The following is a 227,137-nucleotide window of genomic DNA, read 5'->3' as shown; positions in this document are numbered from 1 at the left end:
GCGGAAGCGCTATCAGGGGATCACGCGTCGGCGCCGGTCCCATGGGCGAGCAGGACCACGGCTACCACGCGGACCGCATCGCCATCTCCTACTGGGACGCCCTCGGCAACGAGACGATCCGCCACTTCGCGGCGAACGTCCCCGACGAGGAGATCCCGGAGACGATCGACTGCCCGACGTCCGGTCTGCCGGCCGGTCGCGACAAGGCGAACCCGCCGGAGGTCGCGAAGCTCGAGCCGTACAAGACCCATCTCGCCTACGTGAAGGAACGGCGCACGGAGGAAGAGGCCGAGCAGCTCCTCGAAGAGGCACTCCAGCAGCTCCGCGCACGCCGCGGTACGGCAGCGAAGTAGCCGGACAGCATCACCCCACGCAGAAAGGCCGTTCCCCTCGGGGAACGGCCTTTCCGCATGTTGGCACCGGCTCGGCGACCGGCCTCCCGCTAGTACTCCGGGAGGATCAACGAATCCGGGACCTCGGCGGCCGCATCCTGGTCGACGAAGAACACCGTACGCTTGCGTCCCTTGGCCCCGGCGGCGGGGACCTCGTTGTAGCTGGCACCAGCGAGGGCGAGGCCGAGTGCCGACGCCTTGTCGGCGCCGGCGAGGACGAGCCAGACCCGCACGGAGGAGTTGATGGCCGGCCGGGTGAGGCTGAGTCGTTCAGACGGCGGCTTGGGAGAGTTCCGCACCGGCACGACCGACGTGTCGGTGATCGAGACCTCGGCCCGCTCCGGGAAGAGCGACGCGACGTGACCGTCGGGACCGACACCGAGGAACGTGATGTCGAACCGCGGGTGGTCCTCACCGGGCCGCGCGAACCGACGGAGCTCGTCCGCGTAGCGTACCGCGGCAGCGTCGAGGTCGATGCCGTCCTCCGGCGCCGGGTACCCGTGCACATGTTCGGCGACGAGACCGCGCTCCGGGAGCGCCAGCAGGGTCTCCAGCAAGGCCTCGCGTGCCTGCAACTCGTTCCGATCGGCGTCGTCCCGAGCGACCCAGCGCTCGTCGCCCCACCAGAGATGCACCCGGGACCAGTCCACCCGGTCGCGGTCCTTCGACGCAGCCACGGCGGCGAGCGTCCCCGTACCGACGGTACCGCCGGTCAGGACGACGTGGACCGTCTCCTGCGACTCGAGCAGCTCACGGGTGCGGGAGAGGAACCGCTTGGCGACCGAGGTCGTCAGCTGGTCGCGGTCCTGGTAGACAAGAACGCGTCGCTCGGTCGGCATCAGCTGGTCCGAGCGCGGAGCGTGACCGGCTCGCCGAGGCCGGGGAGGCCCACGGTGATGACCTGTCCGTACAGGACGTCCGGGTCGAGCGTGCGCAGCTCCTCAGCGAGGCAGTCGCGCAGACTGCGACGGGGGAGTGAGAGGTCGTGCGTCGGCTGTCCGGGCTGGATGAGCGTCGCGATGTCGGGAACGGGTCGCTCGAGGACGACGTTGCCGGACGCCCGCGTGAGGCGCACACCGTGGATGCCGCTCGACCCGTGAGCCATACTGAGCTCGTGGGTCACGTCGACCTGCAACTGCAGCTGGAGCCAGGCGGCGAGCAGTTCGGTCGACGGGGAGTCCGATGCTCCGGACACCTCGATCGCCGTGACGGGCTCGTAGGGCGGCTGGTCGAGCACCGCAGCGAGCTGTGCACGCCACAGCGTGAGCCTGGTCCACGCGAAGTCCGTGTCTCCGGGGGCGTAGTTCGCAGCGCGACCGCGGAGCGCGGCGTGGGTGTCCGCCGCCGCGGACGCGTCGGTGATGCGACGCTGGGCGATGCGGCCGATCGGTGACGTCGAGACGCGTTCCGGCGCCTCGCCGGGCCACCAGGCGACCACGGGCGCGTCGGGCAGGAGCAGACCGGTCACGAGGCTCTCCTCGTTCTCGGCGACCGCACCGTAGGCGCGGAGGATGACCACCTCGCTCGCTCCGGCGTCGCCGCCGACCCGGATCTGTGCATCGAGCCGGTCTCCGATGGAGGAGTGCTGGTCGTCGTGCTCGGTGGAGAGGACGATGACCCGCATGGGGTGCTCGCGGGAGGCCTCGTTGGCGGCCTCGATGGCCTCCTCCTCGGCTCCGAGCCGGGTCGAGATCACCAGGGTGAGCACGCGACCCAGGGCGACGGCGCCGCCGTCCTCGCGGATGGTCACGAGCGCCTTCGAGAGCTTGCTCGTGGTCGTGTCTGGCAGGTCTACGATCATGGTCGTCTCCAGGTGCGTCCGTCGCGGGTCATGAGGTCGTCGGCCGAGGACGGGCCCCAGGTGCCGGGAGCGTACTGCTCGAGCGGCGTGTCCTGAGCTGCCCAGTACTCCTCGATCGGGTCGAGGATCTTCCAGGAGAGCTCGACCTCCTCGTGACGGGGGAAGAGGGGCGGGTCGCCCAACAGGACGTCAAGGATGAGACGTTCGTACGCCTCGGGGCTCGCCTCGGTGAACGCGTGGCCGTAGCCGAAGTCCATCGTGACGTCGCGGACCTGGGTGCCGGCACCCGGGACCTTCGAACCGAAGCGGATCGTCACGCCCTCGTCGGGCTGGACCCGGATGACCAAGGCGTTCTGTCCGAGCGCCGAGGTCTGGCTCTCCGCGAAGAGGTACTGCGGAGCACGCTTGAAGACGACCGCGATCTCGGTGACGCGGCGTCCGAGGCGCTTCCCTGCACGCAGGTAGAACGGCACACCGGCCCACCGACGGGTGTTGATGTCGAGCCGCATCGCCGCGTAGGTCTCGGTGGTCGACTCCGGGTTCATCCCGTCCTCGTCGAGGAAGCCCAGCACGTGCTCGCCGCCCTGCCAACCGCCGGCGTACTGCCCACGGGCCGTCGCGGCCCCGAGGTCGTCGGGGAGACGGACGGCCGCGAGGACCTTCTCCTTCTCAGCGCGCAGGTCTGCGGCGTTGAAGGAGATCGGCTCCTCCATCGCCGTGAGGGCGAGGAGCTGCAGCAGGTGGTTCTGGATGACGTCGCGCGCCGCACCGATGCCGTCGTAGTACCCGGCCCGACCACCGACGCCGATGTCCTCGGCCATGGTGATCTGCACGTGGTCGACGTAGTTGGCGTTCCAGATGGGCTCGTACAGCTGGTTCGCGAACCGGAGCGCCAGGATGTTCTGGACGGTCTCCTTGCCGAGGTAGTGGTCGATCCGGAAGATCGAGTCCGACGGGAAGACCGACTGCACGATGTCGTTCAGCTCACGAGCCGTCTTGAGGTCGCTGCCGAACGGCTTCTCGATGACCACCCGGCGCCACTGACCGTCAGCCGGTTCCGCGAGTCCCGAGCGACGGAGCTGCTCGGTGACCTGCGGGAACGCCTTCGGGGGGATCGAGAGGTAGAACGCGTGGTTGCCCATCGTCCCGCGATCCGCATCGAGCTCCTCGATGGTCTCCTTCAGCTTCTCGAACGCCGCGTCGTCACCGAATTCACCGGGGACGAACCGGATGCCCTGGGCGAGCTGGTTCCAGACGTCCTCGCGGAACTCGGTCCGGGCGTATTGCTTGACGGATTCGTGGACGACCTCCATGAAGTCCTGGTCCTCCCAGTCCCGTCGGGCGAACCCGACGAGTGAGAAGCCAGGGGGCAGGAGGCCCCGGTTCGCCAGGTCGTACACGGCCGGCATCAGCTTCTTGCGGGACAGGTCGCCTGTCACGCCGAAGATGATGAGGCCGCTCGGACCGGCGATCCGATTGAGGCGTCGGTCGGTGTCCACCCGCAGCGGGTTGGACTCCGGGGTGATTTCCACCGGGGACATGAAGCTCCTTGTGCAGTGACGCGCTAGTCGTTGACGGCGTCGAAGAGGGTGACGATGTTCTGGTCCGGCGACGTGAGGGTCAGCGTGAGGACCGGACGACCGTGCTCGGCGAGGACGCGGGCGTCGCCGCCCGCCTGGGCCTCGATGAGCTGGCCGAAGGTGAACGGGCGCTCGGGGATCTCCAGGTCGACGGGGGCGGTCTCGGTGATCTGCAGGAACACGCCGTTCGCAGGGCCGCCCTTGTGGTACTGACCCGTCGAGTGCAGGAAGCGGGGACCCCACCCGAAGGTCGTGGGTCGAGCCGCCTTCGCCGCGACGAGGTCGCGAATGCTCTCGAGCTGCGGGGAGGCGAGACGGTCGACGTAGCCCTGGATCGCGACGTAGCCGTCGGAGGGGAGCTGCGCGAGCAGTGCCTCGACGGCGCCGGACAGCGTGGTCACGCCGTCGAGCAGACCGGCCGAGCCGCGGACCTCGACACCGTCGGCGGCGAAGGCGGGCGCCTCGGGCTCCGGACGGTTGTCGAGCAGACCACGGGTGGCGACCTTCGCGGACTCGACGTCCGGCTGGTCGAACGGGTCGATGCCGATGAGGCGCCCGGCGACGACGGTCGCGTACTCCCACACCAGCATCATCGCGCCGAGGCTGCCGCTGACGAGGATCTCGCCCTCGTGGCGGTCGTGGCGCAGCAGGTGGAACTCGTGGGCGTCGTCGACGATCCGGACGATCTGCAGGTCGGCCGGCTTCGCCTCGAGCTCGGGAGCGAGCGGGTTGAGCACGACGGGCAGCAGGCCGCGACCGGACTTGCCGGTCGATTCGGCGATGAGCTGTTCGGCCCAGTCCGGGAATCCGACGATGTGCGTCCCGTCGGTGATGAGACCGACCTTGTCGCGCAGCGGAACGGTGCCGCCGATCGCCGCACCCAGGATGAGTCCCGGGTTCGACGCGTCGTCGATCGCGAGTTCGCCGAGCACCGCGTCGGCCTCGTCGAGCAGCGCGCCGATGTCGACACCGGCGAGACCGGACGGCACGAGACCGAAGGCGGTGAGCGCGCTGTAGCGACCGCCGACGTTGGGGTCGGCGTTGAAGACCCGGTAGCCGGCCTCGTTCGCCGCCGCCTCGAGCGGGGAGCCCGGGTCGGTGACGATGACGATGCGGCCGGCGGGGTCGATCCCGGCAGCCGTGAACGCGGCCTCGTAGGCACGGCGCTGGCTGTCGGTCTCGACCGTTGACCCGGACTTCGAGGAGACGACGAGCACCGAGGTCTCGAGGCGGTCCGCCAGGGCAGCGAGGACCTGACCGGGAGCGGTCGAGTCGAGGACGGTGAGGTTGCCACCCAGCGTGTTCGTGATGACCTCGGGTGCGAGCGACGAACCGCCCATGCCCGCGAGCACGATGTGGTCGATGCCCTCGTCGTTGAACTGCTCACGGAGCGCGAGGATCGGCTCGACCAACGGGCGGGAGATGGAGACCGCCTGGACCCAGCCGAGGCGCTTGGACGCCTCGGCCTCGGCCGCAGGTCCCCACAGTGTGGGGTCCTGGTCCGTGATGCGCGACGCGACGAGGTCGCTGACGAGGGTGGGGACCACCGATGCGACAGCGGCTTCGGCCGCGCCGCTCACGCGGATCTTGAAGCTCACTTGGAGGCCTCCAGAGCCGTCTTCACGGTCTCGAGCAGCTCGTCCCAGGACACGATGAACTTCTCGACGCCCTCGCGCTCGAGCAGCGCCGTCACCTCGTCGTAGGACACGCCGAGCGCTGCGATCGCGTCGAGGACCTCGTTCGCGGCCGCGTAGGAGCCGGTGACGGTGTCGCCGGTGATGACACCGTGGTCGAAGGTCGCCTCGAGGGTCTTCTCCGGCATGGTGTTGACGACGCCGTCGGCGACGAGCTCGGTCACGTACAGCGTGTCGGGGAGGTCGGCGGACTTGACGCCCGTCGAGGCCCAGAGCGGACGCTGCTTGTTGGCGCCGGCCTCGAGGAGCGCGGTCGCACGCTCGCTCGCGAACTCCTGCTCGAAGACCTGGTAGGCGAGCTGGGCGTTCGCGACGCCTGCCTTGCTCTTGAGCGCGGTCGCCTCGGGGCTGCCGATCGCGTCGAGGCGCTTGTCGATCTCGGTGTCGACCCGCGACACGAAGAAGGAGGCGACCGAGTGGATCGTCGAGAGGTCGTGGCCCGCGGCCTTGGCCTGCTCGAGACCGGTGAGGAACGCGTTGATGACCTCGCGGTAGCGGGTGAGGCTGAAGATCAACGTGACGTTGACGCTGATGCCTGCGCCGATCACGGCGGTGATGGCCTCGAGGCCCTCGACCGTCGCGGGGATCTTGATCATCGCGTTGGGCTGGTTGACCTTGGCCCAGAGCTGCTTGGCCTGGTCGATCGTCGAGGCGGCGTCGTGCGCGAAGCCCGGCTCGACCTCGATCGACACGCGGCCGTCGTACCCGTTGGAGGAGTCGTAGACCCCACGGAAGATCTTCGATGCAGCGGCCACGTCGTCGGTGGTGATCTCGAAGACCGCCTCGGTGACGTCCTTGCCGTCGGCGGCGAGCTGGGCGACCTGCTCGGCGTAGACGTCGCCGTTGCTGAGCGCGGACGCGAAGATCGTCGGGTTCGTCGTGACGCCGACGACGTTGCGGTCGGCGATGAGCTGCTCCAGCCCACCGGACTGGATGCGTCCGCGGGAGAGGTCGTCGAGCCAGATGCTGACGCCGGCGGCGGACAGCTGGGCGGTTGGGGTTTCAGTCATGTTCTTCTGTCTCCTTCGCCCGGGCTACTTGCCGAGCGTCTCGTGTGCTGCGGAGACGACTGCCTCCGTGGTGATGCCGAACTCACGGAACAGCGTCTTGTAGTCGGCGGAAGCACCGAAGTGCTCGATCGACACGGTCCGGCCGGCGTCGCCGACGATGCTCTTCCAGGTCAGGCCGAGACCCGCCTCGACGGACACGCGTGCGGTGACGGCCTTCGGGAGGACGGACTCGCGGTACTCGGCGGACTGCTCCTCGAACCACTCGAGTGCGGGCACCGAGACGACGCGGGCGTTGACGCCCTCGCCGCGCAGGACCTCGCGGGCCTCGACGGCGAGCTGGAGCTCGGAGCCCGTCGCGATGAGGATGACGTCCGGCGTGCCGCCGGGCGCCTCGGCGAGGATGTACGCGCCCTTGGCGACGTTCGACGCCGCAGCGAAGGTCTCGCCGGTGGCGTCGCCCGTCCCGCGCTCGAACACCGGGATGTTCTGACGGGTCAGCGCGATGCCGGTCGGGCCGCCGCGACGCTTGAGGATCTCGAGCCAGGCGTAGGCCACCTCGTTCGCGTCACCCGGTCGCACGACGGCGAGGTTCGGGATGGCACGGAGCGAGGCGAGCTGCTCGATCGGCTGGTGCGTGGGGCCGTCCTCACCGAGGGCGACGGAGTCGTGGGTCCACACGAAGATGGACGGCACGTTCATGAGCGCGGCGAGACGGACGGCCGGACGCATGTAGTCGCTGAAGATGAGGAAGGTGCCACCGAACGCGCGGGTCGGGCCGTGCAGGACGATGCCGTTGAGGATCGCGGCCATGGCGTGCTCGCGGATGCCGAAGTGCAGGACGCGACCGTAGGGGTTCCCGGTCCACTCGTGGGTGGAGTGCTCGCTCGGGATGAACGACGCACCGCCCTCGATCGTCGTGTTGTTCGACTCGGCGAGGTCGGCCGAACCGCCCCACAGCTCCGGGATGACCGGGCCGAGGGCGTTGAGCACCTTGCCGGATGCGGCGCGGGTCGAGACGTCCTTGCCGGCCTCGAACACGGGCAGCGCAGACTCGACACCCTCGGGGAGTTCGCCGGCCTCGAGACGCTCCAGCAGCGCAGCGCGCTCCGGGTTGGCCGCGGCCCAGGCGTCGAACGTCTGCTGCCACTCGGCGCGTGCCTCGGCACCGCGGTCGATCGCCTTGCGGGTGTGCTCGATGACCTCGTCGGCGACGAAGAAGTTCTGCTCGGGGTCGAAGCCGAGCACCTCCTTCACGGCAGCGAGTTCCTCGGCACCCAACGCGGAGCCGTGGATCTTGCCGGAGTTCTGCTTCTTGGGAGCCGGCCAACCGATGATGGTCTTCAGGATGATGAGCGACGGCTTGTCGGTCTCGGCCTTCGCGGCCTCGATCGCGTCGTTGAGTGCGTGGACGTCCTCGACGTACTCGCCGGTCTTCTTCCAGTCGACGACCTGGACGTGCCAGTGGTAGGCCTCATAGCGGGCCTTGACGTCCTCGGTGAAGGCGATGTTGGTGTCGTCCTCGATCGAGATCTGGTTGGAGTCGTAGATCGCGATGAGGTTGCCGAGCTGCTGGTGACCGGCGAGCGAGGAGGCCTCGCTCGTGACGCCTTCCTGCAGGTCGCCGTCGCCGGCGATGACATAGACGAAGTGGTCGAACGGGCTCGTGCCGGCCTCGGCCTCGGGGTCGAACAGGCCACGCTCGAAGCGGGACGCGTACGCGAAGCCCACGGCGGAGGCGAGCCCCTGGCCGAGGGGGCCGGTGGTGATCTCGACGCCGTCGGTGTGACCGTACTCCGGGTGACCCGGCGTGAGCGAACCCCAGGTGCGGAGCGCCTCGAGGTCCGAGAGTTCCAGACCGTAGCCGCCCAGGTAGAGCTGGACGTACTGGGTCAGGGAGCTGTGCCCGACCGACAGCACGAAGCGGTCGCGTCCGAGCCAGTCCTGGTCCTTCGGATCGCGTCGCATGACCTTCTGGAACAGCAGGTAGGCGGCGGGGGCGAGACTCATCGCCGTTCCCGGGTGGCCGTTGCCGACCTTCTCCACCGCGTCGGCGGCGAGGATGCGCGCCGTGTCGACTGCTTTGCTGTCAATGCTTTCCCACTGCAGATCTGCCACTGAATACTGACCCTTCTCATCGGAACAGGAGGCCGACGAGCGGTCGAGCCTTCTTCTGTGCGTTCGCGGCCCACGTCGTCTTCGGCGTCCGAGCACACGACACCGCTCTTCGAACTGGGTGAAGGGGGGCGCACGCGTGCACAGTGGCTGGCGAGCACTCCCCAGCATAGCGAACCCCTGCAGCCGACGGTCGATGTTCGACGAGCGCGAACAGGCGACGTCACGGATCGTTGCAGAGCTTGCAGGACGGGCCTCGCCCGGTGAGGCACGTCGCGCCTGCGCACCGTGAGTAGGGAGCCGCCCGCGCGTGTCGTAGAATCGTCTGCGGACCGCGCACCGGGCGAGCAGTGCGTGGTGAACCGAACGTTAGAGGAGCAATGGACGTCGCTGTAGCAGAACGTGTGTCGAGCCCCAAGCTCGGTTTCCGACGCAAGGCGAAGGCGTACATCGCCCTCACCAAGCCGCGGGTCATGGAGCTGCTCCTCGTGACGACGATCCCCGTCATGATCCTCGCGAAGGGCGGCCTGCCCGACTGGTGGCTCGTCATCGCGACCGTCATCGGCGGGTCGTTGAGCGCCGGCTCCGCGGCGGCGTTCAACTGCTACATCGACCGCGACATCGACGCGGTCATGGACCGCACGAAGAAGCGCCCCCTCGTGACCGGCGAGCTCACGCCGCGCGAGGCGCTCGTGTTCGCGTGGACGCTCGGCGTCGTCTCCACGGTCTGGCTCCTCGCCACCACCAACTGGCTCGCGGCCACCTTGTCCGTCGGCGCGATCCTCTTCTACGTCTTCGTGTACACGCTGTGGCTGAAGCGACGCACCCAGCAGAACATCATCTGGGGTGGGATCGCGGGCTGCTTCCCCGTGGTCATCGGCTGGGCCGCCGTCACCGGTTCACTGACATGGGCACCGATCATCCTCTTCGCGGTCGTGTTCCTCTGGACGCCGCCGCACTACTGGCCGCTGTCGATGAAGTACCGCAGTGACTACCAGGCCGTCGGCGTGCCGATGCTCGCCGTCGTCCGCGGCCGCGCGCAGGTCGGCCTCCAGGTCATCCTGTACGCGTGGGCGACGGTCGTCTGCTCGCTCCTGCTCATCCCGGTGGCCGACATGGGGCTGCTGTACAGCGCCGTCGCCCTCCTGTCCGGCGGGTGGTTCGTCTACGAGACCCACCGCCTGTACAACCTCGCGATCCGCCACGAGCACGTCTCGCCGATGCGCGTCTTCCACGGGTCGATCACCTACCTGACCCTCCTGTTCCTCGCCGTCGGCATCGACCCGCTGCTCCCGTTCTGACCCGGTGGCTGACGCAGCGGAACGCGGCCGGCTGATCGCTGCGACGGGGGAGAGCCCCGACATCGTCTTCGATCGGTTCGTCTCCTGGGCCGAGGCCGGCGGACTCCGCCTGTACCCGGCGCAGGAGGAGGCGCTCATCGGCATCGTCGACGGCGCCAACGTCATCCTCTCCACCCCGACGGGCACCGGTAAGAGCCTCGTCGCCGCCGGCGCACACTTCGCGGCGCTGAGCTCCGGTCGCCGCAGCTACTACACGGCCCCCATCAAGGCGCTCGTCAGCGAGAAGTTCTTCGCGCTCGTGGAGATGTTCGGCGCGGAGAACGTCGGGATGGTCACCGGGGACTCCTCGGTGAACGCGGACGCGCCGATCGTCTGCTGCACCGCGGAGATCGTCGCCAACTTGGCGCTCCGGCACGGCGAGGACGCCGGCATCGACCAGGTCGTGATGGACGAGTTCCACTTCTACGCCGACCCCGACCGCGGGTGGGCGTGGCAGGTGCCGCTCCTCACCCTCCCGGACACGCAGTTCGTCCTCATGTCCGCGACCCTCGGCGACGTCGGCGACCTCGCACGCGACCTCGAGCGCCGGACCGGCCGCGAGACCGCCATCGTGACCGGTGTCGAACGACCGGTCCCGCTCCATTTCTCCTACGCGACCACACCGATCCACGAGACCGTGGAAGACCTCCTCCACACGGGACAGGCTCCGATCTACATCGTCCACTTCGCGCAGGCGGCGGCGCTCGAGCGGGCGCAGGCCTTGACCAGCCTCAAGGTCGTCACCCGCGAGCAACGCGACGAGATCGCCGACGCCATCGGCGACTTCCGGTTCAGCACCGCGTTCGGCACGACGCTGTCCCGGCTCGTCCGCAGCGGGATCGGCGTGCACCACGCCGGCATGCTGCCGAAGTACCGACGCCTCGTGGAGCAGCTGGCCCAACGTGGTCTCCTCCGCATCATCTGCGGGACGGACACCCTCGGCGTCGGGATCAACGTCCCGATCCGCACCGTCCTGTTCACGGCGCTCACGAAGTACGACGGCACGAAGATGCGTCAGGTGAACGCCCGGGAGTTCCACCAGATCGCCGGTCGTGCGGGTCGGGCCGGCTACGACACTGCGGGCACCGTCGTCGTCCAGGCCCCCGAGCACGAGACCGAGAACCTCAAGCTCATCGAGAAGGCCGGCGACGACCCGAAGAAGCGCCGGAAGATCATCCGGAAGAAGGCGCCGGAGGGGTTCGTGTCCTGGGGGGAGCCGAGCTTCCAGCGCCTCGTCGCGGCCGAGCCTGAGACACTGACCAGCCACATGCAGCTCACCCACGCGATGATGCTCAGCGTCATCGCACGCGGCGGTGACAGCTTCGGCACCATCCGCTCCCTCGTCTTCGACAACCACGAGCCTCGGGCGAGACGCTTCGCCCTGGCCAGGCGCGCGCTCGAGATATACCGCACCCTCCGCACGGCAGGGGTGATCACCCAGACGATCGACCCCGAGACGGGTGAGGTCGTCATCGGCCTCACGGTCGAACTGCAGCCGAACTTCGCGCTCAACGCCCCGCTGTCGCCCTTCGCCCTCGCCGCGTTCGAGCTGTTGGACCCCGAGGAGCCCGGCTTCGCCCTCGACGTCATCTCGGTCGTCGAGTCGACGCTCGACGATCCACGCCAGATCGTCATGGCCCAGCAGCACCTCGCCAGGGGCGAGGCCGTGCAGGCGATGAAGGCCGAGGGGATCGAGTACGACCAGCGCATGGAGCTCCTCGAGGCGGTGACCCATCCGAGACCACTGGCGGAACTCCTCGAGGCGGCGTTCACGAGCTACACCGCCGCACAACCGTGGGCACTCGACCTCGAGCTCCGCCCGAAGGCGGTCGTCCGCGACTTCATCGAGCGCGCCCTGAACTTCAGCGAGTTCGTCTCGTTCTACAGTCTCTCGAGATCCGAGGGACTCGTCCTGCGGTACCTCTCCGACGCCTTCCGGGCGATCCGGCAGAGCGTTCCGGACGAGTTCAAGGACGAGGAGCTCCAGGACCTCATCGAGTGGCTCGGCGAGCTCGTCCGACAGGTCGACTCCAGTCTGCTCGACGAGTGGGAGGAGCTGTCCCACCCGGACCCCGAACGCCATGCGGAGACGAGTCGGTCACTTCCGCCGACGCCACGGAGCGTCCTCGCCAACCGCCGGGCGTTCACCGTCCTCGTCCGGAACGAACTCTTCCGACGGGTCCAGCTCGCGTCGCTGGAGCACTACGACGCGCTCGGCGAGCTCGACGCGTCAGCTGGATTCGACGCCGACACCTGGGCCGACGCCATGGATCCGTACTTCGAGGAGCACGGTGAGCTCCCGACGGGTGCTGCAGCACGGAGCCCGGCGCTGCTGGTCATCGACGACGAGGACGAGCGCCCCGTCGGTGACACGGGCGGCGTCTGGCGGGTGCGGCAGGTGTTCGCCGATCCGGCCGGCGACCACGACTGGGGGATCAGTGCGGTCATCGATCTCGACGCCTCCGACGAGACCGGGACCGCGGTCGTCCGGGTGACCGCTGTCGGGATGCTCTGAGTCGTCAGCAGACGCTCTGAGTCGTCAGCAGGAGAGTCAAAGCCGTCAGCGGGAGACGCTGAGGGATGCCGGATCCTCGGCGCGCGACGCGGTCCGGACCGGGATCCGCTGCTGCAGCACGACCCAGGTCATCGCTGCGACGAGCAGCCCGGCCAGCACCATGTGCAGCCCCACGAGCACCTCGGGGAGTCCGAGGCGGGCCTGGGTGAGCCCCACGATGATCTGCACCACTTCGACAGCCAGCAGGGTGGAGACCGCGGCGCGCACCCCGCGCGACCCACGGCGGGCACCGAGCGCGATCGCACCGACGAGCAGGACGATGGTGCCGGCGAGCGTCGCGTAGGCGGGCCAGCTGTGGAGGTGCTGGAGGAACTCGGGGTCGAACCCGTTGCGCGGCGCCGGCACCTCCTTCGAGTTGTCGCCGGCGTGCGGGCCCGAGCCCGTTGTCAGGATCCCGAACACGACGGTGACGGCGACGAAGAGGCTCGTCAGATGGACGACGCCGAGATACCAGCCGGGCATGACCTTCACCGCACCACGGGGGCCCCGATAGACCCGGTGGACGAGCATCGTCGCGAGGGCGACGAGGACGATCGAGATGACGAAGTGCAGCCCGACCACGTACGGGTTCAGCCCGGTGAGGACGGTGATGCCGCCGAGGACCGCCTGCGCGGGGATCGACAGTCCCTGGAGCAGGGTCAGTCGGAAGAGGTCGGGGCGCTGCCGGCGCATGCGGATCACCGCGAGGAACGCGGCGATCACGATGGCCGCCAGGACGAAGGTCAGGAGGCGGTTGCCGAACTCGATGAACCCGTGGATGCCCATCTCCGGCGTGTTGACGAAGGAGTCGTCCGTGCAGCGCGGCCACGTCGGGCACCCGAGGCCGGAGGCCGTCAGACGCACGGCGCCGCCGGTCCCGATGAGGACGAGCTGGAAGGCGAACGAGAGCCAGGCGACGACCCGCACGCGCTTGTCGATCGTGGTCGGTAGCCACTGCCAGAACCGGGTGGCCCGCACCCGGTCGGAAAGGGTCGGTGCCGGCGTCGGTCGACCGGCGGACTTGGAGTGGTGTGACACGGGTCGATCCTTCGGTTCGCGGTGGCCACGGCTGCGGTATCCACCGTTCTCACCCACAACCCACAGGAAGCTGTAGGATTATGAGGTTCACGGTGCGCGCGAGAAGCGCCATGGTTCATGAACATTGTAGGTTCGCGAAGAAGCCGCCCGCACATCCCCTCCCCAATCCGCTCCGATCAGGCGCGTGCCATGGGAGGGAATGACGACCTCCAGCCGGTGGTTGTCTCCAGGGAGGAAAGAGGGACACATGTCAGACATCCTGATCGATCGCCCGGAGCTCGCCGGACTCGGCCAATACGAGTTCGGATGGCACGACGGCGACGTCGCCGGCGCGTCAGCGCGCCGCGGCATCTCCACCGAGGTCGTGGCCGACATCTCCGCATTGAAGAGCGAACCGGAGTGGATGCTGCAGCGCCGCCTCAAGGCCCTGCAGCTGTTCGAGCGCAAGCCCATGCCGACGTGGGGCGCCGACCTCTCTGAGATCGACTTCGAGAACATCAAGTACTTCGTCCGGTCCACCGAGAAACAGGCTCAGACCTGGGAGGACCTGCCGGACGACATCAAGAACACCTACGAGAAGCTCGGCATCCCCGAGGCGGAGCGCCAGCGCCTCGTGTCCGGCGTCGCCGCGCAGTACGAGTCCGAGGTGGTCTACCACCAGATCAACGAGGAGCTCGAAGCACAGGGTGTCATCTTCATGGACACCGACACCGCCTTGCGCGAGCACCCCGAGTTCTTCGAGGAGTACTTCGGCACGGTCATCCCGTCCGGCGACAACAAGTTCGCCGCGCTGAACACCGCCGTGTGGTCGGGCGGCTCCTTCGTCTATGTGCCGCCCGGCGTGCACGTCGAGATCCCGCTGCAGGCCTACTTCCGGATCAACACCGAGAACATGGGCCAGTTCGAGCGCACGCTGATCATCGCCGACGAGGGCAGCTACGTGCACTACATCGAGGGCTGCACCGCGCCGATCTACAAGTCCGACTCACTGCACTCCGCGGTCGTCGAGATCATCGTCAAGAAGAACGCCCGCGTCCGCTACACGACGATCCAGAACTGGTCGAACAACGTCTACAACCTGGTCACGAAGCGCGCCACGGCCGCCGAAGGCGCGACCATGGAGTGGATCGACGGCAATATCGGATCCAAGGTCACGATGAAGTACCCGTCCATCTACCTCATGGGCGAGCACGCCAAGGGCGAGACCCTGTCCGTCGCGTTCGCCGGTCCCGGCCAGCACCAGGACGCCGGCGCGAAGATGATCCACATGGCTCCGTACACGCAGTCGTCGATCGTCTCCAAGTCGATCGCCCGAGGCGGCGGTCGCGCGGGCTACCGTGGCGAGGTCAGGGTGGACGCCAACGCCCACCACTCGGCCAACACCGTGCGCTGCGACGCGCTCCTGGTCGACACCATCTCCCGCAGCGACACCTACCCGGCGATCGACATCCGGGTGGACGACGTCCAGCTCGGACACGAGGCGACGGTGTCCAAGGTCAGCGAGGAGCAGCTCTTCTACCTCATGAGCCGCGGCATGCCGGAAGACGAGGCCATGGCGATGATCGTCCGCGGCTTCATCGAACCGATCGCCCGCGAACTGCCCATGGAGTACGCACTCGAACTCAACAAGCTCATCGAGATGGGCATGGAAGGATCCGTCGGTTAATGACGACTGCAGCACCGACTCAGACCGAAGGACAGCACGGCATCACGGCACACAGCGACGGCGCAGGACGCGTCATCCCGGTGCAGACCCGATCGGAGCGCTTCAGCTCCTATGATGTCGCCGACTTCCCAGCGGTGACGGGACGCGAGGCGGTCTGGAAGCTCAGCCCGGTCGCGCAGTTCACCGACCTCACCGCGGGGGAGCTCGACGGCTCGCCCACCCCGATCACGCACGACGACGTCGACGGCTTCAGCGTCGAGTGGATCAGTCGCGACGACGCCCGCGTCGGCTCCGCCGGCGTGCCGGAGGAGCGCGCCTCCGCGAACGCCTGGTCGAGCTTCGACCAGGCACTGGCGATCTCGGTCACGGGCGAGGAGTCCAAGACCCTGCGCCTCGAGCGGAGCGGGCTCGGCGACGGCGCCCGCGCCGCGCACACCGTCATCACCGCCGCGCCGTTCAGCCGCGGACTCATCATCATCGAGAACGCGGGCGACGCCCGCCTCACCGAGAATGTCGAGATCGTCGTCGGCGAGCAGGCCGACGTGACCGTCGTGACCGTGCAGTGGTGGGACGACGCAGCCGTGCACCTCGCCAGCCACTTCGCGTCCATCGGTCGCGACGCCCACCTCAAGCACGTCGTGGTGTCGCTCGGCGGCAAGGTCGTCCGGGTGAACCCGACCCTGCACCTCGCCGGTCAGGGCTCGGACCTCGACTCGCTCGGCGTGTACTTCTCCGACGCGGGTCAGCACCTCGAGCAGCAGGTCTACATGCACCACGACGCACCGAACACCCGCGGGCGCGTGACCTACAAGGGCGCACTGCAGGGCGAGGGTGCGCGGTCCGTGTGGATCGGCGACGTCCTCATCAGCAACCGTGCCGTCGGCACCGACAGCTACGAGCAGAACCGCAACCTGGTCCTCTCCGACGGCACCCGTGCCGACTCCGTGCCGAACCTCGAGATCGAGACCGGCGACATCGCCGGTGCCGGTCACGCGAGCGCGACCGGACGCTTCGACGACGAGCAGCTCTTCTACCTGCAGGCTCGAGGCATCCCTGAGGACGAGGCACGACGACTCGTCGTCCGCGGCTTCCTCGTGGAGATCATCCAGCAGATCGGTGACACCGAGCTGCAGGAGCGCCTCTCGGCGGCCATCGAGGCCGAACTGCTCGGCGCCGACGGACAGGGCACCGGCGGAGTGCAGCACTGATGGCGACGAAGGTGTGCTCGTTCGACGAGCTCGCCGTCAACCAGGCCAAGCGGGTCGTGGTGGACGGCGTGCCGATCGCCCTCGTGCGCGACGCCTCGGACGAACTGTTCGCGATCGGCGACGTCTGCACCCACGGCGACATCTCGCTGTCCGAAGGCTTCGTCGAGGACGGCAACCTCGAATGCTGGGCACACGGCTCGCAGTTCTCGCTCACGACGGGCAAGCCGCTCACCCTTCCGGCCTACGAGCCGGTCCCCGTCTACACCGTCGAGCTCATCGACGGCGACATCTACATCGACCCGACCGCAACGAAAGAGATCTAGCACCATGTCAGTCCTCGAAATCCGCGACCTGCACGTCAGCGTCGAAACCGAACAGGGCACCAAGCCGATCCTGCGTGGCGTCGACCTCACCATCCGCACGGGCGAAACGCACGCGATCATGGGTCCGAACGGTTCGGGCAAGTCCACGCTCGCGTACACGATCGCCGGCCACCCGAAGTACACCGTCGACAGCGGATCCATCACGCTCGACGGTGAGGACGTCCTCGCGATGAGCGTCGACGAGCGCGCTCGCGCCGGACTCTTCCTCGCGATGCAGTACCCCGTCGAGATCCCCGGCGTCACGGTCACGAACTTCCTCCGCACGGCGAAGACCGCCGTCGACGGCGAGGCGCCCGCGATCCGCGGCTGGATCAAGGACGTCCGCGAGTCGATGAAGAACCTGCGCATGGAGCCGGCCTTCGCCGAGCGCAACGTCAACGAGGGCTTCTCCGGTGGCGAGAAGAAGCGGCACGAGATCCTCCAGCTCGAGCTGCTGAAGCCGCAGTTCGCGGTCCTCGACGAGACCGACTCCGGCCTCGATGTCGACGCCCTCAAGATCGTGTCCGAGGGCGTCAACCGCGCCAAGGAGAACACCGGCCTCGGTGTCCTGCTGATCACGCACTACACGCGCATCCTCCGCTACATCAAGCCGGACTTCGTGCACGTCTTCGTCGCCGGCAAGATCGCGGAGCAGGGCGGTCCCGAGCTCGCCGACCGACTCGAGAACGAAGGCTACGACCGTTTCCTCGTCGACGCCGTCGTCGCCCCGGAAGGTGCCTGAAGCCGCGTGAGCGGTCTAAGATAACGACATGGTAACAACGCTCAGTCCGCAACGATTCGACGAGGTCGAAGAGGCGCTCAAGGACGTCATGGACCCCGAGCTCGGGGTGAACGTGGTCGACCTCGGTCTCATCTACGACCTGGGTTGGGACGACGAGAACGACGCGCTCATCATCCACATGACCCTGACCTCCGCAGGATGTCCGCTCACGGACGTCCTCGAGGAGCAGACGGGTCAAGCACTCGACGGCATCGTCGACGCCTTCCGCATCAACTGGGTGTGGATGCCGCCGTGGGGCCCAGAGCGCATCACGGACGACGGGCGCGACATGATGCGTGCCCTCGGCTTCTCGATCTGATCGAACCCCCACGACGACGGACGGCTGCATTGCAGCCGTCCGTCGTCCTGTTCCCCGACAGCGTCGTCCGGCTGATCCCGGATAGGGTCGAGGCATGACCGAGATCGTGTCCGCAGACCCCCTTGACGTCCTGCGCAGCCGGACGAGCGAGAAGTGGTCCGAGTACCCCGACGACGTCCTGCCCATGTTCGTCGCCGAGATGGACGTCCCCCTGGCACCCGTGGTCCGCGATGCGTTGCACGCGGCGATCGACCGCGGCGACGCCGGATACGTCGCGAGCCGCACACGGCTCCCGCAGGCGTTCGCCGACTTCGCGGCGCGACGCTGGGGATGGGCCGTGGATCCCGGCTCCGTGTTCACCACCGCCGACGTCAGCATGGGCATCGTCGAGATACTGCGTCGCGTCATCGCGCCCGGCGACGGCGTCGTGATCACCTCGCCGGTCTACCCGCCGTTCTTCGACCTGGTCACCGAAGCCGGGGGAGTCGTGGTGGACGTCCCCTTGCGCGGGTCCAGCCGTGTCGACGACCCTGCCGGAGGCTGGCGGCTCGACCTGGACGGTCTCGAAGCCGCGTTCCGCAATGGTGCGAAGGCGTTCCTGCTCTGCAACCCGCACAATCCGATCGGACGGCCGCACACGGTCGACGAACTCCGCTCGGTCGCCGCCCTGGCCGCGCGGTACGGGGTCACCGTCGTCAGCGACGAGATCCACGCTCCGCTCACCCAGCCTGGCGAGCGGTTCGTCCCCTATCTCAGTGTGTCCGACGAGGCCGCCGAACACGGGTACGCCGTCCTGTCGGCGAGCAAGGCCTGGAACCTCGCCGGCCTGAAGTGCGCGGTGATGGTCACCGCCGGCCCGGGGCCGCGGAGCGTGGTCGCGGGGATGCCGGTCGAGGTGTTCTGGCGGACGGGCCAGTTCGGTGTGCTGGCTTCGGTCGCGGCCTTCGAGGCCGGAGAGCCCTGGCTGGACGGGCTCCTCGGGTTGATCGACGGCAACCGGCGGCTGCTCGGTGAGCTGCTGGGCGCCGAGCTGCCCGAGATCGGCTACCGTCCACCTGCCGCCGGCTACCTCGCCTGGCTGGACTGCACCGCGCTCGGTTGGACCGAGCCCCCGGCGCGACGCATCCTCCGTGAGGCGCGCGTCGCCCTGCAGGAGGGAGCCCCGTTCGGGCCCGGAGGCCTCGGCCACGCACGGCTCAACCTGGCCTGCTCTCCAGAGCTCCTCACCGACGCGATCGGACGGATCTCCGCCCTGCGTTGACGGTCGTCCGGCCCGGCTGGAACCCCGCCGGACCGGTCGCGGTGCTGAGCATCGGATTCACGATTTATACTGGGAGGCTGACCCCCACCCTCCGCGTTGTCGAAACGCACCCGAAGAAATGGACTATGCCTGTGCTGAGTGTGCACGACCTCGAGATCCGCGTGGGGGCACGCGTGCTCATGGAGCACGTGAACTTCCGCGTGTCCGCCGGCGACAAGATCGGTCTCGTCGGCCGTAACGGTGCCGGCAAGACCACCCTGACCAAGACGCTGGCGGGGGAGACCCTCCCGACGAACGGCAAGATCGATCGCGGTGGCGAGATCGGGTACCTCCCGCAGGACCCGCGATCCGGCAACCCGGAGGACCTCGCCCGTACCCGCATCCTCGATGCGCGTGGCCTCGGCCAGCTCGCGCTCGGCATGCACGAGTCGAGCATGGCCATGGCGAGCGACGACCCGAAGGTGGCGGAAGCCGCCATGAAGAAGTACGGCAACCTCACCGACCGGTTCAACGCGCTCGGCGGGTACGCCGCAGAGGCCGAGGCGGCCTCGATCGCATCGAACCTGAACCTGCCCGACCGCATCCTCGATCAGCAGCTGAAGACGCTCTCGGGTGGACAGCGCCGCCGCATCGAACTCGCGCGCATCCTCTTCTCCGACGCCGAGACGCTCATCCTCGACGAGCCGACCAACCACCTCGATGCCGACTCGGTCGTCTGGCTGCGTGAGTTCCTCAAGCAGTACAAGGGCGGGTTCATCGTGATCTCGCACGACATCGAGCTCGTCGGCGAGACCGTCAACCGGGTCTTCTACCTCGATGCGAACCGCACCGTCATCGACATCTACAACATGAACTGGAAGAACTATCAGCGTCAGCGCGAGGCCGACGAGGAGCGCCGGAAGAAGGAGCGCACCAACGTCGAGAAGAAGGCGACGGCGCTCCAGCTCCAGGCGGCCAAGTTCGGCGCGAAGGCCAGTAAGGCGGCCGCAGCCCACCAGATGGTGGCCCGCGCCGAACGCATGCTCTCCGGCCTCGAGGAGGTCCGCGCGCAGGACCGCGTGGCCAAGCTACGGTTCCCGACCCCGGCGCCCTGTGGCCGGACCCCGCTCATGGCGAGCAACCTGTCGAAGAGCTACGGCTCGCTCGAGATCTTCACGGCGGTCGACCTCGCGATCGACCGTGGCTCGAAGGTCGTCATCCTCGGATTCAACGGTGCGGGCAAGACGACCCTGCTGCGGATCCTCGCCGGCGTGGACCAGCCCGACACCGGGCAGCTCGAGCCCGGGCACGGCCTGCGGATCGGCTACTACGCCCAGGAGCACGAGACGATCGACGTGAAGCGCAGCGTGCTGGAGAACATGGTCTCCTCGTCGCCGAACATCACCGAGATGGAAGCGCGTAAGGTCCTCGGCTCGTTCCTGTTCACCGGCGACGACTCCAACAAGCTCGCGGGCGTGCTGTCCGGCGGCGAGAAGACGAGACTCGCTCTCGCGATGATCGTCGTCTCTGGCGCGAACATGCTCCTCCTCGACGAACCGACCAACAACCTCGACCCGGCCAGCCGTCTGGAGATCCTCGACGCGCTCGCCCACTACGAGGGCGCGGTCGTGCTCGTGAGTCACGACGAGGGCGCCGTCGAGGCGCTCAACCCGGAGCGGGTGCTCATCCTGCCCGACGGCGTCGAGGACCACTGGAACAAGGACTACCAGGACCTCGTCAGCCTGGCCTAGCGCCTGCGGGCCAGCGCGCCCGGCCCGTGAGCATCACGAGCTGGGTACGCCCCGTCAGTCGACGGCTCGGGGCAGTCGGGTCAGCGACTCGCTTCGAGGATCTCATCCTCGATGTCGGCGTCGGACCGCGCTTTCGCGGCGAGCCGTTCGGCACGCACAGCCGCACGCCGCTGCTCCTTCGGGTCGTCGGAGTTCAGGATGCGGTACTCCTGACGGATGGCATAGGCGAGGAAGATGAAGCCCATCAGCGCGAAGACCACCCATTGCAGCGCGTACGAGAGGTGCATCCCCTCGTTCGGCTCGGGCTTGATCGGACCGAGCGGTGCCGCGTCGGCAGGCGCCGGGCTCTCCGAGAGGAGCATGCCGTAGGCACCGGAGTAGAGCGTCTCGCCGCGGAGTTCGGCGATCTGCGGGAGGTTGATCGTGGCCACCTGGCCGTCGGCGGCCCCGCGGCCCGGGAGCGTCGGTTCGCCGGGTCGGATGCGGACGACGACCGAGACCTCTCCGCTCGGAGGCGCCGGGATCGATTCGGGTGCCTCGAGTGAATCGTCCGCGGCGACCCAGCCACGGTCGACGATGAACACGTCTCCGTTCGCCAAGCGGAGCGGCGTGAGGACGTTGAAGCCCGCCTGGTTGTTCCGGGGACGGTTCCGAACCAGCAGCTGTTCGTCGGGCAGGTAGGTTCCGCTCATCGACACCGGGTGCCATTCATCGGCCACGCTGAAGGAGTCGAGCGACGGCAGCGCTTCGTCGAGCGGGATCGGGGTCGCGTCCCAGTTGGTCTCGATGCGTTGGACCTCCTCCTCCTTCTCGCTCGCCCGTGCGAGCTGCCAGTTGGAGAGGAGCACGCACACGATCGCGAACACGATCGCGACGCCGAGGTAGCCGAGCCAGCGGCGACTGAAGGCGAACCGCCAACCCGCGCTCATGAGCCGACCGCCGACGTCAGTGGACGCCGCTCGAGCGGGAAGGAGCGGGCTTCGAGGAAGGCCTCCAAGAAGTCGACGTGGTCGTCGCAGGCGGTCCAGACCTTCACGCGGTCCTCCGCGTGGATCTTCGGATTGCGCCACTCGATCCGCCAACCTGCCGCCGCGCGGCAGCCGGCCCGAGAGCAGATCACGCCGTCGGGCTCGGCACCGAACCCGATCATGCCTGGTCGGCCGGACGAGGCGGAACCGAGTCGTCGACGATGGTCGGCCGCTGGGACACGACGACACCGGTCGGGCGCTCGATGGCCCCCTGCGACGGCAGCGACCCGGCGTTCGCGATGATCACGGCGATGTACGGCAGGAAGATGGCACCGGCTGCGACCGCGAACATCCAACCGCCCTGGACGAACGGGAGCGCAGCGAGGCAAAGCAACCGGACACCCATGGTGATCGAGTACTTGATGAGCCGCTGCCGGCGCTCCTGTTCGGGAGCCGGTGGGAGGGAGGTGATGCTCTGCTGCTTCATGCCATGACCAGCCTACGCGCTCGGCGGGTGGGCGAAGCCCCCAAATCACCGGGAGAACGGGAGGACCCCCATATGCTGGTACGGGTCCGCGGCCGGAACGCCGCGCGCCCCGACGGCCGCCGCACGAGTCGGCCGGTATCGCCGCAGGAGAGGAATCGACCATGACCGCACCACGCACCGTACTCGTCACCGGAGGCAACCGGGGGATCGGCTTCGCCATCGCCGAGGAGTTCGTCGCGCAGGGTCACCGCGTCGCCGTCACCGCACGATCCGGCGAGGGCCCCGCGGGCACGTTGACGGTCCGCGCGGACGTCACCGACGCCGCCTCCGTCGACGCGGCGTTCACCGAGATCGAGTCGGAGCTCGGGCCGGTCGAGGTGCTCGTCGCGAACGCGGGCATCACCAAGGACACCCTGCTCATGCGGATGAGCGAGGACGACTTCGACCAGGTGGTCGACACGAACCTCGGCGGCTCCTTCCGCGTCGTCAAGCGCGCGTCCAAGGGCATGCTCAAGGCACGCTTCGGACGCATCGTGCTCATCTCCAGCGTGGTGGGCCTCTACGGGTCCGCCGGACAGGTCAATTACGCGGCCTCCAAGAGCGGCCTCATCGGCATGGCGCGGTCCATCACCCGCGAGCTCGGAGCACGCGGGATCACGGCGAACGTGATCGCCCCGGGGTTCATCGAAACCGACATGACCGCCGAACTGCCCGCCGAGACCCAGGCCGAGTACAAGAAGAGCATCCCGGCAGCGCGTTTCGCGAGTGCGAACGAGGTCGCGAAGGTCGTCACGTGGATCGCCGGCGACGACGCCGGTTACATCTCCGGTGCCGTGATCCCGGTCGACGGTGGCCTCGGCATGGGTCACTGACCAAGGCAGTACCGCACAGAGCAGAAGCCGGCCTCGGGCGCTGACCGCGACGCGCGGATCAGAGCCCGAGGAGCGGCAGGACGCCGGCGAGGTCGACCCTCCCGGCGACGACATCGGCATGGCGGCGGACGATCGGCTTCGCGTTGAACGCGACCGAGAGCCCGGCGACGGCCATCATCTCGAGGTCGTTGGCTCCGTCACCGATCGCGACCGTCCGCGCCAACGGCACGCCGTCCTCGTCGGCCCACTCCTTCAAGGCGGCCGCCTTGGCCGCCGCATCGATGATGGGACCACTGAGGCTTCCCGTCAGCCGACCGTCGGCGGACTCGAGGCGGTTCGCCCGCACATGGTCGAGGCCGAGGGACTCGGCGAGCGGGTCGAGCAGTTCATGGAACCCGCCCGACACGACACCGATCCGTGACCCGTGCGCATGCAGCCGGCCGATCAGCGTCTCGAGGCCGGTCGTCGTCCGAATCCGTTCGGCGATCACCGGGATCCGGTCGACGGGGAGGCCTGCGAGTGTCGCGACCCGGGCCCGCAGGCTGTCGGCGAAGTCGAGGTCACCGCGCATGGCGCGCTCGGTGATGGCGGCGACCTCGGCGAGACTGCCGGCCTCCTCGGCGAGGAGCTCGATCACCTCGTTCTCGATGAGCGTCGAGTCGGCGTCGAGGACCGCGAGGAACCGGACGCCTCGTCCGGCCTGTGGGGGGAGTGCTGCTTCGGGATCCGCCACTGCCGAACGCTCGATACTCATGGAACGACGCGTACTCCCTTGCCAACCACGGTGAGACCGGATTCGGTGACGGTGAAGCCGCGAGCGCGGTCACGATCGTGGTCGACACCGACGCTCGCGCCGGAGGTGACCACCACATCCTTGTCCAGGATAGCCCGCTTGACGACGGCGTCCGGTTCGATGTGGACCTTGTCGAACACGACCGAGTCCGAGACGTGGGCGCCTGATTCCACGAGCGCCCAGGGCCCGAGGACACTGCGCTCGATGTGGGCACCGGACAGCAGCGAACCGAGGGAGACGATCGAGTCGATGGTCTGGCCGAGGTTGCCCTTCGCGTCCCGCACGAACTTCGCCGGCGGCGAGTTCAGCTGAGAACTGAAGATCGGCCAGTCGCGGTTGTACAGGTTGAAGATCGGGAGCGTCGAGATGAGGTCCTGGTGGGCCTCGTAGAACGACTCGATCGTCCCCACGTCGCGCCAGTAGTAGCGATCGCGATCCGTCGAGCCGGGCACGTCGTTCCGCTGGAGGTCGTAGACGCCGGCCTCGCCGCGATCGACGAAGTACGGGACGATGTCGCCACCCATGTCGTGGTTCGAGCTCGTCACCTCGCCGTCGTCGATGACCGCCTGCATGAGCGCGTCGGCGTCGAAGACGTAGTTGCCCATCGAGGCGAGCACCTCGCCGGGGGAGTCGGGCAGGCCCGGCGCGTCGAGCGGCTTCTCGAGGAAGCGGGCGATGGTCGTCGGGTCGTCCGCGTCGACGTCGATGACGCCGAACTGGTCGGCGAGGGAGATGGGCTGACGGATCGCGGCGACCGTCGCCTTCTTGCCCGAGGCGATGTGCGCCTCGATCATCTGCGCGAAGTCCATGCGGTAGACGTGGTCGGCGCCGACGACCACGACGATGTCGGGCTTCTCGTCGCGGATCAGGTTGAGGCTCTGCAGGATCGCGTCGGCGGATCCGCTGAACCAGCGCTTCCCGAGACGCTGCTGCGCCGGCACGGACGCGACATAGGAGTCGAGCAGGCCGGACAGCCGCCAGGTCTGCGAGACGTGGCGGTCGAGGCTATGGGACTTGTACTGGGTGAGGACGACGATCTGGGTGAGTCCGGAGTTGATGAGGTTCGACAGCGCGAAATCGATCAGGCGGTACTGCCCGCCGAACGGTACGGCCGGTTTCGCGCGGTCTGCGGTCAGCGGCATCAACCGCTTCCCTTCCCCACCAGCGAGGACGATTCCGAAGATCTTCTTTGAGGCGGCCATGGCTTCACAATAGATGCCGGACGAGACCTGTACTAGCGTCTAGACATGCGAGTTGATCTTGTGACAAAGGAGTACCCGCCGGAGATCTACGGCGGCGCAGGCGTCCACGTGTCGGAGCTGGTGAAATCCCTCCGCAGCGACATCGACGTGACCGTGCGCTGCTTCGGCGCGCCACGCGACGAGGCCGACACCGTCGCGTACGGTGTCCCGGCCGAGCTCCAGGGGGCGAACGGCGCCCTCACGACACTCGGGACGGACCTCCTGATCGCCCAGGACGTCGCCGGAGCCGACCTCGTGCACTCGCACACCTGGTACGCGAACGGTGCCGGCCACCTCGCGTCACTGCTGCACGGCATCCCGCACGTCGTGACCGCGCACAGTCTGGAGCCGCTCCGCCCGTGGAAGGCCGAACAGCTCGGCGGCGGGTACCGCGTGTCCAGCTGGATCGAGCAGTCCGCCTACGAAGGCGCCGCGGCCGTCGTGGCGGTCAGCGACGGGATGCGTCGTGACATCCTGCGGTCGTACCCGAGCCTCGACCCGGCCAAGGTGCAGGTCATCTACAACGGCATCGACCTGACCGACTGGCAGCCACGCGTCGACGACGAGTTGCTGCGGTCCCTCGACATCGACCCGTCCCGTCCCTCCGTCGTCTTCGTCGGTCGGATCACCCGACAGAAGGGGCTGCCGTACCTGCTCCGCGCGGCCCGATTGCTGCCGCCCGATGTGCAGCTCATCCTGTGCGCCGGTGCTCCCGACACCCCCGAGATCCTCGCCGAGGTCAAGGGGCTCGTCGAGGAGCTGCAGCGCGAGCGCACCGGGGTCGTGTGGATCGAACGACTGCTCCCACGTCACGAGCTCTGCACCGTCCTCACCGCCGCCACGACCTTCGTGTGCCCGTCGATCTACGAGCCACTCGGCATCGTCAACCTCGAGGCGATGGCCTGCGGTGCCGCTGTGGTCGGGACCGGGACCGGGGGCATCCCGGAGGTCGTGCAGGACGGTGTGACCGGCAGGATCGTCCCGCTCGCGCAGGCGTCCGACGGCACCGGCACCCCGCTCGACCCGGAGCGATTCGTCGCCGACCTCGCGGCAACCCTCACCGAGGTCGTCCAGGATCCCGCCCAGGCGAGGGCCTACGGGGCCGCTGGTCGCCGACGCGCGGAGTCCGACTTCAGCTGGTCGCGCATCGCCACCCAGACGGCGGAGCTGTACCGCAGCCTGGTCTGAACCACCGGCGGACACCTCGGAGGACGGCGACGCGCGGCGGGTCTTGGCGGATAGGCTAGGACCATGCCGAGCGTGTTGCAGTTCTCCGATGTGTCCGTCGTCCGCAATCTCAACCCCATCCTCGATGGCGTCGACTGGACGGTGACGGGCGACCAGCGATGGATCGTCCTCGGCCCGAACGGCGCCGGCAAGACGACGCTCCTGCAGCTCGCGGCCACGCTCATCCACCCCTCGAAGGGCACGGTCTCCGTGCTCGACGAGACGCTCGGCCGGGTCGACGTCTTCGAACTGCGCCCGCGCATCGGCTTCGCGTCCTCCGCCCTCGCGAAGCGGGTGCCGCCGGAGGAGACCGTCCTGGACGTCGTGCTCACGGCGGCCTACTCGGTCACCGGGCGCTGGGTCGAACAGTACGAGGACATCGACGTGAAGCGGGCGTCGCGAGTCCTCGCGGAATGGAAGCTCGACCACCTCGCCGACCGCCGCTTCGGCACGCTCAGCGACGGCGAGCAGAAGCGTGTGCAGATCGCGCGGGCCATCATGACCGACCCCGAACTCCTCCTGCTCGACGAGCCGGCCGCGAGCCTCGACCTCGGCACGCGCGAGGAGCTCGTCGAACTGCTCGGCGGCTATGCGAGCGCCGACGACTCACCGGCGATCATCATGGTGACCCACCACGTCGAGGAGATCCCCGTCGGCTTCACCCACGTCCTGCTCGTGCGCGACGGTGGCATCGTCGCCGCCGGCCCGATCGCCGACACGCTCACGGCCGAACACCTCAGCGAGACCTTCGACCTCCCGATCGAGCTGACCGAGGAGGACGGCCGGTTCCACGCCCGCTCCGCCCGCGCCGGACGCTCGGCGGTCGCCCCCTCCTGACCACCACGCCTCGGCGGGTCGTCCTCGGCTGGCGAGCAGACGCGCGCCGAGTCTGGTAAAGTCGACCTTTGGCTCGCGGAGCCAAGAGCTTTCTGCCTCGTGCCTGGAGTTCCGAGCGCGGGTACTACCCACACCATCCACTCAACAAGGACTGCTGATGAAATCTGACATCCACCCCACGTACGAAGCCGTCGTCTTCCGCGACCTCGCCTCCGGCGCGACGTTCCTCACGCGCTCGACGGTCTCGTCGGGCAAGACGATCGACCTCGACGGCGTCACCTACCCGGTGATCGACGTGGAGATCTCGTCCGAGTCGCACCCGTTCTACACGGGCAAGCAGCGCATCATGGACTCCGCCGGTCGCGTCGAGAAGTTCAACCAGCGCTTCAAGGGCTTCGGCAAGTAGTCCTTCCGCTGCGATACACGAACGCCCCGATCCTCGGATCGGGGCGTTCGTCGTCGTGGGGAGCCGTGCGACTCAGATACCGATGGGCAGCTGGTCCGCTGGGACGATGACCGGCGCCTCAGGTCGAGCGGCAGGGCGTCCGGTGCGGATGGGCCAAGCACCGTCGGCGACGAACTCGGGATCGCGCACGCGGCGCATGTAGGACTGGAAGCTCTCCGCCTGCTCGAGCGACCAGGTCCGCTGGGCCTCGTGCAACTCGTCGACGCTCGTCGGCAGGGCGTCGGCGTGGCGCCGACCGATGGCCTGAGCGACGCGTCCGGCGGCGACGGCGTCCACGCCCGCGTCGTGAGCACCCTCGAGCGGAACGCCGTGCAGGGCGGCCACGACCTCGAGCGTCCGCTTGCCCCGTCGGAACGTGTCGAGCCGCCGGTCGAGGATCAGCGGGTCGACGACGGGGGACGGGTCGGTGATCGAGGTCACGCCGTGTCGCTCCGCCTCGAAGTGCAGGAGGGAGAAGTCGTAGGGCGCGTTGTAGGCGACCACCGGGGTCCGCGCGGCGAACAGCTCGGTGAGGACGGCGACGATCTCTCCGACGACCACCGGTGCCGGACGCCCCTCAGCCCGGGCCCGCTCCGTCGTGACGCCGTGGATCTCGGCGGCGCGAGCGGGGATCTCGACCCCGGGGTCGGCCATCCAGGACCACGAGCGTTCGACCGAACCGTCCGCGGTGATGACACCGACGAAGGCGGTCACGATGCGACTCGTCTCCACCTCGATGCCCGTCGTCTCGAGATCGAAGACCGCCAGGCGGTCCGTCCAGTGGGGATTCGCATCGACCGTGTTCACGCCTTCACCCTATGACGCACCTCCGACAGGGTCCTGTGCCACGCCGGGGCGGCACGGTCCGCGTCGTCGGGTGAACGCGGAGCCGGACTGCCTAGACTGAGTGGATGCCCGTCGAATCACCGTATGCCGACCAGCTCGACCGCATCCCCGTCCGGGAGCGCTCACTCATCGTGGACGGAGCCGAGACCCGGTTCTGGGATTACGGCGACCACGAGGCGTCGACGACGATCGTCATGGTGCACGGCTTCCGGGGCGACCACCACGGCCTCGAACCGGTCGTCGCGCAGCTCTCCGGGTTCCGGATCATCGCTCCGGACCTCCCCGGCTTCGGCAGCTCGGCACCCTTCCCCGAGGCCACCCACTCCGTCGAGGGGTACGCCGCCTGGCTGGGACGATTCATCGAGGAGCTGCACCTGACCGGTCGTGTCGTGCTCCTCGGGCACTCGTTCGGCTCGATCGTGTCGAGCGCCGCCGTCGCCGGGGGACTCCGACCGGATGACCTCATCCTCGTGAACCCGATCGCCGCCCCGGCGCTCCAGGGCCCTCGCGGTGTCCTGACGAGGCTCGCGGTCTTCTACTACTGGTCGTCCGCGAAGCTCCCGAAACGCCTGGGATTCGCCTTCCTCCGGAACAAGGGCGTCGTGCGCATCATGAGCGTCGCGATGTCGAAGACGAAGGACCCGACGCTCCGTCGGTGGATCCATGCCCAGCACGACCAGTACTTCAGCGCCTTCGCCGACCGGGAGGTCGTCCTCGAGTCGTTCACCGCCTCGGTCAGCCACGACGTCAGCGAGTACGCCGACCGGATCCCGAGCCGCACGCTGCTCATCGCCGCCGAGCGTGACGACATCACGCCCGTGGCCGCGCAGTACGCGCTCGCGAAGCGGTTCGCCGACGCGCAGCTGCACGTCATCCCGGGCGTCGGACACCTCATCCACTACGAGGAGCCGCACGACGCGGCGCAGCGCCTCACCGCGTTCCTCGCGGACGACCGCACCGACGCCTGAGGCGTCAGGCGTCGGTCGCCTCCTGCGAGACGACGCTCGTGAAGGCGGCCGGGACCAGGCGAGCGGCGATCCCGCTGAGCGTCTCACTGGCACCCGCGTCGAGCTTCACGTCCGCGCGGCCGTCCGCCTTCGTGACGCCGCGGTTGATGACGACGATCGGCAACCGCTTCCGGCGGGCGAGTTCGAGGAGCCGGATCCCCGAGTTGACCACGAGGGACGACCCGGCGATCACGAGTGCGTCCGCACCACGCACGAGTGCTGCGGCCTCGGCGTACTTCTCCGTCGGGATGAATTCGCCGAAGAAGACCACGTCCGGCTTCAACATGCCACCGCAGACCGTGCACACGGGGACGACGATCTCGTCGACCCGCCCGACCTCGGCATCGCCGTCCGGGTTGATCGTCACGTCCGTCTCGGTGTCGAGCCACGGGTTCAGGGCCGTCATGCGCTCCGCGATGCTCGACCTGGCGTAGCTCTGCCCACAGGAGAGACAGCTGACGCGGTCCATCGACCCGTGCAGGTCGACGACGCGGCGCGAGCCGGCCCTGACGTGGAGGCCGTCGACGTTCTGCGTGATGACGCCGTCGGCGATGCCGGCCTCCTCGAGGAGCGCGATCGCCCGGTGGCCGGCGTTCGGGCGAGCACCGTCGAACCGCTTCCACCCGAGGTGGCTGCCGGCCCAGTAGCGTTTGCGCGCGGCGTCGTCGTTGGACAGGAACTGGTCGACCGTCATGGGCGTCCGCACCGGAGCACCCTGACCCCGGTAGTCGGGGATGCCGGAGTCCGTGCTCACGCCGGCCCCGGTGAGGAAGGCGACACGGCGGTCCGCGAGCAGCTCGATCGCCCGTTCGAGCCCGGCCTCGGCCGTCTCGTCAGCGGGATCCCCTGCTGCGATCAGCGTGCTCATGCCTGCTCCGTCCATCCGTCCGCGATGATCGGAGTGCTCCGGGCCATCGCTTCCCCTGAGTCTAAACGGCCTCGTTTTCGATCGTGTTCCCACTCTGGCAAGGTGGAGGTCGAACATCGCGTCGAGAGGACGTCTCCCATGCAGGTCATCCGGATCACCGATCTCGACGACGGACGACTCGACGACTACGCGCGCCTGACGGACGTCGCCCTCCGCCGGGTGTCCGAACCCGCGGGCGGACTGTACATCGCCGAGTCGACGAAGGTCATGGAGCGTGCGCTCCGCGCCGGGCACCGACCGCGATCGGTCCTGCTGCAGGAGAAGTGGCTCGAGGACGTCTCGCCACTCCTCGAGGAGCACGACATACCGGTCTTCGTCGGCGAGCCCGCACTCCTCGAGCAGCTGACGGGCTTCCACCTGCACCGGGGAGCGCTTGCGGCGATGCATCGCCCACCGCTCGCCGACCCCGCCGAGCTCCTCGCCGACGCCCGTCGGGTGGTCATCCTCGAGGACATCGTCGACCACACCAACGTCGGCGCCATCTTCCGCTCCGTCGCCGGTCTCGGAGCCGACGCGGTCCTGATCACCCCACGCTGCGCCGACCCGCTGTACCGCCGGAGCGTCCGCGTCAGCATGGGCACGGTCCTGCAGGTACCGTGGACCCGCCTCCCGGGATGGGACGTCGCATCCGGCGTCCTCCGGGACGCCGGCTTCGAGACGGCCGCCCTCGCCCTCGCCGACGATGCCGTGGACCTCGACACCTACGCTCGGACCGCGCCGGAGCGGCTCGCCATCGTGCTCGGCGCCGAGGGCGACGGTCTGAGCGCCTCGGCCCTCGCCGCCGCCGACACGATCGTGACCATCCCGATGCTCCACGGCGTCGACTCGCTGAACGTCGCGTCGGCCAGTGCCGTCGCCCTCTGGGAGCTCCGGGTCCGCTGACCACGGTTCCACGCCACTCCAAGGACCACCCGGTCGGCGGCACGTCGCGACAGGGTACGCGCAGGAGCGACGGGTAGCATGACCGGGTGCCACTCACGAGACGACAGATCTATCGCCGCCGCCGTCTCGCCGTCTTCGGCGTCCTCGCCCTCCTCATCGGGTTGTTCGGGTACAGCGCAGGTGCGCTGCTCCGCCCGGTGCCGGCCGCGGCTGCGATCCTCGAATCCAGCGACGCCCTCTCGACCTCGCTCGTCCAGCAGACCACACCGGTCGCCTGGCCCGGATTCGGGCGGGGCGCCATCGGTGCCGTCGGGTTCGACGGCGTCCTGAGTTCGAGCGGTGAACAGACGCCGTTCCCCATCGCGAGCATCACGAAGACGATCACCTCCCTGGTCGTGCTGGAGGCCAAGCCCCTCGCCGCAGGGGACCAGGGCCCGTCCATCACGCTGACCGACGCGGACGTCGGGTTCTACTACGACACCATCGCGGAGAACGGTTCAGCGGCACCCGTCGTCGCCGGGTCGGTGTTCACGCAGCGGCAGATGCTCGAAGCGCTGCTCCTCCCGTCGGCGAACAACTACAGCATCTCGCTCGCCGTCTGGGCTTTCGGTTCGGTCGACGCGTACCTCGATGCGGCGCGCGCATGGCTCGATGCACATGGACTGACGGGTACGACCGTGACGAACACGAGCGGTCTGGGTGAGACGAACGTCAGCACCCCGAGCGACCTCGTGACCATCGGCAAGCTCGTGCTCGCCGACCCGGTGCTCTCATCGATCGTCAAGGAGCCCACGGCGGTGCTGCCCGCCATCGGCGAGGTCGAGAACACGAACGCCCTCCTCGGCCAGTACGGGGTGACCGGCATGAAGACGGGGACCGACGACGCCTCTGGCGCCTGCCTGCTGTTCTCCGCCGATCTCCAGGTGGAGGGGCGGACGGTGACCGTCGTCGGCGTCATCCTCGGTGCCGACGACCACACCGTGCTCAACGCCGCCGTGGTCTCCCTGTTGCAGAGCGTGCCGGCAGGATTCCACCAGGTCCAGCTCGCCACCGCCGGGCAATCGGTGGGCTCCTACTCGACCGCGTGGGACCAGGCCGCGAAGGTCGTCGTGGCGTCCGACGCCTCCGTGCTCGTCTGGCAGGACACCCCGATCACGGTCGAGAGCCGCGCGAGAGCCATCGACGCCGGTGCCGCCGGTTCGACGGTCGGGAAGCTCAGCTACACCGTGGGGGCGGGCGCGGAGGGCGGTGCGGCGACGATCGACGTCCCGCTGGCCCTCGACGCGGACGTCGCGCCGGTCACGCCCTGGTGGCGCCTGACCAACCCGTGACCGCAGCGGACGCCACGGCCGGAGCGATCGGCCGGGCGATCAGACGTCGAGTTCCTGGTCCTGCGCTGCGACCGTCAGGAAGGGTCCGGCGAGCGGTCGCTTGGCGGTGATGTGGTCGCCGGACGACTGGTGCCTCACCCGACGCAGCACCCAGGGCACGAGGTACTCCCGTGCCCAGGCGAGGTCCTCGGTCCGGGCCTGACGCCAACGCCTCACGGAGAGCGGCTCCGGCTGCAGCGGCTTGAGGTCGTTCTCCACGTTCAGCGCGTGGAGGACGAGGCGGGCGACCTCGTGGTGGCCGAGCGCGTTCAGGTGCAGGCGGTCCGGCGCCCACATCCGCGGATCCTGGATCGCCTGCAGGGCCCACTGGTCGGCGATGATGCAGTCGTGTCGGGCGGCGATGGCCCGCAGGTTCTCGTTGTAGATCGCGACCTTGCCCCGGATACTCCGGAAGACGGGGGAGAAGCCGACGTCCACGCCGGTGAACAGCACGACCGTCGCGCCATCGCTCCGGAGCCGGATGATCGCCTGCTCGAGCCGTCGGGCGATGTCGTCGGGGTCGGTGCCGGGCCGGATCACGTCGTTGCCGCCCGCCGAGATCGTGATGAGGTCGGGGTGCAACTCGAGGGCCGGCTCCACCTGGTCGTCGAGGATCTGCTGCGCGAGCTTGCCACGTACCGCGAGGTTGGCGTAGGCGAAGTCCGAGTTCTGCGCGGCCAGCACCTCGGCGACCCGATCGGCCCAGCCACGGTGCCCGCCTGGAGCCCCCGGCTCGGGATCGCCGATCCCCTCGGTGAACGAGTCGCCGATGGCGACGTACCGCGACCAGGGATGGTGCTGTTCGGTCATGGGTGGCTCCTCCTGCTGTGCATCCGGAACCTCCAGCGTACGCCCGCCCCTCGGCTGACGGATCAGTCGCGAGTCGGACATCCGGATGGGCGTCGAGGACGTGCGCGGTGGTCGATGGTGTCGGTGCGGCCGGGTACAGTGGTCTCCAGTGAACGCGGAAATCTCTTCGACCCAGCACCTGGGCGGGTCCGCAGCCGAACACCTCTCACCGGCCTTCCCGGAACGCGCAGCGTGGGGCACGGCGAGCAAGCTTCGAGCCTGGCAGGCCGAGGCGCTCGAGCAGTACTTCACGACCGAACCCCGTGACTTCCTCGCGGCGGCGACACCGGGCGCAGGGAAGACGACGTTCGCGCTGCGGCTCGCCTCCGAACTCCTCCATCGCGGCACGATCGACCGCATCACGGTCGTCGCCCCCACCGACCACCTGAAGCGTCAGTGGGCCGAGGCCGCGAGCCGGGTCGGCATCCGCCTCGACCCGAACTTCGCGAACCGCGACCAGGTCTTCGGCCGCCACTACCACGGCGTCGCCGTCACCTACGCCCAGGTCGCGGCGAACCCGCCCGTGCACCAGCGCACGACCGACTCGGGTCGCACCCTCGTCATCCTCGACGAGGTCCACCACGGCGGCGACGCCCTGAGCTGGGGCGACGGCATCCATGAGGCGTTCTCGCGGGCCACCCGTCGGCTGTCCCTGACCGGGACGCCGTTCCGGTCCGACACGGCACCGATCCCGTTCGTGGTCTACCAGCCGGACCACCAGGGCATCCGGACCTCCGTCACCGACTACAACTACGGGTACGGTCGTGCACTCCAGGACGGGGTCGTCCGTCCGGTGCTCTTCATGGTCTACGCCGGTCACATGCGCTGGCGGACCAAGGCCGGCGACGAGATGGAGGCCCGTCTCGGCGAGGGCAACACGAAGGACATCACCTCCGCGGCCTGGCGCACCGCCCTCGACCCGCAGGGTGACTGGATCCCTGCGGTCCTGAAGTCGGCCGACCTCCGGCTGTCCGAGGTCCGTCAAGCGGTCCCGGACGCCGGCGGACTCGTGATCGCCACCGACCAGACGACCGCGCGGGCCTACGCCGCCATCCTGCACGAGCTGACGGGGGAGCAGCCCACGGTCGTCCTCTCCGATGAGAAGGAGGCCAGCGACCGGATCGCCGACTTCTCGGGGAACACCAAGCGCTGGATGGTCGCGGTCCGCATGGTGTCGGAGGGCGTGGACGTCCCACGACTCGCCGTCGGCGTCTACGCGACGTCGTCCGCCACGCCGCTGTTCTTCGCGCAGGCGATCGGGCGATTCGTCCGGGCCAGACGACGCGGCGAGATCGCGAGCATCTTCCTCCCGAACGTGCCGAACCTGATGGCCCTCGCGGAGAAGCTCGAGCTCGAACGCGACCACGCACTCGACCGCCCGAGCGACCCGGACGCGGAGGGCGACCTCTTCAACCCGGAAGACGCGATGATGGCGGCCGCGGAGCGCGAGGACAAGGCTTCCGACTCACTCCTCGAGGAGTTCACCTGGCAGGCCGTCTCCTCGGACGCGCACTTCGACCGGGTCGTGTTCGACGGCGACGAGTTCGGCGAGCTCGCCCAGCCGGGCACCGAGGAGGAGTTCGACTTCATCGGGTTCCCGGGGCTCCTCGAACCTGAACAGGTGCACGAGCTGCTCGTGCAGCGCCAGAGCCGCCAGGCCAAGCGTGGGGCGTTCGTCGACAAGAACGCCGCCTCGCCGAGTCCGCAGGCGGACATCCCCGCTCCGCTCTACCGCACCCTCAAGGAACAGCGCCAGGTGCTCAACACCCTGGTGGGTCTCTACGCCAAGCACACGAAGGAGCCGCACGGGGTCGTGCACGCCGAACTGCGACGCGTCTGTGGCGGACCCGCCGTGGCACAGGCCAGCGTGACGCAGCTGCAGGCGCGCATCGACCTGCTCCGTCGGCGCCTGGGTCACGGGCACTGAGGACAGCACCTCTTCTCGCGCGCGTTCTCCTCCTTCGCGGTCGGCCCGCCGGAGCTGCCCTTCGGCAGGCGCAGGGACCGGCGCGTTCCGGACGGAGTTCTCCCGATCACTGAGCTTGTCGAAGTGCGCACGAGGGCCCGCCAGCTCTGTCCACCCTTCGACAAGCTCAGGGACCGGCGTCTTCGGACGGACCTCTCCCGGTCTCTGGGCTTGTCGAGGTGCCTACGAGGGCCTTCCAGCTCGGACCACCCGTCGACATGCTCGGGGACCGGCACTGCAGAGCGGCGGAGGTGCACCGGATCTCGCTCGGGCCGGAGATGATCTCGGGTGTCGGCGTGTCGTGGAGTCCGGCGGGAAAACAAGAACGGCCGGAGCTTTCGCTCCGGCCGTTCGCCGTCTCAACACGGTGTGCGCGAAGGGGGACTTGAACCCCCACGCCCGTAAGGGCACTAGCACCTCAAGCTAGCGCGTCTGCCATTTCCGCCACCCGCGCGTGTTGTGATCGTGTCCGGCTTTCGCTGGGCACGAGAAGAAACTCTAGCACGGATTTCGACAGCCGTTCACCACCTCGTACCGCCAGGGGATCTTCCCGACGCCCTCCGGCCATGCGCCGACCGCCCGATCCGGGGAGAGGTGCAGCGCTCAGGGCCGACGGGTAGCGTGGAGCCATGACCTCCGGCTCAGACGCATCCGACCCCACGCTCGACGAGACCACGCGGATCGCGCGGGACCTCATCCGCATGGACACCACGAACTACGGCGAGGGCCGCTCCAACGGCGAGACGGAGGCCGCCGAGTACGTCGAGGCGTACCTCCGCGACCTCGGTCTGGAGCCGGAGCTGATCGACGCCGCTCCAGGCCGGACGAGCGTGGTCGCACGGGTCGCCGGTGCGAACCCCGAGAAGCCTGCGCTCGTCGTGCACGGGCACCTCGACGTGGTGCCCGCCGACCCTGCGAACTGGTCGGTGGACCCCTTCGGCGGCGAGATCAAGGACGGCCTGCTGTGGGGTCGCGGGGCCGTCGACATGAAGAACATGGACGCGATGATCCTCGCCTCGCTCCGCGACATCCTCGGCAGCGGCCGCCGCCCGGAACGCGACCTCGTGATCGCGATGTTCTCGGACGAGGAGAACGGTGGCGTGTTCGGCTCACACCACCTCGTGACGGAACGACCGGAGCTCTTCGCCGGCGCGACCGAGGCGATCAGCGAGGTCGGCGGGTACTCGATCACGTTCGGCGGACGCCGCTCCTACCTCCTCCAGACCTCCGAGAAGGCCCTGGTCTGGATCAAACTGGTCGCGACCGGACGAGCGGCCCACGGATCCCGCTACGTGCAGGACAACGCCGTCACCCGCCTCGCAGAAGCGGTGGCGGCCATCGGACGCACCGAGTGGCCCGTCCGACTCACCGACACCACCGAGCAGCTGCTCCGTGAGATCGCCACCATCCTCGGCACCACGCCCGAACGACTCGGCCCGGACGAGCTCGCCCTCGCGACGGGCACGGCCTCCGGCTTCATCCAGGCCTCGCTGCGCACGACGAGCAACCCGACCCTGCTGCAGGCAGGCTACAAGCACAACGTGATCCCCGATCGCGCCGAGGCGCTCGTCGACATCCGCACCCTGCCCGGCGAGGAGGACGCCGTGCTCGCGCGCGTCGCGGAGATCGTCGGTGAGGACATCGAGATCGTCGTCATGCACCGCGACATCGGCCTCGAGACACCGTTCTCGGGTCCGCTCGTCGACGCGGTCGTCGAGACCCTCGGGCGCCATGACCCCGGCGCCCCGGTGCTCCCGTACATGCTCTCCGGCGGTACCGACAACAAGGCGCTGTCGCTCCTCGGCATCACCGGGTACGGCTTCGCTCCGCTGCGCCTGCCGGAACACATGGACTTCCCCGCGATGTTCCACGGCGTCGACGAGCGTGTGCCGCTCGACGCGCTAGGGTTTGGCAAGCAGGTCCTCACGGACCTCCTCCTCGACTACTGACTTCCCACGGTCCGTCACCGCGCCGCTTGAGCCGCGTGACGCTCCAGGAGCCGCCCCGCCGACGACTGCCGGATCCGGCCGAACACCAGCCATCCGGCTGCAGAAAGGTGCCCTGTGGACCTCATCAACGCCATCATCCTCGGCCTCGTCCAGGGACTCACCGAGTTCCTCCCGATCTCGTCGAGTGCGCATCTGCGCATCCTCGGCGAATTCCTCCCGGGGGCGAAGGACCCTGGCGCGGCGTTCACGGCGATCACGCAGATCGGGACCGAAGCCGCCGTCGTGGTGTTCTTCTGGCGCGACATCGTCCGCATCATCTCCTCCTGGTGCAAGGCCCTCGTGGGCAAGATCCCGAGGGATGACGCCGACGCCCGCATGGGGTGGCTGATCATCATCGGCAGCATCCCGATCGTCGTGCTCGGCCTGTTCTTCCAGGACCAGATCGAGACGACCTTCCGCTCGCTGTGGATCGTCGCGATCATGCTCATCGTGTTCGGCATCCTGCTCGGTGTCGCCGACGCCGTCGGCGCGAAGAAGCGACGTCTCAAGAGCCTGAACGTGCGCGACGGCGTGATCTTCGGAGGCGCTCAGGCCCTCGCCCTCATCCCCGGCGTGTCCCGCTCAGGCGGCACGATCACCGCTGGACTGTTCATGGGCTATGAGCGCCGTGCTGCGGCGCGGTACGCCTTCCTGCTCGCGATCCCCGCGGTGTTCGGCAGCGGCTTCTACCAGGTCGTCAAGAGCATCGGCGAGCCGAGCCCCTACGGACCGGTCGAGACGCTGGTGGCCACCGTCATCGCGTTCGTCGTCGGCCTCGCGGTCATCGCCTTCTTCATGAGCTACATCTCGAAGCGCAGCTTCCTGCCCTTCGTCGTCTACCGCATCGTGCTCGGCGTCGTCCTGCTGGTGCTGCTCGGCACGGGTGTGATCAGCGCGTGAGGGCCTGGACCGCCCCAGTCGTCCCGCAGCTGCCCGGCTCCGGCACGGCCCCGTGTCTCTGGGACACCCCAAGCGCCGGACTCATCGAGGCCTCCGCTGAACGCACGGCACGGCTGTACGTCTGCGGCATCACGCCATACGACGCGACCCACCTCGGCCACGCGTCGAGCTACCTGGCCTACGACACCCTGCAGCGGGTCTGGCTGGACGCCGGCTACGAGGTGCACTACGCCCAGAACGTCACCGATGTCGACGACCCGCTGCTCGAACGGGCGAACGCGACCGGCGTCGACTGGATCGAACTCGCAACGAGCCAGGTCGAGCTCTTCCGGAGCGACATGGAACGCCTCAGCATCCTGCCTCCCGAGGACTACGTCGCGGTCACCGAGGTCATCGGACCGATCGCCGACGCCGTCGCGCTGCTCGCCGAGCGTGGCGTCGCGTACACGGTCGACACCCCGGACAGCTCCGCCGGGGACGACGTCTACTTCGACGTGCGCGCCGCGGCCGACGACGTCTGGCACCTCGGCGCGGAGAGCGGGCTCGACGAGGCCACGATGGCCGCGTTCTTCGCCGAGCGCGGGGGAGACCCCGACCGCGCCGGGAAACGCGACGCCTTCGATCCGCTGCTCTGGCGGGCTGCGCGCGACGGCGAGCCGAGCTGGGAGTCGCCCGTCGGCCGAGGCCGGCCGGGCTGGCACATCGAGTGCTCGGTCATCGCCCTCCAGCACCTCGGATCCGACTTCACGGTCCAGGGCGGCGGCTCCGACCTCGTCTTCCCACACCACGACCTGAGTGCCGGGCATGCCGCAGCGCTGTCCGGTCGCCCGCTCGCCAAGGTGTTCAGCCACGCCGGCATGGTCGCCTACGAGGGCACCAAGATGTCGAAGTCCCTGGGCAACCTCGTCCTCGTCTCACGCCTGGCCGCCGACGGAGCGGACCCCTCGGCGATCCGGCTCGCGATCCTCGCGAACCACTACCGCAGCGATTGGGAGTGGCACGACGAGCACCTGGTCCTGGCCGATCGTCGGCTCAGGGCCTGGCGTTCGGCCTTCACGACGGACGCCGCGGGTGGAGCGTCCGCCGTCGAGCTGCTGCAGGCGATGCGGGTCCGACTCGCGGACGACCTCGACACCCCGGGTGCCATCGCACTCGTCGACGCCGCAGCGACGACCGGCGTCGACGACGCCGACCTCGCGCGGTCGGCCGTCGACGCGCTCCTCGGCGTGCGCTGAGCAGGACGGTGACTCACCGGAGTCGCACCACGGCGACGGGACCGGGCTACTCGCGGTCCTTCCGCCAGGGCTCGTCGCCCTTGCCCTCGTCCCGACGGAGGTACCGCTCGAACTCCTTGGCGATGGCCTCGCCGCTCGCCTCAGGCGACTCGACGGTGTCGCGCGCCTGCTCCAGCTGCTGGATGTAGGCGGCCATGTCCTCGTCTTCGGCGGCGAGCGTGTCGATCCCGCTCTGCCACTCGCCGGACTCCTCGACGAGGGCTCCGCGGGGGATGACGACGTCGATGAGTTCCTCGAGCTTGTCGATGAGCGCCAGGACGGCTTTCGGGGAGGGCGCGCTGTGCACGTAGTGGGGGACCGAGGCCCAGACCGACAGGCTCTGGACGCCCTGCCGCTCGGCGGCGTCGGCCAGCACACTGAGGATGCCGACCGGCCCCTCGTAGGTGCTGCGCTCGAGCTGCAGGGCCTGCCGCAGCTCCGCGTTCTCGCTCGAGGCGAAGACCGAGATGGGTCGCGTGTGCGGGACGTCGGCGAGCATCGCACCGAGCATCACCATGCCGGTGATGCGCTGCTCGGTGATCACGGCGAGGATCTCGTCGACGAATGCCTTCCAACCGCGCGAGGGCTCGGCACCGAGCAACACGTAGACGTTGTCGCCGCCGCCCTCGCTGACCCGGAGCGCGGCGTCCTCCGCGAGGGGGGTCGCTGGCTTCGCCGCTTCGGGGTCGGGCCCCGAGATCGTGGTGCCGGGCCAGGTCAGCGACCGTTTGCCGTCCTCGTCGACGCCGACCGTCGGCCGGTTGAACTGGTAGTCGTAGTAGGGCTCCGGGTCGATCTCGAGCAGCGGGCGGAGGGCGAGCGAGTCGCGGAGCACGCGCACCGCGCCGCTCGCCGCCTCGCCGGCATCGTTCCAACCCTCGAACGCCACGACGAGCAGGCGACCGCCCAGCGGCTCCTTGGTGTCTTCCGTCACGTCTCACTCCTCGGTGCACGGGGACCTTCCGCGACCATCCATCCAGGATAGGCGCTTCACCACCCGGTAGCATGGCACCCCGTGACCACTCTCCTCCCTGCCGCAGTCCTCTGGGACATGGACGGCACCGTCGTCGACACCGAGCCCTACTGGATGGAGGCCGAGACCGAGCTGGTCGCGGCCCACGGTGGCACCTGGACCCATGAGGACGGCCTCCTGCTCGTCGGGAACGGGCTCTGGGACTCCGCCGCCGTGCTCCAGGGCCGCGGCGTCACGCTGGACGCGGACACCATCGTCGCCCACCTCACGGACCACGTCCGGCGCCTCATCCAGGAACGCGGCGTCCCGTTCCGTCCGGGCGCCCAGGAACTGCTTCGCGAGCTCCGGGAGGCCGGCGTGCCGACCGCGCTCGTCACCATGTCCATCCGGTCCATGGCCGAGGACATCGCCAGCGGCATCCCGTTCGACGCGTTCGACCTCATCGTCGCGGGCGACGAGGTCGAGCGGCCAAAGCCGCACCCGGACCCCTACCTCAGGGCCGCGGAGGCACTCGGCGTCGACCCGCGCGAGTGCATCGCGATCGAGGACTCCGCCACCGGTCTCGCGTCCGCCCTCGCGGCGGGGACCATCGCCGTGTCGGTCCCGCACATCGTGCCGATCCCCGAGGGCCCGCGCCACACCACCTGGGACACCCTCGCCGGGCGCTCCGTCGCCGACCTCGCCGAGCTGCGCTCGACCGCGAGCGGCCCCACCCACCACCCCGAGACAGAGGCAGCACAGCGATGAGCGCGAACCACCAGCCGGCGAACAGCGGCCCCTTCCGCGAGGGCGACCGCGTGCAGCTGACCGGACCGAAGGGGCGGAAGAACACCATCACGCTGGAGGCCGGCAAGGTCTTCCACACGCACCGCGGGATGATCGAGCACACCACGATCATCGGCCTGCCGGACGGCAGCGTCGTCGCCAACACCGAGGGCATCGAGCACCTCGCGCTGCGGCCGCTGCTGGTCGACTTCGTGATGTCGATGCCTCGCGGCGCCGCCATCATCTACCCGAAGGACGCGGCTGAGATCATCGGCCAGGCGGACATCTTCCCCGGCGCGACGGTCGTCGAGGCCGGTGTCGGTTCCGGCGCGCTCTCCCTCTGGCTCCTCCGGGCCATCGGACCGTCGGGCAGGTTGGCCTCCTTCGAGCGTCGGGACGAGTTCGCCGACGTCGCGCGAGGCAACGTCGCGACCTTCTTCGGCTACGACCCGCAGAACTGGTCGGTCACGGTCGGCGACCTCCAGGAGACCCTGCCCGACACGATGCCCGCCGAATCCGTCGACCGCGTTGTGCTCGACATGCTCGCACCGTGGGAGTGCCTCGACGTCGCCTGGGAGGCGCTGAAGCCCGGCGGCGTGATCCTCTGCTATGTCGCCACCGTCACCCAGCTGTCCCGGGTCGCCGAGGCGATCCGAGGGACGGGCGGCTTCACGAACCCGCAGTCGAACGAGACGATGATGCGCGGGTGGCACGTCGAGGGGCTCGCCGTGCGACCGGACCACCGGATGATCGGGCACACGGGCTTCCTCATCACCGCTCGGAAGCTCGCGCCCGGCACGGTCCTGCCCGAGCTCAAGCGACGCGCCTCGAAGAGCGACTTCAGCGCTGAGGACGTCGAGCTGTGGACGCCGGGCGCCCTCGGGGAACGCTCCGCGAGCGCGAAGATCTTGCGGAAGCGCGCCAGGAGCGCCGGGGCGAGCGCCGACCTCTCCCGTGCGCGGGGCCTCGACGGCGACAGCGCGGGGGCCGACGGGTCGATCGAACCGTCCGCCGCTGAGCCGCCGCTCGGCGACGATCGTTGACCCCGGTTCGCGTCGACTAAACTGTGCGACGGCGACCTGCCGTCCCACCCGTACCACCGAAACGAGGATCCGTGCGCACTGCACCAGCTCTCATCGCCGCAGCAGGCCTCCTGCTCGTCTCCCTCACCGGGTGCACCGCGCCGGGCTCGGCCTCCTGCGACACCGCGGCGTCCGCCGGTGACGCGACGAAGCTCATCAGCGTGTCGGGTGACTTCGGGGCCACCCCGAAGGTCGAGCTCCCGAAGCCGCTGTACACGAAGACGACGGAGCGCCAGGTCGTCATCCAGGGCGACGGTCAGCAGGTCTCGGCCGACGGCACCGTCAACCTCAACCTGATGCTCCTCAACGGACGCACGGGCGACGTCCTGCAGCAGACGGACTTCAACGGGCCCGCGAGCACCCTCATCGCCCTGTCCGGAAGCCTCCCCGGCTTCGCGAAGACGTTCGCCTGCACGACGGTCGGATCCCGAGTCGTCGCCGCGATCTCGCCCGAGGACGCCTTCGGTCCGAGCGGTGGCAGCGAGGCGAACGGCATCAAGAAGGACGACGCGATCATCCTCGTCGCCGACATCCAGGGTGCCGCGCTGGCCAAGGCCGACGGCGCCGAGCGCCCGATCCCGTCGGGGTTCCCCTCGGTCGTCACCGCTCCGAGCGGCCAGCCGGGCATCACCATCCCGGCTGCCCCCGCCCCGACCGAGACCAAGCACACCCTGTCCCGTGCCGGCGACGGCGCCACCGTCAAGGCCGGCGACCAGGTCATCGTCAACTACACCGGTGTGCTGTGGGATCAGAAGAGCGTCTTCGACAGCAGTTGGGAGAAGGGCCAGCCCCTCGTCTTCCAGGCCGACGGCGGTCAGATGATCAAGGCCTTCAACGACGCGGTCGTCGGTCAGCAGGTCGGGTCACAGATCGTCCTCGTGGTGGCACCGAAGGACGGCTACGGCGAGCAGGGCTCGGGTAGCGTCCCGGCCGGCGCGACGCTCGTGTTCGTCATCGACGTGCTCGGCACCCAGCACGCGACGCAGTAACCGACACGCGTTGGAGACGGCCCGTCCCACGCCCGCGTCGCGGGTGGGGGACGGGCCGTCCGTCGGTAGACTGGACCGGTGTCCTCAGCCCGCGAGTCCCCGAAGCCGGTCCCGGTGGAGGAGCGACTCTTCAGCCTCGTGCTCGCCCTCCTCGCCACGCAGACCGGCCTGACGAAGAACGAGATCCTGTCGACCGTCCAGGGGTACCGCCAGCAGTATTCGAGTGGCGGCGGCAACGCCAGCCTCGAGCGACAGTTCGAGCGCGACAAGGACAACATCCGCGAACTCGGCGTCCCGCTCGAGACGATCGAGCAGCCGGGGGAACCCGGCAACAACCAGTCGATGCGCTATCGGATCCCGAAGGGCGCCTACGAACTCCCCACCGACGTCCGGTTCACCCCGGCGGAGCTGTCGCTGCTGTCGCTCGCCGCCACCGTCTGGCGCGAGGGGTCGCTCTCCGGCCAGTCGCAGCGCGCGATGACGAAGTTGCGGTCGCTCGGCATCGAGCCCGACGAACCGATCATCGGATACGCGCCGCGACTCCGCACCCGGGAGGCCTCGTTCGAACCGCTCGACGCGGCGCTCGAACGTCGGTCCGTGGTCGCCTTCCCCTACTTGAAGCCCGGCGAGGCGCGGCCACGCGTCCGCACCGTCGCGCCGCTGGCGCTCGTCCAGCACGAAGGTCGTTGGCACCTCTACGCCACCGACCGGACGGTGGACGAACCCCGGACGTTCCTCCTGTCGCGGATCGTCGGTCCGGTCAAGCCGACGGGGGAGTCGTTCCCCGCCGACGACCGCGACCACGCCGCCGATGCGATCGACGGCCTGCGCCGTGTGTCCTCGTCGCAGCGCGCCCTCGTCCGTGTGCGGCCCGGGACCGACGCCGCAGCCCGCCTCGGCAACCGCTACGGCGTCAGCGACACCGAGCGCACGGAACTCACCATCCCGTACCTCGACCACCACATACTCGCCGACGAGCTCGCCGGGTTCGGCCCCGAGGTCGTCGTCCTCGACCCTCCGGCGCTCATCGAGGCCGTGGCGTCCAGACTCGAGCTGGTCGTCGCCCGCCACCGCGCGACCGACGACGCACCCCACCCCGAGGAGACCGCTCGTGGCTAAGCGACCGGCGGCGCCCCGCGCCCAGGACAAGCTGATCTTCCTCCTTTCCCTCGTGCCCTACCTCATCGACCGCGAGCGGGTCACGGTCGACGAGGCCGCGCGGCACTTCGGCCTGTCGCCGCGCCAGATCCGTGAAGCGGTCGAGCTGTTGACGGTGTCCGGCGTGCCGGGCGACACCCGGCAGTACCTCGCCGGCGACCTCTTCGACATCGACTGGGGCAGCTTCGAGGAGGACGACGAGATCGTCCTCACCCACCGGGTCGCCCTCGACGACAGTCCTCGCTTCTCGGCCCGCGAGGCCTCCGCCCTCATCGCCGGCCTACAGTCCCTGCAGCGCCTTCCCGAATTCGTCGACAGCGACGTCATCGGCGGCGTGATGGCGAAACTCGCCCGTGGTGCGTCGTCGGCACCGGGCCAGCTCGCGGTCACCGAGTCCTACTCCGCGCACGCGGTCGGCATCATCCGGTCGGCTCTGGCCGCCGGCCACAGCGTCGCGTTCGACTACGTCGACGCGAGCGGGGCGACCGAGGCGAGGCTGGTGGACCCGCTGCGTCTCGAGTCCCAGGACCAGGACTGGTACCTCTACGGGTGGTGCCACCTGCGCGAGGCGACGCGTCGCTTCCGTCTCGATCGGATGACCGAGCTGCGGGAGACCGACGCCGAGGTCGTGTTCCGCGAAGCGGACGTCGTCGTCCCGACCGCGTTGTTCGAGCCGAGCGACTCCGACCGCAGCGTCACCGTGCTCGTCCGACGCTCGGTCCTCCCGCTCATCGACGACTACGTGGTCGCCGTCGACAGCGCGCCAGGCGGCTCCGCAGCTCGCGAGGACACCGATGCCGAGGTGACGGCGACCCTGCGCCTCGCGCACCATCACGGCCTCAAACGACTGGTCGCCGCGCACCCCGGGCTCATCACCGTGCTCGGCCCGGCGGACGCGCGCGACGCGGTCGCCGATTGGGCGGCCGCCGGTCTCGCCCAGTACCGCACGACATCGGGGAGCTGACTCGCGAGACTCCAGGCGGTCGAGCGGGAGATGCAGGGTAGAGTGAGTGGACCTCGACCTCGAAGATCAGGAACGAAGACTATGTTCGGCAACGCATTCACCGGGTGGCACCTCGTCATCATCCTCCTCATCGTCCTGCTGCTGTTCGGAGCACCGAAGCTCCCGGGTCTCGCCCGCAGCGTCGGTCAGTCGATGCGGATCTTCAAGAGCGAGGTCAAGAGCATGCGCGACGACGAGCCTGCCTCGACCGACGCGACGGGCACGGTTCCGCCCGCGAGTGCGGCACCAGCCGACCAGACTCCGGCCGCGACGGCCCCGCAGAAGCCGACCGACCCGCCGGTCAAGCCGTAACCCTGAGGACCACCCGAGCCCGATGACGCCAGCACCTGGCCCCCGACGAGTGCGCCTCGAACACGCTGCTCAGGAACGGACGATGTCGCCGTGGCCCTGACCGAGAAGCGCACCAAGAAGCAGAACCGCGAAGGGCGGATGTCCCTCGGCGAGCACCTCGTCGAGTTGCGGAAGCGGTTGTTCTACTCCGCCATCGGCATCATCGTCGGTATGGTCGCGGGCTTCATCGCCTCCGAATGGATCATCGAGGCGATGAGCGCTCCCATCCTCGTCATCGCCGACGATCGCGGGCAGGCGTTCCTGAACTTCACCAACGTCACGAGCGCGTTCGACCTGCGGATGAAGATCGCCCTCACCGCCGGCGTCGTCCTGTCCAGCCCGGTGTGGCTCTACCAGATCTGGGCGTTCCTCGTGCCCGGCCTGACGCGCAAGGAACTGAAGTACGCGATCGGGTTCTTCGCGACCGCCGTGCCGCTGTTCCTCGCGGGCTGCTACGCGGGTTGGTTCGTGTTGCCGCACATCGTCGAGCTCATGCTCGGCTTCACCCCGACGGCTGCGGCCAACTTCCTCGACGCCACCACCTATTACGACTTCGTCCTCAAACTGGTGCTCGCGGTCGGTGTCGCCTTCGTCCTGCCCGTGTTCCTCGTGCTGTTGAACTTCGTCGGCGTGCTCTCCGCAGCGGCGATCATCAAGGCGTGGCGGGTCGCGATCCTCGTCATCGTGCTCTTCACGGCCATCGCCACGCCCGCCGCCGACATCGTGTCGATGTTCGTCCTGGCGATCCCGATGGTCCTGTTGTACTTCGCGGCCTACGGTGTCGCCGTCCTGCACGACCGCAGTGCGGCCAAGCGGCAGCGACGCATCGACGCCGAACTCGGTAGCGCGGGGCTCGCATGAGCGACACCGCGTCGCCTGCCGAGCGGTATCGGGCAGCAGCGGTCCGGAACGCGACACCGAGGCTTCAGGAGTTCCGCGCGAGGCAACGTTTCGACCTCGACGCGTTCCAACTCGAGGCGTGCGAGCGGATCGAGAACGGCAGCAGCGTTCTCGTCGCCGCACCGACGGGGGCCGGCAAGACCATCGTCGCCGAGTTCGCGATCGCCCTCGCCATGCACGGCGACCGCGGCAAGGTCTTCTACACCACGCCGATGAAGGCGCTCAGCAACCAGAAGTTCCAGGAGCTCACCGCTGAGTACGGGTCCGAGCACGTCGGCCTGCTCACGGGCGACACGAACGTGAACGGCAACGCCCGCATCGTCGTCATGACGACCGAGGTCCTCCGCAACATGCTGTACGCGGACTCCGACGCCCTGATCGATCTCGCCTTCGTCATCATGGACGAGGTGCACTATCTGGCGGACCGGTTCCGCGGTGCGGTGTGGGAGGAGGTCATCATCCACCTCCCGCAGGCCGTCCGGATGGTGTCGCTGAGCGCGACCGTGTCGAACGCCGAGGAGTTCGGTGACTGGCTGCAGGCCGTCCGCGGCGACACAGCCGTGATCGTGTCCGAAGAGCGCCCAGTGCCCCTCACCCAGCACGTGCTGATGCGGAACAAACTCATCGACCTGTTCGCCGCGCCGAGCCTCGCCGACACCCACCAGGTCAATCCGGAGCTCGTCCGGATGGCCCAGTTCGGCGGCCGTGCGCCGAACAGCCGTCAATACAAGGACATCAGCCGCTACAACCAGCGGCGAGCCCCGCACCGCGCGGAGAAACTCGACCGCGGCCATTTCGTCCAGATGCTCGACGACCACCACCTGCTCCCGGCCATCTTCTTCGTGTTCAGCCGCGTCGGGTGCGATCAGGCGGTCAAGCAGGTCCTGCGCTCGGGCATCAGGCTGACCGAGGCGCACGAACGCGACGAGATCCGCCAGATCGTCGACGAGCACTGCCGGACCCTGCTCGACGAGGACCTCGCCGTCCTGGGCTACTGGGAGTGGCTCGACGGCCTGGAGCGTGGCGTCGCCGCTCACCACGCCGGTCTGCTTCCGGCGTTCAAGGAGGTCGTCGAAGAGCTCTTCCGGCGGAAGCTCGTGAAGGTCGTCTTCGCGACCGAGACCCTCGCGCTCGGCATCAACATGCCGGCCAGGACGGTCGTCCTCGAGAAGCTCGAGAAGTTCAACGGAGAGGCACGAGTCCCGATCACCCCGGGGGAGTACACCCAGATCACCGGGCGGGCCGGACGCCGCGGCATCGACGTCGAGGGCCACGCCGTGATCCAGTGGACCGAGGGGCTGCACCCCCAGTCCGTCGCCTCACTCGCCTCCCGTCGCACCTACCCGCTCAACTCCAGCTTCCGCCCGACCTACAACATGGCGGTCAACCTGATCGACCAGTTCGGCCGTCAACGCACGCGTCAGATCCTCGAGTCGTCGTTCGCACAGTTCCAGGCCGACCGGGCCGTCGTCGGGATCGCTCGGAAAGTGCGCGAGCAGGAGTCATCGCTCGCCGGCTACGAGAAGTCCATGTCGTGCCACCTCGGGAACTTCATCGAGTACGCCGGCATCCGGCGTGAACTCACGGACCTCGAACGCAAGGGCGAACCGAACGGTTCGCGCGCGTCGAAGGACCGTCGCCAACGCAAGCTCGCCGAACTCCGCAAGCGGATGCGGGCCCACGCCTGCCACGTCTGCCCGCACCGCGAGGACCACGCTCGTTGGGCGGAACGATGGTTCAAGCTGAAGAAGCAGACCGACCAGCTGCGGCAGCAGATCCAGACGCGGACCGGAGCGGTCGCGCGCGTGTTCGACCGGGTCGTGGACGTCCTGCTCGAGTACGAGTACCTGGCACGCGACGAGCACGGGGCGGTCGTCGTCGCGGCTCCAGGACGCACCTTGAAGCGCATCTACGGAGAGCGGGACCTCCTCGTGGCGGAATGCCTGCGCACCGGTGCGTGGAACGACCTCGATGCCGCATCCCTCGCGGCGATGGCCGCCGCGATCGTCTACGAACCACGGCGTGAGGAGCAGAACACCCCGGAGCGCTTCCTGCCCCGCGGCCCGTTCCGCTCCGCGCTCGAACGGACGCAGGACCTCTGGAGTCGGCTCGACGACAGCGAACGGGAGCACCGCCTCCCGGGGAGCAACCCGATCTCGACCGGCCTCTCCCTCGCGATGCACCAGTGGGCCAAGGGTGCGAACCTCGACACGGTGCTCATCGTGGCGGAACTCGCCGCCGGAGACTTCGTGCGGTGGTGCAAGCAGACCATCGACCTGCTCGATCAACTCCGCGTCGTCGACGGACCGGTGGGCCGTCATTCGCGCGAGGCGCTGGATTCGATCCGACGCGGCATCGTCGCGTACAGCTCGCTGTGAGGTCCCTGCACCGTCGGAGCGACCGGCTCCGACCGATCGACGCGCTGGTCGACCGTCGTCCGCCGCTCCCGCTCTGGCTCGCGGCTGTCGTGGCCATCGCCGCCGGCCCGGTCCTCGACGCCGGCTTCCCGGACCGCGGTGTCTGGCCGCTCACGTTCGTCGGCATCGCCCTCGTCCTCCTCACCCTCATGGGGCGCAGCGTCGGCGGTGCGCTCCTCGTCGGCTTCCTGGCGGGGGAGTCGTTCTACCTGATCCACATCGAGTGGGCGACCGCCTACCTGGGTCCCGTCCCGTGGGCGGCACTGTCGACGCTCGAGGCCATCTTCTTCGCGCTCGGAGCCGTACTCATCACCCTGGCGTACCGCTGGGTACCGCGCGCCTTCCCCGGGATCGGTGGACGGGTCTGGTTGACCGCCGCGGTCGTCGCCGCCCTGTGGACCGCGCGCGAGACGCTCGTGAGCACCTGGCCGTACGGCGGATTCCCGTGGGCGAGGATGGCGCTCAGCCAGTCGGAGAGCCCGTTCGCACCGCTCGTCGCCTGGGTCGGGTTCTCGGGGCTGTCGTTCCTCATGGTGCTGCTCGTGGCACTCGCCCTGCAGCTTGCCGCGACCGCGGAGCTCCCGACGGTCAGCCGGGTCGGGACCGCGGTCCTCGCGGTCATCGCGGTGCTCGTCGTGCCCGCCTGGCCGACGGCGACGACCGGGAGCATGCGGGTGGCTGCCATCCAGGGCGACGGCCCCGCCGGCTACTTCGACGCCGCAGCACCCGGCACGGTCATGCAGACCCAGATCGACGAGACGCTGCAGGTGCTCGACGCGGATGTCGACGTGGTGGTCTGGCCGGAGGGCAGCGCAGACCTCGACCCGCAACGGGTTCCCCAATCGGCGGCAGCCCTCGACGCGTTGAGCCGTCGCATGGACGCACCGTTCGTCGTCGGTGCGATCTCCCAACGCGGCGACCGCTACTACAACTCGTCACTCCTCTGGGACGCCTCGGACGGCGTCCGCGACGTCTACGACAAGAAGCACCCGGTCCCGTTCGGCGAATACGTCCCCGACCGGAAGTTCTGGGAGCCGTTCGCGCCCGACCTCATCGGCCTCATCCAACGCGAGTACACCCCGGGTACGAAGGACAACGTCTTCGACATCGACGGCGTGCTCGCAGGGATCAGCATCTGCTTCGACATCGCCGACGATCAGCTCACCCGCGACGCGGTGGCGGGTGGCGCACGGATCGTGTTCGCCCAGACGAACAACGCGGACTTCGGGCAGACGGACGAGAATCAACAGCAGCTCGCAATCGCCCGGCTCCGGGCGATCGAGTCAGCACGATCGGTCGTGAACATCTCGACCGTGGGGACCAGTCAGATCATCGGTCCAGACGGCTCGACGATCGACAGCATCCCGGCCTTCCGCCCCGGATCGATGGTCTCCGAGGTGCCGCTGGCGGACACGGTCACGCCGTCGATGGCCTTCGGTCACCAGCTCGAGCTGTTCATCGGTGGCATGGGACTCGCCTCGCTGGTCCTCGCCGGGTTCGCCGCCAGACCCCGGCGCGTCTCGATCCGCCCCCGGACATGACGATCGGCTGATCCGATACCGGATCAGCCGATCGAGGGGAGGCCTGTCAGGGGCTCGGTGTCACGCGCTCTTCTGCTGGCCGCGACGGGCGCGCAGATATGAGAGCCGCTCTTCGAGCAGCTCCTCGAGCTCGTCACGCGAGCGACGCTCGAGCAGCATGTCCCAGTGGCTGCGGGGGGTCTTCACGTCACCGCGGTCGACGACGACGGGCTTGGAGTCGACGAGGAGGACAGCTTCAGCACCGCAGTGCCGGCATTCCCACAGTTCAGGGACTTCCGCATCCGCGGCGAAGGTCATGGTGGTCTCGCGCTCGCAACTCTGACACCGGTAGATGTGGTTGCTCCGCGCCGAGAATATGACGCCCTCTTCCGTTTGTAGACTCTGGGCGCCCAGGCGCATTCCGCGCAAACTGCGATCTGCCATTGTGTGGTCTCCTCTCGCTCGGCATCCACAGTTATAAACCCACAAGCTGGGTAAACTGTTCCGTTCACCCATCCGGCTCTCAGCTCCTGCCCAGCTGCGGACGCGTCAGGTACGGGGAGCCGACGCGTCAGCGCGAGCGGACCAGCTCGAGCGCGAGGTCACAACGGTCGGTGACGAGGCCGTCGACGCCGAGATCCAACAGGCGTCGCATGTCGGCGGGGTCGTTGACCGTCCACACGTGAACCTCGACGCCCAGCGCATGCGTCTGTGCGAGGAGGCGCTTCGTCACGACGGGTACGCCGCGGAACCGTTCGGGTACCTGGAGCGCCTGGACACCGGCGAGCGACCGGCGGAGTGCGCCGCGGAGACCGAGGGCGGCTGCGGGGAGCACGCGGAGCAGGATCCGGGCCGACGCGGATGAGGCCACGGAGTCGACACCCGCCTCCAGCCCCACGGCCCGCACGATCGTGGAACGTCTGCCCTCGTCGAATGAGGTGACGAGCACCCGATCGGCGGCACCGGCACCGATGATCGCGGCAGCCGCCGGTGCAGCCGCGGCCGCCGCCTTGATGTCGAGGTTGAAGCGTGCCGCGGGGAACGCCGCCAGCGCCTCCGACAACGTCGGGATACGATCGCCGCCGAGGTCGATCCGCTGGAGTTCCGCGAGTTCGAGGTCGGCGATCGGTCTCGGATCGCCCGTGATGCGGCGCAGGGACGCGTCGTGGAAGAGGACGGCGTGTCCGTCGCGCGTGCAGTGCGCGTCGGTCTCGACGTACTCGGCGCCGGCAGCCAGTGCACGGCGGAAGGACGACAGCGTGTTCTCGGGAACCCCCGGCCCGGCCAGCCCTCGATGGGCGAGGACCCGAGGGCGGGCCGGACGGAAGTAAGGGAGGACCGCTGTCGTCACCGCGTGCTCAGCCCTCGGGCTGGACGGGGGTCGTCGGCGCCGGTGGCATCTGGGGCGACGAGGCCGGCGCGGTGGTGAAGGAGGGCGCCTGCGCAGCTGCGGCCGCCGCCCGTGCCGTGGCCGCAGGGTCGCGGGTGTTCCCCGGCCCGAAGGCGGAGCCGATGCCCTTGAGCGCCTCGGTCAGTTCGCTCGGGATGACCCAGAGCTTGTTCGCCTGGCCTTCCGCGAGCTTCGGGAGCATCTGCAGGTACTGGTAGCCCAGGAGCTTCTCGTCGGGGTCGCCGTCGTGGATGGCCTTGAACACCGTCTGGATGGCGGACGCCTCACCCTGAGCACGGAGCACGGCTGCCTGGGCATCACCCTCGGCGCGGAGGATCTCGGCCTGCCGCGCACCCTCGGCCGTCAGGATGGCCGACTGCTTGGTTCCCTCAGCGGTGAGGATGAGGGCTCGACGGTCGCGCTCGGCCCGCATCTGCTTCTCCATGGAGTCCTGGATGGAGAGCGGCGGGTCGATCGCCTTGAGCTCGACGCGTCCGACGCGGATACCCCACTTGCCGGTCGCCTCGTCGAGCACGATGCGGAGCTTGCTGTTGATCTCGTCGCGGCTCGTCAACGCCTCCTCGAGGTTCAACCCACCGACGACGTTTCGGAGCGTCGTCGTGGTCAGCTGCTCGACGGCTCCCAGGTAGTTCGCGATCTCGTACGTCGCGGCTCGGGCGTCAGTCACCTGGAAGTAGACGACCGTGTCGATCGAGACGACGAGGTTGTCCTCGGTGATCACCGGCTGCGGCGGGAAGGAGACGACGGTCTCGCGCAGATCGATGAGCGGCCGCAACCGGTCGATGAAGGGGATGAGCAGGTTCAGACCCGGCAAGAGGGTCTTGTGGTACTTGCCGAGCCGCTCGACCACGCCGGCGCTCGCCTGCGGGATGATGCGGATGGATCGGAACAGCACCACCAGCACGAAGGTGACGACGATGGCCGCGATCACCCAGCCGATGATCGCTCCTGATGAGATGTCGTTCACGACTACTCCTTCTGCTCGCCCAGCGGTGCCGGGTGGGTTGGGACGGGGACGACGACGGCGGTGGCACCGTCGACGACGGACAGGACGATGCGCGTGCCGGGCTCGAGGGACGACGCGGGGGAGTCGTGCGGGGTCCTGGCGGTCCAGACCTCGCCGTTGCCGAGCTTCACCTGGCCACCGTGCGGGGTCACCGTCGAGAGCACGAGCCCCGGCATGCCGAGGAGCGCGTCGACGTTGCTCTTCGCCGGGTCCGCGCCGCGTTGCAGCGCTCGGAGCAGCGGCGGCCTGACGGCCAACAGGAGCAGGAGGGCGGCAGCGGCTGCGATGAGCAGCTGGAGCCACCACGGAGCGCCGAGGAGGCCGGAGAGCAGCCCGACGGTGCCGCCGAGCGCGAGCATGAGGAAGGTGAACTCGAGCGACAGGATCTCGATGATGACGAACACGAGGATCAGGACCAACCAGGCGATCCAGGCGTACTCGGTGATGACGTCCATGGTGCGGATTCCTCCCGGATCGGCTCTCGCGTCTGCCGCCTCGCAGTCCGGGGGAGCGCGAGACGGTGCGCCGGTCGGGTTCAACGCTATCAGCTGGGCGGACCACCGAACCGGATCCGTCTGCCGGTTGTTGGTAAGGTCGTTGGCTGGAACCAGCCGCCGATGAGCGGCCCCAGATCTGAAGGAGCCCTCACGTGACGAACCCCCTGGCCGCCGGATCACTCTCCGGGAAGAACGTCCTCGTGACGGGCTCGTCCCGCGGCATCGGCGCCGACACCATCCGGTACTTCGCCGGCGCCGGCGCCAACGTCGTGATCAACTACCGGAACAAGGAGGCTCGCGCCGTCAAGCTCGCTGACGAGGTGCGAGCCCTCGGTGTGCAGGCCCTGGTGGTCGGGGCCGACCTCACCGACCCCACCTCGGTCGCCGCCATGTTCGCGACGACGAAGGCCGAGCTCGGCGACCTCGATGTCCTGGTGCTGAACGCTTCCGGAGGGATGGAGAGCGGCATGGCCGAGGACTACGCCATGCAGCTCAACCGGGACGCACAGGTGAGCGTCGTCGAACACGCCCTCCCCTTGCTCCACGCCGGCTCGCGGATCGTGTTCGTCACGAGCCACCAGGCGCACTTCATCCGGACGACGCCGACGATGCCCGAGTACGTGCCGGTCGCGACCTCCAAGCGCGCGGGCGAGGATGCGCTCCGCGCCAAGCAGGACCAGTTCGACGCGGCCGGTGTCGAGTTCGTGGTCGTCTCAGGCGACATGATCGAGGGGACCATCACCGCGACCCTCCTCGAGCGCGCCAACCCCGGTGCGATCAGCTCCCGCAAGGAGTCGGCCGGTCGTCTCTACAACGTGGGCGAGTTCGCGGCCGAGGTCGCCTCGGCCGCCGTGGACCCGATCCCCGAGGACCACACCCGCTACGTGGGGGACACGAGCGACTTCATCGCCGAGTAGTCGACGATCCTGACACGACGAACGCCCGGTCCCTCGAGGGGCCGGGCGTTCGTCGTCCTGCCAGCCGGGTCAGCCGGCGAGACCGGCCCGCTTCACCTGCTTGCCGAAGGTGATCGCCTGGATGATCTCGACGACGCCGGCCGCGATGAGGAAGAACGCGGTGACGAGCAGGAGGGTCACGGCGGCGAGCAGCGGGTTCGCGAGGACGAACACGCCGGCGACGACGCTGATGACGCCGTAGAGGATGGTGATCCACCGCGACACGTCCGGTGCCGAGTCGAACAGCGAGGCCACGCCCTCGACGATCCAGGAGACACCGATCACGAAGACGAGTGCGCCGATGCCGAGCAGCGGATCGATGAAGATGTAGACGCCGGCGGCCAGCAGCAGCACACCGAACACGATCGTGAGGACCCGCCAGAGTCCGCCGTGCTCACGGGCGACGACGCCACGCGTGATGCGGGCGATCCCGGCGATGAGGAAGTAGATGGCGAAGATCCACGCGACGGCGACCAGCGAGGCCTTCGGCGCGACCAACAGGAAGACGCCCAGGAGGATCGTGAGGATCCCACCGACGGCGAAGGCCCATCGGACACCGGAGATCTGGCTCGCGGTCAGCTTGGTGGAGTTCAGCGTGTAGGTGGTGGTGGACGGTTCGGACATGGTCGGCTCCTGACGGTGGACAGTGCGGCGCTCCCGAGCAGACCGGGTGCGTTCCACCAGTGTGACGCATTCACACAGGTGTTTCACAGCATGACCGTCCATGTCGCACGGGTCCAGGCCCGATCCAGTCGAGACGCGGCCCGATGACGACGGATACGCTGATCGCCATGAGCGAGACGCCGATGCACTCCCAGGCCGCCGACAGCCACGACGTCATCCGGGTCAGGGGTGCCCGCGAGCACAATCTGCGCGACGTCGACGTCGACCTCCCGAAGCGCCGCCTCACCGTGTTCACGGGCGTGTCCGGCTCGGGGAAGAGCTCCCTCGTCTTCGGGACGATCGCTGCCGAGTCGCAGCGGATGATCAACGAGACCTACAGCGCGTTCGTCCAGGGCTTCATGCCGTCGCAGGCGCGGCCCGACGTCGACGTGCTCGAGGGACTCACCACGGCGATCATCGTCGACCAGGAGCGGATGGGGGCGAACTCGCGTTCGACGGTGGGCACCGCGACCGATGCGAACACCATGTTGCGCATCCTCTTCAGTCGGATCGGAGACCCGTCCATCGGGTCTCCGCAGGCCTTCTCCTTCAACGTCGCTTCGATCAGCGGCGCCGGAGCGGTGACCATCGAGCGCGGGGGACAGAGCACGAAGGAGCGGCGGAGCTTCTCGATCACCGGTGGCATGTGCCCGCGCTGCGAGGGCATGGGCACGGTGAACGACATCGACCGCTCCCAGCTCTACGACGCCACGAAGTCGCTCAACCAGGGCGCGCTCACGATCCCCGGCTATACACCCGACGGCTGGGGCGTACGGATCTTCACCGGATCCGGATTCCTCGACGCCGACAAGCCCATTCAGGACTACACGGAGCGGGAGCTCCACGACTTCCTCCACAAGGAGCCGACGAAGGTGAAGGTCGGCGACATCAACATGACCTACGAGGGCCTGATCCCGAAGGTGCAGAAGTCGTTCCTCTCGAAGGACCGAGAGGCGATGCAGCCGCACATCCGCGCGTTCGTCGACCGCGCCGTCACCTTCACGACGTGCCCGGCTTGTGAGGGGACCCGACTGAGCGAGGGCGCACGGAGTTCGCGCATCGCCGGTCGGAACATCGCCGAACTGTGCGCGATGCAGATCAGCGACCTCGCGGCGTGGATCCGGGCGCTCGACGAACCGTCGGTGCGCCCGCTTCTGACGGTCCTCCAGGAGACACTGGACTCCTTCGTCGCCATCGGGCTCGGATACCTGTCACTCGACCGCACGACGGGCACCCTCTCGGGTGGGGAGGCGCAGCGGACGAAGATGATCCGCCATCTGGGGTCGTCGCTCACCGACGTGACCTACGTGTTCGACGAGCCGACCGTCGGGCTGCATCCCCATGACATCCAGCGGATGAACGAACTGCTCCTGCGGCTCCGCGACAAGGGGAACACCGTCCTCGTCGTGGAACACAAGCCGGAGACGATCACGATCGCCGACCACGTCGTCGACCTCGGCCCCGGAGCCGGAACCGGCGGGGGACAGGTGACGTTCCAGGGGAGTGTGGACGGCCTCCGGGCGAGCGACACGCTCACCGGACGCCATTTCGACGACCGAGCCACGCTGAAGCCGGCGCTGCGTCGACCGACCGGTGTCATCGAGATCCGTGGCGCCGACCGGCACAACCTGCAGGGCATCGACGTCGACCTGCCGCTCGGCGTCCTCGTGGTCGTCACGGGTGTCGCCGGCTCGGGTAAGAGCTCGCTCATCCATGGCTCGGTCGCCGGGCGTCCCGGTGTCGTGACGGTCGACCAGAGCCCGATCCGCGGTTCGCGTCGCAGCAATCCGGCGACGTACACGGGCCTGCTCGAGCCCATCCGCAAGGCGTTCGCGAAGGCGAACGGTGTCAAGCCGGCGCTGTTCAGCTCGAACTCGGCCGGAGCCTGCCCGAACTGCAACGGTGCCGGCGTCGTCTTCACCGATCTCGGCGTCATGGCGAGCGTCTCGACCGTCTGCGAGGTGTGCGAGGGCCGACGGTTCGATGCTTCCGTTCTGGAATATCAGTTGGGGGAGCGGGACATCAGCGAGGTGCTCGCGATGTCGGTGACGGAAGCCGAAGCCTTCTTCGCCGACGGGCCGGCCCGGACGCCCGCGGCGCACGTGATCCTGGCGCGACTCGCCGACGTCGGGCTCGGCTATCTCAGCCTCGGACAGCCGTTGACGACGCTGTCCGGAGGCGAACGACAGCGACTCAAGCTGGCGACGCAGATGGCCGACTCTGGCGAGGTCTACATCCTGGACGAGCCGACGACGGGCCTGCACCTCGCCGATGTAGAGAATCTGCTCGGGCTCCTGGACCGGTTGGTGGACTCCGGCAAGTCGGTCCTCGTCATCGAGCATCATCAGGCGGTCATGGCGCATGCGGACTGGATCGTCGACCTCGGACCCGGCGCAGGTCATGACGGCGGACGCCTCGTGTTCACCGGCACGCCCGCAGCGCTCGTCGCCGATCGCTCGACCCTGACCGGAGAGCACCTCGCTCGGTACGTCGGCTCCTGACGCGCCCGGTCGTCGTCGCGATCCTCAGGTCGGTGATGCAGGCCGACGAGACCCGATCCAACCCCGCTCGCGGCGGGCTTAAAAGAGCTGATAATGCACATTATGTCAACTCAGCTGAATCCGGGGTGCCAGGCAGCCCGGTTCCGGAGGTCCTGCCCCAGGATCACCGCGTGGACCCGATCGCGGAGGTGCAACTTCGCGAAGATGCGGTTGACGTGCGTCTTGACCGTCGACGGCGAGAGGTGGAGCGCGTCGCAGATCTCACGATTCGACAGCCCGGCGACGATGCATCCGAACACGTCGAGCTCGCGCGGGCTGAGCGGGTCGAGCGGGTGAGCCGTCCCGCCTGCTCCCCCATGCTCACGCGGCCGGCCACCGGAGGCATAGTGCTCGATGAGTTTCCTGGTGATCCTGGGTTCGACGACGGCTTCACCGGCATGGATGGTTCGAACGGCCTCCTGCAACCGCCCTGGTGGGGTGCTCTTCAATAGGAAGGCACTGGCGCCGGCGTCGAGACCGCCGAACGCGTACTCATCGATGTCGAAGGTGGTGAGGATGAGGACGCGCGTGGTCGGCTGGATCGTGGTGATGATCCGTGTCGCTTCGACGCCGCCCATGCCGGGCATCCGCACATCCATGAGGACGACGTCCGGTTGCAGTTCCCGTACACGCCGAATCGCCTCCTCACCCGTCGCCGCCTCCCCCACGACCTCGATGTCGGGCGCGGAATCGAGGGTCAGCGCGCTGCCCGTCCGGACGAGTTCCTGGTCGTCGACCACCAGCACGCTGATGATCGAGGGTCTGGTCGCGCTCATACGGTTGCCCCCTGATCGATGTGGAGCGTCGCGCTGGTCGACCAGCCCCCGCCCTCGCACGGCCCTGCCTCGCTCGTGCCGCCGTATGCCGCGGCTCGGGCGGCGACACCCGGGAGCCCCTGCCCACTCCCCTGGCTCGGAGCCCGGGTACCGTGGGTGTCGATACGGCCGTCGTCGGTGATCCACACCGCGACGGTGTCGGGCGCCACGTCGATGCCGACCTCGACCCATGTGGGGTCGACGGCGTACCGCAACACGTTGGTGAGCGACTCCTGGACGATCCGGTACACCGTCGTCACCAGCGCGGGCTGCTCCGGCATCGCCCCGCCGGACCGGGTGAGTGTGACCGGCATGCCGGTGCTCCGGAAGACCTCGACGATCTCCTCTACATCGGAGACGTTGTGTCCCGACCGGTGTAGACGCCGGTCCAGCACCGCATCCCCCGCTCGGAGCACCTGCAGGACGCGGCTCATCTCGCTCAGCGCACTGCGCCCGACACCACCCACCTGCTCGAGCGCTCGGGCCGACCGCTCGGGGTGCCGCTCCCAGCCGCTGGACGCCCCGTCCGCGAGGGAGATCATCGTCGACAGCGAGTGGGCGACGACATCGTGCATCTCCGCGGCGATCCGCTGCCGCTCCACCACCCGAGCCGTGGTGAGTCGTTCGTTCACGAGTTGCGCGAGGGCAGCTCGGCGCTGCGTCACGCCGCGAGCGGCGACACCAGCGGCAAGAGCGAGCAGCGCCAGCGGTTCCAGCAACGAGGGGGCCTGGGTCGACCCCGTCGTGAGCAACCGGATGAGCAGCCCCGACGCGGGAAGACCCACGACGACCGCGTAGCCCAGCAGTGCGGTTCCGGTGGGCAGCATGGCGGCCACCGAGTACAGCGCGATGGCGGCGGGCAGCGCCGAGGGTGCGGCCGGGTCGGACAGGAGCACACCAGCCGTGTTCGCGAGCGCGGCGGCGACGAGGATCGCCCGCGGATACCGCCGCCGCCACACCAGGAGCACGCTCGAGACGATCACCAACGGCAACCCCGGCCAGAGCGGTTGCGCACCTGGCAGGACGAGCATGAGCGCTTGGAACAGGAGACACGTCGCGGCGACCAGGACGTCGACCACACGCTGGTGTGCCCTGGACCAGCGGAGCACGCGTGAGCCGAGGACACGGTCGACCTCCGCGGCGTCCACGACCGGCTGGATTGCATGAGCACTCATACCCTTGCCGCCTCCGTTCCGAGCTCGGCTCTCATTCTCCCTCGCGCGCCTCGTGAGCACCGTTCAGGCGTCGCGGCGCAGGAACGTGATCGCTGCGACGACGAAGGACGCCAGCGTCCAGATCAGCAGAACGGCATACCCGGTCCACGGTCCCATCGGGTCGGTGCCGGTCGGGGCGAGGAGGAGCGAGCCGGCCTGGATCGGGAAGAAGCGGGTGATCTCGGTGCCGTACTCGGAGAACATCTGCGGGATTACCGGCACGATGATGAGGAGCACGATCGTCGCGAGCACCGCCGCGACGACGTTGCGGATGATGGTGCCGAGTGCGATCCCGATGATGCTGATGGCCGCCAGGTAGAGCCCGGATCCGAGCACCAACCGTGCCAGGTCGGGCGTTTCCAGCACGTAGCTGTAGCCACCTCCGGCCAGGATCATGGGCGCGAGGGCGAAGCCGACGGCTGAGCTGACGACACCGATGAGGAACGAGACACCCGCGATGATCGAGGCCTTCGCGACGAGCACCGGCGTCCGACGCGGAACCGCGAGCAGTGTCGTGCCGATCTGACCGGACCGGTACTCGTTCGTGATCATCAAGACGGCGAGCACCGCGACGACGATGCCGACGTAGCCGGTCTTGTCGACGATCATCTCGGGGTAGGCGTCGTAGTTCGCCTTCGGTGAACCGCGGTCGCGGAAGACGTACGCCCAGGGCATCGCGATCCCGTTCGCGGTCAGCAGCAAGAACGCGAATCCCGCGAGGACGTGGTTCGAGGCGAGTCCACGGAACTTGATCCATTCGGAGACGATCGTGCCGCCGAGGCTCACCTCGCCTGCGGAGAAGCGCCGCGCGACGGGTGCCGCGGCCATGCCGGTGGTGGTGCTCATGAGGATGGTCCTTTCGAGAAGACGCGACGTCAGGCGGAGGCGAATTCCTGTGCGTCGCGGGTGAGTCGGTTGTAGGCCTCTTCGAGGGTCTGGCGGAGGGGTGTCAGCTCGGTGAGCAGCACTCCCGCCTCGTGCGCGGCACGGGCGATCTGCTCCGCGGAGAGGCCCTCCACCTCAAGCACGCCCGGCTCGCTCGACGCCACCGTCGCCCCAGCTGAGGTGATCCGGTGAGTGAGTGCAGGAGCGTCGAGCGTGCGAACGCGGACACGACCGTCTCCCTGCTCGGTGAGCGAACCGATCGGTGCGTCCGCGATGATCTCGCCGCGACCGATGATGATCACATGGTCTGCGATGAGCGCGAGCTCGTTCAGCAGGTGCGACGACAGGAACACCGTGCGCCCCTCGGCCGCCAGCCGGGCCAGGAGCTCTCGGACCCAGGTCACGCCTTCGGGGTCCAGGCCGTTGACCGGCTCATCGAGGATGAGCGTGCCCGGATCGCCCAGCAGTGCCGCGGCGATCCCCAAGCGCTGACCCATCCCGAGCGAGAACCCGCCGACCTTCCTCGTGGCGACCGCGCTGAGACCCGTCGCCTCGAGCACCTCGTCCACGCGCGAACGCGGGATGCGGTGCGTCGCCGCGATCGAGGCGAGGTGGTTCAGCGCCGACCGCGACCGGTGCGCCGCCCTCGCATCCAGGAGCGCACCGACCTCGCGCAGCGGCGCGGCGAACGCCCGGTACTCAGCGCCGTCGACACGTGCACGACCGGCGGTGGGACGGTCGAGCCCGACGATCGAACGCATCGTCGTGGACTTGCCGGCTCCGTTCGGCCCCAGGAACCCGGTGACCGTGCCCGACTGGACCCTGAAACTCACGTCGCGCACCGCATACCTGCCTCGGTAGGACTTCGCCAGCCCCTCCACATCGATCGTCATGGCGTCGCCCTCCTGCTCATCGTGGTTGCCTCGTACCGTCGACGCTACGGACGAGCTTGCGCAGGCGACTGCCAACCAGGGGTTGATCATCACGGACGGGCAAAAGCCGTGACCTGACCGTCGAGCGTCCGACCGCGAGGTGAGCACCGCCCCGTGCTTCGAACCGCGCGACCCGATCGCCTCGGCTGCGAAACCACCTCTGATCTGCACTGAATTGATAGAGCATATGCTCTAGAGTGAGTGCTCTGGGAATATGGGAGGGCAGCCTTGCCGAGGATCGTCGACCCTCAGCGGTTCACCGCGCGCCAGACCGCGATCCTCGCCGCCGCCTACCGCTGTTTCGCCACCGAAGGCTACGAGACCACCTCGACGGCGGACATCTGCCGTGCGGCGGACATCTCCTCGGGGACCCTGTTCCACTACTTCCCCACCAAGCTCGACATCCTGGTCACGCTGCTGCGGGTGAGTGCCGCCTGGACCGAGGAGCAACTGCACCTCGCCACGCGCGCCGGGCCCGGGCGCCCGGCGTTGACCACCTATCTCGGTGCACTCGACCGCCAACGGGCTGCCGGCCAGACGGTCGGTTTCGCTCGCGCGGTCCAGGGCATGGCCCATCTCCACGCCGTGGCGGCCGTCCTCGACGTCGAGCGGGACATGGTCGACCGCTTCCTGCTCGAGCACATCACCGAGGCGGTCCGCACCAGCGCCGCCCGTTCTGACGCCTCACCCGAGCAGCTCGTCCGATGGGCGCGCTGGCTCATCGATGGCAGTGCACTGCACGAGACGCCGGCATCGAGCGCCACGGGTGTCAGCGTCGCCGTCCGGTCGTTGCTCCTCCTCGGCTGACGGCGGAGGCCACCGGGGTCGTCAGACCGACGGAGCAGGTCGATCTGGGTCCTGGTCCCAGAGCGGCATCCCGAACTCATTGACCGGGACAGCGGACTGCGCGGGGTCCGGAAGCCGCTCCCCCGTCGGGCAGGTCATGAAGTGATCGTGCCCGGAGGAACGGTCGAAGGTGTGCTCGGCGAGCGGATGGCCACAGACCGTGCACTGGCGGTCTTCGGTGTCCGACGTCTTCGTCTGCTCGTTCATGCGGGTCATGCTACGCCGACCGTCTGAGTCGACCACCCCGTTGCGCACGGGCCACCGACCTGCTTCCGCCCCGAGCGCGACCCGTCAGACCTCTCCGAAGCCGGATTCGATGAGCGACGCCAGTGCCCCGATGGCATCCTTCGCGTCCGGACCGTCCGCCTGCAGCTCCACGACCGCCCCCTTGACGAGGCCCAGTGACATGATCCCGAGCAGGCTCTTGGCGTCCTTCCCGTTCACGACCACCTTGGCCGCGAACGTGCTCGCCAGCTTCACGAACTCCGCAGCGGGTCGGGCGTGGAGCCCGTCCTTGTTCCGCAGGGTCACGGAGGCTGCGGCGTGGGACGCTGTCGGATCGTCGGACCCTCCCGCCCGAGTGGCCTCGTCGGCGCCGTGCTGGGCAGGGTCACCGCCGGCTGCGGACCGCGCGGCGGCCACGACCTCGTCGAGCGACGCGCCGGTCTGCGCGGCCACGGCTGCGGCGACCCCGCCTTCGACGAGCGGGGCGTCGACGACGCGTACCCGGCCTCGGACGTCGTCGTCGAGGAAGTCGAGCGCCGTCTCAGCGGTCAGGATCGCCGACCCCAGATCGCACAGCACCACCACCCCGACCCCGGAGTCCACGGCGGCGATCCCGGCGGAGACCAGCTCGAAGCTCGTGCCGATCCCTCCCTCATCGGTCCCACCGGCTGCGGCGAGGGCCGCGTCGGGCGCCATCTGCCGCGCCAGGGCGATGAGCCCCTCCGCGATCAACGCACTGTGCGAGACGAAGACGAGGCCGACGGCTCCCCCGCTCATGCAGCACCCTCGCCAGCGGCGGCAGCCGCCGCTTGCAGGAGATAGGAGGTGGACTGCGCCCCGGGGTCGCGGTGCCCGATCGCCCGTTCACCGAGGTAGCTGGCACGCCCCTTACGGGCGACGAGCGGCTCGGTCGCGGCGGCACCACCCCACGCGGCGTCCGCGGCGGCGGCCAGCACCCGTGCCGGCGACTCCCCCGCTGCCGCTGCCGCGGAAGCAGCGTCCACAGCGGGCGTCCACGCGTCGACCATGGTCTTGTCGCCGACCTCGGCCTTGCCTCGGAGCACGATCCCGTCGCGTGCCGCCGTCAGCAGGGCCACGACGGCATCGGCGTCGAGGTCCTCCTGGCCGGCCACGGCGATCGACGCCTTGAGCAGCGCGGTGCCGTACAACGGACCGCTCGCTCCCCCGACGGTCGAGATGAGCGTCGTCGCGGCGAGCTTGAGGATGTCGGCGGGCGTTACATCGAGAGGCTGCTCGTCGAGCTTCGGCAGGATCGCGGAGAACCCGCGGTCCAGGTTCTCGCCGTGGTCGCCGTCCCCGATGTCGCGGTCGAGCGTGATCAGCTCCACCCGATGCTCGGCGACGACCGCCGCACTCGCCCGCATCCAGGCGACCGCCCAGGCTCCGTCCAAACCCATCCGTCTACCGTCCCCACCGGAGCGCCGCGGTCTGCACCGGGGCGTCCCACAATTCGATCAGTTCGTCGTCGAGTTTCAGGAGGGTGATCGACACCCCCTGCATCTCGAGGCTGGTCGTGTAGTTCCCCACGAGCGACCGTGCCACCTCGATCCCGCGTTCCGCGAGTGCCTCGGCCACGCGTCGGAAGACGATGAAGAGCTCGACCTGCGGCGTCCCGCCCATCCCGTTCACCAGGACGAGGGTCCGCTCACCCGGTGCGTACGGCAGATCCTCAAGGATCGCGGCGAGCAGCCGGTCGACGATCCGGTCGGCGGGCTCCAGCGGGATCCGTTCACGGCCGGGCTCACCGTGGATCCCGATGCCGATCTCGATCTCGTCGTCGGCCAGGGTGAAACTCGGCTCGCCCGCGTGCGGGACGACGCACGGGGTGAGTGCCACGCCCATCGTGCGGGTGCGCTCGTTGACCTTCGTCGCGAGGTCGGCGACCTCGTCGAGTCCTCCCCCGGCCTCGGCACGTGCGCCGGCGAGCTTCTCCACGAGGACGGTGCCGGCGACACCCCGTCGCCCCGCCGTGTAGAGCGAGTCCTTCACCGCGACGTCGTCGTCGACGATGACCGAGCGCACCTCGATGCCCTCGGCCAGCGCGAGGTCGGCCGCGGTCTCGAAGTTGAGGACGTCGCCCGTGTAGTTCTTGACGATGTGCAGGACGCCGGCACCACCGTCCACCGCCTTCGTGGCGGCGAGGATGGGGTCCGGAGTGGGCGAGGTGAACACCGGGCCGGGTACGGCGGCGTCGAGCATCCCAAATCCGACGAACCCGCCGTGGAGGGGCTCGTGCCCGCTGCCGCCGCCGCTCACGATCCCCACCTTCCCGGCGACCGGGGCATCGGCTCGGGCGATGAACACGGGGTCGAGCGACACGGTGACGAGGTCGGGGTGCGCGGCACCGAATCCGGCCACCGCCTCGACGACGACGTCCTTGGGATCATTGATGAGCTTCTTCATTGAATCCTCCTGCAAGATCGGTTCGGGTCCGCCGACCGGGTACGCCGGCATCGGGTCTCAACCTACGCGCTGCGGCCCACGGCCGGTAGGGCCGGAAGACCCGGCCACGGCACGGATCAGCGCGAACCGAGCGTGCGGGTGGCGTCCACCCAGGCGTCGAGCGTCGCGGTCGCTGCACCCGAGTCGATCACGGCCGCAGCAGACGTGAGCGCTGCGGCGAACCGCTCGAGGATCGGCCGCTGGGCCTGCGTCGGGTCCTCCGACAGTTCGAACGCCACGATCCCGGCCGCGGCGTTCAACAGGACGATGTCGCGCACCGGGCCCTCCTCGCCGGCGAGCGTGGCGCGCACGACGCCGGCGTTGTGCTCGGCGTCGCCGCCGATGAGATCGTCGATCGAGGCACGTCGGATGCCGAGTTCCCGGGGATCGAGGTCGTGCTCGGTGACGGCTCCGCGGGTGATCTCCCAGAGGTGGCTGTGCCCCGTCGTCGTCAGTTCGTCGAGTCCGTCGTCGCCCCGGAAGACGAGGGCGGTCGCCCCACGCGTCTGGAAGACGCCCACGAACAGCGGGATGCGGTCCGCGTGCGCGACGCCCACCGCCGACGCCTCCGGCCGGGCCGGGTTGACGAGCGGACCGAGGAAGTTGAAGACGGTCGGCACACCGAGCTCCGCTCGGACCGCTCCAGCGTGCCCGAAGCCGGGATGGAACGCCGCGGCGTACGCGAAGGTGATGCCCGTGGACGCCAGCACCTCCCCCACCAGGTCCGTCGGCAGGGCCAGGTCGACGCCGAGCGCCGAGAGCACGTCGCTCGATCCCGAGGCGGAGCTCGCGGCGCGGTTACCGTGCTTGATGACCGGGATGCCCGTCGCCGCCGCGACGATGGACGCGGTCGTCGAGATGTTGACCGTGCCGAAGCGGTCGCCGCCGGTGCCGACGATGTCGAGCGCGCGCGACGGGGCGACGAGCGGCTTCGCGTGGTCGAGGATCGCGTCGCGGAACCCGACGATCTCGTCGACGGTCTCCCCCTTGCGTCGCAACGCGATGAGGAAGCCGGCAAGCTGGGCGTCCGTCACCTGGCCGGTCATGATCCGTTCCATCGCCCATGTCGACTCCGACACACTGAGATCGGTTCCGGCGAGGAGGTCGCCGATGAGCGTCGGCCAGGTCGTGAGAGGCATGTCGACGATCTTACAAGCGCGACTCGCCGACGCCTCGAGCGTCCTGTGGACGCGAAGATCACATGAATCCCGCAGCAGAACCGAAGATTCCGGTCAGGAAATAAGGCTAGCCTTACTGATCCGAGCGTGCTCACCGCCCCCGAAATGCGAAAAACCGCTCCGGCTTTCGGCCATAATGGAGGGGTGACGAGCACCTCAATCAACCTTGCGCCGAGCGCGCCCCGGATCAACCGACCGAACACGGTCGCGGTTGGAACGATCGTCTGGCTGGGCAGCGAGGTCATGTTCTTCGCCGGCCTCTTCGCGATCTACTTCACGCTGCGATCGATGGCTCCCGAGCTGTGGGCGGCCGAGGCCGGTCGCCTGAACGTCCCGTACTCGACGATCAACACGATCATCCTCGTGTCCTCGTCGTTCACGTGCCAGTTCGGCGTCTTCGCAGCGGAGCGCATGCAGCCCCGCATGACGGGCTGGAGCCCGCGCAAGTGGGGCATGGTCGAGTGGTTCTTCCTCACCTACGCCCTCGGCGCCGTGTTCGTCTCCGGCCAGATCCTCGAGTACGCGACGCTCGTCAGCGAGGGCATCTCCCTCAGCTCGAACGCGTACGGCTCGGCGTTCTACCTCACGACCGGCTTCCACGGCCTGCACGTGACCGGCGGCCTCATCGCCTTCCTCCTCGTGATCGGCCGTGCCTACGCCGTCAAACGATTCGGCCACAAGGAGGCGACGAGTGCCATCGTCGTCTCGTACTACTGGCACTTCGTCGACGTCGTGTGGATCGGCCTCTACTTCGTCATCTACATCCTGCGCTGACCCGGAATGACTGACTCCATGAAGACTGACCCCACCAAGACGACGACCGCCAAGGCGTCCAAGAAGGCCGCCCGCGCCACGCGCAAGAGTGGCCGTCGCAGCCCGTTCGCGTCCGCGGCACTGCTCGCGATCGGCCTGCTCGTGACCGGTGGCGCCTACGCCGCCGTCAGCGTCAGCACGGCCAGCGCCGAGCCCGTCGCCGCCGCCAAGTCGCAGGCATCCGTCGACGAGGGCGAGAAGCTCTTCTCAGCGAACTGCGCCACCTGCCACGGCCTCGACATGCAGGGCACGACCGCCGGACCGAGCCTCCTCGGCGTGGGTGCCGCTGCCGTCGACTTCCAGGTCGGCACCGGCCGGATGCCGCTGCAGAACCAGGGCCCGCAGGCCCCGGAGAAGCCCGTCCAGTTCACCGAGGAGCAGATCTCCTCCCTCGCGGCCTACGTCGCCTCGGTCGCACCCGGCCCGGAGATCCCCGAGGAGCAGTACCTCGACGGCGAGGGCGACGCCTCCAACGGCGCACAGCTCTTCCGGATCAACTGCGCGATGTGCCACAACGTCGCAGCCGCCGGTGGTGCCCTGACCGAGGGCAAGTACGCTCCCTCGCTCGTCGGTGTCAGCGCCGCCCACATCTACGAGGCCATGATCACCGGCCCGCAGAACATGCCCGTCTTCAACGACATGAACCTCTCCCCCGAGGACAAGCGCGACATCATCACCGCGCTCAAGTTCATGGAGAAGAACCCGTCACCGGGCGGCAACGACCTCGGCTCGCTCGGCCCCGTCTCCGAGGGCCTGTTCCTCTGGATCTTCGGCCTCGGCTCGATCGTGGCCCTCACCGTCTGGATCACCGCGAAGTCGAACTGACCGACGCGGATCGACAACACGTAAGAAGGAGCACCATGGCTCACGACAACTCGAGCGGCTCGGGTCACCCAGCCGCCGACTCGTCTGCCGATCCGTCCGCCCACGGGCAGGAACTGCAGGTCGCGACCGGTACCGGGGTCATTTCCCGCGACGCCGTCGTCGACCCCGGCCTGCCTCCGCACCGGAAGCGCGTCACGGACCTCGACCCGAAGAAGGACAAGCGGGCCGAGCGCGCCGTCTACACCCTCTTCTACCTGTCGATCGCCGGCAGCGTCTGGGCGGTCGCCGCCTACATGGCGTTCCCGATCGAGCCCGAGGACATCGCCTCGGTCCGCCTGAACAACCTGTTCATCGGTCTCGGTATGGCGTTGGCCCTGCTCGCGATCGGTATCGGCGCCGTGCACTGGGGTAAGGCCCTCATGCACGACGAAGAGGGCATCGACTACCGCCACAAGGTCGGCGGCAACCAGGTCAGCCGCGACCGCGCGGTGGAGATCATGCACCAGGCGAACGTCGAGTCCGGCATCGGACGACGCGCGCTCATCCGCAACAGCCTCATCGGCTCCCTCATCGTCTTCCCGCTTCCGGGTATCGCGCTGTTCCGCGGTCTCGCGCCGTATGACGAAGACCCCGTCGAGCTCATGCAGCACACGATGTGGAAGGAAGGAACGCGCCTCGCTCGCGACCCGTCCGGTACGCCCATCAAGGCGTCCGACGTCACCCTCGGCAGCGCATTCCACGTGATCCCCGAGAACCTCCACGAGGCCGACCACGTCCTCAACGAGAAGGCGAAGGCGATCGTGCTGCTCATGCGGCTCAAGCCTGAAGACCTCGTCGAGGAAGAGTCCAAGAAGGACTGGTCCTACGACGGCATCGTCGCCTACTCCAAGGTGTGCACACACGTCGGTTGCCCTGTCGCGCTCTACGAGCAGCAGACGCACCACCTCCTGTGCCCCTGCCACCAGTCGCAGTTCGATGTCACGAACCACTGCGCGGTCATCTTCGGACCGGCCGCCAGGCCGCTCCCGCAGTTGCCGATCACCGTCGACGACGAGGGCTACCTCGTCGCGCGGAGCGACTTCCACGAACCTGTCGGCCCGAGCTTCTGGGAGCGTCATTGAGCACCTCGACCGCAACACGCGCCCCTGAGCAGGCCAAGGCCGCTCCGGCGAAGAGCTCCGGTGGATTCACCGGAGCCGCAGCGAACTACCTCGAAGAGCGGACGTCCATCTCGGTCGCCGTCAAGGAGTTCGGCCGCAAGATCTTCCCCGACCACTGGTCGTTCCTCCTCGGCGAGGTCGCGCTCTACAGCTTCGTCATCATCCTGCTGTCGGGCTCCTTCCTCACCTTCTTCTTCCAGGCATCGATGGCGGAGGTCCACTACGACGGGTCCTTCGTCCCGCTGAAGAACATCGAGATGTCCGTCGCCATGGCGTCGACGCTCGACATCTCCTTCGACATCCGCGGCGGCCTCCTGATGCGTCAGGTGCACCACTGGGCGGCTCTGCTGTTCGTAGCGTCCATCGGTTTGCACATGCTGCGCATCTTCTTCACCGGTGCGTTCCGCAAGCCGCGTGAGCTCAACTGGGTGATCGGTTTCGTCCTCTTCATCCTGGCCATGGCCGAAGGCTTCACCGGGTACTCGCTGCCCGACGACCTGCTCTCCGGCAACGGTCTGCGGATCATCGACGGCATGGTCAAGGGTCTGCCGATCATCGGTACGTGGACGACCTTCCTCCTGTTCGGCGGGGAGTTCCCAGGCACCGACATCGTCGGCCGCCTGTACACGCTCCACATCCTGCTCCTGCCGGCGCTGGTGCTCCTCTTCATCGCCCTGCACCTGGTGTTCGTCGTCGTGCACAAGCACACGCAGTTCCCGGGCGCCGGTCGCACCGAGCAGAACGTGGTCGGTTTCCCCGTCCTCCCCGTCTACGCGGCGAAGGCCGGTGGCTTCTTCTTCATCGTCTTCGGTGTCGTGATGCTCATCGCCTCGCTGTTCACGATCAACCCGATCTGGAACTACGGACCGTACGACCCCTCGCCGGTCTCGGCGGGTACGCAGCCTGACTGGTACATCGGGTTCGCCGACGGTGCGCTCCGCCTGGTTCCGCCGCACCTCGAGTTCGTCCTCTGGGACCACACGTTCTCGTTCAACATCATCCTTCCCGTCCTCGTCCTGGGTCTGTTCATCGTCACGGTGTTCATCTACCCGTTCGTCGAGGCCTGGATCACGGGTGACAAGCGTGAGCACCACATCCTCGACCGTCCGCGCAACGCGCCGACCCGCACCGCCATCGGTGCTGCCGGTGTCACCTTCTACGCCGCCCTCTGGGCTGCTGCGAGCTCGGACATCATCGCCACGCACTTCAAGGTGACGATGGAAGGCGTGATCCACACGCTGCAGGCGATCCTCATCCTCGGACCGTTCATCGCCTACTTCATCGCGAAGCGCACCTGCCTGGCGCTGCAGAAGAAGGACCGCGAGATCCTCCTCCACGGGTACGAGACCGGTCGAATCGTCCGCCTGCCCGGTGGCGAATACATCGAGGTCCACGAGCCGGTCGACGAGTACGAGCGCTGGCGCCTCGCGAGCTACGACGACCACAAGCCGCTGATGATCCGTCCGAACGCCAAGGGCAAGATCACCGGCGTCCAGAAGGCTCGCGCCGCGATGTCCCGCTGGTTCTTCGAGGATCGGATCGCTCCGGTCACGAACACGGAGATCGAACGTTCCCACGGAGACCACCACTAGGCGGATCCGCTCCGAGAGCCCCGCAGTCCTTCACGGACTGCGGGGCTCTCGTCATTCCTGGATGGGGATCGCCGAACTGCGACGCGGCAAGACACGTGCGACGGTGGAGTCCGTGTCGTCCTCTCCCCCGTCCTCCTGGCACCGCAGGTCGCTGCGGACAATGCGAGCCCTCCGAGTTGTTGCCTGAGCATGGTCTCCTCACACGCACCTGAGGCCTCTGCCGCGCGGTGTGTGCCCTCCGATATGCCCAGGAACCGGGGTCCGCTCCCCCGGGTCCAACAGGCGCACTGAGCCGCCAGCGGAGTACCGGTGTCACGGTCGGAATGCCTCGCCGGACGGAAGAGGTCGCTGCTCGGGATCCCCTCAAGGCGGGTACGGGCCCGCTGCCGACCCGGCGGCCGGTCGAGCAGGTGCCAGGACGGGTCTCCTCAACTCGATCGGTGCCGTCGACATCCAAGGCACCGCCCGCACGCGAAAGAGCCCCCGAGCATGGCTCGGGGGCTCTTCGATGATTCGATGACGACTTGGGGATCAGCCCAGCGGAAGGATCTTCTTGTAGAACTCCGCCGTCACGTTGTAGCCGAGACGACGGTAGAAGTCGCCGGCTCGAGAGGTGGACATCGTCAGCTGGCGCGCTCCGCGTTCGACCGCGTAGTGCTCGTTCGCCTCGACCAGCGCAGACCCGATGCCGGCGCCGCGAGCGGTCTCGTCGACCACGAGCTCCTGCAGATGGGCCGTCAGGCCGGCCGCATGCAGCAGCCGCGACACTGTCATCAGGGTGTATCCGACGACGCGATCCGTCTCGTCGACCGCGACGTACAGCACGTTGGTCTCGTCTTCACGAGGGCGCATGACGTTGTTGTACGCGGCCATGAAGTCGTCCGCGGCGGGCGGGATGGACCCGGTGATCAGCTGGCCGGCCAGCGCGAAGACGGCTGACCGGTCGTCGGGCTGACCACGACGGATGCTGAACGAGGCGACCATCAGCGTGCGAAGTATCCGCGGTAGTACTCGTAGTTCCATCCGACGACCGCGATGACGACCAGCGGGATGCCGATGATCGCGATCCAGAACCCGACCGCCAGACCCAGCACGAGCAGACCGCACGCGCCGGCGAGGATGATGGGCCACCAGCTCCACGGGCTGAAGTGCCCGATCTCCGGGTCACCGTCATCGATGTTGGCCGTCAGCGTGTCCTCGGGGAGCTCGGCGCCCTGACTCTTATGCACCCGGCTGAGGTAGAAGCCGAGGAACGCGCTCAGGATCGCAGCGAGAGCCAGGGTGACCGTGCCGACCCACTCGACGCGGCCGTGCAGCGGGTCGACGAGCGACCACACCGTGTAGACCGCGCAGAGGAGGGCGCAGAACACCGTCAGGATCGTGAAGAGGATGATATTGGCGCGCATGGCGGCTACTTCACCTTTCCGGCGTCGATGTCGAGCGTGGGTGCGTCAGGCGCGTCCTTCGCAGGACCGACACCGACCGGGATGCCGACCTCGGGGTGGTGGAGGTCGAAGGCCGGGCGCTCCGAGCGGATGCGCGGGATCGAGACGAAGTTGTGGCGCGGCGGGGGCGAGCTGGTCGCCCACTCGAGCGATCCACCGTATCCCCACGGGTCGTCCTCGGTGACTCGCGGAGCCTTCCGGATCGTGATGTACACGTTCAGGAAGAAGGGCAGCAGCGAGATGGCGAGGATGAAGGACCCCACGGTCGACAGCTGGTTCATCCAGGTGAAGCCGTCCTCAGGCGAGTACGTCGCGTAGCGGCGCGGGAACCCGATGACGCCCAACCAGTGCTGGATGAGGAACGTCGTGTGGAAGCCGATGAAGAGCAGCCAGAAGTGCCAGTAGCCGAGCTTCTCGTTGAGCATCTTGCCCGTCCACTTCGGCCACCAGAAGTAGAAACCGGCGAACATGGCGAACACGACCGTGCCGAACACGACGTAGTGGAAGTGCGCCACGACGAAGTACGAGTCGGAGACGTGGAAGTCGAGCGGCGGCGAGGCGAGGATGACACCGGTGAGTCCACCGAAGACGAAGGTGATCAGGAAGCCGATCGACCAGAGCATCGGGGTCTCGAAGGTGACCGATCCGCGCCACATCGTGCCGAGCCAGTTGAAGATCTTCACGCCGGTCGGAACCGCGATGAGCATCGTCATGAGGGCGAAGAATGGCAGGAGCACCGATCCGGTGACGTACATGTGGTGTGCCCACACCGTCACGGAGAGCGCCGCGATGGCGATCGTCGCGTAGATCAGGGTCTTGTAGCCGAAGATCGGCTTGCGGCTGAACACCGGGAAGATCTCGGACACGATGCCGAAGAACGGCAGCGCGATGATGTAGACCTCGGGGTGCCCGAAGAACCAGAACAGGTGCTGCCACAGGATGACACCGCCGTTGGCCGCGTCGTAGATGTGGGCGTCGAACACGCGGTCCGCTGCGAGGCCGAAGAGGGCCGCTGCGAGCACCGGGAACGCCATCAGGACGAGGATGGACGTCACGAGGACGTTCCACGTGAAGATCGGCATGCGGAACATCGTCATGCCGGGGGCGCGCATCGTGATGATCGTGGTGATGAAGTTGACACCACCGAGGATGGTGCCGAAGCCACTGAGCGCCAGGCCGAGCACCCAGAGGTTGCCTCCGAGCCCTGGCGAGAACGTCGTACTCGACAGTGGCGCATAGGCGAACCAACCGAAGGCGGCGGCACCCTGCGGGGTGAGGAAGCCACCGACGGCGATGAGGCTACCGAAGGCGTAGAGCCAGAACGCGAAGGCGTTCAGTCGCGGGAAGGCGACGTCCGGTGCACCGATCTGCAGCGGCATGAGTGCGTTGGCGAACCCCGCGAAGAGCGGCGTCGCGAACATCAGCAGCATGATCGTGCCGTGCATCGTGAAGAGCTGGTTGTACTGCTCCTTCGTCTCCACGATCGTGCCGCCGGGCTCGAAGAGCTGGGCGCGGATGATCAGCGCCATCACGCCGCCGAGGCAGAAGAAGATGAACGAGGCGATCAGGTACATGTACCCGATGGTCTTGTGGTCGGTGGAGGTGATCCACTTGACCAGGATGTTGCCCTTGCGCTCGACCGAGGTGCGTCCGACGACGCTCGCCTGGCCTGCGGGAAGCGTGGTGGAGGTCATTCCCCGTCTCCGTGCTCTTCGAGACCCGCCGGCGCCTTGGTGCCGGGGAGGTTGCTGTTGCGATCGTATTCCGTGCCGTAGTCGCCGATGTTGCCCGACTCCGCCAGGTCTTCGAGGTGCTTGTCGTACTCGGCCTGCGAGACGACCTTCACGTTGAAGAGCATGAGCGAGTGGTACTCACCACAGAGCTCGGCGCACTTGCCGGCGTACGTGCCCTCGCGCTCAGGGGTGAAGGACATGTAGTTCGTCTTGCCCGGGATCATGTCCTTCTTGTAGAGGAAGTCGATGACCCAGAAGGAGTGGATGACGTCGCGCGACTGCAGCGCGATCTTCACCGTCTTGCCGACGGGCAGGTAGAGCGTGGGGAGTGCGTCCTGGTCGATGACGCCACCGGGCTTCTCATCGGCCTGCACGCCTGCGGTCCAGACGTCCTGGCCGTTGACGGCCTCGTCGTACACGAAGTCCCACGCCCACTGCTTGGCGAAGACCTCGATGGCCACGTCGGGATCCTCGTACTGGGTCTCGATCGCGTTCTGATCGCGTGCCGTGAAGGCGAAGAAGCCGAGGACCAGGATGAGCGGGACGATCGTGTAGAAGATCTCGATCGGCATGTTGTACCGCAGCTGCACCGGGAGACCTGTCTGGCCCTTGCGGCGTCGGTACACGATGACGGCCCAGATGATGAGCCCCCACGTGATGACACCGACTGCGAGCAGCACCAGCCATGCCGTCACCCACAGGCCCGCGATGCGGTCCGTGTGGTTCGTGACGGGAGATTCGCCCTCGACGAATCCCGGCAGGTAACCATGCAGTTCCGCCTGCGTACAACCCGCCAGGACTATGGCGAGTGTGGCTGCGACCGGAATGGCAGCCCATCTGAGACGACGAGTCGAGCGCACCTCTGAAACCTTTCGAATACACACCTGTGGATCGCCCCCCAGTCTAGTGGGGATGGGCGGTGAACGCCGGACCATTCGCGTCCGCGGTGCTGGGTCGTTACCTGAATGACGAAGGGGAAACCACCCGGGACCGGGCGATTTCCCCTTCTGGAAGAATCTGGCTCAGTGGAAGCTGTCGCCGCAGGCGCAGCTGCCCTCGGCGTTGGGGTTGTCGATGGTGAACCCCTGCTTCTGGATGGTGTCCTCGAAGTCGATCTTGGCGCCGTCGAGGTAGGGGACGCTCATCTTGTCGACGATCACCTCGACACCGTCGAAGTCGACCGTTGCGTCTCCGTCGAGCATGCGCTCGTCGAAGTACAGCTGGTAGATGAGGCCCGAGCAACCACCCGGCTGGACGGCCACGCGGAGACGGAGGTCGTCGCGACCCTCCTGCTCGAGGAGGCTCTTGACCTTCTGCGCCGCCGTGTCGGACAGGCCGACGCCGTGCGCCGCGTCGATCTTGGTCTCGGTCAGGATGGTGTCGCTCATGATGCTCCTCGCGAGGTCTGGCGGCGCCGGGTCGACGCCTGTGGAAGATTCTACCGCCTGCCGCGCCGGACGCACCTCGTGATTCCGGCGGCGCGTCCGTCGCCGACTACAGGTCGGAGGACGGGCGGGGTGCGGCCGCCAAACGGGCGAGCAGCACCGCCTCCGTGAGGATCGCCTTCTGGAAGACCCCGAGGTGCAGCGACTCGTTCGGGCTGTGGGCGCGCGAGTGCGGGTCCTCCACACCGGTGACCAGGATCTGGGCGTCCGGGAAGACCCGGACGAGATCGGCGATGAACGGGATCGATCCGCCGACGCCCGTCTCCACGGGCTCGACCTCCCAGGCGTCGGCCATGGCGCGCTTCGCCTCGGCGACGGCCCAACCGCTCGTGTCCACGAGGAAGGGGCTCCCCTGGTCGACCTCGTCGATCGTCAGCTGTGCGCCGAACGGGCTGTTGGCGAGGAGGTGGGCCTCGAGTGCACGGTAGGCCTCGGCCGGATCCTGCCCGGGGGCGATCCGCGCACTGATGCGCACCGACACCTCCGGGATGAGCGTGTTCGAGGCGTTGGCCACCGACGGTGCGTCGATGCCCGTGACGGTGATCGCGGGCTGCGACCAGATCCGGCTGAGGATGGAGCCGCGTCCGATGGGCGAGACCCCCTCGGACAGACCTGACTCGGCGCGGAGCTGCGCCTCGTCGAACTCCGGGGTGACGGCGTCGTGCGAGGTGAGTCCGTCGACCGCCACCGAACCGTCCGCGTCCCACAGGGTCGCGAGCAGGGTGACCGCGGCGAGCATGGCGTCCGGCACCGCTCCGCCGAGCATTCCGGAGTGGGAGGCGTGGTCGAGGGTCTTCACGCGCAGCCGGAACGTGACGTTGCCGCGCAGGCCGATCGTCAGCGCCGGCGTCCGCTCGTCCCAGTTGTCGCTGTCGGCGACGACGATCACGTCGGCCGCGAGGGTGTCGCGATGTTCCTCCAGGAAGGAGCCGAAGGACCGCGACCCGAACTCCTCCTCCCCCTCGATGAACAGCACGATCCCGAGGTCGAGGTCGGAGCCGAGGACCTCGGTGACGGCCCGGATCGCGGCGATGTGGGACATGACGCCGGCCTTGTCATCCGCCGCGCCCCGTCCGTAGATGCGGCCGTCGCGGACGGTCGGCTCGAACGGCGGCGAATCCCACTTGTCATCGCTTCCCGGGGGCTGGACGTCGTGGTGCGCGTAGAGCAGCACGGTCGGTCGGCCGTTCCGTGGTTCGCGGCGGGCCAGCACGGCGGGCTGTCCGAGCTCCGCTCCGCCGTCGATGGCGGACCGGCGCACCGAGACCTCGTCGAAGACGCCGAGACCGCGCGCGAGCTCCGCGACCGCCTCGGCACTCCGAGCCACCTCGGCCGCGTCGAACGCCGACCACGACACCGAGGGGATGCGGACGAGCGCCGACAGATCGGCTATCGAGGACGGCAACGCTCCGGCGACGGATTCGCGCAGCCGATCGAGGACTTCCTGGTCGTTGCGTGGGTCTTGGGTCGATTCCGTCGTGGTACCTGTCGTCATGCGAGTAATCTTAAGGGAATCCCCGAATCAAGGACGTTCCATCGTGGCCAAACAGCAGAGCACCCCGGCATCAGAGCCGATCGTCGAGACCGCAGCGCAGACGGCTGAGCGCCTCGCCCGCGGCGCCAAGGAGGCGAAGGGTCGACCGACCCCGTCACGGGCGGAACGCGAGGCGCAGAACAAGCGTCCGCTCGTCCCGTCCGACCGCAAGGAGGCGTCGAAGGCTGCGAAGGCGCAGCAGGCCGAGGCCCGGCGGCGTGCGCAGGCCGGCATGGCCGCCGGTGACGACAAGTTCCTCCCTGCGCGCGAACGCGGTCCGCAGAAGAAGTTCGTCCGTGACTACGTCGACGCCCGGTTCAACATCGGCGAGTTCATGATCCCGGTGATGTTCCTCGTGATCATCCTCACCTTCATGCCGGTGCCCGAGATCCAGGTCTACGGCATGCTCACCCTCTGGGTGTTCTTCATCATCGCGATCGCCGACTGCTTCTTCCTCGGCTTCCGCGTCCGGAAGGCGCTGCGGGCGAAGTTCGGGCAGGACGAGCGGGGTGTGCGCTGGTACGCCGCCATGCGCGCGCTGCAGCTGCGGCCGCTCCGTCTGCCGAAGCCGCAGGTCAAGCGAGGCCAGTTCCCGAACAAGTAGTCTCCGAACGACGAACGCCCGCCGGTCCCAGACCGGCGGGCGTTCGTCGTCGCGGGCACGTGGTGCCGCTCAGCGGCCGGCTCGGGCCAGTCGATCGAGCCCACGATTGACGTGCCTGGCCCAGAGCGGTCCGCGATAGAGGAACGCCGTGTAGCCCTGCACGAGGGTCGCTCCTGCGTCCAGGCGCTCGCGGACGTCCTCGGCGGTGTCGACGCCACCGACCGAGATGACGCACAACTCCGGCGGCACGATCGCCCTGATACGCCGGAGGACGACGAGCGAGCGCGCGGCCAGCGGCGCACCGGACAGTCCGCCGGCCCCGGCCGCCTCGACGATGGCGGGATCGGTGGTCAGGCCGTCGCGCGAGATGGTCGTGTTCGTCGCGATGACGCCGTCCAGGCCGAGCTCCACGACCAGTTCTGCGATGCGGTCGACCTCCGCGTCGCTGAGGTCGGGCGCGATCTTGACCAGCAACGGCGTCGAACCGGCGGCGGCTCGGACGGCCTCGAGCAGCGGCGCGAGCTGGTCGAGTTCCTGGAGGCCGCGGAGCCCCGGGGTGTTCGGCGAGCTGACGTTGACGACCAGGTAGTCGGCCACGGGCGCGAGGAGCGTCGCGCTCCGGACATAGTCGGCTGTGGCGTCGGCGACGTCCACGACCCTACTCTTGCCGATGTTCACGCCGAGGACAGGTCGGCGGCTCACCCTCGCGGTCCGTTCGAGCCGGCGCCTGGCCTGGTCGGCTCCCCCGTTGTTGAAACCCATCCGGTTGACGACCGCCCGATCGGCGATGAGTCGGAACAGTCGCGGCTTGGGATTGCCCGGCTGCGGGATCGCGGTGATCGTGCCCACCTCGACATGGCCGAACCCGAGGAGGCCGAGGCCGAGGATGCCCTTGCCGTCCTTGTCGAAGCCGGCGGCGACACCGAACGGGGTCTCGAAGCGCAGCCCCAGCGTCTCCACCGACTGATCGAGTCGCGGCGCCGTCCATCGCCTGATGACGGGACCGAGGCCGGTTGCGGGAAGCGCGCGGATGACGTCGAACGCCAGGTGGTGGGCACGTTCGGGATCGAGCTTGGACAGCACCTGGGAGAAGAGGAAGCGGTACACGACTCAGAGCTCCTCGACCGGCGCGGCGGCGGCACCCGAAGCGTGTTCGACGCGGAGCAGCGCGATCGCGGACTCGAAGTCGTCGAGCGATTCGAAGGCCTGGTACACACTGGCGAAGCGGAGGTACGCGACCTCGTCCAACTCCCGCAGCGGCGCGAGGATCGCCAGACCGATGTCGTTCGCGTCGATCTGCGACGCGCCGGTGGCGCGGATCGCCTCCTCCACCCGCTGAGCCAGGACGGCGAGGTCCGAGTCCGTCACCGGACGGCCCTGGCAGGCCTTGCGGACACCACTCACGACCTTCTCCCGACTGAACGGTTCCACCACGCCGGAACGCTTGATCACCCCGAGACTCGAGGTCTCCATGGTGCTGAAGCGCCTCCCGCACTCCGGGCACTGCCGGCGCCGACGGATGGCGAGTCCGTCGTCGCTGGTGCGCGAGTCGATCACGCGGGAATCCGGGTGACGGCAGAACGGGCAGTACATCAGCGGGCTCCCTCAGGGGTGATGGGGGCTGGCGTGTCGTCCGCCGCACGGATCTCAGCGTCGACGAGCCCGAAGCGGGCCGTCACCGCCTCACCGTGCGCCGGCAGGTCCTCCGAGCCGGACAGGGCGACGATGTGGCCGGAGACCTGGCGGAGCGCCGGCTCGTCGTAGCGGACGACCTGCTGCGGGCGGAGGAAGGTGAAGGCTCCGAGACCCGAGGAGAACCGTGCCTGGCCGCCCGTCGGGAGGACGTGGTTCGACCCGGCCAGATAGTCCCCGAGGCTCACCGGGGTGTGGTCGCCGAGGAAGATCGCACCGGCGTTCGTGATGGCGCCGAGGAGCGACTCCGGATCGCGCGTCTGCACCTCGAGGTGCTCCGGCCCGTACGCGTTGCTGAAGGCCACGGCCGCCTCCAGGTCGTCGACGAGCACGATCGCGGACTGCGGCCCGCCCAGCGCTTGGACAACCCTCGCCCCGTGGCGCGTGCCTGCGGCGTACCGCTGCAGCCAGTCCTCCACTGCGGTGGCGAGCGCCGCACTGTCGGTGACGAGCAGCGATGCCGCCGCCTCGTCGTGTTCCGCCTGGCTGACGAGGTCGGCTGCGACGAGCCGGGCATCGGCGTCCGCGTCCGCGATGACCAGGATCTCGGTGGTCCCTGCTTCGGCGTCGATCCCCACCTGTCCCTTCACGAGGCGCTTGGCGGCAGCCACGAAGATGTTGCCCGGACCGGTCACGACGTCGACCGGGTCCAGCGCGAGGTCGGGGACTCCGTAGGCGAACGCACCGATCGCTCCGGCGCCGCCCATCGCGTAGACCTCGGTCACCCCGAGCAGCCCGGCGGCGCCGAGGATCGTCGGGTGGACGCGGCCTCCGAACTCGCGCTGCGCAGGCGAAGCGAGCGCCACGGAGCCGACGCCGGCCTCCTGGGCCGGCACGACGTTCATGACGACGCTCGAGGGGTAGACGGCCTTCCCGCCCGGGACGTAGAGGCCGACACGACCGACCGGTGCCCAGCGCTGCACGACGGTCGCGCCGTCGGCGAGCTCGGTCGTGCGCTCCGGGGGGACCTGCGCTCTCGTGGCGGTCCGGACCCGGTCGATGGCCTCCACGAGTGCGGCGCGCACGGCGGGCTCGAGCGCCGTGACGGCGGCGTCGATCTCGGCCTGCGGGACGCGGATACGCTCAGGGCGACCCCCGTCGAACCGGTCCGCCTGGGCCAGGAGCGCCTCGGAACCCTCCGCTCGGACGTCGTCGATCAGCGCCTGAGCGGCATGCGCTGCCGCGGTGATGTCGACGACGGGACGGGGCAGCATGTCCAGGAGCTCGGTGCGGCTCGGCCGCACTCCCCTGAGGTCAATGGTGGTGATCATGGCCGTCACAGCCTATCGTCCGCAGCGGTCCGTCCCGGCTGCCGCCAGCGCCCAAGCGGGGTCAGCCGAGGCAGTTCGGGCCGAGTAGGGACTTCAGCTCGCCGAACAGTCCGGACGAGAGGCTGACGCGATGGGGCAGCTCGAACACGCGGGCGATCTCGCCTCGGACGAGCTTCAATCGCACCTCCGTCGATCCCGCGTGCCGCGTCAGGACGTCGCTGAGCGTGGTCACCGTCTCGGTCGTCGCCCGGGCGTCCGCCATCGACAGCTGGAGCATGCGGTCGGCACCGGCTTCGGGCAGCTCGGGCGAGAAGATGCTGTACGCGTGGAGGTTCATCCCGTCGTCTCGGACACTGACCCGTCCGCGGACCACCACGATCGAGTCGCCGACGAGTTCGGCGGCGAACTCCTGATACGCCTTGCCCATGAACATGGCGGTCATCTCGCCGCCGAAGTCCTCGACCTGGATCATGCCGTACTGGTTGCCGGAGGCCTTCGCGATCCGGTGCTGGACACTCGTGACGAGCCCCGAGATCACGACGGTCTCGCCGTCCATACCCTCGGAGGTCATGAGGTCGGTGATGGTCGTCGTCGCGTGCTTCGCCAACTCGATCTCGAGTCCGGCCAGCGGATGGTCCGAGACGTACAGCCCCAGCATCTCCCGTTCGAAGTTGAGTTTGTCGCGCTTGCTCCAGTCGGGACGCGCGGGGACGCTCGCGAGCGGCACCTCGCCGACCTCGGCGAACAGGCTGTCGAAGTCGAAGCCGATGCTCCCGGACGCCTCGGCACGCTTGTCCTTGACGACCGAGTCGACGGCGTCCTCGTGGATCTCGTAGAGCGCACGTCTGCTGTCGCCCATGGAGTCGAACGCGCCGGCCTTGATGAGCGACTCGATGGTCCGCTTGTTCGCCACCGGCAGCGGCACCTTGCGGAGGAAGTCGTGGAAGGAGGTGAACCGGCCCTCGCGCTCGCGTGCCTGCCGGATGAGCTCCACGACGTTCGAACCGACGTTGCGGACGGCACCCAGACCGAACCGGATGTCCTCCCCAACGGCGGCGAAGAAGCCGATGGACTCGTTGACGTCGGGTGGCAGGACCTGGATCCCCATGCGGCGGCACTCGTTGAGGTACAGCGCCATCTTGTCCTTGGAGTCGCCGACGCTCGTCAGCAGGCCGGCCATGTACTCGGCCGGGTAGTGCGCTTTGAGATACGCCGTCCAGTAGGAGATGACCCCGTAGGCGGCGGAGTGCGCTTTGTTGAACGCGTAGTCCGAGAACGGGAGCAGGATCTCCCACAGCTTGTTGACGGCCTCCATCGAGAAGCCGTTCGCGACCATGCCGCCGGAGAAGCCCTCGAACTGCTTGTCCAGTTCGGACTTCTTCTTCTTTCCCATCGCACGACGGAGGATGTCGGCCTGCCCGAGGGAGAAGCCGGCGACCTTCTGCGCGATCGCCATCACCTGCTCCTGGTAGATGATGAGGCCGTAGCTCGTCGACAGGATCTCGGAGAGTGGTTCCTCGAGCTGCGGGTGGATCGGGGTGATCTCCTGCAGCCCGTTCTTCCGTAGCGCGTAGTTCGTGTGGGAGTTCGCGCCCATCGGCCCTGGCCGGTACAGCGCGATCAGCGCCGAGATGTCCTCGAAGTTGTCGGGCTTCATGAGGCGCAGCAGCGCGCGCATCGGTCCGCCGTCGAGCTGGAACACCCCGAGGGTGTCGCCTCGGGACAGGAGTTCGTACGCACCGCGATCGTCGAGTTCGAGGTCTTCGAGGACGAGGTCGATGTTCCGGTTGCTCTTGATGTTGTCGAGGGCGTCGTTGATGATCGTCAGGTTGCGCAACCCGAGGAAGTCCATCTTGATCAATCCGAGGGACTCGCACGCCGGGTAGTCGAACTGCGTGACGATCTGGCCGTCCTGCTCGCGCTTCATGATCGGGATGATGTCGATGAGCGGGTCGCTCGACATGATCACGCCAGCCGCGTGCACGCCCCACTGGCGCTTCAGGTTCTCGATGCCGAGCGCGGTCTCGAAGACGGTCCGCGCCTCCGGGTCGGTGTCGAGGATGCCACGGAGGTCGACCGCCTCCTTGTACCGCGGGTGCTTGGTGTCGAGGATGCCCTCGAGCGGGATGTCCTTGCCCATGACCGCCGGTGGCATGGCCTTCGTCAGCTTGTCGCCCATGCCGAACGGGAAGCCGAGGACGCGCGACGAGTCCTTGAGCGCCTGCTTGGCCTTGATGGTGCCGTAGGTGACGATCTGCGCGACGCGCTCGTCGCCGTACTTCTCGGTGACGTACTTGATGACCTCGCCGCGGCGGCGGTCGTCGAAGTCGACGTCGAAGTCGGGCATCGACACGCGGTCGGGGTTGAGGAACCGCTCGAAGATGAGCCCGTGGCGGAGGGGGTCGAGGTCGGTGATCTGCATCGCGTACGCGGCCATGGAGCCCGCACCCGAACCACGACCGGGACCGACACGGATGCCGTTGCGCTTCGACCACTGGATGAAGTCGGCGACGACGAGGAAGTACCCGGGGAAGCCCATCTGCACGATGACGCGCGTCTCGTAGTTCGCGCGCTCGCGGACGTCGGCGGGGATCCCGTTCGGGTACCGCAGGTTCAGCCCGGTCTCGACCTCCTTGATGAACCAGCTCTCCTCGTTCTCGCCCTCCGGCACCGGGAACCGCGGCATGTAGTTGGCCGAGGTGTCGAAGGCGACGTCGCACCGCTCGGCGATCGCGAGGGTGTTGTCGCACGCCTCGGGGTACTCGCGGAACAGTCGGCGCATCTCGTCCGCGGACTTCAGGTAGAACTCGTCGGCGTCGAACTTGAACCGGTTCGGGTCGTTGAGGGTGGAGCCGGACTGCACGCAGAGGAGGGCTGCGTGGGCTTTGGCGTCCGCGGCGTGCGTGTAGTGGAGGTCGTTCGTCGCGAGGAGCGGGAGACCGAGGTCTTTGGACAGCCTGATGAGGTCGGCCATGATCCGGCGCTCGATCCCGAGCCCGTGGTCCATGATCTCGCAGAAGTAGTTCTCCGCGCCGAAGATGTCGCGGAAGTCCGCAGCGGCCTTGACCGCTTCGTCGTACTGGCCGAGACGGAGTCTCGTCTGCACCTCGCCGCTCGGGCAGCCGGTCGTCGCGATGAGGCCGGCGCTGTACTGGCTCAGGATCTCGCGGTCCATGCGCGGCTTGAAGTAGTACCCCTCGATCGACGCCTTCGATGAGAGCCGGAAGAGGTTGTGCATCCCCTCGGTGGTCTCCGAGAGCAAGGTCATGTGGGTGTAGGCGCCGGCGCCGGAGACGTCGTCACCTCCGCCGTCGCCCCACTTGATCCGCGTCCGGTCGCCGCGCGCGGTCCCCGGGGTGATGTACGCCTCGGTGCCGATGATCGGCTTGATACCGGCGTCGGTCGCCGTGCGCCAGAAGTCGAAGGCGCCGAACATGTTGCCGTGGTCGGTCACGGCGACGGCGGGCATCCCCTGCTCGACCGCGGCCTGGATGAGCGGCTTCACGCGGGCTGCTCCGTCGAGCATCGAGTACTCGCTGTGGACGTGCAGATGAACGAACGAATCGGTGGACGTGGGCACGGACGGCGCCTCCGGGGATCGTGCTGTGGGGTTCGGCGCGGACGCCGAGGTGGTCTGTGATCCAGCCTAACCGTCACCGCCGACGGTCGGCTCCAGCGATGCCGTCGCGGACGGCGACGGCATCGGCGGGCGTCGGCTCAGTCGAGCTGGAGCACGGACAGCGCGTGCTGGAGGTCGGCCGGGTAGGCCGCCTCGAACCGCACGAACTCCCCCGTGGCCGGGTGGGCGAACCCGAGCTTCGTGGCATGGAGCCACTGACGGGTGAGCCCCAGCCGAGCTGAGAGCGCAGCGTCGGCGCCGTACATCGTGTCGCCGACACACGGGTGGCGTTGGGCCGCCATGTGCACGCGGATCTGGTGCGTACGGCCGGTCTCCAGGTGCACTTCGAGCAGCGAGGCGTAGGGGAACGCCTCGAGCGTCTCGTAGTGGGTGATCGACGGCTTGCCGTCGGCGGTCACGGCGAACCGCCAGTCGTGACGGGGGTGGCGTCCGATCGGTCCGTCGATGGTGCCGGCGAGCGGATCGGGATGCCCCTGCACGACCGCGCGGTAGATCTTCTCGACCTCGCGGTCGTGGAAGGCGCGCTTGAGCCAGGTGTACGCCCGCTCGGTCTTCGCGACGACCATGAGGCCGCTCGTCCCGGCGTCCAGCCGGTGGACGATGCCCGCCCGCTCGGCGGCGCCGGAGGTCGAGATGCGGAAGCCCGCCGCCGCGAGGGCACCGAGCACCGTCGGTCCCTCCCAACCGACCGAGGGGTGCGCCGCGACGCCCGCAGGCTTGTCGACGACGACGATCTCGTCGTCGTCGTGGATGATGCCCAGGTCGGGGACGGCGATCGGTACGATCACGGCCTCCCGCCGAGGCGTCCACTCGATCTCGAGCCAGGCACCGGCGAGCAGGCGATCGGACTTGTCGACGGACTTCCCATTCATGGAGACGCCGCCGGCCGACGCCACCTCGGCCGCATAACTCCGAGAGAAGCCCAGGAGCTTGGCGAGTCCGGCGTCGACGCGCTCGCCGTCGAGTCCGTCGGGGACGTACAGGCTGCGGGACTCGTTCACTGGCGACCCGCGTCCGGGCCGGCGTCGCGCGGCTCCGCCGGATCGAGCGTGTCAGCGTCTGCTGCAGCCTCGCGGTCCTCCGCTTCCTGGGCCGCACGTTCGCTCGCTCGCGTCGTGCGCGTGCCGTCGAGGTTCACGCCGAAGAGCGTCAGCAGGATGAACAGCGCCATGCTGACCACGATGCAGATGTCGGCCACGTTGTAGATCGCGGGGAGCATCCAGGGGGTCGAGATGAAGTCGACCACGTGGCCGAGGCCGAAGGACGGCTCACGGAAGAGGCGGTCGGTCAGGTTGCCGAGCACGCCACCGAGGAGCAGGCCGAACACGATCGCCCAGGCACGAGAACGGATGCGGCGGGCGAACCAGACGATAACGACCACGACGACCGCGGCGAGGATCGAGAAGATCCAGGTGTAGCCGGCCCCCAGTGAGAAGGCGGCACCTGAATTCTTGACGAAGTAGAGGACCAGCGCCTGTCCGAAGACGGGGACGGACTCACCGACCGTCAGGTTGGTGGTGACGAGGAACTTCGTGAACTGATCGGCCGAATAGGCCACGACGGCAACCAGCGCCAGGACTGCAAGAGTCCTGGCGCTGGCCTTCGACGGTGATGCGGGAGACAACCGGGTGTCTGCGCTAGACCGCTGCGCTGTCGGCGGTGACGCCGGACTTCGCGTCGGGTGCAGAGCTCGACGACGAGGCGTCGAGGTCCTTCAGCTGACCCTCGATGTAGCCGCGGAGCTGCGAGCGGTACTCGCGCTCGAAGTTGCGCAGCTCGTCGATCTTGTGCTCCAGCACGGAGCGCTCCTGCTCGAGGATCTGCATCTGTGCGCGCTGCTTGGCCTCGGCCTCGGCGACGACGCGTGCCGCGGTCGCGTGACCTTCGGCGATGAGTGCGTCGCGACGCTGAGCGCCCTCTGCGACGTGCTCGTCGTGCAGGCGGCGGGCCAGCTGGAGCAGGTTGTTGGAGCTCTCAGCCGTGTTGTCGGTCGACTCGGCGGCAGGAGCCGCGGCGGGGGCGACGACCGGTGCCGGTGCGGGAGCAGGCTCGGACTTGGCGAGCGCGGCGGGAGCGGACGAGCCGCCCTTCTGCAGCTCGGCGACCTTGGCCTCGGCCGCGGTCAGCTTCTGCTGGACCTCGTCCTTCTCCTGGATGAGGCGACGCAGTTCGACGACCACCTCATCGAGGAAGTCGTCCACCTCGTCCTGGTCGTAGCCTTCGCGGAACTTGGTCTGCTGAAACCGCTTCTGGACCACGTCTTCGGGAGTGAGCGCCATAGCGAACCACCTTCACTGTCGAATCGAAAATCTGTGTACAACGCCCCCACGCTAGCAAAGTCTGACCCAGTGGGTGAGACATGTTGTCATCGTCGGAGCTTCCCGTCAGGTGACGGGCGTTCTATCGTAGCCGCACAATCGTCGTGAACCCTGCGCGGGCACCGACGTCGGCGGCTACAGGAGCTGGACGAGCGTCATCGCGATGATGACGCACAGCATCGTCAGCGTCCAACCGAAGTCGAGTGCGACGGGACCGACCGCGACGCGCGGCAGGACACGGCGGAAGAACCGGATCGGCGGGTCGGTGACCGTGAAACTGAGCTCGGCGAGGACCAGGCCGACGCCCGACGGTCGCCACTGCGGGCGGAGTACCCGAGCCAGGTCGAGGATGAACCGCGCCCAGAGGACGAAGAAGTACAGGAGCAGCGCGAGATAGAGGATCGTGCCGATCACGGAGATGAGAGAAGCCACCCCTCGATTATGACTGAGCGAAGAAGGTCGCCTCGGTCGCTTCCGGTGCGCCCTGCCCGTTGTCGCCGGAAACGGCGACGTGCTCGGGCGAGAGCAGGAAGACCTTGCTCGTCACTCGCTCGATCTTCCCGTAGAGGCCCTGCGAGAGGCCACTGGCGAAGTCGATGAGGCGCCGGGCGTCGCCGTCGCTCATCTGCGAGAGGTTGATGATGACCGGGACACCGTCGCGGAAGCTCTCGGCGATGATCTGAGCATCGCGGTACTGCTTGGGGTGCACCGTGAGGATCTCGTTGAGGTCGGAGCTCGGGGCGACCGGCTGACGGACCGGGACCGGCTTGCGCAGCGGCGTCACGGGAGCGGCCTTCTCGACACGCTCGACCCGCTCGGCACGCTCGGGACGTTCCGTCCGGCGGGGCTCGGCCTGCTGCGTGGGCTCGGCCTGGGCAGCGTGCTGCTGCTCGTACTCGAGATCATCGTCGGCGAGCCCGAGGTACACCATGGTCTTCTTCAGTGGGTTCGACATCGTTTCCTCCGTGATCTGCGGTCCTTGCACCTTCGAGATTAACGTCACACCGGACGATTCCCGGTGATTGCCGTGCCGATGCGTAGGTGTGTCGCGCCGGCCTCGATCGCCTCGACGTAGTCGTGGCTCATCCCGATCGACAGGCCGTCGGCCTGCGGGGCGAGGGATCGCACCCGCGCGGACGCCGCGACGACCCGCGCGAACGCGGCGGCCGGCGGCTCGTCGAGCGGGGCGACGGCCATGACACCTCGCAGGACGACACCCTCGGCCTCGAGCGTCTCCGTGGCGAGCGCTTCCAGCGCCGCATCGCCGACCACACCGCCGCGGCCGGGGTCGTCGGTCAGGTTCACCTGGAGGAACACCTCGAGGAGTCGGTCCGGTGACGAGAGCGCGCGCAGGAGCTCAGGCCGGTCGACCGAGTGCACGGCGTCGACGTATCGGCGCACCTGTCTGGCCTTGTTCGTCTGCAACTGTCCGATGAAGTGCCAACGCAACCCGAGTCCGGCGGCCGCCTGGGCCTTGTCGCGGGCCTCCGGGTGCCGGTTCTCCCCCACGTCGGTCACACCGGCGGCGGCGAGCTGCTGCACGAGCGCCACCGGATGGAACTTCGTCACGACGATGAGTGTCGGCTCGTGGGTGCGCCCGGCTGCACGGGTGGCGTCAGCGACGCGGCTGCGGATGGCCGCGAGGCGGTCGAGCAGAGCCGGATCGGGCTCCGAAGAGCCCGACCCGGCCGGGATGATCGTGTCTCCGCCCACTACTTCAGGAAGTCGGGGATGTCCAGCTCGCCCTCGTCGTCGAACGAGGGGTCGACGACGGCGGTCTCGACGACCGCTTCAGGCTGACGCTGCGTCGCTCCGGAGAAGGGCGACGACGCGTTCTGCCTGGAGCCCCAGTCGCCGCCGGAGGCGACCGGTGCTGCAGCAGGAGCCGAACGGTGCTCGGACGATTCGGAGGCGGTGTTGGCCGAGGTGCTGATCGGAGCACTGGGCGCCTCGTCCGAGGTGCTCATGACGCCGCCGGAGATGACCGCGTCGGCCGGTGAGGCCGCCGTCCTGGTGAGAGGCTCGCCACCGTCGAATCCGGCGGCGATGACCGTCACGCGCACCTCGTCGCCGAGGGTGTCGTCGACGACCGCTCCGAAGATGATGTTCGCCTCGGGGTGCACGGCCTCCTGGACGAGCTTGGCCGCGTCGTTGATCTCGAAGATACCGAGGTTCGAGCCACCCTGGATGGACAGGAGGACACCGTGGGCACCCTCGATGCTCGCTTCGAGCAGCGGTGAGGCGACGGCGAGTTCAGCCGCCTTGATGGCACGATCCGCGCCACGCGAGGAGCCGATGCCCATGAGGGCGGAGCCGGCACCCTGCATGACCGACTTGACGTCGGCGAAGTCGAGGTTGATGAGGCCGGGAGTGGTGATGAGGTCCGTGATCCCCTGGACACCGGCGAGGAGCACCTGGTCGGCGGTCGCGAACGCCTCGAGCATGCTGATGCCGCGGTCGCTGATCTCCAGCAGGCGGTCGTTCGGCACGACGATGAGCGTGTCGACCTCCTCCTTCAGGCGGGCGACGCCGAGCTCGGCCTGGGCCTGACGGCGGCGACCCTCGAAGCCGAAGGGCTTCGTGACGACACCGATCGTCAGCGCACCGATCGACTTCGCGATCCGTGCCACGACGGGTGCGCCACCGGTGCCGGTACCGCCACCTTCACCGGCGGTGACGAACACCATGTCGGCGCCGGCGATGGCCTCTTCGATCTCCTCGGCGTGGTCCTCGGCTGCACGGCGTCCGACCTCGGGGTCGGCGCCGGCGCCGAGGCCGCGGGTGATCTCGCGGCCGACGTCGAGCTTGACGTCGGCATCGCTCATCAGCAGTGCTTGCGCGTCCGTGTTGATGGCGATGAATTCCACGCCTCGGAGGCCGAGCTCGATCATGCGGTTGACCGCGTTGACGCCGCCGCCGCCGATACCGACGACCTTGATGACGGCGAGGTAGTTCTGGTTTGTAGTCACTTCAGGCCTCCGTGAGAACTCTCAACCTCTAGTTAAGGTTTAAAGTTATGCTGCGTATGCATTTTCTGTCCTGAGCACGACGTTAGGGCCCAGCCCCGACCGTGTCGGGACGCTTCCGGGCGTGTCGGCACATCGACGGGAATATCCCGGCGCGCTTCCTCAGCGGACGATCGCGGCGGACGGCGACGACACGTCGTACTGGTTCACCTGGGACGGGTCGGTGGCCGCCATCGTCTTGGCGAGGATCAGGGCCTTCTCGGCTGAGTCCGCCGCGCTCCCCCATACGACCTCGGCGGGCGAGTCCACGAGCGTGAGGGTGACGTCGTCCGCGGTCGAGGCCGAGACCGACGCCACGCGGGCGCGCAGATCCGTCGGCAGCGCCCGGATCACCGCGGCCGCGGCGACGAAGCCCTTGGAGGTCGGGCCGCCGGTGACCATGAGCGTGGGATACCCGGCGATCGGCTGGTCACTGCGCTCGATCGTGACCCCGGCTGCATCGACGAGGGTGTAGACCGACCCGGATTGCAGCACGCCCACCGGCTCGCGTTCGACGATCCGGACGACGAGCGTGCTCGGCGGCTGTGCTTCGAGGGAGTAGCTCGCGATGAGCGGGTACCCGACGAGTACCGCCTTGACGGCGCCGGCATCGACCAGCGCGAGCGGGCGACCCAGCTGGTCGCCGAGCGCCTCGGTGATCTCGGCCTGGTTCACCCGGCTCGCACCGACGACCTCGATGGTCCGGACGGCCAGCAGGGGCGAATAGGCTCCGGCGAGCGAGACGACGATCAGGACCCCGAGGATCGCGGCCGCGACCACCCAGGCCCGGTGGCGACCCCGCTTGCGGGCCGTGAACCGACGGATCTCCTGGCGTTCGTGGCGGCGTCGCAGTTTCGCGGCCTCACGCGGGGTGAGGAACGCCTCATCCTCCGGTTCGTCGGGGCGCTCCAGGGTCGCCGTCGCCGATGCCGAGGTCGTCGTCGCCGGTTTCGCCCCGCGCTTCGACGATGCTGCTGTCTTCGGCGAAGCTACCGCCGACTTCGACTTCGACTGCGGCTCCGACCCCTCGGGCTGAGCACCGGCACCCGACCGCTTCGGCCGGAGCCTGGCCGCGTCCAGCTCGATGACGTCCGTCTCCTGCTCGGCGACGGGCTCAGCGGGCGCCCCGGTGCGGTCGACCGGCGTGGACGCCGCCGGCCGCGTCTGACGCTCAGGTCGCGGATGGGCCGCGGGGTCGAAGCCGTCCGGGCGCTTCACCGGACGCCCATCAGACGGACTCGCGACCGGCGATGGCCTCGAGGAGCTGCGGCACGATCCGGTAGACGTCGCCGCATCCGAGCGTGATGACGAAGTCGCCGGGTCGCGCGACCGTCGCCGTGTACTCCGCGGCGCGCTGCCAGTCGTCGATGTACGCGACGCGGTCCGCGTCGGAGAACCGGGTCGACACGGTCGCACCGGTCACACCGGGCTCAGGGTCCTCGCGCGCGCCGTAGACCTCGAGCACGACCGTGTGGTCGGCGTACCGTTCGAGGGCGTCGGCGAACTCCTGGGCGAAGAGGCGGGTCCGGCTGTACAGGTGCGGCTGGTGGACCGCGATGATGCGCCCGTCGCCGACCACGGTGCGCGCGGCGGCGAGAGCGGCGGCGACCTCGGTGGGGTGGTGCGCGTAGTCGTCGTAGACACTGACACCGTCGACGACCCCGTGCAGCTCGAATCGACGCTGCGTCCCGCCGAAGGCGCTGATGCCCCGGAGCGCGTCCGCCGGGTCGAACCCGACACCGACGAGGACCGCGAAGGCACCGGCGGCATTGATCGCGTTGTGGTGCCCGGGCACGCGGAGTGTCGCCGCGTAGCTGGTGCCCTCGTAGCTGAGCTGGAACGAGACCGGGCCGGTGGAGCCGACGTCGTGCAGTCGGACGTCCGCGTCGGCGGCCTCTCCGAAGGTCAGTACCCGCTTGCCGTCGGCGGCCGCTCGGAGCGCCGGGGTGATCCGGACCGCGCCGGCGTCGTCCGAGGAGATGACGACGAGTTCGCGAGCCTGCTGGGCGAACGTCACGAACGCCTGCTCGAACGCCTCGAGCGAGCCGTAGTGGTCCAGGTGGTCGGGGTCGATGTTCGTGATGAGCGCGACGGCCGTGTCGTAGAGCAGGAAGGAACCGTCGGACTCGTCCGCCTCGACGACGAACAGTTCTCCGGCGCCTCTGGCCGAGCTCAGCCCGAGGGACTCGATCACGCCACCGTTGACGAAGCTGGGGTCGGCACCGAGCTCCAGGAGCGCAGTGATGATCATGCCGGTCGACGTCGTCTTCCCGTGGGCCCCCGCGACGGAGATGAGTCGCGTCCCGGCGGTCAGCCAGGCGAGCGCCTGCGACCGGTGCAGGATCGTCAGACCCCGCTCCTTCGCGAGCAGGTACTCGGGATTGTCGGCCCACAGCGCTCCGGTCACGACGAGGGTGTCCGCGTCGCCGACATTCTGCGCATCGTGGCCGATGGCGACCGGGACACCGAGCTCGCGCAGGGCCTCGATGTTCTTCGACTCTCGTACGTCCGAGCCGGTCACGCGCGATCCGGCGCTCACGAACAACCGTGCGATGCCGCTCATCCCGCTGCCGCCGATGCCGACGAAGTGCACGACGCCGAGGTCGGCGGGGATCTCGACGGTGGGGTCTGGCTTGATCACGGTGTCACGCTTTCTGGGAAGACTGGATCACCGGCCGCGCACGCGCTGCACCGATGGTTGGAGCGCCTCATCGATGAGGGCGATGACGCGAGCCGTGCCGTCGGAGACCCCGACGCTCTTGGACTGGGCGGCCAGGTCGTCGACCCGGTGCCGATCGCTCAGCAACGGGACGAGGTGCTCACGCACCCAGCCCGGCACGAACTGCGCGTCATCTACCATAACCGCTCCCCCGGCACGCACGACGTCGGCGGCGTTGAAGCGCTGCTCACCGTTGCCGACCGGGTAGGGGACGTAGACGGCCGGGAGCCCGACCGCGCACAGCTCACTGACGGTGGCACTTCCAGCGCGCGACACCGCGAAGTCGGCTGCGGCGATGGCGAGCTCCATCCGAGAGCAGTACTCGAGGAGGTGGTAGTGCTCGACACCGGGATCCGAGATCTCGCTCTTCGCGCCCGTGATGTGGAGCACCTGCCAGCCGGCCGCGACGACGTCCTCGGCGCTCTGGCTCATCGTCGCGTTGATCCGTCGCGCGCCGAGCGAACCGCCGGTGACGAGCAGCAGTGGCCGGTCCGAAACGAGACCGAACTCGGCGAGGGCCGACGGCCGGAGCGCCTCGCGGTCGAGCTCCTCGATCTCTCGACGCAGCGGCATGCCGACGAAGCGTGCGTTGCGGATGGGCGTGTGGTGGAAGGCGACGCCGACGTAGGGGGTGTACCTCGCGCCGAGCCGGTTCGCGAGGCCCGGACGCGCGTTCGCCTCGTGGATGACCAGCGGCACGCCGGCGCGCCTGGCCGCCGTATATGCCGGTGCGGCCGCATAGCCGCCGAAACCGATCACGACGTCCACCCGGTGCTCCTGGATCATCGCGACCACGGCCGCGACCGCCTGGCGGAGGCGACCGGGGAAGCGGAGCGCATCGACGTTCGGCCGGCGAGGGAAGGGCAGTTTAGGGATCGTGAGCAGTTCGTAGCCACGTTCCGGGACGAGTCGCGCCTCGAGGCCCTCCGCCGTACCGACCACCAGGATCGTCGCTTCAGGGTCTCTGGCGCGGAGTCCGTCGGCCACAGCCAACAGCGGATTGACATGGCCGGCGGTGCCGCCGCCGGCAAGGAGGTAGGTGGTCATCGGGTGACTCCGGAGGATTGGGCACGTCGAGCTGGTGACCGACGGGACTGCTGGGACGCGGGGCGCCCCCGCTCCCGGGCGAACGACAGGACGATCCCGATCGCGACGAGGGTGGTGAGCAGCGCCGTGCCGCCCGAGGACAAGAGTGGCAACGGCACGCCGAGCACCGGGAGGACTCCGAGGACGACACCGATGTTCACGAGCGCCTGGCCGATGATCCAGGCCATGACGGCGCCCGTGGTGATCCGGACGAAGGAGTCGTCGCTGGTGCGGATCACCCGGATGAACATGACGGCGAGGAAGACGAACAGCCCGAGGACGAGGACAGCGCCGATGAGGCCCAGCTCCTCGCCGATCGCCGCGAAGATGAAGTCGTTCGAGATCGCCGGCAGCCACCCATACTTCGCGCGCGAGTTGCCGAGGCCGACGCCCCACAGGCCACCGTTCGCCAGTGCCCATGTGCCGTGGGTCGACTGCCAGTCGGCGTTCTCGTAGTCGCCCTTACCGTCGCCGAAGAACGCCATGATGCGCTGCATGCGGTTGGCGCTCGTGACGGCCATGATGAGGAACAGCACGGCCCCCGCGACCACCGGGATCGCGATGTAGCGCAGTCGCACGCCGGCGAAGTACAGCGCCGAGAACACGATCAGGGCCATGATCACGACGGTCCCGAGGTCGCCGCCGAGCAGGACGAGGCCGATGGAGAGACCGGCGAAGGGGATGACCGGGATCAGAGCGTGCTTCCACTCGAGGAGACGCGGTTGCTTGATCGTCAGCACGAGCCCGAGCCACACGACCAGCGCGAGCTTGACCGCTTCCGAGGGCTGCGCGGTGAAGCCGCCGATCTCGATCCAGTTGCGGTTGCCACCGATCTCGTAGCCGAGTGGTGTGAAGACGAGCAGTTGCAGGCCCATGGCGACCAGGAGGAACGCCCACGCCCACTTCTTCCAGAACCGTGCCGGGAAGCGACTCACGATGAGCATGAGCGGAACACCGATCATCGCGAACGTCGCCTGGCGCCAGAACAGCCCGAAGTACCCGTCGCCGGCCTCGTAGGACTCCACGGAGGACGATGACAGCACCATGACGAGCCCGAGTCCGACGAGGAACAGCGTCACACCCAGCAGGAGGAAGTAGTTCTTCGACTCCGGACGCAGCACCTTGCCCAGCGAGATCCGTGCACTCGACATGCCTCTCGGCGATGTCGGCGCGTCGGGTGTCCCACTGCCTGAGGCGACCGTCGTCATCCGGGACGACGACGACCGCACGCGGCGCGGGTCAGCGCGAGGCGGATCGATCATCCGCCTCACCTCCCAGCTCTGCTTCGACGGCGGCCTGGAACAGGCGACCACGGTGTCCGTAGTCCGTGAACTGGTCCATCGAGGCGGCTGCAGGAGCGAGGAGCACGGTGTCCCCTGCCTGCGCGACCTCGGCGGCCCGGCGAACGGCCTCCGGCATGACGTGTTCAGTCTCCGCTGCGTCGACCTCGATGACGGTCAGCGTCGGCGCGTGTCGTGCGAATGCCGCGAGGACTTCCGAGCGGTCGGCGCCGATCACGACGGCCGCGCGCAGGTGGTCGGCGTGCCGCTCCACCAGATGATCGATCGAGACGCCCTTCAACAGGCCTCCGACGATCCACACCACCGAGCGGTAGGCGGCGAGCGAGGCGTCGGCGGCGTGCGGATTGGTGGCCTTCGAGTCGTCGATCCAGTCCACCTCGAGCCTCCGGGCGATGAGCTGGATTCGGTGCGCGTCCAGATCGAACGACAACAGGGTGTCGCGCACGGCCTCGACCGTGATGCCGGCGGCCCGGGCGAGTGCCGCTGCCGCCAGGATGTTGGCGACGATGTGCGGAGCGGCGAGTCCGCGCTGGGCGAGCGCTTCGACCGTCGTGATCTCGAGGGCGCTCGTCCGACGGTCGTCGAGGAACGCGCGGTCCACCAGGATGCCGTCCACGACGCCGAAGTCGCTCGGTCCAGGCACGTCGAGGCCGAACCCGACGGCGCGGGCGCCGTCGACGACCTCGGCCTCCTCGACCATCGACATCGTCGCCGCGTCGGCACGGTTGTAGACGCACGCGACCTTCGTGTTCTCGTACACCACGGCCTTCGCCGCCCGGTACGCCTCGGCGGAGCCGTGCCAGTCGAGGTGGTCGTCGGCGAGGTTCAGGCAGACGCTGGCGAGCGGTGAGACGATGCTCCGACCGCCCTGCAGGCCGAGGGTGTGCAACTGGTAACTCGAGAGCTCGACGACGAAGAAGTCGAAGCCCTGCGGATCACGGACGGCGTCCAGGACCGGGACGCCGATGTTGCCGCAGGGCGCCGCGCGGAAGCCCGCCTCGACGAGCATCGACGCCGTCAGCTGAACGGTCGTGGTCTTGCCGTTCGTGCCGGTGACGCAGATCCACTCGGCCGGGGTGCCGACTTTGTCGCGGACCCGCCAGGCGAGCTCGATGTCGCCCCAGACGGCGACCCCGGCCGCCTGCGCCCACGTGACGACGGAGTGGTCGGGGTGGAATCCGGGTGAGACGACGACCAGCTCCGGAGCGAACTCGACGAGCTCGGACGGAAGGGTCGACAGGTCCCGCTGGATGAGCCGTGCACCGATGACGCCGACGAGTTCGGCGCGCTCGTCCGCGGCCTCGCCTGCCAGGACCAGTACCTCCGAGCCGAGCTCGGTGAGGGTGTCAGCGACGGAGAACCCGGTCATCCCGAGCCCCAGGACCGCGACCCGGAGTCCACGCCAGTCGGCGTGCCAGCTGCGGAGCCCGTCGAGGCGCTCAGCGCTCATCGGCTCAACCACTCGAGGTAGAAGGACCCCACGCCCGCCGCGACGAGCAGACCACCGATGATCCAGAAGCGGACGACGACGGTGACCTCGGCCCAACCCTTGAGCTCGAAGTGATGGTGGATGGGGCTCATGAGGAAGATGCGCTTGCCACGGGTCGCCTTGAAGTAGACCCGCTGGACGATCACGGAACCGGCCTCGATCACGAAGAGACCACCGACGAGCACCAGGAGGAGTTCGGTCTTGCTGAGGATGGCCAGGGCCGCGAGCGCTCCACCGAGCGCCAACGAACCGCTGTCACCCATGAAGATCTGTGCCGGCGAGGTGTTCCACCAGAGGAATCCGATGAGCGCACCCACGATCGCCGCGGCGACCACGGCGAGGTCGAGTGGATCCCTGACGTCGTAACACTTGTAGGCCACGTCGGAGGCGAGCGAGGAGCTGAAGCACGACTGGTTGAACTGCCAGAACCCGATGATGATGTACGAGCCGATCGCGAGGATCGAGGCGCCGGTGGCGAGCCCGTCGAGCCCGTCGGTGACGTTCACACCGTTCGACGTCGCGGCCACGATCACCGAGGTCCAGAGGATGTACAGCAGGATGCCGATCACCGGGATGCCGATCGCCATGAAGTTGATCGGGATGTCGCGGATGATCGAGATGTTCGTCGACGCCGGGGTGAACCCCTCGGTGTTCGGGAAGTTGATCGCGAGGACCGCGAAGACCGTCGCGACGATGAGCTGTCCGGCGACCTTCGCCCACCCGCCGAGGCCGAGGCTCTGCTTCTTCCGGACCTTCAGGAAGTCGTCGATGAACCCGACGATGCCGAGTCCGACCATCATCAGCAGGACCAGGAGCGCCGAGACGCCGACCTGCTCCTGGAAGATCAGATAGCTCGCGAAGAAGCCGACGAGGGTGCCGACGATGATGATGACGCCGCCCATCGTCGCGGTTCCGCGCTTCGTGTGGTGGCTCTGTGGTCCGTCGTCACGGATGAACTGGCCCCAGGCCAGCTTGCGGAACGCTCTGATGAAGAGCGGGGTCAGGAAGAGGGAGAACGCCAGCGAGATCGCTCCCGCGGCCAACAGGACTCTCATGCGTACAACTCCCCCAGTCGATCGCCCAGCAACCGGAGCCCGGCCGCGTTCGACGATTTCACGAGCACGGTGTCGCCCGGGGCGATCTCCGCGCTCAAATACGCGAACGCCTCGTCCGCGGTCGCGAAGTACACCGACTCGCCGTCCCACGACCCTTCGTTGATCGCGGTGATGTGCATGCGGCGGGCCTCGGGGCCGACCACGACGAGGCGGCCGATGCCGAGCCGGACGACCTGGAGTCCGATCCGGTCGTGTTCCTCGCCCGCCCAGTCGCCCAGTTCGCTCATGGCACCGAGCACCGCGATGGTCCGGCCGCGTTCAGCGCCGATCTGGGCGAGGGTCCGGATGGCGGCCGACATCGAGTCGGGGCTCGCGTTGTAGGCGTCGTTGATGATGGACACGTCGTCGCGTCCGCCGAGGGGCTCCATCCGCCACCGCTCCGCCCGGCTCACGCTCTCGAGGGCGTCGACGATGAGGTCGATCTCCACACCGAGTTCGTGGGCGGCTGCGGCCGCGGCGAGGGCGTTCATGACGTGGTGCTCACCGAGCACCTTGAACCGGACGGGTGCAGAGGAGCCGTCGGGCAGGTGCAGCGTGAACGCGGTTCCGGACGCCGTCGCGACGACGTCCGTCGCTCGGACGGCGGCGCGGTCGTCGAGGCCGAACCAGAGCACGCGTGCCCGGGTGGCATCGGCCATACCGGCCACCCGTGGATCGTCGAGGTTGAGGACGGCGACGTCCTCCGGGAGCAGCTCGGACACCATCTCGGTCTTCGCCGTGACGGTCGCTTCGATCCCGCCGAACTCCCCCGCGTGGGCGAGTCCGACCTTCAGGACCACGCCGATGTCGGGCTTCGCCATACGGATGAGTCGGGCGATCTCGCCGATGCCGCTGGCACCCATCTCCGCGACGAGGAACCGCGTCTCGTCCGTCACGCGCAGCATGGTGATCGGCGCTCCGACCTCGTTGTTGAAGGAGGCCTTGGGGCTGACCGTCTCCCCGACGCGCTCGAGGACCGCGGCGAGGAGGTTCTTGGTCGTGGTCTTGCCGTTGGAGCCGGTGATACCGACGATCCGGAGTCGTCCGAGCGCGCGCACCCTCGTGATGACCTCGGTGGCGAGGGCGCCGAGGGCGGTCACGGAGTCCTCGACGACGATCTGCGGTACGGCGACGGCCAGTTCTCGTTCGACGATCAGCAGAGCTGCGCCGTTCGCGATCGCGGCATGGGCGAACAGATGTCCGTCGGTCTCCTCGCCGGGCTTCGCGACGAAGATGTCGCCGGGCGTGACGAGTCGGGAGTCGGTGTCGGCGACGCCCGACACGACGAGACCGGGGTCCGCCGAACCGGGGATCAGTCGACCGTCGGTCGCCGCGGCGATCTCGGTGAGGGTCAGGTCGATCATCAGAGCCACCCTGCCTCACGCAGCGCCTCACGCGAGTCGTCGCGCGCCGAGTAGGGGTGCTTCACCCCGGCCACCTCGTGGTAGTCCTCGTGCCCCGGTCCGGCGTAGAGGATGGTGTCGCCCTGACCGGCCAGCGCCAGGGCCGTGCGGAACGCGGTCGCCGGATCCGCGACCTCGTGCAACTCACCGTCCGGCGCGGCGTCACGGGCGGCCTCGAGGAGCACGCGTCGGATCGACGCCGGGTCTTCGCTCCGTGGATGGAAGTCGGTGACCACCACGACGTCGGCCCCCCGGGCGGCGATCGCACCCATGTCGCGACGCTTCGTCGTGTCGCGGTCTCCGTCGGCGCCGAACACCATGATCACGCGGCCCGGTGTGACGGCCCTGATCGCCGCCAGGGTGTTGAGGAACGCGTCGGGGCTGTGCCCGTAGTCGATGTACACGACCGGGCCGCGGTCGCCGCTGATCCGCTCGGCACGCCCGGGGATGTAGGCGTCGATCCCACCGTCCCGCTCGAGGGCCTGGGCGATCATGTCGAACTCCACCCCGGACTCGACCAGCATCACGATCGCGAGCGCGGCGTTCGCCGCCATGAACCAGCCGAGCAGCGGCACGCTCGTCACGAGCACCTGGTCGCCGGGGCCGTCGAGGCGGAACGTCGTGGAACCGGCGGTCTCCTCGAGGATCGTCATGCGCCAGTCGGCGTCGACCTCCGGACGGGTCGTCAGGGTCGTCACGGGGATCCGGCTCTGCTCGACGAGCCGGCCGCCCCACTCGGAATCGATCGTGACGACGCCTCGTCGGGCGCGATCGGGTTCGAACAGCTCGCGTTTGGCCGCGAAGTACTCGTCGAAGTCGCCGTAGTCGTCGAAGTGGTCGTGACTGAGGTTGGTGAAGCCGACGACGTCGAAGACGATGCCGTCGACGCGGTGCCTGGTCAGCGCCTGGGCGGAGACCTCGATGGCGACCGCGCGCACCTCGGACTCGCGCATGCGCGCGAGCAGCGCGTGCAGCTCGCTGGCCTCCGGCGTCGTGAGGGAACTCGTGACCGCGAGGTCGCCGATGCGCCGCTCCGCCGTCGAGCTCAGCCCGGAGACGATCCCGAGTTGCGCGAGCATGCCGCTCAGGAGGTAGACCACGCTCGTCTTGCCGTTGGTGCCGGTCACGCCGAACAGCGTCGGTGGCTCCTCGGCGGTGCGGTAGACCCAGGCGGCGAGGTGTCCGAGGGCGGCGCGCGGCTCCGGCACCACAATGATCGGCAGGCCGGCGGCAGCCGCCAGCTCTCGTCCGGCGTCGTCGGTCAGCACGGCGACCGCGCCGCGTTCCTTCGCCTGCTCGGCGTATGCGGCACCATGGGCGCGGACACCCGGCATGCCGATGTAGAGGTCACCGGGCTCGACGGCACCGGAGCTCAGGCTGACACCGCTGATCTCCACGCCGTCGGCAGAGCCGTGCAGGTCGAGGTCGAATTCGGTCACCAGCTGCGAGAGCGCCCGCCGTTGCGGATGTTCCGGCCTGAGGCTGATCGGGCCCTGATTGTTCACGCTGAGCCCATCCTTCATGAGGTCGTTCAAAAACTGAGCGGCAGGTTCGGTGCCGGCTCCGTGGACGGCTGCACTCCCCTGCTCTTCAGCACCTGGGTGGTCACATCCCGGAAGATGGGAGCGACTGCAGCCGATGAATTCATCTTAACCGGGTCGGCCAGGTTCACCGAAACGACGAACTGCGGCGCCTCCGCAGGAGCGAAACCGGCCATCGAGACGAGGTAGCTCGAGCTGTAGCCGCCATCGCCGTCGGGCTGCTGTGCGGTACCGGTCTTCATCGCCACCCGGTAGCCGGGGACGTCGACGTTCTTGGCCACCCAGCTCTCCTGGTCGACCATCTCGAGCATCTCGCTGACCTGCTTCGCCGCGTCGGCGGAGACGACCTGGGTTCCGGTCGCGTCGGGGACGTCGGTCATGGTGCCGTCGGCGTTCCGGCACCCCTCGACCAGCTGGACGGGCATGCGTACACCGCCGTTCGCGATCGTCTGGTACAGGCTGGCGCCCTGGATCGCGGTCGTCGAGAACCCCTGACCGAACATGGTCGCGTAGTCCGTCTGGTTGTCCCAGTCCGCAGGGTCCGCCATGAGGCCACCGGACTCGCTCGGGAAGCCGACCTCGGTCTTCTGCAGCTGACCGAACTTCTGGAAGTACGCGTAGCGGGTGTCGGCGCTCATCTTCTCGCCGAACTGCGAGATCCCCGTGTTGGACGATTCGACCATGACACCAGACAGGGTGAGGTTCAGATCCGCGTGGAACTCGCTGTCGTTGATGTCGGCACCGTTCGAGGGCTTGTACCGGAACGGAGCGACCACCTGGGAGTTCGGATTCGCGACACCCTGATCGATGAGCGCCGCGGCGGTGAGCGACTTGTACGTCGATCCTGGTTCGAACGGCGCGGCGAAGGCCCGTGAGCCTCGGTCCTCGGACGGCGTCGCGCTGACGTTGCCGGGGTCGACGGCCGGGTACTCGGCGACGGCGAGGAGCTTGCCGGTCTTGACCTCCATGACCGTGACGACGCCCCAGCTCGCACCGACCGCTTCGGCCTGCGCGGTGAGCGACTGCTGCGAGAACCACTGGATGTCCTTGTCGAGCGTGAGCACGACGTCGCCGCCGTCCTTCGCCGGCTTCGTCACCGTGGTACCGGGGAGCGGGAGACCGCCGCTGCCCTTCTCGTACGTCGTGCGACCGTCCTTGCCGGCGAGGCAGGAGTTCTCCATGAGTTCGACGCCCGCCTGGGCCTCGCCCTCCTCACCCACGAAGCCGACGATGTTGCCGGCGACGGCACCGTTCGGGTACACCCGGTAGGGCTCTTCCTTGAAGGTCGTCCACGGGATCTCCAGCGCCTTGAGCGCTCGGAGCTGGTCGAGCGTGAGCTTCTTCGCGATGAGGGCGTAGAGCGAGTCCTTGTCCGCGGCGAGGGCGTCCGTGATGAGCGCGAGGACCTCCGGACCGGGCTTGCCGATGATCGCGCCGATCTCGTTCGTCGCCTGCTCGAGGGTGATCGTCTGCTCGGCGCCGTCGACGTCGCGTTCGAACGGACCGGCGTCCTTCGGAGATGCCGCCATGCTGTACCGCATGACCGCTTCGGCGAGCACCGAACCGTCGGAGGCGAGGATGTTGCCGCGGGTGGCGAGGATCGTGTCGCCCGTCTCGGTCTTCTCGAGGGATTCCGCGCTCAAGGCACTCGCGCGGACCACTTGGATGTCCACCAGACGGAGGACGAAGAGCGTCATCACGATGGAGACCGCGACGATGGTGAACGCGAGGCGTCGGCGCGTGGTCTTCGTGTGTCTCACCATGATGCCCGCACCGCGTCCTCTCCCGACGTCGCACCTCCGAGCAGGGCGTCGTCCTCCACCGTGAGCCGTCCGGTCATCGTGTGGTCGGCGACGGCAGCCCGTCCTGCAACGGTACGGGCGGGGTGACCGCTTCCTGGCTCGACGCGCCGTCTGCGGCGGCGGCGTTCTGCCCGCCGACGAGCGGGAGCGTCGCGGCCTGCGCGTTCGGCACGAGGGCGGCGTTGAAGATCGGACTCGTGCTCGCCGACGCCGGCGTGGGCGTCCCCAGCACGGCACCGTCGGAGAGCCGGAGGTAGGTCGGGAGCGAGTTGCCCACCATGCCGAGTGCCTGCGCGTTCACGGCGAGGTACTGGGGCGAGGCCAGGCGGTCGAGGTCCTCGGCCAGCGCGGCCGAGGTGCGGCCGAGTTCGACCTGCTTCCCCTCGAGCTGCTGGATCTGGTACGCGCCCTGGCTCAACCCGACGCTGAGGAGCAGCTGGCCGACGACGATGGCGACGACCGCACCGACGACGATAACCGCGTACATCGGCCGCGGTTTGAGCTTCGAACGCGCACCGGTCGTGACCGCACGGATGTGCTGCCGTTCGGGGGCCGTGCGCGTCGGCTGCGGCCGAGCGCGTCCGAGCCGTTCTGGTGCGAGATCGAGTGCCGCGGTCGCTCCGCTCATGCTGGCCTCCTCAGCCGTTCGGCCGCGCGGAGTCGCACGGGTTTCGCTCTGGGGTTCTCGTCGATCTCGGCCTCGGTGGCGAGTTCCGCACCCTTGACGAGGAGCTTCAGCTCCGCGCTGTGCTCCGGGAGCTCGACGGGCAGGCCCGCCGGTGTGGTCGACTTCGCCCGCGCCTGGAGCTCGCGCTTGACGATCCGGTCCTCGAGCGATTGGTAGGACAGGAACACGATCCGACCTCCGACCCGCAGCAGGTCGAGCGCGCGGGGCACGGCAGCTTCGAGGACCGACAACTCCGCGTTCACCTCGATGCGCAGCGCCTGGAAGACCCGCTTGGCCGGGTGGCCGGTGCGGCGTGCGGCCGCCGGCGTTGCCCGATCGATGAGTTCGACCAGCTGCCCGGAACTCGTCAGGGGGCGCTGCTGACGTTCCTCGACGATGCGGCGGGCGTAGCGCTGCGCCAACTTCTCGTCGCCGTACTCCCAGAAGATCTTCCGGAGCGCGATCTCGTCGTAGGTGGCCAGGATCGTCTCCGCCGTGAGCTCGCTCGACGCGTCCATCCGCATGTCGAGGGGCGCGTCCTGGGAGTACGAGAAGCCGCGTTCGGTCCGATCGAGTTGCAGCGAGGAGACGCCGAGGTCGAACAGGATCCCGTCCACCTGTGGGAAGCCGAGCTCCTCGGCAGCCTCGTCGATGTCGTCGTAGACGGCTTTGACGAACCGGGCTCGTGACCCGAAGCGCGCGAGCCGCTCCTGAGCGATGTCGAGCGCGTCGAGGTCGCGGTCGAGCCCGATGAGGGTCAGCTGCGGGAAGCGCTCGAGCATCGCTTCGGCGTGGCCCGCCATGCCGAGCGTGGCGTCGATGAGGACCGCGCCCTCGTGGGACACGGCGGGGGCGAGCAACTCGATGCATCGCTCGAGGAGGACCGGGGTGTGGATGTCGTTGATGGCCATATGCGTACTCCGGACGGTCCCTGTCCCCTGATCCCCATCCGTTCCGACCTGGCACCGGGGAAGTGTGTCAGGGCGGGCTCCGACCTGGCACCGGGGAAGTGTGTCAGGGCGGGACGGCTGGGAGTCAGGGGGCAGGGCACTAGAAGAGTCCGGGGATCACCTCCTCGGCGGTCTCGGAGAAGACGCTCTCCTGTTCGGCGAGGTAGGACTCCCATGCCTCGGCGTCCCAGATCTCCGCGCGGCTGCCGGCGCCGATGACGACGAGGTCGCGGCTGAGCCCGGCGTACTGGCGGAGGTTGGACGGAATGGTCACGCGGTGCTGCTTGTCGGGGGTCTCGGCGCTCGCTCCGGAGAGGAACACGCGCAGGTAGTCGCGGGCCTGCTTGCTGGTGACCGGAGCCTGGCGGATCTTCTCGTGGAGCGCTTCGAACTCCCGCGTGCTGAAGACGTAGATGCAGTGCTCCTGGCCTCGAGTCATGACGACCCCACCGGAGAGCTCATCGCGGAACTTCGCCGGCAGGATGATGCGGCCTTTTTCGTCGAGTTTGGGGGCGTGACTACCGAGGAACATACGCCCCCGCCCCCAATCGTTCTGGCCAACATCTTGGTTGGACTCCACTTTACTCCACTTTGCCCCACCAGTGCAGCACATTCCTCCACATCGGACCATTTGTCCATGAAAAAACCCCGCAAAGTCAAGACTCTGCGGGGTGGAGGGAAATGGAGGGGTTTTGCCATACCCGGGACGATCAGGGAGGGCCTGAAACGACGAAACGGGGCCGATCCGAAGATCGGCCCCGTTTGGAGTCGTGGTGCGGCGGCGCCGCGAGGGAGGGAAGTGGAGTCAAGTGGCCGGCCGCGGAGCGACCGGGAGACCTGGCATCGTTACTGCTCGTCGCCCGACTGACGCTTGTCCCAGCGGTCGTTGAAGCGGTCCATCAGACGCGAGGACTTCTGGCCGGCCGGAGCAGCTTGACGAGGACGCGGCTGTTCGAGTGGAGCCCGGGTCGGCTTGGTCGCCACGAGCACGCCCGTGAGCATGATCGCGAACCCGAGCAGACCGACGATGGGCTGCTGGATCACGACTCCCAGCACGAGGCCGATCGCCCCGACCACCGCGATGAGGGAGCCGAGCGCGATACCGCGGTAACTCGGTTTGCCCGCGCCAGCGGTGACCTTGGAGACGAAATCGGCATCGCTGCGGTAGAGGTGGCGTTCCATCTCATCGAGGAGCCGTTGCTCCTGCTCTGAAAGTGGCATCTGATTCCCCTCAAGGTCACACGACGCGACGTTGTTGATCGAGTCTAGCCACCGAAGCATGACTAGGCTAGGTGCGTGATCGAAAGCAATGAACTCGCCACCCTGGTGGGCCGCGGGCTCTCCGACTTTCTCTCCTCGCGAAGCTCCATTGTCGCGCAGATCGGCCCTGAGCTCTCCCCGTTCCTCGACTTCTCCCGGGAATTTCTCAGCGGTGGGAAGCGGTTCCGGGCACAGTTCTGCTTCCGGGGCTGGCAGGCCGTCTCGACCGGGCGGCACGCCAGCGGTCAGGGCGGCCTCGAGACCGTCATCGCGACCTGTGGAGCACTCGAGCTGTTCCACGCCGCAGCGCTCGTCCACGACGACATCATCGACAACTCCGACACCCGCCGGGGTGCACCGTCGGCACACGTCTCCTTCGCGGAGTTGCACCGTCGCAGCCGATGGGACGGCAACCCGACCACCTTCGGCACCGGAGCCGCCACGCTCCTCGGCGACCTGCTCCTCGGCTGGAGCGACGAACTCCTCGACGACGGACTCGACCAGCTGGACGACCGCACCGCCGCTCGCGCAGCGCGGGCCGAGTTCAACCGCATGCGGACCGAGGTCACGGCCGGCCAGTACCTCGACATCCTCGAGGAGCGCGCATGGCGCGACGCCGCCGACGACGAACAGCGCCGCCGGGCCGAGCGCGTCCTGATCTTCAAATCGGCCAAGTACAGCATCGAGTCCCCGCTCGCACTCGGGGCGCTCCTCGGCGGCGGGAACGAACAGCAGCTCGCGTCGCTCCGCGGGTACGGCCTCCCCCTCGGCATCGCCTTCCAGCTGCGCGACGACCTCCTCGGCGTCTACGGCGATCCCGCCGTGACCGGCAAACCGAGTGGCGACGACCTCCGCGAGGGGAAGCGGACCATCCTCATCGCGCTCACGAGGGAGGCCCTCCAGCCGGGCGCGCGCGCCATCCTCGACGAGCTGCTCGGGGATCCCGAACTCGACGACGACCAGATCGGCCTGCTCCAGGCGACCATCCGCGACAGCGGAGCCGTCGACCAGGTGGAGAAGCTCATCCAAGACCATGTCGCGCGGGCACTCTCCGCATTGGGCGAGGCTCCGATCAACGACGACGCCCGTGCCCACCTGCGCGGCCTCGCGGTCGCGGTCGCACGCCGCGAGACCTGAGCCGTCCGGCTCGGACGGCGCGGGATCAGGCCAGCGCCTGAGCCACCCGGCGCACCTCGGACCGACGTCCCTCGCGGAGGGCTTGGATCGGCGAGGTCCCGATCGCGTCGTCGTCCTCGAGCATCCAGACCATCGCGGCCTCGTCGTCGAAGCCGTTGTCGGACAGCAGCGTGAGCGTGCCGCGCAGGTTGCGCACCGGCCCGCCGTCCGCGATGAACGACGACGGCACCTGCAGCACGCCGTCACGTCGGACGGCGAGGAGGTCGCGCTCCTCGAGGTACTGGCGGATGCGGCGGATCGGCAGCCCGAGTTCGGTCGCCAGATCGGGAAGGGTGAACCACACGAGTTCGGAATTCTGCTCAGTCACGCACAGCAGTCTGCCACGACCGCGCTCCGCTCGGCGCCGTCGGATCGCGTTCGGGTAACGATCCAAGCACCTCGCCGCCCTCCCGGGGTGTTGACAGCTCTTCGCGCCCGACGTTCCATACACTCGACTGGTGAGTAGCAACCAGCAGACCGATCCGATGATCGGCCGTCTCCTCGACGGGAGATATCAGGTGCGCTCACGCATCGCCCGAGGCGGTATGGCGACGGTGTACCTCGCCACCGACCTCCGGCTGGAACGGCGCGTCGCGATCAAGGTCATGCACGGCCACCTCTCGGACGACACGACGTTCAAGAACCGCTTCATCCAGGAGGCGCGCTCCGCCGCCCGGCTCGCGAATCCGCACGTCGTCAGCGTGTTCGACCAGGGCCAGGACTCCGACATGGCGTACCTCGTCATGGAGCACCTGCCGGGGATCACCCTCCGCGACCTCATCCGCGACAACGGCACCCTGACCCCTCGGCAGGCCGCCGACATCCTCGACGCCGTGCTGTCCGGTCTCGCCGCCGCGCACCGCGCCGGCATCGTCCACCGCGACGTCAAGCCGGAGAACGTCCTCCTCGCCGACGACGGCCGCATCAAGATCGGCGACTTCGGTCTCGCGAGAGCCGCAAGCGCGAACACGGCGACCGGCCAGGCACTGCTCGGGACGATCGCCTACCTCTCCCCCGAACTCGTCACCCGCGGGCAGGCCGACGCCCGGAGTGACATCTACGCGCTCGGGATCATGCTCTACGAGATGCTCACCGGCGAGCAGCCGTACAAGGGCGAGCAGCCGATGCAGATCGCCTACCAGCACGCCAACGAGTCGGTCCCCGCACCGAGCGCCAAGAACCCCGCCGTCCCCAAGGAACTCGACGACCTCGTCTTCTGGGCCACCGAGCGCGAACCGGACGATCGTCCGTCGAACGCCGGCGAGATGTTGGAGCGTCTGCGGTCCATCGAGTCCAACCTCGGGTTCACCTCGGTCGCCACCGGGGCGCAGCCCACGATCGTCATGCCGGCCTCTTACACGAGCGAGCATGCCGACGACGTCACCCAGGTCATCGGCCGCAACACCAAACCGCAGCAGGTCCCGGTGCGCGCCGACGCGACGGACGGCCCTGGCAAGCTCGCCACGAAGGCCCGCAAGCGCAGCCGCGTGGGCGTCGCCCTGTTCACGATCGTCCTCATGCTCGCCGCGCTCGCCGGTGGGACCGGATGGTACTTCGGCCAGGGTCCCGGCTCGCTCGTCGAGGTCCCGAACGTGGCCGAGGGGAGTTTCGACCAGGCATCCGCCAAACTCGTGGAGCTGGGCTTCGTGCCCGTCGAAGGCGCGACGTTCAGCCTCACCGTCCCGGCCGGCACGGTCGCCGGTAGCGATCCGCCGTCCGGCTCGAAGATCGACAAGGGCAGCTCCGTCACGGTCCTCGTCTCCCAGGGACCGCAGCCGGTGGACATCCCGGTCCTCGCCGGGCTCGCACAATCCGACGCCGAACAGCAGTTGGACGCGCTCGGTGTGGCCGTCGGCACCGTGAACCAGCAGTTCGACCCGAGTATCGCGAAGGACATCGTGCTCGCGGCGACCGATGCGACCTCGGGCGCCGACTACAGCCAGGGTGGGCCGTCCTTCCAAGGCTCCACGGTGACCTTGCTCGTCTCGGCCGGACAGGTGCCCTCGGTCTCGGGGATGACGCCGGACCAGGCACGCGACGCCCTCGAATCCGTCGGGCTCGGCGTGGGTGCCTCTGACGAGGCGTTCGACGACACGATCCCCGCGGGGCAGGTCATCGGTATCCAGGCCAAGACCGATGCCGACGGGAACGAGACGGCGTTCATCCCCGGTGACGACGTGACGCTGATCGTGTCCAAGGGCGTCGAGTTGGTCGCCGTCCCCGACACCACCGGCCAGACGATCAATCAGGCCATCAAGGCATTGCAGAACGCGGGCTTCACCGTCGGCGACATCGCCGTGCAAGAAGCCTTCCGCGACATCTTCAAGGTGAAGAAGACCGATCCCCCGGCGGGTAAATCCGTCAAGAAGGGCTCGACGATCAACATCACCGACTTCGGTCTGTAGGCTCGACGAGGGTCGGGGTCGCATCGCCGCTCCACACGACGAAGCGCCCATGCCAAACCCGGCATGGGCGCTTCGCGGTGTGTCGACCTACTTCGCGGCCGCGAGCTCCTCCGCCACGAGGAAGGCGAGCTCGAGCGACTGCATATGGTTGAGGCGCGGGTCGCACAGCGACTCGTACCGCGTGGCCAGGGTCGCCTCGTCGATCTGCTCCGAGCCACCCAGGCACTCGGTGACGTCGTCGCCGGTGAGCTCGACGTGGATGCCACCGGGGTGCGTCCCTGCGGCGCGGTGGGCCTCGAAGAAGCCCTTGACCTCGTCCACGACGTCGTCGAAACGACGCGTCTTGTACCCGGTGGGCGTCGTGAGTCCGTTGCCGTGCATCGGATCGGTGACCCAGAGCGGCGTCGCGTCGGCACCCTTGATCGCCTCGAGCAGCGGCGGCAGCGCATCCCTGATCTTGCCCGCACCCATCCGCGTGATGAACGTCAGGCGCCCGGGCTCACGCTCGGGGTCGAGCTTGTCGATGAGACGCAACATGTCGTCGGCCGAGGTGGTGGGGCCGAGCTTCACGCCGATCGGGTTGCGCACGCGCGACAGGAAGTCGACGTGCGCGCCGTCGAGCTCGCGCGTCCGCTCACCGATCCACACGAAGTGGGCCGAGGTGTTGTACGGCGTGCCGGTCCGCGAGTCGATCCGCGTCATCGGTCGCTCGTAGTCCATGAGCAGCGCCTCGTGGCTCGAGTAGAACTCGACACCGCGCAGCTGGTCGAAGTCGGCTCCGGCCGCCTCCATGAACTTGATCGCACGATCGATGTCGCGGGCCAGTCCCTCGTACCGGTGGTTCACCGGATTGGCGGCGAACCCCTTGTTCCAGCTGTGGACCTCGCGGAGGTCGGCGAACCCGCCCTGGGTGAACGCCCGGATGAGGTTCAGCGTCGATGCGGAGGTGTGGTACCCCTTGACGAGCCGAGCCGGGTCGGCCGTGCGCGACTCCGGGGTGAAGTCGTAGCCGTTGACGATGTCGCCGCGGTAGGCGGGCAGGGTGACGTCGCCTCGCGTCTCGGAGTCGTTGGAGCGCGGCTTGGCGAACTGACCGGCCATCCGGCCCATCTTGACGACCGGCATGGACGCACCGTAGGTGAGCACGACGGCCATCTGCAGGACCGTCTTCACGCGGTTGCGGATCTGCTCGGCCGTCGCACCGGCGAAGGTCTCGGCGCAGTCGCCGCCCTGGAGCAGGAAGGCGTTGCCGCTCGCCGCCCGGGCCAACCGGTCGCGCAGGATGTCGACCTCGCCGGCGAAGACCAGCGGTGGGAGGGTCGCGAGTTCGGCGGAGGCACGCGCCACCGCGGCCTGGTCCGGCCATGACGGCTGCTGCTTGATCGGCAGCTCACGCCAATAGTCCAGTCCGGCGATCACCGAGGGTTCGGCCATGACGACTGGTTCTGTAGCGTGGGACACGGATTTCCTGTTTCTCTTCGACCGGACGCGCTCCGGAGCCCGCCCGGAAGGGGGAACGGACCGCGATCGCGGCCCGGTTTTTCAGCTTAGCGTCACGCCGACGCGGCGCGCTCCTTGACGCTCGTGGCGTAGACGTCGCGATAGTCCTGGCCCGAGAGCTTGCGGAGCTCGACCATCAACTCGTCCGTGACGCTGCGGAGGATGAAGCGGTCACCTTCCATCCCCTCGAACCGCGAGAAGTCGAGCGGTTTGCCGATGACGATCCCGATCCGACGGATCCGGGGCAGCTTCGTGCCGATCGGCATGACCTTCTCGGTATCGATCATCGCGACGGGGACGATGGGGACCCCGGCCTCGAGCACCATCCGCGCGACGCCGGTGCGGCCGCGATACATCGTCCCATCGGGACTGCGGGTGCCCTCCGGATAGATCCCCAGCAGGTGCCCGCCGCCGAGGACGGCGAGTCCCGTGTTGAGCGAGGCCTCGGAGGCCTTGCCTCCAGACCGGTCGATCGGGAGCTGCCCCGTGCCGAGCATGAAGGTCTTCGTGGCCCAGCCGCCGAAGCCCTTGCCGCGGAAGTACTCGCTCTTGGCCAGGAAGGAGATGCGCCGATCGACGCACAGGGGGAGGATCACCGAGTCGATGAACGACAGGTGGTTGCTCGCGATGATCGCGCCGCCGTGCTCCGGGATGTTCTCGGCGCCGATGACCCATGGCCGGAAGATCGACTTCAGGATCGGGCCGGCGACCAGGTACTTCATGAACCAGTAGAACATCGTGCTCCTCCGTCTTGCCGCCGTCAGCCGAGGACGAGGGCGCTCCTGGCAAGATCGCCGGCGCCGATGACACCGGCGTCGTTCACGAGCTGGGCGATGCTGAAGGACGGCTCCGGGTGGAACCCGCGCGCCGGGAGGTGCGTCAGGAACGCCTCACGCACGGGGTCCAGGAGGAGGTCTCCGGCCTGGGCGACGCCGCCGCCGATCACGAAGATGTTGGGGTCGAGGATGGCCGACATGCTCGCGAGGGCCTGCCCCAGGAGATCGGCGAGCTCGTTGAGGCACCGCAGGGCGCCGGGATCGCCGGACTCGAGCAGGGCGGAGACGTGGTGTCCGTTCAGCAGCCCGCCGGCGGCGGTCCGCGCTCGGGCGAGGGCGGCACCGTCGCCACCGGCGTCCGCTGCCTCGTTCGCGAGCCGGAGCAGTGCGTTCCCCGAGCAGTACTGCTCGACGCAGCCGCGCGCGCCGCAGCCGCAGGGCAGACCGTCCGGGATGAGGCGCATGTGTCCCAGTTCCGCTCCGCTTCCGAAGCCTCCGGTGAGCAGTCGGTCGTCGAGGACGATCGCTCCGCCGACACCCGTGCCGATCGTCACCATGACCATGCTGCGTTCCTCGCGCCCTGCGCCGAACCGGAACTCAGCCCAGCCCGCGGCGTTCGCGTCGTTCTCGATCGTCACGACCTTGTCGGGCATCCGCGCGGCCAGCCGGGCCTGCAGGGGCTCGTTCCGCCAGGCGATGTTCGGCGAGTAGTAGACGGTCGAGCGCGTGGCGTCGAAGAACCCGGGGGCTGCGACGCCGACGCTCGAGATGCTGCCGTCGTCCAAGGACCGGACCATGGCGACGACGTCGTCGATGATGGCGTCGGGATCGGAGGCCTGCGTCGGCGTGCGACCGGCCGCGAGGATCCGGCCGTCGTCGTCGACGACCCCGCCCGCGATCTTCGTCCCGCCGATGTCGATGCCGATCGCGTTTGCCATAACGGTGCCGTCTCCCTGTCCTGATGTCGCCGATACCGGCAGCGGCGTGTGACCGACCGTCAGTCGAGTCGGTCGCCCGCGCGCCGCAATCGAGTCTACTGAGCGTCTGCGCGCCACAGAAACCGCGCAAACACCCGTGCTCTAGGATGGAGCCACATCTTGCCGACCTGGTACCGAAGGAGTTGCCGTGGAACAGTTCGACGTCCCTGCAGTCGTCGCAGCAGACCCATCCGCCAATGCGACCGATCTGCTCGTGAAGCGCCTGGCTGCTGCGCCCGACGCCGCGCTGTTCGCCGTTCCCCGCGGGTCGGAGTGGGTGGACGTGACCACCGCCGAATTCCACGCGCAGGTCGTCGCCCTGGCGAAGGGGCTCGTCGCCGCGGGGATCGAACCCGGCGACAAGATCGGGCTCATGTGCAAGACCCGGTACGAGTGGACCCTCATCGACTTCGCCGTCTGGTTCGCCGGAGCACTCCTCGTCCCGATCTACGAGACCAGTTCGCCGAGCCAGGTGCAGTGGATCCTCAGCGACTCGGGAGCGACGAGCGTGCTGGTCGAGACGCCCGACCAGTTCGCCCGCTTCGACGAGGTGCACGGCGACCTCCCCGACGTGACACGGGTCTGGCAGATCGACCTCGGCGACCTCGACAAGATCGCGGCCGCCGGCGTCGACGTCCCCGACGAGGAGATCGAACGCCGCCGCAACCTCGCGGTGGGTTCCGACATGGCGACCCTCATCTACACCTCCGGCTCGACCGGTCGGCCGAAGGGGTGCGTCCTCACCCACTCGAACTTCGTCGAGCTGTCGCGGAACTCGGCCGTCGCACTCAAGGAGGTCGTGTCCGCTCCCGGCGCCTCCACCCTCCTCTTCATCACCACGGCCCACATCTTCGCGCGCTTCATCGCCGTGCTGTGCGTGCACTCCGGTGTCAAGACGGGCCACCAGCCCGACACGAAGCAGCTGCTCCCCTCGCTCGGCACCTTCAAGCCGACGTTCCTCCTCGCGGTCCCCCGGGTCTTCGAGAAGGTCTACAACTCCTCCGAGCAGAAGGCGGAGGCCGGAGGCAAGGGCAAGATCTTCCGTGCAGCCGCCGAGACCGGGATCGCTTACTCGAAGGCCCTCGAGAGCGGTTCCGTGCCGTTCGGCCTGAAGGTGAAGTTCCGGGTCCTCGACCGCCTCGTGCTGTCCAAGATCCGTTCGGCCATGGGCGGCCGGGTGCGGTACGCGGTCTCCGGGAGCGCCCCGCTCGGTCCGCGACTCGGTCACTTCTTCCACGCGCTCGGCATCGTGATCCTCGAGGGCTACGGCCTCACCGAGACCACCGCGCCTGCAACGGTCAACCTCGCCCAGAAGTCGAAGATCGGGACGGTCGGACCGGCGCTCCCCGGCGTCTCCCTCCGCATCGCCGACGACGGCGAGGTCGAAGTGCGCGGGATCAACGTCTTCAAGGAGTACTGGCAGAACCCCGAGGCGACGGCGGAGGCCTTCGACGACGGCTGGTTCCGCACCGGCGACATCGGCTCCTTCGACGCCGACGGCTTCCTCACGATCACCGGGCGGAAGAAGGAGATCATCGTCACCGCCGGCGGGAAGAACGTCGCCCCGGCGGCGCTCGAGGACCCGATCCGCGCGACCCCGGTCGTCGGTCAGGTCGTCGTCGTCGGCGATCAGAAGCCGTTCATCAGCGCCCTCATCACGCTCGACACCGAGATGCTGCCGTCATGGCTCGCCAACAACGGTCAGGACGCGTCGATGAGCGCCGCCGAGGCCGCTCGGAACCCCGCAGTGCTCGCCGCCGTCCAACGGGCCATCGACGAGGCCAACACGAAGGTGTCCCGGGCGGAGTCGATCCGCAAGTTCGTCATCCTCGACGACGAGCTCACGGAGGCGAGCGGTCACCTCACGCCGAAGCTCAGCATCAAGCGGAACGTGATCCTCAAGGACTTCGCGGAGACGATCGAGGGGATGTACCTCGGAGCGGGTTCGCCCGAGACCCAGGGGATGTCCCTGAAGTAGCGACTCGACGAGCTCGGCGGTCGGTCGACGACCGCCGGGCCCGTCGGCCGGTGTCTAGAACCAGTCGCTCTCGCGGACCTGCTTCATGGCCTCGCGCCGATGCTCCTTCGACAGTCGGTCGAGGTAGAGCATGCCGTCGAGGTGGTCGGTCTCGTGCTGGAGCGCCTGGGCGAGGAGTCCTTCACCCTCGACGACGAGCTCCTGCCCGTCGAGGTCGATGCCGACGGCACGAGCGTAGGGATGGCGCGGGGTCGGGAACCAGAGCCCGGGCACCGACAGGCAGCCCTCGCCGATCTCCTCGAGTTCACCGCGAACCTCGACGAGCTTCGGGTTGATGAGGTACCCGATGACGCCGTCGACGTTGTAGCTGAACACGCGGAGTCCGACGCCGATCTGCGTCGCGGCGACGCCGGCACGACCGGGGAGCTCCACGCTGTCCACCAGATCGCGCACGAGGCTGCGGATGTCGTCGTCGATCGTGACGACCTCGGCCGTCGGAGCCTTCAGGACCGGGTCGCCGAAGTGTCTGATGGGTCGTGTCGTCACGGGTTGGATCCTTCCGGGAGGGACAGCTGTGGTGGACGCGGAGACCGGCCGCGTCGCCTCGAGGAGGGACGCGACCGGTCTCGGGACGCTCAGGCGCTCGGCTTCACGACGACGAGCAGGTCGCCCGCCTCGACCTGCTGGGTCGCCGGGATGGCGAGGCGCTCGACGACGCCGGCGACGGCGGTGGTGATCGCCGCCTCCATCTTCATGGCCTCGATCGAGGCGACCGGCTGGCCCGCCTCGACGCGGTCGCCGACGGCGACCTTGACGGTCACGACACCGGAGAACGGCGCGGCCACCTGGCCGGCGACGGAGGTGTCGGCCTTCTCCGCCGCGCGGGAGTCGACCTCGATGCTGCGGTCGCGGACGAACACCGGACGCAACTGCCCATTGAGGGTCGCCATGACGGTGCGCATGCCCTTCTCGTCGGCCGCGCCGATCGCTTCGAGCCCGACGAAGAGCCGGACGCCCTTGTCGATCTCGACGACGTGCTCCATGCCCGGCTCGAGGCCGTACAGGTAGTCGGCGGTGTCGACGACGGAGAGGTCGCCGTACAGGTCGCGCTGCTGCTCGAACTGCTTGGTCGGCGCCGGGAACAACAGCCGGTTGAGCGTCGAGCGGCGCTCGGCCGACTCGCCGTCGAGCGAGGCCTGGTCCTCAGCGGAGATCGGCGTGATCCCGATGTCGACCGAGCGACCGGCGAGGACCTTCGAGCGGAACGGCTCTGGCCATCCGCCCGGGAGCTCCCCGAGCTCGCCCGCCATGAACCCAACGACGGAGTCCGGGACGTCGTACTTGTCGGGGTTGGCCTCGAAGTCGGCCGGGTCCGCCTTGACGGCGGCGAGGTGGAGGGCGAGGTCCCCGACGACCTTGCTCGACGGGGTCACCTTGGGCACACGGCCGAGGATCTTGTTGGAGGCCGCGTACATGTCCTCGATGAGTTCGAAGTGGTCCGCGAGCCCCAGGGCGATCGCCTGCTGGCGGAGGTTCGACAGCTGGCCGCCGGGGATCTCGTGCGTGTACACGCGACCGGTCGGGCCGGCGAGTCCTGACTCGAACGGCCGGTACATCGCGCGGACGGCCTCCCAGTAGGGCTCGAGGTCGGCGATCCCCTGCAGGGAGATGCCGGTGTCACGCTCGGTGTGGGCCAGTGCGGCCACCAGCGAGGACGCGGACGGCTGGCTCGTCGTGCCGGCCATCGGCGCGCTCGCGACGTCGACGGCGTCGGCGCCTGCGTTGCTCGCCGCGAGGAGGGTCGCCAGCTGTCCGCCGGGGGTGTCGTGCGTGTGCACGTGGACCGGCAGGTCGAACCGCTCGCGGAACGCCGCGACGAGCTTTGCCGCCGCGGACGGACGGAGGAGCCCCGCCATGTCCTTGATGGCGAGCACGTGGGCACCGGACTCGACGATCTTCTCGGCGAGACGGAGGTAGTAGTCGAGGGTGTAGAGGTCCTCGGCCGGGTTCAGCAGGTCGCCGGTGTAGCAGACGGCGACCTCCGCGACGGTCGTCCCCGTCTCCAGGACCGCATCGATGGCCGGGCGCATCTGCGACACGTCGTTCAGGGCGTCGAAGATCCGGAAGATGTCGATCCCGGTGTCGGCGGCCTCCCGCACGAAGGCGTTCGTCACCTCCGTGGGATAGGGCGTGTAGCCGACGGTGTTCCGGCCACGCAGCAGCATCTGGATCGCGATGTTCGGCATCGCCTGACGCAGCGAGGCCAGCCGCTCCCAGGGCTCCTCGCCGAGGAAGCGGAGGGCCACGTCGTACGTCGCGCCACCCCAGGCCTCGACGGACAGCAGCTCCGGGGTGAGCCGGGAGACGAACGGCGCGACCGCGAGCAGGTCCTTCGTCCGGACCCGCGTGGCCAGGAGCGACTGGTGGGCGTCGCGGAAGGTGGTCTCGGTCACGGCGAGGGCGGTCTGGGCGCGGAGGGCGTCAGCGAAGCCCTTCGGGCCGAGCTCGAGCAGTCGCTGACGCGAGCCGGCCGGGGCGTCGGTCGTGATGTCGATCGCCGGCAGTTTGTCGACCGGGTCAGCTCCGGACGGACGCGACCCGTTGGGCTGGTTGACCGTGACGTCGGCGAGCCAGTTGACGATCTTCGTCCCGCGGTCCTTCGAGACATGGCCGCGGAGGAGCTGCGGACGCTCGTCGATGAAGGAGGTGCTGAGGTCGCCGGCCACGAACGAGGCGTCTTCGAGGACCGCCTGCAGGAAGGGGATGTTCGTGGACACGCCGCGGATGCGGAACTCGGCGAGGGCGCGCTTGGCACGCGTGACGGCCGCCTCGAAGGTGCGCCCACGGCAGGTGAGCTTCGCGAGCATCGAGTCGAAGTGGGGGCTGATCTGTGCGCCGGATGCGACCGTACCGCCGTCGAGTCGGATGCCGCCGCCGCCCGGAGAGCGGTAGGTCGTGATCTTCCCGGTGTCGGGACGGAAGCCCGCCGTGGGGTCCTCGGTGGTGATGCGGCACTGGAGCGCGAAGCCGCGGAGGTGCAGGGACTCCTGCGTGAGGCCGAGGTCGCCGAGCGACTCGCCGGCGGCGATGCGCATCTGCGACTGGACGAGGTCGACGTCGGTGACCTCCTCGGTCACGGTGTGCTCGACCTGGATGCGCGGGTTCATCTCGATGAACACGTGCTGGCCGGCCCGCTCCCCCGCGGTGTCGAGGAGGAACTCGACCGTCCCGGCGTTGACGTAGCCGATCGACTTGGCGAACGCGATGGCGTCGCGGTACATGGCCTGACGGGTGTCCTCGTCGAGGTTCGGGGCCGGTGCGATCTCGACGACCTTCTGGTGTCGGCGCTGCACCGAGCAGTCGCGCTCGAAGAGGTGGATGGTCTCGCCGTCGGCGCTCGCCAGGATCTGGACCTCGATGTGGCGGGGGCGCACGACGGCCTGCTCGAGGAACATGGTCGGGTCGCCGAAGGCGCTGTCCGCCTCGCGCATGGCCGCTTCGAGGGCGCCGCGGAGGTCCTCCGCGTTGTCGACCCGGCGCATGCCGCGTCCACCACCACCGGCGACCGCCTTCGCGAAGATCGGGAACCCGATCTCGGCGGCACCGGCGAGCAGCTCCTCGATGTCGCGGCTGGCCGGCGTCGACTTCAGGACCGGGACCCCGGCCGCGATGGCGTGCTCCTTGGCGGTCACCTTGTTGCCGGCCATCTCCAGGACGGAGGACGGCGGGCCGATGAAGGTGATGCCGGCGGCTCGGGCCGCCTCGGCCAGTTCCGGATTCTCGGAGAGGAAGCCGTACCCGGGGTAGATCGCGTCGGCGCCGGACTCCTTCGCGACGCGGATGATCTCCGAGACGTCGAGGTAGGCGCGCACCGGATGACCCTCCGTGCCGATCTGGTAGGCCTCATCGGCCTTCAGCCGATGCATCGAGTTGCGGTCCTCATAGGGGAACACCGCAACCGTCTTCGCCCCCAGCTCGTACGCGGCACGGAACGCCCGGATGGCGATCTCTCCGCGATTGGCGACAAGAATCTTCCTGAACATGGAACCCTTTCCACAACAGCCAACTCAGCAAACGTTGAGATTCCCTAGCCTAGTCACGGTAACGTTGAGCCTTGTGCATGTACTCAGCGTTAGCTCCCTGAAGGGGGGCGTCGGCAAGACCACCGTCACCCTTGGCCTGGCTTCCGCCGCGTTCTCGAAGGACATCCGCACGCTGGTCGTGGATCTCGACCCCCAAAGCGACGTCTCGACCGGCATGGCCGTCGATGTCGCAGGGCACCTCACGGTGACGGATGTGCTGACCTCGCCGAAGAAGAAGATCGTCGAGCAGGCGATCGTGGCGAGCGGCTGGACGAAGATCCACCCGGGCAAGATGGACGTCATGATCGGCAGCCCGTCTGCGATCAACTTCGACGGCCCGCACCCGAGCATCCGCGACATCTGGCGCCTGGAAGAGGCGCTCGCGCACGTCGAGGAGGAGTACGACCTCGTCCTCATCGACAGCGCCCCCTCGCTCAACGCACTCACCCGCACCGCCTGGGCGGCGAGCGACCGCGTCGCCGTCGTCACGGAGCCGGGCCTGTTCTCGGTGTCCGCCGCCGACCGCGCCCTTCGCGCCGTCGAAGAGATCCGTCGCGGGCTGAGCCCCCGGCTGCAGCCGCTCGGCATCATCGTCAACCGCGTGCGTCCGCAGTCGATGGAGCACCAGTTCCGCATCAAGGAACTGCGCGACATGTTCGGACCCCTCATCCTCAACCCGCAGCTGTTGGAGCGCACGTCCCTCCAGCAGGCGCAGGGTGCCGCCAAGCCCGTCCACGTGTGGCCAGGTGACACGGCGCAGGAGATGGCGAAGAACTTCGACTCCCTCCTCGACCGCGTGCTGCGCACGGGTCGCGTCGGCGAGTACGCCGACGGCACTCCCCCGGAGCCGGCGGCCGTCACCGCCCCGTCGGCCGTCGAGGCACCTTCCTCCGACAGCTGAGGTGTGGCTAGACCGCTCGGTCGGCTCACGGATCAGGCGGTCGCTCGGGTCGCCCTTCGACAGGCTCAGGGACCGGCAGGCGCGCTCAAGGACCGGCAGGAGCTCCAATGGCCGTCAGGAGCACCACGTACCGGGGATGTGGACTCAGGGAATGTCTGACGCGCGTCGGTGAGCCCTTCGACAGGCTCAGGGACCGGCGCCTTCGGCTCAGGTTAGGCGCTGCGAGCGGAGCGACGTGCTGCGAGCTCGTCCATGGGGTCGGCCGACTGTGCGTCGAACTCGATGAGCGTGGACTCCACCTCGCGCAGCACCTTGCCGACGGCGATGCCGAAGACGCCCTGTCCGCGGCTGACGAGGTCGATGACCTCGTCGTTGGAGGTGCAGAGGTACACACTCGCGCCGTCGCTCATGAGCGTGGTCTGGGCGAGGTCGACGATGCCCGCTTCGCGGAGCTGGTCGACCGCCGTGCGGATCTGCTGCAGGGAGATACCCGTGTCGAGCAGGCGCTTGACGAGCTTGAGGACGAGGATGTCGCGGAAGCCGTAGAGACGCTGCGTTCCGGATCCGGATGCACCGCGCACGGTCGGCTCGACCAGACCGGTCCGGGCCCAGTAGTCGAGCTGGCGGTAGCTGATGCCGGCTGCACGGGCGGCGACCGCTCCGCGGTAGCCCTGGCCCTCTTCGAGTTCTGGAAGCCCGTCGGTGAACAGCAGCCCGAGGTCACCGTACCGTGACGCCCCGTCGCGACTGAGTTCACTCATGTCTGCTTCTCCTCGATGTTCGCTGCACGGTCGGTACGGTCTCGACGGGGGCGTCGAGCCGGCTTGACCACTCCCACCACGCTACCGATCCGCCCCGGTCAACGCTGCGACATCCGTTCGAAACGGACGGCGTGTCGTCACGAGTGATCGAACTGTGACCTGGCCGTGATGGATGAGGGCAGTCTACGCCCTGGGCGGTCGATCAGGAGGATTGGTGTCGCTCGAGTGCCGAGCGGACGAGGTTCGACCGCACGCCCTCGAGCTGTGTGGCGATCTCCAGCGCCCGGTCGGCGGTACGCGCTCGGCCGGCGGCGTCGTTCCGCTTGGCGACGGCGCTCAACGCGCTCTCGATGAGCCCGACCTCGCGCTCGATCGAGGCGCGGAACCCACGGAGGTGCCGCGGTTCGATGCCGGAGCGCTGCAACTCCACGAGGATCCGCAGGAGGGACGCGACGTCCTCACCGTAGTTCTCGGCGGGCAGGATCAGCGACGCGCTCACGGCGTCGTTGAAGAGCATCGGGGTGGCGCCAGCTTCGCGGATCAATTCGTTCCGCGAGAACCTGCGGACCCCGGGATGGATCGATGGCGCGCCGGTTGCCTGCCCACTGCCCGGGAACAGGGGTGACCGTCCCGCGTCGACCTCGACGAGGTAGGTGCGGATGACCTTCAGCGGGAAGTAGTGGTCGCGCTGCATCGACAGGATCAGCCGCAGGCGCTCGAGGTCCTCGCTTGAGAATTTCCGGTAGCCGGACTTCGTTCGCGCCGGTGACACGAGGCCCTGTTCTTCCAGGAACCGGAGCTTCGAATTGCTCAGCTCGGGGAACTCCGGGGTGAGGCGTGCGAGGACCTGCCCGATGCTCAGCAGCGGAGCGCCATCGCTTCGCGCGTTCGCGCTGGCTGCCGCCACTAGCTTCCCAGCTGGGAGGCGAGGTCGATCCGCGACGCGTAGAAGGTGAGGCGGAACTTGCCGATCTGCACCTCGGCGGCGTCGCGCAGGATCGCCTTGTCGATGCGGACGCCGTCGAAGTACGTGCCGTTCAGGGAGTTGAGATCGCGGATCTCGAACGCGGTCCCGTGACGGTGGAACTCGGTGTGCCGACGCGACACGGTGACGTCGTCGAGGAAGATGTCGGCCTCGGGGTGGCGTCCGACGGTCGTGACGTCGGCGTCGAGGAGGAACCGCGCACCGGCGTTCGGACCACGACGGACGATCAGCAGGGCGGAACCGGACGGCAGTGCCGCGATCGCCTCGTGCTCCTCGGCGGTGACGTCGGAGTCGATCGCCGCGAGGGCCGCTCCGAGGTCTTCACCGAAGGTGAGTGTCGTGTCGACTTCCCGATCGCCCGAGCCGCTCGTCGGGGCACCGTCATCGACGGCTCCCGGCGTGTACGCCCCGGTCGCGGGATACTTCTCATCGTGCTCAGCCACCGTCGACCTCCTCTCCGTCAAGCGTATCCGATGTGGCGTCTCTGTCGCGCCGCCCGGTCGAGGGTGATGCGCCGGATCCGACCCGTTCCCGCCGCTTCGCACGGGCATCCCGCGAGATCCGCACGGTCTGCAGCAGGTAGAGGACACCGGCCCACCAGTAGAGCGTCGCCCCGGCGATCACCGACACCCAACCGAGCGGCGTCGCGATCATCGCGACAGCGGGGAACGCCTGGCCCAGCATGAGCACCGGGAGCCCGGTGAAGAGGAGCGCCGTGCCCCACTTCCCCACGCGGATGACGGGAAGCACGCCGGTGCCGGACCGGTGGAGGACGACGGCGAGCCCGACGAGCAGCAGGTCGCGGGCGAAGACGACGATGAGCAACCACCACGGGATGAGTCCGCGGGCCGCGAGACCGATCAACGCCGCGAGGATGTAGAGGCGATCGGCGGCCGGGTCGAGTTGACGACCGAGCTTCGTCATCTGGTCGAACCGTCGCGCGATCCACCCGTCGAGGAGGTCGGTGACACCGGAGAACGCGAGCGTCGCGAGCGCCCACAGGTCCTGCCCCTGCACGAGGAGGATCAGGAAGACCGGGACGAGGAGGATCCGGAAGACGCTGAGCGCATTGGGGAGGGTGACGACGCGGTCTTCACCGGTCCGTCGAATCCCTGGCTGCGCCCCGTCAGTCACGGGTCGAGTCTACCGATCGGCTGCCCTACCATCGGAGGATGGACAGCCCGACGAGCGTACGCGTCGACGCATGGATCTGGGCGGTCCGGCTGACGAAGACCCGCTCGGCCGGCGCGACCGCCTGTCGAGCCGGCCACGTGCGGGTCAACGGCGATCGGGCGAAGCCGGCACAGGCCGTGAGGATCGGAGACGAGGTCCGGCTCCGCGTGGCGGGCTTCGATCGGATCGTGGAGGTCCGACGCCTCATCGCGAAGCGGGTCGGCGCGGACGTGGCGGCGGAATGCCTCATCGACCGCTCTCCCCCGCTGCCGACGCCGGCGGAACGGCAGGTCGTGGCCGTCCGAGACCGGGGCGCCGGCCGACCGACGAAGCGTGAACGTCGCGACATCGAGCGGTTGCGGGGGCGCTGACGCGCAGCTGACAACCCTCCCTGCCTCATCGGCGACGCATCGTCCCCGTCCAGGGAACACTCAAGCGCCGCCAAGGTGACTCGGGCATGCTGGGCCGATGTTCCGCCGCCATCCCGTGCTCAGCACCCTCACCGTGGTGTACCTCGCGCTCGTGGCGGCCGTCACCCTCGGCCCGCGGCCCTTCGACGGCCGGACCGAGTCCCTCGTGTACCGACTCGTCGACATCCTCGCCCGGTGGGAGTCGACGGCATGGGTCACCTACGAGCGCCTGGAGTTCGGGGCCAACATCGCCATGTTCGTGCCGATCGGTGTCTTCTTCCTGCTCCTGCTCGGACGGCGACGTTGGTGGCTCGCCATCCTCGTCGCAGCGACGCTGACGGTCGCCATCGAGGCCGCGCAGCTCGCGATTCCCGGACGCGTGAGCGATCCTCGGGACCTCCTCGCGAACACCTCCGGTGCCGTCGCCGGGGTCGTCCTCGGCCTGATGCTGACCGCCGGGCGCGCCAGGCGACTCCAGGCCTCGTCACGGCGCCGGGCAGCGCTGCAGCACTGAACTGCCCAGCACGGTCCTGATTCACAGGAGGCTGAGAGGCGTTCCAAGGCCGCTTCAGTAGAGTTCGAGCGGGCCGTCGGCCCGTCGGAGACAGAGCTGGAGCGCACCCCCATGACCGGACCAACGTCGTCGGACAACCTCGAGGAGCTCAAGCGCCTCAAGGACGAGTTCACGCGGTTCATGATGCTGTACAAGTTCGGCATCGACGAGATCACGACGAAGCTCAACATCCTCAAGGAGGAGTTCACGCAGATCCACGACTACAACCCGATCGAGCACATCAGCTCGCGGTTGAAGTCGCCGGAGAGCATCATCGGCAAGATCGAGCGCAAGCAGTACGGCCAGGACATCGACGACATCCGCGAACACATCACGGACATCGCGGGCATCCGCGTCACCTGCAGCTTCATCTCCGACACGTACAAGGTGTTCGAGCTCCTGACGAGCCAGCAGGACATCACCGTGGTGAAGGTCAAGGACTACATCGCGAACCCGAAGCCGAACGGGTACCAGAGCCTCCACGTGATCGTCGAGGTTCCGGTGTTCATGTCGGACGGTGTCGTGCAGGTTCCCGTCGAGATCCAGTTCCGCACGATCGCCATGGACTTCTGGGCGAGCCTCGAACACAAGATCTACTACAAGTACGACAAGGCCGTGCCGGACAGTCTGCTCGCCGAACTCAAGCACGCCGCCGAGGCGGCCTCCAGACTCGACGCGAAGATGGAGCACCTCCACGGTGAGGTCCTCGCGCTCGACCAGACGACGACCTCTCGGACCACCGCCGACGGCCACCCGAAGCCTCCGTCGCTCGCCGACCGGGTCATGACCGAGCTGATCGACGGGCTCGACCCGCGTTAGAGCGCCTTGCGCATCTGCACGGCCATCGTCTCGTAGCCGAGCGACTCGTAGAGGCCGCGCGCGATCCGGTTGAACCCGAAGACGTTCAACCCCAGTGTCTTCGCGCCCTGCTCCTTGGCCGCCGCCTCGGCGAGCTGCATGGCCTGTCGGCCGATCCCACGCCCGCGGAACGACTCGTCGATCTCCACGTCCCAGACCCACCACTCGTCCGGGTGGCTCGTGCTCCGCGGTCCGATCCAGAGCACGCCGACCGCGGCTTCGTCGAGGACCACCTCGAAGACGAGGTGTCCGACCTGGAGCCGGCCGGCCGGGAACGTCTCGGCGAGGGACTGCGCCGCCTTCGCCGTCGCCTCTGCCTCGGTCTCCCCCGCCTCGATGCGTTCGAGGCGGTACTGCGCGTTCGCGGCGAGCATCCACCCCCGCAGTCGGTCGGCGGGCATGCGGACGAGCGTGGCGTTCATGAGGACATCCTCCCAGAACGGCGGGACCCCGTCGCTCGCCGTCCCACGCAGAGTCGTCGCCGCGCTCGGGAATAGTTCCCGCCCGAATCGAGCTGGACTCCGAAGGACACACGATTGGGACCCGCCCGTCGTCACCCGGAGAATCGAGACATGCCGATCCACACCTCCCCGCAGCCGGACGCGATCGCCGAGCACGACGCCTGGCGCGACGAGCGTCGAGCCGCCGTGACCGCGCCGCTCGGCAACCTCGCCCTCGTCGAGACGCGCTGGCTCATGGAGGAGACGCCGTCCACCGTCGACGAGGCCGCGGCCGCCATCGCCGCCGAGCAGCCGAGCGGCGTCACCGTGACGACGCTCCGCCGCACCCACCTCGACACGGGCCAGGACGAGGTCGGCATCCGCCGGTGGGACGCGAACGCGCCCGCCATCCGCGCCTTCGAGGGCATCGAGGTCTTCCCGTACGACGCCGCCTGGGTCCAGACGGCGCGCTTCACGCCCGTCGACGGCTCGCGGACCGTCCCGTTCGAGCACATCCGCGACAACGGCGGATCACGTGAGCTCGTCGTGCCCGGCGACATCGTGTTCACGCGGGACGGCGTCGAGTACACGATGAGCGCCTTCGACGACGGCGGCACGCTCCTCCTCGTGTTCGGCGACGCGACGAACGGCCGCGATGACGAGTCGGGCACCTACGGCGCCGGCCGGTTCCTGTTCGTGCAGCGGACCGACGACGGCGGCTTCGGCACGGCGGGCGACGTCGTCCTCGACTTCAACCGCGCGTTCGTGCCGCCCTGCGGCTTCTCCGTGCAGTACAACTGTCCGATGCCGCCGCCGCAGAACCGGTTCGCCGGAGCGGTCCTCGCCGGGGAACGGATCGTCCGGTTCCGCGAGGGCTTCGACCTCTACGCCGTCTGACCCCGGCACCCCACAGCCTGCACCAGCAGCATCACCCCCACACCACAGGAGTATCCGTGAAGAGAACCATCGGGCTCGTCGCCCTGTCCGTCGCCGCCGCCGTCGCCCTCGCCGGCTGCGCCGGTGGTGGTGGCAGCTCGGCGACGGGCGACGACGCGACCATCGCCGTCGGCTCGCTCTACGAGCCGCAGAACCTCAGCAACACCGGCGGCGGCGGCCAGGGCGTCACGGAGGCCTTCACCGGCAACGTGTACGAGGGCCTGTACCGCCTCACGGACGACGGCGAGGTCGAGCCGGTGCTCGCCGCCGACAGCGCGGTGAGCGACGACGGCCTGACGTACACCTTCACCCTCGAGGACGGCGTCACCTTCCACTCCGGCGACCCGCTCACCTCGGCGGACGTGAAGTCGAGCATCGAAGCCGTGACGGCCGAGGACTCGCAGTCGGCACGGAAGAGCAGCTTCGCGGTGATCTCCGACATCGCGACCCCCGACGACAAGACGGTCGTCATCACCCTCTCCGAGCGTTCCATCTCCTTCATCTACAACCTGAGCTACGTCTGGATCGTCAACGACGCGGCGAAGGACCTCAAGACCACCGAGGACGGCACGGGCCCGTACACGCTCGGCGACTGGAAGCGCGGCAGCACCCTGAGCCTCGAGCGCTGGGACGGCTACTGGGGTGAGCCCGCCAAGAACGCGGAGGTGGTCTTCACCTACTTCACCGACGCGACCGCGCTCAGCAATGCGCTCGTCACGAAGCAGATCGACATCATCACGAGCGTGCAGAGCCCCGACCAGCTGAGCCAGTTCACCGACAATGCGGACTACGTCGTCTCCGACGGCGACTCCACGACGAAGGAGCTGCTCGCCTTCAACGACCGGGTCGCCCCGTTCGACCAGGCGCTCGTCCGCAAGGCCGTGTACTCCGCGATCGACACCAAGAAGCTGCTCTCCTCCATCTGGGGCGACTACGGCACGCTCATCGGATCGATGGTCCCGCCGACCGACCCCTGGTACGAGGACCTCACGCAGGTGAACCCGTACGACCCCGAGCTCGCCAAGCAGCAGCTCGCCGAAGCGGGCTTCGCCGACGGCTTCACCTTCACCCTCGACACCCCGAGCTACGACCCGCACCCGGCCGTCGCCGAGTTCCTCCAGAGTGAACTCGCGAAGGTCGGCATCACGGTCGAGATCAACACGATCAGCGCCGACGAGTGGTACTCGAAGGTGTTCAAGGAACGTGACTTCCAGGCGACCCTCCAGGAGCACGTGAACGACCGCGACGTCGTCTGGTACGGCAACCCGGACTTCTACTGGGGCTACGACAACCCCGAGGTGACCCAGTGGGTGTCGGAGGCCGAGCAGGCGACGACCACCGAGGAGCAGACGGCGAAGCTGAAGCTGGTCAATGAGCAGATCGCCGAGGACGCGGCGAGCGTGTGGCTCTACCTCTACCCGCAGATCGTCGTCGCCGCGAGCGACGTCTCGGGGTACGGCGTCAACGGCCTGAACTCGCAGTTCTTCGTGGCGGACATCGTCCGCAAGTAGTCGTCGCCCGGGCCGACCGGCACCGCCCGGTCGGCCCGGGCCTCGCTACGCTGAGGTCCACCATGCTCGCTTACCTGCTGCGCCGATCCGCGTTCCTCGTGGTGTCGTTCCTCGTCGCCATGACCGTGCTGTTCGTGCTGCTCCGGCTGCTGCCGGGCGACCCGTCGAACGCCCTGCTCTCGGTGAACGCCACGCAGGAGCAGATCGACGCGGCGCGTGAGCAGGTGGGAGCCGACCGACCGCTCGGCGAGCAGTTCACCGCCTGGTTCGGCGGCGTCCTCACCCTCGACCTCGGTTCCTCGTTCGTGAGTTCGCTCCCGGTCGGACCCGAGATCGCGTCGCGCCTCCAGGTCACCGTGCCGCTGACGCTCCTCGCGTTCCTCCTCGCCGTGGTGCTCGCCCTCGTGGCCGGTGTCGTGTCCGCGCTCCGGGCCGACCGCTGGTACGGCATCGCGTTGTCCGGCCTCTCGCAGCTCGGCATCGCCGTGCCGGTGTTCTGGGTCGGCATCCTGCTCGTCAGCGTGTTCGCGGTGACGCTCCGGCTGTTCCCGTCCGGCGGCTTCCCGCGCGACGACTGGGCAGACCCCGCGGCGGCGCTCACGAGCCTCGCCCTCCCGGTCATCACCATCGCCATCGTCATGAGTGCGTCCATCACCCGATACGTCCGTTCCGCCACGCTCGACGTGGTCGGGAGCGACTATCTGCGCTCCGCACGGGCGCAGGGAGCCGGCTTCGGCGAGGCCCTGCTCCGACACGGCGCCCGGAACGCCGCGGTGCCCGTCGTCGCGATCCTCGGCATCGAGCTCGCCACCACCTTCCTCGGCGCCGTCGTGGTCGAGAGCGTCTTCAGCCTGCCCGGCCTCGGGTCCATGCTCCTGACGGCGATCCAGCAGCACGACTACCCGAACATCCAGGGCATCCTCCTCGTCTCGACCCTCGTCGTCCTCCTGACGGGCTTCGTGGCCGACATCGCGCAGCGGCTCATCGATCCGCGTCTGCGCACCTCGATCTCGGGGAACGGGCTCCGATGAGCGCCGTCGACGCCCAGACCGCACTCGCCGACCGACGCCGGCTGCGGCGCCGCGCCCGGTCCGCGACGCTGACCGTCGGACTCGTCCTCGTCGGCGTCATCGCCGTCCTGGCGGCCGTCTCGCTCGTGTGGTTGCCCTTCGCCCCGACGGACACCTCCGGCGGTCGCCTCGAGGGCCCGAGCGGCACCCACTGGCTGGGTACCGACAAGCTCGGTCGCGACCTCATGACCCAGCTCATGATCGGCGCGCGCATCGCCCTCGCGACCGGCGCCGGGGCCGTCGCGGTCGGGGCGGTCATCGGGATCGCCGTGGGACTCGCCGCGGCCTTCGCGTCGGCCTGGCTGGACGACACGATCTCCGCCGCGCTCGACGTCGTGATCGCCTTCCCGGTACTGCTGCTCGCCATGCTCATCGTGGCCGCCCAGGGCGCGTCACTCGGCACCGCCATCATCGCGATCGGACTCGCCATGTCGGCCATCGTGGCCCGGCTGACCCGGATCCTGACGAAGCGGGTCCTCAGCGAGCAGTACGTGGTCGCGGCCAGGACCGCCGGGACGAGCTGGGCCGGTGTCATCGGCCAGCACGTGCTCCCGAACATCTGGCCCACCCTGAGCGTCAACCTCGCGCTGCAGTTCGGCATCGCCGTCCTCGCCGAGGCGAGCCTGTCGTACCTCGGTCTCGGCGCGCCGCCGCCGAACGCCTCCTGGGGTCGCCTGCTGCAGGAGGCACAGGCCACCGTCACGACGGCACCGATCGGCGCGATCGCTCCTGGGGTCGCCGTGGTGATGCTCGTGGTGGGTGTCAACTTCATCGCGGACGGTCTGCGGGACCTCGGCGATCCGACGAGGAGGCGTGGCGCATGAGCGACCTCCTCGACATCTCCGGCCTGACCATCACCCGAGGCGCCCGGCGCGGCGCTCCCGACGGCGCAGACCGACCGCTCCTCGACGGACTGGACCTGACGATCGCCGCCGGGGGTCGCCTCGGCCTCATCGGCGGTTCCGGGTCCGGGAAGTCCTTGACGTCCCTCGCGGTGATCGGGCTGCTCGGCGAACAGCTGCGCGCGAGCGGCAGCGTCGAACTGGCCGGCACGCAGGTGATCGATGCCCCCGACCGCGCGCTGCGGCCACTCCGCGGTCGGGTGGCCGGGCTCGTCTTCCAGGAGCCGCTGACCGCACTCGACCCGCTCATGCGGGTCGGCGCCCAGCTCGCCGAGCCCCTGCGTCGCCATCTGGGACTCCGGGGAGATCGACTCAGGGAGGCCGTCGAAGCAGCCCTCGTCGAGGTGTCGCTCACCGACACCGTGCGCATCGCCGCCTCCTATCCCCATGAGCTGTCCGGCGGGCAGCGGCAGCGCATCGCGATCGCCATCGCGCTCGCCGGTCGCCCGCAGCTCCTCATCGCGGACGAGCCGACCACGGCGCTCGACGTGACCGTCCAGGCGGAGGTGCTCGCGCTCATCGACCGACTCGTCCGCGACCGCGGCATGGCGCTCCTGTTCATCAGTCACGACCTCGCGGTTGTGTCGACCATGGTCGACGAGGTGGTCGTGCTGAGCGAGGGTCGCGCCGTCGAGCGGGGCGCGGTGGCGCAGGTGCTGACGGCGCCGCAGCACCAAGACACCCGTCGTCTGGTCGCCAGCGCCCGCGCGCTCGACGACGCGCTGGAGGACCCACGATGACCGATGCACCGATCACGACGACGCCGATCCTCGAGCTGGATGCGGTCGGTTTCCGGTACCGCGGCGGCCAGGAGGCCCTGGACGACGTGTCGCTGGCCGTCGGCGCAGGCGAGGCCGTCGGGATCGTCGGTCAGTCCGGCGCCGGCAAGAGCACCCTCCTCCGGCTGCTGCTCGGCCTCGACCGGCCGACCACGGGCTCGGTCCGCTTCGACGGCAGCGCACTGGACCCCCGCGACCGGACGCGGGTCCGTCGGTTCCGCGCATCGGTGCAGGCCGTCTTCCAGGATCCGTACTCGTCCCTCGATCCGCGGCAGCGCATCGGACGCATCGTGGCCGAACCACTGCGATCTCTCCGCCTGGCGACCACCGAGCAGGCGGCCGTCCGCGCGTCCGAGGCGCTCGAGGCGGTGGGACTGCCCGCCGACGCGGCGTCGCGGTTCCCGCACGAGTTCTCCGGCGGCCAGCGGCAGCGGATCGCCATCGCCCGAGCGATCGTCCCGAACCCGAGGCTCCTCCTCGCCGACGAGCCCGTCAGCGCCCTCGACATGAGCACCAGGATCCAGATCATCGAGCTCCTCGCCGAGCTGCGGGCCTCGAACGGCCTCGCGCTCGTGATGGTCTCGCACGACCTCGGCACGGTCGCAGCGCTGTGTGAACGCACCATGGTCCTCCGACACGGGCAGGTCGTCGAGGCCGGCGCCACCGCTCAGATCCTCCACGATCCCGCCGAGGCCTACACGAAGCAGCTCATCGCGGCGATCCCCCGCCTCCCGCGCTGAGGCGACGACAGGGTCCGACACATCGGCTCGGCCGAGCCGGGAATAGCGCGCCGACGGCCGGTGTTCGACTCCGAGTGGCCTCGGCCGCATCGACTCTCCACAGGAACAGGACCCGTGACGCAGGATTCAGCGCAGCCCGACGACCACGACGAGGACCAGCCTGGGGCCGAGCGTCCCTGGCTCAGCGACGAGGAACGGGCGGCGCTCAGCAAGCCGCTTCCGGAGCGGGCGGTCGTCACGAGCCTCGCCTTCACCGGGCTCGTCGCGGCGTTCATGATGACGCTCGTCACCCCACTCGTGCCGTCACTCCCCACGATCCTCGGCGTGCACGCCTCCGACAGCATGTGGGTCGTGACGGCGACGCTCCTGTCGGCCGCGGTCGCGACCCCGATCGCCGGTCGGCTCGGCGACCTCTACGGCAAACGACGGATGGTGCTGATCCTGCTCGGGATCATGATGGCCGGTTCGGTGCTCGCCGCTTTCTCGTCCACGATCGTCCCGCTCATCGTCGCCCGGGCACTCCAGGGGATGGCTATGGGCGTGATCCCGCTCGGCATCAGCATCCTGCGCGACGTGCTCCACGCGAAGCGCCTCGGCCCCGCGGTCGCACTCGTGAGCGCCACACTCGGCATCGGCGGCGCCGTCGGCCTGCCGATCTCCGCGGTGATCTCGCAGTACCTCGACTGGCACGTGCTGTTCTGGGTCGCCGGTGCTCTCGGCCTCATCGGCTTCGTCCTCGTCGCACGCTTCGTCCCGGTGAGCACCCTTCGGAGCGAAGGCGGTTTCGACTGGATCGGCGCGATCGGTCTCGCCGCGGGACTCGTCCCCATCCTCCTCGCCGTCTCGAAAGGCAACGAGTGGGGTTGGACGAGCGTGGGGACCCTCAGCTGCTTGATCGGCGGCGTCGTCGTGCTCCTGCTCTGGGGATGGTTCGAGGTACGGTCCGCCAGTCCGCTCGTCGACCTGCGCATCGCCGCCAGACGGACGGTGCTCTTCACGAACCTCGCATCGATCACCGTCGGGTTCGCCTTCTTCGGAAGCACGGTCGTGCTCCCGGGCATCCTCGAGGCGCCGGTCGGCACCGGGGTGGGCCTTGGCCAGAACATGCTCATCGCGAGCCTCTGCCTCATGCCGAGCGGTCTCATCATGTGGGCCATGTCGCCCGTCGCCGCACGCCTGACCGCAGCCAAGGGCGCACGGTTGAGCCTGCTCATCGGCATCGCGATCATCGCGATCGGGTACGCCATCGCGATCGGACTCATGACCGAGGTCTGGCACACCGTGCTCACGGCCACCGCGGTCGGCTTCGGGGTGGGGTTCGCCTACGCCGCCATGCCGACGCTCATCATGGGGGCAGTCCCGCCCAGCGAGACGGCGGCGTCCAACGGACTCAACTCCGTCATGCGGACGCTCGGTTCCACGATCGCGAGTGCGGTGATCGGTGCCATCCTGGCCTCACAGGTCGTCACCGACGGCACCGTCACGACACCCAGTGCGGACGCCTTCCGCCTGAGCTTCGCGATCTGCGCTGCAGCCGCCGTCGTCGGACTCGTCTGCACGATCCTGCTGCCGCGGCACTTGGCCAAGGACACCCGCTCCAGCCTCCACGAGGGCTGACGGGCGATCAGCCCACGATCCCGAGCACGAACGGGAGGACCGGGCCGGATCCGGCGCGGCGGAGCGCGCGACCGGCGACGGTGAGCGTCCACCGACTGTCGGCGCGGTCGTCGACGAGCAGGACCGGCGCGCCTTCGAGCGCCGCGAGCTGCGCCCGGAGTTCGGATCCGACCGTGAAGGCGTCCCAGACTCCCGCCAGGCGGTAGGCACTGTTGCCGCCGGGACCACCGCGCGGGCCGTCGCCGACGAGGTCGAGCTCCCCGAGGTAGGGCAGTCGCCCGAGCGATGCGATGCCTCTGGCCACGGAGTCGACCAGCTGCGGACGCGACCGTGACGGCACACTGACCACGGCGGCCGGTCGTTGCGCCCACGGCCAATCCGCCAGGACGCGGACACTCGCGTCGATGACCGCGCGGGAGGCGGGAGCATCGGGCGCGCCCGCGGCGAAGAGCTCACGCAGCACACCGCCCCAGCCGAGGTCGGTGAGCCGAGCGAGGGCGCGGCCGGCCTCGAGGCGGTCCTCGAGCGCGATGCGTCCCTTCACCGCTGCACCGTCGGCAGTGACACCGAGGCGGTCGGCTCCCGTCGGCCACTGCGCCCGCGGTTCGAGCTCGACGCCGACCCGACCGAGCGCCTCCGACGCCGAGGCGGCCGCAGCGCTGTCGAGTTCAGTGGGGAACCAGGGCCCGGCGCACCGGTCGCACCGGCCACAGGGCACCGCGCTCGCGTCGTCGAGCTCACGTTGCAGCACGAGCATCCGGCACTCGTCGCCCCGCTCATAGGCCAGCATCGCCTGTTGCTCCGCCACCCTGGCCTCGGCGATCCGCCGGTACCGCTCCCGGTCGTAGACCCACGGCTGCCCGGTCGACACCCAGCCCCCGGCCACCCGCTGCACCGCGCCGTCGACGTCGAGCACCTTGAGGAGCAGTTCGAGGGGTGTGCGACGCAGGTTGACGAGCGCCTCGAGCGCGGGCGTGGACCGCGGCTGGTCGTCGAGCGCGTCGAGGACCGCGGTGGCCCGCGCTTCGCTCGGCATCGACGCGGTCGCGAAGTACTGCCAGATCTCCTCGTCCTCCGCTCCCGGCAGGAGCAGTACGTCTGCGTGCTCGGTGGCGCGGCCCGCACGGCCGACCTGCTGGTAGTACGCGACCGGCGAGGACGGCGCGCCGAGATGCACGACGAACCCGAGGTCCGGTTTGTCGAACCCCATGCCGAGCGCGCTCGTCGCGACCAGCGCCTTCAGGCGGTTCTCCTTGAGGAGCCGCTCGGACTCCTCGCGTTCGTCGGGATCGGTCCGGCCGGTGTAGGCCCGGACCTCGTGACCGGCCTCGCGCAGCAGCCGCGCGGTGTCCTCCGCGGCGGACACCGTGAGTGTGTAGATGATGCCGGACCCGGTGAGCCCGCCGAGGTGGCTGAGCAGCCAGGTGAGGCGGTCCCGTGACTCCGGCAGCCGGAGCACGCCGAGCCGGAGGGACGCCCTCGCGAGCGAGCCGCGGATGGTGAGCACCTCTGCCCCGTGGGAGCCGGCGGAGCCGGGTGCGGTGAGCTGCTCGGCGATGTCGCGGACGACGCGTGCGTTGGCCGTCGCGGTGGTCGCCAGGACCGGGACCTCGGCTGGGAGGCGCCCGATCAGTTCGGCGAGCCGCCGGTAGTCGGGTCGGAAGTCGTGACCCCAGTCGGAGATGCAGTGCGCCTCGTCCACCACCAGCATGCCCGTGCGGGCCACGAGGGTCGGGAGCTGTTCATCGCGGAAACGTGGATTGTTGAGCCGCTCGGGTGACACGAGCAGGACGTCGACCTCGTCAGCCTCCAGGCGCGCCCGGACGTCGTCCCATTCGTGCGCGTTCGCCGAGTTGATCGCCACCGCGCGGACGCCGGCGCGCTCGGCGGCCGCCACCTGGTCGCGCATGAGCGCGAGCAACGGCGAGACCAGCAGCGTCGGCCCGGCGCCCCGTCGACGCAGGAGGGCGGTCGCGATGAAGTAGACGGCGGACTTGCCCCAACCGGTGCGCTGGACGACGAGCGCGCGACGATGTTCGTCGACGAGCGCGAGGATCGCCTCGAGCTGACCGTCGTGGAACGTGGCCCCCGGAACGCCCGTGAGTGCAGCGAGCGCCGCCGTCGCCTCGGCGACCGATCCGGTGGGGGTTGGTTCGGGGTGGGCGGGGGTGGGCTCGCTGGGGTGGGACATGCGGCAAGTCTGTCAGGAGCTGCTGACGGTGGACTGCGCCGGCGTCTCGGAGGGGCGGTGTCCCGTCGGCTGGTCTGCTGTGGAGGAGCCGCTACCGACCGTCCGCAGCGGCGACGAGTTCGGCGATGACGAACTTGGTCTGTCCCATCATGCATTGCATGGCTCGTGCCGCGCGTTCCCGGTCGGGGTCGTTCTGCAGATCGGCGAGGATGCCGGGCACGATCTGCCAGGACAGTCCCCAGCGGTCCTTGAGCCACCCGCATTGGCTCGGGGCGCCGCCGTCGGCGATGAGGGCGTCCCAGAGCCGGTCGATCTCGTCCTGGGTGTCGGCTCTGACGGAGAAGGAGAACGCCTCGGTGAAGGAGAAGATGGGGCCGGCGTTCATCGCGCTGACGGGGAGCCCTTCGAGCTCGAACTCGACGACCATCGCCTGGCCCGCCGGCATGGGGCCACCGTCCGGGTAGCGGCTGACCGAGGTGATCCGGGAGTCGGGGAACAGCGACACGTAGAAGGTCGCCGCCTCCTCGGCTTGGGAGTCGTACCAGAGGAACGGGGTGATGCGGTGCTCCATCATGTCGTGCTCCCTCTCTGCCCGGGCGTCGTCGCTCAGGCGCTCTTCTTGCGTTTCGTCGCGGTCGTCGGCTTGGACGCCGCCGTCTTGGCGGTACCGGTCTTCGTGCCACCCGTCTTGGCGCTACCCGTCTTCGCGGAGCTGCTCTTGGCTGCGGCTTTCGCGGTGCCGGATCGCTTCGATCCACTCGCCGTCTTCGCGCCGGTCGTGCCGCGCTGCCGTTCGATGCTGCGTTGCAGCACCTCCATGAGGTCGATCGGCTCGGCGCCCGTGTCGTCGTCGGGTTCGGGCTGCTCGCCGAAGGTGGCGGCGGTGTCGAGTGCGTCGCCCTGCTCGAGTTTCGCCTCGATGAGCTTTCGGAGCTGTGCCTGGTACTCGTCGACGAACGCGTCCGGGCGGAAGCGGGACGAGAAGGACTCGACGAGCGCCTCAGACATCTCGAGTTCCTTGGCGGAGATGCGGACGCGTTCCTCGAGGGCCGGGAACCGCACCTCGCGGACCTCGTCCTCCCAGAGCAGGGTCTGCAGGAGGATGACGTCCTCGCGCACCCGGAGGGCGCCGAGACGCGTCTTCTGGCGGAGGGCGAACCGCACGATGGCCGTACGGTCGGTCTCTTCGAGCGTCCGCCGGAGGAGGACGTAGGCCTTCGACGAGGAGGAGTCCGGCTCGAGGAAGTAGCTGCGGTCGAACATGATCGGGTCGAGGTCGTCACTCGGCACGAACTCGACGACCTCGATCTCGCGGCTGCGCTCCTCGGGCAGCGATGCCAGGTCGTCGGCGGTGAGGACGACCGTCTGCTCGCCGTCCTGGTACGCCTTGTCGATGTGGTCGTAGGTGACGACCTTCCCGCAGACCTCGCACTTGCGCTGGTACCGGATGCGCCCACCGTCGGCGTCGTGGACCTGGTGCAACGAGAGGTCGTGGTCCTCCGTGGCGCTGTACACCTTCACCGGGACGTTCACCAGGCCGAAGGTGACCGCACCCTTCCAGATAGCGCGCATGACCGCTCCCGTCCGCCGGCGGATCCGCCCGCGCTGTCGTGGTGACCAGTAGACACCCGGAACATCGTCAAGGGCTAGCCCTTGACGCCCGTGGGCGGCAGGCTGATCGCCATGGCGAGGACGAGCGGTGGCGGCGCGCAGACGCAGTGGGTCGACGTCGACGGACGCCGGATCCAGCTCACCCATCTCGACAAGGTGCTGTACCCCGAGACCGGCACGACGAAGGCCGAGGTCCTCGCCTACTACGCCGCGGTCGCCGAACACCTCCTCCCGCACCTCGCCGATCGGCCGGTGACCCGGAAACGCTGGGTGCACGGCGTCGGGACGGCTGCGTCGCCGGAGTCGGGGTTCTTCCAGAAGGACCTGGGTGCCTCGGCTCCCGACTGGGTCCAACGGCTCCCCATCGAGCACAGCGATCACACGAACGAGTACCCGATCGTCGACGATCTCGCGACACTCACGTGGCTGGCGCAGCTGGGTGCGCTCGAGCTGCACGTGCCGCAGTGGCGGTTCGACCGATCCGGCGAGCGCCGTCCGCCCGACCGTCTCGTCCTCGACCTCGATCCGGGCGAGGGGGTGTCCCTCGCCGAGTGCGCGGGGGTCGCGGGCCTGGCGCGGGCGGTGTTGGTGGACATGGGGTTGGATCCGGTTCCGCTCACGAGTGGGAGCAAGGGGATCCACCTGTATGCGGCGTTGGACGGTCGGCAGAGTTCCGAGGAGGTGTCGCTCGTGGCGCATGAGCTCGCGCGGGCGCTGGCTGCGGACGAGCCGGGCCTCGTGGTGAGTGAGATGTCGAAGCAGCGGCGGACGGGGAAGGTCTTCGTCGACTGGAGTCAGAACAACGGGTCGAAGACGACGATCGCCCCGTTCTCGTTGCGGGGACGGTCGCGGCCGACGGTTGCGGCTCCCCGACGGTGGGAGGAGCTCGACGATCCGGAGCTGACGCAGCTGGAGTTCCCTGCGGTGCTCGAGCGTCTGGCGGACGGTGAGGACCCGTTGCGGGTGCTCGGCGACCCGCGTCCGTCGATCACGATCCGCCCGTCGGAGCACGAGGACCGGCTCGTGGAGTATCGGCGGAAGCGGGATGCGGAGCGGACGCCCGAGCCCGTCCCGGACGGACCGCCGTCGCCTGCCGCTGCCGGGACACCGCCCTCGTTCGTGATCCAGCGGCACGAGGCCCGAAAGCTCCACCATGACTTCCGACTCGAGCACGACGGCGTGCTGGTGTCGTGGGCCCTGCCGAAGGGGGTGCCGACGGATCCGAGCAGCAACCATCTGGCGGTGCGCACGGAGGACCACCCCATCGAGTACGGCAGCTTCGAGGGCACGATCCCCGCCGGCGAGTACGGGGCCGGTGAGGTGACCATCTGGGACGCGGGCACCTACGAGCTGGAGAAGTGGCGCGACGACGAGGTCATCGGGACCCTGCACGGCCGGGCGGGAGGCGCGCTCGGCGGGCCGATGCGGTTCGCGCTCATCCGGACCGCGGGCGGGACGGGACGGGAGGCGCCGTCGTGGCTCATCCACCGGATGCGCGCCCCGGGTGACCCGCTGGCTCCGCCGGTCGTACGGCCTCGTGGGATCCCCACCCCCATGCTCGCGAGTGTCGCGGCACCCGGCGAGCTGGTCGACGACGGTTCCTGGGCGTTCGAGATGAAGTGGGACGGCATCCGTGCGATCGCGAGCGTCGACGGCTCGACGGGGCGGGTGCGGTTGTCGAGCCGGAACGGCAAGGACCTCACGGCGGCGTACCCGGAGGTGGTCGAGGAACTCGCGGCGTCGCTCGCCGGCCGTGCGGTCGTCCTCGACGGCGAGATCGTGGCGTCGGGTCCTGACGGCCGTCCCGACTTCTCCCTGCTGCAGCGTCGGATGCAGCTCACCGCGGAGCGGGACGTGGAACGGGAGCGCCGTCGGACACCGGTCCGGCTGTTGCTGTTCGACCTGCTCGCGCTGGACGACGCGGATCGGACGGAGCTGCCCTACCGGGAGCGTCGCGAGCTGCTCGAGCGGACGGTCGAATCCGGGACCGTCGTCCAGGTGCCACCGACGATCGACGGCTCGCTCGACGATGCGCTCGAAGTGAGTCGCGGGTTGCGGTTGGAGGGCGTGATGGCGAAGGAGCTCGACGGCCGCTACCGGCCGGGTCGACGCAGCAGCACCTGGGTCAAGTTCAAGCACGAACGCATGGAGGAGGTCGTCGTGGCCGGCTGGCGTCCCGGTCGGGGCGGGCGCTCGGGTGGGATCGGGTCGCTCCTGCTCGGGGTGCCGGGCTCGGATGGGCTGCTGCACTACGCGGGTCGGGTCGGAAGCGGTTTCAGCGACCGGGAGTTGGCGGCGACCGCGCTTCGCTTCGAACGGCTGGGTCGGGCATCGACGACACTCGTGGGTGTCCCGCCGGCCGATGCGGCCGACGCCAACTGGGTGGAACCGGTCCTCATCGGGGAGGTCCGCTTCAGCGAATGGACACCGGACGGGCGGTTCAGGCATCCGGTCTGGCGCGGATGGCGCCCCGATCGGACGGTGGATGACCTCGAAGCGCCGGACCGCGGACGCTGAGCCCGCGCATCGGCCGCGGACGCCCCGTCAGGACAAGCGGCCGGATTCGGCGAGGAGGGCGAGGACTGCCGAGACCCGAGGGTTGCTCGAGGTGTCGTGCTCGATCCCGAGCGCGGCGTAGATCGCCGTGAGGTGGTTCTGGACGGACTTCTCCGCGATCCCGAGCCTGGTCGCGATCCCGGTGTTCGAACGACCGGTCGCGAGCAGCTGCAGCACGGCGTACTGCCGGTCGGTCAGCGACTCGAGACTCGATCCCGCCCTGGGCCGGGTCCGGTCGATGAGCTCGGGATCGAGCATCGTCTCCCCACGCGCGGAGAGCCGGATGGCCTCGAGGAGGATCTCGCGCGTGAGCGACGAGGTCTTCGACAGGTAGCTCCACCCGTCGCGGACGTCGGCCGGCATCTCGAGCAGCATGTCCATGAGGTCGTAGGCGGACAGCAGGACGACACCGAGGCCGGGTTGCGCCCGGCGGAGGGAGACACCGAGGCTCACCCCGTTGCCGTCGGGCAGCTCGATGTCCATGGTCAGCACGTCCACCGACCCCGGGAGGAACATCCTGCGGGCCTCGGCGACGGTACCGGCGTGCCCGACGAACGTCACGCCTGGCGCACCGTCGAGCAGCTCGGCGAGCATGCCGCCGAGCAGCGGCTGATCCTCGATCACCCCGACACGCAGCGGCGTGATGGTCGCTGCGTCCGTCGTCATGTCACCGACCGAGGACAGTGCGGCGGGCGAGGGGTCGGACTGCGACTGGTGGTGCATGTTCCGAGTATCCCGGATCGACCCGGGAACGACCGAGGGGGAAGCTCCCGAACGACCGCACGTCGATGTCGGCGGCAATGCGCACGGCAGGTCAGAATGGAGCCATGACCCAGGAGGCCCGGACCGCTCGCGCTGAGCGCTGGAGCGACAGCCGGGCGTTCATCACGGCCAGTGGCGCCATGGCCGCGGTCTTCGGGCTCGCGGTGTCCTTCCAGAGCGTCTACATCTACACCTGGGTCGCCCCCGGTGGGACGCGTGGCATGCTCGCCGAACGGATCACCGCCAACCTCGTCTCGTTGAGCGCGGCGATCCTCGTGCTCGCACTCCTCCTGTGGTCGAGGTGGGGGCCGTCGCTCCACGAGTGGTGGCGCCCGAAGGTGCTCGCGGGCGTCCTCCTCGTGGCGATGCTGACGGGGCTGCTGCGAAGCGGACTCCAGGTCCTGCTGGGCGTGTACCGCGACCCGAGCCTGCAGACGGTCCTCGTCGAGGCCGGAACGACGACACTCGCCCTGGCGGTCTGCGCGACGTTCGGGTTCAGCCTCAGCGCCGCCCGACGACGTGCCCGCGAGGAGGAGCGCGCGCACGCCGATCAGCGACACCGGGCCGACCTCGCCCTCCAGTCGCTGCAGGGCGAGGAGCTGCGGGTGAAGCGGGAGGTCGCGGAAGGTCTGCACGGCACCCTGCAGCAGCACCTCGTCCTGATCAGCGCCCAGCTCGCCTCCGTCACCACGGCGCTCGAGCAGGGCGGTCCAGGCGTCGGGCCGGATGCGGCCAGGACCCTCCGATCGCTCGGCGAGGAACTCCGCACCGTGCGCGAGCGCGACGTGCGCGAACTCAGCCGGCTCCTGTCGCCGCCGCTGCTCGAGGTCGGGATCGCCCCGAGCATCCGCGCGATCCTGCAACGGCTCCCCCCGTCGATCACCACGAGTCTCGACGTCTCGCCGGCGTTCCGGCTCCTCGACGACCCGATCGACAACGTCTTCACGACCGCGGAGCGCGCGGTCGTCGTCCGCACCCTCGAGGAGGGCGTGACGAACGCGCTGACCCACGGGGCAGCCGACCGACTCGTCGTGGAGCTCTGGGTCTCGTCACCCGCCACCGAGCGGCGAGGGACGACGGCGGGCGCGATCGAGCTGCGTGTCGTCGACAACGGCTCGGGTCTCCGCGACGACGCCGAACCCTCCGGTGGCCTGCTGCAGCTGGATCGACGGGCCGGCGCGTTCGGCGGATCCCTCACGATCGGCCCGGCACCCGACGACGAGGCCGGCGGCACCGTCCTGATCCTGAAGATGCCGTACCGCGCACCGGCGATCCGCTGAGCCGGATCAGGCGGTCGACGACTCGGTCAGCAGTTCGCGGACGCGCGGGACGACCGCGGAGCCGTACAGGCCGATGCTGTCCATGAGGTGCTCGTGCGACAGCGAACCGTTGCTGATCTTCAGATCCACGCGGGACAGCCCCAAGCCGTCGACCGCGGTCGCGACCTTCCGTGCGACCGTCTCGGGCGAACCGACGAACAGCGCACCCTCCGGGCCGGCCTCCTGCTCGAAGTGCCCGCGCGTCATCGGGCTCCAGCCCCGCTCGCGGCCGATCCGGTCCATCATCGCCCGGTAGTGCGGCCAGAGCTGCTCCTGCGCGAGCTCGTCGGTCTCGGCGATGTGGGCCGGCGAGTGCATCCCGACGGGCTGGGTCGGCAGCTGGAACTGCGCGAGTGCACGGTGGTAGAGGTCGACGAAGGGGGCGAACCGCAGCGGTCCACCGCCGATCACGGCCAGCATCATCGGCAGGCCGTACCGGGCGGTCCGCACGACCGACTCGGGGCTTCCGCCGACACCGACCCACGTCTTCAGCTTCCCGTGCTCCACCCGGGGGTAGACCGACTGCTCCCGAAGCGGCGCGCGCGTCTTCCCCGACCAGGTGACCGGTTCCTGTTCGAGGAGGGCGACGAACAGATCGAGCTTCTCCTCGAAGAGCTCCTCGTACTGCGACAGCTCGTACCCGAAGAGCGGGAAGGACTCGGTGAAGGATCCGCGGCCCAGGATGGCCTCTGCCCGCCCTCCCGAGATGCCGTCGAGCGTCGCGAACCGCTGGTAGACGCGCACCGGGTCGTCGGAGCTCAGCACCGTGACGGCGGATCCGAGATGGATGCGCTCGGTGCGGGCCGCGATCGCCGCCAGCACGACCTCGGGTGACGAGACCGCGAAGTCCTCGCGGTGGTGCTCCCCCACCCCGATGAAGTCGAGGCCGACCGCCTCGGCGTGGACGCCCTGCTCGACGACGTTGCGCAGGACCTGCGCCTGGGACAGCGGTGCGCCGTCGGCGTCGACCGTGACGTCACCGAAGGTGTCGATGCCGAACTCGAGTGGTGTGGTCATGGGGTTCTCCAACGTCGTGTGGCTCGCCGCGGGCTCTCACGGCGATTGTATGTGTTTGCATACATATCGGTGAACCCCGTCGCTTCGATGGGTATTCCCGATCCACCCAGGGTGGCAGAACCCGGCCCCCGCTGGGAGCACCCTCTCAGCCGTCCCTGGCAAGCTGGAAGACCTGCACCCCGAGCCTTGGAGCCCTTGTGTCGCCGCGCCGCCTCTTCCGCCTGATCGCGATCGCCGAGGCGATCACCTGGACCCTCCTCATCATCGGGATGATCCTCAAGTACGTCACGAAGACGACCGACCTCGGCGTGAGCATCGGTGGCGCGCTGCACGGCTTCGTCTTCCTCGTCTACGGCGCGACGGTCCTGCTCATCGGGATCAACCAGCGCTGGCCTGTCGGCACGATCCTCGTGGGCCTCGTGAGCGCCGTCGTCCCGTACGCGACCATCCCCTTCGACCTCTGGGCGGACCGCACCGGCCGGCTCGACGGCACGTGGCGCCGTGAGGCGGGTGCCGACCCGCGCGACCAGCGGGTCCTCGACCGCCTGACGCGCTGGCTCGTCCGACACCCGATCCTGCTCGTGGTCGCCGGTGGCCTCGTCGTCGCCGCCGTCTTCACGGCCCTGCTCGTCGTCGGGCCGCCGGTCCCGAAGGGTTGACCGTCGGGGTCCCTGCGGACCGCTGCTGCCCACCCCCGACGCTCAACCGAGCAGCTCGACCAGTTCCCGCGTGATCTCGGAGCGGGCCTCATCGCTGGAGATCGTCGCCGAGCCATCACCGGGCTGCACTCCGTAGTCACCGAAACTCGCGTGGTTCGCCCCGTCGATCTCGACCATCGTCGCGTCGGCGGGTAGCCGGACGCGCGCGTCGGCGACCTTCTCCGGGGTACTCAGTCCGTCATCGCTCCCCGCGAGGCTCAGGACGTCGAGGGCCGAGCCGGAGAGGTCGTTCGCGCAGTAGCTCCCGAACAGGACGAGGCCCGTCACCTCGGGGTCCTCCGCAAGCTGGCAGGCACGCACCCCGCCGAGTGAGTGGCCGCCGACGAACCAGGTGTCGACGTCCGGGGCGGCGGCGGTGAACGTCTCGAGCGGCCGCTGGTCGAAGAACGCCAGGTTCAGCGTCGGCTTCGTGATGACCACGGTCACGCCGGCCTCCTCGACGACGCCGGACAGCTTGTACAGGTAGGCGTAGGGGTCGACCTTCGCGCCGGGGATGAAGACGAGACCGGTACCGGACGCCGGACGCTCGGCATCTGCGGTCGGAGCGAGGACCACGGCGTCGCCGACGTCGGTGACGGAGACCGCCGGGTCCTCCCACACCGCGAGTGCGGCGGGACGGGTGCCCGGCAGGACGATCTGGGTCCAGACGACGAACCCGAGGACGACGACGAGCACCGCGCAAATGATTCCGATGAGGATCGACTTCAGCCGCCCCGCCCGCCGTGGTCGGCCAGGGTGCCCGGTCACATCGCTCATGTCGTTCCTCCGTACTCGGTACCCCGCGAGGATCGCGGCATACCGGCTCCCTCCAGTATCCCAAAGCCGGCGCAGCGGGTGGCGAGCGTGAGGCGCCGGCCGCCCGTCGGGTGTACGGGTGCCAGTCGCGCTGTCAGGCGATCGGCCTATGCTCGACGGGTGACCACCACTCGCACGAAGCACCCCACCGGGCCGTCGATGACGATCGGCCTCATCACGCACCCGACGAAGAACATCGACGACTCCGTCCGCATCCTCCGGTCATGGCAGCTCGAACACGGAGCGCGTCTCGTCGGACTGCGCGCGGAGGCCAACCGGCTCGGCGACGACGTCGAACTGCTCGACGAGGACGCCTTCGCGTCGTCGGTCGACGTCGCCGTGGCGATGGGCGGCGACGGCACGATGCTCGGAGCGATGCGGCTGCTCGCCGGCCGATCCGCACCGGTGCTCGGCGTCAACTACGGCAACGTGGGCTTCCTCGTCGAGGTCGAGCCGGCGGCACTCGCGGAGGCGCTCCAACGGGTCAGCGACAACGAGTTCTCCCTGGAACCGCACCACGGCCTCGAGGTGACGATCACCACCGCCGAGCAGGTCGCCCATCTCCTCGCCTTCAACGACGTCTCCATCGCCCGGCGCCCGGGAACCGGCGTGGTCATGGCCGACCTCGCCGTGGACGGCACCGCCTACGGGTATTTCAAAGCCGATGCGATCGTGATCGCCACCCCGACCGGATCGACGGCCTACAACTACGCGGCGGGCGGGCCGGTGCTCTCCCCCGCCGTCGCCGCCACCGTCGTGACGCCGGTCGCGCCCATGTCGGGCATCGACCGCTCGTTCATCCTCGGGCCGGCGGAGCGCCTGCAGTTCTCGATCGGGACGGCGACCAAGCAGGCGGCGGTCGAGATCGACGGCCAGGTCCTCGCCGATGTCGCGAGCGGCGCGGTCGTGACCGTCCGGCTCGTGCGCGACGCCGCGAACGTCGTGCGACTCGATCCGAGCCGGCACTCGCGGAAGGGCCGGATGAAACTCAGCCTGCTCGACCTGCCGTTGCGTCGCGATCAGCTGCTCGACCTCGTCCCACCGGACATCCGCGCACGTGTCGAGCGACCGTCGCGGGTCCGCCGGTCGCGGAGCAAGCCGGCCGACCCCTCGCACTGAGTCCCGCGCCCGCCCACAGCGCGGCGCCGGGGCAGTGCGGGGCGAGCGTCACGCGGTCGGCAGGACGACCCCGATCGGTTCGCGCTTCTCCGCCTGGAAGCGGTCCTCCGTGCGTCCGTAGGCCCAGTACCCGGACAGCGAGAGCTGGGAGCGGTCGAGCCCTCGCTGGGTGAGGAACACCTCGCGCAGTGCTTTCATCGACTCCCGCTCGCCATGGGCGAAGACCTGCACGCGTCCGTCGGGCCACGGGTGTCCGCTGATGGCGGTCGCGAGGAGCGCGGCCGTCGATTCGTCGCGGGCCGCACGGCCGACCCAGATGAGTTGCACCCCGGCCGGGTGGTCGAGCTCGACGAGATCGTCCCGCCCACCGATCTCGAGGAACGCGAGCCCCGTCGCGTCCGCCGGGAGTGCCTCGAGGGCGGCGGCGATCGCGGGGATCGCCGACTCGTCGCCCGCGAAGAGGTGCCAGTCGGCGGTCGGGTCGGGCCGGTAGGCACCCCCGGGGCCGGCGAGCACGACGCGGTCTCCCGGCTGCGCGGCAGCAGCCCACGGGCCGGCGATCCCCTCGTCGCCGTGCACCACGAAGTCGATGTCGATGGTGCCCGCCGCCTGGTCCACGCGTCGCACCGTGTAGGTGCGGGTGACCGGGAGGTCGGCGGGTGCCAGCGTCTCACGGAGCGCCGCGAGGTCGTACGGCGGCTCGAGGCCGAGTTCGGGCTTGGCGAAGGAGATCTTCACGTAGCTGTCGGTGGCGTCCTTGGGCTGGAAGTCGGCGAAGCCGGGACCGCCGAGGGTGAGGCGCACGAGGTGCGGTGTGACCCAGGAACTGCGGATCACCTCGAGGATCATCTGTGGACGTGGGGCTCGAGGTCGCGGTGTGGTCGTCATGATTGTCTCCATTCTGCCGCCCATCGGACGGTCTCGGCATCCCCGGTCCCGCTGTCATACTGGAGGAATGGCTACGACCGCAGGCTGGTACCCGCACCCCGACGACCCGACGAAGGAACTCCACTTCGACGGCGAGACCTGGGGCGATTCGAGGGTGCTGCGGTTCCAGCGGGACAAGCCGTCGCAGGCCGAAGCTGCGGGCTGGTACCCGCACCCGACCGACGAGGAACGCCAGGTCCACTTCGACGGACGAGCGTGGACCGACACGCGGGTGCTGCAGCTCAGCGGCGCCGTGTCCGGTGACGGTGGGCAGGCCCCGGTCTACGTGTCGCCCACCGAACTGCCGGCACCGGAACGCGAGAGCCGCGCCTGGACGATCACCAAGGCCGCCCTGTCGTTCGGTCCTATCGTCGCCATCGCGGTCGTCGGTGTGCTGGCGATCGTCAGCGGCAACACCGGGGGCTGAGGCACCCTCCACGACGACGAAGAGCGCCCCGCCGAACCGGCGGGGCGCTCTTCGTTGGCATGGGTCCTACTTGGCTGCGACGGCCTCGGGGGTCGCGATCGACGAGGCGAGCACCTCGTCGAGGCCCGCGGACGCCTCTTCGTCGGTCATCGACTGCGCGAGCGCGAGTTCGGAGACGAGCACCTGGCGCGCCTTCTGGAGCATGCGCTTCTCGCCGGCCGACACGCCGCTGTCCTGGTCGCGACGCCACAGGTCGCGGACGACCTCGCCGACGCGGTGGACGTTGCCACTGGCCATCTTCTCCTGGTTGGCCTTGTACCGACGCGACCAGTTGCCGGGTTCCTCGACGAACGGCTCGCGGAGCACGCCGTAGACGGCCTGGACGCCGTCGTGGTCGATGACGTCGCGCACACCGACGAGGTCGGCGTTCGCGATCGGCAGCTTGATGGTGAGCTCGGACGTGTGCACGCGAAGCGTCATGACGTCCTGCTCGACACCCTTGATCGTCACCTTCGACAACTCGGTGATGGTGACCGCTCCGTGGTGCGGGTAGACCAGGGTCTCTCCAACGATGAACTGCATGGTTCCTCTTCTCTTCTCAGGTCGTCACCGGTACTCGCGCACCGGCGTCGTCGTGCTCCGGCGGCTCAGCGGCCGGATGGTTCGGGGGTCGGTGGGGGCGGCGATGCGCCGACAGATCGTTCGTCGAGCAGCCAGGCGGGCAGCAGCGCGACCAGCGCCTCGACCAGTTCGTCGTCCGAGACGTCGATGCGTCCGCGGCGCCAACCGTCGACGAGGGAGAGCGTGCCACCGGCGACGTAGGCGGAGACCAGCCCCGCCGGGATGCCGACCGGAACCTCGGTGCGCTCGAGCAGCGAGCCGATGAGGTGGTCGGCGTGCTCGCCCACGAGGTCGTCGAACGCGCTGCGGGCGACGGGGAGCTCGAGCACGCTCGAGTAGAGCGGTGCGTCTTCGAGGAGCTGGGCGACGAGGCGTCGGTAGGCTTCGCGGGCACGCTCGGCGCTGCCCAGCGCCTCCCCGGCGGGACGCACCGAGACGCCGGACGCGGCAAGGCCCGCGAACTGCACCCGCAGGTAGGCCGCGGTGAGGTCGTCGAGGCTGGAGAAGTGGGCGTAGAACGAGCTGCGGCTGATGCCGGCGACCCGGACGATGTCGCCGACGGACACGCGTTCCGGCCGACCGGCGAGGATGGTGGCGACGGCGTCGAAGATCGTCTGCCTGGTGCGCTCGGCACGTGGGTCGCCCGTCACTCGGAGGACGGGAGCGAAGCGCTCGACGCGCGACGGCGGAGCGGGACGCTCAGCGGTGGACTGCTCGGCACCGAGGGCGGGAACTCCTGATGTGCGAGGCATTCCCACCAGTGTACCACGACTTCTCGGACAGCTGTCCGAGACAGCACCTGTCGGCTTCGAGCCAGTCACACCTACAGCCAGGTCCATCCGAGCACCCCCCCCGAGCCGAGGCAGCGCGACACGAGTGCCCTTCGACAGGCTCAGGGACCGGATCGTTCCCGGAGAACCCCCCCCCGGTCACTGAGCTTGTCGAAGTGCCCACGAGCAACCCTTCGACACGTCGACAAGCTCAGGGACCGGCGGGGGTCAGAACGGTGCGGGGTCCGGTTCCGTCCGGTGGCGTTTGCCGTCGGGTGTCGTCCAGTCGAGGACCCCGCCGGGTCCGTGGTCGAGGTTCCAGCCTGGGAGGTGCTTCATCCGATGGTGATGGCGGCACAGGCAGGCGAGATTTCCGACATCTGTGGTCCCGCCGTCCTCCCACGCGACCGAGTGGTCGAGGTCGCAGGCCCGGGCTCGCCTGCCACAGCCCGGTGCGCGACAGGTGCCGTCCCGGAGGCGCACTGCCCGTTGGAGGTCAGCTGGGACGCGGTACTGATTCCGCCCGACGGAGAGGACCGCACCCGATTCGGGTTGGACGAGGATCCGGGTGAAGGTGGGGGCGTTCACCGCGATGCGCGCAGCGGTCTCCGGATCGATGGCTCCGTACCCGTCGAGCACGGCCGAGGCGTCGCTGACGCCGGCCATGCTCAACGCCGGGACCGTGATCTGCACCGTTGGCTTGATGTGCTCCTGCACTTCGATCGGGTGCGGGAGGACCGGGCTCGACATCACGTCTTCCGGGGTCACGCCGGTGAGGGCCAGGGCTGCGAGGGCGTCGGCCTGCAGCTGGGCGCAGGTGCGGGTGTCACCGGCCTTGCGTGACTCCGCCGCCGCCGCTTCGACTCGCTCGATGATGCCCTGCGCAATGGGGGCGGTGGTGAAGAGGTGCACCCACGCCATCCCGTCGGCTGCGGGTTCGAACTCCGCCCGACGGTCGGCCTCGGATCGGGTTGCGCGTGCGGTGATGGATTCGGGGTGGAGTCGCTCGCGCAGGACGCGGGCACTCGTGCGGAGGCCAGCGACAGTGGTGCGCTCGGCGACGACGAGGACCTGTTCGAGGAACACCGCCCGGCCAGCGGTCGGGACGTCGCAGAGCTGGTCGGTGATCACCTGGGCGTGCCGGGCGGAGATGCGGCCGGCCTCCAGCGACGCCAGCACGGCGGGTGCGTCGTTGACGAGGCGTTCGGCATCGTTGGTCGCCCGCTGGATCGTCCGTTCCGGCGTCCGGGTCGCCATCGCGAGGGCCGCACACGTCGACCGACGGGACAGCGCCTGACGCTCAGCCGGCGGAAGGATCGCCGAGACCATGACGTCCGCGAACTCGTCCGCATAGGCGGCGGAGCGGGCGAGGAGGTGCGCTTTGCGTGCGTCCAAGACGGCCTGTTGCCGATGGATCTCCGCCCACTCGTCCGAAAACTCCGCCAGCTGCGCGGCGTATTCGTCGCCGACGCGGGTCGCGGTGAGGGTGGTCTCGGTCATGGAACAAGTCCATCATGGACCACTGACATTCCAGATGCCGAGTCGGCACGGCTGTGGAAGTTCCTCGTGTGCCCTTCGACAAGCTCAGGGACCGAACGAGGTTACTCAGGGACCGAACGAGGTTACTCAGGGACCGGGAGGGGTTGCTCAGGGACCGGGAGGGGTTGCTCAGGGACCGGAGAGGGCGGCTCGGAGACGCTGTGGCGCTCAGGGGTCGGAGGAGGCTACCGGAGGATCTCCACGAGCAGCACCCATGCACCGACCACGGAGCCGATGAACACAAGGATGAAGCCGGCAGCCAGCCAGCCGAGACCGACCGACGAACCGAGGACGAGCAACACGCCGCCGATCGCGAACGGGACCACCTGCAACACCGGCACCGCAGCTTTGAGGGCGCGCGGTCCATGCCCGGCATCCTGGTGGCGGAGGATCCGGACCGCGGCGTCGACCGCGAACCCCAGGGCGAGGGCGGTCAGGAGCAGGACCTCGACACCGTACAGGACATCGGCCTGACCGGGGATGAGACCTGCTGCAGCCACGACGACGATCAACACCAGGGAGCTGATCGTCGCCGCCGCCCGTGCCGGCATGGCCGGGATCTCGATGATCTTGGCGATGTTCACGGACATCGCGACGATGATCAGTCCGGCGAGCGCCGCCGCAGCGCCCGCCGTCGCGACGAAGAAGTCGTTCCACGCTTCAGTCATCGCTGCTCCTCGGGAAGTCGATGTCCCCTCGCGACACCACCGCCGTCACGCTCACGTCACCCCTCGGCAGGGGCGGCGATGTTCACCAGCCAAGTGATCCCGAAGCGGTCCTGCACCATGCCGAAGGAGTCGCCCCAGGGCGCCACGCTCAGCGGCTGCTGGACCGTCCCGCCATCCGAGAGCCGCTTGAAGTACTCGCGCAGTTGGGCCTCGTCGGTGTCCGAGCCGCTCAGCGACATCGAGAAGTTGCTGCCCTCGCGGTAGTCCATGTGCTTCGGCGTGTCCGACCCCATGAAGACGACCCCGGCGTCGCCGGTGAGCTGGGAGTGCATCACCAGATCGACCTCGTCGGGCTCGACGGCGGCACCGAAGTCACCGAACGTCGAGACGGTCAGTTCACCGCCGAAGACCCCCTGGTAGAACTCCATCGCTTCACGGGCTGTCCCGCGGAAGCCGAGGTACGGGTTGAGCGTCGTCATGATCGTCCCTTTCGCCTGGGCGGGCGCATCGTCGCGCTCGTCTCGCGATCATTCTCACGCTCCGGCGTCGGATGCGCGAGCACGTTCTGGTGTCTCCGTCACGAGGGGCCGGGACGCCCACGGCTACTAGGCTCGTCTGGTGCCCTCGCAACCCCAGCCCCTCCGCATCGCGATGATCTCGCTCCACACGAGTCCCGGTGACGAGCCGGGTTCCGGTGACGCCGGCGGGATGAACGTCGTGGTCCGTCATCAGGCCGTCGCGATGGGCGCAGCGGGCCACGAGGTCGACGTCATCACCCGGCGTTCTTCGGTCGACCAGCCGTCCGCCGTGTCCCTCGCCCCCGGCGTGACCCTGCGCTTCCTCGACGCCGGTCCCGCCGAGCCGGTCGCGAAGGGGCGGCATGAGGAGTTCGTCGAGGACTTCCGCTCCGAACTCGCCCGACTGCCGCGATACGACGTCCTGCACGCCCATCACTGGTTCTCCGGCATGGCCGCACTCCCCCTCGCGCGGGAACTGGGGATCCCGCACGTGCAGAGCTTCCACAGCATCGCCGCCGAGTCCACCACGCCGCTCTCGCACGGCGAGCGCGCCGAGTCCCCCGGACGCCTGGCCGGCGAGGCACGGCTCGCCGCGGAGTCGGACGCGGTCGTCGCGATCAGTGCGGCCGAGGCCGACACCGCGGTCACCAGGCTCGGAGCCCGCGCCGATCGGGTGTCGATCGTGCCGCCCGGTGTCGACGGGACGCTGTTCCATCCGCTCGACGGGCCCCGTTCCGGCCGTCCGACCGCGGTGGTCGCCGGTCGCCTGCACCCGCTGAAGGGCTTCGACCTCGCCGTCGAGACCATCGCCGCGGTCGCGCCCGAGCTCCGCCCCGAACTCGTCATCGCCGGGGACGTCTCGGTCGACTACGACCGCTACGCCGAGGAACTCGCCGCCCTCGCCCGCGACCTCGGTGTCACCGACGACGTCCGCTTCGTCGGGCCGCAGTCGCGCGTCGGGCTCGCCACGCTGTTCCGCGAGAGCACGCTCGTGCTCGTCCCCTCCCACTCGGAGACGTACGGTCTCGTCGCCCTGGAAGCCGCGGCGAGCGGCGTGCCCACCGTCGTGGCCGCCTCGGGTGGCCTGCGAGAGGCCGTCGTCGACGGTGAGACGGGCATCGTCATCGACTCCCGGGATCCGCAGGTCTGGGGTGCTGCGGTCTCGTCCATCCTCGGCGACCCGGAGCGGCTCGCGCAGCTCGGTTCGGCAGCGCGACGTCGGGCTGAGCGGTTCGACTGGCAGCGCTCGGGAGATGCTCTCGTCGACGTCTACCGGACCCTGCTCGACACCCCTCCGGCCGTCGTCGCCGTCCCGGCGACCTCCGCCTCGTGAACCGCGGACTCCTCCCGCTCGTCGACAGCGGGCGCACCGTCCTGTTCGCCCACGCACACCCCGACGACGAGACCCTCGCCTCGGGTGCGCTCATCGCCGAGCTCGTGGACCGCGGCGCCCGCGTCGTCCTCGTGACGGCCACGCGAGGCGAGCGCGGTGAGGTCGTCGACGGCCCGCTCCGGTCCCTCGCCGGCACCGCTGCACTCGCGTCCCACCGCGAGTCGGAGCTCGCCGCCGCCTGCGGGACGCTCGGCGTGGCCGAGCAGTTCTGGTTGGGGAAAACGCCAGCGGCCTGGCCGGGGACGTCGACGCAGTACGTCGACTCGGGCATGCGGTGGGTGCGCGAGGGACTCGCCGGCCCCGCTGACGACGTCTCCCCTGGCGCGTTCTCAATCGCTCCACTCGATGACGTCGCCGACGACCTCGTCGCGCTCATCGGACACGTCGCGCCTGACCTGGTCATCAGCTACGACCACGGTGGCGGGTACGGGCACCCGGATCACCTTCGGATGCACGAGGCCGCGATCGTCGCAGCACGGAGGAGCGGGGTGCCGTTCGCGGAACTCGTGCACCACCGCACCGATCTGGAACCGCTGGGGGACGACGCCGTGTGGTTCCCACTCGAGCACCGCCTTCCGATCGTGGCCGCGGCACTGTCGGAACATGCCAGCCAGCTGACGGTCGACGGCGAACAGCTCGTGCACTCCGGCGGTCAGCGCGAGGACATCACCACCTCGGTGGGGTTGCGACTCCGGTCCCGCTAAGTGGTCGCCGGCTGGTTCCGGTGCTCCCGCGGCATGCGGGCAGCGAGCACGGGGACGAGCAGCATGAGCACGACCGCGGAACCGAAGGCCGCGGGGAACGAGAAGGCGTCCAGCAGTGCGCCGGCGACCAGCGGGCCGACGATGGCCCCGAGGTCGGCTGTCGCCTGGAAGACCGCGACGGCCCGACCACCCCGGCCACCCGCGGCGTCTCCGACGGCCGCCGCCGGAGCGGTCCCGAGGAAGGCGGCCGCGACACCGTAGACGCACAGGGCGACGACCAGCAGCCAGAGCTCGCCGACGAACGGCATGGCGAGCAGCGCCCCCGCCGCGACCGGGAACGCGACGAGCATCGCGGGTCGCCGTCCGACGGTGTCGACGAAGCGGCCGGCGGGACCGAGCGCGAGCGTCTGTGCGACAGCGGCGATCGCGAAGGCGATCCCGGTCCAGGCGGCCTCCTCGTGGAGCGCCTCCACGACGAGGACCGGCACGAGCGCGCCTCGGACACCCATCGACGCCCACCCGTTGGCGAAGTTCGCGAGGAGCGCCGCCTGGTACCGGCGATCGGCGAGGACCGTGCGGAACGGCTCGGCCTGCGTGGCGGTCTCGACCGGCGCGGCCATCCGACTGCCGCGCAGCATCACCAGACCGAGGATGCCGGCGACCGCGAGGGTCCCGGCGTAGAAGAAGAAGGGCGCCGTGAGCGAGATGGTCGCGAGCAGGCCACCGACGGCGGGTCCGGCCATGCCGCCGACGAGGAACCCGCCCTGGTAGAACCCGACCGCCCGCCCACGCCGATGCGGTGGCGTGGTGCGCAGCAGCAGCGTCATCGCAGCGACGGAGAACATCGCCGACCCGATCCCTCCGACCCCGCGGAGCAGGAGCAGCTGCGGATAGTCCGCCGCGAGCCCGACGAGCGCGCTCGACACCGCGACGATCCCGATGCCGGTGGCCAGCACCACCCGCTCGCCGATCCGATCGACGAGCGCACCCACGAACGGGTTCGCGATGAGCCGCATGAGCGCGAAGACGGATACGACCGCCCCGACCTCGAGGTAGCCGACACCGAAGCTGCGTACGTACACGGGCAGGACCGGGATCACGACACCGAACCCGAGCATCACGAAGAACGCGACACCGCCGAGGACGAGGACCTCGCGGCCGAGGGGCTCACGAGGAACGGCTCCCGCTCCGCCTGGACGACGGAACGGGAGCCGGATCATGCTCTCAGGGTATCGGTGCGATCAGCCGATCGTCGCCGTGTCGATGACGAAGCGGTAGCGGACGTCGCTGCGGACCACGCGGTCGTAGGCGCCCTCGACCTCGTCGGCACCGATGAGCTCGATCTGCGAGCCGATGCCGTGCTCGGCGCAGAAGTCGAGCATCTCCTGCGTCTCGCGGATGCCGCCGATGTTCGAGCCGGCGAGCGAGCGGCGGCCACCGACGAGCGAGAACACCCGGAACTGCTGCGTGTTCTCGGGCAGTCCGACGAAGACCATCGAGCCGTTGAGCTTGAGGGTCGACAGGTAGGCGTCGATGTCGAGGTCGGCGGAGACCGTGTTGATGATGAGGTCGAAGCGTCCGCGGAGCGACTTCAGGGTGCCCTCTTCGCCGGTCGCGTAGTAGTGGTCGGCCCCGAAGCGCTTGCCGTCCTCCTCCTTCGAGGTCGTCTGGCTGAGCACGGTCACCTCTGCGCCGAGGGCGTGGGCGATCTTGACGCCCATGTGGCCGAGGCCACCCATCCCGACGATGGCGACCTGCTTGCCGGGACCGGCGCCCCAGTGCTTCAACGGCGAGTAGGTGGTGATGCCGGCGCACAGCAGGGGTGCCGCGACGTCGAGCTCGATGCCCTCGGGGATGCTCAGCACGTAGTTCTCGTCGGCGACGATCTGCTTGCTGTAGCCGCCGTACGTGGGCTCGCCGTCGTACTCACGGCCGTTGTAGGTGGCGACGTTGCCCTTCAGGCAGAACTGCTCCTCGCCGGCGAGGCAGTTCTCGCACTCGCGGCAGGAGTCGACGAAACAGCCGATGCCGACGCGGTCGCCGACCTGGTGCTTGGTGACCGCGTCGCCGACCTCGGTGACGATGCCGGCGATCTCGTGACCGGGGACCATCGGGAAGATGGCCTTGCCCCATTCCTCGCGGGCCTGGTGGATGTCGCTGTGGCAGATGCCGGCGTAGTGGACGTCGATGACGACGTCGTTGGCGCGCGGCGCACGGCGCTCGATGGTGCCGACCTCGAAAGGCGCGTCGGCGGTGGGCTTGATGATGGCGGCGACGGTGGTCATAGGACTCCTCGGGCTGGGGTGTTGGGGTGCCGTGGGGCGGGATGCACGCGCCGGACAGCACGTTCGACGCTAGCAGCCCACTCCACCGGGCGAACCCCCAAGGGACGATCACCCGAGCTGTGCTACGAGCGGGGCGGAGGTGTGAATCCCTGCAGAGTTGCTTGGCAGTTCCCGCAGAGGATCGGCCTCGGGGTGGCATCCCGCCGCGAACCCGAGCAAGGTGGGGAACTCGTATTCGCGAACGGAACGGAGAACACACATGCTCACCCTGACCGAGAACGCCGGCCGAGTCGTCAAGACCCTCGCCGAGAACGCACCACTCACCCCGGGACTGGTCGTCCCGGACGACGCGTCGTCGCTCACGCACGGCGCCGGACTGCGCATCAGCAGCAGCGCCGACGACAACAACTTCGAAGTCACCATGACGGCGACGCCGCACGAGGCCGATCAGGTCATCGAGAGTGCCGGGGCGACCGTCTTCCTCGAGGAGTCCGCAGCCGTCGCCCTGAGCGACGCGGTCCTCGACGCGCAGATCGACGAGCAGGGCGGCGTCCGCTTCGCCCTCGGCAAGGCCGAATAGCGCCCCGATTCAGCAGAACGCCCGGTGATCGACGATCACCGGGCGTTCGTGCGTCCGGGCGGGCTCAGTCCTCGGAGTGTTTGGCGCGACTCGGCTGCACCCGCGGCGGTTCGCCCGGCATCTTCGGGAAGTCGGGAGGGAACGGGAGCTCGCCCAGCCCTTGCTCGAGGTCCCGCTCCCACCACTGCAGGAGGACGTCGATGCGCCCAGCGGTGTCGTGCATGCCGGCCCACGGGTCTCCGGTCGTCCGGAGTCGCTCCGGGACGGTCCGCACCGTGAAGGCGCCCGGGTCGATCTCGGGGAGTTCGTCCCAGGTCACCGGACACGAGACGGTCGCGGAGGCCAGCGCACGCGGGCTGTACGCGCCGGCCATCGTCCGGTCGCGGTTCGCCTGGTTGTAGTCGACGAAGATGCGTTCGCCGCGCTCCTCCTTCCACCACGAGGTCGTGACCCGGTCGGGATCCCGTCGCTCCAGTTCCCGAGCCGCCGCGATGACGGCGTGCCTGACGTCGAGGAACTCGTGCTCCGGTTCGATCGGCGCGAACACGTGGACACCTCGGTTGCCGGAGGTCTTCACGAACCCCGTCAGACCGACCTCCGTCAGCAGCTCCCGCAGCGAGCCCGCAACGCGCACGGCGTCGGCGAAGTCGGTTCCCGGTTGCGGGTCGAGGTCGATCCGCAGTTCGTCGGGATGGTCGGTGTCCGATGCCCGTGACGGCCATGGGTGGAACACGACCGTGTTCATCTGCGCGGCCCAGACGACCGCAGCGGCCTCGTCGAGGACGGGTTGCGGATGCCGCCGGCCACTCGGATACACGACGTCGACCGCCCGGACGTACTCGGGTGCTCCTTTCGGCGGGTTCTTCGAGAAGAACCACTCACCGTCCACACCGCCCGGGAACCGCTGCAGGGACACCGGTCGGTCGCCGTTGGCTGCGAGGAAGACCGGTGCCACCTCGATCAGGTACTCCGCGAGTTCCCGCTTCGTGACGCCGGGCTCCTCCCAGAGCACGCGGTCGGGACTGGAGAGACGCACCTCGCGGTCGCCGTGCGGTCCGGGGACGGTGAGGACGATCGCGGTGCTGGCCATGTCGGACACCGTACGCCGGCGGCACCCCGCTGTCAGGAGGCTTGCGCCCTGCGCTGCAGAGCGGTCCTGCTCAGCCCAGGTGGACGGCCTGCTGGTCGCCCGAGGGCAGGAGGTCCTCCTTGCGACCGCGGATGCAGACGATGGCGATGACGCTCGCGATCACGAGGCCGACCGCAGCCGCGATGAACGCCGCCGAGTATCCCTGGGTGAACGCGACGAGCTGCGAGGCCTGATCCGTGACCGTCGCCTGGTCGGTGACACTCGCGTAGACCGTGGTGAAGACCGACAGGCCGATCGACCCACCGATCTGCATGGAGGCGTTCGCCGTGGCGGAGGCCGCACCGGCGTCGTGCGGAGCGACACCCGTCAGCGCGAGGTTCTGCATCGGGACGAAGATCATCGCCATGCCGATCCCGAGCACGAGGAGCGCCGGCAGCACCTGGACGAAGTAGTCGCCGTCGGCCGTGATGCGGCTGAGGTACACGAGGGCGGCCGCCGCGATGAGCGGACCGACGATGAGCAGCGGGCGCGGGCCGATGGCCGGAAGGAGCTTCGTGGCGATCGGGGCGACGATCATGATCGCGACGGTCATCGGGAGGGTCGCGATGCCCGCCTCGAGCGGCGGGAACCCGAGCACGATCTGCAGGTGGAACGTCAGGTAGAGCAGGGCCCCGATCATGACGCTGCCGACGATCATCTGCATGAGGAAGGCACCGCCGCGGACCCGGTCCGCCACGATGCGCAGCGGGAGCAGGGGCTGCGCGACACGCATCTCGATGAAGACGAATAGGGAGAGGAGTCCCGCACCGAGCGCGAGGAAGCCGATGGTGTCGGCGCTCCCCCAGCCGCCCTCGGCGAGCGTGAAGCCGTAGACCAGGGAGCCGAGGCCCAGGATGACCGTGATCGCGCCGAGCCAGTCGTAGCGGTTGTCGCCCTCGGCCTTGCTCTCGGTCACGAGGATGAGGCCGGCGATGAGTCCGACGATCACGAACGGCACGTTGACGAGGAGGCACCAGCGCCAGTCGACGAACTCGGTGAGCACGCCGCCGAGGATCAGGCCGACGGCCGCTCCTGCACCGGCGACGGTGCCGAAGACGGCGAAGGCCGTGTTGCGATCGCGTCCGTGGGCGAAGGTGACGGTGAGGAGCGCGAGTGCGGCAGGTGCCATGAGCGCGGCGAACACGCCCTGCAGACCGCGGGCGACGATGAGCTCGGTCCCGCTCTGGGCGAACCCGCCGAAGGCCGATGCGGCACCGAAGCCGACCATGCCGACCAGGTAGGTGCGCTTCCGGCCCCAGTAGTCGGCGATGCGGCCACCGAGCAGGAGCAGCGCGCCGAACGCGAGGGCGTAGGCCGTGACGACCCACTGACGCTGGGTGTCCGACAGCTCGAGTTCCTGCTGGGCCGCAGGAAGGGCGATGTTCACGATCGTGCCGTCGAGGACGACGATGAGCTGCGTCATCGCGAGGACGACGAGGACCCACCAGCGGCGGGCCGGGGAACCGGACGGTGCTGTGGTGGGATGCGATGCGGTGGCTGCGGATGCAGACAAGGAGGACCTCCGTGCAAGGGTGTGGGTGCTGGGGGTTTCCAGCCCCAGATCGATGCTCGGCACACGGCGCGAGTGCAGCACGGTGCGGACGATCAACCACCCCAACCACGAAGTCGGGCAGAGGACCATGGTAGCGGATGCCGACGTCACTGCACCCGTGAGGCCACGCGGATCAGTCCGAGGTGAGGAGCTCCAGGACGGCCTCCGGATGTTCCACCGCCGCGAAGTGCCCGGTCGCCGGCTGCGTGCGCAGTCGGAGGTCCGGGACGAGGGCGGTGAGGACGGCTGCGTCGTCGGGTCCGATGAAGACGTCACGGTCGCCCGTCAGGCAGCGGACGGGACACCGCACGCCGCGCCAGACGTGCAGGTCGTAGGCGGCGGCCGCTTGGGCCGCCAGGAGGAACGACGCCGGCCGGACGTCGGCGGCGAGCGCGTCGACGACCGACCGGTCGAGGTCCCGTCGGCGTCCGAACAGGGGCGACATGAGCGGTGCGAGCAGGCCGATCCGGTTCAGCACCCGGACGAGCCGGGGCCCGCGTTCTCCGAGCGCCCGCAGCACGCGCATCCCGAGGAGCATGCCCGCGAACCACGGGAGCCGGACACCGCCACCGACCGGCTGGCGGATCGCCTCGACGACCCCGATCCCCGTCGGCGAGACGAGGTCGACCCGGATGGTCGCCTCGGGTTCGCGGACCGCGAGGTCGAGCGCGATGAAGCCGCCGAGCGAATGCCCGACGACGCGCCACGACCGGTAGCCGAGCGAGCGGGCGACGGTCGCGACGGCTGCGGAGAGGTCTCCGACCGTCACCGGGTCGGCGGTGGGAAGCGCCGATTCACCCCACCCCGGGAGGTCCACGGCGATGACGTCGTCGACGACCGCGCCCCGCTCGTCGTCGGCTCGGAGGAGCGGCGACCACGTGGTCCAGGAGCCGGCGGCGCCGTGCAGCAGGATCGTTGCCGGTCCGCCTGCTTCGCGACCCGCCCGGACGGTGACCGGTCCGATGTCCGTGTCCACCGTGAGGCGTCCCAGGCCGAGCGCGGTCGCATCGTCGGTGATCACGGACGAGGCGTCCGACGGGGCGGGACGCGAGGAGTTCACGGGCATGCGTGTCATTCGGAAGCGGGGTGCCGCTCGGATCGGTGCTCGATCGACGACGCCCGTCCACCGGCACGGCGCGCAACCCCCCTGCTGGGCGGGAACCCGGCCGCTACCGTGGTCTGATGCCTGAGAACGCACGCGCCGCCGCAGACCAAGCCGCTGGAACCGCCAAGAACAGCACGACCCTCCGCACCCTCGCCCACGCAGGACATGCCGTCAACGGCTTGCTGCACGTGCTCATCGGCGGGATCGTGATCTCGATCGCCGTGGCCGGTGCTGGCGGGTCCGGCGGCGGCGGTGACGCGGACCAGTCGGGTGCGCTGAAGACGCTTGCAGGCACGCCCGGCGGGATCGTGATCATCTGGGTCGTCGCCCTCGGCCTGTTCGCGCTCGGTCTCTGGACGGCGATCTCCGCATTCCTCGTGCGCGAATCCGACACCCGCAAGCGGTGGAGCAAGCGGATCTCGACCGCCGGACGCGCGATCGCCTACCTCGCCGTCGGTTCGACCGCGTTGACCTTCGCCCTCGGTGGCAGCCAGGACTCCTCGCAGTCCAGCCAGGGCCTCACGGCCACGCTCCTGTCCTCCCCCGGCGGCGTGTTCGTCGTCATCGCCGTCGGCCTGGTGGTCATCGGCATCGGCGGTTTCTTCGTCTTCAAGGGCGTCACGCAGAAGTTCCTCGAGGACGTGCACCCGCCCACCGGCACGACGAAGCGCGCCGTCGTCGTGCTCGGGATCGTCGGATGGGTCGCGAAGGGCGTCGCGCTCATCACGGTCGGGATCCTCTTCATCGTCGCGGCCGCCACCCAGGACCCCGAGAAGGCCTCCGGCATGGACGGCGCTATCTCGGCGTTGGCCGCGCTCCCCTTCGGTGTCGTCATCCTGCTCGTCGTCGGCGTCGGGCTCATCGCCTACGGACTCTTCTGCGGCGCCCGGGCGCGCTGGGGCAGCCTGTAGCGCGGTGCGGCGAGCGCCTCGGGCGACGACGCGGACGGGTCGGCTCCAGACCATGTCCTGCAAACGCTTGCGTTGCGACTACCGTTAGGAGTATGACGTCTTCTGATTCCACGACGCAGCCCGAGGCGGAACCCGCCGGCGCTACGCAGACCTTCTCCGACCTCGGCCTCGACGACGCGGTGCTCAAGGTACTCAAGGACGTCGGCTACGAGACCCCGTCCGCCATCCAGGCGGCCACCATCCCGCTGCTGCTTGAGGGACGCGACGTCGTCGGCCTCGCACAGACGGGCACCGGCAAGACGGCGGCGTTCGCCCTCCCGATCCTGTCCCGCCTCGACATCACGCAGAAGACGCCGCAGGCGCTCGTCCTCGCGCCCACCCGTGAGCTCGCCCTCCAGGTCTGCGAAGCGTTCGAGAAGTACGCCACGCACCTGCGCGGCGTCCACGTCCTGCCCGTCTACGGCGGCCAGGGCTACGGCGTCCAGCTGTCGGCCCTCCGTCGCGGCGTCCACATCGTCGTCGGCACGCCGGGTCGCATCATGGACCACCTGGAGAAGAAGACCCTCGACCTCACGGAGCTCAAGTACCTCGTGCTCGACGAGGCCGACGAGATGCTGAAGATGGGCTTCGCCGAGGACGTCGAGACGATCCTGGCCGACACCCCGAAGGACAAGCAGGTCGCACTGTTCTCCGCGACGATGCCGTCGTCCATCCGTCGCATCTCCGCGAAGTACCTGAACAACCCGGAAGAGATCACGGTCAAGACGAAGACCACGACCTCGGCCAGCATCACGCAGCGCTACCTCACGGTCTCGTACCCGCAGAAGGTCGACGCGCTGACCCGCATCCTCGAGACCGAGAACTTCAGCGCGATGATCATCTTCACGCGCACGAAGAACGAGACCGAGACGCTCGCGGAGAAGCTCCGGGCGCGCGGCTACTCCGCGGCCGCCATCAACGGCGATGTCGCCCAGGTGCAGCGCGAGCGGACCGTCAACCAGCTGAAGGCCGGCAAGCTCGACATCCTCGTCGCGACCGACGTCGCCGCGCGCGGTCTCGACGTCGAGCGCATCAGCCACGTCGTCAACTACGACATCCCCGTCGACACCGAGTCCTACGTGCACCGCATCGGCCGCACCGGCCGCGCCGGACGCACGGGTGACGCGATCAGCTTCGTCACGCCGCGCGAGCGCCACCTGCTGAAGGCCATCGAGCGGGCCACCCGTCAGCCGCTCACGCAGATGCAGCTGCCGAGCGTCGACGACGTCAACGCCACGCGCCTCACCCGCTTCGACGACGCGATCACCGAGGCACTCGGCCAGACCGACCGCATCGAGCGCTTCCGCGAGATCATCGGCCACTACGTCTCCCACCACGACGTCCCCGAGGCCGATGTCGCCGCGGCCCTGGCCGTCGTCTCCCAGGGCGAGACGCCGCTGCTCCTCTCGGCTGAGGACGAGCGCCGCCGCCGCGAGGAGTTCGACAGCACCAACCGTGGCAACGACCGCGCCGGTCGCGACCGTCGCGACTCCGGTGACCGCGGCTCGCGCTTCGACCGCGGCGACCGTGGCGATCAGGGCGACCGTCCCGAGCGTCGCAGCCGTCCGTCCAGCGGACCGATGGCCCCGTACCGCATCGCGGTGGGTCGTCGCCAGAAGGTCGACCCGCGTCAGATCGTGGGCGCGCTCGCGAACGAGGGCGGCCTGAAGCGCGAGGACTTCGGCGCGATCCAGATCAAGCCGGACTTCTCGATCGTCGAGCTCCCCGCGAGCCTCGGCAACGACGTCTTCGACCGTCTCGAGAACACCCGCATCAGCGGCAAGCTCATCGAGCTCCGTCCCGACCGCGGCGGCCCGGCCCGCCGGCGCGACGACGAGGGCGGCACGGGCGGCGGCTCGTACGACCGCAAGCCGCGTTCCTAGCACGCCACACACACGACGAGAGCCGGACGGAATCCTGGGAATCCGTCCGGCCCTCGTCGTTCCGCACCCGGCGGGGTGCGTCCGTCAGTCGCGCGGGTCGAGCACGCTCGTGACCACGGCGTAGTCCGCGTCGAGCGCCACCTCGAGCTCGTCGCCGTTCTCGAGGAGGACGTCGACCTCGAACGCCTCGCCCGGGTCGTCGCTGCGGTCGACGTCGGTCACGGTGCCACCCTTCGCCTCGGCGAGCGCAGCCTTCGAGGCCGCGTCGAACTCGGCGTCGGTGAGCGGCACGTCGTCGGCGTCACGGGTGTCGCGGTCGTCGGTGGCCGCTGTGGTGTCACCATCGTCGATCGCGGTGCCGCCGTCGCGATCGGTGCTGGAGGCCGCTGCGACACGATCGTCGTCGGCGTCTCCGAACTCGTCCACCGCGTAGGCGGCACCGGCTCCGCCGAGGGCGAGGGCGCCGACGACGATCGCGGTGATCCACACGGGCTTCCGGCGCCAGAAGGCCGGCTTCGCCGTGGTCGCCGGGGTCGCGGGGATGGCGGTGTGATCGGTCGCCTCGACGCGCTCGATGGGCTCGATGCGCTCGGTGGCTGCGGTGGGCTGCGTGGGGTCGGTGGGCTGGGAGGCGGTGTGCTCGTTCATGTGCCCCAGACTGTCCGAAGGGCGCTGAAGCGGTCCTGAAGCGAGCTGAAACCGCGTTCAGGAAGCGGACGACGCCGGGAGCGTGACGATGAACGCCGCCCCGCCGAGCGCGCTGTCGCCGAGTTCGATCGACCCACCGTGCAGCCGCACGACGTCGGCCGCGATCGCCAGGCCGAGGCCCGACCCGCCGGCGTCGCGCGAACGGCTCTCGTCGAGGCGGACGAACCGTTCGAACACGTGTGAACGGTCCTCGACCGGCACACCGGGGCCGTCGTCCTCCACGGAGATCCTGACGAACCGGCCGTCGGCGGCGGATCCGAGCCGGACCACGGATCGCGCGTGCCGGACGGCGTTGTCGACGAGGTTCCGCACCACCCGGGCGAGCAGGACGTCGTCGCCGTCGACCCTCGCCGCCGCGACGGCCGCGGACTCGACACGCAGTCCGCCTGCGGATCGGAGGCGAGCAGCCTCCGCCAACAGGAGGTCGTCGACGTCGACCGTGCGCCGCGCGGTGCCCGTCGCCCCTTCATCGAGCTTCGCGAGGAGGAGGAGCGACTCGACGAGCCCCTGCATCCTGGCGCCCTCCTCGAGGACCGTCGCGGACAGCTCGGCCGGGTCGACCCGGTCCGGGTGGAGCGCCGCCACCTCGGCGTACTGCCTGATCACCGCAAGGGGTGAACGGAGCTCGTGCGAGGCGTCCGACACGAACCGCCGCTGCGCGGTCTGGGCGTCCTCGAGCCGCTCGAGCATGCCGTTCATCGTCCCGGCGAGGCGACCGATCTCGTCGCCGGTGCCGGGGAGCTCGATCCGTCGGTGCAGTTCGCCCGCCCCGAGCTCCGAGACCTCACGGCGGATCCGCTCCACCGGCGCCAACGCGCGGCCGACGAGCAGCCAGGTCAGTCCGCCGACGAGGGCGACGAGCACGGGCACCGCGATGAGGAGGAGCATCGACACGAGTCCGACGGCGTCGTCGGTCTCCTCGAGGGAGCGGCCCGCGAGGACGACCAGGTCACGCCCGTCGACGTCGACGTCCTCACTGGCGAACAGCACCGGCTCGTCGTCGACGACCGAGACGAACACGTCACCGTCCGGGACCGGCGTCGGAAGCTCGATCTCGTCGTCCGTCCGGTCCACGACACGGCCGTCCTCGACGAGGACCAGGAGTCGACCGTCGTCCTCGGGCAGCGTCGTCGCGTCCGCCGCGACCAGCTGCGCCGAGGCGCTCTCGGCCTCGGCCGAGGCGCTCTGTTCGACGCCGGAACGGAGCGCCGCGGAGAACAGACCGACGAACACCACGGAGCCGACCCCGAGGAAGAGCCCGACCGCGAGCACCGATCCCAGTGCCGCGCGGGCTCGGACCGAGCGCCACGGCCGTCGCCGGGGCGCGACCGCTTCGTGCGGCCCGGCGTCAGCCACGCCCGCCCGCCAACCGGTATCCGAACCCGCGCACCGTCTCGATCGAGGCGCGCTCGAAGGGGCGGTCCACCTTGTTGCGGAGATGCCCGACGTAGACCTCGACGATGTTGGGGTCGCCCTCGAAGTCGTCGTCCCAGACGTTCTGCAGGACCTCACGCTTCGACACCACCTCGCCGCCGCGTCGCATGAGGAACTCGAGGACCGCGAACTCGCGCGAGGTCAGGTCGATCGGGACGTCGCCCCGGTGGACCTGCTTGGACGCCGGGTCGAGCCGCAGTTCGCCGACCTCGAGCACCGCCGGCCGCTCCCGCGATCCACGGCGGACGAGTGAGCGGATCCGCGCGACGAGCACCGCGAAGGAGAAGGGTTTGCTCAGGAAGTCGTCGGCACCGGTGTCGAGGGCTTCGACCTGGTCCCAGTCGCCGTCCTTCGCCGTGAGCATGAGGATCGGGGTCCAGTCGCCCGCGTCGCGGAGCTGCTGACAGACGCGGTATCCGCTGAGGCCCGGCATCATGATGTCGAGGATGATGGCGTCGTAACGATGCTCGCCGGCCATCCACAGGCCGTCGACCCCGTTCGCAGCGACGTCGACGGCGAAGCCCTCCGCTTCGAGCCCTCGCCGGACACCCTCGGCGAGTCGCACCTCATCGTCCACGACGAGTATCCGCATCCGGTGCAACCTCCAGGCTCCGTGCCGGTCGACGGTCGAGCGGCGCGTCCCAGTCTGGCGCGGACAAGCTGAAGCAGTGCTGAAGCGGGACGGTCCGGCGTGGACCCCCGTCTAGGCTGGGCGCATGGGTGATGAGGACCGCCGGAAGCGAGCCGCCGAGCAGGAGGCCCGGGCGCTGCGTGCGCTCGAGTCGATCAGGAACGGCGGCGATCTCGGCAAGGAGACCCTCGACCTCTCGAACGAGTACTCCGACGGACTGCGCACCCGCGTCGCAGCGTGGTTCCGTGGCGCGAAGCGCCGGAAGGACTGAGCGCCGTCAGTCCGCTTGCTCCGGGTGCACCGGGTAGTGGCTCGTGATCGAGACGCGGTTGAAGGCGTTGATGACGATCGCCAGCCAGCGGACCGCGGCGATCTGACCGTTCGTGAGCGTCGACAGGTCGTCGTCCGGCAGGCGTCGGCGGTGCTGCACGTCCGCGATGAGGGTGACGTCCTCGGTGATCGCGAGTGCGGCCTGCTCCACCGGGCTGAAGTACTCGCTGTCGCGCCAGGCGGACAGGATGGCGAGGCGCTCCGTGGTCTCGCCGAGCGCGATCGCATCGGCGACGTGGAGGCGCAGGCAGTACGCGCAACCGTTGATCTGCGAGGCGCGGATCCGGATCAGCTCGATGAGCCGCTTGTCGATGCCGGCGTCGAGTGCCGCGCGACCCGCGGCACGTCCGGTCTCCACGAGCGCCTGATAGACCTCGGGTGATTCCTTGTCGAGCCAGACGTCGGCGCTCATGGGGTTCCTCTCGTCGATCGGCGGGCGGTCCCGCGTGCACTGGTCCAACGCTAACGCGCGTGGCGGGAGGACGTCACCGTGGCGGGATGTCGCGACGCGAGACCGGGACCGTGGGTGCGTCGTCGTAGGGTCGCAGTTCCACCCGACGACTGCCGCAGGCGATGCACCGGAGGTAGCGCAGCGACCCCTCCGAGGTGGTGTGCGCCGACTCCGTCGCCCAGGCGTGGAGGCAGGCGTCGAGGGCGTTCGGTGACGGTTCGAAGGACTCCGGGGGTGCGTCGAGGAGGGTCATGACTCCACCATGATGTAATGGCGTTATGCATCTCAACCCTTACGGTTCCTACGCCGTCCTCCTGGCCGCGTCGCTGGCGAACGACTGGCCCGACGACCGGGACGGCATCGTCGCCCGCACCCGCGAGCACGGGATGACGATGCCCTTCGCCGAGGTCGCCCATGACCACGCCCGCGTCCGCCTGGTCGTCGACGACTGGCTGGCCGTCGTCGACGCGGCCGGCGATCAGGCCAGGGCGCACGCGCTCAACCGCCAGATGGCTTCTGCGGCCGCGTTCCCGCGGCTGACGGACCATGACGGCGAGGGGTGGCACCTGCACTACCGCGACGAGCACCAGGCGCTCCCCGAGGTCCTCGCCGCCGTGATCAGCGTCGGGACCGCCCTCCACCTGACGACGAGGGGGATGCAGCGTCTCGGTCGGTGTGCCGCGGGGACCGAGCCCGGCGACACGTGCCGCAGGGTCGTCGTCGACGTCACCCGCAACGGCCGTCAGCGCTACTGCTCGGTGCGGTGCGCCAACCGGTCGGGCGTCCGCAGACACCGCGCACGCGCGGGCGGCTCAGCCCGCTGATCGGGCGTCGGGCAACAGGAACCAGACGCTCGCTCCCCCCAGCCCCGACTCGTCGATCTCGATCCGGCCACCGTGCGCCTCGACGATGCGTCGGCAGGTCGAGAGGCCGATGCCGAGGCCGGCGACCTCGCTCCCCGCCGCGCGTTCCATGAGGTCGAAGACGCGCTCTCGCTGCTCCGGAGCGACACCGGGGCCGTTGTCCTCGACCGCGACCAGCACCCCGGCGGAGACCCGCTCGGCCTGCACCAGCACGTGCGGGACGACTCCGGCGGCCGCACTGAACTTCACGGCGTTCGCGATCAGGTTCTGCAGCAGGGCGCGCAGGAGCGTCTCGTCACCGTGCACCGCGAGGGAGGTGTCGACCTCGACGGTCGCGCCGGTCGAGGTGATGGTCGCGTCGAGGTCCTCGACCACCGATACCACGAGCGGCTCGAGCTCGATCGGGACGCGTCGCGGACGGGCGCCACCGATCCGGGCGAAGTCGAGCAGGTCGGTGATCATCGCCGCCATCCGGTCGGCGGCCGACTCGGCTCGCGCGAGCGCCTTCGCCGCGTGCGGCGCGTTCACCATCTCCGGGCTGTCGGTCGCAAGCTCGAGGAACCCGGAGACCGCCATGAGCGGGTTGCGCAGGTCGTGACTCACCTGGCCGGCGAACTGGGCGAGCTGCTCGTTGGACTGGCCGAGCTCGTGCGTGAGGCGGAGCAGCTCGAGGACGTCGACGACCTGCCTCGCGAGGAGGTCCAGGGCTCTGCCCTGTTCCGGGGACAGCTCTCGGACCCGGTCGTCGAAGATGCACAGGGTGCCGATCGGGACGCCGTCGGGGGTGATGAGCGGGCTCGACGCGTAGAAGCGGACGTTGGCGAGCTCACCGGTGACGAAGGGGTTCGCCGCGAAGCGAGGATCCTCACGAGCGTCCGAGACGATCGTCCGCACCTGCTGTTGGAACACGACCGCGCACATCGAGTCCTCGCGCGAGCAGCTCGCCGGTTCCAACCCGACCGCAGCGATCTGATGTTGGAACCGGTCGTCGATGATGTTGATCACGGCGGTCGGCACGTCGCACATGGTCGCGGCGAGATGGACGAGGCTCTCGAGGTCCGTCTCGGGCGGACGACCGACGACCTGGTACTCGGCGATCGCGGAGCGCCTCGTGATGTCCTCTGCGGTGATCACGCGCGCCCTTTCGTCGTCGGAATCCGGAACGTGTCCATGCTACCCATCCAGGGCACATGCACTGCCCTGGCTGTCGGATACGTCCGAGATGTGCCACTCGCCACCCGGACGGTCGACCGTCGCTCACACGAGCTGGAGGCGCCTCCAGGCGAGTTCGGCGAGCACCGCGGCCTGCAGGTCCAGGACACCGTCGTCGAACACCGCGCGTTCGGAATGCAGGGCGACGGAGCCCTCATCGGGGGCGGCACCGACGAAGACGAGCGTGCCGGGGACCTCGTCGAGGATGTAGGCGAAGTCCTCCGACGCCATCGACGGCACCTCCTGCCGGATGACCCGGTCTGGTCCCACGAGCGCGTCGAGCGTGCCGAGGACGAACCGCGTCTCCTCCGGGTCGTTGACGGTGACGGGATAGGACGCGATGAACGTCGAATCGAGGGTGCAGCCGTGCGCCTCGGCGATCGCGGTCAACAGCTCCGGCAGCTGCTCACGCACCGTCTCGAGCGTCGCCTTCGACAGCGTGCGGATGTTCGCCTCCAGGCTGACGGCCGAGGCGAGCACATTGCTGGCCTCCGAGTCGCTCCTCAGCCGAGTGACGGAGATGACCGCCTGGTCGGTGGCCGGAAGCCTCCGGGCCGCGAAGGTCTGCACGGCGAGGATGAGGTGCGCGGCGACCGGCACCGGGTCGACGGCGAGGTGCGGGAACGCCGCGTGACCGCCCGTCCCACGGACGGTGAGCTGCAACGCGTTGGCACTCGCCATCATCGCGCCCTTCCGCGTGACGAGCTGCCCGCGTGGGGTGCTGCAGTCGACGTGCAGCGCGTACGCCGCGACGGGTCGCTCTCCGGCGATGTCGAGCAGACCTTCCTCGAGCATGAGCCGCGCGCCGGCCTGCCCCTCCTCCCCGGGCTGGAACACGAACACGACCGTGCCGGCGAGGTCGGCGCGACGGGCGACGAGCAGGCGGACGGCACCGAGGAGACCCGCCATGTGGAGATCGTGCCCGCAGGCGTGCATGCCCCCGGACGTCGACGCGAACGGCAGCCCCGTCGCCTCGGTGACCGGTAGGCCGTCCATGTCGGCACGGAGCAGGACGGTCGGGCCCGGGAAACCACCCCGGAGGACGGCGACGACCGAGGAGAGTCCGGTCCCCGTCGTGATCTCCAGGCCGAGTCCCGCGAGTTCGCGCAGGATGACCCCCTGGGTCACGGGCAGGTCGAGGCCGATCTCGACGGCCTGGTGCAGTTCGCGCCGGACGGCCACGAGTTCGTCGCGCATCGCGGTCGCGTCCTCCTGGAAGCCGGTCATGAGCGGACCCCCTCGTCCTGCGGCGAGCGCCGGTACACCTGCTCGCCGCGGATCCAGGTCTCGGCGACCCGGACGGTGGCGATCTCGTCCGCGGGGACGGAGAAGACGTCGCGGTCGAGGACGGCGAAGCTGCCGTCGTATCCCGTGGCGATCCGTCCGACGCGGTCGAGCGGCGAGAGCAGGCCGGCGCGTCCCGTGTACAGCAGGAGCGCTTGGGCGACGCTGATGGCCTCCTCGGGGACGAAGTCGGCGCCGTTGTAGGCCTGGCGGCGGACGGCGGCCTCGACGGAGAGCATGACGTCGTCGGCGCCGCTCCAGGCGGTGGCCGGGCGGTCGGAGGAGAGCGCGAGCGGTCCGATGGTGCGGAACAACCGGGCGATCGGGTAGGCGTCGGGGACCTGTTCGGTGCGGAGGGCGAGCTCGTAGCCGTCGTATTCGGCGAAGAAGAACACGGTGTGGGTGGCGATCCCGAACGTCATGCGCGCGGAGCGGAGCCGTTCGGCGTACTCCTCGCTGATGATGGTCGCGTGTTCGATGCGGACGGACGGGATGCCGTCGAGCCAGGGCTCCTGGTCTTCGAAGAGGGTCGCGACGCGGTCGAGCGCGCGGTCACCCATGGCGTGCACCGCGAGTTGGACGCCGTTGCGGCGAGCCCAGGCGCCGGCTGCGAGGACGTCGTCGTCTTCGACGAGACGGAGTCCGTGGTCGCAGGATTCCGGATAGGGTTCGGCGACCCAGGCGGTGCGGTTCGAGTAGGCCCCGTCGAGGACGACCTTCACCCCGCCGATGCGGATCCGCCCCTCGCGATCGTCCGGGGTCAGCTCGGCGAGCGGTGCGGAGGGATCCCAGCCCGGGTAGAGGGCGACGCGGGTGCGGAGCCCCTTGGCGGCAGCGGCGCGGAAGGCGTCGAGGGGGTCGTGCAGTCGGTTGGACAGCAGGTCGCACACGGCGACGATCCCGCGCGAGGCCAGTTCCTCGCCGATCGCCACGAGCGACGCGATCTGCTCCTCGCGTTCCGGCACCGGGATGAACCTGGCGACCGCCTCGACCGCGGCGATCTCGGTGAGGACGCCGTTCGGTTCGCCGTCCGGTCCACGTTCGAACCGCGCACCGGCCGGGTCGGGCGTGGTGGCCGTGATGCCCGCGAGGCGGAGCGCCGCGGTGTTGCAGACGGCGGAATGGGCGTCGCAGCGCCAGACGAGGACGGGGCGTTCTGCGGACACCGCGTCGAGGTCGGCCGTGGTCGGCATCCGTCCCTCGGGGAACTTCGTGTCGTCGAACCCGCGGCCGAGCACCCAGGCGCTCGGCGCGGTCAGCGACGCCTGGTGCTCGCGCAGCCGCTCCACGAGGCCGTCGATCGAGACCACCGACGGCGGGAAGCACTCGGCGGCGACGGCGGTGGCGGCCATGAGCGCCGGGTGGGTGTGGCTGTCGATGAGGCCGGGGAGCACGGTACGCCCGCCGAGGTCGACCGATGGTTCGCCCTCGGCCGTCGACGCCTCCCCCACCCAGTCGAAGCGGCCGTCGACGATGCGGAACGCTGAGGCGAAGCCCGTCTCGTCCGTCCCGGTGAACACTCGGGCGTTCGTGAAGAGCTGTGAGCGCGTCGGCGTCGCTGTGGGGTGCGGTGTCACGGTGGGGGTCTCCGTCTCAGTCTCAGCTGCCATCAGATCGCGCGCCAGGTGAAGCGGCCGCCGAGCAGGGTCGCTGCGACCGGCATCGACCGCAGCTGCTCGGCGTCGGCGTGGAGCGGGTCGACGTCCGTGATGACGAGGTCGGCGGGTTGCCCCACCGCGATCGACGTCCGGACGCTCGCGGTCATCGCCACGTCCAGCGGAAGCCGTTGCTCGGGGTGCCAGGCGTCGCGTCCGTCGCGACTCCGGCTCGTCGCGGAGGCGATCGCCTGCCACGGGTCGAGTGGCGAGACCGGAGCGTCCGAGCCGAGCCGGAGGCCGACGCCAGCGCGGTGCAGGGATCCGAACGCGAAGGCACGACCCGTGCGGCCGCTCCAGTGGCGGTCGGCGACGTCCCGGTCGTCCATCGCGTGCTCGGGCTGCACGCTCGCGATGAGCCCGATGCTCGCGAACCGGGCGAAGTCCTGCTCGCGCACGAGCTGGGCGTGCTCGATGACGCCGCGCATCCCGAGCGATTCGAAGGTGTCGAGGACCTCGGTGTTGGCCCGGTCGCCGATCGCGTGGACGGCCGCCTCGATCCCGGCACCCCGCGCACACTCGAGCAGTCGACGGAGCTCCTCGACCGAGACGCTCTCGACACCGCAGGCGTGCGGGCTCGACGGGTCGACGCCCGGATACGGGTCCCAGCACCAGGCGGTCCTCGTGTTGAGTGAACCGTCGACGACGACTTTGAGTCGCCCCATGGTGAGGAGTCCGGCCGGGTCGATCGCATCGCCGGTGCGGCGTCCCGCCGCGATGACGGACTCCAGGCGGTCGGGCCACGCGGCGGCCTCGATCCGCAGGCTCGTCGCGCCGTTCGCGATCCGCTCGGTCCACTCACCGAGGTTGTCGGTGTTCTCGAACTCGACGACTCCGACGACACCGCGTCGGGCTGCCGCGTCGGCGGCGTCCCGGTAGGCGCGTGCGGCGAGCCCCGAGTGCTGGTCGATCCGCTGGAGTGCCTCGATCCACGGCGCTTCGGCGACCACACCACTCGCGTCGAGGTCCAAGCCGAGTCGTCGCGCGGCGCGCGTGTTCATCCAGGCACAGTGCAGGTCGCCGCTGACGAGGACGACGGGTACGTCCGATTCGGTGGCCTCCAGCGCGGCGAGCGTCGCCGGCTGCGTCCACAGGCCGTCGCGGAAGCCGTACCCCATGAGGAACCCGTCGGTGAGGGGTGCACCGGCGTCGACCGCGCGACGGACGGCCGCGAGGACGTCGGCGGCGCTGGCGGTGTCCGTCAGGTCGATCCGTCGCCGCTGGATCACCCACTGGGTCATATGGACGTGCGCGTCCCAGAGCCCCGGTCCGACCGTGCGTCCGGCGACGTCCACGACTTCGCCGGACGCCGGGGCCGTCCCGGCCGGTCCGATCTCGGCGATCCGGCCGTCGCGGACGATGATGTCGATCGGCTCGCCACCGGAGGGCCTTGCGTTCCGGAGCGTGAGGTCGGTCACGGTCACGGTGCGCGTGTCCCGTCGTCGGTGGTCGGTGCCGGTGTCCCTGTGTCGAGCCCGTGGAGGGCAGCCATGCGGGCGGCGAGGCTCGGGTTCCGGTACGGACCCGGCTCCCCGAGCGCTGCGATGACCCGGTCGACGACCTCCGCCGGTTTGTCCTGGCTCATCTTCTCCTTGGCCTCGAACCGGGTCACGCGCAGGCGGAATCCGACCGTGCCGTGGACGATGCGTGCCGCGTACTCGCTGTTGGCGATCGTCCCGTTCAAGAGGTACGGCTCGGGCAGCACGCGCTCGAAGTGGGCGACGAGGCGGTCGAGCACCTGCAGATTCTCCTCGTCCGAGAGCAGTTCGGGCACCCCGTACAGGTGGGCGACCGCGAAGTTCCAGGTCGGCACGGCCGGCGACGTGTCGTACCAGCTCGGCGAGACGTACCCCTGGGGGCCGTAGACGATCACCATGGCCTCATGCTGACCGAGCTCGTGCAGTCGCTCATCCGGTCGCCCGACGTGGCTGAGGAGCACGATCCCGTCCTCGTCCTCCTCGAGCAGGACCGGATAGTGAGATGAGACGAGCCCCCGACCGGGGACGAAGCTGACCACCGTCGCCCACGGGTGATCGCGCACCAGGGCGCGGACCGCTTCGACGTCCTCGAGCGCGTACTCGGTGGTGTGCCTCATCTGCCGCCTCCTGCGGTGCTCGGGGTGTCGACCGCGGACGCTGCGGCCGCCAAAGCCGTCGCCACGTTCGAGGGGGCTGCGACGCCCCGGACGCGCGCCAACCAGGCGGTCGTCGCGGCGAGGGCCCCGAGGTCGAGCCCGGTCTCGATCCCGAGCCCGTGGAGCATCCACACGAGGTCCTCGGTTGCGAGGTTACCGGTGGCGCCCTTCGCGTACGGGCAGCGACCCAGACCACCCACGGAGGAGTCGAACTCGGCGACGCCCAGCGAGAGCGCCGCGAACACGTTGGCGAGTCCCTGCCCGTAGGTGTCGTGCAGATGCAGCGCGACCGCTTCGACCGGGATCCCGGCGGCGAGCACGTCCCGGACGACCCGGGTCGTGAGCCCGGGCGTCCCGACCCCGATCGTGTCGCTGACGGCGACCGTCGAACACCCGGCGCGGTACAGCCGCACGGCGGCCTCGACGACCGTCGCCGGATCGACCGCACCCTCCCAGGGGTCCCCGAACGCCATCGACACGTAGCCGCGCACCGGCACGCCCTCCGCGGTCGCGGCGGCGACGACCTCCTCGGCCCGTTCGACGGCCCCCTCGCGCGAGGTGTTGAGGTTGGCCCTGGCGAACGACTCCGACGCGCTCACGACCACGGACACCTCCCGCACACCCGCGTCGATCGCCCGATGCAGGCCACGCAGGTTCGGCACGAGGCCGACCGCCCGGGCACCCGCCGGCACTTCAAGCCCTGCGACGAGCCGTTCCGCATCCGCGAACTGCGGGATCCAGGTGGCCGGCACGAAACTCGTCACCTCGAGATCCCGCGAGCCCGCCTCGTACAGGCGCCGACAGAGCTCCGCCTTCACCGCCGTGGGCAGGATGTCCGTCTCGGCCTGCAGCCCGTCGCGCGGCGCCACCTCGTACACGCGCACCCGCGTCGGGAGACCGTCGACCGGTTCCGTCCGGGGCTGCGGAAGGCCGCTCATGCCGACGTCGCCCGGAGCTCGTCGAGCACCTCGCGCGCGTACTCGACCCGGATCCGACGGTCGGCGACGATCCGCGCCGCGACCGCCCCGATCTCGTCCACGGTCGCGCCGGCACTCGCCGCGATCGTCCGGGCGTGGAGGGTCATGTGACCGCGCTGGATGCCCTCGGCGGCGAGTGCCCGACACGCAGCCAGGTTCTGGGCGAGGCCGACCGAGGCGATGACGGCCGCGAGTTCCCGGGCCGTCTCGACGCCGAGGAGGGTCACGCCCGCCTGCGCGGTCGGGTGTGCCTTCGTCGCTCCGCCGACGAGTCCGACGGCCAGTGGGACCTCGATCGTGCCGACGAGGTTCCCGTCGGCGTCCTGCTCGAACTGCGACAGCGCCGAGTAGCGACCGGACCGCGCGGCGTGGGAGTGGCAGCCGGCCTCGACCGCCCGGGTGTCGTTGCCCGTGGCGAGGACGACGGCCGTGATGCCGTTCATGATGCCCTTGTTGTGCGTGGCCGCCCTGTACGGGTCGGCCTCGGCGAACGCGCTCGCGGCGACGATGTCGGCGACGACCCGCGCGCCACCGAGGAGGTCGGCGTCGAAGACCGCCCTGGCACGGGTGATGCGCTGATCGGCCTTATTGGTGAGGATCCGCAGGAGCGTCCGCGATCCGGCGATCTCGGCGATGCGGGGCGCGATCGCCTCGGCCATCGTGTTCACGGCGTTCGCGCCCATGGCGTCGCGGACGTCGACGTGGAGGTGGACGATGACCTGCGTCCCCATCCGCGTCGGCAGGATCCGGACGTCGATGTCCCGGGCGCCACCGCCGAAGGAGACGAGGATCGGGTCGAGCTCGTTCGCGAGGGCGAGCAGTTCGTCGCGGGCTTCGAGGACGCGGAGCCGCGCGGCGTGCGGGTCGACGGCGTCGAGGATCTGGATCTGCGCGATCATGACGTCGCCCGACGACGACGTCCGGAACCCGCCGTGGATGCGCGCGATGCGGGCGGCGTTGGAGGCCGCGGCGACGACGCTCGGCTCTTCGGTCGCCATGGGGACGAGTCGGTCCTCGCCGTCGATGGTGAAGTTCGTCGCGACGCCCACCGGGACGGCGATGACGCCGACGACGTTCTCGACGAGGTGGTCCGCCTGGGCGATCGACAGGCCGGCGTCGGGTCGCAGTGCGGCGAGCGCCGCTGCCTCGATACCGGCCCCCTCGGCGACGAGGTCGAGCCGCTCGTCCGGCGTGTGGTCGCGCAGCCCCTGGATTCGGCTGTTTCTCGGCATGGGTCGCCCTTCGGTACAGGCAGACACCGGATCCTCGGTGCTGCGGTCAAGACGACCCTAGGAGCGGTGATCGTCGACGACGATGGGCGGATGACTCAGCGGATCGGCGATCGTGTGGGTGGAACCCACACCCCGCTGGAACGGCCACCGCTTTAGACTCCTGAGGGACCAGTCAGGAGACCCGATGCGAGAGCCTGCCGACGTGCGAACGGCCACCGACCTCGTCGACGCCGAACCCGTCCACGACACCGAGCGGGAGCTGATCCGGCTGCGACGCCGCGAGCACGAGCTCTCAGCCCTGTTCTCGAGCGCCCGCGAACTGGCCGAGCTCCGCGACAGCGACGCCGTGCTCGCCAGGCTCGTCCAGCGCGCCCACCAGATGATGGGCGTCGATCTGGCCTACCTGTCCGAGTTCGACCCGGTCACCCACGAGTTGCGGGTCCGCGAGACGAGTGGCTCCGTCAGCCCGTCGTTCCAGTCGCTCCGGGTGCCTCCCGGGCGCGGACTCGCGAGCGTCGTCGTCGAATCGCGCACGGCCCAGTGGGTCGCGGACTACTCCGACTACTCGACCGACCGACACGAGCGCGGCATCGACGACGCGGTCGCAGCGGAGGGGCTCGTCTCGCTGCTCGGCGTGCCGATGCTCACGAGCGACGACGTCCTCGGCGTCCTCTTCGTCGGCAACCGCGACCGGAAGGACTTCTCCCCCGACGAGGTCGCGCTCCTGGCGGCGCTCGCGGACCATGCCTCGGTGATCCTCCAGACGACGCAGACCCTCCGCGACCTGCAGGACTCCGAGGACGCCAGCCGGCGGAACCTCGCGGACCTCACCGCCCACCTCGTCGAACGCGATCGGGCGAACACCGTCCACCAGGAACTCGTCCAGGCGGTCCTCGCCGGGGGCGGATTCGCACCCGTCGCGGAGACGCTCGCCACCGCACTCGGCCGTGCGGTCGCCGTGACCGACGCGCAGGACCGGGTGATCGCGGCAGCCGGTCTCCCGCTCTCCCCCGGCATGCTCGACCTCGACGACGTCACCCGTGCGGCCATCGCCGACAGCCGTCGCTCGGGCCACTGCGTCCTGGTCGCGAGCGCCGGTGTCGGAGCGGTCGCCGCCCTGTCCGCCGGCAGCCAGCACTTCGGTGCCCTCATCCTCGGCGACGGCGACTTCGAGCTCGGCGCAGTGGACCTCCGCACCGTCGAACGCGCGGCACAGGTCGCGGCCCTCCTCGAGCTGCAGCAGGAGGCGGCCTCGGGCGCCGACCACCGCGTCCGCAGTGAACTCATCGCCGACCTCCTCGACGACGTGCCCGAACGCCGATCCGACGTCGAACGACGCGCCAGACGCCTCGGCATCGATCTGCACGAACTCGACTCCCTGCTCCTCCTCGCCGTCCCCGGAGACCAGCAGACCACCGCCGCCCGGGCGCTCAGCCGCCGACTCGACGATCACGCGCTCGTCGGCGAGTACCGCGGGTACGTCGTCGCCGCCCATTCCTCCGACCGCCGCCCTCTGGACGCCGACGCCGTCCGCAGACACATCGCCGGCAGCATCCAGCAACCCGTCGTCGCCGTCGTCCCCCGCACCGCCCCCGACGCCCTCACCTCGGCGTTCACCAGCGCGATGCGTACCGCCAGACTCATCGCCGCGCTGGAGCTCTCGGACCTCACCGCATCGACCGACGACTTCCTGCCCTACTCGGCGATCTTCGACACCGATGCGCGGGCGCTCGCCGACTTCCTGCGCGACACCATTGGACTCGTCCGGCGCTACGACGCGGAGCGGAACGCCGACCTGCTCGGGACGCTGCGTGCGTTCGTGCGGAACAACGCGAGCCCGACCCGCACGGCGCGCGCCCTGAACTTCCACACGAACACCATCCTGCAGCGGCTCGACCGGCTGGACCAGGTGCTCGGAGCGTCCTGGCGCGAGGACGAGCGCATGTTCCGGCTCGGCATCGCCGTCCGCCTCGACGAGCTCCGCGAGCAGTTGCAGTCCGGACGGTAGGCGAGGTCGCCGGTTCAGCGGTCCGTGTCCATGGAGAAGGCCTCCTCGCCCGATTGCGGGAACGGGTTCCCCGTCGGCGTGCCGAAGACGAGGATCATCTCGGCCACAGCGTCGGACTCGTTGCGGACACCGTGGACGAGCCCGGCCGGCGCGTAGAACGCGTCGCCGGATCGCAACAGCCTCCGGTGCTCACCCGAGGTCACGACGAGTTCGCCCGCGGTGACGACGTACAGTTCGTCGGAGCTGTTCGGCGAACAACTCGCGTCGTCCCCCGCCAGGTGGAGGTGTTCGCCCTCGGCCGCCCCGGGCTCGAGGCGGTATCGCATGACCGACGACGGAAGCGCCGTGGTCTGCTGGAAGTACCACTCCAACTCGATCCGACCAGGTCCTTCGTACAGCGCCACCTCATGGGCGTTGTCGCCGAGTCGTTGCACGCGCATCCGGTTCCTCCTCGTGGTCGTCGGCCGCTCGGTGGTGGGATCAGGTCCGGTAGAGGACGGGCATCGACTCGAGGAGTTCGCGCGTGTAGGCGTCCTGAGGCCGGGTCATGACCTGCTCCCCCGTCCCCTCCTCCACGACGCGACCGTTGCGCATCACCGCCACCCGATGCGCGACGTGATGGACGACCGCGAGGTTGTGGGTGATGAAGAGGTAGGTCACACCCGTCTCCTCCTGGAGCCGGACGAGCAGGTTGAGCACCTGAGCCTGGACGGAGACGTCGAGGGCGGAGGTCGGCTCGTCCAGGACGACGAACTCCGGTTTCGCCGCCATGGCCCGGGCGATCGCGATGCGCTGCCGTTGGCCGCCGGAGAACTCGTGCGGGAACCGTCCCGCGGCGTCCCCGGGCAGCCCCACCTGGTGGAGCGATTCGACGACCCGGGCTCGACGCGCGGCCGCGCCCATCCCCGCAGCGACGAGCGGTTCGGCGATCGAACGTGCCACCGTGAAGCGCGGGTCGAGGGAGTCGTTGGGGTCCTGGAACACCATCTGCACCCGCCGCCGGTGCGTCCGCAGCGCCGACCCGCGGAGCCGCGAGACGTCGCCGCCGTCGAACTCGATGCGGCCCGAGCTCGGTCGCCGCATCAGGAGGATCGCCCGGGCGAGGGTGCTCTTCCCGGAGCCGGATTCCCCGACGAGTCCGAGCGTCTCGCCCCGGCGCACCTCGAGCGACACGTCGTCGAGCGCGAGCGTCGCGTGCTCACCGTGACCGAACCGTTGCGTGATGCCGTCGACGCGGAGCAGGGTGTCGCTCATCGGACCTCCTCCAGGACCGCCGGCGCCTCGTCGAAGTCGTTGTCGACGGGGATGACCGCCAACGGCGACCGCACCGGGACCGAGGGCCGCGGGATGCTCTCGAGCAGCGCCCGGGTGTACGGATGCTGCGGGTCGGCGAGGACCCGCTCGGCGCGTCCGGTCTCGACGATCCGCCCGCGGTACATCACGGCGACCCGCTCGCAGAGCTGCCCGATGACGCCGAGGTCGTGGCTGATGAACAGCACGCCCATCCCCGTCTCGTCGCGCAGGGTCCGCAACAGCTCCAGGATCTGCGCCTGCACCGTCACGTCGAGCGCGGTCGTCGGCTCGTCCGCGACGAGCAGGGTCGGTCCGGCGGCCACCGCGATGGCGATCACGACTCGCTGGCGTTGACCGCCGGACAGCTGGTGGGGGTAGTAGCCGAGCCGGCGTTCCGCGTCGGGCATCCGCACGAGGTGGAGGATCTCCAACGCCCGCGCCCGGGCCTGCCGTCTGTCGGCGATCCCGTGGATGCGGAGGACCTCGGCGATCTGCGCCCCGATCCGCATGCACGGGTTGAGGGCGGACATCGGCTCCTGGAACACCATCGAGGCGCGCGCACCGCGGAGCCCCGACCAGTCCCGTTCCGTGGCGCCCTGCATGTCGGTCCCCGCGACGTCGAGGCGGGACGCCGTGACCGTCGCCGAGTCCGGCAGCAGTCCCATCATCGCGAGGGCGATGCTGGACTTCCCGCTGCCGGACTCGCCGATCACCCCGACGATCTCCCCGGGCCCGACGCGCAGGGACACGTCCTGCACCGACGGCGCCGCGCCACCGTAGGCGATGCTCAACCCCTCCACGTGGAGGGCGTCGACGTCTCGATCCATGGGTCAGACCAGCTTTCGCTCGGGTGGTGCGGGTGGGGTGGACGGGGTGGGTGTCATGGAGGACGTGACTACTGGCTCAACCACGCCTCGTCGAGCCGGTACCGGGAGTAGTACGCGTCACTCTGGTAGTCGCGCAGCTTGGCGCTGTCCCAGACCTCGAAGTAGACCGGGACGGCCACCGGCACGATCTCGAGCACCTGCTCGGCCGCTTCTTCGGCCAGCTGGTCGACGAGCTTCGCGTACTCGGCCGGATCCGACGCGCTCTTCGCCTGCTGGAACAGCTCTCGAGCCGCGTCCGCCTCCGGGTTGCCCTCCCAGTGGTTGTAGACACCGCCGTCGACGAGCACGGGGTCGTAGTAGAACAGCGATGCAGCGCGAGGGCTGCCCGGGATGGCGACGAGGTCGGTCCAGCTCTCACCGGTCGTGAAGACCGGGGCGATCTCCGACAGGGGCTTCGCGTCGAGCTTCAGGGTGATCCCCGCTTCGGCGAGCTGCTGCTGCATCATCTCGTAGACGGGGTGGTGCGACTGCGCGACGTCGCCCATGTAGCTGAGCGTGATGGTCGGGTTCGGCTGGCCGGCGTCCGCGAGGAGTTCCTTCGCGCGGCTGACGTCGCGCTCGTAGTACGGCAGACCCGCCGGGTCGAGCGCACCCGGATCTCCGGCCGGCGGTACGAACGACAGCGCGGCGTATCCGAGCATCGCGGTGTCGACGAGCGCCTGTCGGTCGAGGGACAGCGCGACGGCCCGACGGACGTCGATGTCGGCGAGCGGCCCGGTCTCCGGGTTGATGTAGATCGCGAGGTTCTGGCGGTAGGACGCCTCCCCGAGCGTGAAGCCCGCCTGGACCGCCTGGTCGGCGAGGCTCCCGTCCGTGAAGTACGCGGCCTGGATGCTGCCCTGCTGCAGCGCGGCGAGGCGTGCGGACTCGTCGGGGATGAAGTCGAAGACGATCTCGTCGAGGTACGGTTTCGTGTCCTGCCAGGCATTCTCGTTCTTCGCCATCGTGACGCTGACGCCGTCGCTCCAGTCGGTCACCTGGAACGCGCCGGTCCCGAAGGTGGTCCGCTGCCGCTCGTCCGGGGTCGCCGCGCCATAGCCCTCCTCGCTCACGATGAAGAACGTCTGGCGCGCGGAGACCGCGTCCACGAAGGTGCCGTCCGGCGCGCTGAACCGGAACGTGACCTCGGTCTCACCGGTCTTCTCGATGCTCGAGACGTTCGCGAGGTAGGTGCTCGCCGAGGTGGTGGCCTCCTTCATGAGGTTGAAGGAGTAGACGACGTCGTCGGCGCTGAACGCGCTGCCGTCGGCGAAGGTGACGTCGTCGCGCAGCTCGAAGACCCAGGTGAGCTCGTCCGGTTGCGACCACTCGGTGGCGAGCGCCGGGATGACCTCGCCGTCGTCGTCCTTCGCGAGCAGCGTGTCGTACGCGACGGCGTTGATGACCTCGGCGGCGATCGCGCTCGCGGCCATCGGGTCGAGACCGCCGGCCGACGGCTCGGCCGGGACGCCCCAATGCAGGGTGCCACCGGCGACCGGGTCGCCGCCCGCGTCGGCCGTGGATCCGCCGGGCGCACAGCCGCTGAGCGCGAGGGACGCCGCCACGATGGCGACCGTCCCCGCGAGGATGCGTGTCTTCATTGCTGCCTCTTCTCTGGAGCGTCGTCCGTGGACGCCGCGTCGATGATGGTGCGGGATGACGTGCCGTGGTGCGCCGCTGCCGCTCCCCGACGCCCGCGCGGGCGGCCGAGCGAGAACGCGGGCTCCCGCCTCGGGGCGAAGTGGTCCTGGAGCCCGTCGGCGAGGAGGTTCCAGGCCGCCGAGAGCAGGATGATCACGAGGGAGGGCAGGACGATGAGGAGTGGCTGCACCTGCATGAAGCGCGTGAACTCGCTGATCATGCGGCCGGCCGAGGGTTCGGGCGCCTGGACGCCCTGACCGAGGTAGCTGAGCGCGGCTTCGATGAGGACCACCTGCGAGGCGACGGACGCGAACTGCACGAACAGTGGCGTCAGGACGTTCGGCAGCAGGTGCTCGACGATCACCCGATGTCCACGCACGCCACTGAGCGTCGCTGCGAGGACGAAGTCCCGTTCGCGCAGGGCGATGACCGGGGCCCGCATGACGCGGGCGAAGCCCGGAGCGAACACGAGGCCGAGGGCGATGATGAGCGGCCACGGCCCAGTGCCGATGACGACCCCGACGACGAGCGCGACGAGGATCGCCGGCAGCGCGAGCGCCGCGTCCACGATCCGCATGATGATCGCGTCGACCCAGCCGCCCAGGTACCCGGCCACCAGTCCCAGGGCCGTACCGATGACGGCACCGAGCAGGGCGGCGGCGCCCGAGATGAGCAGACTCGTCCGGGCGGCGAGCGCCAGGCGGGTGAGGTTGTCGCGGCCGAGGTTGTCGGTGCCGAGCAGGTGGTCGAGGCTCGGCGCGGCGAGCGCCGGTCCGGAGGCGGCGAACGGGTCGTAGGGCGGCGAGAGGGTCATCCATCCGGCCAGGAGCAGGATGCCGACGAGGATGCCGGAGCCGCTCCAGAAGGCGGGACCGAACCCGTTGCGACGGCGGCGGCCGTCGATCTTCGCGAGCGCGATGGCGCGGGTGACCGTCATGACGTGTGGACCCTCACTCGTGGGTCGATCAGGGGGTAGATCAGATCGACGATGAAGTTGATGAGCACGTAGACCGCGCCGATGAGGAGCACGGTCGCCTGGATGATCGGGTAGTCGGACGAACGGATGCCGGTGAGGAGCAACGAGCCTATCCCCGGGAGCGCGAACACGGTCTCGATCACGACCGTTCCACCGACGAGCGCGGCGAGTTCGATCCCGATCACGGTCGTGACGGGGATGAGGGCGTTGCGCAGCGCGTGCCGCCCGACCAGTCGGGACGGTGACGCCCCCTTGGCTCGCGCCGTGCGGACGAAGTCCTGCCCGAGCGTGTCGAGCAGGGTGCCGCGGGTGTACCTCGCGACGATCGCCGCGAGGACGAGACCGATGAGGAGCGCCGGCAGGATGAGCACGCCGACGAGTCGCAGCGGATCCCCGCTCGCCCCCGCGGTACCCACGAGCGGCAGGCGCAGGGTGAGTGAGTTCACGAGGATGAGGACGGTGCCGAGCACGAACGGCGGGGTCGCGAGGAGCACGAAGGACAGCCCGCGCACCGCGTTGTCGGGGGCCCGACGCCACCGGGTCGCTGCGAGGACGCCGGCCGGGATGCCGAGCACCGTTCCGAACAGGGTCGCCATGACGGCGAGGGTGAGGCTGAGCGGGAGCCGCTGGGCGATGAGGTTGGACACCTCGTTGGGGACGGTGATGGCTCGCCCGAAGTCCCCCTGGAGGACGCCGAGCAGCCACGCGAAGTACTGCGTCAGCCAGGGTCGGTCGAGGCCGAGTTCCGTGCGGAGGGCGTCCAGCGCGGCCGGGTCGGGGTTCGAGGGGTCCGCGAACGCCGACAGCGGGTCGCCCGGGATCACCCGGACCATCGAGAAGACGAGGACGGACAGGACGAACAGGACGAAGAGCGACGACAGGACCCGGGAGACGATGTATCGCGCCATGGGATCAGCTCGCGGAGGTCGGCATCGGTGAGACGCGGTCGGCGCTGCGAGCGTGGGACGGGGCGAAGCTCGCGATGTCGTCGCTCGTCTCCCCGTCGAGCGCGAGCTCCGCGAGGATGCGTCCGAACGCGGGCGTGAACTTGAAGCCGTGACCGGCGGCGAGGGCGACGATGACGTCCGGGTGCTCCTCGAGCGGGCCGAGGACGAAGTTCCGGTCCGGGGTGAGCGCGTACTGGCAGGTCACCGTGCGGAGCTCGGGGCCCGACGCCGGCACGAGGTCCGCCATGAAGTCGGCCAGTTGCCCGGTGAGCTCCGGCGACGGGACGAAGGTCCGTTCCGCCGGTGACATCCGGTTCTCCGACACGTCTCGTGCGGCCTTGACGGTCGGTTCCCCGAAGGTCGGGAAGCCGTAGTAACACTCCTCGTCCTCCCAGATCCACACCGGGAACCGCTCGCGATCGAGATGCTCGGCGTCGCCCGGTCGGAAGTAGGTGACCTGCTCCTGCATGACGTCGAGCGGGATCGCCGCGCCGAGGGGTTCGAGTAGCTCGTTGGCCCAGGCGTCCGCGGCCAGGACGACCTTGCGGGCACGCACCGGACCGCTGGAGGTCTGCACCACGACGCCGGATCCATCAGGGGTCAGCGCGTCGACCCGGGTGCGGTCGCGGATGTCCGCACCCAGCGCCCGAGCACGGAGCTGCAGCGTCGCGACGGTTCGCGCCGCGTGGGCGATGCCGGTGTCGGCGGTGTAGACCGTCTCGACGTTCTCGGGGACCCGGAACTGCGGCCATCGCGCCTGCACCTCGGCCGGCGTCAGCAATTCGTGCGGAACCTCGCACTCCTCGAGCGCGGCGGTGAAGTCTGACGCGGAGTATGGTCCGTCCACCGGCAGGAAGATGACGCCGCCGGTGATGGTGAGCAACCGTTCGCCAGACTCCTGCTCGAGGTCAGCCCAGTCGCGGTACGCCGACTGCGCGAGTCGCACGTACTGCGGTGCGCCGTACGACGTCCGGACGATCCGCGAGGTGTCGTGCGACGCGCCGCGGACGTGCCCGAGTTCGAACTGCTCGAAGGCGACGACCTTCGCGCCCCGACGGGCGAGGTGGTAGGCGGCGGCACTGCCGAGAGCTCCCATGCCGACAACCGCGACGTCGAACGATTCCATCCGGTGGTGCTCCCTCATGCTTGCCCGATCGATTCAGGCAAGTGTGCTGGAGCGCCGGAGACCGGCCTATGGACCGATGATCCAGGTTTTCGCGTCGGCAGTGTGCCGTGGCGACGACCGCCCGCCGGGGTCAGCGCCCGCGGCGTCCCGAGAAGAGTGCATGAAGCAGAGGCAGGAGGGAGGCCACCATGAAGACGGTGCCGAGCACGGCGTCATCGGCCCGGAGCACGGCACCCGCGACGAGCAGCGCGGCGAACAGCACGGCCGAGACGACCCGGCCCGTGGCGCGGTCGAGACGCGCGATCCGCTGTTCCAGTCTCGGGTTGGTGGTCGCGACCGTGCCGGCTTCGACCCGCGTGATGAACGCGTCGAGACGCTTCGGCAGGCGGACGGCGACCGTGGCGATGTCGAGTGCCTCGCGACCGAGGTCCTGGACGACGTTGCCGCGCTCGTCGCGGAGCAGCTGCGCGGCGTAGGGCTCGACGGAGTCCCAGAGGTTGAACTCGGGGTCGAGGGCGCTGCAGACACCGGAGGTGAGCGAGATCGCGCGGATGATGAGCAGGAAGTTCTCGGGCAGCTGGAACGGCAGCGTGCGGATGACCTCGCTGAACTGGTTCCCGAAGTCGCGGAACTCCTTCGGGTCGACGTCGCGCAGTTCCGCGAACCCCATACCGCCGAAGCGTCCGAACAGCGCGGTCATGGCCCGCTCGAGCTCGGTCGTGTCGGCCGAGGGCAGGAGGACGCCGAGGTCGCGGATCGCGTCGACCAGGCCCTTGCCGTCGCGCGATGCGGCGGCGATGAGGAGCTTCCGGAGGCCGCGCCTCGTGGTCGGCGGGACCTCGCCCATCATCCCGAAGTCGATGAAGGTCAGCTTCCAGGGACGTTCGCCCGGGGCCGCGTCGACCGGCGTCACGAAGATGTTGCCTGGGTGCGGGTCGGCATGGAAGAACCCGTTGGTGAAGAGCTGGTCGAACATGACGGCGGCGAAGACGGGCGCCACGTCGACCGGGTCGATGCCGGCGGCGAGCAGGGCGTCCGCGTCGGTGATCTTGATCGCGGTGACGTCTTCGAGCGTCAGGACGCGCTGGGTCGTGCGCTCCCACACCACGGCGGGTACGGAGACGCGGTCGTCGCCGGCGAAGTCGGCGGCGAACCGCTCGGAACTCGCGGCCTCGTGGAGGTAGTCGATCTCCTCGAGGCTCGTCGCGGCGAACTCCTCGACGAGTGCGGGCATGTCGACGCGGTCGGAGACGAGCCGGACGCGGCGCAACCAGCCGCCCACCTTGCGCAGGGCCGCGAGGTCGACTGCGACGATCTCGTCGATGCCCGGTCGCTGGACCTTGAGTACGACGGCGTCGAGCCCGGTGTCTGCGGCGAGCGCCGGAGCGAGCAACGCGCGGTGCGCCTGGCCGAGTGAGGCCGCCGCGACGGGGCGTTCGTCGATGCCGGCGAAGACCTGCGCGAGCGGGACGCGGAGTTCCGACTCCGCGAGCGCGCGGATGCGGGGGAAGGCGACGGGTGGGACTTCATCCTGGAGGCCTTCGAGCTCCTTCGTGATCTCCGGCGGGAGCACGTCGAGGCGCGACGACATGAACTGGCCGACCTTGATCATGAGGCCGCCGAGGTCGACGGCGAGCACGTGGAACCGTCGTGCGAACTGCTGCATGCGGCGCGTGCGGGTCCGCTCCGTCAGCTTGATGAGCCCGAACCGCGGCAGGACGATCTCGAACCACCAGGCGGCGGCCAGGTGCCAGCTCGCGAAGCGCAGGATGCGACGGTACCGGGCGCGGCCGTGAGCGGGCGGGCCGGCTGGAACGCCGGCCCGCCCGCTCATGGGGAGCTCGCCGAAACGGGACGCCGAGTCGCTGGGCGTCCCGCCGGTCGACGTCACTCGGTCAGTCCTGGGCGAGGATCGCGTAGAGGCGCTTGCGAGCGTCGTCGAGGATGGTGACGGCCTGCTGGACCTGCTCGGGCGTACCGGTGCGGCCGACCTGGGCTGCGGCCTGGGCCAGCTCGACGCCGGCCTTCGGCAGGGCGGTGAAGCCGGGGTGCTCGGACGACTCGGCGTTCTGCCACGGAGCGGATGCCCCGGACTCGGCGACCTCGTCGCGACCGGCCTCGGTCAGTGCGTAGGTCTTGCGTCCGCCCGACTCCTCGGCCGTGATGATGCCCTCGTCGGAGAGGAGTTGCAGCGTCGGGTAGACCGAGCCTGCGCTGGGCTTCCAGGAGCCACCGCTGCGCTCTTCGATCTCGCGGATGATCTGATATCCGTGCATCGGCTGCTCGGCCAGGAGGGCCAGCACGGCGGAGCGGACGTCGCCGCGGCCGACGCGCGAGCCGGCGCTCTTCTCGAACTTCGAACGCAGCTGCTCCATCATCTGCCACATGCCATCGGTACCGAAGCCGGCTCCGTTGCCGAAGCCTCCGCCGTTACCGAACCCTGCGCCACCGAATCCTGCGCCACCGCTTGGGAATCCACCCATGATTGCTCTCCTTCGTCGTACGTGAACGATGCTCAACGATATATCGGTAAAGCTGTGAACGATATGTGTAATCGGAAGATCGTGATGGCGTAACGTCGCCCTCATGAGCCCCTGGACCGCAGCAGACATCCCCGATCAGCACGGCCGCGTCGCGATCGTGACCGGCGCGAACAGCGGGATCGGCGCGGTCACGGCCCGCGAGCTCGCCGCCCACGGTGCCGCCGTGATCCTCGCCTGCCGCGACACGGACAAGGGCGCGCGGGCTGCGGCGACGATGACCGGCGACGTCGAGGTGCGACAGCTGGACCTCGCCGACCTCGCGTCCGTCCGTCGATTCGCCGACGGCGTCGAGCGGGTCGACGTGCTGGTGAACAACGCGGGCGTCATGGCGGTTCCCGAACGACGCACGGCCGACGGCTTCGAGATGCAGATCGGCACGAACTTCCTCGGGCCCTTCGCCCTCACCGGCCTGCTGATCGACCGCATCACCACGCGGGTCGTGACGCTGTCGAGTGCTGCGCATCGTGCCGGCAAGATCGACCTGGCCGATCTCAACTGGCGCAACCGGACGTATCGACGCTGGTCGGCCTACGGCCAGTCGAAGCTCGCCGACCTCATGTTCTCGGCCGAACTGCAGCGACGCCTCACGACGGAAGGTTCCTCGGTGCTGTCCGTGGCCGCACACCCCGGCTTCGCGTCGACCAAGCTCCAGTCCCACACCGAGTCCGCGCAGGGCCCGCTGCTCGCGTGGGGAACCCGGCTCCTCGGTCAGAGCGCGGACATGGGTGCGCTTCCGACGCTGTACGCGGCGACGTCGCCCGACGTCGAGCCCGGCGGCTACTACGGTCCAGGCGGGTTCGGTGAGATGCGCGGTGGTCCGAAGCCCGTCGGCCGGACCTCGGCGGCCCGCGACGAGCACGTCGCCGCCGAGCTCTGGACGACGGCCGAAGCGCTCACCGGAGTCACCTACCGGTGAGCGCGCCCGGCCGTTCCGGCGTCACGCGGGCAGGCTCTCCTCGATCGCGGCGATGACCTCCGGGGCGTCCGGCTCGGTCGTCGGCCGGAAGCGGTGCACGGTGCCGTCGGGAGCGATGAGGAACTTCTCGAAGTTCCACTTGACGTTGCCCGCCTTGCCGTTGGCGTCGGCGGTCTTCACGAGCTCCTGATAGAGCGGGTGCCGGTTGCGGCCGTTGACCTTCACCTTGTCCATCATCGGGAAGGTGACGCCCCAGGTGGCTGAGCAGTACTCGGCGATCTTCTCGTTGTCGCCGAGCTCCTGCAGGAACTGGTTGCTCGGGAAGCCGATCACCGTGAAGCCGCGGTCGGCGTACTCCTTCTGGAGTGCCTCGAGCTTCTCGTACTGCGGTGCGAGGCCGCAGCGGCTCGCGACGTTGACCACGAGTTTGGCCTTCCCGTCCCACTCCGCGAGGGTCGTGTCACGGCCGTCGAGGGTGGTGACGGGGATGGTGTCCAGATCGGTCATGGTGTGATGCCTCTCATCTGTCGAACGACGTCCTGCCCGAGCACCGGTGTGCGCGAGCGGATCCACTCCGAACGCTACTCGCCCAGGGCACGGCCGGCGCCCTTTCGGCAGGGCGTTCCCAGCCGACAGCCGTTGACACCGCCTGCCCGCCGGTGGATCGTGAGTGCAGCAGATCGGAGCAGGACATGGGACGCATCAACATCGACCTCTTCATGACCCTCGACGGCGTCGCGCAGGCACCGGGTGGGCCGGAGGAGGACCCCAGTGACGGGTTCGCGTTCGGTGGCTGGCAGGCGCCGCTCATCGACGAGGTCGACGGGGAGCAGATCGACGCCGGCATGGTGGGCATGGACGCCCTCCTGCTCGGGCGCCGGACCTACGACATCTTCGCCGGGTACTGGCCGCACCAGGAGGGTGGCCAGGACGACGGCATCGCCAGGCTCTTCAACCGACTGCCGAAGTACGTCGCGTCACGCGAGCCGAGGGAGCTGGGATGGGCGAACTCGACGCAACTCGGACCGGACCTCCCGGAGGCCGTTGGAGCACTGCGCGAGCGTCACTCGCAGATCCACGTCATCGGCAGCCTCGACCTCGTGCAGACCCTGCTCGCCGACGCGTTGTTCGATCAGCTGAACCTCTGGGTGTACCCGATCACGCTCGGCATCGGGAAGCGCGTCTTCGCCACCGGCACCGTGCCGTCCTCGCTGCGCCTGCTCGGCCCGGCGACCACCTCCCCCGCAGGGACGGTCCACCTCAGGTACGAACGGATCGACGGCACACCGGCCACGGGCGACATGGGCGACCCACGATGAGCGCATCGGACGAGGCGTCGGCGCAGTCGCCCGAAGCCGACACCCGCTTCGACACGGTCGTCGTCGGTGCCGGCGTCGCCGGGCTCGTCGCTGCACGGCTCCTCGCGGCCGCCGGACGCACGGTGGTCATCGTGGAGGCCCGTGACCGGGTCGGCGGGCGGGTGTCGACCGAGCGTCGCGACGGTCAGGTGACCGATCTCGGCGCATCGTGGGTGCACGGGGTGAATGACAGTGCGGTGGTGGCGGCGGCCGATGCGTTCGGGATGCGGACGGTCGAGTTCACCGTCGGCGGCTACCAGCCGGACAGCCGACCGATCGCGTACTACGGACCCGACGGCGAGCGCTTGTCGGACGCCGAGGCTCGCGGCTTCGCCGAGGATGTCCACGCCCTCGACGCGACGCTGCTCGGTGTCGTCGCCGAGTCCGCGCCGGACGCGTCCTACCGTGACGTGACCGAGGCGGCGCTCGCGGTGCAGGACTGGGACGCCGAGCGGGTGCAGCGGGTCCGTGAGTACCTGGAGCATCGGTCGGAGGAGCAGTACGGCGCGTGGATCGACGACCTCGCGGCCCACGGGCTCGACGACGACGCGATCGACGGTGACGAGGTCGTGTTCCCCGACGGGTACGACATGCTCCCCCGGCACCTTGCCGAGGGACTCGACGTGCGCCTCGAGCACGTGGTGACGAACGTGCGGTGGTCCGCGGACGGCGTCGAGGTCACCGCTCAAGGACCCACTGGCGAGGTGGTGCTGCGCGCGGGCTCGGTGGTGGTGACGGTGCCGGTCGGGGTGCTGCAGTCGGAGGAGTTCACGATCGATCCCTCGCTGCCGGAGCCGGTCGCCGGCGCACTCTCCCGGTTGCGGATGAACGCGTTCGAGAAGGTCTTCCTCCGGTTCGAGCGGCGATTCTGGGACGAGGACGTCTACGCGATTCGACAGCAAGGACCGGAAAGTCGACGCTGGCACTCCTGGTACGACCTCACGACGGCGCACGGATCGCCGACGCTGCTCACGTTCGCCGCCGGCCCGACGGCCGTGGAGATCCGGGACTGGGACGAACCGCGCGTCGTGGATTCGATCCTCGAGCAGCTGCGGCGTCTGTACGGCGACCGCGTCGAAGAGCCGACGGAGGTGCACGTCACGCGCTGGCAGGACGACCCGTTCTCCCGCGGGTCCTACGCCTACATGACCGTCGGCTCGACGACCGACGACCACGACGCCCTCGCGACCCCGGTCGGTGGCGTCCTGCACCTCGCGGGCGAGGCGACCTGGACCGACGACCCGGCGACGGTGACGGCGGCATTCCACTCCGGCCACCGGGCCGCGGAGCGCGTCCTCGGTCAGTCGATCCCCATCGAGACCCTCTGGCGTCACGAGAGCGCAGTACCGGTCGTCAACCCGGCCCCATAGCGACCACGAGTGCGCTCCCGAGAGCGTCGAATGAGAGGAAATCCATGCGATTCATGATGTTCGTCCTCACGGACCCCGTGCCCGACGAGCCCACCGACGACTCCGACGTCGACCACTGGGTCCAGGAGCTGGACACGACCGGACGGCGACTCCTCGGCGACGTGCTCGATCCGAGCGAGGCGCGCGGCGTCCGAGTCCGCGCCGGTGAGCGCCTCGTCACCAATGGCCCGGTCCCGGGAGCGACCGACACGCTCTGGGGCTTCGACATCCTCGAGTGCGCCGACCTCGACGAGGCGATCGACATCGCCGCCCGCCACCCGATGGCCCGCAACGGCCGTCTGGAGCTGCGTCCGTTCCCGAGTTCGTAGGGGTTTCGCACGCAGGACCGCGATCGCGTCCGGTGAACTGCCGCGATCCTCAACCCGTGCGAGGTCGGTCCAGCCAGGCGGCGAGTATCCCCTAGCCTCGGTGCATGCAGATCGAATACGTCTACTCATTCGCCTCCGCCCTCTGGCTGACCGTCGCCATCCTCGCCGGCGGCTACGCCCGTACCCGCAACCGGTCGGCATGGATCTGGTTCCTGCTCGTCTTCTTCTTCGGACCGATCGGTGCGTTCCTCCTGGTCGTCTTCCCCGTGGCGGAGCAGAAGCCGACGAGCTGAGCGGCCCCGACGCGGACCACCGTTCTCAGGAGTCCGTCGGTCGGCCTGGCAACGATTGCGCGCCGATCACCGCGAGGAGTCGCAGTTTCTCGGCGCTTTCGCTCCCGGGCTCAGCTGTGTAGACGAGCAGCCGGTGGGACTGGTCGGGGTCCAGCAGCGTCTGGCAGTGCAGTTCCAGTTCGCCGACCTCGGGGTGGAGGAACCGCTTGACCTCGGTGGGGCGGAGCCCGACCTCCTGCGCGGCCCACAACTCGCGGAAGTCCTCGCTCCGTTCCAACAGGGCGTTCGCCAGTTGTTCCGCACGCGATCCGGGACCACGCATCGTGACGACCTCGCGGAGCCCGGCGGCGTACACGCGCGAGAGCAGCCGGCGATCGGCGGGCGGGTAGGCCGAACTCGCGGCCGGGTCGGTGAACCACCGGTAGCCGAGGCTCCGGTCGTCACCGCTGAAGCGGGAGGCGTCGCCGTTGAGCGCGACGGCCATCGGTGTCTGGCGAAGCGTCTCGCCGAGTTCGTTGATGATCTCGGCGGGGGTGTCCTGCAAGCGGTCGAGGATCCGCAACAGACCGGGGCCGACGTGGTCGCCGTGCGCTCCCCGGACGGGAGGCGTGCGGCCGGCCAGTCGGAAGACGTGGTCCCGTTCGTCGAGGGAGAGGTGCAGGCCCTGCGCGATCGCGGCGATCATCTGCTCGGACGGCTGCGGCCCGACGCCGCGCTCGAGCCGCGCGTAGTAGTCGGTCGACATGTTGCAGAGCGCCGCGACCTCCTCCCGCCGAAGGCCGTCCGTCCGTCGCCGTGGACCGCGCGGCAGCCCGACGTCCTCAGGTTGGAGCAGGTGCCGCCGATGGCTGAGGAAGGTCGCCAGACCCGGTCGATCGATCATCGCGCTCCTTCTCCTGCTGCAGTCGGTCGAGTCCCTTTCTATCGTGCGTGGGGGCGGACAGCCACGGCCTGTCGATCCACCCCTGACGAGGATGACCGCGCTGAGCTGTCTCCGTGCCGCGGCAGCGGCGTTATCCACGGACCGGCGATCAGTGGATGGACCGGTCCTGGCACCCGCCGTGGGCGAGACCGCAGTCTTGATCCCACACACCACGCTGTGCCACCTCCCACGAGAAGGACCGACCATGCCACGAACACCCGCGTTCACCATCCCCGACCTGACCGGGTCGTTCGCCGTCGTCACCGGCGCGAGCGACGGCCTCGGTCGAGTCATCGCCACCGACCTCGCCCGGGCAGGCGCCGAGGTCGTCCTGCCCGTGCGCTCGACGACGAAGGGCGAGCACGTCGCCGACGGCATCCGTGCGGCCGTTCCCGGCGCGACGGTGTCGGTCCGCCGTCTGGACCTCGCCTCTCTGGAGTCCGTCGCCGCACTCGTCGACCAGCTCACCGCGGAGGGCCGCCCGATCGACCTGCTCGTCAACAATGCGGGCGTCATGACGCCGCCGGAGCGGCAGGAGACGCGGGACGGCTTCGAGCTCCAGTTCGGCGTCAACCACCTCGGTCACTTCGCGCTCACCCTCGGCCTGCTCCCGCTGCTCAAGGCCGGCGGGGCGCGTGTCACGCACCAGACGAGCATCGCCGCCCGGAGCGGCTCGATCAACTGGGACGACCTCGACTGGAAGAACAGCTACGACGGGATGCGGGCCTATCAGCAGTCCAAGATCGCCGTCGCGCTGTTCGCCCGCGAACTCGACGCGAGGAGCAGAGCCGGCGGCTGGGGTGTCTCCAGCAACCTGGCCCACCCCGGCGTCTCCCCCACCAACCTGTTGGCCGCCCAACCGGGCATGGGCCGGCAGCGGGACACCGGAGCCCGTCGCGTGGTCCGCTTGCTCTCACGCCTCGGCGTCGCAGGCACGGTGTCGAGCGCCGCTCAGCCCGCGCTCATGGCCGCAACGGCTTCGACCGCGCGAGGCGACGAGTTCTACGGACCGGTCCGCACGATGGGCGGCCGTCCCGCCCTCCTCCCGACCCTGTGGCCACCGATGCGGAACCTGGAAGACGCCCGCCGGCTCTGGGACGAGTCGGAGCGGCTCATCGGACGGTGATGCGCCCCCACCCACCCACCGACCGACCGACCGCGCACGCGCGTCACTCGCCGAATCTCGCGGCGATCGCCGCCGCCCGCGGCCGCCGGTGGCGTGCTTCGAGGTGATGCGCAGGGTCGCGCCCTACTCAGGGATCGGCGGTGCTCCGTCCGCACCGCGCGCGATGCGGAGCATCCGCGTCGCTGTCGCATCGAGGAGTTCGCGGAGGTCCTCGGGCTCGTCGATGATCACCGCGTGATCCCCCAGCCCGGCGATCACCGCTGGAAGCCAGTCGAGGCGTTTGGCACGGATCGAGACCCGATGCCAGCCGGGTGCATCTTCGATCGGCTCCACGACGGCCACGCTCTCCGGGAAGTGGGCCCGTATCTGCGGGACGCTCGCCTGGATGCGCAACCGGACGTGCCATCGGTAGTCCGCCCCCGCGAAGCGATCGACGAGTCGAGGACGCTCCGCTCGAGCAACCGGCGCCGAGAACACGCCGGGCAGCGTCCGCGCGGATCGGATGCGGTCGACACGGAAGGTGCGCTCCTCCGCTCGCTCGACGTCGAATGCGTCGAGGTACCAGCGACCGGCATGGACGAGCAGGTCGTACGGGTGCACCGTGCGGCGCGAGGGCGTGTCCTCCGCGCTGCGGTAGCGCAGTTCCAGGGGACGCCTCGCTCGGAGCGCATCCGACACGGTGAGCAGGACGCCGGCGTCGGGCACGTCGAGGCGGGACGAACTCAGCGCTGCGGCGTGCATGACCGCATCGAGGCGATCCACGGATGCGGCCGGGAGGGAACGCCGGATCTTCGCGAGGGCGATCTGCGCTGCGACATCCGGAGAGTCCGAGGTCGATTGGGCTTCGCTCAAGCCGAGGAAGACGGCGGCCGCCTCCTCGTCGGAGAGCATGACCGGTGACACCCGTCGGCCGGCGGCGAGGCGGTACCCGCCGTAGCGGCCACGCACCGACTCGATCGGGACATCCATGTCCACGAGCCGCTGCACCGAGCGACGCACGGTCCGCTCATCCACGCTCAACCGCTCCGCGAGTTCAGGCACGCTGCGGATCTCCGCCGACTGCAGCAGCTCCAGGAGCTGCAACGCACGAGCGATCGGCGAGCCGGCGGTTCCCATGTGATGAGAATACCGGGCGGAAACTGTCCGGTATTCGTTCTATCGTCGTCACCGCCGCCGCACCCGCGGGGCAACCCCGCCTGCCAAGGAGACACGTATGCAATTCGCAGCCACCCGGATCATCACTGACGACGTCGACACTCTGGTCGCGTTCTACGAGCGGGTCACCGGCGTGACCGCGGCACGCTTGCACCCGCTGTTCGCCGAGGTGCGCACCGACACCGGCACGCTCGCCATCGCCAGTTCAGCGACCATCCCTCTGTTGGGCGAGCACGCCGCCGCGCCGCGTGCCAATCGATCCGTCATCCTCGACTTCCTCGTCGACGACGTCGATGCGGTCTACGCGACGCTCCAGGGCGTCGTGGAGACGTTCGTGAACGAGCCGACGGACATGCCGTGGGGCAACCGGTCGCTGCTGTTCCGCGACCCCGACGGCAACCTCGTGAACGTCTTCACCCCGATCACCGCTGACGCAGGCGAACGCGTCGCATCGTGAACCCGCACCGGCGGGCTACGCCGGGATGACGCTCGGGATGAGTCGCGGCGCCGGAGGGAGCGGTCCGTGCCGGTCGGACGCGCGCAGTCCGTCGATCACGAGTGCGGCGTAGCGTCGCGCAGCTCGGACGCGCTCCGTCTCCGACGTCCTCGAGAGTCCGCGAGCCGCGAGCAGGACCACGAGGAAGTCGTCGAGGACGAAGTCCGCGCGCAGCGCGCCGGCGTCGATGGCACGACGAGCGACGTCGGTGATCGCCCGCACGGCCTGTTCGCGCTGGGTCCGGAAATCGACGGCATCGGGGTAGGCGGCGAGGAACGCGTCCGTGAACCCCCGGTTCCGAGCGTTGAGGACCAGGACCTCCTCGACGATGCCGCGGAAGCCGTGCCAGGGGTCGACGTCCGCGAGGGCGTCGACCACGATCGAGCGGCAGGCGTCGAGCTCGTTCACGAAGGCGGCTCTGACGAGATCGGCTTTGGTCGGGAACCGTCGGTAGAGGGTGGCCGGCCCGACGCCGGCTCGTCGGGCGATCTCTCGCATCGTCACGTGGAGACCGTCGGTCCCGAACAGTTCGCGGGCCGCCGCGAGGACGCGGTCACGGTTCTCCTGCGCGTCGGAACGCAGGTTCTGAGGCAGTGTCGCGGACATGTGTCTCACATTACTCAAGTGGACGGGTGCGTCCGTTACGTTTCGGGAGGCGGGTCAGACCCCCCGCCGTGAAACGGAGTGCACCCATGCGCGCAGTGATCATCCGGACCTTCGGCGACCCGAGTGGGATGGAGGTGACGGACCTGCCCGTCCCCACGCCCGGGGTCGGTGAGGTCCTCGTTGAAACGGAGGCCGCCGGCGTCGGCGGGGTCGACGTCGTGATCCGCCGGGGCGGGATCGCCGAAGCCACCCGGGACTCGGGGATGATCCCGGGGAGCGAAGCCGCCGGCGTCATCACGGCGACCGGGCCCGACGTCGACCCCGCGTGGGTCGGTCGACGGGTCTGGGCGTTCACGGGGACCTCGGGCGCGTACGCCGAGTACGTGATCGCGCGAGCAGACGAGATCGTCGAGCTGCCATCCGACCTGACATCCTTCCAGGCGGTGACGCTGGGGAGCGCGTTCCCGGTCGCGCACTTCGCGCTCGAACGCGCTCGCCTGGCCGCGGGCGAATCCGTCCTCGTGCGCGGGGCCGCCGGGAGCATCGGCCTGGCCGGCGTCGAGCTGGCCGCTCGGGCCGGTGCCGGGGTCATCGCCGTCACCACGTCGTCCCCGCAACGCGGGGATCGACTGCGGGCGTTCGGTGCAACCCACGTGCTCGACCGCTCCGGTGCAGGCGATACGGACGCCCCGGCCGAGTTCGACGTCATCCTCGACATCGTCGGCGGCCCCGACCTCCCCCGGTTCATCGAGCGGCTCTCGCCGAACGGCCGCCTGATCGCCGTGGGCGTGGTGGGCGGGTTCCCGCCCGCCGACTTCGGCACGGCTCTGCTGGCCGGCTTCCGCCGATCGATCACCTTCGGAACCCTGAGCCTCGACACCGTGCCGCGCGAGGACCTCGCCCGGGTCCGGGCCGAGGTGTTCGACGACGCCGTCCGAGGCACGCTCTCGCCGGTGGTCCACGACACCCTGCCACTGAGCGAAGCCGCCGAGGCGCACCGCCTCATGGACGCCGGGGACGTGTTCGGGCGCATCGTGCTCGTGCCCTGACCGGGCCGGCTGCGCGGGCGTCACTCAGCCCGGGAATGGGTCACTCCCCGACCCAACCCCCAAAGACACATTTGACGGTCGGCGGCTCGGGCGCGAACATGGCGGCATGTCCACGCTCGAGGAACTCCGCGCCACCGCCCACCCGATCCGTCTCCGACTTCTGTCGTTACTGACCGGTGCCGCGATGAGCGCCGCCGAGGCAGGACGCGAACTCGGGTACACCCAGGCGACGGCGAGCTACCACCTCCGGGTGTTGGAGCGCGCCGGGCTGGTGCGGGTCGTGGAGGTGGTCCGGCTGCGGGGTGGGGAAGCGAAGCGATACCGGCATCAGGCGTCGGCCGAGCCCTTCTCCCTTGCCGCAGCTCAATCCGCTTCCGGCGACCTCAGGGAGGAGCAGATGGAGTACTACGACGCCCTCCATGCAGAGCTGCAGCGTCGTGCACGCCGGCGCGGCCCGGGGCCGTCGGTTTCCACCGATGCCGAACTGTGGGTGGAGCCGGAGGTTTGGCGACAGGTCGTCCGCCGGATCGGCGAGGCCTCGGCACTCCTCCACGCCGCTGCACAACGGCCGCGTACTCCCGGCACGATGCCGGTGTCGATGACGGCCGCGCTCTTCCCCATGAAGCGTTCGTGACCGGCGCGGTCCCCGGGTCGTCGACCGCAAAGCAGACCGGCGGCCCACTGCGACACGGGGCGTTCCGCTGGCTCCTCGCTGCTCGGACCGTCGGCGTGCTCGGCAACGCCGCGGCACCGATCGCACTGGCATTCGCTGTCCTCGATCTCACCGGATCTGCCGCCGACCTGGGGCTGGTCGTCGGAGCACGGTCCGTCGCGAACGTCGCCGTACTGTTGTTCGGCGGCGTGATCGCCGATCGACTCCCTCGCCGAGTCGTGCTCATCGGCACCTCGCTCGCCGCTTCGATCACGCAGGGGGTGGTCGCTGCGCTCGTGCTGACCGGGACGGCGGCGATCTGGTCCCTCGTCGTCCTGAGCGTGGTCAATGGTGCGGTCGCCGCCATGAGCCTCCCCGCGTCCGCCGCCATGGTCGCCGAGACCGTCCCAGCTGCAGCGCTTCGCCCCGCGAATGCGCTCCTGCGGCTCGGGCTGAACGGCGGGACCATCCTCGGCGCGTCCGCGGGGGCAGGAGTGGTCGCGGTGGTCGGGCCAGGCGTGGGACTTGCCGTCGATGCGGCCTCCTTCGCCCTGGCTGCCGTCTGCTACGGCTGGATGCGGCTCGCGCAGACCGCGAGATCGGCGTCGAGCGGGTCCATCCTCTCCGACCTTCGCGACGGCTGGCGCGAGTTCTCCGGTCGGCGCTGGATCTGGATCGTCGTGGCCCAGTTCGCGGTCCTGAACGCCGCCTTCGTCGGTGCGACCACCGTTCTGGGACCCGTCGTCGCCGACCATTCGTTCGGCCGCGCCTCGTGGGGGCTCATCGTCGCGGCGCAAGCGGCCGGCCTCGCGGTGGGTGCCCTGGTCGCGCTGCGCTGGCGGTCACAGCGAGCGCTGGCCATCGGCGTCGGACTCATGGCTGTCACCGCCGTCCCGGTCGCAGCGCTCGGGCTACTGCCGTCCCTCCCGGTGCTGCTGGTCGCATTCGGGCTCGGCGGGATAGCGCTCGAGCTCTTCTCCATCGCTTGGGACCAATCCCTGCAGACCAACGTCCCGCGCGAGGCGTTGTCGCGGGTGTACTCGTACGACATGGTGGGGTCGTTCATCGCCGTCCCCCTCGGCGAGACCCTGGTGGGTCCACTCGCGCAATCGTTCGGGACGACGCGCACCCTGATCGGATGCGCCCTCGTCGTGCTGCTCGCCTCGATCGTCGCGGTGTCGACGCGAAGCGTCCGTGGCGTGACCGCCGGCACCTCGCCTCCAGGCTGACGAAGCCGGAGTCGCCCCTCGCGGAACGGAGAGCCCCGCCCGAGGACTGGTCGGCTGCGCGCACGGCGACCCGCCATCGCTACAGCCAGACGGTCGCCAGCCAGATCTCGACGGCGGCGAGCACCAGCAGGGCGACGTTCAGCCCGAGTACCCGGATCTCGCCGCGACGCACGTGCAGGGTGATGCCGCCGAGCTGCACCAGGACCAGTCCGACCGCCGCGGCGACGGTCAACCAGGTGAGGACGCCCACGAGCGGCGGCAGGATGAGACCGACCACGCCCAGGACCTCAAGGAGCCCGATCACTCGAACCGCCGAGAGTGGCATGCCGTCGACCCACGCCATCATCGGGCGGAGCTGCTCTGCAGAGCGGACGAGCTTCATGCCGCCCGAGTACACGTACAGGACCGCGAGCAGTCCTGCAACGATCCAATAGGCGATGACCATCAGCTACCTCCGAGTGTATGCATGCGTTGATGGTTACGATGGGTAACCAACGCAAGTGTGGACCGGATCGAAACGGCGTACAAAAGGCACACGTGTGTACCCGAGTCCCGAGAGGCGCCATGTTCCGCTACGCAAGGCTGTGTTCGGTTCGAGGCGATCAGGGCAAGGCCATCCGCTCACTCCTCGACCGCATCGCCGACAAGTGGGCGCTCCTCCTCATCGCGACGCTCCATGACGGGCCGTTCCGGTTCACCGAGCTCGAGCAGCGCATCCCGGGCATCTCCCGACGCATGCTCACCCTCACCCTCAGGAATCTGGAGCGCGACGGGCTCGTCATCCGCACCACCTTCGCGGAAGTGCCGCCACGGGTCGAGTACGAGCTGACGGACCTCGCGCAGTCGCTCATCCCCCATGCGGTGGCACTCGCCGAGTGGGCCGGCGAGCACGTCCCCGTGATCGAGGCGAGTCGAACGGCATACGACGAGCGGTTCTGACCACCGGGCCACACTGCGAACAACGAGAAAGTCCCGGAAACCAGATGGTTTCCGGGACTTCATGGTAGGGCTGACAGGATCTGAACCTGCGACCCCTTGATCCCCAGGTGCCAGGAAGAGGGTTCATAACCCACCTGACCTGGTGTTTTCCGTTCACAAGCGCGCTCTGCTCGTCACATTTTGCACGGCCTGCAGATTGTTCGTCACTTGATTGGTCAACTTGCCGATGCCACCGCATGCATAGTCCCCTGAGCGAGCCAGCTCAGACCTCCAGTGGGTAGCCGCTCCTGGCCAAGGCATCATTCCAAGCTCGCCGCATGTGTTGTGCATACTCATGTTCCACACCTGCAGCAAACGCAATCAAGCCGTCGACGTGGTTCACGAACGACAGAACCGACTCAAACCCGCGGTGAGAAGCATGCTCTACCAGGCCGAACTTCCCCACGCCGCGAACGTGAACCTGAAGGCGGCGCTTGTACTCGGGTAGAAGCCGGACCCGCTGCGAGTCCACCAGAAGGCCGAGAACGACAGTCCTTGCGCCTGGAGGGACCACGTGTGTCTTCTTCTCGTGCAGCACAAAATTTTGGTCCCGCACGATGTTTCGGACCTGGGCGATGAGAGCCGTTGCTTGCTTTCGATCGTAATCTGGGCCAGCTGAAAAGGTGAGATCGTCCGAGTACCTTGTGTAGCCCAGCCCTCTTGACGCGGCCAAATCATTGAGTTTCGCGTCAAGATTGCTCGCCACAGTATTGGCTAGGGCACCGCTGGTTGGCGCACCCTGCGGTAGCACGCCTTGGCTACCCACCACATAGGGCGGGATCGCGTTGTACGCCCAGAAGTTCTGATACCCCTCGTACCTGGGGTTGCGAAGTCGGGTGCAAATTCGGGCTATTTCCAAGCTCATGAGCTTCGAATATCCCAGCCGCAGAAGAATATCGAATACGCGTTTCTCTTGGATGCTTCCGAAGAAGTCATGAAGGTCGAGCTTCACCAACCATCGCGCTCCCACATGTTGCTCAGCGCATTGAACAATTGAACGGTCACGCTGATAGGCGTAACTGGCGGGGTGCATAGGGACCGATGAGAACACGTTGTGGAGGAGCCAGCGCTGCACGTCCATAAGCACGGGCTCGGGGCTCGATATCTCGCGGATGCTGCCGTCTCGCTTCCGCCGGTTGATATCGAGGTACGGGTCCCTAACCCTTCCGACTATTTCACGGAGATAGCGATAGGAAACTCCGGTCAGTTGGGCCAGATGTCGCAAGCTCAGGATTGGCGGGACACCATGTGCAAGCAATCGAGAGCGAACAATGCTCGCACGGGAGACAACCTCCGTGGCATGTCCCTGCGCGAGGCCCTGTGCGATGTAGAGATGAGGGGAAGAGTCAGCCACTTACTTTGACCCCCGGTCCCGAAGGGTGGGGCGAACGCCTCCCCAGGCCCCGTAGGTAGGTGGCGTTTGCCCCACCACGCGTAGCCTGAGCTCGTCCGTTGAACGCGGTCAGCCGCGTCCTGGAGCCAGTCGACTCCACGAGCCGGCACAACGTGCCGGCTGCATCACTAAGCAGACTGGTTCTCCCCCTCATCTCATGCTCCCAGGATAGTACGGGGCGCCCGAGCCCTCGATGCCAGTGGAGACGTGGCGAGGAGCCCGCTTGCCCGTCGTCAGTTCCTTCTTACCTGCCGAGGTAACGTTGCGCTGGTCATCGATCAGTCCAAGCGTGCGGAGAGCCCGCAGGAGCAAATCGACAGTCGCAACCGGTTTGCTGAGTTCCCGAGCAAGGTCGGAATCAGAACGAGAACGATCGAGCAGCAAGGCCAAAACGAGAAACATCTCGTCAGTGGCACTTCTCATGTACTTCACGCCCAGATTGCTTGACAGCCTGGGCTGGCCGATGCGGGTGGCGACATCCTTGAAGACCACATCCGGCGCATAGCTTCCTAGCTCCATGAACAAATCGGGGGGAACAGTCCGTCGTTCGAAGAATGGATGCCACCCGGAGTGGGCCTGCCTCAGGATCAGCGGGAGGTTGTTGGGCACACTCGCATCCGTTGCGAAGAGCCCCGCACTTTCCTTGAAGCCGAGCGCTCTCTTCCGATCCTTCTTGTGTACATAGCGGGCGCATATCTCCTCGATCGCATCACGCTGGCTCGCAGTCCAAGGCGCGTCCTGAAACGAGGGCGCTGTTTCGACAGTCCATATCCCGTCGAAGGGACCATCTTCCCGCTGCAGCGTAGCGAGCGCTTGGGAAGATCCGGCATACGAGAGCGCGTGTATGCGGAGAAGGCCGTATGACCGCCAGCTCCTTAGCGTCGGATGGCGGACGAGCGTCATTGCATAGTTTCGGAGTTGTGTCCCTGAGCCCGCGTAATCAGTGATGACCACGATCGACCGACATCGCTTGTCACGAAGCTCATTCAACTTCGTAGATGGCGCTAGTAGTGCATCTGTCCCAGCTAGGGCCGGCGACACGAGGTCGCGTATCAGGTTACCAACGAAGCCTTCGCTGCCTGGCACAACGTTGATCGGGTCATCGAGCTGAAAACTCTCGAAGGCCACCGAAGGGGCGGTCTGGCCTTCGTCGAGGCGGAGATCTTCAATGGACAGTGCGGAAACCAGGAGCGCTGGGACCTGGATCTTCCCTTGCGCAATGAGAGAGCGGAGCCGGACTTGTAGTCCAGCCCGAACGTCGCTGAGCGATACGAAACGCAGTGAATCAAGCAGCTGACGGGCCGGACCTTCATCTTCGGGAGAGAAATTTGTTAACCATGCCTGACCTCTCCGAGTCTCACTTGGTCGAACTGCTCGATAGGTGCTAGCCATTGGTTACTGCCGAATCAGATCTCGATGGTGTGATCACGTTTCGTGAACCACACCTGACGGATTGGTGAATCGTCGCTCTTCGGTTTGGGTGATGCGTCTCGCACTCGGAAGGTCGTGGGGATGCTAACGGAGTTGCCGAAAATGAGGGCATGCTGTTTCGGGAGAGACGGAAGTCGACTCAGCACGGATTCGGAGATGAACGGCGTCATACGTCGAACGTGCTGCAAGTCTTCCGGGTTCTGGATTCTGTGTACGACGAAGTTAGAGCATTGAGAGAGTACGGTCCGCGATAGTTCGCTGGGTCGTTGCGAGGCGAGAAGAATGAAGAGACCGTACTTCCTCCCCTCTTTTGCCACTCGTTCGAATATCTTGGTTGCATCAATCGCAAAGTCAGATGGGCGCTCGGCGACGTAGCGATGCGCCTCTTCAAGGACGAGATTTACTGGGAAGGTGTTCCGAGCGTGTGAGCGTCGGAGCCGCTCGAAGATCATTCGAGTCACGACGGCTGAGACTATCTCGACAACTTCGTCCTCAACCTCGTTCATGTCGAAGATGGTGATTTGAGAGCGCTTCCGTAGTTCGCCACTGGTTTGCTCTTCGATGAGGCCGAGCCACTTATCTACGAAAACCCTCGAGTCAGTCTCGTGCGGAGCCAGAGTGGTTGTAGCCGGCCGCAAGAATACGAACTCTGCGCGATCACGAATCGATTTGTATCGCGTCAACATTGATGAGCTGTAGTCGCGGACGTGTCGGTTGCCATGCGCCTCCTCGTAGAGGATGGCGAGATCGAGTGCTTGCTCAAGCAGGGAAAACTCGAATGGGGCGTACTTATAGTCCGGGAGCACGACGGCATCTTGAATGTGTGGGCGCAGAAGGTCGGGAAGTCCATTGGGGTTGATGAAGGCGCCGAAGTTGATAGCAAGGTGCGGGTGCACAGTTCGTCGGTCGAGCTCCGGCGTGCTGAAAGAGAGCAACAGTCCTTGAATTCGGCCGACGCTCGCCGTCGCGCTTTCAGAACTGGCCAGGATGGCGAGTATCGCGGAGGCAAGAACATGGTTCTTGAGCGGTATGAGGGTTGCGTCGTTCGTCGCGAACAAACTCGTCAGCCCTAGCGCATTTCTCAAGATCGGCCGCTGCGCTCGGTCGCTAGCGCGGAGTAGTAGTTCCCACTCTTCCGGCGATAGGAACCAATGAGGCAGCCGGAACCCGACGACCTCCTCCCTCTTGTCAGCGCCTGGCGGTGCCTGGGCGTCGCGCCCTGGAACAAGTGCATAGAGCCTTCTGATTGGCTTCGGCAAGTCGGTAAAAGCTTGCCTGTACTCACCGTTTGTGTCGAAGAACACGAACGTCGCGCCGACGGCAGCGTGGGCATCGTGCTTGGTGAAGATAGATTGAACTACCGATGCGACAGTGCAGGACTTTCCGCTTCCTGTGTTGCCGAGAATCGCTGCGTGGCCGCCGAAAAACTCGTCTACGGCTACTTTCACGTCGTAGTCATCAAAGACGACAGATGTACCGATGTTGAATGCACGCAAACGGGTGGGTACTGGCTCAGTCTCAGATGATTCGTCGGCCTCAATCGCGTTAGTTGAGTCAAAAATTCGATCTAGATCCTGCGATTCGGCATACAGGACTTCGGTGTAAAGTGCAGGAAAGACTGAGACGCCGAATCGGAACCGATCCTCGGCGCGAAAGGAGAGAGTACCGATAGGGACGACATCTAGGAACTTCAATGCTCGAAGTGCGTGTGTGTCCTGAAGCTCTGACTGGAGTTGCTCGCTTGCTGACAGCTCACGTTCGCGGAGACCGACTACCTCGCCTACGACGTGCTCGGTCTGCAACGGGATCAGGACAAATGACCCGATTCGCGCGACATAGTGTTGAGCATCGAACCCGACAAGTGTGAAGCTATCCGAGCCGGCGTTCAGCTCTACAGTGAACTTCTCGGCGTTGACTGCGATGACCTTGCCGAGGGAGCGTCGGCGTTCGATGGAACTCAACGGCGCGCACCGCTGTCAGAAGTCGTGTGCCCGCGCCCGAGAAGATTCGTCAGGACTGAGTTGATTGCTTCCTCGGCGTTGTCGGAACCGCCGGTCGCCAATATGTCCTCGACGAGCGGAGCGAAGTAGTGTGCCTTCCAGGTGGCTTGTCTGTCCTCAGTGCCGACTATCCATATCCGCGGATCATCGAGGTCTCTGAGCCTCGTCACCATCTCGTTGACTGAAGGGTCGATGAACGCAACAAGTCGGAAGGTGGGGATCGTGAGTGCCTGGAAAATGATGTTGTTCACATGTTCATCGCCGAAGCTGTATCCCACGGTGACGAGGACGCTCTGATCGCGGACGACTCGAGTTTGGAACTCACGGAACATGTCTGAGTAGGGTGCGGCAAAGCTGGCGTTCTGTTTCGCCGGACTGGGATAGATGAGCAATTGGTCGCTCTCTATCAGAGAGGGCGCAGTCTCCACCACAGGAAACAATCCGTCGCCGCGGGACTCCCAACTAACCGATCCGTGAAGCTTGGCGAAGTACATCAGACTGTCAACGGAACTCCATTTTCGATTGCTGATATCAAGTTGCTCGGAGAGCGCGTACCTGAACACCGACGGGTTGAAGCGGCGCTCGATCGACCCCAGGAAGCCGTTGATGTACGGGATGCCTAGCCGATCCATTGCGGTCTCGTTGAAGAGGTCGTAGTTCGTTGTGAAAACCCAAGGGCGTGGGAGCGCTCGGTCCCTCTGTGCCAGGCGACGATAGAACTGCATGTAGGTTCTGAGGACGGTCTCGTCGCCGCGAGAAAACTCGCCGTCTGTGCAGGCGGCACGAACATATGCAGTGACAGAGCTAATGACTCGCAGAACGACGGCGTGCACTTTTTGCATCGCCGGCCGCGTGCTCGCCCGTAGGGCAAGTTCTTGAGCGAACAATACTTCCAAGAGGCGCTCGAGATTGTTTTGGTAATTCTCGTCATCGAGATTCAGTCCCAGGCTCGACTCCAGCCTCTGGCGATCGGTGGCTGTAACTCGATGCTTGCCCGTGGTGGCGTTCATGAACTTCTTAGCCATTGGTCCCATGGTGGGAATGCCGAGCTCACGACCATCTTGTTGGAACGATGAGCACCCCGACCCAAGCAGGAAAGCGAGATTCTTTGAGTTGAGCGCGTCCGCAATATCCCGACGCACAGTGGCCATCGTTTCGGATGACTCCGCGTCAAGCGTGTTGGTCTTCCCCTTATAGAACGCAACTGAGCGCTGGGAGTCGTTCGTCGTCATCCTTTTTCCAGTCCCTCAGCCCTTGGACGAGCGAGGGTCGTTCCCGCGAGGGATCGTGTCCTGCTCTCGGATGGTGCCCTCCAGCGAGCGCACCTGTAGTTCGCCTCCGCCGTCGTTGCGGAGGATGTCGCGTGCGCGGTTGATGCCCTCGGTCTGTGTGGGAGTGACAGCGCTCGCGCGATCGGCGCCAGGCTTCCGTACTTCCCAGTTTCCGTCGTCCCGGCGCTGGACGACGCGCTTGTTCGGATCGGTCATGAGGTTCTCCTTCGGTGAGGTGGGAATCTATGCATCACTCTTGCTTTCGGCCCGCGCGCTCAGTCGCGGTAGCAGAGATACGACTTTCCTGATCTCGGACGTCGCAAGGTCCACGTCGGCCTGATCCGGTTCGGGGGCCTGAGGGGTGCGTGCTGTAACGAGGCGGAAGAGCTCGGCCGGTACGCGGCATTGCTCGACGAGGCTGAGTTCTTCGATGCCTTCATTCTCAAGTAGTTCGATCGCTCGTGGCAGCAGGGATGGCTGTTCAATGGCGGTGACAAGGCCGGGTTCGTTGCGTCTCCAGCCTCGTGTTGACAGGGTGACCATCGCGTTGCGGTAGGAGACGTCACCGAGCCGCCCGAGGCGGCGTGCTCGGAAGAGAAGCGCTTGGATGCTCACTCCCCACTGTTCCTTGAGCTTGGCGAGGGTGACCCAGGCGCCGCGGTTCATTGCGGTTGGCAACAGCTCAGTTATCTCGGATGCTGGCATCAGCAGCTCAGAGGCGAATCTGTGAGCTTGCTCTTCTACAGCTCGTCCGCCGGGTTCTGCGTCGCTGTGCATGATCAGATGACCTAGTTCGTGGGCGACGTCGAAGCGTTGGCGGTAGTAGTCACGCTTCACGGGGTTGAGGACCACTACCGGGCGCAGGCGGCTATCGAATGAGTAGGCGTCTACCGAGGCGGTCTGGTGCGGGCTGAAGACGACGAGGACTCCGTGGTTCTCCAGGGCACGTACCAGGTGTCCGGCTGGCCCGGCACCGAGCTCCCATGCGTCGCGTAGCTCCTGTGCGGCTTGTTCGGGCCCGTCGTTCTCTAGGTCGTCCAGCTCGACGGGTCGAGACAGTAGGTTGACATCCGGTAGCTCAACGTGGCGCTCTAGCGACTCGGCGATGTCGAGGGCGATCTGACCGTAGGCGAAGGCTTGGTCGCGTGCGAGTTGGCTCGTTGACCGCAGTGATCGGAAGTGTGGGAGGGCGCTGGCCTTCGCGACATCGTTCGGGCGTGCGGCGAAGAACCCTGGATCGACCGAGAGTCCGAGAGCGAGCTGCGCGACGGTGGAGGGAGTCGGCTTCTTCGCGCCTGTCTCCCATGCGGATACCGCGGTTGGACTCTTCTTGATCAGCGCCGCAAGATCGTTCTTGCGCAACCCTGCCAGGTGGCGTGCCATGGTCAGGCGTGCACCGTCGAAGAACGCAGCTGCGGTCGCTGTGCGGTCGCTGTCGCTCAAAGCCCTGCCTGTCCACGGGTGGGCTGCTCGGCCGCCGGGCGCCGGAGCTTGACCGGGGCGTCGGGCGTCGTGTCGGGGCCGACGGGTGCAGGCGCGCTCGGACGCAGGCGTCCGCCTTCCGACGGAGGCGCTTGCAGCAGATCGTGCTTCCAATACCAGGCGGAGCCACCACCAGAGTTTAGACGCGGCTGGCCGATAGCCATTTCGCGGCCTCCGTGCTCGGCATCCAGGGAGTGCCCGATGACCAAGGTGTGCAGATCGAGTTTGGAGCCGGTCATAAGAGTTGCCAGACCGGCCCGCTCGTCGCCTGTGAGATAGTCGAACAATGTCGGCTCGTCCGGTTCGTTGGTCGGCTGTTGAGCGACACGCTGCTTGGTGGTGCTCTTCTGCGGCCAGGGAACTTCGTCGAGCTTGCCGAACTCAGACGACACGAGGAGCCAACGAGTTCCCTCGTGTGACCAGCCGGGGCTGCCGCTGAGATCAGCGCGCACAACGAGCTCAGGATTGAGCTTCGGGAGAGTCTTGACGTCACGCTCATTCAGTTCAGCGTGGAGGATGTCAAGGCTCAACTCTCCGTCCGCGCCTTCGGCGACAGCGTACCGGCGGCAGGAGAACACTCGATCGAGGCGGTCGCGGAAGAGAGTGAACCGAGTAACGCCGACCCAAGTCGCGTCGTGGCCCGCAGCCTCTGAGTAGTCCTCCAACACACGGTCTGAGGCTGACAGGTAGGCCCAGCGGATACCCGCGAGCACACCAGCACTATCCAGCGCAGCTACCAGGTCGTCTCGTTCGCTCATATGCCAATTCTACACCCGTAAGCAGTAATTCGCGTTCGATTTCCAACCGCGTGTCGTACAGAACGTCCTGCGCCTGCCGCTATGGCTGGCCCATTAGCTGAGGCCCCAACGCCTAGCGAATCGCGGTCACAGAGGGCCGATCGCGCACCGCCGAGAATGAGCCCTGCTACCCGCTCCTGCGGGGCCGCGCGGCAGCATCCTCACCTCAACGACGGTCTGCGACGCCACCCGCTGGGACGACCTCGCAGCAAACAGCTGTGGCAATCTCACCCTCCAGGGGCTCGGTCGCACTGGAGCAACCTGGATGGCCGACCGCCGGCACCTGCCTCCCCGTGCGCCAAAAGAACCTCCTACACCAGTCGCGCGAGACCATATACGGCTCTACCTGCACGCCGGACCGCCGACACCTCATCGAAGCCGCCAGACGGGCCAATCAGGCCCTCTCCGCAGCACCGACCAGAAGGAATGCAGACCGCCGCGACGAACCACAACCCATGACCTACGGTGAACAGCCGCTCAGACTCTCCCGGAAGGGGCCAAAGCATAGGCCCGCCTGGATGTTAGTCCACCTCATAGGCACCTATTAGCGCACTCCACGAGCGACGAGCCCGAACGGCGCTAGACCACGTAGCCAAAGCGAAAGGCTCGAACAAATCAAGCGAATGGACCAGCCAATGATATTCCCAAAAACGACGAAGCCCTGGCGAGAGGATCATTCTCACCAGGGCTTTTCTGTCGGGCTGACAGGATTTGAACCTGCGACCCCTTGACCCCCAGTCAAGTGCGCTACCAAGCTGCGCCACAGCCCGATGCCATCTCCGCGGGCGGAGAAGACAACTCGAACAGTCTAGCGGATTCCGAGAGCGCTCCGTGACACGCCTCCGACGGCCACAGCGCGGTCCAGACAAGCCGCACTCGTCGGGTAGGAGGTCTCCCCTGCCCGCCCCCGCACGGGGCACGCTACCGTGATCCGTCCGCACCCGCGCGACAGGACGAGCCGACCGATCCGGTCACCCGACGAAGGACCACCATGCGCTACAGCCACTACTGGAGAGAGGTCCGCGTCGCGGCCCTCACCGCTCTACCCGTCGCGATCGTCTCCGGCTTCGTGCAGGTCAGCCGCAACACGCCGATCGACGACGCCATCATCGGCGGCGCCATCACCTTCGTCGCGCTGTCACTGCTCATCCCCGTCATGCGCCACTGGCTGCACCCCGAGTCCCGCGGCTGACCACCGCGGCACAACGAAGCGCTCGTGACCCGTCTTGTACGACGTGCCACGAGGACGGGCACGTGCCCGGACGCTGGCTCTACTCGGCCTTACGATCCGCGACGAGCTGATCGCGCACCTTCCGGCGCAGCACCTTGCCGATGAGCGATGTCGGCAGCTCGTCGAGCTGCACGACCCGCTTCGGCACCTTGTACGCCGTGAGGCGGGTCCGGCAGTAGTCACGCAGCGAGCCGGCGTCGAAGACGGTACCGGCACGCATGACGACCGCCGCCGTCACGTCCTCACCACCGGAATCGCGCGGTAGGCCGACCACTGCGGCCGACTCGACGTCCGGGTGCGACAGGAGCGTCTCCTCCACCTCGGACGGACTCACGTTGAACCCTCCGGTGATGATGAGCTCCTTCACGCGGTCGATGACCGTCACGAAGCCGTCCGCCGACACCGTCACGATGTCGCCGGTCCGCAACCAGCCACCCTCGAGCAACGCCTCGCGCGACTCGTCCGGACGACCCCAGTACCCCTGGAAGACCTGCGGCCCACGGAGCAGCAACTCGCCCGACTCCCCCGCCGCACGATCGACCGTCGGGTTCTCGGGATCGACGACGCGGATCTCGGTGCTCGGGAACGGCACCCCCACGGTGCCCGGCCGCCGCGACGGACCGATCGGGTTGCCGAGCGCCACCGGCGACGACTCCGTCATCCCGTAGCCCTCGACGAGCAGACCGCCGGTCGCCTCCTCCCAGCGCGTGACCGTCGACACCGGCAGGCTCATCGCCCCGGAGATCGCGAAGCGGACACTGGTCAGGTCGACACCCTTACGGCTCGACGCACGCGACAGCGCGTCGTAGATGGGCGGGACCGCCGGCAGGAACGTCGGCGGGGACTTCTTGGCCGCAGTGAGCACCAGCTCCAGGTCGAACTTCGGGAACAGCACGAGCCGCGCCCCGATGCTCATCGCGAACGTCAGGCACAGCGTCATGCCGTACGCGTGGAACAGCGGCAGCACCCCGTAGAAGACCTCGCCGCCCTCGCTCAGGCCAGGCACCCAGGCGCGACCCTGCGCAGCATTCGCCCGCAGGTTGCGGTGCGTCAGGATGGCACCCTTCGGTGCCCCGGTCGTCCCGCTCGTGTACTGCAGGAGCGCAGTGTCGTCGAGCGTCGGACGCACGACCCGCTTCGACAGCTTCCGTCCGCCGATCAGCCGTTCCCATGGGAGCACGTGCTTGGCCGACGGGGTCGCGGTCATCGCCGCACGCGATTCGCGCGCACGCTTCACCGGCAGCCGGAGGGCGAGCCGCTTCGACAACGGGAGGGCCTGGGTGATGTCGACCGAGACGATGCGGCCGCGCATGACGTCGGCCGGGAGGTCGGCCACGAGGTCGTAGACCTTGTCCCACACGATCGCGACGTGCGCGCCGTGGTCCTCGAACTGATGACGCAGCTCGCGAGCCGTGTAGAGCGGGTTGTGCTCGATGACCGTCGCACCGAGCCGGAGCGCCGCGTAGAACGCGACGACGTGCTGCGGGCAGTTCGGCAGCACGAGCGCCACGCGGTCGCCCGGCTTCACACCGAGCTTGCGGAGCCCCTCGGCCGCTCGAGCGACCTGTTCACCCAGCTCGCTGTAGCTCGTCTCGGCACCGAAGAACTCCAGGGCGATGCGATCACCGAAGCGCTTCACCGAGGTGTCGAGCAGGTCGACGAGCGTCTCGGTGACCTCGTCGATGTCTGCGGGCACGCCACTGGCGTAGGACGACAGCCAGGGCCGCTCGGCCAGACGCTGACGCTGCGCCTCGCCGGCCTCGGTCGGCTCCGACGACGGCTCGCCCTCGCGCTGCTCGGCTGTGTTTCCTCGATGGTCCACGACGATCCTCCAGATGACACCGTGCGCACCGCACGCATGCCTCCACCCTAGGCGGGCGCGTATGCCCGACCGGGGATGCGCCCTGACCGCTTGACAAGCTCCAAAGGGTCCGGCGGGAATGGCCCCGGCGTCGTGGATGATCGCCAGCTCCGCGCTGAGATCAGCGACTCAGCTCACTGCGTCGAGCAGGTCCGTCAGCCAGCCGGCTCTGCGCGTCGTTGCGCCCAGGCGCTCGACGCGTTCCCGCAGCTCACGGTCCGAGGTGACCACGACGACCGCCCCGTCGAGTTCGCGGACGACGGCCACGATCGCGTCATCGCCACTTTCCGCCGCATCGACGACCGAGACGCCCGCCCGCAGCTCGTGACCAGGCTCTCGCACGTCGTCATCGGTGTGGACGCCACGGGCCTGTCCTTCGACGACGGCGATGTACGCCGGCCACCAGCGGTTGAAGTCGAGGTCGAGTGCCTGGGCGTCGAGTCCCTCGTGTGCGAGGTGGCCGAGTCGTGCGACGAACCGCTGCGCGGCGCCCGCGCGGTCCTTCCACCAGCCGTCCGGACGTGAGCCGACGACGTTCGCGACGTCGACGACGACCGTGACGCGGCGCTCGAGCTGCGACCGCAGGCCGGGCCACGAATCGGCGAAGCCGGGGTGCAGGGGCAACGTCTCGACCTCGTCCAGCGGCACCCAGGCGAGGGCGATGCTCTCCGGGTCGGAGACCACTGGCTCGAACGGCTCGACCGCCTCGACGATCACCGTCGTGTACGACCAGAACCCGAAATCGAGCACGGAGTCGAACCGCAGCTCGATCGACTCGGCGGGGACACCCGCCTCCTCGTGGGACTCGCGGACCGCGCCGTCGACAGCGCTTTCGAACTGATGGCGCGCGCCGCCCGGGATGCCCCAGGTGCCGCCGAAGTGACTCCAACCGGCCCGATGCTGCAGCAGCACGCCGCGCGCTCGATCGTGTACGAGCAGTCCGGCTGCGCCGAACCGCCCCCAGAACTTCCGGCCGTCGCCCGACTCGACCCAGGCATCCCCAGCGTCCCGGACGGGGCCGCCGGGGGGATGCGCATCAGTCATTGGACCAGCCTGGCACGAAACGCTGTGAGCCACGCCCTTGCCTCGGGTCATCTCCGCCGCACGTGCGGAATATGTTATATATTGAACTCCAGTATTGCATTGGCCGCGCTCGCGCCCGCCGCACCCAACCCACGCGAAGGACCTCTCATGGATGCACGTCAACGCCGGACGCGGGCACGGCTCGCGCGCACGATCCTGCAACTCGCCGCCGAACGCCCCACCTCCGAGATCTCCGTCTCCGAGATCGCCGCGCGCGCCGGCATCAACCGATCGACCTTCTACCAGCACGCCGCCGCTCCATGCGAGCTGCTCGAGTCGGTCCTCGCCGAAGAGCTCACGGAACTGAGTATCACCCACCTGTCCACCGTCTCTGCGGACGACGCCGCAGCGGCGATCACCAGGGCCACGGTCGCGACGCTCCGCCACCTCGACGAACGAGCCGACATCTACCGTGTCGGCCTCGGCGACGACCTCCTCGGTGCGAGTCTGCAGCCCATGCTCAACCGGGTCTTCACCTCGACGGTGCTCGACATCTTCGAGCGCGGGGCGATCACCCTCCCCCACGCCGAATGCCTGAGTGAGGACCAGCGCGAGTTGTTCACGCGATCGGCGGCCCACTTCGTCGCCGCGGGCTCCGTCGCGGCGTTCCGGGTCTGGCTCGACACCCCCGCACCACGCGACATCGCGTCGTTCCTCGAGGTCATCGGCGAACTGCTCCCGAGCTGGTGGCCGTTCCAGACTGAACACGGGTCGGCCTTGGCACCCGCGGACGAGTCCGCCCTCGCTCGCTCCTGATCACACCTCGACCAGTACGACGAAGGCCCGGGACCCCTCCATGGAGCGGTCCCGGGCCTTCGTCGTCACCGTCTGAGGGACGAGCGGCGCGGATCAGCGCTGGCGCTTCTCGCGGACACGCATGTTGACGTTGATCGGCGTGCCCTCGAAGCCCCAGATCTCGCGCAGGCGACGGACCACGTAGCGACGGTAGCCGGGGTCGAGGAAGCCGGTCGTGAAGAGCACGAAGGTCGGCGGGCGGCTCGCGGCCTGCGTGCCGAACAGGATACGGGGCTGCTTGCCACCACGCAGCGGGTGCGGGTGCGCCGCCGTGAGCTCGGCGAGGAAGGCGTTGAACTTGCCCGTGGGGATGCGCATGTCCCACGACTCGAGTGCGACCTCGAGCGCCGGGACGAGGCGCTCCAGGTGGCGGCCCGTGCGCGCGGAGATGTTGACGCGCGGCGCCCACGACACGTGCGAGAGGTCCTGCTCGATCTCGCGCTCCAGGTACTTCCGGCGTTCGTCGTCGAGCTGGTCCCACTTGTTGAAGGCGAGCACGAGGGCGCGACCGCTCTCGAGCACGAGGTCGATGATCCGCACATCCTGCTCGCTGATCACCTCGGTGACGTCGATGAGGACGACGGCCACCTCGGCCTTCTCGAGCGCCGTGCTCGTGCGGAGCGACGCGTAGAAGTCGGCACCCTGCGACAGGTGCACCCGGCGACGGATGCCGGCGGTGTCGACGAACCGCCAGATCTTGCCACCGAGCTCGATCTGCTCGTCGACCGGGTCGCGGGTGGTCCCGGCGAGGTCGTTGACGACGACGCGCTCCTCGCCCGCGGTCTTGTTGAGCAGGCTGGACTTGCCGACGTTCGGGCGACCGAGGATCGCGACGCGGCGGGGGCCGCCGAACTCGTCCTTCGCGACGGCCGAGACCTGCGGGAGGACCTTGAGGATCTTGTCGAGGAGGTCGGCGACACCACGGCCGTGGATCGCGGAGACCGGGTGGGGCTCGCCGAGACCGAGGTTCCAGAGCGCTGCGGCCTCCGGCTCCTGACGGGCGTCGTCGACCTTGTTGGCGACGAGGAAGACCGGACGGCCAGTCTTGCGGAGCAGCTTGACGACCTGCTCGTCGGTCGCCGTGGCACCGACCATGGCGTCGACCACGAAGATCACGACGTCGGAGAGGTCGATGGCGACCTCGGCCTGGGCAGCGACGGACGCGTCGATCCCCTTGGCGTCGGGTTCCCACCCACCGGTGTCGACGACCGTGAAGCGACGGTCGTTCCACTCGGCCTTGTAGTTGACGCGGTCGCGGGTGACACCGGGGGTGTCCTCCACGACGGCCTCACGACGGCCGAGGATGCGGTTCACCAGTGCGGACTTACCCACGTTCGGGCGACCGACGATCGCCACGACGGGCAGCGCCGGCAGGAAGCGGATCTCGTCCGGGTCCTCCGTCGCGCCGTCGAGGATGTCGAGGTCGTCGCCCTCGAGGTCGTAGTCGGCCAGGCCGGAGCGGAGGGACGCGGCCCGCTGGGTCGCGAGCTCCTCGTCCATGTCCTGGAGGCGGTCCGCGAGGTCGTCGGGGCCTCCGTCGAACTGCTCGTCATCGTGAGCCATGGGAGTTCCTTGCTGTGAGGGATTCGGTGACGCGGACGACCGCGTCGACCGTCTCGTCGAAGTCGATGTGCGTGGAGTCGACCGTGGTCACTCCGTCCGCCGCGTTCATGAAGTCGACGACCCTGGAGTCCGCCCGATCACGCCGCTGCAGTTGTTCCGCGACGTCGCCGGCAGGGTGGCTCTCGAATTCCGCTGAACGCCTGGCCATTCTAGCCGCTTCGGATGCCGTGAGCAGGATCCGAGCCTGAGCATCCGGTGCGACCACCGTGGTGATGTCGCGTCCCTCGACGACGATGCCCGGGCGGTCGACGTCGGCGATGAGCGATCGGAAGGTCTCGTTGATCCACGCTCGCACCTCCGGGACGCGGGCGACGGCGGACACGACGGCCGTCACGCGAGGGCCGCGGATCTCGTCGGTGACGTCGCGATCCCCGAGCGAGAACGCGGTCACGTCCGGGTCGAGTGAGACGGTGAAGGCGCCACCGAACGCGTCGAGCGAGCCGATCACCGCCGCCGAGTCCTCGGGGTCGACGTCCGCGTCGAGCGTGTGGAGCGCGAGCGCGCGGTACCAGGCGCCCGTGTCGAGGTAGCGGTAGCCGAGCCGACGGGCGACGGCCTTGCTCACGCTGGACTTGCCGCTGCCGGCCGGTCCGTCGATCGCGACCACGACGGGTGCGTCCGGCGTCGTCGACGCGTCGGTGCTGGTGGGGTGCTGTTCGGTCATGTCTCTTCCTATACTTCCGCGATACGCCAGCCGCGCGACTCGAGGTCGTCGACGGTGCGCTGCTTCACCTCGGGGAGGACCTGGACCTCCGCGAGACCGATGTTCGCGCCGGGCGAGTGCTCCAGACGCAGGTCCTCGATGTTGACGCCGATCTCCCCGAGCTCCGTGAACAGGGCGCCCAGCTGGCCGGGGCGGTCGTCGAGGAGGACGACGATGCTCGCGAACCGGCGGTTCTGGCCGTGCTTGCCCGGGAGCCGTGCGACGCCGGTGTTGCCGGCGGCGATCGTGTCCGCGATCGTGCGGCGAGCGCCCGGCACCTCCGGGTCCCGGAGTGCCGAGATGACCGACGCGAGGTCGGTGGACAGCTGCTCCAGCACGGGGAGGACCTCGGCGTGGTTGGCACTGAGGATCTGCACCCAGAGCTCCGGAGCGCTCGAGGCGATACGGACGGTGTCGCGCAGACCCTGCCCGGCGAGCTGGATCGCGCCCTCCTCGGCGTCCTGCAGCTGGGCGGCCAGGAGGCTCGCGACGAGTTGCGGCGTGTGCGAGACGAGCGCGACGAAGCGGTCGTGCTCGTCCGGCGTCATCTCCATCGGGATGGTGCCGAGGTCGAGCGCGAGGCCCTCCACCTGCGACAGTGCCCAGGCGGGTGTCTCGGCGTCGCGGCAGATCACCCACGGGCGGCCGAGGAAGAGGTCGGCGCGCGCCGAGATCGCTCCCCCGCGCTCACGACCGGCAAGCGGGTGGGACCCGATGTAGCGGGTGAGGTCGACACCGCGCTCGAGCAGTGCCCGGTACGGTTCGAGCTTCACGCTCGCGACGTCGGTGACGACGGCGCTCGGGAACGCGGCGAGTTCGGCCTCGATGACGCGGGCGGTGACGTCCGGCGGGACGCAGATGACGACGACGGACGGGTCGTCGGTGGATTCCGCCGCACGACCCGCGCCGTAGTCGATGGCGAGGCGCAACTGGCTGGGCGACGCGTCGTCGAGGATGATGTCGACGCCTTTGGTGCGCAGCGCGAGTCCGATGCTCGCACCGAGGAGGCCGGCTCCGACGATGCGGACCGACCCCTGCACGCGCGCGGGCGCGGAACTCAGGTCGCTCATGCCGTCGGCTCCGACGCCTCCGCTGCCGTGCCGTCGGCCGCGCGGGCTTCAGGACCGTGAGCGCGGGCGATGGTCAGGATGGCGCCGAGTTCGTCCTTGCTCAGCTCGCGCAGCTGGCCGGATCCGAGTGTCCCGAGATGCAGGGGGCCGAACTGACGGCGCACGAGGTCGACGACCGGGTGGCCGACGGCGTCGAGCATGCGACGGACGATGCGGTTCCGACCGGAGTGCAGCGTGAGCTCCACGAGGCTGAAGCCGTCCTCGTTCCCGAGCAGGCGGGCCTTGTCGGCGGAGATCGGTCCGTCCTCGAGGTCGATGCCCGCGGTCAGCTTCGCGAGGACCTGCGGGGTCACCTTGCCGGTGACCTTCGCGATGTACGTCTTCTGCACACCGAACGACGGGTGCGCGAGCACGTGCGCGAGGTCGCCGTCGTTGGTGAGGATGAGCAGACCGCTCGTCTCGGCGTCGAGGCGGCCGACGTTGAAGAGTCGTTCCTCGTACTGCTCGGTGAAGCGGCGCAGGTCGGGGCGACCGCGGTCGTCCTTCAGCGAGCTGTAGATGCCCACCGGCTTGTTGAGCATGAGGTAGCGCTTCGAGGCGTCGAGCTGGATGGCGCTGCCGTCGACGGAAACGAGATCGTGCTCCGGGTCGATCCGCGAGCCGAGCTCGGTGACGACGACGCCGTTCACCTCCACACGGCCGTCCTCGATGAGTTGCTCAGACACGCGCCTCGAGGCGACGCCGGCGTTCGCCAGCACCTTCTGCAAGCGGATGCCTTCTGATTCAGTGCTGGTCACTGTCGAATCCTTCCCGGCCATCGTCGAGCAACGGCGAGATCCGCGGCAGCTCCTCGATGGCGTTGATACCAAGTTGGGTGAGCAGGAGATCGGTGGTGCCGTAGTTGATGGCACCCGTCTCACTGTCGGTGAACATCTCCGTGATGAGTCCGCGACCGAGGAGGGTGCGGACGACGGAGTCGACGTTGACGGCGCGGATCGAGGCGATCGCGCCGCGGCTGATCGGCTGCTTGTAGGCGATCACGGCCAGGGTCTCGAGCGCCGCCTGCGACAGCTTCGTCGGGTTCTGGGTCACGACGTAGTCGGTGACGAGCGCGTCGTAGTCGGCTCGGACGTAGATCCGCCAGCCGCCACCGACCTCGCGGAGTTCGAACCCGCGTCGGACGCCACCGCGTTCGCCGTCGTAGTCGGCGACGAGTTCGGCGATGGCGCGTCGGACGGCGCCGACCGGGACGTGCACGGCGGCGGCGAGGTTCACGAGGCTCTGCGGTTCGTCGGCGACCATGAGGATCGCCTCGAGCGCCCTCGGGACGTCCGGTGCGGGCACCGGCGCGGGCTCGGCCGGCAGGCCCTGGGCAGCGTCCGTCGGCCGCTCGATCGACTCGGGTGTCGCGTCAGGCATCGTATTCGGCTCCCAGGTTGGCGAGGCTGTCGTCGTTCCAGGTCTCGGCGGTCCAGCGGAGCGTGAGCTCGCCGAGCGGTTCGATCTGCTCGAAGGACAGCGCGGCGTGTCGGTACAGTTCGAGCACGGCGATGAAGCGCGCGATGACGACGCCCTTCAGCTCCGTGCCGGCCACGAGCTCGCGGAAGGTGTGGGACCCGCCGCGGCGCAGGATGGCGACGACGTGCGCCGCCTGCTCCCGGATGCTCACGAGCGGTGCGTGCAGGTGGTCGAGGCCCACCGTCGGGACCTCACGCGGCGTGAACGCGAGCGTCGCGAGTGCGCCGAAGTCCTGCGCGGTCAGCGTCCAGACGAGTTCCGGGGTCTGCTGACGGTACTGCTCCTCCAGCCGGACCGCCCGGAAGTGGCGCGCCGCCTCCAGGTCGAGGCGCTCCGCGAACCACGCCGACGCCTGCTTGAAGGCGCGGTACTGCAGCAGGCGCGCGAACAGCAGGTCCCGCGCCTCCAGCAGGGCGACGTCCTCCGCGTCGACGAGCTCACCCTGCGGCAGCAGCCCCGCGATCTTGAGGTCGAGCAGGGTGGCCGCGACGACGAGGAACTCGCTCGCCTGGTCGAGTTCGTCGTCGGCCTCGAGCGTGCGCAGGTAGGCGATGAACTCGTCGGTCACGCGGCTGAGCGAGACCTCGGTGATGTCGAGTTCGTGCTTGCCGATGAGGGTCAGCAGGAGGTCGAAGGGCCCTTCGAAGCCCTCGAACGACACCCGGAACGACGGTGCCGGTGCGGGGTCGACGGTCGTCGCCTCAGCGGAGCGCGAGCCGGTGTCGCCGGCCGGAGGGAGGACGGCCACGGGCGTCCGCGCGGGATCAGGCGATCGCGCCACGGGAGATGAGCTCTCTCGCGAGCTGACGGTAGGCCTTCGCGGCGGCGTGCTCCGGCGCGAACTCGGTGATCGGGGTTCCGGCGACGCTCGCGTCGGGGAACTTCACCGTCCGTCCGATGACCGTCTCGAGGACCTTCTCTCCGAACGCGTCGACGACGCGCTCGAGGACCTCACGCGAGTGCAGGGTCCGGGAGTCGTACATGGTGGCGAGGATGCCGTCGAGCTCGATCGCCGGGTTGAGGCGGTCGCGCACCTTGTCGATGGTCTCGATGAGCAGCGCGACACCGCGGAGCGCGAAGAACTCGCACTCGAGCGGGATGAGGACCCCGTGGCTGGCGGTGAGGGCGTTGACCGTGAGCAGGCCGAGCGAGGGCTGGCAGTCGATCAGGATGACGTCGTAGTCGTCGGACACCTTGCGGAGCACCCGGGCCAGGATCGTCTCGCGCGCGACCTCGTTGACGAGGTGGACCTCGGCGGCCGAGAGGTCGATGTTGGCCGGGAGCACGTCGAGACCCTCGATGGCGGTGTGCTGGATGACCTCGGCCGGGTCCTTGACGGTGCCCAGCAGCAGGTCGTACACGGTGTTGGAGTCGTGGGTGGAGATGCCGAGACCGGCGGACAGCGCGCCCTGCGGGTCGAAGTCGACGACGAGCACCCGGCGGCCGTATTCGGCGAGCGCGGCGGACAGACTGATGGTGGTCGTCGTCTTGCCGACGCCACCCTTCTGGTTGCAGAGCGAGATGATGCGTGCCGGACCGTGCTGCGCCAGCGTGGGCGGCACCGCGAACTCACGACGCGGGCGGCCGGTCGGGCCGTTCGGGTTCAGTTCGGCGGCGGTCTTGCGCGCAGAATCCTGCACTGCGCTCGTGTGCTTCGTACCGGCCACCGGTGTTGCCTCGCTCCCGCTTGCTGTCGTTCGAGTGACGAGTCTACCGGGCCACGGGTCAGGCCTGCGGTGCCGCTCCGCCCGTGGTCCATCTGGCCCGGGGATGGGACTGCGTGTACACGTCGCGGAGGTTGTCGACCGTCACCAGCGTGTACAGCTGCGTCGTCGCCACCGAGGAGTGACCGAGGAGTTCCTGCACGACCCGGACGTCGGCTCCACCCTGCAGCAGGTGCGTCGCGAAGGAGTGTCGGAGGGTGTGCGGTGAGACGTGCGATTCGAGTCCTGCGCGCTCGGCGGCGCGTTGGAGGACGAGCCACGCGCTCTGCCGGGACAGCCGCGCACCGCGCTGCCCGAGGAAGAGCGCCGGCGTGGATCGACCGAGGCCGGAGAAGACGGGCCGGACGCGCACGAGGTAGCGGTCAACGGCGTCACGGGCGAAGCTGCCGAGTGGCACGATCCGCTGCTTGCCGCCCTTGCCGAGGAGCCGGACGATGTCGGTGTCGATGACGTCGTCGACGTTCAGACCGACGGCCTCGGAGACGCGGGCCCCCGTCGCGTAGAGCAGTTCGAGGAGCGCCTTGTCGCGAACGGCCAGCAGGCCGTCGCCGTCGGTCGTCTCGAGCAGCGCACGGACCTGGTCGATCGTGATCGCCTTCGGGAGCCGCCCCGGGAGCTTCGGCGGCCGCACCTCACGTGCGACGTCGACCTCGACGAGCTGTTCGTCGAGCAGGAACCGATGGAGGCCGCGGATGGACGACAGCACCCTGGCGAGCGAGGACGCACGCACCGGCTGCCCCTCCGGTGTCCGGAGCGACGCCGTGTACTCCGACACGTGCGCAGCGGTGACGGCCGGTGCCTCGACGACGCCGTGCGCGCCGAGCCAGGCGAGATAGCCCTCGAGATCCCGTCGGTAGGCGGCCTGCGTGTTGGCCGACAGGCCGCGCTCGATCGCGATGTGCCGCAGGTAGTCGGCGACCGCGCGATCGAGCGCCACGCCTCAGGCTCCGCCCGGCCCGATCGTGGAGTCGCCGCTGTCGCGCAGCGTCGACCACCCGCGATCGCGAGCCGCGGCGGCCGTGAGGACGCCGAGCATCAGGATCGAGTTGTGGAGCCGGCCGTCGAGCACCGCGGCCACGGCGTCGTCGAGGGGCACCCACTCCACGAGGATGTCCGCCTCCTCCTCAGCACGGGCGAAGGCCTCGGCGGTCGCGGTGAGGTCGCGCGCGAGGTAGATGCGGATCGACTCGTTGCTGCCACCGGGCGTCGTGTAGAACTCCGTCAGCAGCTGGAGCGAACCGGCGACGAGGTCGGCCTCCTCCTCCAGCTCGCGGCCCGCGGCCACGGCCGGGTCCTCCTCCGCGATGTCGAGCAGGCCGGCGGGCAGCTCCCAGTCGCGCTCACCGATCGGGTGGCGGTACTGCTGGATGAGCAGGACGCGCTCGTCGGCGTCGAGCGCCAACACCGCGACCGCCCCGGTGTGGTCGACGAACTCGCGCACGACCTCGCCGTCGCCGTAGCGGAACGTCTCTCGACGGATGTCCCAGACTTTGCCCGCGAACGCGCGCTCGGAGGACACCACCTCGACGGGGTGCGACTCGTCGCGCAACGACGCGGCGTCGCCGATCGGCTCAACCATTGGCGACGTCGAACAGACGGCTCGCCTGCTGACGCTCGAGCGAAGCACCGACGAGACCGGCGAACAGCGGGTGCGCGTGGTTCGGGCGCGACCGCAGCTCGGGGTGCGCCTGCGTCGCGACGTAGAACGGGTGCACCTCGCGCGGCAGCTCGACGTACTCCACCAGGGTGCCGTCGGGCGACAGGCCGGAGAACTGGAGGCCGGCGTCCGCGATCTGCTGGCGGTAGCCGTTGTTCACCTCGTAGCGGTGACGGTGACGCTCGGACACCTCGTCAGCACCGTACAGCTCGGCGACGATCGAGCCCTCGTCGAGCTTCGCCGCGTACAGACCGAGGCGCATCGTGCCGCCGAGGTCGCCGCCGGCGATGATCTCGACCTGCTCGGCCATCGTCGCGATGACGGGGAACTGCGTGTCGGGGTCGAACTCGGAGGAGCTGGCGCCCTCGAGCCCGACGACGTTCCGCGCGTACTCGATGACCATGCACTGCAGGCCGAGGCAGAGGCCGAGCACCGGGATGCCGTTCTCGCGGGCGAACTTCAGGGCGCCGAGCTTGCCCTCGATGCCGCGGATGCCGAAGCCGCCGGGGACGCAGATGCCGTCGACGTCGGCGAGCGCCTTGATCGCTCCCTCGACGGTCTCGCAGTCGTCGGACGGGATCCAGCGGATGCTGACCTTGGTGTCGTGGGCGAAGCCGCCGGCCTTGAGCGCCTCGGTCACGGACAGGTAGGCGTCGGGCAGGTCGATGTACTTGCCGACGAGGCCGATGGTGACGGCGTGCTTCGGGTGGTGGACGGCCTCGAGGAGGTCGGCCCAGCCGCTCCAGTCGACCTCGTTCGTGACGAGACCCAGGCGGTCGGCGATGTAGGCGTCGAGGCCCTGGTCGTTCAGCATGGTGGGGATGTCGTAGATGCTCGGGACGTCGACCGCGTTCACGACCGCGTCCTCGTCGACGTCGCACATGAGGGCGATCTTGCGCTTGTTGCTCTCGGTCACCGGGCGGTCGCTGCGGAGCACGAGGGCGTCGGGCTGGATCCCGATGGACCGGAGGGCCGCGACCGAGTGCTGCGTCGGCTTCGTCTTCTGCTCACCGGACGCGCCCATGTACGGCACGAGCGAGACGTGGACGAAGAACACGTTGTTCCGGCCGAGCTCGTGGCGGATCTGCCGTGCCGACTCGATGAACGGCTGCGACTCGATGTCGCCGACCGTGCCACCGATCTCGGTGATGATCACGTCGGGCTGGGGCGTCTCGGACGCCTGCAGGCGCATGCGGCGCTTGATCTCGTCCGTGATGTGCGGGATCACCTGCACGGTGTCGCCGAGGTACTCGCCGCGACGCTCCTTCGCGATGACCGTCGAGTAGATCTGACCGGTCGTCACGTTCGCGGCCTGGCTCAGCTCGATGTCGAGGAACCGCTCGTAGTGGCCGATGTCGAGGTCGGTCTCGGCGCCGTCGTCGGTCACGAAGACCTCGCCGTGCTGGAACGGGTTCATCGTGCCCGGGTCGACGTTGAGGTAGGGGTCGAGCTTCTGCATGACCACCCGGAGCCCGCGCGCCGTCAGCAGGTTGCCGAGGCTGGCTGCGGTGAGCCCCTTGCCCAACGAAGAAACGACACCACCAGTCACGAAGATGTGCTTGGTCGTGCCGTTGGAGCCCGAGACGATGCCGTCGATCGGAGAGTTCAGGTTGCCCGCTTCAGAAGTATTCACCACGGGCTTTTATCCTACCATCCAGTTCGGGTTCATGTGTCGCTTCCTTCGCGGTCGCGTCGTCAGGAGGCTGCGAGGGCGAGCAGTTCGCGGGCGTGGGCGAGGCCGCTGTCGGACTCTGCCAGCCCGGAGAGCAGCCGCGCCATCTCCGCCTCCCGCTCGGCGCCGACGAGCTGGCGCACGCTCGACGCGGTCACCGAACCGTCTCCGCCCTTGACCACGCTCAGGTGGTTGTTAGCGAAGGCCGCGACCTGCGCGAGGTGGGTGACGACGATCACCTGCGAGCGCTCGGCGAGGGCCGCGAGGCGACGGCCGATCTCGATCGCCGCGGCTCCGCCGACGCCGGCGTCGACCTCGTCGAACACGAAGGTGGGCACGGGGTCGGCACCGGCGATGACGACCTCGAGGGCGAGCATCACGCGCGACAGCTCTCCACCCGAGGCGCCCTTGCCGAGCGGTCGGGGCTCGGCACCCACGTGCGGCCGGAGGAGGAAGGCGATCACGTCCTTGCCGTGCAGCGTGAGGTCGTCGCGATCGGACACCTCGACGACCAGCTCAGCCTCGGCCATGGCGAGCGAGCGCAGTTCCGCGCTCGCGGCTGCGCCGAGTCGAGCGGCGGCTTCGACCCGGACGGCGCTCAACGTCGCGGCAGCGGCGTCGACCTCCCCGGAGAGTCGTTCGACGTCGCCCTCGAGCTGGGTGATGCGGTCGGAGTCGCCGTCGAGTTCCATCAGGCGCGTGCTGCCCGTCTCGAGCAGGTGCAGGACGTCCTCGGGCGTCGGGCCGTACTTCCTGGCGAGCGTCGCGAGGGTGGCGCGACGCTCCTGGACGACCTCGAGTTCGCGAGCGCCGTCCTCGTCGAGTCCGGCGAGGTAGCTCGAGAGCTCGGCGGCGATCTCCGCGGCCAGGTAGCTCGCATTGGCGACACTCGCGGCGATCGCGCCGAGGGCGGGATCGTGCACCGAGGCCCGGTCGAGCTGCCGCCGCGCGCCTTCGAGCAGCCCGACGACGTCGCTCTCCTCGCCCGCCTCGGCCGAGACGAGTTCTCGGGCGCCGGCCGCCGAGAGACGGAGCTCCTCGAGGTTGGTCAGTCGATCGGCGCGCTCGGCCAGCTCGGCGTCCTCGCCTGGCTGCGGGTCGGCCTGCTCGATCTCGGCCAGCGCGACGCGCAGCTGCTCGGCCTCCAGGAGCCGCGTGTCGCGTTCGCTCGTCAGGGTCTCGAGTTCCGTCCGCAGCTCCAGGAGCTCCGTGTAGCGCCGCTGGTAGTCGCCGAGGGCCAGTTGGAGCGGTTCACCGGCGAAGCGGTCCAGGGCGTCCCGCTGGGCCGGCGCGGCCCGCAGGCGGATCTGGTCGGATTGCCCGTGCACGACGACGAGCTGCTCGCCGAGTTCGGAGAGGATCCCGATGGGCGCCGTCCGGCCACCGACGATCGCTCGACCGCGGCCCTCGGCGGTCACGATCCGACCGAGCAACAGCTCTGCCGCATCACCCGCGGGATCGAGGTCTCCCCCGGCCTCGCGGACGCGCTCCGCGACCGCGCCGTCGCCCGGCACCAACCAACGTCCCTGGACGCTCGTCTGCTTCTGGCCCGCTCGCACGACCCCGCTGTCCGACCGCTGACCGAGCAGCAGCCCGAGGGCGGTGACCACCATCGTCTTGCCTGCGCCGGTCTCACCCGTCACGGCGGTGAAACCGGGTCCGAGTGGGAGCGTCCCGGACGCGATGACGCCGAGGTCGCGGATCTCGATCTCCTCGATCATGCGGTGCCCTCCTGATCGCTGTGGGGTCGGGTGGCCGTGGAGGCCGGGAGGTGGATCGTGCCGGTCATCGGCTCCTCACGTCCGACGGGGCCACGCCAACCGGTGACCGGCAGCCGGAACTTGTTGACGAGTCGATCGGTGAAGGTGCTCTCGTGGAGGCGCGCGAGGCGGACCGGCACCGAGGAGCGTCTGACGACCACCCGGGCGCCCGGCTGGAGGTCCTTGGCTCGGCGGCCGTCGCACCAGAGCACCCCGAGGCCGTCGGTGCGTTCCAGCACCTCGACGGCGAGGGACGACTCCGGGCCGACCACGAGCGGCTTCGCGAACAGGGCGTGCGCGCTCAGCGGGACGAGGGTGATGGCCTCCACCGACGGCCACACGACCGGGCCGCCCGCCGAGAAGTTGTAGGCGGTGGAACCGGTCGGGGTCGAGATGACCACCCCGTCGCACCCGAAGGAGGAGAGCGGACGCTGATCGACCTCGATCACGACCTCGAGCATGCGTTCCCGGCTCGCCTTCTCGACCGTGGCCTCGTTGAGGGCCCAGGTCTCGTAGACGACCTCGGCGCCGACCTTGACCCGGACGGAGAGCGTCATGCGCTCCTCGACGAAGTAGTCGCGTCGGACGACCCGCTCGACCGTCTCGGCGAGGTCGTCGCGCTCGCTCTCGGCGAGGAAGCCGATGTGACCGAGGTTCACCCCGAGCAATGGCGCCGCCGATCCACGTGTGACCTCGGCCGCTCGCAGGATCGTGCCGTCGCCACCGAGGACGATCGCCAGCTCGATGTCGCCGAGGGAGACCTCCTCGTCGAGGATGGAGACGACGTCGAGCTCCGGGTCGACGGCGATGAGGTCGGCCCGCTCCAGCGCGCTGAGGACCGGGCGGACGCCCGCCTCCAGGAGCAGCCTGGAGACGAGCACGGCGGCATCGCGCGAGTCGTCGCGGCCGGTGTGCGCGACGATCAGGATGTTCCTCGCCGCGACCGCAGGATCGGTGGAATGTGCCATCGGGTTACGCTCCAGCCATCGAGGTGATCTGCTGCATCCATTCTGTCGGATTGGTTCCGTGCTCCGCCGATATCCACACCACGTACTCGCGGTTGCCGTGGGTGCCGACGATCGGCGACGGGATGAGCCCGGCCGTCCCGAGACCGAGGTCCCAGGCCGCCCACAGGACGCCGGCGACGGCGTCGGCACGGAGCCCGGGATCGGTGACGACGCCCTCACGGACGCCACCACGACCGACCTCGAACTGCGGTTTGACGAGCAGGAGGAGTTCCGCCGGTGACGCGACGACCGACACGAGTGCCGGGAGCACCTGCGTGAGGGAGATGAACGAGAGGTCGCCGACCACGAGCGACGGACGCTCGTCCAGGCCGGTGAGCTCGCTGAGCTGCTCCGGCGTCAGGAAGCGGACGTTGCACCCCTCGACGACCCGCACCCGCTCGTCTGCTCGGAGCTGCGGCACGAGCTGGTCGTGCCCGACGTCGAGCGCGATCACCCGACGCGCTCCACGCTCGAGCAGGACCTGGGTGAATCCGCCGGTGGAGGCGCCGGCGTCGAGGACGAGTGCGTCGTCGACGACGACCGGGAAGGCGTCCAGGGCGGCGAGCAACTTGTGGGCGGCTCGACTGACGTAGTGGTCGGCGCCGGCGACGACGACCCGAGCATCCGGGTGGACCCGGTGGGAGGCCTTCACGATCGTGCGGTCGTCGACGCTCACGAGCCCGTCGGCGATGAGCTGGGCCGCGTGGGTCCTGGAGCGGGCGAGTCCTCGCGCGGCGAGGGCGGCGTCGAGGCGGGCGGGCTGCGCGGCGCCGTCCGGCGACGCTGCTACGGCTGGTGGTCCGGGTGTGTGCTCCATGCGCTACGCCGAGGTCTTCGGCGAGTCGCTCCCCTCGAGCGTCGCCCGCAGTTCGTCGACGAGCTGGCTGTATGCGGTGGCCCGCTCCTCGAGCGGCTGCTCGTCGATGAGGTGGACGCGGGACACGAGGCCGTCGGTCGGGTGCTCCGGTTCGTTCGTCACAGGGCAACCCTACCGGCCGCCACCGTCGCCGCCCCCGGGAACCGCTGTGGGCGAACACCGGTGGCGACCCGCGCTTCCCGAGGGGCCCGCGTCACTCCGCGTACAGGTGCTCCGGGACGTTGAGTCCGTAGATGGCACGGCCGGACGCCCAGATCGCGGCACACGCGGCGCGCAACAGGTCGATCCGGGACGGGCCGTCCGACTCCACCACGACGTCGTTCCCGTGGATCCGCACCGTGGCCGCACCGACCGTCGCCGCCTTGCCGTCGCGCGACATGGTGGTGGCCGGATACGGCTCGTGCAGCTGCCGCAGGTCCTCGAGGATGAAGGTCGGCCGGGAGTGTTGATCGGCCGCGAGGACGTGCTTGGCTCGATCGATGCCGGTCAGGACGAGGGCTGACGCGATTCCGGCGCGGTTCGCGCCGAGGATGTCGGTGTCGAGTCGGTCGCCGATGAAGAGCGGCTTCGATGCGCCGAAACGCACCTTCGCCTCGTCGAAGATCGGTACCTCCGGCTTCCCGGCGACGGTCGCAAGACGGCCGACCGCCGTGTGGACGGCCGACACCAGCGTCCCGTTGCCCGGAGCGATCCCACGAGCCTGCGGGATGGTCCAGTCCGTGTTCGTCGCGACCCACGGCAGCTCGGAACCGTCAGCGGTCGGCGTCTGCAGCGCGAACGCCGCTTCGGCCAGCTGCGACCAGCCGACCTCGGGAGCGAAGCCCTGGATCACCGCAGCCGGCGAGTCTTCAGCCGAGCGGGTGACGACGAAGCCACCCTTCTCGACCTCGTCGACGAGCCCCGCGCCACCGACGACCAGGATCGTGGACCCGGCGGGCACCAGGCCGGCCAGCAGCCGGACCGCAGCCTGTGGGCTCGTGACGACCTCTGCCGGCGCGACGCTGAGACCGAGATCGGTCAGGTGCTGCGCGACGGAGGCGTCCGTCCGGGACGCGTTGTTCGTGATGTATCCGACGCGAACGTGCTCCGCCGCCAGGTTCAGCGATTCAATTGCGTGCGGGATCGGGTTCGGGCCGGCATAGACCACGCCGTCCAGATCCGCGAGGACCACGTCGACGCCGTCGAGCGGGGTCACGGGCTTAGGCCTTCTCGTCAGCAGCGGACTCACCGGACGGCTCCTCCCCGGGCTGATCGTCGGATGCAGCGGCATCAGCCGTGGGCGACTCGGGTTCGTCGTCGAACTCGATGAACTCCTCCACGACCACCATCGTCTCGCCCTCGTCGTCCGCAGCGGACTGCTCGATCGCCTCGGAAGCGATCATCGCCCGGTCGTGCCAGACGGCCGCCTCCTCCTCACGACCGAGGACCTCGAGGGTCTCGGCGTACGCGTTGAACAGGGCCGGGCTGTAGGAGAACGCACGCTTCGGGTCGAGCTGCGGGATCTGGAGCTCGAGCAGTGCGTCCTCGGTCTGCCCGAGGTCGAGTCGGGCACCCGACATCGCGATCGCGAGGGCCACACGCACCGGCACGTCGAGGGTCGAGCGATCGACGGACCGTCCGAGCTCCAGGGCACGCTCCGGTCGGCCGACGCCGCGTTCACTGTCGACCATGAGTGGCAACTGGTCGTCCTTGCCGGAGATACGGCGATAGGTCCGCAGCTCACGAAGCGCGAGGGCGTAGTCCCCGGTCTCGTACGCGGTGATCGCGAGGGTCTCGCGGACCATCGCGATCCGGCCGGCCCGACGGGCAGCGGACATCGCGTGGAGGTGGGCCAACGCAGGATCGCTGTCGATCAGACGCGCCGCCATCGCGAGGTGCTGGGCGACGCCGTCCGCGTTCTCCTTGCTCAAGGTCTTCAGCTCGTTCCGCGCACCCTTGTCGAGGTCCTGCGGCGTGACGTCGTCAGGGATCTCCGGGTCGTCGTGGCGCGGACGGATCGACTTGAGCTCGAAGGCGATGCGCTCTTCCTCGGTCAGCTCGCGCTCGCGCCGGAACGCGTCTCGGTCGCCGCGAGCCGGAGCGCCGTCGCGCGTCCACAGCTCACGTCCACCGCTCTCGCGCCCGCGGTCGGGACGGCCACCACGCTCAGAGGAGTGTCCCCGGTCGGTGCGGTTTCCGCGGTCCGGACGATCACCGGACGACGGACGGTCACCGCTGCGCGCGGGACGGTCCGAGCGCTGCGGACGGTCGCCAGAGGCTGGACGATCCTTCTGCCACGCGGGACGATCAGAGCGCTGCGGACGATCACCGGATGACGGACGGTCGCCACTGCGCGCAGGACGGTCCGAGCGCTGCGGACGGTCCCCCGACGCCGGGCGATCTTTCTGCCATGCCGGACGATCCGAGCGCTGCGGACGATCCCCGGATGACGGACGGTCGCCGCTGCGTGCAGGACGGTCGGATCGCTGCGGTCGATCCGTGCGCGGACGATCGCCCCTGGGCGCATCGGACCGCTGCGGGCGGTCGGTGCCACGAGCGCGATCATCGCGGCGCGGAGCACCACCGTTCCCACGGTTGTCACCGGAAGATCTCGGAGGACGTCGCTCACCCTTGTCGGGCTGGTCTGCTGACTGGTCACTCACGATGATCTCCACGGTGCTCGGACGCCGTCACCCGGCGTCAACCTACTGTTGAATTCTTGTCCCACGGTACCCGCGAAACGACGACTTAACGCAAAATGGCCACCCAAGAACCTTGGGTGGCCATTTCAACGAAGA

Annotated in this window: 218 protein-coding genes and 2 tRNA genes (1 of these 220 cut by a window edge); 78 read left to right on the top strand and 142 right to left on the bottom strand. The window is 68.9% G+C overall.

The window, feature by feature from the left end; translation table 11 throughout:
- On the top strand, window positions 1–353 hold the 3' portion of the coding sequence (locus QRN19_RS12450) for an RNA polymerase-binding protein RbpA (protein WP_285027272.1). The gene continues 10 nt to the left of window position 1, outside the view; only the last 353 of its 363 coding nucleotides appear in the window; its start codon lies off the left edge, out of view; the stop codon is at window positions 351–353.
- 89 nt (window positions 354–442) lie between these two features.
- Here the strand turns inward: QRN19_RS12450 and pgl are convergent, their stop codons facing one another.
- Genes pgl through tkt form a run of 6 tightly spaced genes read right to left on the bottom strand, consistent with a single transcriptional unit; the run spans window position 443 to window position 8,592 of the window.
- Window positions 443–1,231 (bottom strand): 6-phosphogluconolactonase, encoded by a 789-nt coding sequence (gene pgl, locus QRN19_RS12445; protein ID WP_285027270.1) that lies wholly within the window; start codon window positions 1,229–1,231, stop codon window positions 443–445.
- A complete protein-coding gene (locus tag QRN19_RS12440; RefSeq protein WP_079705959.1) occupies window positions 1,231–2,193 on the bottom strand; it encodes a glucose-6-phosphate dehydrogenase assembly protein OpcA in 963 nt (320 codons plus the stop codon). Before QRN19_RS12440 ends, pgl begins: the two co-directional genes overlap by 1 nt.
- Window positions 2,190–3,734, bottom strand: a complete 1,545-nt coding sequence (zwf, locus tag QRN19_RS12435; protein WP_285027268.1) for a glucose-6-phosphate dehydrogenase — start codon at window positions 3,732–3,734, stop codon at window positions 2,190–2,192. The genes QRN19_RS12440 and zwf overlap by 4 nt, the downstream gene beginning before the upstream one ends.
- A 23-nt stretch (window positions 3,735–3,757) precedes the next feature.
- Window positions 3,758–5,371: a phosphoglucose isomerase-related protein gene (locus tag QRN19_RS12430; RefSeq protein WP_285027267.1), complete on the bottom strand. Its 1,614-nt coding sequence runs from the start codon at window positions 5,369–5,371 to the stop codon at window positions 3,758–3,760.
- The gene (tal, locus tag QRN19_RS12425; RefSeq protein WP_079705961.1) at window positions 5,368–6,477 is read right to left on the bottom strand and encodes a transaldolase; all 1,110 of its coding nucleotides are present in this window, start codon (window positions 6,475–6,477) and stop codon (window positions 5,368–5,370) included. Before tal ends, QRN19_RS12430 begins: the two co-directional genes overlap by 4 nt.
- A gap of 24 nt (window positions 6,478–6,501) precedes the next feature.
- Window positions 6,502–8,592, bottom strand: coding sequence for a transketolase (gene tkt, locus QRN19_RS12420; protein WP_064296932.1), 2,091 nt, complete (start codon window positions 8,590–8,592; stop codon window positions 6,502–6,504).
- Window positions 8,593–8,969: 377 nt separating this feature from the next.
- On the opposite strand from tkt, the gene QRN19_RS12415 reads away from it, so the two are divergent.
- Both QRN19_RS12415 and QRN19_RS12410 read left to right on the top strand, forming a co-directional pair.
- The gene (locus QRN19_RS12415) at window positions 8,970–9,890 is read left to right on the top strand and encodes a heme o synthase (protein WP_285027265.1); all 921 of its coding nucleotides are present in this window, start codon (window positions 8,970–8,972) and stop codon (window positions 9,888–9,890) included.
- A gap of 4 nt (window positions 9,891–9,894) precedes the next feature.
- Window positions 9,895–12,444, top strand: coding sequence for a DEAD/DEAH box helicase (locus tag QRN19_RS12410; RefSeq protein WP_285027264.1), 2,550 nt, complete (start codon window positions 9,895–9,897; stop codon window positions 12,442–12,444).
- A gap of 45 nt (window positions 12,445–12,489) precedes the next feature.
- On the opposite strand, the gene QRN19_RS12405 is transcribed toward QRN19_RS12410, so the two are convergent.
- Window positions 12,490–13,461, bottom strand: coding sequence for a COX15/CtaA family protein (locus tag QRN19_RS12405; protein WP_502928221.1), 972 nt, complete (start codon window positions 13,459–13,461; stop codon window positions 12,490–12,492).
- Between the two features lie 307 nt (window positions 13,462–13,768).
- Here QRN19_RS12405 and sufB point away from each other — a divergent pair, with 307 nt between their 5' ends.
- From sufB to abc-f, 7 genes are all read left to right on the top strand, one after another.
- Window positions 13,769–15,187, top strand: a complete 1,419-nt coding sequence (gene sufB / locus QRN19_RS12400; RefSeq protein WP_064296935.1) for a Fe-S cluster assembly protein SufB — start codon at window positions 13,769–13,771, stop codon at window positions 15,185–15,187.
- Complete coding sequence (gene sufD, locus QRN19_RS12395; RefSeq protein ID WP_285027263.1) at window positions 15,187–16,395, top strand: Fe-S cluster assembly protein SufD; 1,209 nt, start codon at window positions 15,187–15,189, stop codon at window positions 16,393–16,395. Before sufB ends, sufD begins: the two co-directional genes overlap by 1 nt.
- On the top strand, window positions 16,395–16,718 hold the full coding sequence (locus tag QRN19_RS12390) for a non-heme iron oxygenase ferredoxin subunit (RefSeq protein WP_064296937.1): 324 nt from the start codon (window positions 16,395–16,397) through the stop codon (window positions 16,716–16,718). Before sufD ends, QRN19_RS12390 begins: the two co-directional genes overlap by 1 nt.
- Before the next feature lie 4 nt (window positions 16,719–16,722).
- Complete coding sequence (gene sufC, locus QRN19_RS12385; protein WP_064296938.1) at window positions 16,723–17,499, top strand: Fe-S cluster assembly ATPase SufC; 777 nt, start codon at window positions 16,723–16,725, stop codon at window positions 17,497–17,499.
- 28 nt (window positions 17,500–17,527) lie between these two features.
- A complete protein-coding gene (locus QRN19_RS12380) occupies window positions 17,528–17,857 on the top strand; it encodes a metal-sulfur cluster assembly factor (RefSeq protein WP_056005622.1) in 330 nt (109 codons plus the stop codon).
- 94 nt (window positions 17,858–17,951) lie between these two features.
- The gene (locus QRN19_RS12375; protein WP_285027261.1) at window positions 17,952–19,118 is read left to right on the top strand and encodes a MalY/PatB family protein; all 1,167 of its coding nucleotides are present in this window, start codon (window positions 17,952–17,954) and stop codon (window positions 19,116–19,118) included.
- 131 nt (window positions 19,119–19,249) lie between these two features.
- Window positions 19,250–20,848 carry a ribosomal protection-like ABC-F family protein gene (abc-f, locus tag QRN19_RS12370; protein WP_056005615.1) on the top strand — a complete coding sequence of 533 codons (1,599 nt, stop codon included), beginning with the start codon at window positions 19,250–19,252 and terminating at the stop codon, window positions 20,846–20,848.
- A gap of 80 nt (window positions 20,849–20,928) precedes the next feature.
- On the opposite strand, the gene QRN19_RS12365 is transcribed toward abc-f, so the two are convergent.
- The 3 genes from QRN19_RS12365 to QRN19_RS12355 are packed head-to-tail and all read right to left on the bottom strand — an operon-like array spanning window position 20,929 to window position 22,303.
- Window positions 20,929–21,777: an SURF1 family cytochrome oxidase biogenesis protein gene (locus QRN19_RS12365; protein WP_285027260.1), complete on the bottom strand. Its 849-nt coding sequence runs from the start codon at window positions 21,775–21,777 to the stop codon at window positions 20,929–20,931.
- Window positions 21,774–21,998, bottom strand: a complete 225-nt coding sequence (locus QRN19_RS12360) for a hypothetical protein (RefSeq protein WP_285027259.1) — start codon at window positions 21,996–21,998, stop codon at window positions 21,774–21,776. Before QRN19_RS12360 ends, QRN19_RS12365 begins: the two co-directional genes overlap by 4 nt.
- The gene (locus tag QRN19_RS12355) at window positions 21,995–22,303 is read right to left on the bottom strand and encodes a DUF3099 domain-containing protein (protein WP_285027258.1); all 309 of its coding nucleotides are present in this window, start codon (window positions 22,301–22,303) and stop codon (window positions 21,995–21,997) included. The genes QRN19_RS12360 and QRN19_RS12355 overlap by 4 nt, the downstream gene beginning before the upstream one ends.
- Window positions 22,304–22,464: 161 nt before the next feature.
- Here QRN19_RS12355 and fabG point away from each other — a divergent pair, with 161 nt between their 5' ends.
- A complete protein-coding gene (fabG, locus tag QRN19_RS12350) occupies window positions 22,465–23,175 on the top strand; it encodes a 3-oxoacyl-ACP reductase FabG (RefSeq protein WP_079705970.1) in 711 nt (236 codons plus the stop codon).
- A 58-nt stretch (window positions 23,176–23,233) separates the two neighbouring features.
- On the opposite strand, the gene serB is transcribed toward fabG, so the two are convergent.
- Window positions 23,234–23,929 (bottom strand): phosphoserine phosphatase SerB, encoded by a 696-nt coding sequence (serB, locus tag QRN19_RS12345; RefSeq protein WP_285027257.1) that lies wholly within the window; start codon window positions 23,927–23,929, stop codon window positions 23,234–23,236.
- Entirely contained in the window at window positions 23,926–25,170 is a 1,245-nt protein-coding gene (locus QRN19_RS12340) for a glucose-1-phosphate adenylyltransferase (protein WP_064296946.1), read from the bottom strand. Before QRN19_RS12340 ends, serB begins: the two co-directional genes overlap by 4 nt.
- A 45-nt stretch (window positions 25,171–25,215) precedes the next feature.
- On the opposite strand from QRN19_RS12340, the gene glgA reads away from it, so the two are divergent.
- From glgA to QRN19_RS12325, 3 genes are all read left to right on the top strand, one after another.
- A complete protein-coding gene (glgA, locus tag QRN19_RS12335; protein ID WP_285027256.1) occupies window positions 25,216–26,397 on the top strand; it encodes a glycogen synthase in 1,182 nt (393 codons plus the stop codon).
- 63 nt (window positions 26,398–26,460) lie between these two features.
- The gene (locus QRN19_RS12330) at window positions 26,461–27,273 is read left to right on the top strand and encodes an ABC transporter ATP-binding protein (protein WP_285027255.1); all 813 of its coding nucleotides are present in this window, start codon (window positions 26,461–26,463) and stop codon (window positions 27,271–27,273) included.
- 157 nt (window positions 27,274–27,430) lie between these two features.
- The gene (locus QRN19_RS12325; RefSeq protein ID WP_056005588.1) at window positions 27,431–27,679 is read left to right on the top strand and encodes a type B 50S ribosomal protein L31; all 249 of its coding nucleotides are present in this window, start codon (window positions 27,431–27,433) and stop codon (window positions 27,677–27,679) included.
- Between the two features lie 72 nt (window positions 27,680–27,751).
- Here the strand turns inward: QRN19_RS12325 and QRN19_RS12320 are convergent, their stop codons facing one another.
- Window positions 27,752–28,525, bottom strand: a complete 774-nt coding sequence (locus QRN19_RS12320; RefSeq protein WP_285027254.1) for a 3'-5' exonuclease — start codon at window positions 28,523–28,525, stop codon at window positions 27,752–27,754.
- A 104-nt stretch (window positions 28,526–28,629) separates the two neighbouring features.
- Here QRN19_RS12320 and QRN19_RS12315 point away from each other — a divergent pair, with 104 nt between their 5' ends.
- The gene (locus QRN19_RS12315) at window positions 28,630–29,532 is read left to right on the top strand and encodes an alpha/beta fold hydrolase (protein ID WP_137241650.1); all 903 of its coding nucleotides are present in this window, start codon (window positions 28,630–28,632) and stop codon (window positions 29,530–29,532) included.
- A 4-nt stretch (window positions 29,533–29,536) separates the two neighbouring features.
- Here the strand turns inward: QRN19_RS12315 and QRN19_RS12310 are convergent, their stop codons facing one another.
- Complete coding sequence (locus QRN19_RS12310; RefSeq protein ID WP_285027253.1) at window positions 29,537–30,439, bottom strand: Sir2 family NAD-dependent protein deacetylase; 903 nt, start codon at window positions 30,437–30,439, stop codon at window positions 29,537–29,539.
- 138 nt (window positions 30,440–30,577) lie between these two features.
- On the opposite strand from QRN19_RS12310, the gene QRN19_RS12305 reads away from it, so the two are divergent.
- Together QRN19_RS12305 and QRN19_RS12300 are read left to right on the top strand one after the other, a co-directional pair.
- Entirely contained in the window at window positions 30,578–31,381 is an 804-nt protein-coding gene (locus QRN19_RS12305; RefSeq protein ID WP_285027252.1) for a TrmH family RNA methyltransferase, read from the top strand.
- Window positions 31,382–31,467: 86 nt separating this feature from the next.
- On the top strand, window positions 31,468–32,712 hold the full coding sequence (locus QRN19_RS12300; RefSeq protein ID WP_285027250.1) for a D-alanyl-D-alanine carboxypeptidase family protein: 1,245 nt from the start codon (window positions 31,468–31,470) through the stop codon (window positions 32,710–32,712).
- 39 nt (window positions 32,713–32,751) lie between these two features.
- On the opposite strand, the gene QRN19_RS12295 is transcribed toward QRN19_RS12300, so the two are convergent.
- Window positions 32,752–33,561, bottom strand: coding sequence for an SGNH/GDSL hydrolase family protein (locus QRN19_RS12295; RefSeq protein WP_285027249.1), 810 nt, complete (start codon window positions 33,559–33,561; stop codon window positions 32,752–32,754).
- A gap of 148 nt (window positions 33,562–33,709) precedes the next feature.
- On the opposite strand from QRN19_RS12295, the gene QRN19_RS12290 reads away from it, so the two are divergent.
- Window positions 33,710–35,527 carry a DEAD/DEAH box helicase gene (locus QRN19_RS12290; RefSeq protein WP_285027248.1) on the top strand — a complete coding sequence of 606 codons (1,818 nt, stop codon included), beginning with the start codon at window positions 33,710–33,712 and terminating at the stop codon, window positions 35,525–35,527.
- A gap of 409 nt (window positions 35,528–35,936) precedes the next feature.
- On the opposite strand, the gene QRN19_RS12285 is transcribed toward QRN19_RS12290, so the two are convergent.
- Window positions 35,937–36,020 (bottom strand) — tRNA-Leu (locus QRN19_RS12285).
- 175 nt (window positions 36,021–36,195) lie between these two features.
- On the opposite strand from QRN19_RS12285, the gene QRN19_RS12280 reads away from it, so the two are divergent.
- The 3 genes from QRN19_RS12280 (at window position 36,196) to mshC (ending at window position 39,689) form a co-directional block, all read left to right on the top strand.
- Complete coding sequence (locus QRN19_RS12280; RefSeq protein ID WP_285027247.1) at window positions 36,196–37,515, top strand: M20/M25/M40 family metallo-hydrolase; 1,320 nt, start codon at window positions 36,196–36,198, stop codon at window positions 37,513–37,515.
- Window positions 37,516–37,629: 114 nt separating this feature from the next.
- On the top strand, window positions 37,630–38,454 hold the full coding sequence (locus tag QRN19_RS12275; protein WP_285027245.1) for an undecaprenyl-diphosphate phosphatase: 825 nt from the start codon (window positions 37,630–37,632) through the stop codon (window positions 38,452–38,454).
- Complete coding sequence (gene mshC, locus QRN19_RS12270) at window positions 38,451–39,689, top strand: cysteine--1-D-myo-inosityl 2-amino-2-deoxy-alpha-D-glucopyranoside ligase (RefSeq protein WP_285027244.1); 1,239 nt, start codon at window positions 38,451–38,453, stop codon at window positions 39,687–39,689. Before QRN19_RS12275 ends, mshC begins: the two co-directional genes overlap by 4 nt.
- 46 nt (window positions 39,690–39,735) lie before the next feature.
- Here mshC and QRN19_RS12265 read toward each other — a convergent pair whose 3' ends face one another.
- Window positions 39,736–40,662, bottom strand: coding sequence for a PAC2 family protein (locus QRN19_RS12265; protein WP_064296958.1), 927 nt, complete (start codon window positions 40,660–40,662; stop codon window positions 39,736–39,738).
- 81 nt (window positions 40,663–40,743) lie between these two features.
- On the opposite strand from QRN19_RS12265, the gene QRN19_RS12260 reads away from it, so the two are divergent.
- The 9 genes from QRN19_RS12260 to lnt all read left to right on the top strand — a co-directional run bounded on the left by QRN19_RS12260 (window position 40,744) and on the right by lnt (window position 50,907).
- Window positions 40,744–41,448, top strand: a complete 705-nt coding sequence (locus tag QRN19_RS12260) for an HAD family hydrolase (RefSeq protein ID WP_285027242.1) — start codon at window positions 40,744–40,746, stop codon at window positions 41,446–41,448.
- Window positions 41,445–42,509 carry a tRNA (adenine-N1)-methyltransferase gene (locus QRN19_RS12255; RefSeq protein WP_285027240.1) on the top strand — a complete coding sequence of 355 codons (1,065 nt, stop codon included), beginning with the start codon at window positions 41,445–41,447 and terminating at the stop codon, window positions 42,507–42,509. The genes QRN19_RS12260 and QRN19_RS12255 overlap by 4 nt, the downstream gene beginning before the upstream one ends.
- A gap of 71 nt (window positions 42,510–42,580) precedes the next feature.
- Complete coding sequence (locus QRN19_RS12250; RefSeq protein WP_285027239.1) at window positions 42,581–43,537, top strand: FKBP-type peptidyl-prolyl cis-trans isomerase; 957 nt, start codon at window positions 42,581–42,583, stop codon at window positions 43,535–43,537.
- 78 nt (window positions 43,538–43,615) lie between these two features.
- Window positions 43,616–44,656, top strand: a complete 1,041-nt coding sequence (locus tag QRN19_RS12245; protein WP_285027238.1) for a helix-turn-helix transcriptional regulator — start codon at window positions 43,616–43,618, stop codon at window positions 44,654–44,656.
- Window positions 44,649–45,659, top strand: coding sequence for a helix-turn-helix transcriptional regulator (locus tag QRN19_RS12240; protein WP_285027237.1), 1,011 nt, complete (start codon window positions 44,649–44,651; stop codon window positions 45,657–45,659). The genes QRN19_RS12245 and QRN19_RS12240 overlap by 8 nt, the downstream gene beginning before the upstream one ends.
- Window positions 45,660–45,740: 81 nt before the next feature.
- Window positions 45,741–46,010, top strand: a complete 270-nt coding sequence (gene tatA / locus QRN19_RS12235; RefSeq protein WP_285027235.1) for a Sec-independent protein translocase subunit TatA — start codon at window positions 45,741–45,743, stop codon at window positions 46,008–46,010.
- Between the two features lie 138 nt (window positions 46,011–46,148).
- Entirely contained in the window at window positions 46,149–46,910 is a 762-nt protein-coding gene (gene tatC / locus QRN19_RS12230; RefSeq protein WP_071260381.1) for a twin-arginine translocase subunit TatC, read from the top strand.
- Window positions 46,907–49,327, top strand: a complete 2,421-nt coding sequence (locus QRN19_RS12225; protein WP_285027234.1) for a DEAD/DEAH box helicase — start codon at window positions 46,907–46,909, stop codon at window positions 49,325–49,327. The genes tatC and QRN19_RS12225 overlap by 4 nt, the downstream gene beginning before the upstream one ends.
- Window positions 49,324–50,907 carry an apolipoprotein N-acyltransferase gene (gene lnt / locus QRN19_RS12220; RefSeq protein WP_285027233.1) on the top strand — a complete coding sequence of 528 codons (1,584 nt, stop codon included), beginning with the start codon at window positions 49,324–49,326 and terminating at the stop codon, window positions 50,905–50,907. Before QRN19_RS12225 ends, lnt begins: the two co-directional genes overlap by 4 nt.
- A gap of 60 nt (window positions 50,908–50,967) precedes the next feature.
- Here lnt and QRN19_RS12215 read toward each other — a convergent pair whose 3' ends face one another.
- From QRN19_RS12215 to QRN19_RS12200, 4 genes are all read right to left on the bottom strand, one after another.
- On the bottom strand, window positions 50,968–51,330 hold the full coding sequence (locus tag QRN19_RS12215; RefSeq protein WP_064296965.1) for an RNA polymerase-binding protein RbpA: 363 nt from the start codon (window positions 51,328–51,330) through the stop codon (window positions 50,968–50,970).
- A gap of 127 nt (window positions 51,331–51,457) precedes the next feature.
- Window positions 51,458–52,237, bottom strand: a complete 780-nt coding sequence (locus tag QRN19_RS12210; protein ID WP_285027232.1) for a glycerophosphodiester phosphodiesterase family protein — start codon at window positions 52,235–52,237, stop codon at window positions 51,458–51,460.
- Between the two features lie 7 nt (window positions 52,238–52,244).
- Complete coding sequence (locus QRN19_RS12205; RefSeq protein ID WP_285027231.1) at window positions 52,245–53,264, bottom strand: SPFH domain-containing protein; 1,020 nt, start codon at window positions 53,262–53,264, stop codon at window positions 52,245–52,247.
- A 2-nt stretch (window positions 53,265–53,266) separates the two neighbouring features.
- On the bottom strand, window positions 53,267–53,758 hold the full coding sequence (locus QRN19_RS12200; protein ID WP_064296968.1) for an NfeD family protein: 492 nt from the start codon (window positions 53,756–53,758) through the stop codon (window positions 53,267–53,269).
- A gap of 194 nt (window positions 53,759–53,952) precedes the next feature.
- On the opposite strand from QRN19_RS12200, the gene QRN19_RS12195 reads away from it, so the two are divergent.
- Complete coding sequence (locus QRN19_RS12195; protein ID WP_285027230.1) at window positions 53,953–54,717, top strand: SDR family oxidoreductase; 765 nt, start codon at window positions 53,953–53,955, stop codon at window positions 54,715–54,717.
- A 69-nt stretch (window positions 54,718–54,786) separates the two neighbouring features.
- On the opposite strand, the gene QRN19_RS12190 is transcribed toward QRN19_RS12195, so the two are convergent.
- Entirely contained in the window at window positions 54,787–55,380 is a 594-nt protein-coding gene (locus QRN19_RS12190) for an HdeD family acid-resistance protein (RefSeq protein ID WP_285027229.1), read from the bottom strand.
- Window positions 55,381–55,547: 167 nt separating this feature from the next.
- Between QRN19_RS12190 and QRN19_RS12185 the strand changes: the two genes are divergently transcribed.
- Complete coding sequence (locus QRN19_RS12185; protein WP_285027227.1) at window positions 55,548–57,920, top strand: ATP-binding cassette domain-containing protein; 2,373 nt, start codon at window positions 55,548–55,550, stop codon at window positions 57,918–57,920.
- Between the two features lie 110 nt (window positions 57,921–58,030).
- On the opposite strand, the gene QRN19_RS12180 is transcribed toward QRN19_RS12185, so the two are convergent.
- The 4 genes from QRN19_RS12180 to QRN19_RS12165 all read right to left on the bottom strand — a co-directional run bounded on the left by QRN19_RS12180 (window position 58,031) and on the right by QRN19_RS12165 (window position 61,766).
- On the bottom strand, window positions 58,031–58,735 hold the full coding sequence (locus QRN19_RS12180) for a response regulator transcription factor (protein ID WP_285027226.1): 705 nt from the start codon (window positions 58,733–58,735) through the stop codon (window positions 58,031–58,033).
- Window positions 58,732–59,949: a sensor histidine kinase gene (locus tag QRN19_RS12175; protein WP_285027225.1), complete on the bottom strand. Its 1,218-nt coding sequence runs from the start codon at window positions 59,947–59,949 to the stop codon at window positions 58,732–58,734. Before QRN19_RS12175 ends, QRN19_RS12180 begins: the two co-directional genes overlap by 4 nt.
- A gap of 63 nt (window positions 59,950–60,012) precedes the next feature.
- Window positions 60,013–60,834 (bottom strand): ABC transporter permease, encoded by an 822-nt coding sequence (locus tag QRN19_RS12170; RefSeq protein ID WP_285027223.1) that lies wholly within the window; start codon window positions 60,832–60,834, stop codon window positions 60,013–60,015.
- Between the two features lie 29 nt (window positions 60,835–60,863).
- The gene (locus QRN19_RS12165; RefSeq protein WP_285027222.1) at window positions 60,864–61,766 is read right to left on the bottom strand and encodes an ATP-binding cassette domain-containing protein; all 903 of its coding nucleotides are present in this window, start codon (window positions 61,764–61,766) and stop codon (window positions 60,864–60,866) included.
- A 267-nt stretch (window positions 61,767–62,033) separates the two neighbouring features.
- Between QRN19_RS12165 and QRN19_RS12160 the strand changes: the two genes are divergently transcribed.
- Entirely contained in the window at window positions 62,034–62,612 is a 579-nt protein-coding gene (locus tag QRN19_RS12160; RefSeq protein ID WP_285027221.1) for a TetR/AcrR family transcriptional regulator, read from the top strand.
- A 21-nt stretch (window positions 62,613–62,633) separates the two neighbouring features.
- Here QRN19_RS12160 and QRN19_RS12155 read toward each other — a convergent pair whose 3' ends face one another.
- The 5 genes from QRN19_RS12155 to trpD form a co-directional block, all read right to left on the bottom strand.
- On the bottom strand, window positions 62,634–62,858 hold the full coding sequence (locus QRN19_RS12155; RefSeq protein WP_285027220.1) for a hypothetical protein: 225 nt from the start codon (window positions 62,856–62,858) through the stop codon (window positions 62,634–62,636).
- Window positions 62,859–62,942: 84 nt separating this feature from the next.
- On the bottom strand, window positions 62,943–63,653 hold the full coding sequence (gene dhaM, locus QRN19_RS12150) for a dihydroxyacetone kinase phosphoryl donor subunit DhaM (protein WP_285027219.1): 711 nt from the start codon (window positions 63,651–63,653) through the stop codon (window positions 62,943–62,945).
- Window positions 63,650–64,294, bottom strand: coding sequence for a dihydroxyacetone kinase subunit DhaL (gene dhaL, locus QRN19_RS12145; protein WP_285027218.1), 645 nt, complete (start codon window positions 64,292–64,294; stop codon window positions 63,650–63,652). The genes dhaM and dhaL overlap by 4 nt, the downstream gene beginning before the upstream one ends.
- 4 nt (window positions 64,295–64,298) lie before the next feature.
- A complete protein-coding gene (gene dhaK, locus QRN19_RS12140) occupies window positions 64,299–65,300 on the bottom strand; it encodes a dihydroxyacetone kinase subunit DhaK (protein ID WP_285027217.1) in 1,002 nt (333 codons plus the stop codon).
- Between the two features lie 116 nt (window positions 65,301–65,416).
- Complete coding sequence (gene trpD, locus QRN19_RS12135) at window positions 65,417–66,478, bottom strand: anthranilate phosphoribosyltransferase (protein WP_285027215.1); 1,062 nt, start codon at window positions 66,476–66,478, stop codon at window positions 65,417–65,419.
- Window positions 66,479–66,661: 183 nt separating this feature from the next.
- Between trpD and ctaE the strand changes: the two genes are divergently transcribed.
- Genes ctaE through qcrB form a run of 4 tightly spaced genes read left to right on the top strand, consistent with a single transcriptional unit; the run spans window position 66,662 to window position 70,907 of the window.
- Window positions 66,662–67,291, top strand: coding sequence for an aa3-type cytochrome oxidase subunit III (ctaE, locus tag QRN19_RS12130; protein ID WP_428844491.1), 630 nt, complete (start codon window positions 66,662–66,664; stop codon window positions 67,289–67,291).
- A gap of 18 nt (window positions 67,292–67,309) precedes the next feature.
- The gene (qcrC, locus tag QRN19_RS12125; protein WP_285027213.1) at window positions 67,310–68,155 is read left to right on the top strand and encodes a cytochrome bc1 complex diheme cytochrome c subunit; all 846 of its coding nucleotides are present in this window, start codon (window positions 67,310–67,312) and stop codon (window positions 68,153–68,155) included.
- 35 nt (window positions 68,156–68,190) lie between these two features.
- The gene (gene qcrA / locus QRN19_RS12120; protein WP_064296977.1) at window positions 68,191–69,276 is read left to right on the top strand and encodes a cytochrome bc1 complex Rieske iron-sulfur subunit; all 1,086 of its coding nucleotides are present in this window, start codon (window positions 68,191–68,193) and stop codon (window positions 69,274–69,276) included.
- Window positions 69,273–70,907: a cytochrome bc1 complex cytochrome b subunit gene (gene qcrB, locus QRN19_RS12115; RefSeq protein WP_285027211.1), complete on the top strand. Its 1,635-nt coding sequence runs from the start codon at window positions 69,273–69,275 to the stop codon at window positions 70,905–70,907. The genes qcrA and qcrB overlap by 4 nt, the downstream gene beginning before the upstream one ends.
- A gap of 531 nt (window positions 70,908–71,438) precedes the next feature.
- Here the strand turns inward: qcrB and QRN19_RS12110 are convergent.
- The 6 genes from QRN19_RS12110 to QRN19_RS12085 form a co-directional block, all read right to left on the bottom strand.
- Window positions 71,439–71,891 (bottom strand): GNAT family N-acetyltransferase, encoded by a 453-nt coding sequence (locus QRN19_RS12110; RefSeq protein ID WP_285027209.1) that lies wholly within the window; start codon window positions 71,889–71,891, stop codon window positions 71,439–71,441.
- Entirely contained in the window at window positions 71,891–72,313 is a 423-nt protein-coding gene (locus QRN19_RS12105) for a cytochrome c oxidase subunit 4 (RefSeq protein WP_064296980.1), read from the bottom strand. The genes QRN19_RS12110 and QRN19_RS12105 overlap by 1 nt, the downstream gene beginning before the upstream one ends.
- A 5-nt stretch (window positions 72,314–72,318) precedes the next feature.
- Window positions 72,319–74,046: an aa3-type cytochrome oxidase subunit I gene (gene ctaD / locus QRN19_RS12100; protein WP_064296981.1), complete on the bottom strand. Its 1,728-nt coding sequence runs from the start codon at window positions 74,044–74,046 to the stop codon at window positions 72,319–72,321.
- Window positions 74,043–74,945 carry an aa3-type cytochrome oxidase subunit II gene (ctaC, locus tag QRN19_RS12095; RefSeq protein ID WP_079706003.1) on the bottom strand — a complete coding sequence of 301 codons (903 nt, stop codon included), beginning with the start codon at window positions 74,943–74,945 and terminating at the stop codon, window positions 74,043–74,045. Before ctaC ends, ctaD begins: the two co-directional genes overlap by 4 nt.
- A gap of 162 nt (window positions 74,946–75,107) precedes the next feature.
- Window positions 75,108–75,473 carry an iron-sulfur cluster insertion protein ErpA gene (gene erpA, locus QRN19_RS12090; RefSeq protein ID WP_064296983.1) on the bottom strand — a complete coding sequence of 122 codons (366 nt, stop codon included), beginning with the start codon at window positions 75,471–75,473 and terminating at the stop codon, window positions 75,108–75,110.
- A 106-nt stretch (window positions 75,474–75,579) separates the two neighbouring features.
- A complete protein-coding gene (locus QRN19_RS12085) occupies window positions 75,580–77,025 on the bottom strand; it encodes a dipeptidase (RefSeq protein WP_285027207.1) in 1,446 nt (481 codons plus the stop codon).
- A gap of 43 nt (window positions 77,026–77,068) precedes the next feature.
- Between QRN19_RS12085 and QRN19_RS12080 the strand changes: the two genes are divergently transcribed.
- The gene (locus tag QRN19_RS12080; RefSeq protein ID WP_064296985.1) at window positions 77,069–77,668 is read left to right on the top strand and encodes a DUF3043 domain-containing protein; all 600 of its coding nucleotides are present in this window, start codon (window positions 77,069–77,071) and stop codon (window positions 77,666–77,668) included.
- A gap of 69 nt (window positions 77,669–77,737) precedes the next feature.
- On the opposite strand, the gene QRN19_RS12075 is transcribed toward QRN19_RS12080, so the two are convergent.
- The 24 genes from QRN19_RS12075 to QRN19_RS11960 all read right to left on the bottom strand — a co-directional run bounded on the left by QRN19_RS12075 (window position 77,738) and on the right by QRN19_RS11960 (window position 104,867).
- Complete coding sequence (locus tag QRN19_RS12075) at window positions 77,738–78,775, bottom strand: quinone-dependent dihydroorotate dehydrogenase (RefSeq protein ID WP_285027206.1); 1,038 nt, start codon at window positions 78,773–78,775, stop codon at window positions 77,738–77,740.
- Between the two features lie 3 nt (window positions 78,776–78,778).
- Window positions 78,779–79,261 carry a transcriptional regulator NrdR gene (nrdR, locus tag QRN19_RS12070; RefSeq protein ID WP_285027205.1) on the bottom strand — a complete coding sequence of 161 codons (483 nt, stop codon included), beginning with the start codon at window positions 79,259–79,261 and terminating at the stop codon, window positions 78,779–78,781.
- Complete coding sequence (gene hisD, locus QRN19_RS12065) at window positions 79,261–80,631, bottom strand: histidinol dehydrogenase (protein WP_285027204.1); 1,371 nt, start codon at window positions 80,629–80,631, stop codon at window positions 79,261–79,263. Before hisD ends, nrdR begins: the two co-directional genes overlap by 1 nt.
- A 61-nt stretch (window positions 80,632–80,692) precedes the next feature.
- Entirely contained in the window at window positions 80,693–84,157 is a 3,465-nt protein-coding gene (gene dnaE, locus QRN19_RS12060) for a DNA polymerase III subunit alpha (protein WP_502928220.1), read from the bottom strand.
- A gap of 191 nt (window positions 84,158–84,348) precedes the next feature.
- The gene (locus QRN19_RS12055) at window positions 84,349–85,272 is read right to left on the bottom strand and encodes an RluA family pseudouridine synthase (protein ID WP_285027201.1); all 924 of its coding nucleotides are present in this window, start codon (window positions 85,270–85,272) and stop codon (window positions 84,349–84,351) included.
- Window positions 85,269–85,829 (bottom strand): signal peptidase II, encoded by a 561-nt coding sequence (gene lspA / locus QRN19_RS12050; protein ID WP_502928191.1) that lies wholly within the window; start codon window positions 85,827–85,829, stop codon window positions 85,269–85,271. Before lspA ends, QRN19_RS12055 begins: the two co-directional genes overlap by 4 nt.
- Window positions 85,830–85,908: 79 nt before the next feature.
- Window positions 85,909–86,550 carry a DivIVA domain-containing protein gene (locus QRN19_RS12045; protein ID WP_285027199.1) on the bottom strand — a complete coding sequence of 214 codons (642 nt, stop codon included), beginning with the start codon at window positions 86,548–86,550 and terminating at the stop codon, window positions 85,909–85,911.
- Between the two features lie 174 nt (window positions 86,551–86,724).
- Window positions 86,725–87,021 (bottom strand): YggT family protein, encoded by a 297-nt coding sequence (locus QRN19_RS12040; protein WP_285027197.1) that lies wholly within the window; start codon window positions 87,019–87,021, stop codon window positions 86,725–86,727.
- Window positions 87,022–87,028: 7 nt separating this feature from the next.
- Window positions 87,029–87,544 carry a cell division protein SepF gene (locus QRN19_RS12035; RefSeq protein ID WP_056005444.1) on the bottom strand — a complete coding sequence of 172 codons (516 nt, stop codon included), beginning with the start codon at window positions 87,542–87,544 and terminating at the stop codon, window positions 87,029–87,031.
- A gap of 44 nt (window positions 87,545–87,588) precedes the next feature.
- A complete protein-coding gene (locus QRN19_RS12030; protein ID WP_285027196.1) occupies window positions 87,589–88,302 on the bottom strand; it encodes a YggS family pyridoxal phosphate-dependent enzyme in 714 nt (237 codons plus the stop codon).
- A complete protein-coding gene (gene ftsZ, locus QRN19_RS12025) occupies window positions 88,302–89,558 on the bottom strand; it encodes a cell division protein FtsZ (protein WP_285027195.1) in 1,257 nt (418 codons plus the stop codon). The genes QRN19_RS12030 and ftsZ overlap by 1 nt, the downstream gene beginning before the upstream one ends.
- Window positions 89,559–89,717: 159 nt before the next feature.
- Entirely contained in the window at window positions 89,718–90,812 is a 1,095-nt protein-coding gene (locus QRN19_RS12020; protein ID WP_285027194.1) for a cell division protein FtsQ/DivIB, read from the bottom strand.
- A 10-nt stretch (window positions 90,813–90,822) separates the two neighbouring features.
- The gene (gene murC, locus QRN19_RS12015) at window positions 90,823–92,235 is read right to left on the bottom strand and encodes a UDP-N-acetylmuramate--L-alanine ligase (protein ID WP_285027193.1); all 1,413 of its coding nucleotides are present in this window, start codon (window positions 92,233–92,235) and stop codon (window positions 90,823–90,825) included.
- Between the two features lie 27 nt (window positions 92,236–92,262).
- The gene (locus QRN19_RS12010) at window positions 92,263–93,360 is read right to left on the bottom strand and encodes a UDP-N-acetylglucosamine--N-acetylmuramyl-(pentapeptide) pyrophosphoryl-undecaprenol N-acetylglucosamine transferase (RefSeq protein WP_285027192.1); all 1,098 of its coding nucleotides are present in this window, start codon (window positions 93,358–93,360) and stop codon (window positions 92,263–92,265) included.
- Window positions 93,357–94,550, bottom strand: a complete 1,194-nt coding sequence (gene ftsW / locus QRN19_RS12005; protein ID WP_285027191.1) for a putative lipid II flippase FtsW — start codon at window positions 94,548–94,550, stop codon at window positions 93,357–93,359. Before ftsW ends, QRN19_RS12010 begins: the two co-directional genes overlap by 4 nt.
- Before the next feature lie 88 nt (window positions 94,551–94,638).
- Entirely contained in the window at window positions 94,639–96,150 is a 1,512-nt protein-coding gene (murD, locus tag QRN19_RS12000; RefSeq protein ID WP_285027189.1) for a UDP-N-acetylmuramoyl-L-alanine--D-glutamate ligase, read from the bottom strand.
- Window positions 96,147–97,244 carry a phospho-N-acetylmuramoyl-pentapeptide-transferase gene (gene mraY, locus QRN19_RS11995; protein WP_138947134.1) on the bottom strand — a complete coding sequence of 366 codons (1,098 nt, stop codon included), beginning with the start codon at window positions 97,242–97,244 and terminating at the stop codon, window positions 96,147–96,149. Before mraY ends, murD begins: the two co-directional genes overlap by 4 nt.
- Window positions 97,241–98,647, bottom strand: coding sequence for a UDP-N-acetylmuramoyl-tripeptide--D-alanyl-D-alanine ligase (locus tag QRN19_RS11990; RefSeq protein ID WP_285027188.1), 1,407 nt, complete (start codon window positions 98,645–98,647; stop codon window positions 97,241–97,243). The genes mraY and QRN19_RS11990 overlap by 4 nt, the downstream gene beginning before the upstream one ends.
- Entirely contained in the window at window positions 98,647–100,191 is a 1,545-nt protein-coding gene (locus QRN19_RS11985; RefSeq protein WP_285027187.1) for a Mur ligase family protein, read from the bottom strand. Before QRN19_RS11985 ends, QRN19_RS11990 begins: the two co-directional genes overlap by 1 nt.
- Window positions 100,192–100,217: 26 nt before the next feature.
- Window positions 100,218–101,990: a peptidoglycan D,D-transpeptidase FtsI family protein gene (locus tag QRN19_RS11980; RefSeq protein ID WP_285027186.1), complete on the bottom strand. Its 1,773-nt coding sequence runs from the start codon at window positions 101,988–101,990 to the stop codon at window positions 100,218–100,220.
- 73 nt (window positions 101,991–102,063) lie between these two features.
- Window positions 102,064–102,657, bottom strand: coding sequence for a cell division protein FtsL (gene ftsL / locus QRN19_RS11975; protein WP_285027185.1), 594 nt, complete (start codon window positions 102,655–102,657; stop codon window positions 102,064–102,066).
- On the bottom strand, window positions 102,654–103,607 hold the full coding sequence (gene rsmH, locus QRN19_RS11970) for a 16S rRNA (cytosine(1402)-N(4))-methyltransferase RsmH (RefSeq protein WP_285027184.1): 954 nt from the start codon (window positions 103,605–103,607) through the stop codon (window positions 102,654–102,656). The genes ftsL and rsmH overlap by 4 nt, the downstream gene beginning before the upstream one ends.
- A gap of 139 nt (window positions 103,608–103,746) precedes the next feature.
- Complete coding sequence (mraZ, locus tag QRN19_RS11965; protein ID WP_064297003.1) at window positions 103,747–104,178, bottom strand: division/cell wall cluster transcriptional repressor MraZ; 432 nt, start codon at window positions 104,176–104,178, stop codon at window positions 103,747–103,749.
- Window positions 104,179–104,492: 314 nt separating this feature from the next.
- Window positions 104,493–104,867, bottom strand: coding sequence for an SCO2097 family morphological protein (locus QRN19_RS11960; RefSeq protein WP_285027183.1), 375 nt, complete (start codon window positions 104,865–104,867; stop codon window positions 104,493–104,495).
- Between the two features lie 75 nt (window positions 104,868–104,942).
- Here QRN19_RS11960 and QRN19_RS11955 point away from each other — a divergent pair, with 75 nt between their 5' ends.
- Window positions 104,943–106,043, top strand: a complete 1,101-nt coding sequence (locus tag QRN19_RS11955; RefSeq protein ID WP_285027182.1) for a polyprenyl synthetase family protein — start codon at window positions 104,943–104,945, stop codon at window positions 106,041–106,043.
- Between the two features lie 25 nt (window positions 106,044–106,068).
- Here the strand turns inward: QRN19_RS11955 and QRN19_RS11950 are convergent, their stop codons facing one another.
- Window positions 106,069–106,410, bottom strand: coding sequence for an Rv2175c family DNA-binding protein (locus QRN19_RS11950; RefSeq protein WP_285027180.1), 342 nt, complete (start codon window positions 106,408–106,410; stop codon window positions 106,069–106,071).
- A 130-nt stretch (window positions 106,411–106,540) separates the two neighbouring features.
- Here QRN19_RS11950 and pknB point away from each other — a divergent pair, with 130 nt between their 5' ends.
- Window positions 106,541–108,487: a Stk1 family PASTA domain-containing Ser/Thr kinase gene (gene pknB, locus QRN19_RS11945; protein WP_285027179.1), complete on the top strand. Its 1,947-nt coding sequence runs from the start codon at window positions 106,541–106,543 to the stop codon at window positions 108,485–108,487.
- Window positions 108,488–108,574: 87 nt separating this feature from the next.
- Here the strand turns inward: pknB and QRN19_RS11940 are convergent, their stop codons facing one another.
- From QRN19_RS11940 to QRN19_RS11930, 3 genes are all read right to left on the bottom strand, one after another.
- Window positions 108,575–109,921, bottom strand: coding sequence for a class II 3-deoxy-7-phosphoheptulonate synthase (locus QRN19_RS11940; RefSeq protein ID WP_056005400.1), 1,347 nt, complete (start codon window positions 109,919–109,921; stop codon window positions 108,575–108,577).
- A 119-nt stretch (window positions 109,922–110,040) separates the two neighbouring features.
- Complete coding sequence (locus QRN19_RS11935) at window positions 110,041–110,724, bottom strand: lysophospholipid acyltransferase family protein (RefSeq protein ID WP_064297009.1); 684 nt, start codon at window positions 110,722–110,724, stop codon at window positions 110,041–110,043.
- A gap of 23 nt (window positions 110,725–110,747) precedes the next feature.
- On the bottom strand, window positions 110,748–111,701 hold the full coding sequence (locus QRN19_RS11930) for an ROK family glucokinase (RefSeq protein WP_285027178.1): 954 nt from the start codon (window positions 111,699–111,701) through the stop codon (window positions 110,748–110,750).
- A gap of 187 nt (window positions 111,702–111,888) precedes the next feature.
- Here QRN19_RS11930 and QRN19_RS11925 point away from each other — a divergent pair, with 187 nt between their 5' ends.
- Window positions 111,889–113,718, top strand: a complete 1,830-nt coding sequence (locus QRN19_RS11925; protein WP_285027177.1) for an AMP-dependent synthetase/ligase — start codon at window positions 111,889–111,891, stop codon at window positions 113,716–113,718.
- A 54-nt stretch (window positions 113,719–113,772) separates the two neighbouring features.
- Here the strand turns inward: QRN19_RS11925 and QRN19_RS11920 are convergent, their stop codons facing one another.
- The gene (locus tag QRN19_RS11920; RefSeq protein WP_064297012.1) at window positions 113,773–114,264 is read right to left on the bottom strand and encodes a peptide deformylase; all 492 of its coding nucleotides are present in this window, start codon (window positions 114,262–114,264) and stop codon (window positions 113,773–113,775) included.
- Between the two features lie 89 nt (window positions 114,265–114,353).
- Entirely contained in the window at window positions 114,354–117,761 is a 3,408-nt protein-coding gene (locus QRN19_RS11915) for a pyruvate carboxylase (protein ID WP_285027175.1), read from the bottom strand.
- A gap of 73 nt (window positions 117,762–117,834) precedes the next feature.
- On the opposite strand from QRN19_RS11915, the gene QRN19_RS11910 reads away from it, so the two are divergent.
- Window positions 117,835–118,701, top strand: coding sequence for a ParA family protein (locus QRN19_RS11910; protein WP_285027174.1), 867 nt, complete (start codon window positions 117,835–117,837; stop codon window positions 118,699–118,701).
- A 212-nt stretch (window positions 118,702–118,913) separates the two neighbouring features.
- Here QRN19_RS11910 and QRN19_RS11905 read toward each other — a convergent pair whose 3' ends face one another.
- The 4 genes from QRN19_RS11905 to QRN19_RS11890 all read right to left on the bottom strand — a co-directional run bounded on the left by QRN19_RS11905 (window position 118,914) and on the right by QRN19_RS11890 (window position 121,581).
- Entirely contained in the window at window positions 118,914–119,462 is a 549-nt protein-coding gene (locus QRN19_RS11905; protein ID WP_064297014.1) for a MerR family transcriptional regulator, read from the bottom strand.
- A gap of 202 nt (window positions 119,463–119,664) precedes the next feature.
- Window positions 119,665–120,369 (bottom strand): transcriptional regulator FtsR, encoded by a 705-nt coding sequence (ftsR, locus tag QRN19_RS11900; RefSeq protein WP_285027173.1) that lies wholly within the window; start codon window positions 120,367–120,369, stop codon window positions 119,665–119,667.
- On the bottom strand, window positions 120,369–120,890 hold the full coding sequence (locus QRN19_RS11895; protein WP_086473205.1) for an FHA domain-containing protein: 522 nt from the start codon (window positions 120,888–120,890) through the stop codon (window positions 120,369–120,371). The genes ftsR and QRN19_RS11895 overlap by 1 nt, the downstream gene beginning before the upstream one ends.
- The gene (locus QRN19_RS11890; RefSeq protein ID WP_285027172.1) at window positions 120,883–121,581 is read right to left on the bottom strand and encodes a CDP-alcohol phosphatidyltransferase family protein; all 699 of its coding nucleotides are present in this window, start codon (window positions 121,579–121,581) and stop codon (window positions 120,883–120,885) included. Before QRN19_RS11890 ends, QRN19_RS11895 begins: the two co-directional genes overlap by 8 nt.
- Window positions 121,582–121,619: 38 nt before the next feature.
- Between QRN19_RS11890 and QRN19_RS11885 the strand changes: the two genes are divergently transcribed.
- The 3 genes from QRN19_RS11885 to QRN19_RS11875 all read left to right on the top strand — a co-directional run bounded on the left by QRN19_RS11885 (window position 121,620) and on the right by QRN19_RS11875 (window position 123,402).
- Window positions 121,620–121,991, top strand: a complete 372-nt coding sequence (locus QRN19_RS11885) for an RNA-binding S4 domain-containing protein (protein ID WP_285027170.1) — start codon at window positions 121,620–121,622, stop codon at window positions 121,989–121,991.
- A 97-nt stretch (window positions 121,992–122,088) separates the two neighbouring features.
- Window positions 122,089–122,544, top strand: coding sequence for a VanZ family protein (locus tag QRN19_RS11880; protein WP_285027169.1), 456 nt, complete (start codon window positions 122,089–122,091; stop codon window positions 122,542–122,544).
- Between the two features lie 111 nt (window positions 122,545–122,655).
- Entirely contained in the window at window positions 122,656–123,402 is a 747-nt protein-coding gene (locus QRN19_RS11875; protein WP_285027168.1) for a GTP pyrophosphokinase, read from the top strand.
- Here the strand turns inward: QRN19_RS11875 and QRN19_RS11870 are convergent.
- Window positions 123,399–123,863: a GNAT family N-acetyltransferase gene (locus tag QRN19_RS11870; RefSeq protein WP_285027167.1), complete on the bottom strand. Its 465-nt coding sequence runs from the start codon at window positions 123,861–123,863 to the stop codon at window positions 123,399–123,401. The two genes, QRN19_RS11875 and QRN19_RS11870, sit on opposite strands and share 4 nt — an antisense overlap.
- A 150-nt stretch (window positions 123,864–124,013) precedes the next feature.
- On the opposite strand from QRN19_RS11870, the gene QRN19_RS11865 reads away from it, so the two are divergent.
- From QRN19_RS11865 to QRN19_RS11835, 7 genes are all read left to right on the top strand, one after another.
- Window positions 124,014–124,778: a DUF1684 domain-containing protein gene (locus QRN19_RS11865; RefSeq protein ID WP_285027165.1), complete on the top strand. Its 765-nt coding sequence runs from the start codon at window positions 124,014–124,016 to the stop codon at window positions 124,776–124,778.
- 56 nt (window positions 124,779–124,834) lie between these two features.
- Entirely contained in the window at window positions 124,835–126,328 is a 1,494-nt protein-coding gene (locus QRN19_RS11860) for an ABC transporter substrate-binding protein (protein WP_285027164.1), read from the top strand.
- 62 nt (window positions 126,329–126,390) lie between these two features.
- On the top strand, window positions 126,391–127,359 hold the full coding sequence (locus QRN19_RS11855) for an ABC transporter permease (protein WP_285027163.1): 969 nt from the start codon (window positions 126,391–126,393) through the stop codon (window positions 127,357–127,359).
- The gene (locus QRN19_RS11850; RefSeq protein ID WP_285027162.1) at window positions 127,356–128,222 is read left to right on the top strand and encodes an ABC transporter permease; all 867 of its coding nucleotides are present in this window, start codon (window positions 127,356–127,358) and stop codon (window positions 128,220–128,222) included. The genes QRN19_RS11855 and QRN19_RS11850 overlap by 4 nt, the downstream gene beginning before the upstream one ends.
- A complete protein-coding gene (locus QRN19_RS11845) occupies window positions 128,219–129,040 on the top strand; it encodes an ATP-binding cassette domain-containing protein (RefSeq protein ID WP_285027161.1) in 822 nt (273 codons plus the stop codon). The genes QRN19_RS11850 and QRN19_RS11845 overlap by 4 nt, the downstream gene beginning before the upstream one ends.
- Window positions 129,037–129,819: an ABC transporter ATP-binding protein gene (locus QRN19_RS11840; RefSeq protein WP_086473196.1), complete on the top strand. Its 783-nt coding sequence runs from the start codon at window positions 129,037–129,039 to the stop codon at window positions 129,817–129,819. Before QRN19_RS11845 ends, QRN19_RS11840 begins: the two co-directional genes overlap by 4 nt.
- Window positions 129,820–129,933: 114 nt before the next feature.
- Window positions 129,934–131,436: an MFS transporter gene (locus tag QRN19_RS11835; RefSeq protein ID WP_285027159.1), complete on the top strand. Its 1,503-nt coding sequence runs from the start codon at window positions 129,934–129,936 to the stop codon at window positions 131,434–131,436.
- A gap of 7 nt (window positions 131,437–131,443) precedes the next feature.
- Here QRN19_RS11835 and QRN19_RS11830 read toward each other — a convergent pair whose 3' ends face one another.
- The 3 genes from QRN19_RS11830 to ku all read right to left on the bottom strand — a co-directional run bounded on the left by QRN19_RS11830 (window position 131,444) and on the right by ku (window position 135,199).
- Complete coding sequence (locus tag QRN19_RS11830) at window positions 131,444–133,627, bottom strand: RecQ family ATP-dependent DNA helicase (RefSeq protein WP_285027158.1); 2,184 nt, start codon at window positions 133,625–133,627, stop codon at window positions 131,444–131,446.
- A 91-nt stretch (window positions 133,628–133,718) separates the two neighbouring features.
- Window positions 133,719–134,201 carry a VOC family protein gene (locus QRN19_RS11825; protein WP_502928187.1) on the bottom strand — a complete coding sequence of 161 codons (483 nt, stop codon included), beginning with the start codon at window positions 134,199–134,201 and terminating at the stop codon, window positions 133,719–133,721.
- 32 nt (window positions 134,202–134,233) lie between these two features.
- The gene (gene ku / locus QRN19_RS11820) at window positions 134,234–135,199 is read right to left on the bottom strand and encodes a non-homologous end joining protein Ku (protein ID WP_285027157.1); all 966 of its coding nucleotides are present in this window, start codon (window positions 135,197–135,199) and stop codon (window positions 134,234–134,236) included.
- A 111-nt stretch (window positions 135,200–135,310) separates the two neighbouring features.
- Here ku and QRN19_RS11815 point away from each other — a divergent pair, with 111 nt between their 5' ends.
- A complete protein-coding gene (locus tag QRN19_RS11815; RefSeq protein ID WP_285027156.1) occupies window positions 135,311–137,755 on the top strand; it encodes an ATP-dependent DNA ligase in 2,445 nt (814 codons plus the stop codon).
- Window positions 137,756–137,782: 27 nt separating this feature from the next.
- Here QRN19_RS11815 and QRN19_RS11810 read toward each other — a convergent pair whose 3' ends face one another.
- Entirely contained in the window at window positions 137,783–138,517 is a 735-nt protein-coding gene (locus tag QRN19_RS11810; protein ID WP_285027155.1) for a response regulator transcription factor, read from the bottom strand.
- Window positions 138,518–138,621: 104 nt separating this feature from the next.
- Here QRN19_RS11810 and QRN19_RS11805 point away from each other — a divergent pair, with 104 nt between their 5' ends.
- Window positions 138,622–139,836 (top strand): sensor histidine kinase, encoded by a 1,215-nt coding sequence (locus QRN19_RS11805; protein WP_285027153.1) that lies wholly within the window; start codon window positions 138,622–138,624, stop codon window positions 139,834–139,836.
- Between the two features lie 6 nt (window positions 139,837–139,842).
- On the opposite strand, the gene QRN19_RS11800 is transcribed toward QRN19_RS11805, so the two are convergent.
- Window positions 139,843–140,892 carry an LLM class flavin-dependent oxidoreductase gene (locus tag QRN19_RS11800; RefSeq protein ID WP_285027152.1) on the bottom strand — a complete coding sequence of 350 codons (1,050 nt, stop codon included), beginning with the start codon at window positions 140,890–140,892 and terminating at the stop codon, window positions 139,843–139,845.
- 197 nt (window positions 140,893–141,089) lie between these two features.
- Here QRN19_RS11800 and QRN19_RS11795 point away from each other — a divergent pair, with 197 nt between their 5' ends.
- Complete coding sequence (locus QRN19_RS11795) at window positions 141,090–141,551, top strand: DUF3817 domain-containing protein (protein ID WP_285027151.1); 462 nt, start codon at window positions 141,090–141,092, stop codon at window positions 141,549–141,551.
- A 42-nt stretch (window positions 141,552–141,593) separates the two neighbouring features.
- Here QRN19_RS11795 and QRN19_RS11790 read toward each other — a convergent pair whose 3' ends face one another.
- Window positions 141,594–142,367 carry an alpha/beta hydrolase gene (locus tag QRN19_RS11790; protein ID WP_285027150.1) on the bottom strand — a complete coding sequence of 258 codons (774 nt, stop codon included), beginning with the start codon at window positions 142,365–142,367 and terminating at the stop codon, window positions 141,594–141,596.
- 159 nt (window positions 142,368–142,526) lie between these two features.
- Between QRN19_RS11790 and QRN19_RS11785 the strand changes: the two genes are divergently transcribed.
- Entirely contained in the window at window positions 142,527–143,525 is a 999-nt protein-coding gene (locus QRN19_RS11785; RefSeq protein WP_285027149.1) for an NAD(+)/NADH kinase, read from the top strand.
- A 48-nt stretch (window positions 143,526–143,573) separates the two neighbouring features.
- Here the strand turns inward: QRN19_RS11785 and QRN19_RS11780 are convergent, their stop codons facing one another.
- Window positions 143,574–144,413, bottom strand: coding sequence for a siderophore-interacting protein (locus QRN19_RS11780; protein ID WP_285027148.1), 840 nt, complete (start codon window positions 144,411–144,413; stop codon window positions 143,574–143,576).
- A gap of 67 nt (window positions 144,414–144,480) precedes the next feature.
- Between QRN19_RS11780 and QRN19_RS11775 the strand changes: the two genes are divergently transcribed.
- Window positions 144,481–144,879: a hypothetical protein gene (locus QRN19_RS11775; protein ID WP_285027147.1), complete on the top strand. Its 399-nt coding sequence runs from the start codon at window positions 144,481–144,483 to the stop codon at window positions 144,877–144,879.
- Window positions 144,880–144,945: 66 nt separating this feature from the next.
- Here QRN19_RS11775 and QRN19_RS11770 read toward each other — a convergent pair whose 3' ends face one another.
- The 5 genes from QRN19_RS11770 to QRN19_RS11750 all read right to left on the bottom strand — a co-directional run bounded on the left by QRN19_RS11770 (window position 144,946) and on the right by QRN19_RS11750 (window position 148,959).
- Window positions 144,946–145,461 carry a CarD family transcriptional regulator gene (locus QRN19_RS11770; protein ID WP_064296128.1) on the bottom strand — a complete coding sequence of 172 codons (516 nt, stop codon included), beginning with the start codon at window positions 145,459–145,461 and terminating at the stop codon, window positions 144,946–144,948.
- A 65-nt stretch (window positions 145,462–145,526) separates the two neighbouring features.
- The gene (locus QRN19_RS11765) at window positions 145,527–146,252 is read right to left on the bottom strand and encodes a TetR/AcrR family transcriptional regulator (protein WP_285027145.1); all 726 of its coding nucleotides are present in this window, start codon (window positions 146,250–146,252) and stop codon (window positions 145,527–145,529) included.
- A gap of 246 nt (window positions 146,253–146,498) precedes the next feature.
- The gene (locus QRN19_RS11760) at window positions 146,499–147,770 is read right to left on the bottom strand and encodes an HNH endonuclease signature motif containing protein (RefSeq protein WP_285027144.1); all 1,272 of its coding nucleotides are present in this window, start codon (window positions 147,768–147,770) and stop codon (window positions 146,499–146,501) included.
- Between the two features lie 224 nt (window positions 147,771–147,994).
- Window positions 147,995–148,477: a hypothetical protein gene (locus tag QRN19_RS11755; RefSeq protein WP_285027142.1), complete on the bottom strand. Its 483-nt coding sequence runs from the start codon at window positions 148,475–148,477 to the stop codon at window positions 147,995–147,997.
- A 56-nt stretch (window positions 148,478–148,533) separates the two neighbouring features.
- Window positions 148,534–148,959: a VOC family protein gene (locus QRN19_RS11750; protein ID WP_285027335.1), complete on the bottom strand. Its 426-nt coding sequence runs from the start codon at window positions 148,957–148,959 to the stop codon at window positions 148,534–148,536.
- Window positions 148,960–149,095: 136 nt separating this feature from the next.
- On the opposite strand from QRN19_RS11750, the gene QRN19_RS11745 reads away from it, so the two are divergent.
- Window positions 149,096–150,328 carry a glycosyltransferase gene (locus tag QRN19_RS11745; protein ID WP_285027141.1) on the top strand — a complete coding sequence of 411 codons (1,233 nt, stop codon included), beginning with the start codon at window positions 149,096–149,098 and terminating at the stop codon, window positions 150,326–150,328.
- On the top strand, window positions 150,325–151,092 hold the full coding sequence (locus QRN19_RS11740; RefSeq protein WP_285027140.1) for a PIG-L deacetylase family protein: 768 nt from the start codon (window positions 150,325–150,327) through the stop codon (window positions 151,090–151,092). The genes QRN19_RS11745 and QRN19_RS11740 overlap by 4 nt, the downstream gene beginning before the upstream one ends.
- Here QRN19_RS11740 and QRN19_RS11735 read toward each other — a convergent pair.
- Window positions 151,089–152,312, bottom strand: a complete 1,224-nt coding sequence (locus QRN19_RS11735) for an MFS transporter (protein WP_285027139.1) — start codon at window positions 152,310–152,312, stop codon at window positions 151,089–151,091. The genes QRN19_RS11740 and QRN19_RS11735 overlap by 4 nt on opposite strands.
- A gap of 21 nt (window positions 152,313–152,333) precedes the next feature.
- Entirely contained in the window at window positions 152,334–153,377 is a 1,044-nt protein-coding gene (locus QRN19_RS11730; protein ID WP_064296121.1) for an NAD(P)-dependent alcohol dehydrogenase, read from the bottom strand.
- Window positions 153,378–153,636: 259 nt separating this feature from the next.
- On the opposite strand from QRN19_RS11730, the gene QRN19_RS11725 reads away from it, so the two are divergent.
- Window positions 153,637–153,957, top strand: a complete 321-nt coding sequence (locus tag QRN19_RS11725) for a Fe-S cluster assembly protein HesB (RefSeq protein ID WP_285027137.1) — start codon at window positions 153,637–153,639, stop codon at window positions 153,955–153,957.
- 64 nt (window positions 153,958–154,021) lie between these two features.
- Here the strand turns inward: QRN19_RS11725 and ligD are convergent, their stop codons facing one another.
- The 3 genes from ligD to QRN19_RS11710 all read right to left on the bottom strand — a co-directional run bounded on the left by ligD (window position 154,022) and on the right by QRN19_RS11710 (window position 157,704).
- Window positions 154,022–155,047 (bottom strand): non-homologous end-joining DNA ligase, encoded by a 1,026-nt coding sequence (gene ligD, locus QRN19_RS11720; protein WP_285027136.1) that lies wholly within the window; start codon window positions 155,045–155,047, stop codon window positions 154,022–154,024.
- Window positions 155,048–155,117: 70 nt separating this feature from the next.
- A complete protein-coding gene (locus tag QRN19_RS11715; protein ID WP_285027135.1) occupies window positions 155,118–156,599 on the bottom strand; it encodes an MFS transporter in 1,482 nt (493 codons plus the stop codon).
- Window positions 156,600–156,771: 172 nt separating this feature from the next.
- A complete protein-coding gene (locus QRN19_RS11710; protein ID WP_285027134.1) occupies window positions 156,772–157,704 on the bottom strand; it encodes an alpha/beta fold hydrolase in 933 nt (310 codons plus the stop codon).
- Between the two features lie 116 nt (window positions 157,705–157,820).
- Between QRN19_RS11710 and QRN19_RS11705 the strand changes: the two genes are divergently transcribed.
- On the top strand, window positions 157,821–158,654 hold the full coding sequence (locus QRN19_RS11705; RefSeq protein ID WP_285027133.1) for a DUF1206 domain-containing protein: 834 nt from the start codon (window positions 157,821–157,823) through the stop codon (window positions 158,652–158,654).
- A 92-nt stretch (window positions 158,655–158,746) separates the two neighbouring features.
- Window positions 158,747–160,576 carry a DEAD/DEAH box helicase gene (locus QRN19_RS11700; protein ID WP_285027132.1) on the top strand — a complete coding sequence of 610 codons (1,830 nt, stop codon included), beginning with the start codon at window positions 158,747–158,749 and terminating at the stop codon, window positions 160,574–160,576.
- Window positions 160,577–160,660: 84 nt separating this feature from the next.
- Here the strand turns inward: QRN19_RS11700 and QRN19_RS11695 are convergent, their stop codons facing one another.
- The 3 genes from QRN19_RS11695 to QRN19_RS11685 are packed head-to-tail and all read right to left on the bottom strand — an operon-like array spanning window position 160,661 to window position 163,310.
- A complete protein-coding gene (locus QRN19_RS11695) occupies window positions 160,661–161,224 on the bottom strand; it encodes a hypothetical protein (protein ID WP_285027131.1) in 564 nt (187 codons plus the stop codon).
- 57 nt (window positions 161,225–161,281) lie between these two features.
- On the bottom strand, window positions 161,282–162,640 hold the full coding sequence (locus tag QRN19_RS11690; RefSeq protein WP_285027130.1) for a sensor histidine kinase: 1,359 nt from the start codon (window positions 162,638–162,640) through the stop codon (window positions 161,282–161,284).
- Window positions 162,633–163,310: a response regulator transcription factor gene (locus QRN19_RS11685; RefSeq protein WP_285027129.1), complete on the bottom strand. Its 678-nt coding sequence runs from the start codon at window positions 163,308–163,310 to the stop codon at window positions 162,633–162,635. Before QRN19_RS11685 ends, QRN19_RS11690 begins: the two co-directional genes overlap by 8 nt.
- Before the next feature lie 124 nt (window positions 163,311–163,434).
- On the opposite strand from QRN19_RS11685, the gene QRN19_RS11680 reads away from it, so the two are divergent.
- On the top strand, window positions 163,435–163,620 hold the full coding sequence (locus tag QRN19_RS11680) for a hypothetical protein (protein ID WP_192017873.1): 186 nt from the start codon (window positions 163,435–163,437) through the stop codon (window positions 163,618–163,620).
- Between the two features lie 6 nt (window positions 163,621–163,626).
- On the opposite strand, the gene QRN19_RS11675 is transcribed toward QRN19_RS11680, so the two are convergent.
- Window positions 163,627–164,091: a carboxymuconolactone decarboxylase family protein gene (locus QRN19_RS11675; RefSeq protein WP_079706065.1), complete on the bottom strand. Its 465-nt coding sequence runs from the start codon at window positions 164,089–164,091 to the stop codon at window positions 163,627–163,629.
- A 73-nt stretch (window positions 164,092–164,164) separates the two neighbouring features.
- Complete coding sequence (locus QRN19_RS11670; protein ID WP_285027128.1) at window positions 164,165–164,383, bottom strand: hypothetical protein; 219 nt, start codon at window positions 164,381–164,383, stop codon at window positions 164,165–164,167.
- Between the two features lie 25 nt (window positions 164,384–164,408).
- Between QRN19_RS11670 and QRN19_RS11665 the strand changes: the two genes are divergently transcribed.
- Window positions 164,409–164,954 carry a CGNR zinc finger domain-containing protein gene (locus QRN19_RS11665; protein ID WP_285027127.1) on the top strand — a complete coding sequence of 182 codons (546 nt, stop codon included), beginning with the start codon at window positions 164,409–164,411 and terminating at the stop codon, window positions 164,952–164,954.
- Here the strand turns inward: QRN19_RS11665 and QRN19_RS11660 are convergent.
- The 7 genes from QRN19_RS11660 to QRN19_RS11630 form a co-directional block, all read right to left on the bottom strand.
- Complete coding sequence (locus QRN19_RS11660; RefSeq protein ID WP_285027126.1) at window positions 164,943–166,127, bottom strand: sensor histidine kinase; 1,185 nt, start codon at window positions 166,125–166,127, stop codon at window positions 164,943–164,945. The genes QRN19_RS11665 and QRN19_RS11660 overlap by 12 nt on opposite strands.
- Before the next feature lie 123 nt (window positions 166,128–166,250).
- Entirely contained in the window at window positions 166,251–167,432 is a 1,182-nt protein-coding gene (locus QRN19_RS11655; protein WP_285027125.1) for a M20 metallopeptidase family protein, read from the bottom strand.
- Window positions 167,429–169,099 carry an amidohydrolase gene (locus tag QRN19_RS11650; RefSeq protein ID WP_285027124.1) on the bottom strand — a complete coding sequence of 557 codons (1,671 nt, stop codon included), beginning with the start codon at window positions 169,097–169,099 and terminating at the stop codon, window positions 167,429–167,431. Before QRN19_RS11650 ends, QRN19_RS11655 begins: the two co-directional genes overlap by 4 nt.
- The gene (locus tag QRN19_RS11645; protein WP_285027123.1) at window positions 169,099–170,568 is read right to left on the bottom strand and encodes an amidohydrolase; all 1,470 of its coding nucleotides are present in this window, start codon (window positions 170,566–170,568) and stop codon (window positions 169,099–169,101) included. The genes QRN19_RS11650 and QRN19_RS11645 overlap by 1 nt, the downstream gene beginning before the upstream one ends.
- Window positions 170,565–171,239: an FMN-binding negative transcriptional regulator gene (locus QRN19_RS11640; RefSeq protein ID WP_285027122.1), complete on the bottom strand. Its 675-nt coding sequence runs from the start codon at window positions 171,237–171,239 to the stop codon at window positions 170,565–170,567. The genes QRN19_RS11645 and QRN19_RS11640 overlap by 4 nt, the downstream gene beginning before the upstream one ends.
- Window positions 171,236–172,216 carry a hydroxymethylglutaryl-CoA lyase gene (locus QRN19_RS11635; protein ID WP_285027121.1) on the bottom strand — a complete coding sequence of 327 codons (981 nt, stop codon included), beginning with the start codon at window positions 172,214–172,216 and terminating at the stop codon, window positions 171,236–171,238. The genes QRN19_RS11640 and QRN19_RS11635 overlap by 4 nt, the downstream gene beginning before the upstream one ends.
- Window positions 172,213–173,487 carry a hydroxymethylglutaryl-CoA reductase, degradative gene (locus QRN19_RS11630; RefSeq protein ID WP_285027120.1) on the bottom strand — a complete coding sequence of 425 codons (1,275 nt, stop codon included), beginning with the start codon at window positions 173,485–173,487 and terminating at the stop codon, window positions 172,213–172,215. Before QRN19_RS11630 ends, QRN19_RS11635 begins: the two co-directional genes overlap by 4 nt.
- Before the next feature lie 202 nt (window positions 173,488–173,689).
- On the opposite strand from QRN19_RS11630, the gene QRN19_RS11625 reads away from it, so the two are divergent.
- On the top strand, window positions 173,690–175,495 hold the full coding sequence (locus tag QRN19_RS11625; protein WP_285027119.1) for a GAF domain-containing protein: 1,806 nt from the start codon (window positions 173,690–173,692) through the stop codon (window positions 175,493–175,495).
- 14 nt (window positions 175,496–175,509) lie between these two features.
- On the opposite strand, the gene QRN19_RS11620 is transcribed toward QRN19_RS11625, so the two are convergent.
- The 9 genes from QRN19_RS11620 to QRN19_RS11580 all read right to left on the bottom strand — a co-directional run bounded on the left by QRN19_RS11620 (window position 175,510) and on the right by QRN19_RS11580 (window position 184,731).
- On the bottom strand, window positions 175,510–175,935 hold the full coding sequence (locus tag QRN19_RS11620; RefSeq protein WP_285027118.1) for a cupin domain-containing protein: 426 nt from the start codon (window positions 175,933–175,935) through the stop codon (window positions 175,510–175,512).
- Between the two features lie 40 nt (window positions 175,936–175,975).
- Window positions 175,976–176,749, bottom strand: coding sequence for an ABC transporter ATP-binding protein (locus QRN19_RS11615; RefSeq protein WP_285027117.1), 774 nt, complete (start codon window positions 176,747–176,749; stop codon window positions 175,976–175,978).
- The gene (locus QRN19_RS11610) at window positions 176,746–177,615 is read right to left on the bottom strand and encodes an ABC transporter ATP-binding protein (RefSeq protein ID WP_285027116.1); all 870 of its coding nucleotides are present in this window, start codon (window positions 177,613–177,615) and stop codon (window positions 176,746–176,748) included. Before QRN19_RS11610 ends, QRN19_RS11615 begins: the two co-directional genes overlap by 4 nt.
- 68 nt (window positions 177,616–177,683) lie before the next feature.
- On the bottom strand, window positions 177,684–179,255 hold the full coding sequence (locus QRN19_RS11605; protein ID WP_285027115.1) for an ABC transporter substrate-binding protein: 1,572 nt from the start codon (window positions 179,253–179,255) through the stop codon (window positions 177,684–177,686).
- Window positions 179,252–180,232 (bottom strand): ABC transporter permease, encoded by a 981-nt coding sequence (locus QRN19_RS11600; RefSeq protein ID WP_285027114.1) that lies wholly within the window; start codon window positions 180,230–180,232, stop codon window positions 179,252–179,254. The genes QRN19_RS11605 and QRN19_RS11600 overlap by 4 nt, the downstream gene beginning before the upstream one ends.
- Window positions 180,229–181,179, bottom strand: coding sequence for an ABC transporter permease (locus QRN19_RS11595; protein ID WP_285027113.1), 951 nt, complete (start codon window positions 181,177–181,179; stop codon window positions 180,229–180,231). The genes QRN19_RS11600 and QRN19_RS11595 overlap by 4 nt, the downstream gene beginning before the upstream one ends.
- Before the next feature lie 4 nt (window positions 181,180–181,183).
- Window positions 181,184–182,344: an N-methyl-L-tryptophan oxidase gene (gene solA / locus QRN19_RS11590; protein ID WP_285027112.1), complete on the bottom strand. Its 1,161-nt coding sequence runs from the start codon at window positions 182,342–182,344 to the stop codon at window positions 181,184–181,186.
- A gap of 130 nt (window positions 182,345–182,474) precedes the next feature.
- Complete coding sequence (locus QRN19_RS11585; RefSeq protein WP_285027111.1) at window positions 182,475–184,178, bottom strand: ABC1 kinase family protein; 1,704 nt, start codon at window positions 184,176–184,178, stop codon at window positions 182,475–182,477.
- A 61-nt stretch (window positions 184,179–184,239) separates the two neighbouring features.
- The gene (locus tag QRN19_RS11580; RefSeq protein ID WP_085514431.1) at window positions 184,240–184,731 is read right to left on the bottom strand and encodes a PadR family transcriptional regulator; all 492 of its coding nucleotides are present in this window, start codon (window positions 184,729–184,731) and stop codon (window positions 184,240–184,242) included.
- 199 nt (window positions 184,732–184,930) lie between these two features.
- Here QRN19_RS11580 and QRN19_RS11575 point away from each other — a divergent pair, with 199 nt between their 5' ends.
- Window positions 184,931–185,803 carry an oxidoreductase gene (locus QRN19_RS11575; RefSeq protein ID WP_285027110.1) on the top strand — a complete coding sequence of 291 codons (873 nt, stop codon included), beginning with the start codon at window positions 184,931–184,933 and terminating at the stop codon, window positions 185,801–185,803.
- A gap of 21 nt (window positions 185,804–185,824) precedes the next feature.
- Here QRN19_RS11575 and QRN19_RS11570 read toward each other — a convergent pair whose 3' ends face one another.
- Window positions 185,825–186,310 (bottom strand): glutathione peroxidase, encoded by a 486-nt coding sequence (locus tag QRN19_RS11570; RefSeq protein ID WP_056005205.1) that lies wholly within the window; start codon window positions 186,308–186,310, stop codon window positions 185,825–185,827.
- A 185-nt stretch (window positions 186,311–186,495) separates the two neighbouring features.
- Between QRN19_RS11570 and QRN19_RS11565 the strand changes: the two genes are divergently transcribed.
- The 4 genes from QRN19_RS11565 to QRN19_RS11550 all read left to right on the top strand — a co-directional run bounded on the left by QRN19_RS11565 (window position 186,496) and on the right by QRN19_RS11550 (window position 189,192).
- The gene (locus tag QRN19_RS11565) at window positions 186,496–187,122 is read left to right on the top strand and encodes a dihydrofolate reductase family protein (RefSeq protein ID WP_285027109.1); all 627 of its coding nucleotides are present in this window, start codon (window positions 186,496–186,498) and stop codon (window positions 187,120–187,122) included.
- Window positions 187,119–188,531, top strand: coding sequence for a flavin monoamine oxidase family protein (locus QRN19_RS11560; RefSeq protein ID WP_285027108.1), 1,413 nt, complete (start codon window positions 187,119–187,121; stop codon window positions 188,529–188,531). Before QRN19_RS11565 ends, QRN19_RS11560 begins: the two co-directional genes overlap by 4 nt.
- A 44-nt stretch (window positions 188,532–188,575) precedes the next feature.
- Window positions 188,576–188,899: a YciI family protein gene (locus QRN19_RS11555; RefSeq protein WP_285027107.1), complete on the top strand. Its 324-nt coding sequence runs from the start codon at window positions 188,576–188,578 to the stop codon at window positions 188,897–188,899.
- 104 nt (window positions 188,900–189,003) lie between these two features.
- The gene (locus tag QRN19_RS11550; protein ID WP_285027106.1) at window positions 189,004–189,192 is read left to right on the top strand and encodes a hypothetical protein; all 189 of its coding nucleotides are present in this window, start codon (window positions 189,004–189,006) and stop codon (window positions 189,190–189,192) included.
- Between the two features lie 25 nt (window positions 189,193–189,217).
- Here the strand turns inward: QRN19_RS11550 and QRN19_RS11545 are convergent, their stop codons facing one another.
- The gene (locus QRN19_RS11545; RefSeq protein WP_285027105.1) at window positions 189,218–190,075 is read right to left on the bottom strand and encodes a helix-turn-helix transcriptional regulator; all 858 of its coding nucleotides are present in this window, start codon (window positions 190,073–190,075) and stop codon (window positions 189,218–189,220) included.
- 244 nt (window positions 190,076–190,319) lie between these two features.
- On the opposite strand from QRN19_RS11545, the gene QRN19_RS11540 reads away from it, so the two are divergent.
- Entirely contained in the window at window positions 190,320–191,240 is a 921-nt protein-coding gene (locus QRN19_RS11540; protein ID WP_285027104.1) for an SDR family oxidoreductase, read from the top strand.
- A gap of 123 nt (window positions 191,241–191,363) precedes the next feature.
- On the opposite strand, the gene QRN19_RS11535 is transcribed toward QRN19_RS11540, so the two are convergent.
- Entirely contained in the window at window positions 191,364–192,356 is a 993-nt protein-coding gene (locus tag QRN19_RS11535; RefSeq protein ID WP_285027103.1) for a helix-turn-helix transcriptional regulator, read from the bottom strand.
- Window positions 192,357–192,453: 97 nt separating this feature from the next.
- Here QRN19_RS11535 and QRN19_RS11530 point away from each other — a divergent pair, with 97 nt between their 5' ends.
- Entirely contained in the window at window positions 192,454–192,852 is a 399-nt protein-coding gene (locus tag QRN19_RS11530) for a VOC family protein (protein WP_285027102.1), read from the top strand.
- A gap of 15 nt (window positions 192,853–192,867) precedes the next feature.
- Here QRN19_RS11530 and QRN19_RS11525 read toward each other — a convergent pair whose 3' ends face one another.
- Complete coding sequence (locus QRN19_RS11525) at window positions 192,868–193,497, bottom strand: TetR/AcrR family transcriptional regulator (RefSeq protein ID WP_285027101.1); 630 nt, start codon at window positions 193,495–193,497, stop codon at window positions 192,868–192,870.
- A gap of 86 nt (window positions 193,498–193,583) precedes the next feature.
- On the opposite strand from QRN19_RS11525, the gene QRN19_RS11520 reads away from it, so the two are divergent.
- The 3 genes from QRN19_RS11520 (at window position 193,584) to QRN19_RS11510 (ending at window position 196,427) form a co-directional block, all read left to right on the top strand.
- The gene (locus QRN19_RS11520) at window positions 193,584–194,546 is read left to right on the top strand and encodes a zinc-dependent alcohol dehydrogenase family protein (RefSeq protein WP_285027100.1); all 963 of its coding nucleotides are present in this window, start codon (window positions 193,584–193,586) and stop codon (window positions 194,544–194,546) included.
- A gap of 106 nt (window positions 194,547–194,652) precedes the next feature.
- On the top strand, window positions 194,653–195,180 hold the full coding sequence (locus QRN19_RS11515) for a winged helix-turn-helix domain-containing protein (protein WP_285027099.1): 528 nt from the start codon (window positions 194,653–194,655) through the stop codon (window positions 195,178–195,180).
- Entirely contained in the window at window positions 195,177–196,427 is a 1,251-nt protein-coding gene (locus QRN19_RS11510) for an MFS transporter (protein WP_285027098.1), read from the top strand. Before QRN19_RS11515 ends, QRN19_RS11510 begins: the two co-directional genes overlap by 4 nt.
- Window positions 196,428–196,506: 79 nt before the next feature.
- On the opposite strand, the gene QRN19_RS11505 is transcribed toward QRN19_RS11510, so the two are convergent.
- The gene (locus QRN19_RS11505; protein ID WP_285027097.1) at window positions 196,507–196,872 is read right to left on the bottom strand and encodes a DoxX family protein; all 366 of its coding nucleotides are present in this window, start codon (window positions 196,870–196,872) and stop codon (window positions 196,507–196,509) included.
- A gap of 119 nt (window positions 196,873–196,991) precedes the next feature.
- Here QRN19_RS11505 and QRN19_RS11500 point away from each other — a divergent pair, with 119 nt between their 5' ends.
- Window positions 196,992–197,366 carry a winged helix-turn-helix transcriptional regulator gene (locus QRN19_RS11500; RefSeq protein ID WP_285027096.1) on the top strand — a complete coding sequence of 125 codons (375 nt, stop codon included), beginning with the start codon at window positions 196,992–196,994 and terminating at the stop codon, window positions 197,364–197,366.
- A gap of 262 nt (window positions 197,367–197,628) precedes the next feature.
- On the opposite strand, the gene QRN19_RS11495 is transcribed toward QRN19_RS11500, so the two are convergent.
- The 8 genes from QRN19_RS11495 to QRN19_RS11460 all read right to left on the bottom strand — a co-directional run bounded on the left by QRN19_RS11495 (window position 197,629) and on the right by QRN19_RS11460 (window position 206,549).
- Window positions 197,629–198,759 (bottom strand): reverse transcriptase family protein, encoded by a 1,131-nt coding sequence (locus tag QRN19_RS11495; RefSeq protein WP_285027095.1) that lies wholly within the window; start codon window positions 198,757–198,759, stop codon window positions 197,629–197,631.
- A 189-nt stretch (window positions 198,760–198,948) separates the two neighbouring features.
- Window positions 198,949–200,190, bottom strand: coding sequence for a phosphoribosyltransferase-like protein (locus QRN19_RS11490; RefSeq protein ID WP_502928178.1), 1,242 nt, complete (start codon window positions 200,188–200,190; stop codon window positions 198,949–198,951).
- Between the two features lie 14 nt (window positions 200,191–200,204).
- Window positions 200,205–202,190, bottom strand: a complete 1,986-nt coding sequence (locus QRN19_RS11485; protein ID WP_285027093.1) for an ATP-binding protein — start codon at window positions 202,188–202,190, stop codon at window positions 200,205–200,207.
- Window positions 202,187–203,461 (bottom strand): SIR2 family protein, encoded by a 1,275-nt coding sequence (locus tag QRN19_RS11480; RefSeq protein ID WP_285027092.1) that lies wholly within the window; start codon window positions 203,459–203,461, stop codon window positions 202,187–202,189. Before QRN19_RS11480 ends, QRN19_RS11485 begins: the two co-directional genes overlap by 4 nt.
- Window positions 203,462–203,476: 15 nt before the next feature.
- Window positions 203,477–203,716: a DUF2188 domain-containing protein gene (locus tag QRN19_RS11475; protein ID WP_285027091.1), complete on the bottom strand. Its 240-nt coding sequence runs from the start codon at window positions 203,714–203,716 to the stop codon at window positions 203,477–203,479.
- Window positions 203,717–203,743: 27 nt separating this feature from the next.
- A complete protein-coding gene (locus QRN19_RS11470; protein WP_285027090.1) occupies window positions 203,744–204,943 on the bottom strand; it encodes a helix-turn-helix domain-containing protein in 1,200 nt (399 codons plus the stop codon).
- On the bottom strand, window positions 204,940–205,740 hold the full coding sequence (locus QRN19_RS11465) for a hypothetical protein (RefSeq protein WP_285027089.1): 801 nt from the start codon (window positions 205,738–205,740) through the stop codon (window positions 204,940–204,942). The genes QRN19_RS11470 and QRN19_RS11465 overlap by 4 nt, the downstream gene beginning before the upstream one ends.
- Window positions 205,741–206,475: 735 nt before the next feature.
- Window positions 206,476–206,549 (bottom strand) — tRNA-Pro (locus QRN19_RS11460).
- A gap of 221 nt (window positions 206,550–206,770) precedes the next feature.
- Between QRN19_RS11460 and QRN19_RS11455 the strand changes: the two genes are divergently transcribed.
- Window positions 206,771–206,971, top strand: a complete 201-nt coding sequence (locus QRN19_RS11455; protein WP_285027088.1) for a hypothetical protein — start codon at window positions 206,771–206,773, stop codon at window positions 206,969–206,971.
- 79 nt (window positions 206,972–207,050) lie between these two features.
- Here QRN19_RS11455 and QRN19_RS11450 read toward each other — a convergent pair whose 3' ends face one another.
- On the bottom strand, window positions 207,051–208,745 hold the full coding sequence (locus tag QRN19_RS11450; protein ID WP_228498185.1) for a long-chain-fatty-acid--CoA ligase: 1,695 nt from the start codon (window positions 208,743–208,745) through the stop codon (window positions 207,051–207,053).
- 255 nt (window positions 208,746–209,000) lie between these two features.
- Window positions 209,001–209,915 (bottom strand): NUDIX domain-containing protein, encoded by a 915-nt coding sequence (locus QRN19_RS11445; protein WP_285027086.1) that lies wholly within the window; start codon window positions 209,913–209,915, stop codon window positions 209,001–209,003.
- Window positions 209,916–210,062: 147 nt separating this feature from the next.
- On the opposite strand from QRN19_RS11445, the gene QRN19_RS11440 reads away from it, so the two are divergent.
- Entirely contained in the window at window positions 210,063–210,710 is a 648-nt protein-coding gene (locus tag QRN19_RS11440) for a TetR/AcrR family transcriptional regulator (RefSeq protein WP_285027085.1), read from the top strand.
- 93 nt (window positions 210,711–210,803) lie between these two features.
- On the opposite strand, the gene der is transcribed toward QRN19_RS11440, so the two are convergent.
- The 17 genes from der to QRN19_RS11355 form a co-directional block, all read right to left on the bottom strand.
- Entirely contained in the window at window positions 210,804–212,312 is a 1,509-nt protein-coding gene (gene der, locus QRN19_RS11435; RefSeq protein WP_285027084.1) for a ribosome biogenesis GTPase Der, read from the bottom strand.
- Complete coding sequence (cmk, locus tag QRN19_RS11430; protein WP_194600366.1) at window positions 212,299–213,036, bottom strand: (d)CMP kinase; 738 nt, start codon at window positions 213,034–213,036, stop codon at window positions 212,299–212,301. The genes der and cmk overlap by 14 nt, the downstream gene beginning before the upstream one ends.
- 8 nt (window positions 213,037–213,044) lie before the next feature.
- The gene (locus QRN19_RS11425) at window positions 213,045–214,145 is read right to left on the bottom strand and encodes a prephenate dehydrogenase (protein ID WP_285027083.1); all 1,101 of its coding nucleotides are present in this window, start codon (window positions 214,143–214,145) and stop codon (window positions 213,045–213,047) included.
- Window positions 214,142–214,963: a pseudouridine synthase gene (locus tag QRN19_RS11420; protein ID WP_285027082.1), complete on the bottom strand. Its 822-nt coding sequence runs from the start codon at window positions 214,961–214,963 to the stop codon at window positions 214,142–214,144. Before QRN19_RS11420 ends, QRN19_RS11425 begins: the two co-directional genes overlap by 4 nt.
- Window positions 214,929–215,564 carry an SMC-Scp complex subunit ScpB gene (scpB, locus tag QRN19_RS11415; RefSeq protein WP_137241546.1) on the bottom strand — a complete coding sequence of 212 codons (636 nt, stop codon included), beginning with the start codon at window positions 215,562–215,564 and terminating at the stop codon, window positions 214,929–214,931. The genes QRN19_RS11420 and scpB overlap by 35 nt, the downstream gene beginning before the upstream one ends.
- The gene (locus tag QRN19_RS11410) at window positions 215,557–216,411 is read right to left on the bottom strand and encodes a segregation and condensation protein A (RefSeq protein ID WP_502928174.1); all 855 of its coding nucleotides are present in this window, start codon (window positions 216,409–216,411) and stop codon (window positions 215,557–215,559) included. Before QRN19_RS11410 ends, scpB begins: the two co-directional genes overlap by 8 nt.
- A gap of 16 nt (window positions 216,412–216,427) precedes the next feature.
- Window positions 216,428–217,303 (bottom strand): ParA family protein, encoded by an 876-nt coding sequence (locus tag QRN19_RS11405; RefSeq protein ID WP_071260744.1) that lies wholly within the window; start codon window positions 217,301–217,303, stop codon window positions 216,428–216,430.
- 85 nt (window positions 217,304–217,388) lie between these two features.
- On the bottom strand, window positions 217,389–218,324 hold the full coding sequence (gene xerD, locus QRN19_RS11400) for a site-specific tyrosine recombinase XerD (protein ID WP_285027081.1): 936 nt from the start codon (window positions 218,322–218,324) through the stop codon (window positions 217,389–217,391).
- 3 nt (window positions 218,325–218,327) lie between these two features.
- Window positions 218,328–218,966 carry an NUDIX domain-containing protein gene (locus QRN19_RS11395; RefSeq protein ID WP_285027080.1) on the bottom strand — a complete coding sequence of 213 codons (639 nt, stop codon included), beginning with the start codon at window positions 218,964–218,966 and terminating at the stop codon, window positions 218,328–218,330.
- Complete coding sequence (gene pyrG, locus QRN19_RS11390) at window positions 218,959–220,653, bottom strand: CTP synthase (protein ID WP_194718987.1); 1,695 nt, start codon at window positions 220,651–220,653, stop codon at window positions 218,959–218,961. The genes QRN19_RS11395 and pyrG overlap by 8 nt, the downstream gene beginning before the upstream one ends.
- A gap of 86 nt (window positions 220,654–220,739) precedes the next feature.
- Window positions 220,740–222,437: a DNA repair protein RecN gene (gene recN / locus QRN19_RS11385; RefSeq protein WP_285027079.1), complete on the bottom strand. Its 1,698-nt coding sequence runs from the start codon at window positions 222,435–222,437 to the stop codon at window positions 220,740–220,742.
- The gene (locus QRN19_RS11380; protein WP_285027078.1) at window positions 222,434–223,444 is read right to left on the bottom strand and encodes an NAD kinase; all 1,011 of its coding nucleotides are present in this window, start codon (window positions 223,442–223,444) and stop codon (window positions 222,434–222,436) included. The genes recN and QRN19_RS11380 overlap by 4 nt, the downstream gene beginning before the upstream one ends.
- A 4-nt stretch (window positions 223,445–223,448) precedes the next feature.
- Complete coding sequence (locus tag QRN19_RS11375) at window positions 223,449–224,300, bottom strand: TlyA family RNA methyltransferase (protein ID WP_285027077.1); 852 nt, start codon at window positions 224,298–224,300, stop codon at window positions 223,449–223,451.
- Window positions 224,301–224,303: 3 nt separating this feature from the next.
- Window positions 224,304–224,462 carry a hypothetical protein gene (locus QRN19_RS11370; protein ID WP_285027076.1) on the bottom strand — a complete coding sequence of 53 codons (159 nt, stop codon included), beginning with the start codon at window positions 224,460–224,462 and terminating at the stop codon, window positions 224,304–224,306.
- A gap of 91 nt (window positions 224,463–224,553) precedes the next feature.
- Window positions 224,554–225,630 carry an HAD-IIA family hydrolase gene (locus tag QRN19_RS11365; protein WP_502928171.1) on the bottom strand — a complete coding sequence of 359 codons (1,077 nt, stop codon included), beginning with the start codon at window positions 225,628–225,630 and terminating at the stop codon, window positions 224,554–224,556.
- Window positions 225,560–226,270, bottom strand: coding sequence for a hypothetical protein (locus QRN19_RS11360; RefSeq protein WP_285027074.1), 711 nt, complete (start codon window positions 226,268–226,270; stop codon window positions 225,560–225,562). The genes QRN19_RS11365 and QRN19_RS11360 overlap by 71 nt, the downstream gene beginning before the upstream one ends.
- 122 nt (window positions 226,271–226,392) lie before the next feature.
- Window positions 226,393–226,932, bottom strand: a complete 540-nt coding sequence (locus QRN19_RS11355) for a hypothetical protein (RefSeq protein WP_285027073.1) — start codon at window positions 226,930–226,932, stop codon at window positions 226,393–226,395.
- Window positions 226,933–227,137 lie beyond the last annotated feature (205 nt).

Source organism: Plantibacter sp. ME-Dv--P-122b (assembly GCF_030209375.1).
Classification (GTDB): domain Bacteria; phylum Actinomycetota; class Actinomycetes; order Actinomycetales; family Microbacteriaceae; genus Plantibacter.
The sequence above is the reverse complement of the archived record's forward strand: the minus strand, read 5'-3'. Positions and strand labels throughout refer to the sequence as shown.

Coding starts and splice junctions, on each gene's coding strand:
- pgl (WP_285027270.1), bottom strand. CDS start 1,231: ATGCCGACCGAGCGACGCGTTCTTGTCTACCAGGACCGCGACCAGCTG.
- QRN19_RS12440 (WP_079705959.1), bottom strand. CDS start 2,193: ATGATCGTAGACCTGCCAGACACGACCACGAGCAAGCTCTCGAAGGCG.
- zwf (WP_285027268.1), bottom strand. CDS start 3,734: ATGTCCCCGGTGGAAATCACCCCGGAGTCCAACCCGCTGCGGGTGGAC.
- tal (WP_079705961.1), bottom strand. CDS start 6,477: ATGACTGAAACCCCAACCGCCCAGCTGTCCGCCGCCGGCGTCAGCATC.
- QRN19_RS12415 (WP_285027265.1), top strand. CDS start 8,970: ATGGACGTCGCTGTAGCAGAACGTGTGTCGAGCCCCAAGCTCGGTTTC.
- sufB (WP_064296935.1), top strand. CDS start 13,769: ATGTCAGACATCCTGATCGATCGCCCGGAGCTCGCCGGACTCGGCCAA.
- sufD (WP_285027263.1), top strand. CDS start 15,187: ATGACGACTGCAGCACCGACTCAGACCGAAGGACAGCACGGCATCACG.
- QRN19_RS12390 (WP_064296937.1), top strand. CDS start 16,395: ATGGCGACGAAGGTGTGCTCGTTCGACGAGCTCGCCGTCAACCAGGCC.
- sufC (WP_064296938.1), top strand. CDS start 16,723: ATGTCAGTCCTCGAAATCCGCGACCTGCACGTCAGCGTCGAAACCGAA.
- QRN19_RS12380 (WP_056005622.1), top strand. CDS start 17,528: ATGGTAACAACGCTCAGTCCGCAACGATTCGACGAGGTCGAAGAGGCG.
- QRN19_RS12375 (WP_285027261.1), top strand. CDS start 17,952: ATGACCGAGATCGTGTCCGCAGACCCCCTTGACGTCCTGCGCAGCCGG.
- QRN19_RS12365 (WP_285027260.1), bottom strand. CDS start 21,777: ATGAGCGCGGGTTGGCGGTTCGCCTTCAGTCGCCGCTGGCTCGGCTAC.
- QRN19_RS12360 (WP_285027259.1), bottom strand. CDS start 21,998: ATGATCGGGTTCGGTGCCGAGCCCGACGGCGTGATCTGCTCTCGGGCC.
- QRN19_RS12355 (WP_285027258.1), bottom strand. CDS start 22,303: ATGAAGCAGCAGAGCATCACCTCCCTCCCACCGGCTCCCGAACAGGAG.
- fabG (WP_079705970.1), top strand. CDS start 22,465: ATGACCGCACCACGCACCGTACTCGTCACCGGAGGCAACCGGGGGATC.
- serB (WP_285027257.1), bottom strand. CDS start 23,929: ATGAGTATCGAGCGTTCGGCAGTGGCGGATCCCGAAGCAGCACTCCCC.
- QRN19_RS12340 (WP_064296946.1), bottom strand. CDS start 25,170: ATGGCCGCCTCAAAGAAGATCTTCGGAATCGTCCTCGCTGGTGGGGAA.
- glgA (WP_285027256.1), top strand. CDS start 25,216: ATGCGAGTTGATCTTGTGACAAAGGAGTACCCGCCGGAGATCTACGGC.
- QRN19_RS12330 (WP_285027255.1), top strand. CDS start 26,461: ATGCCGAGCGTGTTGCAGTTCTCCGATGTGTCCGTCGTCCGCAATCTC.
- QRN19_RS12325 (WP_056005588.1), top strand. CDS start 27,431: ATGAAATCTGACATCCACCCCACGTACGAAGCCGTCGTCTTCCGCGAC.
- QRN19_RS12315 (WP_137241650.1), top strand. CDS start 28,630: ATGCCCGTCGAATCACCGTATGCCGACCAGCTCGACCGCATCCCCGTC.
- QRN19_RS12310 (WP_285027253.1), bottom strand. CDS start 30,439: ATGAGCACGCTGATCGCAGCAGGGGATCCCGCTGACGAGACGGCCGAG.
- QRN19_RS12305 (WP_285027252.1), top strand. CDS start 30,578: ATGCAGGTCATCCGGATCACCGATCTCGACGACGGACGACTCGACGAC.
- QRN19_RS12295 (WP_285027249.1), bottom strand. CDS start 33,561: ATGACCGAACAGCACCATCCCTGGTCGCGGTACGTCGCCATCGGCGAC.
- QRN19_RS12280 (WP_285027247.1), top strand. CDS start 36,196: ATGACCTCCGGCTCAGACGCATCCGACCCCACGCTCGACGAGACCACG.
- QRN19_RS12255 (WP_285027240.1), top strand. CDS start 41,445: ATGAGCGCGAACCACCAGCCGGCGAACAGCGGCCCCTTCCGCGAGGGC.
- tatA (WP_285027235.1), top strand. CDS start 45,741: ATGTTCGGCAACGCATTCACCGGGTGGCACCTCGTCATCATCCTCCTC.
- tatC (WP_071260381.1), top strand. CDS start 46,149: ATGTCCCTCGGCGAGCACCTCGTCGAGTTGCGGAAGCGGTTGTTCTAC.
- QRN19_RS12225 (WP_285027234.1), top strand. CDS start 46,907: ATGAGCGACACCGCGTCGCCTGCCGAGCGGTATCGGGCAGCAGCGGTC.
- QRN19_RS12215 (WP_064296965.1), bottom strand. CDS start 51,330: ATGGCAGATCGCAGTTTGCGCGGAATGCGCCTGGGCGCCCAGAGTCTA.
- QRN19_RS12200 (WP_064296968.1), bottom strand. CDS start 53,758: ATGGACGTCATCACCGAGTACGCCTGGATCGCCTGGTTGGTCCTGATC.
- QRN19_RS12190 (WP_285027229.1), bottom strand. CDS start 55,380: ATGTCCGAACCGTCCACCACCACCTACACGCTGAACTCCACCAAGCTG.
- QRN19_RS12185 (WP_285027227.1), top strand. CDS start 55,548: ATGAGCGAGACGCCGATGCACTCCCAGGCCGCCGACAGCCACGACGTC.
- QRN19_RS12180 (WP_285027226.1), bottom strand. CDS start 58,735: ATGAGCGCGACCAGACCCTCGATCATCAGCGTGCTGGTGGTCGACGAC.
- QRN19_RS12175 (WP_285027225.1), bottom strand. CDS start 59,949: ATGAGTGCTCATGCAATCCAGCCGGTCGTGGACGCCGCGGAGGTCGAC.
- QRN19_RS12170 (WP_285027223.1), bottom strand. CDS start 60,834: ATGAGCACCACCACCGGCATGGCCGCGGCACCCGTCGCGCGGCGCTTC.
- QRN19_RS12165 (WP_285027222.1), bottom strand. CDS start 61,766: ATGACGATCGATGTGGAGGGGCTGGCGAAGTCCTACCGAGGCAGGTAT.
- QRN19_RS12155 (WP_285027220.1), bottom strand. CDS start 62,858: ATGAACGAGCAGACGAAGACGTCGGACACCGAAGACCGCCAGTGCACG.
- dhaM (WP_285027219.1), bottom strand. CDS start 63,653: ATGAGCGGGGGAGCCGTCGGCCTCGTCTTCGTCTCGCACAGTGCGTTG.
- dhaL (WP_285027218.1), bottom strand. CDS start 64,294: ATGGGTTTGGACGGAGCCTGGGCGGTCGCCTGGATGCGGGCGAGTGCG.
- dhaK (WP_285027217.1), bottom strand. CDS start 65,300: ATGAAGAAGCTCATCAATGATCCCAAGGACGTCGTCGTCGAGGCGGTG.
- trpD (WP_285027215.1), bottom strand. CDS start 66,478: ATGCCTCTCACGACCTGGCCGACGCTCATCGGCGACCTCCTCGCCGGA.
- qcrC (WP_285027213.1), top strand. CDS start 67,310: ATGAAGACTGACCCCACCAAGACGACGACCGCCAAGGCGTCCAAGAAG.
- qcrA (WP_064296977.1), top strand. CDS start 68,191: ATGGCTCACGACAACTCGAGCGGCTCGGGTCACCCAGCCGCCGACTCG.
- QRN19_RS12110 (WP_285027209.1), bottom strand. CDS start 71,891: ATGGTCGCCTCGTTCAGCATCCGTCGTGGTCAGCCCGACGACCGGTCA.
- QRN19_RS12105 (WP_064296980.1), bottom strand. CDS start 72,313: ATGCGCGCCAATATCATCCTCTTCACGATCCTGACGGTGTTCTGCGCC.
- ctaD (WP_064296981.1), bottom strand. CDS start 74,046: ATGACCTCCACCACGCTTCCCGCAGGCCAGGCGAGCGTCGTCGGACGC.
- erpA (WP_064296983.1), bottom strand. CDS start 75,473: ATGAGCGACACCATCCTGACCGAGACCAAGATCGACGCGGCGCACGGC.
- QRN19_RS12085 (WP_285027207.1), bottom strand. CDS start 77,025: ATGACGACAGGTACCACGACGGAATCGACCCAAGACCCACGCAACGAC.
- nrdR (WP_285027205.1), bottom strand. CDS start 79,261: ATGTACTGCCCGTTCTGCCGTCACCCGGATTCCCGCGTGATCGACTCG.
- hisD (WP_285027204.1), bottom strand. CDS start 80,631: ATGATCACCACCATTGACCTCAGGGGAGTGCGGCCGAGCCGCACCGAG.
- dnaE (WP_502928220.1), bottom strand. CDS start 84,157: ATGCTCGACGGAGCAGCCCGCGTGAAGCCGCTCATCCAGGCCGCGGTC.
- QRN19_RS12045 (WP_285027199.1), bottom strand. CDS start 86,550: ATGGCGCTCACTCCCGAAGACGTGGTCCAGAAGCGGTTTCAGCAGACC.
- QRN19_RS12035 (WP_056005444.1), bottom strand. CDS start 87,544: ATGTCGAACCCACTGAAGAAGACCATGGTGTACCTCGGGCTCGCCGAC.
- QRN19_RS12010 (WP_285027192.1), bottom strand. CDS start 93,360: ATGACCACCTACCTCCTTGCCGGCGGCGGCACCGCCGGCCATGTCAAT.
- ftsW (WP_285027191.1), bottom strand. CDS start 94,550: ATGTCGAGTGCACGGATCTCGCTGGGCAAGGTGCTGCGTCCGGAGTCG.
- murD (WP_285027189.1), bottom strand. CDS start 96,150: ATGAGCGCTGAGCGCCTCGACGGGCTCCGCAGCTGGCACGCCGACTGG.
- mraY (WP_138947134.1), bottom strand. CDS start 97,244: ATGAGAGTCCTGTTGGCCGCGGGAGCGATCTCGCTGGCGTTCTCCCTC.
- QRN19_RS11990 (WP_285027188.1), bottom strand. CDS start 98,647: ATGATCGACCTGACCCTCACCGAGATCGCCGCGGCGACCGACGGTCGA.
- QRN19_RS11980 (WP_285027186.1), bottom strand. CDS start 101,990: ATGGTGAGACACACGAAGACCACGCGCCGACGCCTCGCGTTCACCATC.
- ftsL (WP_285027185.1), bottom strand. CDS start 102,657: ATGAGCGGAGCGACCGCGGCACTCGATCTCGCACCAGAACGGCTCGGA.
- rsmH (WP_285027184.1), bottom strand. CDS start 103,607: ATGGCCATCAACGACATCCACACCCCGGTCCTCCTCGAGCGATGCATC.
- mraZ (WP_064297003.1), bottom strand. CDS start 104,178: ATGTTCCTCGGTAGTCACGCCCCCAAACTCGACGAAAAAGGCCGCATC.
- QRN19_RS11960 (WP_285027183.1), bottom strand. CDS start 104,867: ATGCCACTTTCAGAGCAGGAGCAACGGCTCCTCGATGAGATGGAACGC.
- QRN19_RS11940 (WP_056005400.1), bottom strand. CDS start 109,921: ATGGCCGAACCCTCGGTGATCGCCGGACTGGACTATTGGCGTGAGCTG.
- QRN19_RS11935 (WP_064297009.1), bottom strand. CDS start 110,724: ATGTTCTACTGGTTCATGAAGTACCTGGTCGCCGGCCCGATCCTGAAG.
- QRN19_RS11930 (WP_285027178.1), bottom strand. CDS start 111,701: ATGGCAAACGCGATCGGCATCGACATCGGCGGGACGAAGATCGCGGGC.
- QRN19_RS11915 (WP_285027175.1), bottom strand. CDS start 117,761: ATGTTCAGGAAGATTCTTGTCGCCAATCGCGGAGAGATCGCCATCCGG.
- QRN19_RS11905 (WP_064297014.1), bottom strand. CDS start 119,462: ATGAGTGAACTCAGTCGCGACGGGGCGTCACGGTACGGTGACCTCGGG.
- QRN19_RS11885 (WP_285027170.1), top strand. CDS start 121,620: ATGGACAGCCCGACGAGCGTACGCGTCGACGCATGGATCTGGGCGGTC.
- QRN19_RS11880 (WP_285027169.1), top strand. CDS start 122,089: ATGTTCCGCCGCCATCCCGTGCTCAGCACCCTCACCGTGGTGTACCTC.
- QRN19_RS11875 (WP_285027168.1), top strand. CDS start 122,656: ATGACCGGACCAACGTCGTCGGACAACCTCGAGGAGCTCAAGCGCCTC.
- QRN19_RS11870 (WP_285027167.1), bottom strand. CDS start 123,863: ATGAACGCCACGCTCGTCCGCATGCCCGCCGACCGACTGCGGGGGTGG.
- QRN19_RS11865 (WP_285027165.1), top strand. CDS start 124,014: ATGCCGATCCACACCTCCCCGCAGCCGGACGCGATCGCCGAGCACGAC.
- QRN19_RS11855 (WP_285027163.1), top strand. CDS start 126,391: ATGCTCGCTTACCTGCTGCGCCGATCCGCGTTCCTCGTGGTGTCGTTC.
- QRN19_RS11850 (WP_285027162.1), top strand. CDS start 127,356: ATGAGCGCCGTCGACGCCCAGACCGCACTCGCCGACCGACGCCGGCTG.
- QRN19_RS11845 (WP_285027161.1), top strand. CDS start 128,219: ATGAGCGACCTCCTCGACATCTCCGGCCTGACCATCACCCGAGGCGCC.
- QRN19_RS11840 (WP_086473196.1), top strand. CDS start 129,037: ATGACCGATGCACCGATCACGACGACGCCGATCCTCGAGCTGGATGCG.
- QRN19_RS11830 (WP_285027158.1), bottom strand. CDS start 133,627: ATGTCCCACCCCAGCGAGCCCACCCCCGCCCACCCCGAACCAACCCCC.
- QRN19_RS11825 (WP_502928187.1), bottom strand. CDS start 134,201: ATGATGGAGCACCGCATCACCCCGTTCCTCTGGTACGACTCCCAAGCC.
- ku (WP_285027157.1), bottom strand. CDS start 135,199: ATGCGCGCTATCTGGAAGGGTGCGGTCACCTTCGGCCTGGTGAACGTC.
- QRN19_RS11815 (WP_285027156.1), top strand. CDS start 135,311: ATGGCGAGGACGAGCGGTGGCGGCGCGCAGACGCAGTGGGTCGACGTC.
- QRN19_RS11810 (WP_285027155.1), bottom strand. CDS start 138,517: ATGCACCACCAGTCGCAGTCCGACCCCTCGCCCGCCGCACTGTCCTCG.
- QRN19_RS11805 (WP_285027153.1), top strand. CDS start 138,622: ATGACCCAGGAGGCCCGGACCGCTCGCGCTGAGCGCTGGAGCGACAGC.
- QRN19_RS11800 (WP_285027152.1), bottom strand. CDS start 140,892: ATGACCACACCACTCGAGTTCGGCATCGACACCTTCGGTGACGTCACG.
- QRN19_RS11790 (WP_285027150.1), bottom strand. CDS start 142,367: ATGAGCGATGTGACCGGGCACCCTGGCCGACCACGGCGGGCGGGGCGG.
- QRN19_RS11780 (WP_285027148.1), bottom strand. CDS start 144,413: ATGACGACCACACCGCGACCTCGAGCCCCACGTCCACAGATGATCCTC.
- QRN19_RS11775 (WP_285027147.1), top strand. CDS start 144,481: ATGGCTACGACCGCAGGCTGGTACCCGCACCCCGACGACCCGACGAAG.
- QRN19_RS11770 (WP_064296128.1), bottom strand. CDS start 145,461: ATGCAGTTCATCGTTGGAGAGACCCTGGTCTACCCGCACCACGGAGCG.
- QRN19_RS11765 (WP_285027145.1), bottom strand. CDS start 146,252: ATGCCTCGCACATCAGGAGTTCCCGCCCTCGGTGCCGAGCAGTCCACC.
- QRN19_RS11760 (WP_285027144.1), bottom strand. CDS start 147,770: ATGACCGAGACCACCCTCACCGCGACCCGCGTCGGCGACGAATACGCC.
- QRN19_RS11755 (WP_285027142.1), bottom strand. CDS start 148,477: ATGACTGAAGCGTGGAACGACTTCTTCGTCGCGACGGCGGGCGCTGCG.
- QRN19_RS11735 (WP_285027139.1), bottom strand. CDS start 152,312: ATGATCCGGCTCCCGTTCCGTCGTCCAGGCGGAGCGGGAGCCGTTCCT.
- QRN19_RS11730 (WP_064296121.1), bottom strand. CDS start 153,377: ATGACCACCGTCGCCGCCATCATCAAGCCCACCGCCGACGCGCCTTTC.
- QRN19_RS11725 (WP_285027137.1), top strand. CDS start 153,637: ATGCTCACCCTGACCGAGAACGCCGGCCGAGTCGTCAAGACCCTCGCC.
- ligD (WP_285027136.1), bottom strand. CDS start 155,047: ATGGCCAGCACCGCGATCGTCCTCACCGTCCCCGGACCGCACGGCGAC.
- QRN19_RS11710 (WP_285027134.1), bottom strand. CDS start 157,704: ATGCCCGTGAACTCCTCGCGTCCCGCCCCGTCGGACGCCTCGTCCGTG.
- QRN19_RS11705 (WP_285027133.1), top strand. CDS start 157,821: ATGCCTGAGAACGCACGCGCCGCCGCAGACCAAGCCGCTGGAACCGCC.
- QRN19_RS11700 (WP_285027132.1), top strand. CDS start 158,747: ATGACGTCTTCTGATTCCACGACGCAGCCCGAGGCGGAACCCGCCGGC.
- QRN19_RS11695 (WP_285027131.1), bottom strand. CDS start 161,224: ATGAACGAGCACACCGCCTCCCAGCCCACCGACCCCACGCAGCCCACC.
- QRN19_RS11685 (WP_285027129.1), bottom strand. CDS start 163,310: ATGCGGATACTCGTCGTGGACGATGAGGTGCGACTCGCCGAGGGTGTC.
- QRN19_RS11680 (WP_192017873.1), top strand. CDS start 163,435: ATGGGTGATGAGGACCGCCGGAAGCGAGCCGCCGAGCAGGAGGCCCGG.
- QRN19_RS11675 (WP_079706065.1), bottom strand. CDS start 164,091: ATGAGCGCCGACGTCTGGCTCGACAAGGAATCACCCGAGGTCTATCAG.
- QRN19_RS11670 (WP_285027128.1), bottom strand. CDS start 164,383: ATGACCCTCCTCGACGCACCCCCGGAGTCCTTCGAACCGTCACCGAAC.
- QRN19_RS11665 (WP_285027127.1), top strand. CDS start 164,409: ATGCATCTCAACCCTTACGGTTCCTACGCCGTCCTCCTGGCCGCGTCG.
- QRN19_RS11655 (WP_285027125.1), bottom strand. CDS start 167,432: ATGACCGGCTTCCAGGAGGACGCGACCGCGATGCGCGACGAACTCGTG.
- QRN19_RS11650 (WP_285027124.1), bottom strand. CDS start 169,099: ATGGCAGCTGAGACTGAGACGGAGACCCCCACCGTGACACCGCACCCC.
- QRN19_RS11640 (WP_285027122.1), bottom strand. CDS start 171,239: ATGAGGCACACCACCGAGTACGCGCTCGAGGACGTCGAAGCGGTCCGC.
- QRN19_RS11635 (WP_285027121.1), bottom strand. CDS start 172,216: ATGAGCGGCCTTCCGCAGCCCCGGACGGAACCGGTCGACGGTCTCCCG.
- QRN19_RS11630 (WP_285027120.1), bottom strand. CDS start 173,487: ATGCCGAGAAACAGCCGAATCCAGGGGCTGCGCGACCACACGCCGGAC.
- QRN19_RS11620 (WP_285027118.1), bottom strand. CDS start 175,935: ATGCGCGTGCAACGACTCGGCGACAACGCCCATGAGGTGGCGCTGTAC.
- QRN19_RS11615 (WP_285027117.1), bottom strand. CDS start 176,749: ATGAGCGACACCCTGCTCCGCGTCGACGGCATCACGCAACGGTTCGGT.
- QRN19_RS11610 (WP_285027116.1), bottom strand. CDS start 177,615: ATGGATCGAGACGTCGACGCCCTCCACGTGGAGGGGTTGAGCATCGCC.
- QRN19_RS11605 (WP_285027115.1), bottom strand. CDS start 179,255: ATGAAGACACGCATCCTCGCGGGGACGGTCGCCATCGTGGCGGCGTCC.
- QRN19_RS11600 (WP_285027114.1), bottom strand. CDS start 180,232: ATGACGGTCACCCGCGCCATCGCGCTCGCGAAGATCGACGGCCGCCGC.
- QRN19_RS11595 (WP_285027113.1), bottom strand. CDS start 181,179: ATGGCGCGATACATCGTCTCCCGGGTCCTGTCGTCGCTCTTCGTCCTG.
- solA (WP_285027112.1), bottom strand. CDS start 182,344: ATGGAATCGTTCGACGTCGCGGTTGTCGGCATGGGAGCTCTCGGCAGT.
- QRN19_RS11585 (WP_285027111.1), bottom strand. CDS start 184,178: ATGAGCGGGCGGGCCGGCGTTCCAGCCGGCCCGCCCGCTCACGGCCGC.
- QRN19_RS11580 (WP_085514431.1), bottom strand. CDS start 184,731: ATGTGGCAGATGATGGAGCAGCTGCGTTCGAAGTTCGAGAAGAGCGCC.
- QRN19_RS11575 (WP_285027110.1), top strand. CDS start 184,931: ATGAGCCCCTGGACCGCAGCAGACATCCCCGATCAGCACGGCCGCGTC.
- QRN19_RS11570 (WP_056005205.1), bottom strand. CDS start 186,310: ATGACCGATCTGGACACCATCCCCGTCACCACCCTCGACGGCCGTGAC.
- QRN19_RS11565 (WP_285027109.1), top strand. CDS start 186,496: ATGGGACGCATCAACATCGACCTCTTCATGACCCTCGACGGCGTCGCG.
- QRN19_RS11560 (WP_285027108.1), top strand. CDS start 187,119: ATGAGCGCATCGGACGAGGCGTCGGCGCAGTCGCCCGAAGCCGACACC.
- QRN19_RS11555 (WP_285027107.1), top strand. CDS start 188,576: ATGCGATTCATGATGTTCGTCCTCACGGACCCCGTGCCCGACGAGCCC.
- QRN19_RS11550 (WP_285027106.1), top strand. CDS start 189,004: ATGCAGATCGAATACGTCTACTCATTCGCCTCCGCCCTCTGGCTGACC.
- QRN19_RS11545 (WP_285027105.1), bottom strand. CDS start 190,075: ATGATCGATCGACCGGGTCTGGCGACCTTCCTCAGCCATCGGCGGCAC.
- QRN19_RS11540 (WP_285027104.1), top strand. CDS start 190,320: ATGCCACGAACACCCGCGTTCACCATCCCCGACCTGACCGGGTCGTTC.
- QRN19_RS11535 (WP_285027103.1), bottom strand. CDS start 192,356: ATGGGAACCGCCGGCTCGCCGATCGCTCGTGCGTTGCAGCTCCTGGAG.
- QRN19_RS11530 (WP_285027102.1), top strand. CDS start 192,454: ATGCAATTCGCAGCCACCCGGATCATCACTGACGACGTCGACACTCTG.
- QRN19_RS11525 (WP_285027101.1), bottom strand. CDS start 193,497: ATGTCCGCGACACTGCCTCAGAACCTGCGTTCCGACGCGCAGGAGAAC.
- QRN19_RS11520 (WP_285027100.1), top strand. CDS start 193,584: ATGCGCGCAGTGATCATCCGGACCTTCGGCGACCCGAGTGGGATGGAG.
- QRN19_RS11515 (WP_285027099.1), top strand. CDS start 194,653: ATGTCCACGCTCGAGGAACTCCGCGCCACCGCCCACCCGATCCGTCTC.
- QRN19_RS11505 (WP_285027097.1), bottom strand. CDS start 196,872: ATGGTCATCGCCTATTGGATCGTTGCAGGACTGCTCGCGGTCCTGTAC.
- QRN19_RS11500 (WP_285027096.1), top strand. CDS start 196,992: ATGTTCCGCTACGCAAGGCTGTGTTCGGTTCGAGGCGATCAGGGCAAG.
- QRN19_RS11490 (WP_502928178.1), bottom strand. CDS start 200,190: ATGGCTAGCACCTATCGAGCAGTTCGACCAAGTGAGACTCGGAGAGGT.
- QRN19_RS11480 (WP_285027092.1), bottom strand. CDS start 203,461: ATGACGACGAACGACTCCCAGCGCTCAGTTGCGTTCTATAAGGGGAAG.
- QRN19_RS11475 (WP_285027091.1), bottom strand. CDS start 203,716: ATGACCGATCCGAACAAGCGCGTCGTCCAGCGCCGGGACGACGGAAAC.
- QRN19_RS11465 (WP_285027089.1), bottom strand. CDS start 205,740: ATGAGCGAACGAGACGACCTGGTAGCTGCGCTGGATAGTGCTGGTGTG.
- QRN19_RS11455 (WP_285027088.1), top strand. CDS start 206,771: ATGCGCTACAGCCACTACTGGAGAGAGGTCCGCGTCGCGGCCCTCACC.
- QRN19_RS11445 (WP_285027086.1), bottom strand. CDS start 209,915: ATGACTGATGCGCATCCCCCCGGCGGCCCCGTCCGGGACGCTGGGGAT.
- QRN19_RS11440 (WP_285027085.1), top strand. CDS start 210,063: ATGGATGCACGTCAACGCCGGACGCGGGCACGGCTCGCGCGCACGATC.
- der (WP_285027084.1), bottom strand. CDS start 212,312: ATGGCTCACGATGACGAGCAGTTCGACGGAGGCCCCGACGACCTCGCG.
- cmk (WP_194600366.1), bottom strand. CDS start 213,036: ATGACCGAACAGCACCCCACCAGCACCGACGCGTCGACGACGCCGGAC.
- QRN19_RS11425 (WP_285027083.1), bottom strand. CDS start 214,145: ATGAGCGACCTGAGTTCCGCGCCCGCGCGCGTGCAGGGGTCGGTCCGC.
- QRN19_RS11420 (WP_285027082.1), bottom strand. CDS start 214,963: ATGGCCGGGAAGGATTCGACAGTGACCAGCACTGAATCAGAAGGCATC.
- scpB (WP_137241546.1), bottom strand. CDS start 215,564: ATGCCTGACGCGACACCCGAGTCGATCGAGCGGCCGACGGACGCTGCC.
- QRN19_RS11395 (WP_285027080.1), bottom strand. CDS start 218,966: ATGGTTGAGCCGATCGGCGACGCCGCGTCGTTGCGCGACGAGTCGCAC.
- recN (WP_285027079.1), bottom strand. CDS start 222,437: ATGATCGAGGAGATCGAGATCCGCGACCTCGGCGTCATCGCGTCCGGG.
- QRN19_RS11380 (WP_285027078.1), bottom strand. CDS start 223,444: ATGGCACATTCCACCGATCCTGCGGTCGCGGCGAGGAACATCCTGATC.
- QRN19_RS11375 (WP_285027077.1), bottom strand. CDS start 224,300: ATGGAGCACACACCCGGACCACCAGCCGTAGCAGCGTCGCCGGACGGC.
- QRN19_RS11365 (WP_502928171.1), bottom strand. CDS start 225,630: ATGCCGCTGCATCCGACGATCAGCCCGGGGAGGAGCCGTCCGGTGAGT.